Raw genomic sequence first — 230,686 nt, 5'->3', positions numbered from 1 at the left:
AATTCAGTATCAAGACGTATTTTAAAAGCACCTCTTAGAGGTGCTTTTTTTATGTCTGGTGTTTGGAGAGTAAGACTAGAATAAGAACAGCAAGTTGACAGAAAAAATGCTGTCTGCTTTTTTCAGCCCTTCTGGCACTCGGTCGTGATATTGACGAGTGTAGGCGAGTTTAAGGGCGATATCTTCTGTGATGTTGTTGGTCACGTTGATATCGGTATCCGCCCTTAGGTTACTGTCACCGGCGACGAGAGTGACGCCTGCTGCTACGCTGAGGTTTTTCAGTACCTGCCAGCTTGAATTGACGTTGCCTCGGAAAATCGCTTCTCTCACCGTTTCTTCGAACACGATATCACTGTCGCCAATCTCATCGGTATTTGGTTCCTGATAGCGAAAACCTGGACCCAGTTCTAACTCCAGTACAAACACCTCGGTATTGGAAAACTGATAACCCAAACCGCCTGAAAGTGTGTAGTCCTTAAAGTAGGCACTGTAGCGAGAATCTACGCCTTTGAAACTGCCATAAAGATAAGTCTTAGGGCTGAGTTTGTAGTCGCTTTGCGCAGTGTAGGTTGACTGACGTTTATCTTCTTCCCCATCTTTATAGAGTAGGTAGTACTTCCACTCACCGCTGGTTCTGTAGCGGCCAGAGAGGTATTCAGCACTGAGTCTAGAGTTGAGAGAGCGCGAGTCTGAGTTTCCGGTGTGCGACTGATAACCGAATTCGACTTCGGTGTCCCAGGGGGAGGGTATCTCAATATCGGTTTGACTTTGTACCGCCTCATCCGCATAGACCACGGAACTGCACAGCAGGCCTGCACTCATGAGCCAAAGTTTCGCCACTCATTACCTCTTATTTGATGGGAAAATTGGGGGGAATAGTAGAGGGTATTCACTCTAATTCCGTCAGTTCTAAGTTAATTCTACACGAGAAGCTTTCAAACTCCTTGTTTATTACAGACATCCGTCTCATTCTGGCTATAATGAGCGGCACAAGTAAGTTGTTGAGCAAGAGCATGGCAGATTCCAGAACAGACAATCGTAATCAAAAACCAGCAGACGCCCAAGTGGATGCAATCAAGGTTCCTCCGCATTCGTTGGAAGCTGAGCAGTCCGTTATTGGTGGTTTGTTGCTTGATAATGAGCGCTGGGATACGGTCGCCGAACGCGTGGTAGCAAAAGACTTCTACAGTCGTCCGCATCGTTTGATGTTTGAAGCGTCGCAGGCGATTTTAGAAGAAAGCCAGCCTCTTGATCTTATTACGCTTTCCGAATTCTTAGAGCAGCGTGAGCAACTTGATGATGTCGGTGGTTTCGCCTATTTAGCAGACTTGGTCAAAAACACCCCAAGTGCAGCGAACATTAACGCTTATGCGGACATTGTCGCAGAACGTGCTCTGACGCGTGAACTGATTGGGGTCGCGAACGAGATTGCTGATGCGGGTTACGATCCTCAGGGACGTACATCGGAAGATTTGCTCGACATGGCAGAAAGTAAGGTTTTCGCTATCGCCGAATCACGCACTACTGAAAGCGAAGGCCCACAGAACGTTGACAACATTCTGGAAAAGACGCTTGAGCGTATCGAAATCCTGTATAAGTCACCGCAAGATGGTGTCACAGGGGTGACGACTGGCTTCACTGACCTGAATAAGAAAACCGCAGGCTTGCAAGGCTCGGATCTGGTGATTGTTGCCGCGCGTCCGTCGATGGGTAAAACGACCTTTGCGATGAACTTGGTAGAAAATGCGGCCATGGCACATGATAAACCTGTTCTAGTATTCTCTCTTGAGATGCCGTCTGAACAGCTGATGATGCGTTCCTTAGCATCGCTTTCCCGTGTTGACCAAACCAAGATTCGTACCGGTCAGCTGGATGATGAGGATTGGGCGCGTATTTCTTCTACTATGGGACTGTTGATGGAGAAAAAGAATATCTTCATTGATGATAGCTCTGGCCTGACGCCAACCGAAGTCCGCTCACGAGCACGACGCATTGCGCGTGACCATGGTGGCTTGTCGATGATCATGGTCGACTACCTTCAGTTGATGCGTGTCCCTTCCCTTGCTGACAATCGTACTTTGGAAATCGCTGAAATTTCCCGTTCACTGAAAGCGCTGGCTAAAGAGCTCAACGTGCCAGTGGTCGCACTGTCGCAGCTCAACCGTTCCTTGGAGCAACGTGCCGATAAACGCCCAGTTAACTCTGACTTGCGTGAATCAGGCTCGATTGAGCAGGATGCCGACTTGATTATGTTCATCTACCGTGACGAAGTGTATCACCCGGACAGCCCGATGAAAGGCACGGCGGAAATCATCCTAGGTAAGCAGCGTAATGGCCCGATTGGTTCGGTACGTTTGACCTTCCAAGGTCAGTGGTCTCGATTTGATAATTATGCTGGTCCAGCGTTTGATGTGGATGAAGAGTAACGCATGAGTTATATGAAAGCGGCAACCGCCTTTATCGATTTAGATGCGTTGCAACACAACCTGAAACAGATTAAATCTCAGGCACCAAACAGCAAAATCATGGCGGTGGTGAAAGCCAACAGTTATGGTCATGGTTTGAGACATGTTGCTAAGCATGCTACGGATGCGGATGCGTTTGGCGTTGCGCGGATTGAAGAGGCGTTGCAACTTCGTGCTTGTGGCGTGGTGACTCCGATTTTATTGCTCGAAGGTTTTTATTCTCCGGGCGATTTACCTGTCTTAGTGACCAACAACATTCAAACCGTTGTGCATTGTGAAGAGCAGCTTGAAGCTCTTGAGCAAGCCGAGCTGGATACCCCTGTTGTGGTCTGGCTTAAAATCGATAGTGGCATGCACCGTCTCGGGGTCAGACCGGAGCAATACACGGACTTTGTCTCTCGCCTCAAGGCGTGTCGTAATGTCGCTAAGCCACTGCGTTATATGAGTCATTTTGGTTGTGCTGATGAGTTGGATAAGTCCACTACGACAGAACAAACTGAATTGTTCTTGGCCCTTACCGATGGTTGTGAAGGAGAGCGTTCACTGGCGGCTTCTGCGGGCTTGCTGGCTTGGCAGAACAGTCAACTCGATTGGGTTAGGCCTGGAATTATCATGTATGGTGTGTCGCCTTTTAACGATAAAACGGCACAGCAGATGGGCTATCAACCAGTCATGACGCTAAAGTCGCATCTCATTGCGGTGCGTGACGTAAAAGCTGGTGAGAGCGTCGGCTATGGCGGGATGTGGACCAGCCAGCGTGACACCAAAGTCGGTGTTATTGCTATTGGCTACGGTGATGGTTACCCGAGAACCGCGCCTAATGGCACCCCAGTGTTAGTCAATGGTCGCAAAGTACCGATTGCGGGAAGAGTGTCGATGGACATGTTGACGGTTGATCTCGGTCCAGATGCCAATGATAAGGTAGGGGATGAGGCAATCCTTTGGGGACAAAGTCTTCCTGCTGAAGAGGTGGCCTGCCATATTGGCACCATTGCTTACGAATTGGTGACTAAACTGACATCGCGAGTTGAAATGGAATATTCCAAATAGCTCACATCGAACCTTTCGTTTTAGGCTGGCTTATTAAGCCAGCCTTTTTATTATTCGCCCTGAATCGTCGCAACTAGGGTGCGGCTTCCGCCATAATCACGATGCTCTCCAAGGTATATTCCTTGCCATGTCCCTAAAGCTAATCGTCCGTTGCTAATGGGTATCATCACGCTGCACCCTAAGGTCGACGCTTTTATGTGGGCGGGCATGTCATCATCACCTTCATAGGTATGCTTGTAGTTTTGTTGATACGCTATCTTCGAGGTAAATATTGTCAACCAAAAGTGTTTTTTTTCTATAGTTTAAATTTATGTCATACATCCCAGATGTAGGCGGAACATTTCATTACTCAGCAATGAGAAGCCTCTTTTATATTATCATCTTGTAACCTGTACTAATTATGCCTTAATGCGTAATGATTTAATTATTCACTTTCTGTGCGTAAAACTTGAAGTGGGTGGGGTGGTAGTTTGTTCAAAACAATAAATTCTAACTCATTTCTAGCAAGGTTTTACCTAAAAGCAGTTTAGATTGTTCAGTTCAAGCATCTGTTCCAAATAAGCCCTAATTTTTCTTATGTTTGGCTCATGACAAGGATTATTGGTTTGCCTTATGGATTTCAATAGAGATTTTATCTAGTGGGCTTACCGTACCCGCAAAATGCTCACCAATAACATGGGTATAGATTTGTGTTGCCGCTACATTTGAATGTCCTAATAGAATATCTTGCCCTGAGCGAAGCAACTCGGTAGCGAAGCTGTGGCTTGTTATTTAGAATGTTATGAATTTCTCATCTAAGCGAGGAGTTAGCTTGAAGATTAATTTATTGATAGATTGCAAATTTATATTGGAAAAGTCTGAACTGATAGTATTTAACGTTGAGAAACAGAGTCGGTTCTTCAACTGGATTTGGCTACCAATCATGCAGTTTATTACAGGGCTCAAAGATGTTGGGTTACCAACATCGATTGGAGCTGCAATATGGTTCGTGTTATTTTTAGGAACAATGCTCGTAACTAGGCTACTCGATCTACCAGCTGATGTTATGAATTATGCAGCCATAGTATGCATTTTGCTTCCTGTTATAGCCATGTTGTTCGCTACACCTAGTTCTTATTCAATGTCAGGCCTTACAGATGATAATGTAGGTCAGATATCAAAACTCATCTTACAAAAAGCTGAAAATGAAAAGAGCAAAGTCGAATTATTAGACTCTTGCTTCGATATACTAGAGCAACGGATTGACTCAAGGAGTAAATTTTATCGTATGCTTATTGGGGCATACTGGGCTTACAACATTCTTTTCGTTAACTTAATTCAAAAACAAATAACATCAATAGATGTGGTTTGGAAGTCTATATTGGATGCCAGTTTTTACTTAGCACTTTGCTGGTTGTTGTATCTTTCTTATAAAAGGGGCTCTGACATACTTATGAGAACTCTAAGACTAGCTTTTAAAAATGCTGCAAGTTCTGCTAATCAGATTAACGAAATGTCCATACAAGCGTTATAGTCACTAGTCAATTACGGAGGATTTAGGCTTGAGATACCCTCACTTGGAAAACGCAAAAACACTTGAGGATCTCGCTCATAGTTGTGATGAACACCTTGAATTAAGAGAGCGGGAAAAGGGTATAGGCACTGCCTACGGTAATCAGTGTCAATTTTGTGGTGAGTTTCGAGGTGGAGAAATCAGCAAGAAGAAAGTACAGCAAGTACCAACTCGCTATGACTCTGAGCTATTGGATGTCTTTTACAATAAGGTAAAGCAAATAAACACATCCCTTTATCCGCCACCTGATGTTCCGAAGCCAGAATACAACCCAATAGACCATAGCTCCGAAATCGAAAAGCTAATCAATCAATACTGTGATGATAATCGTCTTGAGCGTAGTAACGTATTTAGAAGTTTCCTATCAAAACAACGTGAAGAATACATACGAAATGAATTTAGCAGTAACTGGCAATCGGAAGAACAGTTACATGCTTGGTTTATGGAGCATCTGTCTCAGCACTTCGAGATATATCACGAAGTTAAAGGCAGTGGTTTTGTTAATCGGAAAAAACGAAATTTAAAAATTGATTTCGTGATAAAAGCTAAACGCAAATTGATCGAACACGGGTTTACAGATCAATATATTGGTGTCGAAGTTAAGTATCTTAGTCCCAAAGAAGGTAAAGGCTTTGCTGGCAAAAGTTCCTATGGGGTCTTTCAGGCTCTTAGCTACTGGTATTCTGGTGCAAGATGGTCTCTACCACAAGTCGGTGAAATTGAATTGGCCAGTGTACTGATGTTTAGCAATTTATCTTTCCAAGATGAATCGAAAGCTGTCTTTAACACACTAGACGCTCATTATCGTAAAGTTTGGGGGGCGTACTTGAGTATTGCAAATCATGCCAATGTTGGTGAACTTTTGGTACGCACGTATAAAGGGGAACTGAGCTACTGGAGCATGTCGTATAATGGGTCTAAGTACTATTCTATGTATGCTTCGGGTGATTATCACAAAGGCAATCCCAATGTGATCAATAAACATAGAATTGGGAATGCGAGAGCGTGACCATAAAAATACTTAAGGTTTTAATATAGTTTTTCTAATTTGATAGGGATGGATTAGAGCTATGCGGCTAAATCATTTTTGCCTAAAACCTTTACCGTTGGTTTTTCGTAACTCAGAAATACCCCAAATCTTGTTACGAACTGTATATGAACGTGGCAAATTTGAAGGTAAGAATCTTAGTTTTCTAATACCCTGATTCGACAAGAGCCACTTGTAGTGGCTCTATTACGAGCTACCTGCGGTCAATACTCTATGAGCGGAAGAGAACAGGGCTATTGAAAATGCGGAGGTCTTTGGTTATCGCGGCGTGGCCTGCGACTCTTCAGAGTAGACATCAATGAACTAAAAGTCTCGCTGTCATTGATAGCGTCTAGTCTATCCCTAAATTCAACAACAAAGCAACCTGAGCTTGAGCTCGTTAACGGATTCGCGTAACTCGATAGGTCTTTATGCTGCCTTCAGCCATAGCCTTCATGTAAGCAGCTTTAATTGCCTTCATACTTTCAATTTTTGCATTTAGAGCTTTTGTGTTTGGTTTCGTTGAGTCCATAGCTATGCCTATACCTGTAAACTACTAATCACAGCATACCACACTACAAGCATTGGTGACTTTGTAAGTCACTCTGAGTCGAGTCAACTCATCTATGCCCTATTGCGTGTTTCAGGACAAACCTTACGCTGTAGCTAATAACTCAGTATGCTATAAATTATCTAATCTCATTTTGCATGGAAAAGCGAGCCATGAGCAAAAAACGGCTGTCAGAAAAAGAATTGGTTAAGGGGATGACACCCTATGCCGCACATGCTGATGGGCTGGCTGCGGCAAAATTGGATGAATTAAGCTTTGAACCCTCTGAAAGTGACTACAAAACCGCATTAAAGCGGATTGAATATCTGTTTGATGCAGCCGAGCCAGGCACTCCCGAAGGTGGCGAACTTGAAAGACTAGCTGCATTGGTTGAAGAATATGAGGAAAAGCACTTTCCCATCTGAAAACTGCAACGTTTTTTTGTCCCAACCCGGCTCTGATCTCGTCGCTTCGGCAATATAACTAATGTGCAAAATATGCCCATTGCTTATCAAGCAACTATCGAGTATTCCTCGTGGTTGAACTGTTGCAATTTTTGCCTGAGCAACGAGAAAGCTCACTTATTGCAGATTCTGCAATAACTCATACTTGCCCCAAAAGCTTCTTAGAGATCGAACAGTCTTTAGTCTCTCGTTCTGGACGTCACGAGTCGAAGTGAAGTTAGAAAAAGATAAGTGATACATGGGATCATAATAAGTGCCACCCTGGTGCGTTCAGTTTGAGAGCGGTTATCTCACATTCGACCGTTTCCGAGCGACAAGTTGGGATGCGCCACCAGAGTCAGTCTGGTGGTAGCGTTAGTTGAGTGTCACAATACCCAACTCGTCGCTGACCAAGTCATTTAGCGCTGTATCGCATCGGTGATCTAAGACAAGGACTTCTTGCTCAAGCCAGCGCTGCACATCACGAAGTCCCGGTAGGCTTAAGGATGGGGCGTCAAGCCAGCCACGCTTACTCGCGCCAATCATCTCACGACTGCGCTGCGCCGCCTGATCCTGCCAGTAACCGGGAAGCCAAATGCGTGCAGGACGTCCCAGCTTGTTCGCCATCGTTTGGACAATCGATAGGCCATTCGGGTCATAATCAGGAAAGGCCACCCAAGGTACAATGGCGGGTAGGGATGCCAATAGCTCTGTGTGGGTAAGATTAAGGCCAGGTACATACAGCAGAACAAGCCCCTCAACCAAAGGCAGATCGACAAAAGCGCCAAGATTTTCAACTGTCATGATGAGTTTGATGTCCGCAAAAGAGAGCCTGTGCTTTTCACGCCACAGGCGCTCAGGGATAGTGCACTCTGAGCGTGCCTCTGTTTCGTCATCGACAGATTGTTGCCAGCTTGGGTAGGTGACGGTCAATCCAGTCTTTCTGCTTCGCACTCTGATCACTTCATCGCTTGTCACGGCTTGCGTTGGAAGAAGCGGCTCGCTTCGGCCAGACTTGCTGTCTCCTCGCCAGGCCGCAGCACATTTGTGATGAACGAGTTCAGTATTACGTACGATAGCACCGCGCGCCTTAGTTACATGCCCCTCCTCTAGGCCGATTTGTTGGCGCAATTGGTCAAGTCTCTCTGGGTTGTCTAGGTGCCACAGTCGTCCTGCGCAATGGACGATACGCAGCGACTTGAGATGGGCGAGAAGTGGCCCATCTTTTTGCCGTTCAATGACTTTTTTATTGGTGGCAAGTCGGGTCAGTACTTCGGCTACTTGCGTGCGTGGCAGACCCAACTTTTGCAATAAATCGCTACTCATACTAAGACTTACCCAGGATGCCGTTTAGCACGTGTTCACTGTCGACGGTGAGCTCGGTGCTGTCTTGCAGTCCAGTGATCTGTACCCAAGAGCGGGCTTCATCGTCTTGACTTGGATTATCAAGATTGACGCCACCAGGCCAAACGCGCACCAACTGATACCCCAATCCGGTGATTTTACCCAGCGTTTCAGGCGCGGCCATCAAAAGTTGAACCCCGCAGCGGCGGCAGAGCTCCGCAACCGTGGCTTGGCTTTGCGCATCGAGTCGGCTCACCTCATCCATGACTAAAGGGATTGCAAATGGCTTCTTCCCATGACCTGCGCTTCCCCAGTGCTTGATGATGCTGATCAAAACAACAAGGCCTGATCCAAGACGTTCGCCAGTCGATAATTGAGATCCCTCAAGATCTTCATATTCATTGCGCCCACGTCGGCGGATCTGCGTCTTAACCCTTAAGTAATTACGGTGATCGAGCAGCTTCTCGCCCTTGATTTCACCGGCCGTGGTTCGGTGAAAAAGGTCGGACAACGCTTCTTCGACTGTGCTGGCGTCGGCAAATAGGTCGTCCATGATTTGCGAGCCTTGTCGAAGCGCTTCGAGCACTTTATCGAATTTCGGCACATAGTCGGTGACAAGGCGTACTTCCGCAACTTGGCCAAAGCCGATGCCATTCAATTGAGCGCTGAGCTTGCGAACCGCGCGCTGCTCATCGGTTATGCGTTTCGCAATGGCATCCCCCAGTTCGCTACGCTTGGTTTGGAACATCTCCTCAGCGTTATCAAGAGATTTTCGGGCCATTCGGCACGCCTTGTCCAGATCCATAAGCATTTCCTGAGGATCGCCGCTCTGGATAAGGTCTTGACGTATGCGTCGCTTAAGTAGGCTAACGGCTTCGCAGTAAAGATGTGATAGCGCGGCAAGATCAGTGCCGGTGAGTGTTTGTCCAAATGCCAGCATGGGATCGGTAACAGGTATTCCGTAGTCTTGCGCACAGCCGTTGACTTTGCTGATTAAGCTGCGTGCTTCCTGAAATGCGGTGTCGCTTTGGTTGATGGCGTCAAGTTCGAGCATGGAAGTCATTGCGTCTTTTAGGACGGCGGTGGTTCCATCATCTGAGATCACACCCATTACCGATTGGCGCTCGGTTACGGCTTTCTCGTGATGGGCTCTCGCTTGCGCTTCTTTTTGTAGGTTTAGGTCAGCGTCACTGCGTTTTTGTTGATGGTGCTCCTTGGCTTTGGAGAGCGATTCACTGTGCGTATCGGCGTTGCGCTGCGCTGATTTATACTCATCCTCAAGCCAGGACTTCTTTTCTTGCAAGCGCTTTTCGAGACCAGGTGAGTAGTCAATGCCAATGTCCTTTAGAGCGACCTCAACGCGCCCTAACTCAGACTCAAGGTGATTAAGTTTGGCGCTCACTTCGATACTGCGCTTCTGCGCGCTATCGCGTGCAGTTTCCGCCTCACCTTTATTGCACTCAAGCTGCATGGCTTGGCTTGCGATCTGCTTGGCTTGCTCTTTCAAGGCGTCCTGTTTATGGCTGGTGTCTCCCAGTAAGGCTTTCGCTTGGGAGTACGTTTTACCAAGGTGGAATCGCACCTCATGGAGTGTCTCCATGCTCCTGAGTTGGTCGCTGGCGGCTTCATAGCGCGCTTGCTCATCGAGTACTTGTTTCTCAAGTGATACAGGATCGTTAGGATAGGGCTGTTGTAGGAGTTTCCATTCGGTATCAATGTTTTTAAACAAGGGTGAAAACTGGTTGATCTCTAGCTGCGCTTCCGTGCAACGTGCGATAGCCGCTTCACACACGGTAATGTCTGCTGCGATGTCGCGATACAGGCTGTGGGCAAACGGCTCACACTGCGTCAATATTGATAGGCTATGTTTGACCGCATCCTCTGTATTGCAAAGCGACTGATGTTCCATTTTGGCTTGTGAAAGGGCGCGCTCGATGTCTTTGATCTTCGTTTTTGCTGCGTCTAGATCGGGTTCGTCAGCAAAAGCGACAGTGGCTTTCGGTTGAGCCATTCGCAACGCTTCAATGTGTTGCGTCAGGGTAGCGTGCGCATCGGTAGCATCACTGCGATCGGATTCGTGGCGTTCAATCTGAGACTCTAGGCGGGTGATGAGCGCTTCTCGCGCTTTATCTCCCAGCACTGGAGCATCACGAAGTTGACTGATGCGAAGACCCTCGCCTGACGTTAATACGCACCAAGGCGCTTCGGTGCTTTCATCAGCGCCAATAAACGTCGCGGTGATATCTTCAAACAGTTCTTTGTCTTCAAAGGATTCATTCCATTGAGAAATCGGGCGTCCGCTTGGGATAAGTACCAAGTCTTCCAACGGCCAATCATCACCATAGGTCGCTAGTAAGGTACGCGAGGCTGCGTGAGGATCTTCCACCAAAATGCCGCTCATCAGGCTCCCAAGGGCGGCTTCCATGTAGCGCGCATCTTCAGGGTCGATGTCGTTAAACAGATCGCAAATAGGGAGCCCATCAACGTCTGAGGCTAGGGTTCGAAGCAGTTCAAGGTGACTCGAGTCGCGGTCTCTTAAGATCTGAAGATCAGCACCCAATTTCAAAATAGCGGCGCTGTGCTCGGTGATAGTTTCGGTTAGGGCATCGTTTTCTATTCGAAGAGTTTTTTGTAGTTCGAGACAATCGTTGCCTGTCCAACTTGCTTGATCAGGGTAAGCTTGGGTCAAAAGACGAACTTGAGGCTGCAGTTGTGACCAGGTTTCGTGCTTGGCTTCGGTCTGCACCAGCTCAATGTTCAGTCGTTGTTGCTGCTTTAGCAGCTCGTCGCATTGGGTTTTGGCTGCGACTACGTTCTGACCGGCGTCGTCGACTTTCTGGCGATATAACGTGACGGCCTGCATGAAGGTAGGGACGCTATCGGGTTGGTTTTCCAGTTCAGTAGATGTGAGTAAAGTCCGATATTTTTGTTGGGTTTCAAGCTCGATATTTAAGGCTTGAAGTTTCTCTTTCTCATACGGCTCGTTGGCTGCGATCAGTTGGCTCTCTTGGAGGTGGCGTTTTTTCGCCTGCACCCAGTCTTGAAGGTTATTAGGATCAACCGTTTCTCCAATAATTGAAAGCTGCTTACTGAACTGATGATAGGTCTCACGGATCTCGTTCATCTGTTGCAGTTGACGCTCAAGCTCGTTGAGGTTTTGTCCGCATTGGGTTTTAGTTGCGGCCAAGGCCTGCATAGGGTCTTGTAAGTTGTCTGGGTCTACATGGCCATGAAAGGCTTCAACAGCTTTGAGTTGGCGGCACGCAAACTCATATTTTCCAGCGCGCTCTGATGTGATCTCAAACGCTTTGACCGCATCGGCTAATTGCTGTTGCGTTTCTGCAAGATCTTGCTGGGCTTGGCTGAGTGCCTCGGACGCACGTTGGTAGTCTTGCTGCGCATTTTGATGCGCGTTTTTTGCCAGCTCAGCTTCCGGTGTAAGGGTGTTGAGATCTTCTTTGAATCGTTCGCGACGTGCGAACTCATCAGCTGCAACCATAGCTAATCGCAATCGCTCTTCGGTTTTGTTGCGCTTTTGTTCGAGTGTATCGCGGGTTTGTCGCAGTTGCTCTAGCTCAGTCCCTAATTTTTTTACTGTCGCTTGCGCCTTGTCGAGTGCCTCATTGGCTGCAATGCGCGCTCCTTGTGCTGATTCGAGCTGCTCATCGGCCAAAATCAGTTGTTTTTCCGCCACTGCCCAGCCGAAGGATGAGGCCTTTGTAGCATGCTCTAAAAGCTGCTTGAAAAAGGTGTAATCCTTTGAATTTTTCGAGAGCTCAATGCGCGTTTGACGCACCACTCGCATGGAGTCTTGCAGAACATCCACAACCCCTTTTATGTTACCTCGGCTATGCGACATCAAGTAGCTGCTCAAATTGCGCTCGATATTGGAATCAAGCCGGCCGCTCATTGCGCTGTGGAACACCTGCGCATAATTGGCCTTGTCCTTGTCCTTTTGCAATGGCTTGGGCAAGATCCCGTCATTAAAGAGATCGAGCAAGTACCCCTCGACGCTCTCGTAAGTAGTTAACTCACAGCCAAGAGATGCAGCGGTATCCCGAACCATGTGAGGAGTTAGAGGCCGCCAGCTATGGCCTTCTTGCAGGGCAAGACAAGACATAGGCTCAACGCCTTTGGGTAGAACCAAGCGCATACGGGTCATCTCAATGTTGATGCCACTGGATTTTTTTGCGTGGATCAAATAAAGGTGCCTTTGCTGACTGCGGGTTTGCACCTCCAGTGCCACCATCGAAGGATTCCCCAGACGATGAAACATCTCACTATCAGCCAGTTTCTGAGTCTTTTGAAATGTATCTGATGTACCAAGAGAAACAAAGCGAATGTCCCCCATCAGGGCCAATTGGTAGGCACCTAGTATGGTGGTCTTGCCCGCGCCATTTTCGCCAAGCAGGCTGACTGTGTTGCCAAAGCTTGAATAAGCGTTTGGAGACAACAACTCTTGCAACTCTACGAGATCGAGCGTTCTCACTGTAATGCCATTCAGGTTCACAAGGCTTAAAGAACGCAATATTGGAAATGCCTTACTCATCGGTATCGTCCTCGTTATTGTCTAAATCAAAAAGGTCTAGGTTATCGGGCGAATCGTCTTCCACGCGGCTAGTCCAGTGCGGACGCTCAATCGTAAGATCATCCTCGGTGTCGGCTTGTGCTGTGCTCGACACCAAATACCCAGCTCTGCTCAGTTCAATCAGTTTGTTGGGGATCTCGTCGGCGGTGACAATGCCTCTTAGCGGGTCGATAAAGCGATAGATGGCGGCAGTGGGCATGTACTGATTTGTGGCAGTGTCCATACGGATGAAGCTTTTACGATTGAGGTCTCGAATGCATTTCATCACCTCATCCCGAATTTTGACTTGGTCAAATTGGGTGCTGACGGTGGTAGATCGACGGCTACCAAAGAGATCTTTAATTCGCTCTTCTGGCAGCTTTTCTATTAGTCGGTCAATCAAATGATCGACAGCGACCCAGTCTGAGCTTTCAAGCGATTGACGTAAATCCAACTGCATCGACACCATGGTAAGGCCAACGACCATGGACAGCTCACTCATGGTGCGGTGAGGCACGCCAGTTCGGCGCTGCATGTGACTGTAATAGACCTGTTCAGGTGAGCAGCGCAGTGTGATGTAGACGCTTGACAAATACGCTTTCAATGGCTCGTAAGCCGCGTTAACAAAGCTGTGGAGTGTGTCGTCTTCTGGGACGATATTAATGCCTGCACGCAGCATGGTGTCTACCTGTGAAAATAAGGGGTCTGCCATGACATCGAGGATCGATTCGTACGTTTTGGTTTCTTCATTCATGTGTCGCTCTCCGATGGGGCTCGGCCTTGAACCCATAGATTTTCAATAAAAATGTGGTTGTCTTCATCGATAGGCACCCAACCTGGGTGGATCAGTTCGCTTGGCATCGGTGCAATTGTGGTGATGGCTTTAAGAGTCAGCACGGCCAATCGATGGCGATCCGTTTCGTCAAAGCCATTGTCTTGGGGTTTTAAGATCCGGCTGAGAAGGTCGGCGAGATCTACTCGGTGATGTTTATTCAGAGCTTGCTCGGCAATTTGGTTGGCCAAATCAACCAACAAGTGTGTTGGGTTTTGTCTCACTACCCGCTCTTTTTCCATTTCCAGTACTGGCAGACTTTCATCGACCGGCGGTGGGGGTGGTGACCACTCACGCATGAGAAGGCATGGCTCTTGATACGGCAGTGCCAAGGCCCAAGAGTGGCCTTTGGTAGACTCAATGGCAGAATCAATAAGGTGCGCGAGGTTCGCATTCGGATCGATGGTGAGGCGCAGCCGGATACCTTGCATTACCCTATCGAGAAATGCGATAAGGTCAATCAGTGACATGTTGGCAAATTCGGATGTGCGCTCTAAAAATACCTCGATCTCTTCGAGGCTATTTCTTAATCGAATGGGCGCAGAGCGAAGCACTGCGGTTTGCTGTAGCGTGGCGAGGTTCATTATTACCTGATCCACACCCGTAAAGATTATGGTTTTCAAATCATTGATTTGGTGCATCAGTTCATCGGCGACATTCAAGAGTGCAGACATGTCATCAACAATGGAGGTATTGATCTGCTGTTTGATGATTTGCTGCTCGTTAGAGAACTGAGCGATGAGTAATTCTTGGTTCTTAGAAATCCCGCCAAGCAAATCCTGGAGGGTGGGCAGGTACGAGTGCACCGCCTCATACCAAGCTTCGGGCTCTTCGATGTCTATGGTATTGACTTCACTGAGTAGCACCTCAATGCGTTTATATCGTTGACTGAGGCTCTCTTGTTGATCGAAGTTATCATTTTTAAAGTACGGTTTTAGCAGATCTTGCGCCAACTGGGTGAGGCGATATTGCGGGTTGTCATCGCGTATTGATGTCCCTGCAAACGTCATGATACGTTGTTCGACGCCCCATTTTAAAAAGTTGCTGACCCTGGACTCAGTGTGGCCTTCGTTGCGTCCAGCATAGGCATCGACATAGCGCACGACCGCTTGCACAGTCTCTTCATCAAAGCTTTGTTGTACGAGGTTGAGGCTATCATCGATGTCCCTTTCCCAAGCGTGCATGGCGGCCAAGTACAGATACTGATCCGGATCAATATCAAGCCGAGCACCAGAAACCAATAAGTTATTTAGTAATTGGTTAAGAGAAGATGGCGCATTATCGGCTTCCCTGGCGTTTGTCTCCGAGAATGCGTCACCGATGGTTTGCGCACCCTCGTAGAGTGTCTGGCTTTGTGTCATGGTCTATTTCTACTCTGAAGTAATTTGCACGGTGTGAGCTAAAGCGCATTCTAAGGTGATGTATTCGAGACATTTTATCCGCACTTATTTGCATTAAGTGTAGATCTGCATATGGAACCGGTCAAGATATTATATCAAAATGATATATTAAAAATGTAATTTTAGTATTTTATTCGTTTTAAAGCGACTCATGGTGTATAGTTCTGGTAGTCTAAGCAATGAATAAGTGGTTAGAGATGAGTTATGACGTTACATGCTGTAGGTAAGGATGGGGATGTGAGCACGCAGATAACCCCACGCCTTGAGTATATTGATTTCAAGTTGTTCTTTACCGGTCGGGTAAGTCGAGCCGACTTAAACGCGGTGTTTGGGATCGCTGAGGCGGCGGCATCACGAGTGTTGACGCAGTACGCGACAATAAGGCCCAACAACAAAACACAAAAAACCAACACCATTCTTAGAGAGACATTTGTGCCTCTGTGCGCCTTTGACCCTGATGAGGCTCTAGGAATGTTAGCGAATGGGTTTAACCGATACTCTCGTCCTGTCGAGTCCGATGTGACGTCTGAGCTGATCGGGAGAATTCCTAATCAACTTAATCTGGAGAATGTGGCCAAGATCACCCGAGCCATATCGGGGCACTATGCCATTTCGTGCAACTACCTTTCCGAAAATAGTGATAACCATGACACGCGAATCTTAGTCCCTTTGGCGATTATGCACGATGGGACTAGCTGGTTGTTTCGCGCCTTTGATCGATCAGAAAGTTCAAAGCCGGCATTTAAGAACTTTCATTTTGCGCGAGTGCGAGCCGTCAAGGAAGAATTAGAGTCCAATGAAGCCAAACAAAAAAGCGGGGAGGTTCTATCTCAAGATACGCTGTGGAACCTTAGGCTCCCTCTCGTACTGACCCTGCATGAGAGTTTATCTCAAACTCAGCGCATGCGGGTAATCACGGATTTTGGGATTGACGAAGGCAAAGAGGAACTTTACGTTACTGAGCGCGCGGCGTTTCGGTGGATCCTTGAGAAAAAGTGGTACATCGATGCTCGATCGCAGGCTCAGATAGATGAGGATAACCAAAAAGGCATACGGCGGTTTTATAAGTTTAAGCTGGCGAATTTAGCGACCATCGAGCAAATGGAAAACGCTTAGCGTTCATCGTGTCACACGAATCATTTGTTGGAGAAAACGGAGGGAGTCGCTTTACCAAATTCGGCACTGAATGTCTGAACTGCGACTGCCTGTGAGAAAATTTGATTGTGGAATTGTAAAGCCTGGTCGTGCGCATCGTATAGTAAAAAACGCGAGTTACTTTAGCTAGCGGATCCAGAACGTTTCACCTACGTACCAAATACGCCAATCTCTTACAAATTGCAGTGCTAAACAGCAGGGGGTTGGCTGTATTCTTTGCCAGATAGGTCGCGCACTGAGGAGCAGGTTGTGTATGCGGCTGGCTCACACTAAACAAGAATGGAATATTTTGGTCAGTATAACGTCATGTTTTAGTACAGAAGTTGTTGCTATAAAGCAAGATGATCTGCACCTGCAAAACTGGATACTGCATTAAGCGACTTTCCCATACATGAAGTTATCCGTATTTACCTAATTTAAGTGATTACTCTAACATGCTTTTGTCCAAGGATATGTTGACGTCGATCTCGACAAACACGTCTTTGCTCCGAAACCTGTTTAGATACAAGTAGAATTCATTAGGAATAATTTGTGCAATAAGCTGTTGCACAATTGGGGTTGCTGGTATTTTTGGACGCTTTTTGTACAAAATCACTATAAGCTTTGGAGTATACCTATGAAACTCACCCTATAAGCCGATAATTTCACCAATACAGCAGTTATTATGCAACGATGTGCTAATGGTTGAAAACTGGTACGATTTGCTTAAAGAAAACCAAGGAACAAATACTATGAGCACAATCGCTTACCTAACAATTGAAAGTACTGAAGGTGGTCTACTTTCGACAGCGTGTAACACTCCCGATTCAATGGGCAATGGTTATCAGCCTGGTCATGAAGACGAGATTACCGTTCTAGGGTTCTCTCACAATATGGCTTGGGAGAATCGTTCCGTTCACTCTCCTGTGCAGATAGTCAAGAAAGTTGATAAGTCTAGTCCGTTAATATCGCAAGCGTGTTCAGACGGTTCTGAGCTTAAATGTAAGCTTACTTTCTATCGCAACTCTCCGAGAGGTGGCGTACAAGAGAAGTTTTACGAAATTGACCTGATAGGTGCACTTGTCAGAAACGTCCATATTGAGATGCCAAACGTTGCCCACTTTGGTGAATCTGAAATGCAGGAAGTCGTTGATATCTCATATCGTGATATTCACTGGAAGCACTTGGCTGCGACCACCAACGGTTTCTCATCTTGGCTTGATGGATTAAAAAGTATGAAAGATGCAGCAGGTTTGTAACAATGACGAGCTCCAGACAAGAGCTGAATGAGAACTACTGGTTACTTGAGCAAGAAGCCAATCAGTTCATCACAGCGACGTTGATGCAACTTGCACAACTAAAGCTTGATCGTAAGGTGCACTCAAAAGCTGTACGAGAATTCAGTCAGGCGGTGAATTCTATTCTGAAGGCTTACCAAAACCAAACGCTCAACTATGAGCAAAGCAGCCAGCTTTTGAAAAATCTTAAGTTAGGTTTCATTGACGGTATCCGTGCAATAAAAACATCCGAGAGGCATCGGAAAATTCGACACTCACAACGACTTCAACAAGATGGTAGCTATCGACGAAATATGACAGTTAACAATCAATCGTTTAACGTCAGGCTTAAAGCGAGATGTGCAACCGCTGAGTGTTTGATGATGGGGGCAAACTTTGATCTTCAGGATGATGCATTTCAGGAATATGTAGCAGCAGCGGCTAAAGATAGAAAATCCGATGTGATGACAGTCGTCAACATGACCTTGATTGCTGCGCCATACCTCAAACCTCTTGAACTGCTGTCTCATACTGACAATGTTTACACCATATATTCTGATGAGACCTTAAATCCCGCATGGGCCTATGCTGCAGGGAAAGGTGCAGCATACAGATTAAATTTACTTGGCATATCCAAAGCCATATCTTCAAGGGTGGAGAATGCCACAGCATTTACTACGGGTAGCATTTTAAATGAAGCTAACTAACGATAACGTACTCAAGCTTTTCAACGCATTAACAGCCTTCAAAATCTGCATCGTGATAGCCTGTTTCTTTTACGAACCAAAGGCAGCTGGAATAGCTGCTGGGCTTTGGGGGCTGTCCTTTATTGCCTCTGAACTACATATGAGGAATTACTTTAAAGGAAAGCCAATGATGAAGTTCGGCACATTGACCGAGGAAGACCCAGGTGACGTCGATTCAATAAGGAACACATATTATTTGAATATATTTATTGTTCTTCTTGTCTTTATCTTCATGGTTTTGACGCTTATCAGAGCGATCTCTTAGGTTAGAAATTGAAGGTATTCCCAGACAATAACAGCATTGCAGCCAGACTTAACATGACATTAGCCGCAACTGCAATCCTGTTGATTATCAGTTTGGTTTTGAATGGAATCCAAAGCTCGCTACCGATTCTTGAGCTTTTTGCGTTCGCTTTCTTACATTCAGAACTGCACCTTAGAGTTTATGCCAAAGGCAAAAGAATGGTTAGGTTTGGAACCATCTCAGATGTCGAGAACGAGGAGCAGGAAGTAAATCACTTTGCTACGGTGTACGCTAGTGTGGCACTGACCCTTGTCTTTGTTATATTTAAGTTGGCGCAATAACTGTCAGGAAGTCTTCTATGACGGAGGCTTACTTCCTTACAAGTGTAGGAAGAGCCACAGTGTAGTGGATAAGGAATTCTGGCCAGTTTTACTTGACCACTACACAGCCATGTGTGCGTTTCTGGTGCTAAAAGTAACCCTTGTTTTACTAATTTAGTTCGTTATTGAGTATTAAAGTATCATACTAAAATGCCCCATTCCTTCTCAGAACAGTCGAACGGGGACCTTTGGACGCTCTAGAATAGACCAAATAACACTCACCTGAAGAGGTTCAGCCCTTAAGCAGTCATTTGGTTAGGCAACTGAAGTCACAATAACAGAATTAATCCAACCTTCGTTTCTAATGCTACTTAACAGTGATATATAGTAAGAATTATTGAGATAAATCCTTATTATAAAGTGATTTAACATGAATATTTGCACTCGCTATCAATGTGATACATGCGACACCTTGATAGATTGTCGTATAGGGTTCTCTAACCGTGACGTTCAGCCATTTCAGTTCGCTTGTCCTGAGTGTGGTGAGCAAATCACATTTACTCTAGGGCTTGACAATCTTGAAGGGGCAACCGAAATCAATGAGTTCGATGGTTTATTTACTGGTGAAAACCCTTTCGTAGACCTACACCTAGATTTTCCGGTGTCATTCGATGCGTACAAGCAAGGCGAAACGGCATTTATGCGTGTCTTTAGCTCGATAGGGCGGGATTCGTATTATCATTTGTCATCACGACTAGAGCTTCTTAATAGGCTTGGAGAACATCACCGAAGTTTAAAAAGACTGATCTCACAGTACAAAAGGGGCAACATCAAAGGATTTGAGAAAGTAATCAAAGGCCTAGATGACTTGGATTTTATAAAACTAAAGTCCCACAAGAATGAAGATGTTATTGCAGCTCTTTACAGTGCTACATCCGTTATTTCCTCACCACTAACCATTCATGAACATAATAAAGAGCTTAGTGAAGAGATGCCCAATTTGCTTCTCAAACTATATAACAAGCACAATGATAATCTAAATGAGTTCTTCGACAGCCTACTCAATACTGGCTTTCTAAGAACAGTCCATCATGACACTATCAGTTTGTACCCTAGGCTAATCAAGCTAGAACTTCCTTTGCGCCCTGCTTTGTATTATGACTATGCAGAAGAAGAACTCGGTGATGTTCCTGCCAGAGTATCAACTCAAAGCTTTGATACGTGCAATGATACCTATAAAGATCTTGCCGAAGTTTACTCTCGACAACTAGTGCTTGTTGCTGGGCTCAACAACTTGATACATCGCGGTGATTTCAACTTGTTTTCCGATGACGTTCGACTCAGTAAAAAAAATGGAGATGTGATTAAAGCTTTCTCTTCACTCGATAACTACGCCAATGTTGACCTTGGTAAAAAACTATCTGCGATCGATGAATCATTCTTTAAATTTGATGATAATGCCATTGATAACCGTTTAAGAAACGGTATTGCGCACTATAAGCACGACTATAATGAAGCAACTCAGATAATCACATACAGTTCAGCTAAAGAAGGGTTGACGAGAGATAAAACTATTGAACTAAGTTTCATGAGATTTCTAAGAAAGATGCTTCTGCTATTTCGAGAAGTCCATAGCCTAAATCATGTCATCAAGGCCCTTATCTATCACGTTATCTTGGTATTGAAAAAAGATATTTGAAGCCGAACATTTCATAAAGTGCTCGGGGTTAGGTCTCTCATTTTTCCCTAGCCAGATTTATCCGAGTGTTCGGCATTCATAAGAGATCGTAACGTGGAAATGTCCAGAACCTTACTAGAGATGGATAATGCATCAACTGTCTATAGCTTGAAAATGCCACAACGTGGCATTACTTTAGCTGTCATTCGCTGGATAGTGAAACGTCCTTATTAGCTATGGACTTATCAATATCCTTTTTAAATGCAGATAAGAGAGATTTGACGCTTTGCACAACTTGTATGGCTGCCAGCTCATTCCTTTCTATTTGAGCTTCAAGACTCTCTATTTCTCTTTCCATACTCTCTACAGTAGTCTTGAGTGAGGCTGCATTATAAACCTTCGTATAGCCATGTAGTGCCTCCCAAGCCAGATCAAGATAAGTGTCCAATGAACTAATGAGAGTATGCCCTGAGAACTGCTGTAGCTCCTTTTTAAACTGCATCGTGTGCAGTACATTCTTTCTGAAGTCGTCTTTACTGTTAATCTCTTTAGACGCTAGAATTCGGTCTATCATCCATTTCGTAAATCGTGCGTGTCGCCATAAATGAGGCGATACCCTACCTTCGATTGCTAAGTCATCAGCCCACTGTTTGATGTATTTAGTCCATGATTTAGCGCTTAGGGGCAGACCATCATTTAGGCTAATGAACAGATAGTCATGCTTAGCCTGAAACTTCTTCATCACTCTTTTTCTGACATTAATATAACTGGTTATTTGCTCCAAGAAGATGTGATTGACAGGTAAGTAACGTTGATTATCTTCATCATTTCGTTTCTTGCTTGTTTTAATTCTTAAAGAGCCTGTATTCCTTGCTTCTACAAGGTCGCTGTATCGAATAGAATGTAGTTCATCAACACGACCACCAAGCATTTCCATAGACACGTAAATCGCTTTATCACGTTTGCGTTTATCGTACTGTTCACGTTTAGCGATTCTTATTAATTTAGGATCTTTAAGGTGAGAAATATTTTTTTTCTGCTTGCAGATATGCTCCCAAATTTTTAAAGCATCTTCTTGACTCACAGGGTGGCGTTGTTTAATCGTGCCTTTTTTGGGTAGTGAAGCATGGGTAATAGTGGTGACTTCTTTTTTCTCTTTTCTGCCCTCAATGTGGATAGAGTGCCTTTTCTCAATAACAGAAATGGCATTTATTTCTTCTTGCCCGATGAAATGAATTAAATCATGAAATGTTTGAACAAACTCAAGAAACTTAATACAAGTCTCACCAATTATTGCAACTTCTGTTGGTGAGCGCTTAGGTTCACCATTGGGCTTTTCTTCCAGTGTAAGGTTCTGAACAAAAAGCGTAAATGAGCTGTCTGTAAGTTGGCTAAACCTGGTCAATGTGGGTTGATTTTCGATAAAGCGAATTAGGTGAACAATTTTATTTGCATAGGTCCTAATCGTTGTTGCTTTAAGATTGCTCAGCACAGCTAAGTGGTGCATGTAGGCATTAGCTTCTACGCAAGGCTTGTAGTTGGAGTAACTTAGAAAAGGCACATCAATTGGTTTTCGTTTTTCTGCAATACTAGGAACACCTAAGTGCGTCCAAAACTGAACACCCTTTAATGTGTTTGTAATCATATATCACCTTCAAAATACAAATCACATACGTTTTGAATCTGCTGGTTAGCAGCAAGATAAACTTCCCAACGCTGTTCTTCTGTGCCTTTGTACATTGCAAGCGTCTTCATTTTTGATCGAGACTCACGCAATAAAGCCGTAAGTAGCATGTTCTCTCTCTGAAGTGCTTCTATCTCTTTCTTTTGATCTGATATTCGTTTCTTTTGACCTGCATGAGTGTTCAAGTTGCCTTTGCGAGACTTCTTGCCCTTAATTTCGGACTCAAGAGCATCCACTGCATTTTTTCGTAGCTTATCAATCTCATCAAAGCCTTCATTGATAACTTCGTCTGCGTTGGTTTTGAAAGTATTTAAAGCACATGGCTCAATATTGCGCTCCTGGCACTCAAACTTAGCGAGTCCACCTTGTGATTTTAATTGTTTTAGTAGATCCTTATCTTCTTTGAATGTTTTAGGATAGGCAATAATTTCCTTTAGAAAATCTCTTGTCTTTAAAACTTTAAGCTGATTTTTTTCCTGGTTCATTATTCCCCCTTTAACTCATTAACTTTCAAAATAAGATTGAAGCTTCTAATATCTTCACCGTTACCATCCCGTATGGTAAAAAATTCTGGATGTAAGGTTATAGAGCCATCTTCCAGTAGTGTTAGCACTTCATTTTCAATTTCTTGCTCTGCTTGAAGCTGTTTTATATGTGGAACAGTTTGATATTCATTTTCATCTTCGTAATCCCAAACGGCTTCATCGAGAGTTTTAATGTGTAGCATTTTAGATGCATCGTCTGTTACTCGTTCAGCAATGATTTTTCGTAGTTTTTCTATTTCATCAAGGTCATCGATCATTGCTTTATCATGGATAACACTTTGAACAATTACGCTTGCTTTAGCGCTATTAAGCACTGCACCTGTATCAGCCTCGGTGATGTAATTGTGTAAATGCTCTAAATCGGAATGGGCAAGCATCCAGCGGAGAGCTTCCATATTTTCATAACGTTTCGACCAAAAAAACACTAAAGCAAAGAAGCGTCTTAACTGGTGCTGCCTTACGTAATGGCGATGATATTCACCGTTATCCATTTGGACGATAGCTGTCTCAAAGTAGTCACAAAGTGCATCAAAAGCAGCGTTGAAATAAAAAGCGGTATGTTTTCTCAACTTAAAAGTCTTCGAATCAATATAATTGAATAAAGCAAGATCACTCTTTTTAACTAAATTAAGATCAATGGCTTGCTGATTAAACTGCTCTAATTGCCAAACGAAACGAGTGATAGATAAAGGGATTGGTCTATTTACCGTTAAGTTTTTGCCTTTAATGCCAGTTTTCTTAACCTTGAATCGTAAAGACCACCGTTCACTATCTTTAATATAAGGGTTCTCATCTGTTAATGGCTGCCCATTTTCATCAATATAAACAAGGTTTCCGAAAGGTTTAAGCTTGATAAGCTCATCTTGTCGTCTTGCCATCACAGAGCCAACGAGTAATTGAACTGCTCCCTGCAAAACAGTGAAAAGCTCAAGCATTGATTCGTTGTTACGGATACGTGTATGACGATTTTCAGTCTTTAAGGATATTCCTTCGAATTGCACTATGCCTTTTTCTTTGAATTCTGAGGGAATTGAATCTATAGCTTCAAATTTAAGCCAGTGACCAAGCTCAGTATGTGGTAAATCCCCATGAAGAGCTTCATCAAATCTTTTTGCTTTGGAATCAGGGCGATGAGAATTAGAGCCCCTCTTAGTTGATTTTTCACTTGCTTTTGTCAGTAGCGTCAGGGCACTATCCCAAAAATTAACTCCTTCTTCGTTTGGTGCAGTGCAAAGTTGCTTTAAAAGCTCATAACTGCGCCTAAATAAATCAAAGGTAAATTCAGGAGAAAGTGTTTTTGTTCGCGCGCTCTTTCGAATTGAAACTAGACCTTGGAGTGTGCTGATGGACACATTACTTGTGACAGGATTGAATACACTAACATTGCTTTTATCGATATTGGTATTAATAAGATGGATGCACTCAAACCATTTATTAAGAGAACTCAATGAACTCCCATTGAGACTATCTATATTAGGCACCGTTTTGTATTCTGTGCGATTAGGTGCTGGTTGTAATTCCAATTCAGGGAAGGAGGTGATAATAAGTTCATCTTTCAGAATTTTCCCTTCGAAAAGCAATGCAGTCAGGATTGAGTTATTGCCTTTAGGGTTGCAATGAGCAGCTTTATCGTCAGCTCCATGTGCATAAAAACGCTGCTTATGAAGCCAGCAACAAGCTTTTACTTTGTCTTTTAGATTTAAAATAGTTTCGTCACTAGCGATTTTACGATCAACGTGAGGATATTTAGCTTTAAATGCTTCAACATCTTCGGGTGGTACGTCAACGCCATCTAGCAAGTGTTTGATTCGATGGTTTATTTGGTACAAATCATTAGAAATTGAACCTGAGTTTTCTGCAATCGTTAAAAGCACTTTTAGCCAAAACTCATCCGTGACCCTTTGTAGGTGAAGTTCTGATAGCCTTAAGGCTTTACCATTCAGTAAAATGGTATTGATGAGTATGATAATCAACCTGCACTTAGCAGATGCTGTTGCTGAGCTTGTAAGCTTACCGCCATTCTCTATCGGATTGTCGCAAGCGATCAACCAGTGTTTAAATGCATTAAGAAGTGGTTTATGCTTCTCACCTGTAAGGAGCTCACCATCATCTAACGTAATATCACACCAACGTAATTTTTTTGAGTTTTTTTGGTGCTCAAATTTCACTTCTGTAACATCGTCATGAAAGTCGGACAACCACCATTCAGGCAAGTAATCAGTGTCCATTGGGATGCCTGTGTGTATTTCTGCGAGCAAAGTAAGAACTCGAAAATCATCATTATCAATGGCGTAAGAGGTTAATTGAGAAAGTGTTTCTGCGCTCATCTGATCAAGGAGTTTTGGGGTGCTCACAACATCATTAGTAAGTTCTTCGAGGCAGGCATATTTATTCACGGCTGCTAGCATGAAATCACCCCCTTAATAACGTCATGATTTAACGGGCTTTCTCTCGCTTCTTGATACATTTCTTCAATCTCATCGCTATCGGAAAAATCACCCAGCTCGAAACGCTTTAACAAATAAGTTGCTGATTGATACCAGTGTTGAACTAAATCACTAAAACTAGATTCATCATCAGTATCTATGATGGTTCTTATGCTGATAAGTATTTGAATTAATGGCACTGTAATCGTAAAAATGACACTGTCAAAGGTGTCTTGACCGCCTTTAGACGCTGCTTTATCAAAATTTGTGTTGAAATCAGGGATGTCGTTCAATCCGTGATTTTCCATGAATTCTTTAATTTCCTCATAGGACATATTCGCTGCATCTAGCAAATATGGGGATTCCTCCATTGCTTTAAGAATAATGGCTTTTTGAAACTGCCGAACAACACGCTCAGTAAAGAAATCCATCAACGGCTTAGGCAGGTAGATTTCAAGTAGTTGATGTAGCACCTCTTTATGGCCTAGCGCCTCAGCGACAGCGCTTTGTGAGCGAGTCTCTAAATAAATCTGAAGCCCTCGGTGACGCCTAATAGCTCTGTGTGTTGTAATACAGGCAATACTATCAATATCTTTCTGTGATAAATCGTGTTCAGAGGGGATGCACGCTTCATCTTTAAGTAAGTTCGTGATGAAAGGCATGCGTTTGTATAAGCCAGAGCCTAAACTTGGTCTATTTACACGATTAAGAGAGCTGGTCAAGATTAAATACTTCCAGTTAGGATTACCGATTGATTTTAAATGCTGTCGAGCAAGTTCGGTATGTTCAACAATAAAATCCACGATTGATTTAGAAAAGTCATTTAGAATAACGTCTTGCTGAGCTAAGTTACGACCTCTTCGCTCTTTTTCACTTGATAAAATGAACTGCTTACCTGCTTGAAAGTAACATGTTTTTTTTCCATGTTCATTGAACAACTGAAGCTTGTGAAGCCAAGCTGGGGTGATTTTGGGGTGCTCCATAACCAGTAGTGCAGTTAAGGTAAATATCGTTGAATTTGTAGGTAAATTAAGTTCTTTTAATAACTCATCTCTCTTACCTGAAAAACCTAAAAATGTGCCGTATTCGGTGCCATTGTAGCCACTGATGCCATAATAATAGAAAGTTGCAACAGTGTTTGCTAAGTAACTTTCGCCAATCTCACATGCCATATTGCCAATAACTCCTTTAGGGCTACTAACTAAATTTCCTGTAAGAGGTTTAACCCACCCATTTTCAATGAATGTTTTGTTTCTCTCTTGTCGCTTTTTAAGCATGTTGAAGTGATTGGTAAACACTGTTTTGAGATAGTTCATACTTCGATTAATACGAGAGTCGATAATCTCGATTGCTTGTTCATCTTTGATGTGTAGTGGAATATCGGCAAACCAGCGAGCTTTTTCTATCTTATCTGGCTTACCGCCTATGGAAAAGCTTGGCGGGCTTTTAACCTCTAAAATGCTAGGTTTGATAAAAGGTTTTAATGGGGCGGGATAAACCTTTTTATTGATAAATGAAGATTCATAAACATCAAGACTGCGAATGAATACTTGATTGAATACCACTAAGTCATTATTTTTAGTAAGACATTCTGATAGTTGAATTTGGTATGCTTTATAGAATGTTGATTGTGCGTTTCTTGCATTAAGTAACAGCTCGAAAGATTCAATAGTGCCTTGTCTATCCAGAGTGGATACAGTTTTCAAAAGACGTACAATTTCTTGTGTTCTAGATTTCAGAGTCGTCTGTTTTTGAGTTAATCCAAATTGATTGAGGACCTTGTGGATTTTGTTGGCAAAGTCCCGACCATACTTCACGTAGAGGAAGTCAAGTTGAACTGGTGTTTTTTTACGATCTTGAGCTGTAATTGTCCACCCATCTAAATACGCTAATCTTTCTTCATCGAAACCAACAGGAAGTGCCTGATACTTTTCAATGCAATTCTGAGTGTAATCGCTAATTCTTTTCTCGTTAAAGGTTTGCGCAGTAATTTCAATATCATTAGTTTTTGCAAGCTCACACATCATACTGTGAAGAGGTTTCATAATACGACCGAGAGAACTAACGGTCAGGTTTTTTGATTCTACGTAGATAAAGCCAATTAAAATATCAACGTGCTCTTGAAACCTATCCTTGTTATTAAGAATGTCGATCGTGTTGAAATTCGTTTTACCTTGAGAGAAAAGAAAGGCTGCATAAAAATTCAAGAATAACTCTTTCCTTTTTTCATCCATATATAGATAACGTGAGGTCAAAAAGCTCATTAGCTGTATGCGTAATGGCTTTGATAAAGCATCAGATAATAGAGATAGCTTACTTAGAAAGGACGTATTCATGCGTGAATCGCTTTTAATAATCAATTGAGGATAAGATTATGTAAACTTCTGTTTTTGTCAATCATTCCTGTTGTTTTGCATTGATATTAAGTTATAAAAAACAATAGTTTAATTGCTAGTTGATATTTTTTTTGAATCAAGAGAATCAAGCTAAGGGGCACGCTCCGGTACAAATTGGTTAAAGTGCTTTTCCATATCATGACGCACCGTTGGGTCGGCGTTTTCGTTAATGGTCAGGCTTGCAGAAGTATGTTGGATAAATAACTGTAATATTCCGACAGGAAAATCCGCTATTTCTGGAATTTGTTGTTCTATTTCATCGGTGATGAGATGAAATCCGCGTTTTCTCGCGCTCAATTGAATACTCTTCTGAGCCCACATATGGCATCCTCTATAATCTATTTGGCAAATTCAACCTAAGGCGGTAAGGTGAGTGCCAATAGCTAGTCATGGGTTTGAGTGTAACTAAATCACTTAACGTGACTTAACTCAATGATGGTGCAGCCACACTGGTTCATAATTGCACCTTGAAAATTTATTACAAAGTTCTGGCTGCTTGTTGCAATGCGAGAACCGAACTATTTTTGCTTAATCGGGGATTCTACTGGCTGTCGTTTATCTTATTATCCAGCCAACCAATGTAGAATAAAACCTACTGTAACATCGGGATAGTAACCATGTTGAAAAATATCAATCCAACGCAAACATCAGCTTGGAACGCGCTGACTGCGCACTTCGAATCGGCTCAAGATATGGATCTTAAAGAGCTGTTTGCTCAAGACGCTGCGCGTTTTGACAAATTCTCTACGCGTTTCGGTAGCGACATTCTTGTTGATTACTCTAAGAACCTAATCAACGAAGAAACTATGAAGCACCTATTCGCATTAGCTGGCGAAACTGAGCTTAAAGCAGCAATCGAAGCGATGTTCAGTGGTGAAGCAATCAACCAAACTGAAGGCCGCGCCGTACTCCACACAGCACTGCGTAACCGTAGTAACACTCCTGTTATGGTTGATGGCGAAGATGTCATGCCTGCTGTAAATGCCGTGCTAGAAAAAATGAAGTCTTTCACTGAACGTGTTATCGGCGGCGAGTGGAAAGGTTACACTGGTAAAGCGATTACTGATGTCGTGAATATTGGTATCGGCGGTTCTGATCTTGGTCCTTACATGGTGACTGAAGCTCTAGCTCCGTACACAAACCACCTAAATCTACATTTCGTTTCGAACGTTGATGGTACACACATCGTTGAGACGCTTAAGAAAGTAAACCCAGAAACGACACTATTCTTAGTCGCGTCTAAGACGTTTACTACACAAGAGACTATGACCAATGCACACAGTGCTCGTGATTGGTTCCTCGAGTCAGCAGGTGATGAAGCACACGTAGCGAAGCACTTCGCAGCGCTTTCTACCAACGCACCAGCAGTGTCTGAGTTTGGTATCGACACCGACAACATGTTCGAGTTCTGGGACTGGGTTGGCGGTCGTTACTCGCTATGGTCAGCTATCGGTCTTTCAATTGCCCTTGCGGTAGGTTACGACAACTTTGTTGAGTTGCTAGATGGCGCTCATGAAATGGATAACCACTTTGCATCTACTGAGCTAGAAAGCAATATCCCTGTGATCCTAGCGCTGGTGGGCCTGTGGTACAACAACTTCCATGGTGCTGAGTCTGAAGCGATTCTTCCATACGATCAGTACATGCATCGTTTTGCAGCTTACTTCCAACAGGGCAACATGGAGTCTAACGGTAAGTACGTTGACCGTGACGGCAATGCAGTGACTTACCAAACAGGCCCAATTATCTGGGGTGAGCCTGGTACTAACGGTCAGCACGCTTTCTACCAGCTGATTCACCAAGGCACTAAGCTGATCCCTTGTGACTTTATTGCACCTGCTATCAGTCATAACCCTGCAGGCGATCACCACCAGAAGCTTATGTCTAACTTCTTTGCCCAAACTGAAGCGCTTGCTTTTGGTAAGTCGGAAGAGACAGTTAAAGCGGAATTTGCCAAAGCAGGTAAGAGTGAAGAAGAAGCAGCGACGCTAGCACCATTCAAAGTGTTTGAAGGTAACCGACCAACTAACTCGATCCTAGTCAAGCAAATCACACCACGTACGCTAGGTAATCTGATTGCAATGTACGAGCACAAGATCTTCGTCCAAGGTGTTATCTGGAATATCTTCAGCTTCGATCAGTGGGGTGTTGAGTTAGGTAAACAATTGGCTAACCAAATCCTACCTGAGTTAGCTGATGAGTCGGAAATCAGTTCTCACGACAGCTCAACGAATGGTCTGATTAACGCATTCAAAGCTTACAAAGCATAAGCTGATCCGAACTAAGTAAAAACGCCAACCTGTCGGGTTGGCGTTTTTGTTTTGGAGGGATGTCAGATCACATTCGATCTTATTGGTCTACTAATCTGAATTCTTATACTGTGGTATCGATACTAGATTTAGTATCCGTACTCGCGGTGAATTTCTGGCTGAGCAAAGCGACCATCTGATCGTAATACTGCATGTTTGGCTTGTTTCCAAGTAGCTTACACAATTCATTGCCAGTTGGGCTAAAGCGGTAGTAGAGAAGTCGAACCCCTTTGCTGTGCGCTTGAAGTGACAACTGCTTGCCCTGATAGTTAAGCGGTAAAGGGGAATCGAGCTCAATTTCACCTGACTCCAACTCAGTACCATGCATCAGGCCAAGTTCAAATAAGACCAACAGGCTGGAGTAGGGAAGCTGAAAATTACCAACGTTGATATTGCCAGTAATATTACGCTTACCGAAGCTGAAAATCCCTCCTTGTGCCCGATAACCAATCAACAGCTTACGACTGGTATCGCCACCAAAACTGCACGCTAAAGAGGCGGCACGCTGCAACGTCTGCGCTTCTTTTGGAGACATATCCTGTAGCACCTTTAACGCTTTCATTGAGGTTGAGCCTGGGTTAGTGACTTCGCGCTTTAACACTTGTGCCCATAGTCGCTGCATTGAGGAGTTGTGTACTTCCTGAGCCATATTGAAGAAGCGGTGTAGCCAATCCTGATCGGGGTCGCCCGCGGTTTCATCTTTACAGGACAGATGAGCGAGCTTAAGGATTTGTTCGAGGTTTTTCTGTTTCTGCTCTTTGTAACGGCGCTCGCGAATGAGAGCGCGTTCTAATGCGGTTTTTTCTGGTGAGTCTTTTTGTAATAAGGCATCCAAACCATGGGTTTGCGCAATGTTCATCACCCGGCTGGCACTATCTTTGATATAGGTTTGCTTTTTCTCATGCCGTGATTCAGCGCTGGACTCGTGCTCTATAACCACTGGCTTTTGCTTTTCCGACATGTGAATTCCTTGCCCATCAAAGTGTTAAACGTATTTATTAAATTTACCTCTTAACCTGATTGGCTGCCAGAGGAACTATGTGAGCAAGCTTTGAAAATTGGCGCTATGCCAAATGATAATAAGTTGTTAAAATTGTTATCGATGTTTTTGAGGGGCTTATGAAGTTTTTAAATGAGAATAAACTGAAAAAGCACCTGTCAATTGCCCTACTATTTCTGGTTTATCTAGCCGTCTTGGTATATCTCTCTAGATACATATAAAGAAAAGCGGATAATTAACAGGTTGCTTTTATGTTAATCAATATTAGTAGTCATCGTACTCTTCGATAGCGGTGCCTTCTAAAACGTAACCTGTTTCAGCCAGATCATGGTTGATGGTTTCCGTTTTCAGCGTACCGACCACGTAAATAACATCCCACAGCTCTTGCACTGGCGCCCCTTTAGGGAACTTCACGTAGATGATCTGGTTCGGCGGTGGTGGTGGCACGTGAATACATGCACCAAAGTATGGCACCAATAAGAATTCGGTGACTTTGTCCTCATCCCCTTCTAACGGAATGACAAAGCCAGGTATTTTAACCTTACTGCCGTTGAGTTCCTGGCGAACCTTACCCACCAAGGATTGCTTGGCTGCCTGACCAGAGTGATCAGTCACTGGCATACCGTACGAATCGAACTGTTTTCGTTCACTCTCCGGGATCAGATCGATCCAGTCCAGTTTGAGAATATCTTCTTTAGCACTAACCAGAGAGGGCGTCATGAAGCTCATGGCTAGCATGACGACTAAGATTATCTTTTTCATGTTTAAACCCGAATTGTCATCCCATCACTAAGGGATTGTCTGTATGCACGGAACGCTGGAATAAAGCCGATTACAGTACCTGCTAACTGCACAGCTGCAAGCAATATCCACTCATAATGGGATATGGCTACCATCTCAATATTAATTCCATACTGTTGTTGAATTACTGGTGCAACGGTGGCCAATAGCGCATATAAACCTACTACACCCACAGCTAAGCCAACTAAGGTTAAGGCACTGGCTTCGAGAATTAACAGCGACAATACATGCCGTGGCCTCGCTCCCATCGCCCTTAGAATAGCCATCTCTCGACGTCGTTCCTGCAAACTAGTCAGCAAACTCGACAACATTCCCAGAAGTCCGGCGATAACGACGAATACTGAAACCGCCATCAGGGCTTGTTCTGCTACTGACATCATGCCCCACAATTCGTGCAGCGCAACACCCGGCATAATGGCACTCAGTGGCTCTTTAGGGTAGGTGTTGATCTGGCGCTGTAGAGCAAAAGTCTGAATTTTAGAATTCAGGCCAAGAAGCATGGCAGTGATTTGTTTTGGCTGGAAGTTCTGTTTTTCAAGATGCTCAGCACTTGGTGTATTACCTAAGTGGGCGCCAGACTCCCAGCCAACGTGAATCGCCTCAATCGCCTCGAGTGATACATGTACGGTTTTATCTACCGGGGTGCCTGTCGGGGCTAGGATACCAACAACTTTAAATGGCAGGTTGTCATGGCGACTGAATCCAACGTCACTGATGCCGTGGGCAATAATGATTTCTGTGCCTATCTTGTACCCCAGAGAGCGGGCGACATCAGAGCCAATGACGGTCTCAAATAAACCTTCAAATTCGCGTCCCTCAGCGATGGCAATGTTTTGTTTTTTGCCATATCGATAGTGCTCAAAATAGCTGTGGTTGGTGCCCATCACGCGGAAACCTTTGTGTGAGTCTCCGAGTGAAATAGGGATCGCCCACTTCACAGAACGATGATGGCTGAATTCCTGATAACTCTTCCAGTCAATGTTATTGGTGGCGTTGCCGATGCGAAACACTGAGTAGAGCAGCAAGTTTACTTGACCAGAGCGTCCACCGACGATCAGGTCAGTCCCTGAGATAGTATTGGCAAAGCTGCTTTTGGATTGGGTACGGATTCTTTCTACCCCCAGCAGTAAGATGACCGAAATAGCGACGGTTAATATGGTCAGAATGGCAGTGACACGGCGGTTACGGACACTCTTCCAGGCAAGCATAAATGTTGGGGTCATTGTTGAGCTCCTGCCTGATTGATTTGATTAAGGTTTAAGGTACGGTCGAACAGGCTTTCCAGTGTCGGATCATGGCTGACAAACAACAGGGTTGATTGAGCCTGATTGACCTGCTCAAGGAGCAACTCGATAAATGCGGTGCGGTTGTCGTAGTCGAGCGAAGATGTGGGTTCATCGGCAATGATCAGAGCCGGTTTGCCAATCAGAGCACGAGCGGCTGCGACACGCTGTTGCTGACCAATACTCAGTTCTACGACAGGTTTATCCATCAGATGTGCAGGCAGATGAAGTTTTTCCAGAAGTTGAGTGGCGTCTTCAACCAGCGATGTATCGACCTGTGATTTGCGCTGTGCGGAAAACTGGCAGGGCAGGATGACATTTTCAATCACGTTGAGATAGGGCAATAAATTAAATTGCTGAAATATATAGCCAATATGATCGGCACGGAACTTGTCGCGCTGGCTACCTTTCATTTGATTGAGATCTTGACCTAAAACACGTAACTGACCGCTGCTGGTGGTGTTAATACCAGTAAGCAGTCCGAGTAAGGTGGATTTGCCACAGCCACTGGGGCCTTTAATAAAGAGGTGCTCGCCTTTAGTGATATGCAGTTGTTTGATATCGAGTGTCGGAGTTTGATTCCCGGGCCAAGTAAAGGTTACCTGCTCCAGCTCAACAACGCTGTTACTTCTGTTTTCTACCATCGGATCAACCTGAACGAATAGACCTGATAGCCACAAGCTATCAGGTCTTTTTAGACTTAAAGCGAAATCTTAGTGTTGTCTGCAGACAGTTCAAGTGCTGTTTGCACTTTATCTGTCAGTAGGTTAACGCTGATAGATTCTGTCGTTGGGAAAGCCTTGAACCATTGTGTATCGATAGAAGAAAGGGCGTTGATGTCGTCACACTTGAAGTGATATTCGACAGTAAACTCGCCATGGCCACCTTGATGTTCATCATGGTGTTCGTGACCTTCGTGACCTTCGTGACCTTCGTGATCATCATGGTCATCGTGGTGTTTGTGCTCATCATGATGCTCGTTATGCTTTTCGTGGTCGTGGTCGTGGTCGTGGTCGTGGTCGTGGTCGTGGTCGTGGTCGTCAGCACCTAATGTGTGGGTTACTGACTGATGCTCAACCTTACAACCTGCTGCTGATGCAAGAGTGAAAATAGAATCTGCATTTTCTAGTTTAGTGACTGCGTCTTTTAGGGCTTTTTCTTGTTCTGCTGTTTTTGGAGCATGTTCAAAGCCCACAACATCAGCACCAGGAGCTGTAATTTCCATTAGAAGCTCTTTACCATCTTGAGCGATGTTTAGCTCAACGTGGCCGTGCACGTGAGCTTCGTGTTGACGGAATCCTTCTTCAGCGAAAGCGGTAGTACTTAGGGCAAGACCAACCAGTGTTGCAATTTTTGTCATTGAGTTCATTGTGAATCCTAATAAAGTGTTTTGATAAAATATATGGCTATTGATATGAAACAGCACGTAAAAAATCTGGGTTAACTGATCAATCTCATCGGGGGAGATCGTGCTTGATAGGCAAAGGCTGGCTGCTGGTAGAAGTGGTAATCATCCCGCACGACGAATACATCTGGTAATGAGGTATCGATGAGTGCCAGAGATAAATAGCTCATGCCGTGTTGTGCGCAAGAGAATAGCTGGCAGTGATGATCACTGTGATGTGCAGACGAGATATCGTATTGGTGGTCGATGTAGGCGAAACCCATCCATAGCATCAGCACAATGCCACACAAGGCAAGCGCGGCTGAGCGTCTGGTTAGATTAGGATGAGTTGGAATCACAGCGTTTCATTCAATACGAAAAAAGAGCTGTTATGTTATAACAACTCTTCGGGAAACGCTAAGATCAAATGAGATTAGATATTATCTTTAATCAGGGTCAGAACCTGTTGAATTTCGTCACTATTTAGTGCGCCTTCTTTAACAAACAGGACGTTACCTTGCTTGTCTTGCACTACGATAGCAGACGATTCTTCCTGAAGTTCCCAAGCACCGGCAACCACACCCTCTTCATCAAGTACCATTGAAGACCATGGGAATTCTTTTTTGCTGTCTTCTGCTGAGGATTTTACAAACGAGCCTGTTCCCCAGATAGCATCATCTTGGTTAATGATGGACGTGGTCTGGTAGCTTTCCGCTGGGAATTTAGCCGCTGTAATGGCTGACATGAGTGGTGCATTCAGCTCTTTCGAACTGCTGCGTCCGGCGATGGCTTGGATCACACGTACCTTGCCTAACATGTCCTGAGAAGACCATTGTTGATAAGTCGTATCATTGTCCTTGACCATAATTTCACCATAGCTGGCCACTTCAACGGTCGGAACTGCATGGCCGACAGTGATGTTATGCGCCAGTGCAAACATGGGAGAGCATGCTACTGCCAAAGCTATTAGAGTCTTGTTTTTCATTATTTTGTTCCTTCTTAGTAAGCGGAAAAAGTATATACCGAAAAATTCTCAGTCGCTGAAGAAAACCAATTGTGTTAATGATTTGTTGTTTATTTGTGATCTTGCTTCTTGTTGGTCTTGGATTAATGTGTATGATGTATTGTAAGCCTATCAGGAAGAGAGGCTGAACCAAGGAAAGGTTCATATCGCAAATGGATATTGAGGTAGTTATGCTGCGCGAATTTACGAAATATCGACCACGTCAGGTGGCACGCTTTGTTAAGACGTTATTCAAGGGACAGTTTGTCATTTCAGGAATTGGTGAGTTTAGATTTGATAACGGTAAAGTCCTGATGCCGGACATAAAAGATAAAAAGAAAATGAATACCTTCAAGGAAATCAATCAGGCCATTACGGTGTTACCTGTGTAGGAAAATAAAAAGTCGCCCAATTGGGCGACTTTTTGCTTTATAGCGTTTAGTTTTCTGGCGGGAAGCACACGCCAGTGCCGCCTAACCCACAATAGCCATTTGGATTCTTGGCTAAATACTGCTGATGGTAGCTTTCCGCATAATAGTAGCGACCAGCAGGCAGGATTTCGGTGGTAATAGACGAGGTTTCTTGTCCGAGCAACGCTTGATATTCGTCTCTTGATTGTATTGCTGCCTGATATTGTTCGTCGCTATGCACGTAAATAGCAGAACGGTACTGGGTGCCTAAGTCGTTGCCCTGACGCATTCCTTGAGTTGGGTTATGACGCTCCCAAAATTTTTGCAGCAGTTGGTTAAGGCTAATGACTGCAGGGTCAAAAACAATCCGCACCACTTCAGTATGACCTGTCTGACCTGAGCAGACTTCTTCGTAGGTTGGGTTAGGTGTAAAGCCACCAGCGTATCCCACCGAAGTACTGATCACGCCCTCAAGTTGCCAAAACAGACGCTCTGCGCCCCAAAAACATCCCATGCCGAACACGATTTCTTCGCAGCCTTCAGCAGGTGGTGCGGTTAAACTGGATTGATTGACAAAGTGTGTGTCGTCAATAGCTAGTGGCTGCTCACGCCCCGGCAAAGCCTGCTGAGCAGTGATCATGGTTTGTTTGTCGAGCATAGTGAATATCCTTAAATTAACAATCTTGAGAGTAGACCGCCTAATTGACTGTTTTCGTACAGACTTATTTTATGAGTGGCGTTATTATTCCGTTACGATTTTGAGGTAGTAAATAGAACATGATAAGAAAGTCATTACCAGCCCTTCTCCTTCTCAGCAGTTTTCCTGTTTTTGCACAGGAGATCGATGTGTCCGTCGAGGGCTTGTCAGGTGAACTGGAAAAGAATGTTGACGCTTATCTTTCGTCTATACCTGCCGAAGAGTATAACACCAGCCTTCGTTTTCAAGCCCGATTAGAAAAGAGCCTGACCGAAGCGCTCAACGCGCTGGGCTACTACCATCCTGATTTTTCTTTTCAGATCGTTGATGAAGACAGTGAGCTGATTGTTACAGTCACTCCGGGTGAACCCGTCACGATCAAAGAAGTCGATATCCAAATCACTGGTGAGGCCAGCGACGATCGATCATTTAAGGCCTTGATTCGCAAAAGTGGCCTTAAGGAAGGCCAAATCCTCAACCATAGTCAGTATGATGGCCTGAAGTCTGGGATTCGCAATCTGGCTTTGCAGAAAGGCTACTTTGAGGGCGATTTCACCGCCAGTCGTCTTGAGGTTGCACCTGATCTCAATCAAGCCTTTATACGTCTTCATTTTGATAGTGGCATACGTTACTCGTTTGGCGAGAACCTGATCACGGGCAGTCAAATCGAACAAGATCGGGTTAACTCTTTATCGCCTTATCAGCAAGGCGACCCTTATCAGGTTTCTGAGGTCGGCGCTTACAACCAGAACCTGTCAAACACAGACTGGTTCTCATCGGTATTTGTGGAACCAGACTTGTCTATGCTGGGCAAGAGCAGAGAGCTACCAATGAAAGTGTCTTTGGCACCACAGGCAAAAAATAAGTTGGAAACCGGCCTTGGTTACTCTACCGATGTGGGCGTTCGAGGCTCTCTGAAATGGAAGAAGCCTTGGGTCAACTCTCGTGGTCATAGTTTTGACAGCAGTTTTTCTCTCTCTAACCCAGAACAGACCATTACGGCCGGCTATCGGATTCCGCTTGAAGATGCATTAAATGAGTACTACCGCATTCGCTATGGTATGAAAAACGTCGACAATCGAGATACGAAAAGTCTCGAGTCCAATCTTGCGCTGGAGCGGCATTGGGCCTTGGACAATGGTTGGCATAGAACCGTGTTTGTTCGTTACCTATTGGAAAACTATGAGCAAGGTCTGCAAGATGACTCTGGGCAATTCCTTTTACCCGGGATCACATACAGTCGTAGTCGTATTCGTGGTGGCGCGATGCCACGCTGGGGGGATCGCCAAAGCCTGACTATCGAATATGGTGATGATAGCTTGATATCAGAAACACGTGTACTGCGCCTCCAGGCGGGCACGTCATGGATCCGTAGTGCAGGGCGCAACCATCGCGGTATTTTGCGTCTAGATGGAGGCGCTAACTTAGCAGATGATTTTGATAAATTGTCTCCGTCACTGCGCTTCTTCGCTGGTGGTGACAACAATTTGCGTGGTTATGGATATGAGTCTATTTCCCCGAAAGACAGCAGCGGCGCATTGACGGGTGCCAAATACATCGCCACCTCATCTTTAGAGTATCAATACCGAGTGTATGGTAACTGGTGGGGGGCGGTGTTTTATGATTACGGTGACGCTTTTAATGATAACCCCGACTTTAAACGTGGCACTGGTTTTGGTGTCCGCTGGGCCTCGCCTGTGGGTCCAATCCGTCTTGATTTTGCCTGGGGCCTTGATGCCACTCCGGGTGACGAATTTAAAATCCATTTCACGTTAGGGCCTGAACTATGACCAAGGTTGTTTTTAAATGGTCTAAGTGGCTGTCTATCTCATTGATCAGCTTATTGGTGGCGATTGCCATTGCCTTAGCGGCAGTACTGTTTACAACTCCGGGGCTTAAACTGGTGCTGTGGGGAGCAGAAAAGTTTGTGCCTCAGTTGAAAGTCGAGTCCTATTCAGGGGCGATTTTTCCGCGCTTTACACTTAATGGTGTTGTGTTTAAAGATGACTCATTTAACGTCGATGTGCAGGCTCGCTCAATCACGTTGGCGGTTAATGCTGCTTGCCTGACAGAGCCTAGCGTTTGTGTCGATGAACTCGCGGTAGATGGCCTTAAATTTGATATGCCGGAATTGCCGCAGAGCACCGCAACGCCGGGTGAACCTGTGGCTGAAGAAAATGGTCCAGTGACAGCGCCTGTACCCATTAAAGTCAAACGCGTTGCCTTGACCGACATATCTCTGGATATTCTAGGTAATCAGGTCAACTGGCAGTCTTTCACCACTGGATTAGCGTTTCAGGGCAATCGTCTACGAATCAACAAAACGGCGCTCGACTCCATTCGCGTCGCACTGGCACCAAGTGATACCAGTGAAGCAGCCCCTGCTGCAAGTCCTTCTACGGATGCTAACGCACCGATAGCCTTACCAAACATTACCTTACCGCTGCAAATTGAAGTAGTGCGATTGGATGTGAATGATTTTGAGCTGCAACAACCCACTCCTGTAGTCGTGAACCATCTGGGGTTGGAGGCGAGTGCGGCCCGCTCCCAAGTTAAGGTTGATACTCTTGAGTTGGATATGCCTGAAGTCGAAGGTCATCTGAGTACAACGGTGACCCTAGCAGACGACTATCCGTTGGTTCTGGAGCTGAATGCCAAAGTGAAGCAGGAGATAGCGGAAGGACAGACAGTCAAACTGCATGCGACCGGAAGTGTTGCTGACTTGGCGCTAAAGGCAGACTTCGGTGGTTTAGCGAAGGCACATCTTGAAGCGGCACTGCAGCCACTAAATGCTGAACTTCCTTTTGAACTGACTTTGCGTGATGGTGATCTTCAATGGCCGTTGAAAGGGCAAGGTGATTATTTTGCCACAATACGCAACTTGCATACTCAAGGTTCGCTAAACGGCTACAGTGTTGAGCTCGATTCGGCTCTGAAAGGCAAGCAAATACCTGATGTTGACCTGACTCTACAGGGCAAAGGGGATTTAAACCAAATCGATCTTCAGTCCCTCTCTATACAAACTTTAGGTGGGGAGGTGAGTGGTACGGTGATGGCCAATTGGCAAGCGCCGATTAACTGGGCAGCAAACCTTTCACTGAAGGACATTCAACCGGGCCTACAGTGGCAGCAGGCGGAAGGTAATATTAGCGGCAAATTAGCCACTACAGGTTCACTGACAGAGCAAGGTGGTTGGCAGGTTGAGTTACCAACATTAGATATTGACGGCATTTTGCGAGATTACCCGCTGAACATAGAAGGTGCGCTGTCTGCTTCCGATAAAGCGGGCACTGGTGAGCTCAAGATTGATACGCCACGCTTAGTCCTATCTCATGGACCGAATAACCTGACGGCAAAAGGTGATGTTGAACAAAACCTAAACATGCAGCTAGCCGTTGATTTTCCGGATATCGCTAAGTCCGTCCCTGATGTAAAAGGCAGTGCACAAGGTCAGATTAAGCTTACTGGTAAGCTGGATAAACCTCTGGTTGGTGTTGATCTCAATGTGAAAGCTATTAAGTGGCAGCAAGATGTGCAGGTAGAGGGTGTTTCGCTGCAAGGGCAGATCTCTCCAATGCCTTTACCTTCCGGCGAATTGCAGCTCAACGTTGCCAACGCCAAGTACCAAGATTATCTGATTGATAAAGTGTTATTAAATTTTGATGGCGAGCAACAGCAGCACGCATTGACTCTGGATCTTGAGTCAAACATCGCCTCAACGAAATTGGCGATTAAAGGTGCGTTGCAAGATAAGCCTGAGTTGATGTGGAAAGGTGCGTTAGAGCGCATGTCATTGACCTCAGAGCAAGGTACGTGGAATTTGAATCAACCGACTCAGTTAGAGTTTCTCATCGACTCACAACAAGCTTTCGTTGCGGCCCATTGTTGGTTACAAGCTGATGCTTCGATTTGTCTCGATCAGGATGTGAACGCGGGTCAAAGTGGCGAAGCGCATCTTTCCATCAAACAATTCGATTTTGAGCAGGTTAAAGCGTTTGTGCCTCAAGCGATTAAATTAGAGGGTGGTGTTAATGCCACAGCGATGGCGAAATGGGCACCAGAGCAAGCGCCGCAAGTCGTGATGAAGTTAGAAATGCCAAAAGGGTCGGTCACGCAAAATAATGAGCAACCTGTGCACCTTGGCTGGGAGTCACTTAAGCTCAATGCTTCTCTGGCAGAAAATTCCTTACACGCTGATTGGCTGCTCGATGTGGCTGACAATGGAGACATTTCAGGTGAGCTGAATATTCCGGATGTGCTAGCGAAAGATAAGCAAATCGACGGGCGGCTTGGGTTAACCACATTTAACCTCGACTTTCTTGCGCCTATTCTTGGTGATTACAGCAAGCTTAAATCAAACATTGCCACTGAACTGACTTTCTCAGGACCAGTCATGCAGCCTAAGGTGCAAGGTCAGTTTGTAGTGGATGATATTTTGCTCAAAGGTGAAATTACTCCCGTTGAGATTGATTCGGGTAAATTGACCGTTAATTTCTCGGGTTACGATGCCACGCTGGCCGCTGCGATCGATACACCTGATGGCAAACTAGAAGTTGCGGGCGATGCCGACTGGCGAGACCTGAAAGATTGGCAAACCAATGTGCGCGTGTTTGCCGAAGAGCTATTGGTTGATGTACCACCTATGGCAAAAATAAAGGTGGTGCCTGACATGACCATATCCGCTTCGCCTAAGCAGGCTCGCATTGACGGTAACATCTCTCTGCCTTGGGGACGGATAGTGGTAGAAGAATTGCCACCAAGTGCGATTGGGGTGTCTAAAGATCAGGTGATTCTTAACGATCAGTTAGAGCCAGAGCAAGAAACTGCCAGTGTTCCATTCAGTGTCCAGACCAACATCAATATCAAAATTGGGGATGATTTTAAGCTGTCTGCGTTTGGTCTTGAGGGGGGACTGTCAGGTAACCTCAATGTTGCTCAGCGTGATAAAGGGCCATTTGTAACCGGAGAAGTGAACATTGTTGACGGTTCGTACCGTTCCTTCGGTCAGGACCTTTTGATTAAGCAAGGTAAGATCCTGATGAACGGCCCGGTTGACCAACCTTATGTCCAGATCACCGCGATCCGAAATCCGGACAATACTCAGGATGAAGTGACGGCTGGTGTCAGGGTGACGGGGCCTGCTGATGAGCCAAGTGTGACCATTTTCTCTGAACCTGCGATGCCGCAGGCTAATGCACTGTCTTACTTACTACGTGGGCAGAATATTGATGGTGAATCTGGTGGCAACTCAATGACGACCACGCTGATAGGATTGAGTCTGGCACAAAGTGGTCGTGTCGTGGGTCAAATTGGTGAAGCGTTTGGTGTTCAGGACTTGCAAGTTGACACCGCGGGCTCTGGTGATGACTCGCAAGTGACGGTCAGTGGTTATGTTCTACCGGGTTTGCAGGTTAAATATGGTGTTGGCATCTTTGACTCAGTGGGTGAGTTCACGGTGCGTTATCGTCTGATGCAGGATCTGTACGTGGAGGCGATGTCAGGTCTGGACAGTGCTGTCGATCTGCTGTATCAGTTTGAGTTCAATTAATCATTAAGTTAGGTGGCAGGATGCAACATTTACTCTTTGTGTATGGAACCCTACGTCAGGGCGAAAGTAACCATAATTTTTTGGCTGATAGCCAATGCTTGGGGCATTTTGAAACACCGCCGCACTACGCTTTGTATGATTTGGGCACCTATCCAGCAGTAATCGAAGGTCATGATACGATTCTAGGTGAAGTGTACCTGATTGATGATGAGACTCTGGCTAGGGTGGATAAACTCGAAGACGTGCCCGTCGAATATCGACGCGAGCAGATTGAGACACCTTTTGGTGAAGCTTGGATATACTTGTATCAAGACGGTAGCATGCTCGATACCATCATTTCATCAGGGGATTGGTGTCAGAGGGTTTAGCTGCTATAGCCATGGAAAAAGAGCCAGCATTGCTGGCTCTTTTTATTATTTCTGTGCGCGTTCGTAAGACTCTAGAATCTCTTTGCGAGCTGACTCTACGTCTTCCCAACCGTCGACTTTTACCCACTTGCCAGACTCAAGCTCTTTGTAACGCTCAAAGAAGTGCGTGATCTGTGCTTTTAGCAGCTCAGGCAGGTCGTTTACGTCTTTGATGTGATCGTATTCTTTTGACAGCTTAGTGTGTGGTACCGCCACTACTTTCGCATCTTCACCAGACTCATCCGTCATTTTTAGAACACCGACTGGACGGCAGCGGATTACTGAACCAGGCATCAGAGGGTGTGGTGTTGGAACCAAAACGTCTACCGGATCACCGTCTAGAGACAGAGTGTGGTTTACGTAACCATAGTTACATGGGTAGAACATAGGTGCAGACATAAAGCGGTCGACGAACACAGCACCTGAATCTTTGTCTACTTCATATTTGATTGGATCAGCGTTAGCTGGGATTTCAATCACTACATAGAGGTCATCAGGAAGAGACTTACCTGCTGGTACGTTGTTTAAACTCATTAAGAAAGTTCCTTTTTTAGTTTGTACCTCAATGAGGCACACGGGCTGAATATAAGACCGGAATACCTTACTGCTAAACTCGGTTTTATGTAAACCAACTAAGGCGAGATTTTGCTCAAGAAAATGTGAAAAAGGCGCTCGAAAGCGCCTTTATATTTAATCTTCTGGATGGCGTTCTAAGAACTCTTCCACTTTTTTGACCATGTTTTTTGAGCCAACAAAGAAAGGCACACGTTGGTGCAGTTCGGTTGGTTTGAGGTCCATGATACGAGTTTTACCATCAGACGCTACACCGCCAGCTTGCTCAATGATATAAGCCATTGGATTGCATTCGTATAGCAAACGCAGCTTACCGTTTGGATGGCTTTGCGTACTTGGGTAGAGGTAGATACCACCCTTAAGCAGGTTGCGGTGGAAATCGGCAACCAGTGAACCGATATAGCGCGATGTATATGGGCGATGCTCACTTGGCTCGTTTTCCTGACAGTATTTGATGTACTTCTTCACACCCATCGGGAAGCGAATGTAGTTACCTTCGTTGATCGAGTAGATGGTACCGTCTTCAGGAATCATCATGTTTTCATGAGACAGGCAGAATGTGCCCAGAGATGGATCGTAGGTAAAGCCATTGACGCCTTTACCAGTTGTGTACACCAACATCGTTGAAGAGCCGTAGATTACGTAACCGGCAGCGACCTGCTTGTGGCCTGGCTGAAGGAAATCTTCTTCTGTCGGTGGGGTGCCAATAGGTGACACACGACGGTAAATCGAGAAGATGGTACCGACTGACACGTTGACATCGATGTTTGAAGACCCATCTAGCGGATCCATCAGGACCACGTATTTCGCGTTTTTGTTCAGCTCTTTATTGAACGCAACGGCTTCGTCTTCTTCTTCACTGGCAACACCACAAACTTGATCACGGGCTTCTAGCGCTGCTTTAAACTTTTCATTCGCGTAAACATCCAGCTTCTGCTGGTCTTCACCCTGTACGTTCTCAGTACCGACTGCACCGGTAATGTCACCAAGACCAGCTGCGTTGATTTCGCGGTTAACGATTTTTGCAGCAAGTCGGATAGAAGAAAGTAGGGATGATAGATCACCGCTAGCGTGGGGGAAGTCCGCTTGTTTCTCAACAATGAACTCGCCAAGGGTGCGCATTCCAGACATGATTTTTCCTTTAAGTCGCTTCAATATAGGGGGATTGGCGTTGGTGATCTCTGACGGATCTTAGATTTCGCCTAAGCCTAGTCTAAGAGTTAGATCTTTTTATTGGTAATGAACTAACTGACTGAGATCTCGTTTTATTTGTCGACTTGATAACGCTTTTCATCTGCTTGTTTGAAGCCATACGAATTGAATAACGCGTATAACACGCAATCATTTGCGTTCGTGTGACGTAAAAACAGTGAGTAAAGTAGTTCGCTTTTCTGCGTATAATCGCCATAATGTCAGCTCAGTTTTCGCCTTGGAGAAGGTCGTTTATGCATATTCATATCTTGGGAATTTGTGGCACATTTATGGGAGGTGCGGCAATTTTAGCTCGTCAATTAGGTCATAAAGTGACGGGCAGTGACGCCAACGTTTATCCACCAATGAGCACATTGTTGGAGTCTCAAGGTATTGAAATCATTGAAGGCTTTGACCCTTCTCAGCTTAACCCAGCACCTGATCTGGTTGTGATCGGAAATGCGATGAGTCGAGGCAACCCATGTGTCGAGCACGTACTCAACAGTAACCTGAGATACACCTCAGGCCCACAGTGGCTGCAGGAGTTTCTTCTCCATGACCGCTGGGTGCTGGCTGTCTCAGGAACCCATGGTAAAACCACTACTTCCAGCATGCTGGCGTGGATTTTGGAAGACTGTGGCTACCAACCTGGCTTCCTTGTTGGTGGGGTGCTGGGCAACTTTGGGGTTTCAGCGCGTTTGGGCGAAAGTATGTTTTTTGTCGTTGAAGCTGATGAATACGACAGTGCTTTTTTCGATAAGCGTTCTAAGTTCGTGCATTACCATCCTCGCACGTTAGTTATGAACAATTTGGAGTTTGATCATGCGGATATCTTCGATGATCTGGAAGCGATCAAGCGCCAATTCCATCACTTAGTCAGAACCGTGCCGGGTAATGGTAGAATCCTTGCTCCGCAAGGCGATTCAGCAATTGCCGATGTATTACAGCGTGGTTGCTGGAGCGAAACGGAGTTCAGCGGCGAACAAGGTGACTGGCGAGCGGAGAAACAAGTCGCCGATGGTTCAATATTCACAGTTTTCTTCCAAGGGGAAGCCGTTGGGACTGTGAAGTGGGATCTGGTGGGCGATCATAACGTCGATAACGCCTTGATGGCCATCGCAGCGGCTCGTCACGTGGGTGTTACTCCGGATTTAGCCTGTCAGTCGCTGGCGAAATTCATCAATACCAAACGTCGACTTGAGCTAAAAGGTGAAGTGAATCAGATTACGGTTTACGATGACTTCGCTCATCACCCTACGGCGATTGAACTTACTGTGGGTGGATTGCGTAATAAGGTTGGCAAACAACGTATCTTAGCTGTACTTGAACCTCGTAGTGCGACGATGAAACGTGGCGTGCACAAAGAAACATTGGCGGCGTCCCTTGCTCAGGCCGACGTCGTCTTCCTTTATCAACCAGATAATATCGAATGGTCTGTCGAGGACATTGCCCAGCAATGTCAGCAGTCGGCTTATGCGTCAGACAGTGTTGATGCGTTAGTCCAGATGGTGACAGAACAGGCTCAACCGGGCGATCAAATTCTGGTGATGAGCAATGGTGGGTTTGAAGGCATCCACGACAAGCTGCTGGCTAAACTCGCCGAATAGATTAATGTAGTAGTATGAACAATGAGAAAAACAAAGCAATTACACTCGCTTTTACGGGGGCTTCTGGCGCACCGTACGGGCTTAGATTGCTTGAGTGTCTGCTAGCCGCCGGCTATCAGGTACATTTGCTGATATCGTCAGCAGCTCGAGTTGTGTTAGCAACTGAGCATGATATGAAATTGCCGGCGAACCCAGAGTCTGCTCAAAAAACGTTGGTCGCCCACTTAAACTGTGATGCCGAAAAGCTGATAGTCTACGGTAAAGACGACTGGTTCTCTCCTGTGGCTTCTGGGTCTGCGGCGCCAAAACAGATGGTTGTGTGTCCTTGCTCTGCAGGCAGTGTCGCTGCCATCGCACATGGTATGTCCGACAATCTCATCGAGCGCGCGGCTGATGTGGTGATGAAAGAGCGCGGGCAGTTGTTGCTGGTTGTGCGTGAAACACCATTCTCTACGTTGCATCTAGAGAATATGCATAAGTTGTCGCAGATGGGCGTCACCATTATGCCTGCGGCACCGGGCTTCTATCATCAGCCTAAGTCTATTGACGATCTGGTCGACTTTATGGTGGCGAGAATTCTCGATCATCTTGATGTTGAACAGGGGCTTGTCCCACGTTGGGGATATGACCAGCGTGCTTAATTCTGGCTAATTGATAACATTACGATTACAATTCAGCCGACACTCATCGGGGAGCTATTCATCGCACAGATGAAGCTGAGATTGGGCAAAGCCCAGGACCCGTGTACCTGAACCAGATAATGCTGGCGTAGGAATTGAGTCTGAACATTTGCCCTGCCAATGTTTCCTCAAGCCTGTGCCGCTCAACCAAGGAGAGAGCGAGCAGTGAAAACCACTTTAAGCACCATCGCCGTTGCCACACTGACATCTTTTTCTGCATTGGCAGCAGATAACACCCTTACCGTTTATACCTACGATTCTTTTGCTGCGGACTGGGGCCCGGGCCCGAAAGTGGAAAAAGCGTTTGAAGCACAATGTGGCTGTGATGTGAACTTTGTCGCTCTTGATGATGGCGTTTCTATTCTTAACCGCCTGCGCCTCGAAGGGGACAACAGCAAAGCTGATATTGTGTTAGGTTTGGACAATAACCTGATGGCAGAAGCGCAGAAAACTGGCCTATTAGCCGAGCACAAGGTTGATACCAAATCGGTCAATCTGCCTAACGGTTGGGAAGACAGTACTTTTGTGCCGTATGACTTCGGTTACTTTGCGTTTGTCTACAACAAAGAAAAGCTCACCAATCCACCAAAGAGCCTTAAAGAGCTGGTGGAATCTCGCGATGATCTGAAAGTGATTTATCAGGATCCCCGTACGTCAACGCCGGGCCAAGGCCTGATGCTGTGGATGAAATCTGTCTATGGCGATGACGTTACCCCGGCATGGCAACAACTGGCTAAGAAAACCGTCACTGTGACCAAAGGTTGGTCTGAGGCTTACTCTATGTTCCTTGAAGGTGAGTCAGACATGGTGTTGTCTTACACGACTTCACCGGCTTATCACCTGATCGCGGAAAGCGACAGCAAATACGCTGCCGCTGATTTTACAGAAGGCCATTACACTCAAGTTGAGGTTGCGGCTAAAGTAAAAGCATCGAAAAATGAAAAGTTAGCCGATGAATTTATGACGTTTATCCTTAGCGACGACTTCCAGTCTTTGATGCCAACAGGTAACTGGATGTACCCAGTAACTGAAGTCGCACTGCCTGAAGGCTTTGAGACACTGACGGTACCTGAAAAAGCCTTGAGCTTTAGCGCAGCAGAAGTGGCGCAAAACCGAAAATCCTGGATACGTGAGTGGCAAAGCGCCTTAACCTTCTAAGGAGACGCTTTGCGTAGTATTCCAAAATTGGGACTCTGGGTCGCGATTGCTATCGCGGCCTTTGTTGTTTCTGCTCTCGGTGCTTTATTAGTTGCCGCCCCATCTCTGAATATCGCTCAGGTTTGGTCAGACCCTTATTATCGGCATGTCACCAAGTTCAGCTTTTACCAGTCGTTCCTGTCGACTCTGCTCAGTGTTGGCTTAGCCATCCCAGTCGCGCACGCACTATCTCGGCGTACCTTTCCTGGTAAATCTTTGCTGCTTAAGCTGTTTGCTACCACATTAGTACTGCCTGTGCTGGTTGGGGTGTTTGGCTTACTGGCGATTTATGGCAATAGCGGTCTGATATCGTCAGCTTTTGTATGGTTTGATTCTAAACTGCCATTTTCGATTTACGGTCTGAACGGTATTTTACTTGCGCATGTGTTTTTTAACCTGCCTTATGCGACGCGCTTGCTATTGCAATCATTGGAGTCTATTCCGGCTGAACAGCATAAACTGTGTGCTCATCTAGGTATGGACCATTGGCATAAATTTAAGTGGGTCGAATGGCCTCGCTTGCGTCAGCAGTTGCCGCACGTGTGTGGCTTGGTGTTTATGCTGTGTTTTACTAGTTTCGCGACGGTAATGGCGCTCGGTGGTGGGCCGAAATCGACCACGATAGAACTGGCGATTTATCAAGCGATCAAATTCGATTTTGACTTGCAGGCAGGGGCATTACTGGCGATATGGCAGATGCTACTGTGTGGCATTATGGCGTTGGCAGTGCAGCGTTTGACCAAGCCTGTGGCGGTGAGTTCTGGTACACAAGGTCACAACCTTTATATGGCAAAGGATTCGATCTGGTCACGTATCTGGGATTGGAGTTGGATTGGCCTGAGTATACTATTAGTGCTGCCACCTTTACTGATGGTGGTGCTCAGTGGCATCAACTCAGAAGCCCTATCAGTGTTTACGGATCAACGATTTTGGCTGGCGTTATGGTCGTCACTTAAAGTGGCAACATTGGCGAGCGGTATCGCGCTTTCGGCAGGGATTGCAATATTGCTGACCAGCCGTCGATTGCGTTTGAATGCAAAAAACCGTCATGCGGATCAGATTGAGTTACTGGGAACGATCATTCTTGTCACGCCCGGTTTGGTGATATCTACTGGGTTATTCTTGCTACTGCGGTCTTTTACAGATGTGTTTAGTCTGGCGTTTTTTATTGTGGTCGCGGTGAATGCTTTGATGGGCTTGCCTTACGTGATCAAAACCTTGTCACAGCCGATGCTGCATATCGAGCAGCAATACCAATACGTATGCGCAAGTCTAGGTATGAAAGGCTGGCAGCGCTTTCGCGTTGTTGAGTGGCGAGCACTGAAAAAGCCAATGGCTCATGCTTTCGCGATCAGCTTTATGTTTGCGGTGGGAGATTTAAGTGCGATTGCCCTGTTTGGTAGCCAGGAGTTCCGCACGCTGCCGTTGTATCTTTTCCAATTGCTGGGCAGTTATCAGATGGATGCAGCAGCTGTAGTGTCAGTTACTCTGTTACTGCTCAGTGTTGGCTGTTTTGCACTGATTGAAACCCTGTTTAAGGCAAACTCTAAGGTGACTTATGCTGACCCTCAATGATGTTCGTTACTATTACCATCAGGATCTATTCCATTTTGATTTACATATTGAGCAGGGAAGTCTGGTCGCATTGATGGGGCCGAGTGGGGCGGGTAAATCAACGTTACTGGCCTTGGTCGCGGGCTTTATCGAACCTGAAAGTGGTAGCATCAAAGCTGGTGAATTAGAGATTGTGGGCAAAGAGCCTCACCAACGTCCTTTTGCGATGCTATTTCAGGAGCATAACCTGTTTGCCCACCTCTCAGTACGAGAAAACATAGGATTGGGCCTGCACCCTGGGTTGAATCTCAACTCTGAGCAAGCCAGTCAGGTGGAACACGCAGCGATGCAGGTCGGTATTGCGGACTATTTGGATCGTTTACCTGAGCAATTGTCGGGCGGACAGCGTCAGCGTGTCGCATTGGCTCGTTGCTTTGTTCAGCCTCATCCAATCTGGTTGCTTGATGAACCTTTCTCTGCGCTTGATCCGGTGTTGCGTGAAGAGATGCTCGGACTGGTCAAGCAGTTAGCCGCAGAGCGCAATATTACCGTGGTGATGGTGACTCATCATATCAGTGACGCTAAAGCTATAGCTTCGCATTTTGCCTTTGTTGACCAAGGAAAGGTGGCGGTTGCTGATACAATTGAACATTTAACCCAGCAACATAGCCACGTTGCGCTCAGCGGGTTTGTTAAAGCGGGTGAATAGCTACTCCTAAGGGCAAAAAAATGGGCTGATGCGTTTGCATCAGCCCATTTTTATCTAAAGCAGCTTGCTTAAATCTCTTCGTCGTTGAGCTCTTTGAGCACTTGGAAGATTTCACGGAACGCTTTAGCTGGTTTACCCGCTTTTTTCTCTTTTGCCGCCTGACGTGCCAATTGGCGTAAACGCTGGCGATCCGCTTGTGGATATAGCTCCATTACATCAGCAATGGCATCATCGCCTTCTTCAACGACACGATCGCGTAACTGTTCCAGCTTGTGCAGTGCAGCAGTCGCTTGAGAGTGCTTGTTACGTACTTTGTCTAGTGCCGCCTGAAGTGGTTCAGGATCTTCGAAACGCATCAGCTTACCAATGTATTGTAACTGGCGACGACGAGCTTCATTTTTAAAGCGTTGTGCGTCTTTAATTGCTTCTGCAAGGTCTTCACTTAACGGGAATTTTTCTAACACTGAAGGTTTAAGACTGGCGAGTTCTTCACCCAGTTTTTGTAACTCTTCCATGTCACGTTTCATTTCGGTTTTACTGACCCAAATGATTTCCTCTTCCTCTTCCCATGGCGCTTTTTGATTCTTACGGGCCATCTTTCTGCCTTAATTTGAACATCTATTTCTCTATTTTAACAAGAATCATGGGGAGAAAGCGAAATTCTTGTTATTCTAGGGACAACAGACCTTAAGCATGAAGAAGATATGGACGTAAGACAGCAAGTCGCTCAGCAGCGTGTTGAGCTTGAGGCCGCCGTTGCGAAAGCACTGGAAATGGCCGCGGAAAAATCCGATGGCGCTGAAGTCGCGATCACCAAAACCACTGGCCTGAGTGTGTCAACACGCATGTGCGAAGTGGAAAACGTTGAATTTAACAGCGATGGCGCTTTGGGGATTACTGTTTACCGTGGTCAGCGCAAAGGCAGTGCGTCTACCTCCGATCTCAGTGAAAAAGCCATTCAACAGACGGTGATGGCAGCGCTTGATATTGCCAATTACACTTCAGAAGATCCATGCGCTGGCCCAGCTCCTAAAGAGCTGATGGTAAAAGAAATTCCTGATCTTGACTTGTTTCACCCTGACACGCCAGACCCAGATCATGCTGCCGAGATTGCGATTGCTGCTGAGCAACAAGCGTTATCCTTCAGTGACAAAATCAAACAAAGCGATGGTGCGAGTTACGACAGCCACTATGGTTTGAAGGTCTATGGTAACAGCCACGGTTTGCTTGCTAGCTATGCCTCTAGCCGCCACAGTACCAGCTGTTGTGTGATTGGTCAGGGTGAAAGTGGCGTCATGGAGCGAGATTACAGTTATACAGTCGCACGCCATAAAGATGACCTTTGGACGCCTGAGTCAGTCGGCCTGAAAGCGGCAGAGAAAACCATCAGTCGCCTTGATGCGCAAAAGCTCAAGACAGGTAAGTACCCTGTGATGTTTGCAGCTGATGTGGCAACGGGTTTACTTGGACATCTAGTGATGGCAATCAGTGGCGGTAACCTGTATCGCAAGTCGTCATTCTTACTTGATCATTTAGGCCAACAGGTACTGCCAGACTGGTTTAATGTCTCTGAAAAACCTCATGTGCTACGCGGTTTAGCGTCGAGCCCATTTGATAGCGAAGGTGTTAGAACACAAGATCGTGAAATCATTACCGACGGTGTGCTCGCGACATACCTATTAACCAGCTATGCCGCGCGTAAAATGGACATGGCGCCAACTGGTCATGCTGGTGGTATTCATAACTGGTTTGTTCAGTCGACGGGGCAAGACTTTGAGCAGATGCTTAAAGAACTGGGAACGGGCTTCCTTGTCACCGAAGTGATGGGGCAGGGCGTTAATATCGTCACCGGTGATTACTCAAGAGGAGCGGCAGGCTTCTGGGTAGAGAATGGTCAAATCCAATATCCTGTTTCTGAAGTGACAATCGCCAGCAACCTGAGAGATATGTTTAATCAGATTGTCGCGGTTGGGAATGATGTTGAAACCCGATCACAAATCCAGACGGGTTCGATTCTGATTGAATCTATGAAAGTGGCGGGTGAGTAACACACTCGGTTTTACCACTGATACAAATTGAAAGGGTTGGCGTTTTAGAGCCAACCCTTTTTTGTTCTCTGTTCTATTATTACCTCTCAAACAATTCAGTGTGCAGCTTCTGAATCGCTAGCTTTGCGTCTGACTCATCAACTAAGAAACACAGGTTGTGAGGGCTTGCGCCGTAGCAGATCATTCTCAAGTTAAACTCTTCTAGTGTGCCAAATACTTGCTTTGCATAACCTTTGCTCTCACTCATATTGTTGCCGATCAGCGCGACCAGACACAGGTTATGTTCTACTTCCACTGTACATAGTTCTTCCAGTTCAAGACGTGCGGCTTCAGGTAACTGAGGTGCACCACCAGATGTGTCGGTTTGGTCAAGCGTTAGACTGACACTGATCTCTGACGTGGTGATCAAATCTACAGAGATCTTGTGCTTCGCCAGAATTTCAAACACCTTGGCCAGAAAGCCGTAAGCGTGGAACATCTGCGCGCTGCGCAACGTCACCATGGTCTGGTTACATCGTAAAGCCAGAGCACGAAAGAGAGGCGAGCTCTCGACTTGATGGCGAATCCAAGTTCCGCCTTTTTCAGGTTGTTTTGAGGAGCCGACAAACACAGGAATATCATGGCGAAGAGCAGGGATTAGCGTCGAAGGGTGAAGGATCTTGGCGCCAAAATTGGCCATTTCAGAGGCTTCACTGAAGCTGATCTCTGAGATGGGAGAGGCTTTTGGGGCAATACGTGGGTCAGTGGTATAAATGCCCGGTACATCGGTCCAAATCTCGAGTCCCTGAGCTTCAACCGCTTCTGCAATAAGTGCGGCACTGTAATCGCTGCCGCCTCGACCGAGTGTCGTGGTATTGCCATCTGCATCGGCACCGATAAAGCCTTGAGTTACCACAACCTGTTGTTGGCATAACGGGATAAGTGAAGCTTGCGCTTGTTGACGAATAGTGGTCAGTTCAGGTTCTGCTTTACCAAAATTATCATCTGTGCGTAGTACGTCACGAATATCAAAGCGTACCGCATTGATACCACGTTCCCTCATTAACTGGGCCAACAGATGTGTAGACATCAGTTCACCACAGGCGACAAGGTGATCGGTCAGTTTGGTACTTGACTGAATCGAGGCGGCTTCTGCCAAACTTGTGACGGTATCTAGAATGGAATAGACCTCGCTGGCCGCTTGAGTTGCATCTTCTAGTTGATTAAGTACCGCATCATGAATACTGGCGAGTTTGGTTAGAATCGCACTGCGCTCTGTGTGATCTTGAACTCCATTCGCGAGTTCGACTAATAAGTTTGTCACGCCTGAACAGGCACTACTGACGACCAACTTTGTGTTTGGGTTTTGCTCAATGATCGCAGCACAGCGACTCATGGCTTCAAAGTTAGCGACACTGGTTCCACCAAATTTAGCAACGTTAAAATTGCCCACGGCATTTCTCCCACAACTTCCTGAAAGTAAATAAGTAATCCTTGCTTGAAGAGAGAGTGAGCGTATAGAGAGGTTTTATTGTGTAAGGTTTACCTCAGAAGCTCTTCACCAGACTGAGCTGATGACAGTTGATGGGAGTCAACCCAAGTCAACCGACAGATCAAAACCACAACGTTGATCTACCTCGGCACTACTCCCCCTCAGTGATTTGTATCGGAGTTGTGGCTCCACAAAACACCTACCTGGGTAGTGCTCCTCTTCTGCAAAATGCATTCATATGGCGGCATAAAAATTCACCATACAGTCTGCATTGAACGTTTTTATGTGACCTTTGTCAACGGGAAAGTGTCACTTTAATCGGTTTACTAATTAACAAACTTGTGACAGTGGTTTGACCTGAGAACTTTCGGCCAATTGCTGCCTGTGTCGATTTGTTTTAATGTAAAGACAAATAAGTAGAAAGTAGACCCGTTTCAAGGAGCGAACAATGACGATTCAAAGCTTTATCCCCCCTCACCGTATTCTCATGGGCCCTGGTCCTTCGGATATTTCTCCTCAAGTTTTGCAGGCTTTGAGTCGCCCTACTGTAGGCCATCTTGATCCCTTGTTCATCAAAATGATGGATGAACTAAAACAGCTACTCAAATACGCTTTTCAAACCAAAAATGAATTCACTATTGCCGTTTCAGCGCCGGGCAGTGCAGGTATGGAAACCTGTTTTGTTAACCTGATTGAACCGGGTGAGAAGGTGATCGTCTGTCGCAATGGCGTGTTTGGCGAGCGCATGCGCGAAAATGTGGTTCGAGCGGGCGGTGTAGCGGTCGTTGTTGATGATGAATGGGGGACTCCTGTTTCGGTCGATAAAGTTGATCAAGCGCTGAAAGACCATCCTGATGCTAAAATCTTGTCATTCGTTCACGCAGAAACATCGACAGGCGCATGTAGTGATGCAGAAGCATTAGGTAAGCTTGCAAAAGCTCACGGTGTGCTAACGATTGTTGATGCAGTAACCTCTTTAGGTGGTGTACCGCTTAAAGTCGATGAATGGCAGCTGGATGCGGTGTATTCAGGCAGTCAGAAATGTTTATCTTGTGTTCCGGGTTTATCACCAGTGACGTTTTCACCTCTGGCCATTGAGAAGATTCAGGCTCGACAAACACCTGTTCAGAGCTGGTTTTTAGATCAAAGCCTAGTATTAGGCTATTGGAGCGGAGAAGGAAAACGTAGCTACCATCATACTGCGCCTGTAAACAGCCTTTATGCACTGCATGAGTCTCTATTAATCCTTAAAAATGAAGGGCTAGAGAATGCTTGGCAGCGTCATAGTGATATGCATGAAAAGCTGAAGTTGGGGCTCGAAAAGTTGGGTTTTGAATTTGTTGTTGCTGCAGAGTCACGTTTGCCTCAGCTTAATGCGGTCTACATTCCTCAAGGTGTTGATGACGCAGGGGTTCGTAACCATTTATTGGAAAACTACAATCTCGAAATTGGTGCAGGTTTGGGGGCGTTAGCGGGTAAGGCATGGCGTATCGGCATTATGGGTTATGGCGCTCGTGCAGAAAATGTTGCGCTTTGTTTGAGAGCACTAGAAGAGTCACTGAGGCAGTAACTTCCATAAAAAATGAGTTGAAAGGCGACGCATAAAGCGTCGCCTTTTTTACTTGGCTACTTTTTCATTATCTGCTTTTAGCGCATCGATATCTGGAGCTATGTATTGCACCTGTGAGAAATCTCGCTCAGGGAACAAGTATTGCGCTTCACTGCGAATTTGCTCGGCACGCTCACTATCTCCAAGGCCTTGGTAAGCCAGGATCAGGTTGTTGTAAAACGCGGGTCTTGGCTTCTCTTTAATAATTTTCAGTGACCAGTCAATGTATGGCTGGATGAATTTCGCCTCCTGACGATAAAGGCCAATATTGAGATAAGTGCTATAAATATCCCAGTCATACCTGTCTTTCCAAACTATTGGATTGCTGACTTGATTGAGTAAGTCAGGATTTTTAGGGTTCGATGTTTCAAACTGAGTGAGTACGTAGTTAGTGTGCAGCGCTGTCAGCATATAGAAACTGGTTATGATTGGCACGACTAAGCTCATCACTCGGAACAGTGTTTTAGTCACAATGCTGAATGACGCAAAACGATACGAGCGAGCGCGTTGATCAATCCAGAAAAGCAGAACCACAAAGGTTATCCAGTGAATCGCAGAGTGGTAGAACGGATATTCCAGCTGGCTATGAAGCACTATTGGCACAAATAAGGCAAACATCGCGAGGCGAGTGCCTTTTTTAGCATTGTAGATCCTTACTAAAACCATCACCGCAGCGAGCACTATAGCGACAACCGGAAGCAACCCTCCCTCTGCTCCCCAATAAAGCAACTCATTGTGAGGGTGATCCATCGAAGCAAGCCCCGGATGATAGTTGGGGTTCAACTGATGCTGACGGGCGGTATAGACAATGTATTCTGGTTCAAAGCGCCCGTAGCCGTATCCGGTAAAGGGTTTCTCAATCAACATGTCGAGTGTTTGAGGAAAGGTGTATTGTCTCGGACTCTCAAGGTTAGCCCGCTTGGCCGCTAGAGACTCTCCATCAGTTAGCAAGTTGATGCTGCTACCAATCGATAGGCCTAGCAAAATGGCTGTTAACCAGCCCCAAAAACGTTTTTTAGTTGCAAAGCGATACAGATACGACAGCAGCAATACAACGGCGAGAAATGCACCGAGCCAGCCCGTTCGAGAAGCGATGATGATCAAGAGAGGGACGGTGACTACCGGCATCAGATAAAGCAACGAAACTTCGCTGAGGTGGCGGTTGTACTTCTTTGGGTGGCGAGTGAGTAGATAGCCTGACAGAGCCAATCCTGTGGCGAGAAAGCTGGCCATGACATTTGGCTGCTGAAAAATACCGTAAGGGCGATTCTGTACTGTATCGTAGCCAAATAAGTTGTCAGGTTGTAGGACTAGATATTGAAACCAGCCAAACAGTGCCTGCATAAAAGCCGCGATGGTGATAAACCACAATAAACGCTGTTTCTGCTTATTGCTGAAGCGAAATTGTTGAAGAACAAAAAACAGCCCGTATCCGGCCCACAACCCGAGTAGCTTACCTTGGGATAGAGAAAAGTCTGAGTGAGGGAAAAATACCGGTATTGTGAGCAATACACAGCAAAGAAACAGCCCAATTGTCAGTTTGTTGTATCTGACCACACCTTGGGTACCGACCTGATACAATCCTATCGCCAAAGAGAAACTGACTGCTAGCCAAGTCGTCGTATTAAAAGAGAGCGCGAGCCCGGCACCACCCGGATTAGGCGTAAAAATGTGCATTGCGAGCAAAAATACGACTGCTAGAGAAACAAGAAACGGTTTAATGAGCGGTAGTTTAGGTGCTTGTGGCTCTAGACTTGTCCCTGCCAAATGGATGGTTGCCATTGATTATTGCGTCCTTCAAAAGAAAACAGACCATATTATGGTCTGCTTAATTTACTACTTTTCTTTATTTTAACATAGACTTGAGGAATCGCGCGGTGTGTGAACCTTTTACCTTAGCCACTTCTTCCGGTGTTCCTTCAGCAATAATTTCACCGCCACCTTGGCCACCTTCAGGGCCTAAATCGACAATCCAGTCTGAGGTTTTAATCACATCAAGGTTATGTTCGATGACCACCACTGTATTACCGTGATCACGTAGTCGATGCAGTACAGTGAGTAACTGCTGAATATCATGGAAGTGTAGGCCTGTGGTTGGCTCATCTAAAATATAAAGCGTTTTACCAGTATCACGCTTGGATAGTTCTCGGGCAAGTTTGACACGTTGCGCTTCACCACCGGATAAGGTGGTCGCCGCTTGACCAAGACGAATATAAGAAAGCCCGACGTCCATAAGTGTTTGCAGCTTACGGGCTATGACTGGCACAGGGTCGAAGAACTCACGTGCATCTTCAACCGTCATTCCAAGCACTTCATCAATGGTCTTGCCTTTGTAGTGAACTTCGAGTGTTTCACGGTTGTAGCGTTTGCCTTTACACACATCACATGGGACGTAGACATCCGGCAGGAAGTGCATTTCCACTTTAATAACCCCATCACCCTGACAGGCTTCACAGCGGCCACCACGTACGTTGAAACTGAAGCGGCCGGGTTTATAGCCTCGAGAGCGGGCTTCTTGTGTTCCAGCAAACAGCTCTCGAATTGGTGTAAAGATACCAGTGTAAGTCGCTGGGTTAGACCGTGGTGTACGCCCAATTGGGCTCTGGTCAATATCGATGACTTTATCAAAGTGTTCCAACCCTTTAATTTTCTGGTAAGGAGATGGAGTCGCTGTCGTCGCACCGTTTAGCTGAGTGTGTGCAATCTTGAAAAAAGTATCATTGATCAGAGTGGATTTACCTGAGCCTGAAACCCCTGTCACACAGGTGAACAAACCGACAGGTATAGTTAAGCTGACATCTTTAAGGTTGTTGCCAGTTGCCCCAATCAGCTGTACCACTTTTTTCTTGTCGATAGGTGTGCGTTTCTCAGGTATCGCAATTTGTTTAACGCCACTGAGGTACTGGCCTGTTAGGGATTCAGGGGTAGCGACAATGTCTTCCATTGTTCCTTCTGCGACCACACTTCCGCCGTGAACACCAGCTCCCGGACCAATATCGATCACATGATCGGCGATGCGAATCGCATCTTCGTCATGTTCAACGACCAAAACAGTATTGCCCAAGTCACGCAGGTGAGTCAGTGTTTTTAGCAGCCTCTCGTTGTCTCGCTGGTGAAGTCCGATAGATGGCTCATCGAGTACGTACATTACACCGACAAGACCTGCGCCAATCTGGCTTGCCAGTCGAATACGTTGCGCTTCACCACCAGATAGCGTTTCAGCGCTACGGGAAAGGTTGAGGTAATTGAGACCGACGTTGACTAAGAACTGGAGACGATCGTTGATTTCTTTCATTACCTTTTCAGCGATTTGCGCTCTCTGGCCTTCTAGCTCCAATGACGCAAAGAAACTCAACGCATCTGCGATACTGAGCTCAACAATTTCAGGTAAGGTTGTGTCGCCTATGAATACATTACGAGCTTCTAAACGTAAGCGACTGCCTTCGCAGCTAGAGCAAGTTCGAGTTGAAATGTACTTAGCTAGGTCTTCACGTACAGCATTAGATTCGGTATCACGATAGCGTCGCTCAAGGGTGTTGAGTATGCCTTCAAATGGATGACGTTTGACGCGGATATCGCCGCGATCGTTGATGTACTTAAATTCGATCTCTGTGCGTCCGGAGCCTGTGAGTACCACATCTCGCATTTTCTTCGATAAGGACTTAAAAGGCGCTTTTAGATCAAAGTCATAGTGTTCTGCCAAAGATGACAGCATTTGGAAGTAATAGTAGTTTTTCTGATCCCAACCTCGGATCGCACCTTCGGCGAGACTTAAAGAGTCATCGAGAATGACTCTGTCGGGATCAAAATATTGCTGGACGCCAAGGCCGTCACAGGTGTGGCAGGCGCCTGCTGGATTATTGAAGGAAAAGAGTCGAGGCTCTAGCTCTTGCATGCTGTAACCACAATGTGGACAGGCAAAGTTAGCGGAGAAGACGACTTCTGAGCCATCTCCATCCATCGGAGCCACGACCGCGATGCCACCGGACAATTCGAGAGTCGTCTCAAAGGATTCCGCCAGCCTCTGTTGTAAATCATCGCGCACCTTAAAGCGATCGACTACGACTTCAATGGTGTGTTTTTTATGCAATTCTAAGGTTGGTGGATCGGATAGATCGCAAGTTTCACCATCGATACGAGCGCGAATAAAGCCTTGTGCAGCAAGGTTCTCCAATGTTTTAACGTGCTCGCCTTTACGCTCTTTAACAATTGGCGCAAGGAGAATCATTTTGGATCCTTCCGGAAGCTCCAAAACTTTGTCGACCATTTGTGAGATGGTTTGAGCTGTCAATGGCACATGATGTTCAGGACAACGAGGCTCGCCAACACGTGCGTACAATAGACGTAGGTAGTCATACACTTCAGTAATGGTACCAACGGTTGAGCGAGGGTTGTGCGACGTTGATTTTTGTTCAATGGAAATGGCTGGTGATAAGCCCTCAATATGATCGACATCGGGCTTTTCCATCAAAGACAAAAACTGGCGAGCGTAGGCCGATAAGGATTCAACATAGCGACGTTGACCTTCCGCATACAGGGTGTCGAAGGCAAGTGATGATTTACCTGAACCTGATAAACCTGTAATCACGATGAGTTTATCTCGTGGAATGGTTAGGTTCACATTTTTTAAGTTATGGGTGCGTGCGCCGCGAACTTCGATCTGATCCATTGCTCTCGCTCAATGTAAAAACAAGTGGGCTAAGTATTACATAGAGTGATAAATGTTCAAAGAAAATACTGGATAAAAAAACAGTAACAGAAAGGCCGCTCAATTGAGCGGCCTTTGAAGCATGTTTAGCGTAAAGCGATTAAGCTTCTTTTGTCGTCTTTTGTTTATCCAGTTCTGACTTTTTGCTATCCGTTAGGTAAAGGTTCTCAAAGCAGTAGTTGGTTGCTTCGATGTATCCTTCAACGCTACCACAATCAAAGCGTTTCCCTTTGAATTTGTATGCCAGTACGCACCCGGCCTTGGCCTGTTTCAGAAGTGCATCGGTGATCTGGATTTCACCACCTTTACCCGGCTCAGTATTTTCGATCAGCTCGAAAATATCTGGAGTTAAGATGTAGCGGCCAATGATAGCTAGATTGCTTGGCGCAGTGCCAGGTTCTGGCTTTTCAACCATGTCATCGACGCGATAAATGTCGTCTTTGATCATCTCACCAGAAATCACACCGTATTTATGCGTCTCGTCAGCAGGTACTTCTTGTACTGCCACTATAGAGCAGCGGAACTGCTTAAACAAAGCGACCATTTGAGCCAGTACACCTTCTTGTTCGTTGACGCAAAGATCGTCTGCGAGTACCACAGCGAACGGCTCATCACCGACTAGCTCGCGCCCAGTCAAAATTGCATGGCCTAACCCTTTCATTTCACGTTGACGAATGTAAGTGAAGTTAGCGCTTTCGATAATGTCACGAATATCGACCAGCAGTTGTTCTTTATTTGTTCCGCTGATTTGATGCTCCAATTCGTAGTTTTTGTCGAAATGGTCCATGATCGAGTGCTTACCACGGCCAGTGACAATACACATGCCATCCATGCCCGCCTGAATGGCTTCTTCAACACCGTACTCGATAAGCGGTTTGTTGACGACTGGCATCATTTCTTTAGGCATAGATTTAGTTGCAGGAAGAAAGCGAGTTCCGTAGCCAGCAGCCGGGAAAAGGCACTTTTTGATCATGTTTAAACCCTATATCTTTAATTAATCTATTATAGCTGGCGCAACCTTATCACTTTTTGCGTGAATGGATAATGAATGTTAAAGACAAAATGTGAGTTTTTGCGCATCGGATTAGATTTAAGACAGCATATGTTGATTAGCCCAAGCAATGGCTTGGACACGATTTTTAACGGAAAGCTTTTTGAAAATCTGATAAAGGTGGGACTTAACAGTAAACTCACTAATAAACAGATCCTCTGCGATTTGCATATTGGACGCCCCAGTTTTTAAACAGCGTAGAATCTGAATTTCACGTGAGGTTAAATCCACAGTTGCAGGGGCTGTCTGGCTAAGCACAACATGACGATAGTAATGCAGTAGCTGAGCTGCGACTTTACGGGGCAACCAGTTTTGACTGTTGATTATCTCACCACACCCTTTAGCGATGGCTTCAACGGAGTCATCTTGATAAAACAATCCTTTCAAGTTGCCAAAGCACAGTAGCTCTTCTGTAGTAAGTCTTTTTTCTACATTAAAGATTATGGTTTCAAACATTTTATTCGATAGAGGCAAATCTCGAATCTGATTATTGAGCTTTCTGTAGTTTTGGTAATCTATCATTAGAATTTTATGTTTGTGTTGCTGCATGGCAAGCATCAACTCGTTTGGTTCAATGTGCGGAATATCAACACCGAGCTGCTTCTCTATTTGATGAATGAAACGGTTGTTTTGAGAGCTGTCTTCACAGAGAAAGTAGATAGTTCTGGTATAGATGTTTTTAGTCATAAGGTTCTTCATTCGGTTTAATTAGGTGTGTTGGCAGAGTGAATGAGAATTCCGACTGGTGCGAGTTTGGTTTACAGGATTGCGTTTAATTTCATGTTAGCTAGTAACTAATAAATCTATCACTCAATCAATAGATTGAATTTACTCGAAAATAATTTTGCTTTGAGTAGGGTGAATGAGTTTGTGAACTCATTGTGTGGATTGCAATTTGTTCACAGACTAAAGCGTGTTATCCTTATGCGCTATTTTTAGATCAATACAGAATTTGGACGGAGCGAATCATGGCGAGCCGTGGAGTCAACAAAGTTATTTTAGTCGGTAATCTGGGATCAGATCCGGAAGTACGTTATATGCCAAGCGGTGGCGCTGTAGCAAACATCACGATTGCGACGTCTGAAAGCTGGCGTGATAAAGCAACAGGTGAGCAACGCGAAAAAACAGAGTGGCACCGTGTATCTCTGTTTGGCAAGCTGGCTGAAGTTGCAGGTGAGTACTTACGCAAAGGTTCTCAGGTTTATATTGAAGGTCAACTGCAGACACGTAAATGGCAAGACCAGAATGGTCAGGATCGCTATAGCACTGAAGTTGTGGTTCAAGGGTTCAATGGTGTTATGCAGATGCTAGGTGGTCGTGCTCAAGGTGGCGCACCGGGTCAATCAATGGGCCAGCCTCAGCAGCAAGGTGGTTGGGGTCAACCTCAGCAACCAGCAATGCAACAAAGCCAACCTGCTCAGGCTCAGCAACCATACTCTCAGCCTCAACAGCAGAACCAAAATCAGCCTCAGTATAATGAGCCACCAATGGATTTTGATGACGATATCCCATTCTAACTCATTGAATCCTGAAAAAAGCCGCGAATTTCGCGGCTTTTTTATATAGTTAAAAAACAGACTAATCAGTTAGTAGTATCTCGGCCTAGGTACTCTGACTGAGCATGGATGTTGCACAATCTAATTCAAGAAAGGAATTCTTCTTATATGAGGTATACACCCACCTTAAAACTGAGCACTCGCCTAGTTGCGTTTGTCACCGTTATAGTGACCAGTGCGATGTTCATCCTATTTTTAGGTGGGACACTATCTTTCAAGCGCTTAGGGCAAGAGTATCTAGATCATTCTCTACAGGGAATTGTTGAGGTGTTGGATAAAGAGATGGAAGACCCTGATGCCGCATATTCCCTTCAACGTTGGATGCCTAAGATGCTTCAGGCTTCCAATATTGTTGAAATGAAACTGCTGTCTGACAATGGGGTGATCTATCGCTATAAGGACACTTCATCGAAAGTCGACAAAGCGCTTCTTTACGACGTGGAATATCAACTCGAGCGCAATGTCGGTTACCGACTTCAGTTTAAAGCGGTGCCTCCCTATATTGGCTATGGATACTCCCTTGAGGCTTTATGGTCGATCACTTTGGCGGTGGCGTTGATCATCTTTTGCTTGATGCGGGGCGTAAAATGGCTGAGAGAGCAGTTGGCAGGGTCTGAGCTCCTTGAAGAGCGAGGGCGAATGATCTTGGCTGGAAGAGTCGAGGAATACGCCAAAGGCGATGTCAAAGAATGGCCATATACAGCCAGCGAAGCATTGGACTGCCTGATAGAGGAGTTACAGGACGCTCGCCAAGAGCGAAGTCGCTTTGATACCTTCATTCGCACGCAAACCTTTCTCGATCAACTGACTGGTACCGCAAATCGTGTATTGTTTGACAGTAAGCTTGAAGCCGCATTGTCAGAGCACGGTTCGCATGGTGGAGTATTGCTGCTGAGAATAGATGACTGGGACCAATTGCAAGAAGAGTCGGGTAAGTCTGTTGCTGATGATTTCGTGGTCGATATTGGTGAAAACCTAAATAATATTATTCAGCGCTATCCTGACGTTATCCTTTCACGTTATTACGAATCAGACTTTGCCATATTTGCTCCTCACTTAAGCAGTAAAGATATTTCACAAATAGCAGTGAATAGCTTAAAGCAACTGACAAAATTGTCCCCACCTAGTCCACTAGATAAGGAAAACTGGGTGCATATTGGTATTAGTATGTATCGCGAAGGTGAAAGTCAGGGGCGTATTTTAGATGAGGTAGAAACAGCGCTCAAAAGCGCACAGTTACAACGAGTCAATACTTGGAATAAATTTAACAAGCTTGTCACGCATGAGGATGAGCGGGGCAGCGTACGTTGGCGTACTCTATTCGATTTAGTGCTAAAGCCTGAAAAGCTCTATATATACCATCAGCCTTGTTATTTATTAGATTCACACCGAGACCGAATATTTGAACATTCTGAGCTGTTTGTCCGTATTAACGATCCCGATAAAGGTTTAATAAAAGCATCAAGATTTAACTCAGCAATAGAGTCTGTTGGCTATGAGTCGATTCTCGACCGTGCTGTTTTTTCGACGGTCGTCAAATTTTTGAAAGTCTCAAAGAAAAGAATATGTTACTCTGTAAATCTTCACGTTGTGCCGTTTTCTGAGCGAGATTATCTGAAATGGTTTCGTTATGAACTACTACAATTGACAGCAGAGCAGCGAAAGTTATTAATTTTTGAATTCGCAGAAGCAAGGTTAGTAAAACACTTGGATTATATGCGCCCGGTAATAAAGATGATTTCCGGATTAGGCTGTAGAGTTTCGGTAGGTCAAGCTGGACGATCAATTGTCAGTACACATTATTTAAAAGATCTACCGGTCGACTTTTTAAAATTGCATAGGAGCTTGGTAAAGCAAATAGATCAGCGAGATGAGAATCAGTTATTCGTGCGTAGCCTGTTAGGTGCTTGTGAAGGACTTAAAACTCAAGTTATTGCCGTTGGTGTCGACAATAAACAAGAGTATAAAACGATGCTGGCTTTAGGAGTACAAGGCGTTCAAGGACGTTATTTTCAGTCCGAGCAACAGTTATTACCTGAAGTTGAAACTGAGAAAAAAGTCATGGCGACCACTAAAGTTCAGATCGGTCGCCGTAATCGATGGCGAAAAGTTAGTAGTAAATGAACATTCAGTCTTTGATCGGAAAGCTTAAGCACAACAAAAAGGTCGGCCATAAACTGACCGTCGTTGTTCAACCCGGTGAATTGTATTTTTCAGCGTTGGTTGACCATGCGCTGCCGTCTAAGGTGGTGGTGGAGGGGGGCGCTTGGCAAGAGACGCTACTCAAAACGCTGATACAGGCTAAATTACCTGAGATTCATCTCGATATCGTTCTCAATTCTAAGTTTTACCAAACCTATCAAATCGATAAGCCTAACATTCCAGAGGCAGAACTAGCGGGTGCCTTGCCGTTTTTACTTAAAGACCTAATCAGCGAAAAAGTGACGGACATTGTTGCGGATGCGGCCGAGCTTCCCGTTGGTAATAAACTTCAGGTTTATGTTGTGCCTAAGAGTCTGATCTTCGGACTACAGCAACAGCTGTCTGCTCATCATATCCAGCTTGATCGTGTTTTAGTCGAAGATGAAGTTTGGGGTGTGTCGGCTGGTGAAGTTTCGCATTTTTTATTACTGCAGCGCAGCAAACAAAGCAGTTTCCGAGTTAGCGCCTTTGTTGACCATCACTGTGCGTTTCAAAGAACCATTCGAGGGGTTGCATCTCCGCTAACAGGTGTTGCCACCAGCGTCCTGCAACTTGATGGTATTGCATTAGAGCTACAACGTTCGATTGACTATCTATCGTCGCAGCTACGCGGTGCTTCTCTGCATCAGATGAAAGTTTGTTGTGATGAAGAAGATCAACCTGAGCTGGTGGGGGCGTTAAGTGAGCGTTTAAGCGTTAAAGTCGCTGCGCTAAGTGAGGATGACAGAGAGTCAGGCGATATTCTGATTGAATTTTCAGAGCAATTGAGCGAGCAAGCGGTCAATCTCTATCCAGATTCACTTAAGCCGAAGAAGGAAAACTTTACTCTTACTAATGTTGTGTTTGCATGGGGAGCGGTAGCGGCCATTTTGCTTACCTCATTCGCTTACCTCCATTTTCAGCAAAGCACGCTAAATCAAGAGCTAGAAGATTTCCAAATCCAGCAGAGAGAGTTTGAGCAGCAGTTGGCAAGCTTGAATGAACGTTTGGCCAAGCATAAGCCATCTGCTGCTAAAGTTGCCGCAGTGGCGAGATTAAAACTGGATATTCAGGCTAAACGGGCTTCGTTAAAAGCTGTCGATGAATTTGATGACTCTCAACAGATAGGTTACTCAGGTGTAATGCGCGCACTGGCGGAATTGGGTCGGGAAGACATCTCGCTAAACCATATTTTTATTGATGCAAATACCATGGATTTGCAGGGGTTGGCACGAGAAGCAAAAGCTATCCCAAACTGGGTGAATCAATTCCAGTCGGAAGTCAATTTAGTGGGGCGGACATTTGAAAAGCTGCGCATTGGTCGTAACGATGACGACATTGTGACGTTTGAACTTATCACTAAGCAGGAGTCGAAATAATGCAACAGCTATGGCTTCAACTAAACGATAAGTTTCAAACTCTGAGCTTGCGAGAGAAATGGCTGCTTACGCTTTGTGGCTTGGTGGTCCTCAGCGTTATGCTTCTAATTTGGTTGATTGAACCGACGGTGAAAGCAAATCATGCGCTGTCTGGGCAACTGAGTTCGACTAAGCAGACGGTTCAACGCTTAGAAGGCGATATTTTACTTGCCACAGCAAAGCTAAATAAAGACCCCAACCAAAATATTGACCTCGAATTTAAGAAGTTATTGACTGAAAGTCAGCAACTGTCAGAGCAGTTAGCACAGATTATTGAAAACCTGATTTCCCCTAGCCAAATGGCGCGGTTACTGGAAGATGTACTAGCAGGCACTAAAGGCCTTAAGCTAGTTTCATTAGAGTCTATGACAGCGGAACCCATTACAGGGGGAGCAGACAACCAGACACGAACAGGCTATTACTTGCATCCGGTAAGGCTAGAGTTAACTGGGAGCTATTTCTCTATTCTGACTTATCTCAACACACTAGAGTCTCTGCCTGTCAATTATTACTGGAGAAGTTTCAGTTATACCGTCGAAGTATACCCTACCGCACGACTGGTGCTGGAAGTGTACACGTTAGGCACGAGACAGGAGTTCATCGGTGGTTAGATTATTACTTGTGACTGTTGCGTTTTTTTCATCGGTGGTCAGTGCATCTCAGGACCCAACAGCTCCGCTTGGTTGGCAGAAGCCTCGGGAGGCCAAGCCAGCAACCAAGATTGTTCAGCAGCCAGTGCCTATGCTGCAAAGTATTGTTTGCCGAGATGCTGGGCATTGTCGCGCGGTGTTAAACAATCAGGTAGCTTTGGTCGGAGAAACGGTGAATGGATATAAAGTGACAAGCATTGAACCGGAGCTGGTCAGGCTCTCTCGAGCAGGCAAGCAGTGGGAATTAGAGCTTTTTACTCTGGATATAAAACAATAAGGTTATTGGAATCGTATGCGTAAACTCGTTGTAGCAATGACTGTTGCATCATTAGTGGGTTGTTCAATGGGCCATCGGGAGCCTGTTGAAGTTAAAGATGCGCTGAATGAAGCGATAAATCAGTCAGGCAGTCGCAGTCTGGATGAGCTTCCGCCTTCTGTAGAGGCTGATTTAATGCCAGAGCTGGATAGTGGGCTAGCAGCTCTCGAAACAGTAAAGCGTTTTCGAATTCAAGCGAATGATGTCGAAGCCAAAGCCTTTTTTGCCAGTTTGGTGAGAGGAACTGAATTTAGTGTTGCACTGCATCCAGAGGTATCCGGCAATATTACCGTTAATTTAACGGACGTGACTCTAGATGAAGTCTTGTCCGTAGTACGCGATCTATACGGCTACCAAATTGAAAAAACTGGTAAAGTGATTCAGGTTTATCCTGCTGGGCTAAGGACAGTAACCATTCCGGTCGATTACTTACAGTTCAAGCGTAGTGGTCGCTCATTAACCTCGATTACTACTGGGACCATCACCAACAGTAGCTCATCGAGTTCGTCATCTTCTAGCTCAGATTCAGATACCTCCGGTACAGGCAGTTCGAACACCAGTTCAGCTAAGGGCGGCACTGAAATTGAAACGACCAGTGAAAGTGACTTTTGGCCACAGCTGGAACAAGCCGTGAGTCAGTTAATTGGTTCAGGTCAAGGGCAGAGTGTTGTTATTACACCACAGGCTGGTGTGATTACTGTTCGCGCATTCCCCGATGAAATTCGCGAAGTGCGAAGCTTTATTGGTGTCTCTCAGCAACGACTGCATCGCCAAGTGATTTTGGAAGCTAAGATTCTCGAAGTCACTTTGAGTGACGGCTATCAGCAAGGTATCGATTGGTCAAAAGCCTTCACGTCGAACGGGACAAATTACACCATAGGTCAGGGAACTCCGACGACAACCGGTACGCCGGCAACATTGCCAGGTTTGGATACGATTGGCACCCTACTGGGCGGACAGACAAACTTAGTGATTTCCAGTGGCAGTTTTGATGCAGTGATCAGTTTTATGGCCACTCAGGGTGATTTGAACGTACTTTCTAGTCCTCGTGTCACGGCGTCAAACAATCAGAAAGCCGTAATCAAAGTTGGGACTGACAGCTACTTTGTGACAGACTTCTCGACTAATGTTGACACAAGCAGCACGACATCTACCACGAGTACCGATATTGAGTTGACGCCATTCTTCTCGGGCATATCCCTTGATGTCACCCCGCAAATTGATAATGACGGCAGTGTTCTATTACATGTCCACCCAGCGGTGATTGACGTAACGGAAGAAAATAAAGAGATCACTAATGGCACGTCTACAGTCTCTTTGCCACTAGCGACCAGCTCCATTCGTGAATCGGACTCTGTTATTCGTGCACAAGATGGCGATGTGGTGGTTATTGGTGGCTTAATGAAATCCAACACATTGGATAGAACATCCAAAGTCCCGTTTTTAGGTGATGTCCCCGCTCTGGGGCATCTGTTCCGCAACACTACGCAATATACTGAAAAAACAGAATTAGTCATTCTATTGAAGCCGACAGTTGTGGGTGTAAATACTTGGCAGAAAGAGATTGAACGTTCACGAGATTTACTTCAAGAATGGTTTCCTGATGAGCAGTAGCACATGTATTTGGAGCATTTTGGTTTAACTCAATTTCCTTTTCATCTGACCCCAAATACGGAGCTTTTTTTGGGGTTGGAGCCTCACTATGAGGCCATTCAAACCGTTCAGTCGGCAATTGAAATGGGGGAAGGGCTGATAAAGGTGACGGGTGAAGTCGGCACAGGAAAGACCATGGTATGTCGCATTCTAGTCAATCAACTTGAGCAAGATGTGCAGCTGGTTTATCTGCCAAATCCTGCCCTTAATGGTGATGAGTTAAGACGAGCCATCGCGACTGAGTTGGCCGTTGATTCAGTAGACTCGACCAACTTAGTTGAAGAGATTCAAGCTAAACTTATTGAATTAGCTCGGGGTGGATTGCCTGTTGTGCTGTTTGTCGATGAAGCTCAGGCGCTGAGTGATGAAGCTCTAGAAGTACTGCGTTTGTTTGGCAACCTAGAAACCGAATACAACAAGCTAATACAGATCGTTTTGTTTGGCCAACCGGAACTGGATGAGAGATTAGAGCAACATCATCTTCGCCAGTTCCGTCAACGGATAACTTTCAGTGCACGACTAAGAACGCTAACAATTGCTGAGGTGGTCGCCTACATTGACAACCGATTAGAGAAGTCGGGTGGGGAGGATGGAATCTTTACTGTCAGCCAGAAAAAAGCGATTTGGAAAGCCAGCCACGGGATTCCAAGACTGGTGAATCAAATCTGTCACAAGTGCCTAGTATTAGCGTGTAGCCAACGTAGCTTGAGCGTCAATAATGAACAGCTGTTTAGCGCCATTCACGATACGTATGACAGCTGTAAACCGAAATTTAAAAGCCCGTTAATTTGGGGCTGGAGTTTATCATGAGTGCGATTAACAATGCGCTGTCTGAGCTGGCTAGTAACCATTCGCATAAGCCAGAGCAGGTTGTCAAAGCGCAAGTCAAACCTGTTAAACAGCTCAAAGTGTTGCCCTGGGTGATCGGCAGCTTTGGGTTAAGTCTTGCTGTTGGTGGGTGGGCTCTTTCTACGCAGTCCCCAGAATTGCCGCAACAACCAGTCTCTGTCACTGTCGCTGAGCCCACAATCCAAATAGCCTCTCCGACGTCTAAACCTTCTGAGAGCAGTGGCGTTATTTATAACCCTCAATCTCGTACCGTGAATAAGCCTACCAAACCTGCGCCTGTCATCGAGGAAGAAGCTCAGGCTCATCTACCTCAGCCTTTGCCAATAGCCGTTGCCAGTGTTTCACAGAAACCCACTCAAGTTGCACAAGGTGAAGTTGTTATTCAGCAAATTGAACTGTCACCAGCTCAACTGGCAGAAAAAGCGGAAACAAGAGCCAAGAAAGCGCTTGATGACAACAACCTGAAAGAAGCACTTGGCCATTATCAGGAAGCGCTTCGCTACGCGCCCAATAGCGTTAAGATTCGCCAGAAACTATCGGCGTTATATTACGGTAAAGGTGAAGCAAGAAAGGCGGTGGATATTCTGCGTAAAGGTATTCAACTCGACAAAGATAATACTGCGCTACGAATGTCTCTAGCGAAATTGCTGATGAAAGAAAAGCAAAATGAAGCGGCACTAACGGCTTTAGTTCATCTTCCACAGCAAGTACCAGTTGAGTATTTGTCGTTGAGAGCCGCGTTAGCACAGAAATCCAAGCAAGACGAAATTGCGCTCAGTAGTTACCAGAATTTAGTTTCGATGGAGCCAGACAGTGGCCGTTGGTGGCTTGGATTAGGTATCCAGCAAGAGCGTGCTTTAAATTTACCTGAAGCCGAAAAAGCCTATCAGCAGGCACTCACAAAATTGGGTTTATCCAGCCAATCGCAACAATTTATTCGCGATCGTCTATCGCTAATTAGTCGATTAGAGGAGCAACCAGATGCAAATTAAACTGAGAAAGCGTCTCGGTGACTTGCTCGTCGAAGAAGGCATTATTACCGACTCTCAGGTCGAAGAGGCACTAGCCGCGCAAAAAAGCACGGGTCGAAAACTGGGTGCAACTCTGATTGAGTTAGGTTTTTTAACCGAACACCAGATGCTGACCTTCCTATCTCAGCAGCTTGATGTTCCATTGATTGATCTTAGCCGAGCGAACGTTGACGTTGACGCTGTGCAGCTCTTGCCTGAAGTTCATGCTCGTCGTCTGAGAACCTTAGTGATCGGTCGTCAAGGTGACACATTGAGGGTGGCAATGAGCGACCCTGCAGACTTGTTTGCTCAGGAAGCACTGCTTGGACAATTGCCTCAATACGGTATTGAATTTGTCATTGCGCCTGAGAAACAGCTGGTTGATGGCTTTGATCGCTATTATCGACGTACCAAGGAAATCGCCTCATTTGCAGAGCAGTTGCAGGCAGAGCATCAGGTTACTGAAGCATTTGATTTTAATATTGAAGATGAAGACAGCGATGAAGTTACCGTTGTTAAGCTAATTAACTCATTGTTTGAAGATGCTATTCAAGTTGGTGCTTCAGATATCCATATTGAGCCTGATGCCAATGTATTGCGCTTACGTCAACGTATCGATGGTGTCCTGCATGAAACCCTATTAAATGAAGTCAATGTCGCTCCTGCCTTGGTGCTGCGCTTAAAGTTAATGGCGAATCTGGATATTTCGGAAAAACGTTTGCCACAGGACGGTCGTTTTAACATTCGCGCTAAGGGTCAATCAGTCGACATTCGTATGTCGACGATGCCAGTCCAGCATGGCGAATCCGTCGTTATGCGTCTATTGAATCAGTCAACGGGTGTACGAAAATTGGAACATTCCGGGATTCCTGAGCACCTATTGCTTCGCCTTAGGCGTCAACTTCGCCGCCCTCACGGCATGATACTAGTCACCGGTCCTACAGGTTCGGGGAAAACCACCACGCTTTATGGCGCATTGAGTGAACTTAATGAACCCGGTAAGAAAATCATCACTGCAGAAGATCCGGTGGAATACCGTTTACCCCGTGTTAACCAAGTCCAAGTGAATTCGAAAATTGACCTCGATTTCTCAACCATTCTCAGAACCTTTTTGCGTCAAGACCCAGATATTATTCTGGTTGGTGAGATGCGTGACCAAGAAACGGTAGAAATTGGTCTGCGTGCTGCACTCACGGGTCACTTAGTTTTGAGCACATTGCACACTAATGATGCGGTGGATAGCGCTCTGAGGATGATGGATATGGGCGCACCAGGTTACCTAGTGGCTAGTGCAGTACGAGCTGTTGTTGCTCAGCGTTTGGTACGTAAAGTATGTCCAGATTGTAAGACCAAAGATGAGGTGGACGATTCACGCAGGCAGTGGTTGGCTCAACGTTTTCCTAACCAGGGACAGGCGGATTTTGTCAAAGGTCGTGGATGTCAGAACTGCAACCTAACGGGATATCAAGGGCGGATAGGCGTGTTTGAAATGCTCGAATTGGAGCAGGACATGATGGATAAGCTGCGCGCCAACGATGCGGTAGGCTTTTCAATGGTCGCCCGTCAGTCTGAGAGCTATAAGCCTTTGCTTGCTTCTGCCATGGAATTGGCTTTACAAGGTGTGGTGAGTTTAGATGAAGTCATGAACCTTGGTGAAGGCGATGCGTCCGGCTCGGTTGAAGCCATCTACTTATAGGATGAATCATGCCAGTATTTAGTTATCAGGGACGAAATTTAGACGGTACTGCCGCTACTGGGCAGGTTGATGCGCCTAATGAAGAAGCTGCTGCTGAGTCTCTGATCAATAAAGGTATCATTCCTACCTCTATCAATTTAGGCGGTGGTGGGCGCGCCTTTGAGTTGGATATCAGATCATTGCTTACACCTTCAATTCCGCTGGAAGTGCTGGTGATCTTTTGTCGTCAGTTGTATAGCCTGACCAAAGCGGGTGTCCCTTTGCTTCGCTCCATGAAAGGGTTGACCCAAAACAGCGCCAACAAACAGCTGAAACAAGCCTTGGAAGAGGTCACCCAGGAATTGACTAACGGACGCAGTTTATCGGCGTCAATGCAGATGCATTCCAAGGTCTTTAGCCCGCTGTTTGTTTCAATGATCAATGTTGGGGAAAACACTGGTCGATTGGATCAGGCTCTGATGCAACTGGCCAATTATTATGAGCAGGAAGTGGAAACTCGCAAGCGTATCAAGACAGCAATGCGATACCCCACCTTTGTTATTAGTTTTATCGTTGTGGCTTTGTTTGTCCTGAACGTGAAAGTGATTCCGCAGTTTGCGAGTATGTTTGCTCGTTTTGGAGTCGATTTACCATTACCAACGCGCATTCTCATTACGACATCGGAGTTTTTTGTCAACTATTGGGCATTTATGTTGGCGTGTATCGTGGGCTTGATCTTTGCGTTCAAAGCTTGGGTGAGAACGGAAAAAGGCCAAGAAAAGTGGGATAAGTTTCGTTTACGCATGCCAATTATTGGTGATCTTGTTAATCGAGCGCAGCTTTCCCGTTTTTCTCGCACTTTTGCGCTAATGCTTAAGGCTGGTGTGCCTTTGAATCAGTCATTAGCTCTCTCTGCGGAAGCTCTAGAAAATAAGTACCTCGAGAATCGTTTGTTGGAAATGAAATCTTCAATTGAAGCAGGGGGAACCATTTCAACGACGGCGAGTAATAGCCAAGTGTTTACCCCCTTAGTGCTGCAAATGCTGTCCGTGGGTGAGGAAACCGGACGAATTGATGAGTTATTACTTGAAGCGGCTGATTTTTATGATCGTGAAGTTGATTACGATTTGAAGACGCTGACAGCACGAATAGAGCCTATATTATTAGTAGTGGTTGCAGGCATGGTATTAATACTGGCACTAGGTATTTTCCTACCAATGTGGGGTATGTTAGACGCTATTCAAGGTTAATATGGCGAACAATATAGAGCGTTCAAGATTGGTACTCTGGCTGTTGGCTATTATTATTTTGATGATGAGCTTTGTTTTGGTGCTGGAGAAATTAGAAAAGGATGTCGATGATGCGGCCTTTTTACTTGCCAGTAAGAGGATTATAGAAAGAGCAAGTTTTTATAAACAGCAGTGGATGCTTAAAGGCCAGCAAAAAATATTGACTATTGGAGAAGAAAACCTAACGTTTTCAAAGACTGGCTGGGTTTTACCAGAGAAATTAGGAAATAGTAATCAGTGTAAGTCATGGCTTTCGACATTATATCCAGAGCAGCGGATTATGGATTCAATTCCACTCAAGGTAGTTAATCGCTCTGAATTAAATAGTTATCGATGTGACTATATTTACAATCAGGAAAAATCGATTCATATACAACTAGTAGATAATAAATTTACAGTGAGTGTCGGTTTTTCGGCAAGGTGATTTTGTTGACATATTTGTGATGGCTATATCGTGGATATCTCGTATAATACGTTGTACTAAATAGCGAGTTTATAATTATGCATAATAAGCAATTCGGTTTTTCGTTAGTTGAGCTTGTTGTTGTCATTGTCGTCGTCGGTTTACTGGCCGTTGCGGCTTTGCCACGCTTTTTAGATGTGACTGACGAAGCGAAGAAAGCCAGCGTTGAAGGCGTGGCTGGTGGTTTCGCGACTGGAGTGCTATCAGCACGTGCTCAGTGGGAGGCTGAAGCTCGTCCTTCAGTGACCGTGAACGCAGAAACCTATAACACTGTTAATTATGATGGTGTTGATTTTTGGTTAACTCGCTCTAAAAACAGTAGTAATGCTGACACTGGTTTTAGAGATGGCTACCCGTTTGGGTTAAATACAGATAACACGAGTTTTCCGGCAAGTTTGACGGATCAGATTTGTATCGACTTGATGGGAAACCTATTACAAAACCCACCAAGTGTAGACACTGTATCGAATGCCAACGCCAACACAAATATAAAGTATTCAGCTCAGGCTGATGATTCTAATGACACTTGTACTTACATTCAGAAAGAAGGTGGTACGAATCATCAGTTTGTATATGAGATTAAAACCGGTCGCGTGACCGTGACATTGCAGTAGTACTGCGGATTAACATAGAGAGATAGAGACTATGAAAAAACAAGGCGGTTTCACCCTAATCGAATTAGTGGTGGTGATTGTTATTCTAGGTATTCTGGCAGTAACTGCAGCACCTCGTTTTCTTAACCTGCAAGGAGATGCGCGTGAAGCATCTCTACAAGGATTGAAAGGTGCTATTGATGGTGCTGCTGGTATCGTATATGGCAAAGCTGTTATTGATGGTCAAGAGACTGCTAGTGCAGCTGCTGGGACCTCAGTTGAGGGGGTTTTGACAAGATATGGTTACCCGCTTGCGACAACTGGCGGTATAGGGGCAGCAGTTGTTGGTCTAGATTCAGATTGGGATGTAATAGCAAGTGTGGCAAACACAAGTATTACATACAGCTTTAGTGGCTCTACTGATACAACGTGTGCTGTTACTTACACACAGGCTAGTGGGACTTCTACTGCGAGTGCAGCTTCTACAACTGTAGCTACAGGTGGCTGTAACTAATTATTAAAGAAAAGGCCAGCTTTGCTGGCCTTTTCTTTGTCATGCTCTCACACAGAACTAACCTCTTACTTCTTCTCAAAATCTACACAAATCACCTCACTGATAGCTTTTCTAATTTATAATCAAATTAGAAAAATTAGCTACTTAGGTATCTTATGAATGCTAAGCCTTGTCGAGGCTTTACGTTAATTGAACTTATTATGGTCATTGTGTTGCTTGCAGTGGTATCAGTCTATGCTGCTAGTCGCTACGTAGGTAAAAGCAGCTTTGATGCACAATTAATGGAAGAAGCTGTTTTATCGTCTTTGCGGTTAACTCAGCTTAGGGCAATGAATCGTAATGGTTTATGTAGTCGCTGGTTGGTCATTGATAATCAGGCTATTCACGTTTCGCCAGCCGTATCATCTGGCGGCTGTGCAATCGTATTCCCATCTGATACCAGCGACAGTAGCTACGTTGATGCTGCTGGAGACGACGTGTCATTAACGATCAGCACCAATGGTTCAGAAAATTATGTCGATTTTGACAGTCTAGGTCGTCCTTCGCAGTGTTCAACTACTGATTGTACTGTGACTATTCAGGGCCAATCTGGCACCAGCCGATTTATTTGTATCAATTCAGAAGGTGGTATTTTTGCGAACCCGACAAGTTGCTAAATATAACGGTTTTTCGTTATTGGAGATGGTGATTGTTATCGTGATCATTGGTATTGCTATCAGTGGTGTGTCGATTGCGCTATTTCCTAAAGGTAAACAAAGTGCCGATCAAGTATCGTCGGTTAAAGCGGCTGAGTTAGGTCGTGCGGTGTTGGACGAAGTGTTAGGTCGTAATTTTGATCAGAACTCGGGTCCGAATGGCGGTTTACCTGAATGTGTCATCGTTGCTGCCGTCGGCCGAGATTTATGTACAGATGCTACTGCCCTTGGCACAGATCCAGGAGAGACAAATAAAACGCTGTACAACGATGTCGATGACTTTGACGGACTGAATGGGGTGGTTCAAGACGTATTAGGTGAAGACCTTAGTGACGACCTTAGTGATGGCTACCAAGGATACAATGTATCTATAACGGTTTTCTATGAACAAGACGTCAGTGGAACCATGCAAGGCACGGAATCCTCCACCATAACAAACTATAAGCGAATTACCGTCACTATTACTGATCGTCAGGGGAACACTTACCCATTCGCGGCGACAAAAGGGAATTTTTGATGCGTGGCTTTACTCTGATTGAAATGGTTGTTTCCATTACTTTGTTAGGCATTGTTGGTCTGTTTGTCGGCGAAGTGGTGCGTCAATCATTGGTATTGTATTCAGATTCATCAAATCGTGAAGCATTAATTCAGCAAGGCCGCTTTGCCACTGAAAGGATGCGTAGAGAAATTCGCGAAGCGATTCCAAATAGTGTTGTGGTAGCGAATAACTGTATTGAAATTTTGCCAATTACAAATAGTGCCATATATATGGATCTTCCTATGGCTTTATCGGTCTCTTCGTCAATCAGAGTGCTCCCAGTGGTTAAAAGTATTGCCGCGGGCGAGCGTATTGTGGTGTATCCAACCGATAGTGCTGAACTGAGAGAAGATGTGGATGGTTCTGGCCAAACCGCTCAAGTCAGTACCACTGTCGATTTTGCTGCAAGTGGCGCGATGACGTCTATGGTGGATGTTGACCTGACAGTGAGCACCGGTTTTACGACATTGAGCCCAGCAGATCGCCTTTATTTCTATCGTGAACCAGTCGCATTTTGCCTAGTTGGCAATGAGCTACTGCGGTATTCCGGCTATGATCTAGATAGAGCGACTTTAACGCCTGCATTATTAGGTACTGGAGTTAGGGTTGCTGGAAATCTTAATCAGGTCAACTTTGTTGTTGCTGATCCCCAGTTGCAACGTAATGGCCTAGTTAAAATGGAGCTGACCTTCGTCGGTAATGGAGAGCAGGTTAGGTTTGATCATGATGCGCTTATCTACAACACGCCGTAGGCAGCAAGGGAGCGGCTTGCTGCTGGTTATTTTCATCATTGTCGTAGTGGTGGGTTTTATGGCGGCGATCGCAAATCGGAACCAAGAACGCAGTAGTGATCAACTGATTGCCTCAGTAATTGGTACGAGAGCGGAAATGGCAGCGCGTTCTGCAGCGCAGGTAGAAATAAGTCGCTTTTACCAAAATGGCAGCTGTCAGGTTGGTGTTCAACAAACGATTAACTTTAACGGAGTCGGTTTATCTCAATGTTCGGCGTCGGTTACCTGTACCTCTTTGGGTACATTGGATAACAATGTTGAGGTGTTTCAATTGGTTTCCACTGGAAGTTGCGTGGTTGGAGATTGGCAATTGCAAAGAGTGATAGAAGTTGGAGTACGCGATGATGCCTAGAATATTCTTAATTTTAGTCGCGTTATTGGCGACTCCTGTTTTGGCTCAGGAGTATGTGTTATCGCAAACGCCTTCTGAACGCAGCTTGCCACCATGTTCTTCGGGTAATTGGTCTTTATCTTTTGGTTCGGGAACGGATACTTACCGCTGTCAAAACGGTAAGGTAGAACTCTCTTCTAATGACACTATTCGCGCTACCGATAATTCGATATTAGATGCCGATGATGGTTTTAGCTTCGATGGTGGCAATACGGTCGGTAATGCCACTTATACCATTGATCTTGAAGCAAGCTATGGCTCATTCGATTGGTCAGAAAGTAACAATAAGCTATACGGGCGCTTTGATGCCAACAGCAGCTCGGTATCGCTAAAAGATGTTGAGATGACTGGTGGAATTATTACTGGTGGCGATGTAGTCCTTGAAGACAGTAACATCGGTGGTGCAGTTCGTTCTAATAACAACAAAGTTGAGCTGAAAGGGACGGAAGTTACGGGCAGTGTTTTTGCTAATGGTGACATCAATATCGAAGAGTCTTCTAAAGTCACAGGTAGCGTAACGACTCCAAATAATAAAGTGACGGTTAAGGATTCTGAAGTTACTGGTGATATTGATTCTAATGGCGATCTCACCATTGAAGATTCTAATATCATTGGTGATCTAACGTCTTCGAACAATAAAGTCATCGTTAAGGATTCAGATGTTTATGGTGATGTGAGCGCCAATGGTGAAATAACGATAGAAGACTCTGTCGTTATTGGTGACCTGACCAGTACCAACAACCACATTAAGCTTGAAGACGGCTCGGAAATTGTTGGTGATGTGACAGCTGGGCAACCCAACTGGGGAACTGTTTATGTTAATGACGGCAGCACTGTTGAAGGCACTTGTCTGTATCAGCAGTCGCCAGCGAATTCTTGTGGTGTTGATGCATTGCCAGATCCTGTAGCGCTGTACCATCTTGAAGAATCTACTTGGAATGGTACTGCTAATGAAGTCAAAGATGAGTCTGGTAACAATTTACACGGGCGCGCGATTAATGGTGCTTTAACTGCGACATCAACGCCAGCTCTACCTACTATTGATAGCCTAGGTACATGTGGCTATGGATACTTTGAGCACGACAATAATCAGTATGTTGAAGTCGCTGATAACAGTTTACTGGATGTTAGCAATAGGCTGACTGTCTCGGCTTGGATATATCCCACCAGCTCTCCAAACTCAGGGGGCCTGTATAGTGTTATCTCTAAAGACACCAATTTTGAACTCCACTTAGATAGCAATAGGCGCTTGTTCTGGTGGTGGCAAGAAAGCAATGGCACCACGCGCTCATTGACGAGTACTGAGCAAATTCCATTGAATGAATGGACTTTTGTTACTATTCGCTATCGAAATCAAAATACACGAGCACAGATTTATATCAATGGTGAGCGTAAAGGAGCTTATAGCTCAAATTTAAATCGTCAGCTCCGTACAAATTCAAATCCACTTCAGATTGGTCAGGATCAAAACGTGTCTGGCCGAGCTTTTGATGGCGCTATCGATGAAGTTCAGATTTTTGATCAGTATTTAACACCTCAACAGATCCGCCAGCTATATCGTCAGCGTCATACCTGTAGTAATACACCAACGCTGCAGTGTTTTAGTGATGATTTCAATTCAGGCTCACTATCTAATCTCTGGGTGACGTCGACAAGTAGCGGCTCTTTCATGCCAGGTGTAATTAGTAGTCGATTGCGTTTTACTCAAGCGGTGCAAGATCAAGCGACGTCGTCGACTTATCAGCGTCTATTCCCAGCTAAGGATAACTTGGTTGAAATAGAGTTTGATCATTTTGCCTATAATGGTTCCGGCGCGGATGGTATTGGTGTCGTGCTTTCAGATGCTCTTGTTACTCCAAGAGCTGGCGCATTTGGTGGGCCTCTAGGTTATGGCTTTAAACCTAACGAGCCCGGATTTGCTGGTGGTTGGCTCGGCGTAGGTATTGATGAATATGGTAACTTTTCCAATGAAGGCGGGCAGGGTAGTGACCCAGGGCGGAGACGCCAGTCGGTAGCATTGCGTGGTTCCGGCGTTGATGAAACGGGTTATCGTTATCTAGCGGGCGCGTGTAACAATGGCCAAACTAACCAGAATGGTAACTGTTTGTCGCCAACAGTCGATAACAATAATTCTGGTGCGGTGCATCGTTATAAGATTGTGGTGGATTCTCGGATCACAAATGAATCGCAGGTGGAAATTTCACGTAAGATCGGTAACGGTAGCTGGCAGTCTATTGTCGGGCCAATCAATGTCTTAGATAGTCAATACAACCAAGCTGCGGTGCCAGATGACTTCTTGCTCTCAATTACGGGCTCTACCGGCAGTGTGACCAATATCCACGAGATTGATAACTTCCAGGTTTGTGCGCTGCAATCACGCCCTATAGAAGATCAAATCGATCATTTTCGAATCACCCACACAGGACAAGAACTCACTTGCAATGCAGAAGAAGTTACCGTTAGAGCCTGTAAGAATTCAAGTTGTAGCGAGCTATATACTGATTCAGTAACTGCAACTCTTTCTCCGGCGACAGTTGATGGGGGAGGAGGATGGATCGGTGGAAATGTGAAAACTTTTTCTGGCGGCTCAGGGACTTTCTCTATCAGAAAGAACCAACCGGGGACTTTAACCTTGGGTGTGACGGGCTCGACTCCTCCAGCTAGGCCTTTCTCGACCAATTTGTGTAATGACGGCAGTGGCTTGGGTGCAGATAATTGTGATGTGGTGTTTTCTGACAGTGGTTTTGTGATTGATGTAGAAGATAAAGTCTCAAATGAATCAGTTACTGCACAAATAAGGGCGGTAAAGAAAAGCGATAACTCTCAGCAATGTGTTCCAAGTTTTGGCAGTGTATCCAAGAACATCAATTTCTGGAGCTCGTATGTTGATCCTGTTAGTAGTGAAATTAAGGGTAGCCCTCAGGTATCGATTGATTCTAATGCTATTGGAACAACAGAGGGTGATGCGACTGCACTTAATCTATCGTTTAACAGTTCAGGCGAAGCCTCATTTACCCTTAACTACCCAGATGCTGGGGAGATTCAGCTAAATGCTAGCTATATTGGAACGGGTGATGAAGACGGTTTGGAAATGACAGGGAGTGAGAATTTTGTTAGATATCCAAAATATCTAGCTGTTGTAGCGGACTATTCAGGTAATGATGGTGAATGCATAGCCGCAGATACCTCATGCGACGTTTTTACAGCAGCAGGAGAAACATTCGACTTAAAGGTCACGGCTTATGGTGAAGATGATGTAGTGTTATATAACTACAAGCATAGTGATATTGAAATTACTCATGAACTTATTGCACCTGTTGGTAAAGAGTTAGGTACGCTAGGGGTACAGGAATATAATCATGTCCCACAAGATTCAGGAACTAACGTTATCGAACAGACGATTTCTGAAGTTGGAGTTTTTGATATAACCGTAACACCAACAACTACTTTTCATGGCTATACGATTTCACCCGTCTCTACAGGTAACTTAGGGCGCTTTATCCCTGCTTATTTCGCAGTCTCAATTCCACTTCCCCCCGTATTGGATGCGTTTTGTGGTGGGTTTAGCTATATTGGGCAATCTTTTAACTACTCAACAGAACCACAGCTCGATTTGTCTCCGCAATCAGCAAGTGGCTCAGACGTTAAAAATTATCTAGATGATGGGTGGTGGCGTTACAGCAATCAGTGGGGTTATCATACGTATAACGCCGCAAGCGGTAACCCTACAATTTCTATTGACACGTCATCAATACCTAGCCCAAGTGTTGAGAGAAATGCTACGAATGATAGTAAAGTAGTGCTCAAAAATGAGCATATTTTATACACCAAAGATACAACGCCAATAAATCCATTTACTGCTGACTTTCAACTCGAGTTAGATGAACGTGATCTTAAAGATTCCGATGGCGTATGCTTTAAATCAGCACATTCTGGGAGTAGTGATGATTGTCAAGGCATTACCTTTGATAATGTAGATGGCACTATGCAACTTCGTTGGGGAAGGCTGGTTATTAACGACACCTATGGCTCTGAGATTGCAACTGTAAGGCAGCGACTGGAATTGCAACACTATCAAAGCAATCGCTTTGAAACCAATACCGATGACTCATGCACCAGCTTTGGGGCTATTGGGAACTTTGTATTCACATCAGGGGAATATACGGTTGTAACTAACGGTAGCCCTACTCAGCCAGAGGTCAATGCGTCACTAGTTTCTTCTACAGCTAGCAGTGGAGAATCTTGGATAGAGTTTACTCCACCTGGATCTGGCATCACCGGAACGATCACAACTTCTCTTAATGTGAATTCATTGTTTCCATGGCTAATGGATGATGAAGATGGTGATGGTAATTTTGAAAATTCCACTTCAGGACTGACACAATTTGGTCTATACCGAGGGAGTGATCGAGTCATTTGGTGGAATGAACAGAATTAGAGACAACGAGATTTTTTCGACTTTCGTTAGGAATCTGTTAGAAATTGCGGGTTTCAGCCCATGTTTATAGTTCAATGCCTTGCTGATACGGCAAGGCATTGGTACATTTAGTGCAATTTTCTATCTTCTAATTCTTTCAGGACGAGCGAAGAATATGTTCAAAAAACTTCGTGGCATATTTTCTAATGATCTATCAATCGATTTAGGTACTGCCAACACTCTTATCTACGTCAAGGGACAGGGTATTGTCCTAGACGAGCCTTCAGTAGTCGCTATCCGTCAGGACCGTAACAGAGCAGGCAAAAGTGTCGCTGCTGTCGGCCATGCCGCAAAACAAATGCTGGGCCGTACTCCAGGTAACATCTCGGCAATTCGTCCTATGAAAGACGGTGTGATTGCAGACTTCTACGTTACCGAAAAAATGCTGCAACACTTTATTAAGCAAGTGCATGACAACAGTGTTCTTAAACCAAGCCCTCGTGTTTTGGTATGTGTACCTTGTGGCTCAACTCAGGTTGAGCGTCGTGCTATTCGTGAGTCTGCACTTGGTGCTGGCGCGCGTGAAGTTTATTTGATCGATGAGCCAATGGCGGCAGCAATCGGTGCTGGCCTACGTGTTTCTGAGCCTACGGGTTCTATGGTCGTTGATATCGGTGGTGGTACTACGGAAGTGGCGGTTATCTCGCTAAACGGTGTGGTTTACTCATCTTCAGTACGTATTGGTGGTGACCGTTTTGATGAAGCGATCATCAACTATGTTCGTCGTAACTACGGAAGCTTGATTGGTGAGGCAACCGCTGAAAAGATCAAACACGAGATTGGTTCTGCATACCCAGGTGATGAAGTTGAAGAAATTGAAGTACGTGGTCGTAACCTTGCTGAAGGTGTGCCGCGTAGCTTTAGCCTAAATTCAAATGAAATTCTTGAAGCGCTACAAGAGCCACTGACTGGTATCGTTTCCGCTGTAATGGTTGCGCTGGAACAATGTCCACCAGAACTTGCGTCTGATATTTCAGAAAATGGTATGGTTCTTACAGGTGGCGGCGCGCTATTGAAAGATCTTGATCGACTTCTAACGGAAGAAACTGGTATTCCAGTGGTTATCGCGGAAGATCCACTGACATGTGTAGCACGTGGTGGCGGTAAAGCTCTAGAAATGATCGACATGCACGGTGGCGATCTATTCAGCGAAGAATAATCGAATTGGCCTAGCAAACCACTAGGCTATTTCGAGCGATTAAGGAACTCATACTCAATGAAGCCGATTTTTGGCCGAGGACCTTCACTTCAATTACGCCTGTTTTTCGCAGTCATTATATCAGCCAGCCTTATGCTGGCTGATAGTCGTTTAGGCGCATTTGCTCAGGTACGTTATTTACTCAACAGCATGGTCGCCCCGATTCAGTATTTAGCTGATGTTCCTCGCACTATGTTTGATGGGGTCTATGAGCGTTTCAATATTCGCAAAGACTTTATGGAGAGTAACCATCAGCTTAAGCGTGAAATTCTGCGTCTTAAGAATGATATGTTGCTGCTGGATCAGTATCGTGAAGAAAACCAGCGCTTGCGTAAACTGCTGGGCTCCTCGTTTGTACGAGACGAGCGTAAAGTAGTCACTGAAGTGATGGCCGTGGATACATCACCATATCGTCAGCAAGTAGTTATTGATAAAGGCCAGATAGATGGCGTTTATGTCGGCCAGCCTGTGGCGAACGAAAAAGGGATTGTTGGTCAGGTAACCTTTGTTTCCGCCCATAACAGCCGCGTATTGTTACTTACAGATAGCCAGAGTGCTATTCCTGTCCAAGTGATTCGTAATGACATCCGTGTTATCGCGTCAGGCAACAGCAAGATAGACAGAATCAACTTAGATCATATTCCGATCAGCCTCGATATTCAGGAAGACGACTTACTGGTTACTTCCGGTTTGGGGGGAGTGTACCCAGAAGGATATCCAGTGGCGCACGTGGTGAATGTTGTCCGTGACACTGCGCGTGAATTCGCAGCGATAGAAGCTGAACCGGTTGTCGATTTTGAACGCCTACGTTATTTGCTTCTCATCTGGCCAAATGATTCTCGTCAGGACAAGATTCAACAGGCATTACCAAGTAATATGCAAGAGGTAAGCGGTAATGGCGAATAGTGTATTTAAAGGCAAAATGGTCATTGCCTTTTCGTTTTTAATAGCCTTAACCCTTCAGACTATTCCATGGCCTGGCGTATTGGATGTGTTAAGACCTTCTTGGCTGTTTCTTGTGGTTTGTTACTGGGTGTTGGCATTGCCACATCGAGTAAATGTCGGTACCGCTTTGATACTTGGCTTGCTGTGGGACTTATTGCTCGGTTCCACCTTGGGTATTCGCGGTATGATGATGTCGATCGTCGTTTATCTGGTGGCGCTTAATTTCTTGGTCTTGAGGAATATGGCCCTTTGGCAGCAAGCGATGCTAATTGGTCTGCTCTCTATTGTTTTGGATGTTCTGATTTTCTCAGGAGAATACCTGATACAGGACATTACATTTAATCTGCTGTCTCTGTGGAGTGGCTTGATAAACTGTATTCTGTGGCCGTGGTTATTCCTGTTGATGCGCAGAGTCAGACGACATTGGCATGTAAGGTAATTGATGATGAAAAAGTTGGTGTTGGCGTCAGGATCACCGAGACGCAAAGAACTGTTATCACAATTAGGTCATTCGTTTACTGTTATTCGAACCGATGTCGAAGAAAGTCAATCGTCAGATGAGAATCCAAAGCAGTACGTCGCACGCCTATCTAAAGATAAAGCGCTCGCGGGGTTAGCGCTCGCAAGTGAAGCTGTTGTCATTGGCTCAGATACCATCGTTGTTTGTGACAACACCGTTCTGGAAAAGCCCGATGATCTGGAACATGCTAAACAGATGCTGATGTCGCTGTCAGATCGTTGTCATCAGGTGATGACAGCAGTGACAGTGGCCAGTAAAGAACAACAAGAAACTGTAGTGGTGACTACAGACGTATGGTTTAAACCTATGTCAGAAAACGAGATAGAACAATATTGGCATACGGGTGAACCATGCGATAAAGCTGGTAGCTATGGAATCCAGGGTATCGGAGGCCGTTTCGTAACGCGTATTGAGGGTAGCTATCATGCTGTGGTAGGCCTCCCATTATTCGAAACGGACCAGCTCTTGCACAAATTCTTATAATTTAAAATTTTGAGGTGCGCCGATGAGTGCAGAGTTGCTAATCAACGTGACCCCGAGTGAAACTCGTGTGGCCATGATTGAAGGGGGAACCCTACAAGAGATCCATGTGGAACGTGAAGCAAAGCGCGGTATTGTCGGCAATATATACAAAGGCAAAGTCAGCCGAGTCCTGCCGGGGATGCAAGCGGCATTTGTTGATATTGGCTTAGACAAAGCGGCATTTCTTCATGCTTCGGACATTGTGCCTCACACTGAGTGTGTGGCAGAGAATGAGAAACAACAGTTTCAAGTCAGAGATATCTCTGAGCTGGTTCGCCAAGGACAAGACATTGTCGTCCAGGTGGTGAAAGACCCGCTTGGCACCAAAGGCGCACGCCTGACCACAGACATCACCTTACCTTCCCGCTACTTGGTCTTTATGCCAGGGGCGAGTCATGTCGGCGTCTCACAACGTATTGAGAGCGAAGAAGAACGCAACCGCCTGAAAAAAGTTGTTGGTCATTACTGTGATGAAGATGGCGGCTTTATTATCCGGACTGCAGCTGAAGGCGCGGATGATACCGAGCTATCTCAAGATGCCGCTTTTCTAAAACGACTCTGGTCAAAGGTCAATGAGCGCCGTTCTAAGTACAAAACACGCTCGACACTTTATGGTGAACTCGGGTTATCACAACGCATTCTACGTGATTTTGTCGGCACTGAACTGACCAAAATACTGGTTGATTCTCGCTTAGAATTTGAGAACCTCAAAGAATTCACCTCAGAATACGTACCAGAGCTGACGAGTAAACTGGAGTTATACGAAGGTGATAAGCCAATCTTCGATATGTACGACACAGAGAACGAAATTCAACGTTCTTTGGAACGTAAAGTGGAACTTAAGTCAGGTGGCTATTTGATCATTGATCAAACTGAAGCCATGACGACAGTCGACATAAATACGGGTGCATTCGTCGGTCGTCGAAATCTTGAAGAAACCATATTCAATACCAATGTTGAAGCAACTCAGGCTATCGCACGCCAACTGCGTCTGCGTAATCTGGGTGGCATCATCATTATTGACTTCATTGACATGCTTTCTGAAGAGCACCGTAAGCGTGTACTTACTTCATTAGAAGCGGCGCTCGACAAAGACAGAGTTAAGACCAATATTAACGGCTTCACCCAGCTGGGTTTGGTCGAAATGACACGTAAGCGAACACGTGAAAGTATTGAACATATCCTATGTTCTACTTGTCCAACTTGTGAGGGGCGTGGAAGTGTCAAAACCGTTGAATCTGTTTGTTATGAGATTCTTCGCGAAATCACCAGAGTTAACCGAGCGTATGAGGCGGATAAATTCGTGGTTTACGCTTCCCCTTCTGTCGCGGATGCCTTGCAAGGCGATGAATCGCACGCATTGGCAGAACTCGAGGTCTTTATTGGCAAGCAGGTCAAAGTTCAGGCAGAGCCTCTTTATATTCAAGAGCAATTTGACGTTGTCATGATGTAGGCTTTTTGTGAACACAACCGCTAGACGCTTAATTCAGGTATTACTGTGGCTATTGGTGACTCTGATGGTCGCCTTAGCTATTGCCATCACAACTCTGCGTATTACGCTGCCACAGCTCAATCGTTTCCAAGATGAAATCCAAACATGGGTAAACAAGGGTTCGACTCTGGATTTTGAAATCGATCAGATCAGTGGTTTTTGGCGTAATACTCACCCCTCCATCTCATTGCAAAATGTACGGGCAAACACCCCGGAAAGCAGTGGGATTCACTTTTCTGCTCAAACCGTTGAAGTTGAATTTGATCTGATTCAATCTGTGATTGATATGCGGCCCGTCATCGCCGACCTGAGTATTCATAACCTTAAGCTGGATATGAGTACTATAGAGTGGGTGCAGTCTGGTGAAAAAACGGCGATGCAACCGCAAGGTGATCAGAAAAGCGTGGTTCAGCAACTAGACCAGCTATTGCTGCGTCAGCTGGATAGTTTCTCACTAATTGGCTCTGAGATCATACTGCAAGGTATTGACGGTTCGATACGAGAGTTGGAAATAGCAAAGCTGTTTTGGCAAAACAAAGGTCAACGTCATATCGCCGATGGTGAAGTCAGCATTGCGCACAGTAATCTGAACTCGGCGCAAGTCAAAGCGAACTTTGTCGATCACGGCTCCTTAGCTGAGGTGAGTGGTGAGTTTTACTTAGCAGTGGATAACGTGCTGGTTACGCCTTGGTTGACTAAGTATCTAAAAACGGAAACCGGTATTGAAAAAGGCAAGGTTAGTTTAAACAGCTGGATCACGTTAGAGCACAGCAAACCAACCAATGCGTATGTTGAATTGGAGCCTTCTGAACTCACCTGGAAAGAAGGCAAAGAGCATGAGCTGCTGATTGAGTCAGGCATATTGCAATTGGAGCCTAAAGTGGAAGGCTGGCAAGTGAATGCTCACTCACTTGTGCTGCAAACGGATGGACAACTGTGGCCTGAGCTTGATATTGCTTTCAATTGGCAACCAGAGCACTGGCTGCTCAATGCCTCGCAGCTTGATTTGAAAGCCATTTCTCCATTGGTTAAGTTGGCGCCGGAATCGAAGCAAACTACTAAGCTGCTAGAAACGTTAGACCTTGGTGGTTTAGTGGAAGATATTCGAGTGTCGATGGAAAAAGATAACCTAGACTCTCTGAAATACTCAGCCCAGCTCAGCGATGGCTCTATGAAGCAATGGGAACTGCTGCCAGGTCTGCATCACCTCTCTGCAAAAGTGTCTGGTAACGCCCATCAAGCTAAGGCCAGCGTGGAGATCATTGATGACGTACTGCCTTACGGTGATGTTTTTCAGGCACCATTGAACATCAAGCAAGGTCAGGTAGACATCGTGTGGCAGAACAGCGCTGATGGTTGGAGTTTATGGGCAGATAAAGCCACAGCGGCAACGCCAGATCTTCAGGTGTTGGGCGCATTTCGCCTAGATTTCCCTAAAGATAAAAGCCCATTCTTATCATTTTACGCAGAAGCCGATTTATATAACGCAGGGGAAACCTGGCGTTATTTGCCCGCCTTGGCTCTTGGGCGAGATTTAACAGATTACCTTTCAACAGCGATTCAGGCGGGTAAGGTCAATACAGCCAAGCTACTCTGGTATGGTGAACTGGGCGACTTCCCATATCGCAAGAACAATGGCATGTTCCAAGCGTGGGTAGGGCTAAAGAAAGCGAAGTTCAGTTTTGATACGGCTTGGCCACCGATCACTGACTTGCAGCTGGATTTGTTGTTCCAGAATGACTCCATGTACCTTAACTCCCGTAGCGCCACTCTAATGGATGTCAAAGCGACGCGAATTAGTGGGGTCATTCCTGAGTTGGCTCCCGGTGGTCATATTGAAATTGAAGCTAGCGCTGTTGCTCAGGGTAATGCGGTGCGTGACTATATGACAGCATCGCCACTCGTCGATTCAGTTGGCGCGGCGTTAACCGCAGTCCAGGTTGACGGTAAAGTGACATCGAGCTTTCAACTTAATATTCCATTCAGTTCCGACGAAGAAGCCCGCGCTTGGGGCTACGCTGATCTAGATGAAAATCAGGTCACGATTGAAACGCCTCCCATGACGCTGGAAACGGTGTCAGGTCGTGTTGAGTTCGATAATGATGTTGTCAGCGCAGCTGGTTTGTCTGCGCATCTATTAAAACAGCCCGTGGCGATAGATTTTGCCGGCGAAAATGCAGGTCAGGGCTACGGTGTTAACATCGATGTGGTTGGCGATTGGGATCTGAAACCGCTGACTCCTTATGTTGGTGGGCAGTGGATGGGGCCTTTGGACGGTCATGCGCCGTGGCGTATGGGGGTCGACATTCAACTTAATGATGTTGGCTTCACCTATCAGCTTGATACCAGTGCCGACCTGAAGATGGTAAGTAGTCACTATCCTTATCCGTTGAATAAAGAACTATACCAATCGGGTAAGGCGAGCATGCAAGCTTCTGGTAATCAGGAAAGTATTACCGCTCGACTGCAACTGCCTGGTCTTAAGTATCAAACCGAAATTGATATTCGCCCGGAGACGCCGGTCTTGAAAGCAACCAATCTAATATTGGGTAAGGGTAGCTTCAAAATTAGCCCAGTAGCAGGACACCAGGCTCAGATACGTACAGATAAGTTTGATATCGACCAGTGGGCTGAGTTGTTATCTCGTTCTACCTCCAATACCAGTAAAGCGGTGCTTGCCGACATGAACACTCCACAAATTCCTACTCCTGATCGAGTTGAATTGGATGTTGGTGAGTTGACTCTCGCGGGTATTGAGTGGAATGACGTCGATTTCACGGCAAAGCGTAAGAACCTTGGCTGGCACATGAGTTTAGATAGTCAGGAGGCGGCTGGTGAAGCGAGCTATATTGAGCCATACGACCTTTCTGCCGCACTCGATAGGCTGCATGTTTATATCCCAGCGTTAGACACTGAATACAAAGACACGACCCTGTTTGAAGCAGGCAAAGATCAGAAAGAACTGATCAGTGATTTTGAACGTTCTTTCCATGAGCAAATTCCAAATATCACTCTCACTATCGATGACTTCTGGCTGCAAGGTTACAAAGTGGGTAAGACACACTTGGATCTGCAGCGTCAAGGGGAGCGTCTAGAGTGGAAGAAGTTGTCTTTCCAAAGCGGTGCTAACAAAGTTGATATGAATGGCTCTTGGCTTCTAACGAAAGACCAGAGTCATACTAAATTTAACATAGTGATGTCAGGTGAGAATAACAGTGACGTGATGGAACGATTTGGTATCACATCGGGTATTCAGAAGGCTCCGTTCGAAATTGATTCTAAAGTGGAGTGGGATGGTTCACCATGGTCGATGAAGGTGAATACTCTGCAAGGCCATGTCTCGACCAAGCTGGGTAAAGGCCAAATCTCAGATGTCAGTGGAGCGGCGCGCCTACTGGGCTTATTCAGTCTCGACTCTATTATTCGCAAAATGCAGCTCGATTTTAGCGATGTGTTTGATAACGGTATGGCCTTTGACTCTATCACCGGCAGTGGTGAGATCAAAAACGGAATCTTCCTGACCAATGACATCAAGATGGATGCCGTTGCAGGGGACATGTCGATCAAAGGTCTGGCAAACCTCAACTCACGCACAGTAGATGCAGAAGTAAATTTTGTTCCAGATATCACATCGGGTATTCCGGTTCTCACCGCCTTTGCCGTTACGCCGCAAACCGCGTTGTATGTTTTGGCTATTACCACGGTAATTTCACCTGTGGTTGAGGTCTTTACTCAGGTTAACTACGAAGTCAAAGGCCCGTTGGATGCGCCAGTGGTTAAAGAGCTGTCGCGAAGCAAAGGTGAGTTTAAACTGCCGGAAAATTTACGCGAATCGATTGAATAAGGAGAATCACTCATGGAGCGAGTGGGACTAATTCAGATGACATCAGGGCCAGATGCGCAAGAGAATCTGGCCTATATCCAGCAACAGGTAGTGACTCTCGCTGAGGCAGGCGCGAAGCTGGTAGTGACACCCGAAAACAGCTTAGTCTTTGGCAATCGAGCCGATTACCACACGCTGGCTGAGCCGCTTAATCAGGGGCCAATTCAAAGTCAGCTTTCACAGATAGCAAAAGATGCGAAGGTATTTCTTGTTGTGGGCAGTATGCCAATTCGCTGTGATGATGGTGTGACGACGACTTCTCTGGTCTTCGATCCGCATGGGGCGTTGATTGCTCACTATGACAAGCTACATATGTTTGATGTTGACGTCGCAGATGCGCACCAGCGCTATCGTGAGTCAGAAACCTTTCGCCCAGGCCAACAAATTGTGTCAGTCGATACGCCCGTCGCTCATTTGGGGCTGACAATCTGCTATGATGTCCGTTTTCCACAGCTATACAGTGAACTGGCGCAGAGAGGTGCTAACGTATTGCTGGTTCCCGCGGCATTTACTGCAGTTACGGGAGAGGCTCATTGGGAGCCTTTACTCAGGGCTCGCGCAATTGAAACTCAAAGCTGGGTTATCGCTGTGAACCAGACAGGCGTCCATCCATGTGGCCGAGAAACTTGGGGGCATTCTATGGTAGTGTCTCCATGGGGAGAGGTTTTGGCCAGCTTGAACAAACAACCTCAAAACCTGCTGGTCGATATTGACCTAGACAGAGTCAAGGAAATCCGCGCTGCGATGCCGACTCTCAACCACACCCGGTTCCAAAACCATTTACATGTTTAAGAGCGAAGTATGACAATAAACCAAGTAGAAGACGCATTGCTAAACTCGGCAGGTCTGACCGAGCAGGACATTGCAGAGACCTTATCGAGCATTGCTAGCCGTCAGATTGACTACGCAGATATCTATTTTCAGTCGAGCTGGCATGAATCTTTGGTTCTGGAAGACAGCATCATCAAAGATGGTTCGTTTAACATTGACCGAGGGGTTGGTGTTCGCGCAATTGCTGGCGAAAAAACAGGTTTCGCATACTCAGATCAAATCCAACTTGAAGGCCTGAAGCAGAGTGCAATCGCTGCGCGTGGTATTGCTCAACAAGGCCAGAATGCTCAGGTTCAAGCATTTAAACGTAGTGACAATCAGCAGGTTTACGCAGCAGTGAATCCGCTCGAAAGCTGGAAGAAAGAACAAAAGACTCAACTGCTTAAAGAGCTGGATGCTTATATTCGTACTAAAGAACCGCTGATCAAAGAAGTATCGGTAAGCCTAAGCGGTGTGCATGAGCAAATGCTTGTCGCGGCAACAGATGGTACTTATGCGGGTGATGTTCGCCCGTTGGTACGTTTGTCTATCAGTGTACTGGCTCAGCGTGGTGAACGTCGTGAGCGAGGTAGTGCTGGTGGTGGCGGCCGATTTGGTTATGACTTCTTTTTGACGGAAGAGCAGGGTATCAAAGTAGCCTATCACTACGCTGATGAAGCGATTCGTATGGCGCTAGTTAACCTTGAAGCTGAAGCTGCACCAGCGGGTGCAATGCCGGTTGTATTAGGCTCAGGCTGGCCTGGTGTATTGCTTCATGAGGCCGTAGGCCACGGGCTGGAAGGGGACTTCAACCGTAAGGAATCTTCGGTATTTAGCGGTAAGGTTGGTGAGAAAGTCACCTCTGAGCTTTGTACTATTGTTGATGACGGCACTTTGAAAGACCTACGTGGCTCTCTTAACATCGATGACGAAGGGGTAGCCGGTCAATACAACATCTTGATTGAAAACGGTGTTCTTAAAGGTTACATGCAGGATAAGCACAATGCGCGCTTGATGGGTGTAGCACCGACAGGTAATGGCCGTCGTGAGTCTTATGCGCACCTTCCAATGCCGCGTATGACCAACACCTACATGCTCCCAGGTCAACATACACCGGAAGAGATCATCTCTACGGTGAAGAAGGGCCTTTATGCGCCAAACTTTGGTGGTGGCCAGGTGGATATCACTTCAGGTAAATTCGTGTTCTCTGCTTCAGAAGCGTATCTGATTGAAGATGGTAAGATTACTCGCCCTGTGAAAGGCGCGACTCTGATCGGTTCAGGCATTGAAGCGATGCAGCAAGTCTCTATGGTCGGTAATGACCTTAGCATTGACCGAGGTGTGGGTGTCTGCGGTAAAGCAGGTCAGAGCGTGCCTGTAGGCGTAGGACAACCGACATTGAAGCTGGATTCTCTAACCGTAGGTGGTACTGAGTAATAGCCTTAAGAAATATCACTATTTAGAAAGGGTTGGCGCCAACGTGCCAGCCCTTTTTTAGTATCGTAGTTCTTGTTCTTGGTTGGCGATTTTCAAGTGGGAAGAAAGGCGACATGCAGAGCTGAGACAAAACGAAACAACAGATACGAAAAAGCCTCATCGTGTGATGAGGCTTTCTCTAATATGGCTCCCCCTGCGGGACTCGAACCTGCGACATACGGATTAACAGTCCGCCGTTCTACCAACTGAACTAAGGGGGAATAATGGTGCCGACTACCGGAATCGAACTGGTGACCTACTGATTACAAGTCAGTTGCTCTACCTACTGAGCTAAGTCGGCGCCTTTTTTTAATCAACAAGTTTTCACTCATCGATTGAATATGGCTCCCCCTGCGGGACTCGAACCTGCGACATACGGATTAACAGTCCGCCGTTCTACCAACTGAACTAAGGGGGAATTATTCATTTAAATAAATGGTGCCGACTACCGGAATCGAACTGGTGACCTACTGATTACAAGTCAGTTGCTCTACCTACTGAGCTAAGTCGGCACACTTTATTCTTTAACTATTGTTCGTGCTAAGCACCAACAATTAATAAATTGTGGTGCCCGGAGGCGGAATCGAACCACCGACACGAGGATTTTCAATCCTCTGCTCTACCGACTGAGCTATCCGGGCGACGAGGTGTATTAAAAGGCTTTTCGCCTTGGAGGTCAACATTAAATTGCAAAAAAAATATCGTTTGTTGTTTTTCTATACTTAATGGGCTGTTTTTGCTCATTTCGGATAAGAAATGTATAGCCAGCAACAGAAGTTATACCCGAGAGAGTAGGGAATAATGGATTTAGATAGCAAAAAAACACCCCTTAAAGAGTGCTTTTCAGTTGTTTAAGCGTCGAATCAGTGCCTAATCCCAAACTGGTTCAGCCTGTTTTCCTCAACATTAGCAAATCGAGCTACGCTTTTTACGCGTTTTTGACGGGTTACAGCTGCCTGAATAAATGCTGTATTTCTACATAAAGAATGAGATTACGGATTTATACTGTTTGCGGATCGATGAGATAAAAATCTAAGTGGGGTAGAAAGTCGATATCTGGATGAGAAAGAGGAAAACTGAGCTCTGTGAGTGATTAGATTACTTGAGAGTAGGATTCTTTGCGGAGGGGCGGCTCTGTGCTGAGACATTTCTTTGGAACAAAGCAGGAGCATTAAATACGAAAAATGCCTCACCGTGTGATGAGGCTTTTTCTAATTATGGCCTCTCTGTCGGGACTCAACGCAGGCGGCCAGCTCTGAGACATTTACTTGGAACAAGCAAGTCGCAGTTAAAAACGAAAAAAGCCAAGTCTTTCGACTTGGCTTCTTGAAAGTGGCTCCCCCTGCGGGACCCAACGCGGCCGGCTAGGTCTGAGACATTGCTTTGGAGCAAAGCAGGAGCATTAGATACGAAAAAGCCTCATCGTGTGATGAGGCTTTTTCTAATATGGCTCCCCCTGCGGGACTCGAACCTGCGACATACGGATTAACAGTCCGCCGTTCTACCAACTGAACTAAGGGGGAATTATTTGTGTCATCTTTTCAGATAAGCACCAAATAATGGTGCCTCGAGGCGGAATCGAACCACCGACACGAGGATTTTCAATCCTCTGCTCTACCGACTGAGCTATCGAGGCAAAAGAATGGTGCCGACTACCGGAATCGAACTGGTGACCTACTGATTACAAGTCAGTTGCTCTACCTACTGAGCTAAGTCGGCACACTTTATTCTTTTACTAACTGTTCGTGCTAAGCACCAACAATAAAGAAATTGTGGTGCCCGGAGGCGGAATCGAACCACCGACACGAGGATTTTCAATCCTCTGCTCTACCGACTGAGCTATCCGGGCAACGGAGCGCTATTAAACGGATTTTCCGTCTTGCCGTCAACTTGTTTTTAGAAAAAAATTCAAAAAAGTGGTTGAGTGCCGATAATTTAGGCGTTTTTAGCGCTTATGATTTACCAGCGTTAAAATCCTTTTTGAATTTTGTTACTTTTTCGAGATAACGGCGCGCTTCTGCGTTTGGATGTTTTTTCGTCAACGCCCAATAAACCTGATTTGGTTGCAGAGAGTTAAGGTCGCGCATTGCTCGTTTTCTGTCATTGCGATTGAAAGTATTGAGCACACCGCCTGTACCACCGTTGTAAGCAGAGATCATGCTGTATTCGAGAGAAGTCGGATGGCGAACATCTTTTAGATAACGATTTTTCAGAATGTAGAAATAAGCGGTACCAGTATCTATGTTGTTTTCTGGATTAAATAGATATTCAGGGGATGGCTGACCAGATTTCTTCTTCACCAACTTAAATACATCACGCCCTGCGGTTTTAGGTACAACCTGCATCAGCCCGTAGGCGTTGGCCCAGCTTACTGCATACGGGTTAAAGCTACTTTCTGTTTTGATAATCGCATAAATCAAGTCTTCGGGAATACCGTAACGACGTGAAGCTCGTTGGACGATATCAGCATACTTATAGCTGCGTATCTCAAATTGTTCCTCAACCATCGGAATTTCAACGTAATAGGCTTTTTTGAAGTCAACGTTTTTGACTTTGAGCTTATTGGCAATCAGGTAATCGGCAAATCGGTTTGCTCGCCACGACCACTGAATAGGCTTGTTATCTTGGTCGACGACCTGACGATAAAGAAACGGCTGGCCTTCAAGCTTGATGTCTTTGGAAGAGAATAAGTCGACGTTTGCTGGATCGTCGGGGGTTAGCAGTGTGGTTACAATCGCGTTTTTCAGATGCCCCTTTGGATCGGTTGGCGAAACGGTTTCGATAATAATGGTGCCTTTATCAAAATTGACTTCTGAACGACTGAGATAGTTGTCGATGTATTTGACGTAGTTGCTCTTGCCAGCGAACTTGATTTCCCCGCGTCCCCAACGCTTTTCGATGTTGCCTGAGAAGCTACTGATCAAGGCATCAAGTGCCGCCGTATCTTTCTGAAACTGGCCGGGTAGTCCGGCTAAGTTTTTGGCAAAGCGGTTGGTTGGCTCGTAGTTCACATCATAGATGTTCTCAATAAACTCACGACTACAACCCGTGAGTGCCATTGCCAGCAAAAAGTAAGCTAACTTCTTCATATCTATCCTAAAAAAATGACATCAAAGCAACGCAGTGATGTCATTCTCTCTATCCTTAACCTAAAGGGCAAATCTTATTCGCTTGGTGGCGTGTAGCCTTCGATATGGACGTCTTTGCCTTCAAACAGGAAGTTGACCATTTCAGTTTCGATCAATTTACGGTGCTCAGGATCCATCATGTTGAGCTTTTTCTCGTTGATCAGCATGGTTTGCTTGTGTTGCCACTCTGCCCAAGCTTGTTTAGAAATGTTGTCAAAAATACGCTTACCTAGTTCACCAGGGTACAGTTGAAAGTCCAGACCTTCTGCGTCTTTTTGTAGTCGAGCACAAAATACAGTGCGGCTCATAACGACTCCTTAGAGTTAATCAATATTGAAGCTCGAAAGGCAGGCTTTCCAGTAGTTGTTTTACTGGAGCGGCCAAACCTATCTCTTCAGGTTGCGATAAGTTATACCAAAGACCTTTGTTTGCTTCCATCACCACATCAGGTTGCTTTGATAGGTCTACCAAAATTGGTGTGATATCGAGGTGGTAATGACTAAAGGTGTGGCGGAAAGCAATCAACTGATCGCGACGTTGAATGTCCTTATCAAGGACACCACGCATTGTCAGTTGATGATCGAGTTGTGCTTCAGAGTGTTCTGGAAAGCAGAATAGTCCGCCCCAGATCCCCGATTGTGGGCGTTGTTCCAGCCATACATGCCCTTGGTGATGCAGCATAATGAACCAGGTCTCTTTGACTGGCTTTTCTTTTTTCGGCTTTTTGCCAGGGTAGTCTAGAGGGTTGCCTTGTTTGTACGCGGCGCAAAAAGAAGACACTGGGCACAGTGTACATTTTGGCTTGCTGCGAGTGCACACCATGGCACCCATATCCATCATTGCCTGATTGTACTTATCGACATCGGTGTCGGGAGTGTGTTCTTCAGCATGCTGCCAAAGCTGATTCTCGACTTTCTTTTGCCCCGGCCAGCCCTCAACAGCAAAGCTACGCGCCAGTGTACGCTTCACATTGCCGTCTAAAATGGCGTGTGGCTGTTTATAGACAGAAGACAATATAGCCGCTGCGGTAGAACGACCTATACCCGGTAGGGCGTTCATCTGCTCAATATTGAGAGGGAATTCGCCCTGATATTGCTCTGCCACAATCTTCGCAGCTTTATGTAAATTACGCGCTCGTGCATAATAGCCGAGCCCTGTCCATAGGTGAAGCACTTCATCTTGCTCTGCATTGGCAAGATCTACGACAGTCGGGAAGCGTTCGAGAAAGCGTTGGTAATAAGGTATCACGGTAGTGACCTGAGTCTGCTGAAGCATAATTTCAGACAGCCAGACACTATACGCAGTTTTATCTTGTTGCCACGGAAGGCTTTTTCTTCCGTAGTCTTCGTACCATTCTAGGATGGCGTTTGCAAAAGGAGTCACGACTTGCTCTGTAATTTTATATTTATTGAGTTAGCTAAAATTGCACCATAGAAACTGTCTAAAGTACAACCGATAAAGAGTAGGGGTTTATTCTGCGAGAAATGACCTAAAATACTTGCACCAGTGTCGATTCTTTGGATAATCACAATCCCTTTAAGTCGAGAGCAATTTTTAGACAGGCAGAATCATGAGTGAAGTGACCACTAACGAATACAATGAAGACGGTAAACTGATACGCAAAGTACGCAGCTTTGTGCGTCGTGAAGGCCGTTTGACCAAAGGTCAGGAAAGCGCAATGAATGAATGCTGGCCGACAATGGGTATTGATTACCAAGAAAAGCTTCTTGATTGGAAAGAAGTGTTTGGTAACGATAACCCTGTGGTACTGGAAATTGGCTTCGGTATGGGTGCATCTCTGGTTGAAATGGCGAAAAATGCGCCTGAGAAAAACTTCCTTGGTATTGAAGTTCACAGCCCAGGTGTGGGCGCGTGTCTTGCTGATGCACGTGAAGCTGGCCTGACCAACTTACGAGTGATGTGTCACGATGCTGTGGAAGTGTTTGCTAACATGATCCCAGACAGCAGCCTAGCAACACTGCAATTATTCTTCCCAGACCCATGGCACAAGAAGCGCCACCACAAGCGCCGTATCGTACAGCTAGATTTTGCTGAAATGGTGCGCCAAAAACTCTCAGTTGGTGAAGGCATCTTCCACATGGCGACAGACTGGGAAAATTACGCAGAACATATGATTGAGGTGATGAATCAAGCGCCTGGATATGAGAACATCGCCGAGGATGGTGACTTTGTTCCACGTCCGGAAGATCGTCCTCTGACCAAGTTTGAAGCACGTGGTCACCGTTTAGGTCACGGAGTGTGGGACATTAAGTTTAAGCGTGTTAGCTAAGTCACCCGCGAAATAAAAGCGAATGAGAAAGCCAACATTTTGATGTTGGCTTTTTTGACCCTACAAGAAAAATAATAAGCCTTTGAAATATAGGTAAGTAATGAAACCGACAAAAGAAATTTTAGCCGACATCCTGCAAGAGGTCAGGCCGCTTATCGGTCAGGGAAAAGTTGCCGATTATATTCCTGCGCTGGCAAAAGTTCCGGCTAACAAACTGGCAATTGCTGTCTTCACCAATAAGGGAGAAGTGATCAAAGCTGGTGACGCCGATGAACCTTTTTCTATTCAGTCCATTTCTAAAGCGTTAAGTTTAACGTTAGCAATGGGTTTATATACTCCTGATGAGATTTGGTCTCGGGTAGGCAAGGAGCCTTCTGGTCAGGCATTTAACTCTCTGATTCAGTTAGAAATGGAACAGGGAATTCCACGTAACCCGTTCATTAATGCCGGGGCAATAGTCGTTGCCGATTTGCTGCAAAGCCGCCTGTCTGCGCCGAGACAACGCTTGCTGGAATTTGTCCGTCAACTGTCGGGCGATACCCATATCTGTTACGACAAGATAGTTGCAGCATCAGAGATGATGCACAGTGATCGCAATGCGGCGATTGCTTATCTGATGCGCTCTTTTGGCAACTTTGACAATGATGTAATCCCTGTTCTGAATAACTACTTCCATGCGTGTGCTTTAAAGATGAGCTGTGTCGATTTAGCGAAAACATTCAGCTATCTGGCTAATAAAGGCACTTCAGTACAAACAGGCAAGCCTGTAGTGACGCCTACTCAAACTAAGCAGCTTAATGCTTTGCTGGCAACATGTGGCTTGTATGATGGCGCTGGGGAGTTCGCCTACCGAGTCGGTATGCCTGGTAAGTCTGGTGTTGGTGGCGGGATCATCGCTATCGTACCGGGGGAGATGACGATTGCGGTTTGGTCTCCAGAGCTGGACCCTTCAGGTAACTCCCTCGCGGGTACCAGAGCACTAGAGCTACTCGCTGAGCGAATTGGCCGCTCGATATTCTAAACTTCGCTCCGAGACCGCGGAGACAAGTTTTGAACGATGAAAACTAAAAGGGTTGACCATATCGTCAACCCTTTATGTTTATTCCAGCCTTTTATTCCTCTTCCGCCATAAACGCTTCGAGCAAGTCGTTAAGGAACAGCTTTCCTTTTTCTGTGATTTGCCAATGCGTATCAGACTCGCTGAGATATTGCATCTCTTTCGCCCAGTCGATGGTTTCCTGAATCGATTCAAAACTCAAGCCAGTTGTATCTAAGAAGTCTTGCTTAGGGCAGGCTTCCATCAGACGGAACCGGTTCATAAAGAATTCGAAAGGGCGATCTTCGCTAGCGACATCGGCTTCACTATCTAGGTAGGGTTTTACCATATTCTGATACGCTGCCAGATAGCCTCTCGGGTGCTTGACCTTAGTTGTGCGGATGATACGTCCATCAGCGAAACTGAGTTTGCCATGCGAGCCACAGCCAATACCGAGATAGTCGCCAAAACGCCAATAATTGAGGTTATGTTGGCATTGATACTCTGGCTTACTGTAGCCGGAAATTTCGTACTGAACATAACCCGCTTCAGCCAGCTTTTGGTGGCCGAGCTCAAAAATGTCCCACAAGTCATCATCGTCGGGTAGAACAGGCGGCTTGTAGTGGAACATGGTATTAGGTTCAATAGTGAGCTGATACCACGAAAGATGTGGCGGGTTAAGCTCAATCGCCTTCTCCAGATCCATTAGGGCTTGCTCTACGGTTTGGTCTGGCAGACCGTGCATTAAATCAAGATTAAAGCTATTTAAGCCAATCTTGTGTGCCAGTTTCGCGGCATTGACGGCTTCATCCTGACCATGGATGCGCCCAAGACGTTCGAGCTTCTGCTGTTCGAAGCTCTGCACACCAATCGAAATTCTCGTCACTCCAGCTTTGCGATACCCCGCGAAGCGCTCCGCTTCAATTGTGCCCGGGTTGGCTTCCATGGTGATTTCAATCTCGTCTTTAAACGCGATTCTTTTTTCTATGCCAGCAAGTAGATCAGAGATTCCTTGCGCTGAGATGAGACTTGGTGTCCCTCCACCGATAAATATGGAGTGGAGTGCCCGTGGGCTGGCTTTAAGCTGATAACGCTCGATATCAGTATCAAGGTCCTCCAGCAGAGCAGCTATGTACTCTTGCTCTGGGATGTCGGCTTTTAACGCGTGCGAGTTAAAATCGCAATAAGGGCATTTTTGTACACACCAAGGGATGTGGACATAAAGACTCAGCGCTGGTGGAATCAATTGGCTCATTATTGCTGCTCAGAAAGTGTCGCAAACAACTGCTTAAGCGCTTTACCACGGTGAGAAAGTTGCTTTTTACGTGTTGGTTCAAGCTCTGCTGAAGCACAGTTATCTTCTGGAACGAAGAAAACCGGATCGTAACCAAAACCATTGTCGCCCTGAGCTTCAGTCAGAATACGGCCTTCCCACTTACCGTGGCAGACGATCGGCGTTGGATCTAATTCGTGACGCATTAGTACTAATACACAATGGAAACGTGCGGTACGTTGCTCCTGCGGAACGCCCTGCATTGCATCAAGCAGCTTCTCTAGATTTTGCTGGTCACTCGCGCCTTCTCCGGCATAACGTGCAGAGTAGATGCCCGGCGCTCCTTTTAGGAAATCGACTTCAAGGCCTGAATCGTCGGCAATGGCCGCCAATCCAGTTTCTTTCGCTGCATGACGCGCCTTGATGATGGCGTTTTCAATAAATGTTGTGCCAGTTTCAGCAACTTCTGAGACATTAAATTCGCTTTGTGCAACGACATCGAAACCGAAATCTGCCAGCAGATCGGCCATCTCACGAACCTTGCCCTGATTACCTGTCGCTAGGACAATTTTTTGTGCATTCATAATCTTGTTTGTGCCTATATTGGGAAGGGCGTTTAGCCGTTACTCTTCCACATAAAATTTCTGGGTGAACTTTAATCTGCCAGTGCCTTTATTACCAGCATTAACATCGATATTGAATGTTAGGTTTTCCTCGTCCGAAATAGGGAATTCAGCGAGGTAATAAATCGCAGAGCCTTCTTTTATTTCGCGGAACTCAAGTGTCTTAGTTTGGCCGATTAAGTTCTTAGCGCTGCCACTAACTTTCGCGGTTATAGGCGGTTTACCAGCCTGGTAGTTGTCTAACACACTGATATTAATGATTGCTGAGTAGCCGTTTCGTTTCAGCTCATAGCTGCGTGCGACTTGCGGAGTTAGGAATGTGGAGTTAAATGCGGAGTAGTGAACTTCGACATCTTTGATCGTTTTAAACTGACCCGCCCATACGGGTAGGGATAAAAGACTGGCCAGCGCTAACGTGATCCATTTTTTCATGATGCTTCCTTAATGGCTTACTACAGAGGAAAAGAGCAGCGTAAATGATACGACTACATGCTTATAATTTTTACGCCTGATCATACGTTTGGATCCTCACTCTGTGAAGGTTTTTAGATTACCAAGGGCGAATTATGCTGTGCTTTTTATGTGAAATATTGAGAGTGCGCCTTTTGTGATTCGAATTAAAAAAGGCCATCACAAGAAGACTTATACAGCCTAGTAAAACAAGGCTTTTCTAGGCTGTATAAGGGGTTGTAGAGCTGTTTATATTTACATGCATTCGAATTTAAACAGTAAAAGTGGTCAATTTGTGGATCTTACTAATGGGTTGAATTTAAGAGCGTCTTGTAAGTAATCAGGAGCTAAGTGAGCGTAAGTCATGGTTTGCTGAATCGTCGCATGTCCAAGGATTTTTTGTAGTGCCAAGATGTTCCCTGCATTCATGATGAAATGACTTGCGAATGTATGTCTAAGGACATGCGAAGCCTGTCCTCTTGGAAGCTCAAACTCGCATTTTTTTAGAACAGAGTAGAAGTTCTGATAACAATCCTTAAATAGTCTGCCGCTATTACCAGATACGATTTCTTTCTCTAAATCCTGACTTATTGGGACTGTTCTGTTCAGTCCATTTTTAGTATCAACGAAGGTAACACGGCCTTTGACGACATTACTTCCTTTTAGAGATTCTGCCTCTCCCCAACGAGCGCCTGTTGCAAGGCAAAGCTTAGCGACTTTTAACGAATCGCCAGAGAGTTCTGCTAATAATGTGTCTATTTCTTTATGAGAGAGAAAGTGCATTTCTTTTGCTCTCGGACGCTTAACTTTGAAACCTTTTGTTGGATGGGGGCTATGGTATTCCTGCGCATCAATGAGAACAGTAAAGATGTTACTTAAGCACATGAACTTTCGATTGAAAGTGGTCATGGCTTTGTTTTCCTCTAGGTGCTTCGCTCTATAGTTGGCAAGGAGCTTGTGCGTAATTTGATGTGCTTTTGGGTAAGATAGCTCTCTATCTATTTGTTTTAGAATTCTCAAGTAGGTGGTGGCAGTCTTTTTGGACTGCCCTTCATATGTCCACCACAGCTCTATCAATTCGGTAAGTGAGCGTCTATCTGTGGGTTTTTCTAACCACTCTTTATTGTGAGCTGTGGCTAGAATGTGTTTTTCATACTGGCTGGCCTCATACTTAGTATCAAACTTTCTTCTATATCGCTTTCCGTCTCGACCTTGTGGGCGTATATCAACAAGGTATTTATCTCCCTGTTTCTTTACACTCATAGGTTTTTAACCACTTGGCGAATTCGGCCATTTACATTTAATCGCCCTAAATCTTCCTTGGGTAGCAAGAAATCATTGTGATCAGGGTTATCGCTGATGATGTGATAGCCTTGGGTGGCCATATCATAACGTAAGCGTTTTACTAGCAACTGATTGTCTAAAGATATAGCGTAGACACCATCATAAACACCAATCTGTTCTTGGGTATCCACTACTAATAAATCACCGTCCATTAAGGTCGGCAGCATTGAGTCACCTTTGGCTCTAATGGCGCAGGTGTTTTCTTTTTTTAAGCCCAATCTATTCAGGTCCTCAATTAGAATAAGATGTTCACCGATGATTAGGTCATCGTGGTGGAAGCACCCACAACCTGCGCTGGCTTCAGCTGAGTACATTGGAATAGTTTCAAAATCGCTTGATGACAAGTATTTTGCCTTTTCAAACGAAACATTCTCGGCACCAGCTAGCCAATCTATGTTCACTCCAGTCGCTTGAGAAATTTTTATGAGTGACTCTAGTGTCGGTGAGGAAGTTCCATTTAGGTACTTACCCATCACACTCTGCGAGATGCCGCACTTCTCAGCAAACCTTCTGCCAGACAGCTCCCCTTTGATTTCGTTTAAACGATTAGAAAAACTAATGTCATAGCTCATGAGTGACCTCGTTGTGTTTTACAATGACCTTTAAATGATTCATTATGAGTTTGGATTGAGTCATAAATCATTCGAATACATTCGAATGTAGAGGTAAAGATAACATGTTTAGTCAAATGCAGCCAGATGTGCCCTATTTACCAGTCGATGAGTTTGCTAGGCGTTGGGGAGTGACTCCTCAAGCAGTCAGAGGGATGGTTCATGAAGGTAAGCTGCCTATAAAACGTAAAAAGCGCGGTGAGAAGAAGGTGTATATCAATATGCTTGCCTTGTGGGAACACGCTCGTCAGGACATGGAAGAACAAACTAAAGACAGCTTCTTTAGCGTTTTTTAAGGGGGATATATGCCAACTGTTAATGGTCTTGCCATCTTAGAGAGTATCAAAGCCAAGCACTTTCCTGACGGCTACCAAGCTCATACCCAAAGCGGTAAAGATTACCGCTTCAGTCGTAAAGGACAGGCGGAGTTTAAGCGTGCTGCTCGACTCCAAATGGCGCGCTTGTCTTCTGCGGCTTTGGGGAAAAGCTCATGAGCCGCAACACCAAATCCGGTAAGTACGTTTCCCTTGAAAACCTATAGCCCGTCACTGGTGACACGATGAATACACATGATCTGCTGTATGTGGGCGGCGCGGTCCGCCCACTCGATAAAATCCTAAAAACGAATGCCTGCTACGAAGCGGGTTTTTTAGGTTCCAATTTTCAGGGTTGGGCTGAAAATGAGAACCAAAAAATCCGTGATAAAGCCCGTCTTCATTACGTTCAGACCAAACACATCCGCGAAGCGGCTCGCGTCAGCGAGGAAAGTATAGGCTTGTCCAAGGCCGCAAAAGTCGGCCAACAGCGAAAGCGTGTGAATCTGCTGGCGAAATCGATCCACAAAGGTGCTCAGAGGGCGCTAGAGCAGGGCTCTTTGCGAGAGCGTGAAGGGCTCGAAGGACAGGACAACTTTGACACGCTGTATGCGCTGACAGAGCGAAATTCGCCGCGTGTCCTCCCTCTGAAACACGAATTAGTCCCGAGCTTTACTCGCGAAATCATCCCGACATCGCTGCACATTCAGCACCGAAAATGGACAGGAGAGTATCGCGGTCAGGTTGTCGTGCAGACACCCGCCAGTAATGCCCCTGATGCTAATACCGGAGAGCGATTCACGGAGAAGCTGACCAAGCGCGCCGTGAGTAAGATTTTTGAGTCTGGTGCGTATGTGGCGCAGTGCCATGAGGGATTCACCACCTTTATCACGCCAACGTTCAGCCGTGAGCAGCGCATGGCCTTGTTTGGCGCGATGTCAGAAGCCGAAGGGCGACCATACACGCCTGTTACGTTCGAGCGTGATTTGGGTGACTTGGTGTATGGCAAAGATGGCCCTTACACCTTACTGCCTAAGCAGCCCTTCAAAATCATCAAGACTCTGGAAACCACCATTGGCCGCGAAATGTCGCGCTTACTAAGTGGCATGAAAAAGATGTATCAGCGCGGCTGGGAGACTTCCGAAGGGGAAAAGGTCGAGCCGCACTACAAAGCCATGCCAACCATGTTTGGCCCTGACCGAGACAAAGCCGACTTTCACTATATGTGGGTGGCCGAGTGCCCGATGAATGAAGACGGTGAACCCAATCCACACGTGCATTTGATGGTGCGTTGGACGGTTGAGCGTGAGCACTTTGATGACTGGGCGGCGCGTATTGAATCACTTTGGGGTCATGGCGTGGCGAACATTCAGCGCATCAAGCAACCCAAAGCCGCCAGCACTTACCTGATTAAGGCGATTGGCTACGCGGCCAAAGGCGGCAATGCAGACCAAGGACTGATTCGCGGTAATCGCTATGGCCTTGCGAAGTGCTCCCGCGCTCCGGCATGGGAAACCCTCGCCACTTTCGACACGGACAACATCACCGCCATTATCAAAGAGCTGGGTTACAAGCTAGAGCAATGGAAAGCCCCACAAGAACGGGCACTCCGCCGAGTACAGGCCAAGAAAAAGCAGACGGTGAAGGCGCTATCCATTGCTAAGAATCAGCTTAGGCCAGAAAGCGCTCTCAAGAAAATGGAGTCCGCCATCATTCGCCATGAGCGCGCAGCCTTAAAAATCAGCCAGGGCATCAAATCCCGCAATATGGCCGTATCGAGCAAGAACCGTTTTTCCATCACCTTCAGTGGTGACGAAGCCAAAGCCCGAATGGATGAGTTTCTATTCTGGGCGGCGGGGGCGCGTGGTTGGTCGATGAACTTAAGCGGAATGCCCTTTGAAGAGACGTTCAACGGCGAACCCATCAAGGTATTTAAAAAGCCGGATTGGCTGGACTGTACCGACATTAAGCGCCAAGCGGATGACCGTTATCAAGACCAGCACCAAGCGTTTTTGGATAAGCGCGCTTATTGGCAATCGGTACTGGCCTCTTCACCGATACCCGAACCCGATGAAAACGAAATTGCCGCAATGCTCAACGAGAAATACCAACTTTTAGGCACGGGCTGGCACGTCAGGCAAGCCCCCAAACAGACAGAGAACCGCAATGAGTGACAACACCCTACAAACCCGAACCACCGAATTACTGAATGAAATGGATTTGGAATCCAAAGCCTATAAGCCGCCAATGGGGTTTGGCTTTATTAAGCCATGGCTAACCAAAACCATTTGGCTATTTAAAGCCTTTAATACAAGGCTCAGCGCACTAGAGCAGGAGGAACACTAATGGAAAACGAAATCTTAGGCTATGTGGTTTGCCATACCTGCAAATCACCCAAAGCCATTAAGCAAGGAAAAGGTAAGCGCAAAGCCTTTGTTCATGGCCGTTGTCAATGTGGGCCGGACACCCGAACAGGTGCAGCCATGCAAGCGGAAATGAACGCTTATAAATCACTGGAAGAAGTAGAAGCAGACATCGAGGCGTTAACCGCGCCTAAACCGGAAGTAACTCCGGTTGTGAATCAAAGGGAATCGAATCCCGATCAGGAAAGCCAATCCGAAACCCAATCAAAGCCAATCAGCACTGCGAAATGTGTCGGTGCGGGTGCGGTGCTTGGGCTCGTGTTTGGTGGTGTGTTTAAAGTCTTTAAAGCGGTGGCATAAATGGAAAATCAAATGGAAATCGAACAACTGGAAAGCATTGAAGAAGTGCATCGCGAAGTGGAAGAAAAGGCGTTGTTGGCCGAACTGGACGGGGAAGATTTTGACCCGAGTACCGTCACGGCCAAAGTGGATGCCGACGCCGCTAAACTAGCAGCGGGTGAAGCATCGGCCATGATGGCGCTTGGCGTGACCGAGCAGTTATTAAAGCAGTTCGCGCACCAAGACTTCACTTTTGATGAAGAGCAGGCCAAAGGGGTTGCCAGTGCAGCGGCGCCCTTGTTTGTTAAATACGGCGGGGAGCTTCCACCATGGCTGGCCGCTTACAAGGAAGAGTTTGCCTTTGTGGTCGCGGCGGGTGCATTGAGCTTTACCTCCTTTAGCCAAATCAAAGCCCTTAAAGCCATGGATGAAGAGAAGGAAATCAACCCAGAAGAAGAGCAAGCGGAGGAAGTCTAATCAATGCGGCCGATTAACCAGAATAATGCCCTTGCCAATTTCCACACGTCAGTGATTGGTATGTCGGAATGTGGGAAAACGTCGGTAGTGAAAAAGAAGGTTATTCAGCCGACAGATCAGGTGGCTATCTTTGACCCCTATGGCGATTACGAAGGGAAATTAGCGGGGCGTGTGGTGCGCTCCTATCACTCTCTGCGCGATTTTGCAGAGGCCATGATAGCAGGAAGAAAAACCAGACAAGGGTTCAAAATTGCTTGGAATCCTCAGCACGAAACCAAGCCTGTGGACTTCGATAACTTCTGTAAGGTGGCGTGGGGGCTTGGAAATGGGAAGCACCCCAAACCTTTAAAGCTGATCCTTGAGGAGGTGGCCGAGCATTCTAAAACAGCGGGTAAGGCCGAAGGATATCACGGCGAAATATTACGAGTAGGGCGTAAGTTTGGCCTTCATAGCATCAACATTTTTCAGGCTGGGCAAGAGGTGTCTAAAACCATCTTTCGTCAATGCAAATACTCATACGTGATGATGCAGATGTTGGAAAGTGATGAACGTTATCTACAGGAAAAAATGGGAATACCTGCGCAGGAAATCAGTCAGCTGAAAAAGCTTGAGTACATCCGGAAAGTGAATAAGGAGTGGAGCAAAGGCAAGATTCGATGGTGACATGTGATGTTCGTCAAACTTATTCCCAATACATTCCCAATCGGTATTCGGAATCGATTGGCAATCCAGTGCTTTAGTAAAGACCGCCTAATGTTGGGCGGTTTTTTATTGAAGGTTATACATGGCAGGTTTTACACCAAAGAAACTACTGGTTATTGCTGGCGTTGCGGCTCTGGTTGCAGCGGGTGTGGTTTGGGCATCAAACAACGTTGATGCTGTTGAAGACCAAATCGGTTAAGGGAGGCGATTCAATGACAGCGCCAACCAAACTGAACTCATTCAATGGTACGGGTTACGGTGAGAAAGCCTCACTGACGATTCCAGTCGGCCCGACTTATGAAGAAATCTTTCTGGAAACCAACCTGAATGCGTCACAGCTTCAGCGCGTTTCTATTTCCCTCAATGCGGATGAAATCATTGTCCTTGATGGCGACATGATGAAAAAGCTCGAAGCCTACAAAGGTCTGACCCAGACCGAAGGTTTCTTCACGATTCCGCTTTCAGACATCACGGCCAAGACCAAAAACGGGGTGCGTTACACGGGGCTTGTGACTGAGCTTGGCGACAACATCACCCTAGAAGTGGAAATCGCGGATAACTCAAATGCGAACCCGCCTGCCATCAAGCTGCAAGCGTGGGCCACTGTGTCAGCGCGTCAGGATGTGCGTGTAGTGGTGCCGAAAATTAAAAAGCAAACCATGCAAGCGACCTCAACAGAAAACGAGTTCTTAGAGCTGGTTTCGGGGCCGCTTCAACTGGTTCGCCGCATGCATTTCATGAGTGACCAAATCCATTCGCTCCAGATTTACCGCGACTTTGTGAAAGTCTTTGATGCGTCGAAAGGCTTGGAAGAGATGCGCGCCAAGCGTAACCGCCGTTTCTGGCAAGCGGGTTGTTTCCACTTCGACCCGATTATGCGCGGCTTCTACATCGATGAACTGTTCCCGACCATGCACAGCTCTGAGCTGAAATTCACGGTTAAGACCAACAAGCCTGTGGGCTCGATTCCTATCATCGTCGAATCGGTGGAAGTGGTTCGTCCTGACTTGGTGTAAGGGGGTGATGATTGTCGTTTTTAGATGATTTATCCAACTTTGGCTCTGGCCTACTGGATGACGTTGGGGAGGGGTTTGGCAACTTAGTCACGACCGCGACTACAAGCGACACATCCAAGAACGCAGGGACTGTGCAGCAGCCGCAAGCGCCTGTGAAGGACAACCATGGCAACGCCATCACTCGCCCTCAAGGCGGGGGAATGGATAACAAGACCATGTTCATGGTGGGTGGCGGTGTGCTGTGTGTTATTGCGCTGCTGGGTATCGGCATTGCGGCCAGTCGCAGCTAAGGGGGCATCATGCCAGTCATGTTAGTACCCATTATCGCGGGTGGTCTGGGCTTTGGAGCGGGATTTTGGTCCGGCTCTGGCGCAGGCAAGTTCGTCAAACTGGCAGTGATTGGGGGCGGCTGCTACGCCGCTTACCACTTCACTAAGGGGGCAAAATGATCCCATCCATCGGCGGCCTGAGTAATTCGGGCTCAATGCCAATCAGCGCCAGTGGTGGCATGGCGGGACCGTCCACCGCCACGGCGCGCAATTCTATTGGTGGTATTCGCAACGGCTCTATCAACTTTGGCGGCGGTCCGTCGTCATGGTTGCCATGGGCAGTGTTGGGAACGGGGGCAGTGCTATGGCTCATCAAGCAGTAACCATCACGTACTTAGATACGACTCGTAAAGACTTGGCTTACCACCTAAACGAGCTTAAACCCGCCTTCAATGGTTCAGACAGTGCCAAGGCGGAATGGCTCGACATGGTGGATGGGGTGAAGTCCGGTAGGGCGTCAATGTACCTCATCAAGTCCAAAGGGGTATTACTTCGCTTTGTAGGGCGTGTCACTGGTGACGCTTACCACATCAACGCCATGGTGGGGAAAGGACTAAACCAAGCCGCGCCTTTGATTATCGAGCGATGTGTGGCGATGGGTTATCAGTCGATTACCTATCACACCTACCGCAAAGGAATGGGGCGTATCTTATCGGGCTTTGGCTTTGAGCTGGACAAGCAAATCAGCCAGACCGAGCAGCGTTACCAGTTAGACCTTGGAGGTGCGCATGGGTAAGGGCGGCAGCAGCAATAGCACCAACACGACCACCACCACCAACGTCAGCGGCACCAATGCGGTGAGCGGTGACAACCTTGGTGTGCTGTTAAGTGGGGTCAATGGCTCCACGGTCAACATCAAAGCCACCGACCACGGTGCCGTGAAAGCGGCCGCTACGGTCACAACCAAAGCACTCGATAGCAATGTCGCCGCCATCAAAGAGGCGAACGAGCTTAGCCGAGAGGCGGTGAAGACGAATGAAAGTGTCACCAAAGCCGCCATGGCATCGAATGAGAACGCGATAGAAAAAGCGCTCATCTTTGGCCGTGACTCGATGGCCGCAAACAGCGAAGTCAATCTTCGCTCATTGGACACTATGCGAAAGAGCAGTGAAGAGGCGATTTCGGCAGTGAAATCCATGGCGGAGCAATCCGGAACCAGTGCCCGAGCAGCCATTGCGATGGCTGAAGAAACCGCATCACGCAGTCAGACAGGCAGCGCGAGCGACATGCGAAAAGTCACCATTGCGGTGGCGATTGTTCTGGGGCTGGCGGTTACCGTCGTCGCACTAAAGGAGAGCTGATGAGCAACCTAACGTTACAACCCAAAGAAATCCGCCAACACTCGGTAGGCAATGACCGCTTTCTGATTGTGCGCTCGGCTACCCGTTATATCTGGGTAGTGAGCGACAGCGGCGAGCGTATCCGTGTGGAAGGCGGCGACAGGCTCGACATTAGCCCGTTTAAGAAAATCAATGTAGAGAACCCGCACCATCTTGTGGTCACGGTGGAATACCAATTTACCCGCCGTGACCTCAAACCTTCGGGCTCTGGCACGGCCGCGACCGAAACCAAAGCGCCTCAAGAATTTGCTACGGCGCCGCACATCACGATAGCGCGGGGTGAAAAGGCGCTGCTGGTTCCGGCCAATGGTCTGCGGGTGGAAGTACTCATCCAGAACATTAGCCAGGTCGAAGGCGAAGCCATGATAGGCGATGTAAATGTCGCCCCTGATGTGGGTTTGCCTGTGATGGGGAATCGCCGCAATCCGGCGGGGCTGACTATCAATGGCAGTGGGGATTTGTGGGCCTACAACAACAGCGAAACCCCTGTGACGCTCGCGGTGATGGAGGTACGCCAATGAGTGGCTTCTTTCCTCGCCGCGCTGAAAGCTCAAAGGATGCGCTGGCGGAAATACTGGAAAACTTAGCACCCGCTCAAGCGGAGTCGATGAGTTTGATTCAACACCTGATGAACAATCAGGTTCAAATGGGCTCGATGGTGGTCGCTCTGGCGCGCCATCAAGCCACTGAATTGGTGAATAACAATGACAAATGATTTTTCACAAGTCGGGGAGCTGGTCACTGAAACCCGCAAGCTGCTCGACAGTTTAACGGGCGACCTTGCCAACCGTTTTGTGCGTGCCGAAACCAAGACCATTTTGGTGGGCGGTGTCTGGGAGAAGTTCTATCCGGTGTTCATCCCTGCACCCAGTGCGGCGCGTCTGAACCACTTGCAGATTTTTCGCTCTGAGCCAGACAAGGACAAAAACGGCATTAAGCATGAAGACGGTTCAACGGGCATGGACACGGTAGGAGGTGCCACGCTGGCGCTGAAATACGTCACGTGTGATGTGAAAGTGCAGCCTTATACCGAAGTGGTGTGCAACATGTTCACGCCCAACTATATCCCGTTTGTGGCTCGGATTCGGAACTGCGATTTGATGAGTGGCATGGTGGTTTGGCTTCGCGGGGGCAATGTCACTTACGAATACACGCAAGACTCGATGATGGTGGACATCCCACCTGTTAATGAAATCAAAGTCTTTCCCCGCTTCCCTAATCAAGGGATACGTGTGGATGCAGGGGTGTATCTGGAAGGCTTTCGAGTGGATGGCGCTGATTTCTACCCGACCAAGGATAAGCACGAAACGGCCATGCCAAAACCTAATGGGAGCGACACTGAATGGGAGAAATTCCGCTAACACGGGAGGTTTGCCATGGTGTCGAAAACCGTTATTGCATCAATCATCGTTTTAGGGGGAATAGGCTATATGACCTACCGAGCATCACTACCGCGCGGCGTTCGTAACAACAACCCGCTGAACATCCGAGAATCGGAGGGCGACCGCACCGAATGGAAAGGGGAAAGCGCCCTTGATATCGACAAGTCATTTGAAGAGTTCACACACCCTGTTTATGGCTTTCGAGCGGCGGCGCGCATCCTTCGAAGCTATGAACGCCAAGGGTACAAGACGCTGACCCAAATGATTCACCGCTTTGCACCGCCAAGCGAGAACGACACAGACCTGTACGTCAAACATGTCAGCCAGTGGTCAGGGATTGGGGCTAACCAGCTTGTGGATGTGAACAACCAAGAGCAGTTAGCCAAGCTGCTGCATGCGATGAGCCGTAAGGAAGTCGGCAACTACTACGGTATCAACATGGCGCGGGAAGGGGTTGCCATGGCATGAGCAAAGCAGACGTAAAGAAAATTGCCATCACGGTCATAGGCGGCGTATTGGCCGCCTATGCCATTCAAACTTTGAAAAGGAACAAATTGCTATGAAAGCACTATTGAAGAACACATTGAACATCGACTTAGACCAACCTTCAACTAAAAAAGGGATCGCCTTACTGGGGGCGGGTGTGGCTCTGGCTGCTGGTCATCCTGAACTGATTACCGCGAGTATTACCGCTGAAGGGGTGCAGTACGGTGGCCTTATCGGCACGGCCATTCCGGTAGCGATGGGGCTATGGGAAACTTTCCGTAATGAGTTCTGTTAATGCAGGAGTATCAGACCTTAATTGTGGCGGCTGTCAGCGCCTTATCCAGTGGGGTTGGCGTTGGCGTCACACTGAAAACGGAAGTGAAGTGGCTGCGCATCATGATGGAGAAAATGGATGAGCGTCTAACACGTTTGGAAACCAAAGCCCCTAGCTAATGAGAGCTTCCTTGCTTCTTTGGTTTAATTATTGTCAGTTCAGTTAGTACATAGATGTAGAACAAAAATAGCGCTGGACCCAGAACAACGTTCCACATCTCTGTTCCTATAAAGAGAGTACTTTGCTGTATATCAATGTCTATAAGGCCGAGAACTGCAAAACAGCTATACAGTAGCTCTGAGCTCAAAGCCAATAAAGCCAGAGACGTAATCAATTTTGCTGTATTGCTAGCTATCCACCCCTTGGCAAATAGCAGCAATATAAACAACGGAGTTACTACTAAAATCAATTCTAAATAGATGATCATTATTGGCTCTAATGCCCTTAGTAGGGTGCTTAAAAAGGCGCCCAGAATCTGGGCGAACATTGAGTAGTAAAGTCTAAGTCAGATACTTCACGAAGGAACTAAGTATCTGACTAAATTAAGAATAGCTCAAAAGTACTAGAGTAGTAATATTTAGCGGCCAGTATTAATCTTCTTCAGTTGGCAGCAGTATGTTTCTCCAATTTATGTTCTTTTCTTCATCAAGAAATTTAGCTTCAAAGTTTCTTAAGTGAACATGAGCAGGGTGGTTCTCAACCGCCATGTTGATTAAGGATATCGCAGTTTCCAAACTTCCGGCTAAGCGATACCGCTCAGCAAGTTCGAGTATAAGCCCTGTTTCAAATAACGTCGGGCATCGAAACTTTAGCTTGTTGTCTCTTTTCTTAAAGTAATCGACTAAACACTGGTGATGTTCCTCTAATGTCCAATCTGGAGTTACACCAAAGAGCAGGTTAACAATTAATGATTCTGAGGATGGCTTTATAAGTTGCTCTTGGTGGCGTCGAATAAAGCTAGTAGAGTTCTTCAATTTTTGTTCTTGCGAATCCAAGCCATTAAATATTATGTAGAGAGCGGTAAATGCCTGTTTATCCTCTTTTTTTAGCTTGTCTATTTGCTTTTCAAGAGCTGTGAGCAATTCTGTCAAATCGGTTAGTGTGGCTGCAGAGCCAGTAGTCATTCGGTTAGCTAGCTGTGATAGAAAACCTTCTAATTTCATACTTCCAGCGCCGTGGAAAAAGTGGATTTTATGTACCCAATATTCCGGTGCCAATTTCATTTGAACAATCCCTGACCTTTCAAGAGAGTAATCATAATTTTCTTTTTCAACGGTGGGTTGGTTCATCATAAAATCAGTAATCACATGTCTAGCGAGTCGAGAAAGGCCTTGAATCGTGAGCCATGTTTTATTGTCTATTCGACAGGTTTCTGTATGTGAGTTAAGAGTTGTTAACTGGTTAGGGAGTTTTCTTAGCTTGTGAATATATTGAGAGCGAGCCTGATAGGCATTTGCCAAAGCTTTGGGAAGGTCATATCTAGATATAGGGCTTTCAATTCCAGCTGCTTCTTCACGATAGAATGACTTTGATATGTGGTTTATGGAGAAGTCTTTGAAGCGGCGACCCAGCGATGTGTGCTCGATACTCAGAATTGCATCCCTGACTTTCGAAGTAGTGTCAGTTCCTGCCTCTGAAAGTGCCGAGTCGATGATTCTTCGTTTGTTTTGGTCATAGTCTTGCCACGTAGATTGATGACCATCAAAGGTTTGTGCTAGAGATTCAATTGATGCAACAAGCAAAGTGTAGGCAAGTTCATAGTCTTCTGCTAAGCGGTGCATTCCTGTTACATAAGTGCGTATTGCCCCCATGACTGCTAGATAAGTACTTCTTTCTAAACCGATTAACTGTTTTGTAAATTTGACTAAATATTCTTCATCGTTTGGGGTGCAATACACATCTTTATCAAATACTTTTGCCACGGCTTGTCTAGGAGAAATGTAAGTAGATAAACCTCGCTTATTGCCTAGTAGTCGATCTGTAAGCGTATAACTAGGAGATGCTGTGCAATTGAGTGCGAAAGATATGATTGCTGAAAAGTCATTGGCATATGTGTCTATGTTGTGGGAAATCAGTGTGCCTGGACCTTGTCCATTGCTCTCAATCAGCTCCTCTAGCTCGTAAACCAAGGCGTTGGAAAGTTCTCCTATGCTTGATGTGGCCAAAATTGAACCTGCAGAGGTGCAAATTTTCGTTTCGCGATTTAGTCTCAGGTTTGTATATAGTACCCCTCGCAAGTTATTTCGATATTCGACTTCCCTTTGGAACATTTTTCCAGAACAGATCTGTAGCATTTCATGCCTTCACGCAACTGATTAAGTAAGCATTCAAGTATACATAAAGTCGAAGTTTCTATGCTTGATGCGCATTTACTAATGGAATACGAAAGTTAGTAAATGTGATAGTTACACATTAAGGAGAGTGCTTCTGTGGTAAAAATGTGGGCAGTGTTTTTCTTATATTCTTTATTTTCAAATGTTTAGATGTATAAAAAGGGCTCATTGCTGAGCCTTAGTTAGTTATTTAGGAGGGTATAAGTTTTGCTCTTCTATAACAAAACGTAGGTTAAATGGAGCACTAAACTGCTGCTGTAATGCCATCAATTTGTTTCTATCTATTCCATCCATACGATCATCTGCTATCTCATCCAATGGAGTCAGGTCAACTGAATAGAATTGAAGAAGCTTTTGATTGTTTTCTTCTTCTAGAACTCTTTTGAACTCGGCTGTTTGCTCTTTCATACATTGTCTATCGTTGTAGTTTGCGATGTATCCAACTACAGATTTTTTATCTTCAAAAGACAAAGATTGAAACCACTCCGATTTTGGAAATGGGGCTTTGTTTTGCTCTGATAGGCTTTCACAATAATCAAATTGTTCTAACCATTGTTTCTCTGCAAGTTTGCTATCAGCCATAGAGTAAGAGCACCCAGTCAGCAGAACCGTAGCAATAAGAGCTTTATTTAGATAATTCACTAACACAGTTCCAAAATCTCCGTTCATCGCCCCTAGAGTAAATTTCCCTTTCATAAGCAATCTTAAAAATCGTGTTCCTAGTGTACTGGCCGGAAGCCATCATTGCCTTGCCGAACGTGTCCCAATCAGTTTCTCTGATTGTTATCATTGTTTCAAAAGCACTGTTCGTAACACTTGGAGTACCAAAGATATAGTAGAAAGGCGTTGCTGCCAAAGCTCCGGAAAGCAAATTTCCTGACTTCATCACCTCTTTTATATCAGCGACTGAACGTCGACTCTTTTCACTTAGTTTAAGGTTATTGATCTGACAAATTCCTAACCTAGCCATTGTATTACCTCAATTGCATAACGTTGCACAGGTTATAAAGTTTGCTTGAGAAATTGTCATCCTTTTCTATGTGACTCTATACACAAATCCAGAGCAATGTGCGGTTTCACTGTACTTTTAGTGATTATGGGTGCTCCGTGGTGAGCTGTAAGGGGCTGTCATGAAGTTGTATTGGTTTTTGATGTGATAAGTACAATCCAGAGTTTAAATTGTTACCTGTGGGCACTTTGTGGTCGTGTGTATTTTATTTTTATTATAAAACAATTACTTGAAGTTTAATAAAGGCCATCACAAGATGGCCTTTATTGTTTCGGGGATATGAGCTGGGGACTGGATTCTGACTTGTTTATGTCGCCCGAGTTCCCCTTTCTCTATGGTGATTAGCCCTTTTGCTACTTTGAACTGTTTGGACAGGTATTTACTTAAGTGAGCGTTGGCTTTTCCGTCCACAGGCGGGGCGGTAATTGCGATTTTGATTTCATCACCATGCAGACCAATCAGCTTATCTCTGCTTGCCTTGGGCTGAATGTAGAGCCTGAGTAGAACGTCATCACCTTCTAACCAAGCAGCTTTTGCCATTATAACTGGAACCAGACAGGGCCAATCATGTCGCCCATCAGGAAGTTTGCAAACTGAAGGGCAATAAACAGGACCAGTACGCTAAGATCGAACCCGCCCATTGCCGGAATCACGCGGCGGATAGGCGCCAACATAGGCTCGGTAAGCTGATGGAAGACATATTCAATCGGGCTACGTCCTTGGCTGACCCAGCTCAGAATGGCGCGGATAAGCAGGACCCAGAACAGTAAGCCACCAGCTGCTTTAATCAGTGATAGCAGGCCAAGGAAGAAGAACTCTGCACTGAATGACACAGAGCCGCCGGAGGCAACCAGAATCAAAGCGACAAACTTCAGCACACACAGCACGTAAGCAAACAGTACTGTCGCCAAATCGATACTGCCTATTGAAGGTACAACCCTGCGCAGCGGTGCAATCACTGGCTGAGTCGCTTTGACAATAAATTGTGAGAATGGGTTGTAGAAGTCTGCACGCGCAGCTTGCAGCCAAATCCGCAAGATCACCACCATGATGTAGAGATCAAACAGGGTGGAAATCAGAAAACTCATTGAATTCATAGGTTACCCTTACTTCGTAGAGCCAAGGCTCAATCTAATTAAAACTGTTTTTCCATTTCTTCAGCACGAGCTACTGCGGCTTGCATCGCTTTCGCTACTATATCTGAAAGTTGGTGTTCGTTGAATGTGCGTAACGCTTCCGCCGTTGTACCGCCTTTTGAGGTGACGTTTTCGCGCAGTGTAGATAGTTCTGTCTCTGGGTTGCCGACGACCATGCTTGCTGCACCTAAGGCTGATTGTTGCACTAAAAGGCGAGCCGTCTCTTTATCAAAACCTTGGGCAATGGCTTCAGCTTGCATCGCTTCCATAAAGCGGAAGAAGTAGGCCGGAGCGCTGCCAGCAGCTGCAATGATGCTGTTGATGCCGGATTCTTGCTCTACCCAACAAACTTTGCCGCATGACTCCATTAGTTCAGCTGCAAAGGCTTTATCTTGCTGTGAAACGTGCGATGGAGCATACAGACCACTCATTCCCAAACCTAGTTGAGAAGGCGTGTTTGGCATAACGCGAACGATTTTTAGGTTGTGATTCAGCATTTCACATAGGCGTTGGCTACTGATACCTGCAGCAATGGAAATGACCAGTTTGCCTGACCAGTCGATGGATTGAAGTGGTTTACATACCTCTTCCATCATTTGCGGTTTCACAGAAAGGACGACCACGTCCGCCTCGCTGGCTGCGGCTATATTGTCGCTGGTGGTCTTAATGGAATAGTCTTGCTCCAACGGCAGGCGTCGAGTCTCAGATGGGGCTGTCGCTGTGATCATGGCAGCAGGATAACCTCCTGATACTAGACCAGAGACGATAGCCTTGACCATGTTACCTGCGCCGATAAAGGCAATTTTCTTGTGTTCCATTGATTGTGTTCTTCCTGTTATTGCTGATTAAGCTTTATTGCTGTAGTCGCGAGCACCGAAAATAGCGGTGCCAATTCGGACCATAGTCGTTCCCGCTTCAATTGCGGCTTCCATATCGCCACTCATGCCCATCGAAAGCGTATCGAGATTGAGCTCTGGGTAACGTTGCGCCAATCGGTTTTTCAGCTCTGCCAAATGGCTAAATGCCGCAAGCTGAGACTGATAGTCTGAAACGTTGGCCGGGATTGACATCAATCCTCTTAACGTGAGGTTTGGCAAAGAAGAAATCAACTCTGCCAAAGCAAAGATTTCGTCATCACTGGCGCCAGATTTAGAGCTTTCACTGCTGGTATTGACCTGAATAAGAACTTGCAGCGGCGCCATTTCTTGCGGCCTTTGATCATTTAATCGCTGGGCAATCTTAGCGCGATCAACGGTATGCACCCAGGCAAAGCTCTCCGCAACATGGCGTGTTTTGTTGGACTGAATTGGACCAATAAAGTGCCATTCTAGGGTTAATTCAGGGTGGTTTTCAGCGAAATACGCAACTTTATCAACGCCTTCCTGCACGTAATTCTCGCCAAAAGCGACTTGACCGGCGCGAGCTGCTTCTAAAATCGCGTCGAACGGTTTGGTCTTACTCACCGCCAGAAGTTGCACTGAGCCTAGAGGGCGTCCACACTTTTGTTGTGCCGCTTCAATCTGTGAGGTGATCTGTTCAATGTTTTGTTGAATACTACTCATAGCTAACTTTATTAAGGATTTTAAATGGATATCGCTGAATTACTGGATTTTAGTGTAAAGCATAATGCTTCAGATCTACATCTTTCTGCTGGTGTATCTCCCATGGTACGCATTGATGGTGAAGTAAGAAAGCTTGGCGTACCAGCGTTCAACCATTCCGAAGTGCATCGTTTGGTGTTTGAAATTATGAACGATGCTCAGCGTAGCGAATTTGAAGAACGTCTTGAAGTTGACTTTTCTTTTGCACTTCCGGACGTTGGCCGTTTTAGGGTCAACGCTTTTAACCAATCTCGTGGTTGTGCGGCCGTATTTCGTACCATTCCAACCGATATCCCGACTTTAGAGCAGCTAGAAGCGCCGTCGATCTTTGAAAATATCGCCAATATGGAGAAAGGATTAATCTTGGTCACTGGGCCAACGGGCTCAGGTAAATCGACTACTTTGGCGGCAATGGTGGATCATATTAATCGTCACCACAATAAGCATATCCTGACTATTGAAGATCCGATTGAGTTTGTGCACACGAATAACAAATGTCTGATCAACCAGCGTGAAGTTCACAATGACACCCATAGTTTTAATAACGCGCTGCGCAGTGCATTGCGTGAAGATCCCGATGTCATTTTAGTTGGTGAGTTACGCGATCAGGAAACGATCAGTCTAGCGCTGACCGCTGCTGAAACTGGCCACTTGGTATTTGGTACTTTGCACACCAGTTCGGCGGCGAAAACGATCGACCGTATCATTGATGTTTTCCCAGGTAGCGATAAAGGCATGGTGCGTTCCATGCTCTCTGAGTCTCTGCGTGCGGTTATTGCGCAGAAATTACTCAAGCGCATTGGCGGCGGGAGAACCGCTTGTCATGAAATCATGATGGCAACGCCTGCTATTCGCAACTTGATCCGCGAAGACAAAGTCGCGCAAATGCAGTCTGTGATTCAGACTGGTGCAGCGCATGGTATGCAAACCATGGAGCAGCATTCGAAACAGTTGATTGCTCAAGGTCTGGTTGATGCAGAAGAAGTGTCGAAAAAAATCGAAGTTGAGCAAGGTCTGTTCTGAGAGAGGTCATGATGGATATCAATCCTTATCTGCAAGGCATGCTGGCTGAGAAAGCGTCAGACTTATACATCACTGTTGGTGCGCCGATACTTTATCGTGTTGATGGTGAGTTGAAGCCGCATGGAGAGAACTTATCGGAAGCCGAAGTGCTGACGCTACTCCACAGCACCATGGATGAAGAGCGCCAGAATGACTATAGCCACAGTCGAGAAGCGAACTTTGCCGTAATGCGGGATTTTGGTCGTTTTCGTGTTTCTGCTTTCTATCAGCGAGAATTACCCGGTGCGGTGATTCGTCGAATCGAAACCACCATACCCACATTTGATGACTTAAAACTGCCTGAAACTCTGAAAGATCTTTCCATCGCCAAGCGCGGCTTGGTGCTAGTGGTGGGTGCAACAGGTTCCGGTAAGTCGACCACTATGGCGGCGATGACCGGCTATCGAAATACTGAGCGTAGCGGTCATATTCTGACAGTCGAAGATCCGATTGAATTTGTCCACGAACATCAGAAATGCATCGTCACGCAACGTGAGGTTGGCTTAGACACAGAAAGTTATGAAGTTGCACTGAAGAACTCTTTGCGTCAGGCTCCTGATATGATTTTGATCGGTGAGATCCGCTCGCGAGAGACCATGGAGTACGCGATGACATTCGCCGAAACGGGGCATCTGTGTATGGCGACGTTGCACGCCAATAATGCTAACCAAGCTTTGGAAAGGATCCTACACCTTGTACCGAAAGAGCAAAAAGAGCAGTTCCTGTTTGATCTCTCCATGAACCTCAAAGGTGTTATCGGCCAGCAGTTGATCCGAGATAAAGACGGCCAAGGTCGTCATGGCGTATTTGAAATTCTACTTAACAGTCCACGTGTATCGGATCTCATTCGACGCGGTGATCTGCATGAACTCAAATCAACCATGGCGAAATCCCAGGAAATTGGTATGCAGACGTTTGATCAGGCGCTTTACCAACTGGTGGTGAATGACAAAATTACTGAAGAAGATGCGCTGCACAGTGCAGATTCAGCCAATGATCTGCGTATCATGCTTAAAACTCAACGAGGTGAAAGCTTCGGTGGTGGTGCGCTGGCAGATGTGAAGATTGATATGGATTAGAGATTGCTCTTCGCCGTTTGGGGCGTGTGAATATTTTCTATCGTGGTCTATTTGTGGCACTGAAATATAAGGGGTTGGCGCAATGTGCCAACCCTTTCTGTTTTTTCGCTTAGCCGTATTGAGCTTCAAACCAGCTTTCAAGGATAACGACCGCTGATTGGCAGTCGACATTCCCTTTGCTGAGCGCCTTGTAGCCGCCCATACTGAACAGCTCTGAGCGAGCTTCTGTAGTGGATAAGCGCTCATCGTGCAGTTCGACAGGAAGGCCGAAACGGCCGTGAAGACGATTAGCAAACTTTTTCGCTCTAGGAGTAATCGTTTCCAAATCTTTGCCGTGAAGGTCCGTTGGCAGGCCGACAACCAGTAGGTTTGGTTGCCATTCTTTGATCTGCTTTTCAATATCGTCCCAGTTGGGAATGCCATCGTTGGCTTTAAAGGCTTTCAGCGGTGATGCCGTGCCTGTAATCTCCTGACCAATGGCACTGCCAATACTTTTAGTGCCGAAGTCAAAAGCCATAATTGTTCTAGACATAAATTTTAATGGGGAGGTTATGCATGACCAATATCACTGGACAGTTGAGACGCGTTGATGCCAAGCATCTGCACGGCTTTTTGCCAACGTTCATTGATCGGTGTGTTAAACATGACATCAGGGTCGGCTTCAATCGTTAGCCAAGAGTTTTCAGAAAGCTCAATCTCTAATTGGCCCGCTTCCCAACCAGAATAACCTAATGCAACAATGTACTCCGGTGGTTCGGCTTCTGTACCGAGAACCGCGAGTATGTCCTTTGACGTCGTAACGGAGATACAGTCAGTCATCTGAATGCTGGATTCATAATGATCTTTCGGCTGGTGAAGAATAAATCCTCGATCTCCTGAAACCGGGCCGCCATTGAGTACCGGTTTCTCAAGGCTACCGACTTTGAGTTGAGGTTGAGTCGCTTCAACGTCGACCTGCTTGAGCATTTTACCTACTGTGATGTCGATTGGAGCATTAATCATTAAACCCATCGCGCCATCATCATTGTGTTCACATACGTAGATAACGCTGCGTTGGAAGTAGGGATCTTTCATCCCCGGCATCGCAACTAAAAAGTGGTTGGTTAAATTCATAGTTACTCCAGCGTAAAGTGGGCGACAAGTTATCGCCCAATGATCATGTGAGTAAATTACTGCTTGTTGAGTCGACGCTCTATCGCATCCATCAATTTACCCGTAATTGAGATATCAAATGCAGCCTCGATTTCGCGAATACAGGTTGGGCTGGTTACATTTATCTCAGTTAACTTGTCACCAATGACGTCTAAGCCTACAAAGATCAAACCTTTTTCCTTAAGTGTAGGCGCTACAGCCGCTGCGATCTGTTTATCTGTTTCGCTCAGTGGTCGGGCTTCACCTGTACCACCTGCCGCAAGGTTGCCGCGAGTTTCACCTTTTGCCGGAATACGTGCCAGGCAGTAAGGCATCGCTTCGCCGTCCACGACCAGAATTCGCTTGTCGCCGTTGCTGATGTCAGGAACGAATGTTTGTGCCATCGCATAGTTTTGGCCGTGGTTAGTCAGGGTTTCGATAATCACAGAAACATTTGGATCGTTGTCTTTGACTCGGAAAATAGATGCACCACCCATGCCATCTAGCGGTTTTAAGATCACATCTCCGTGCTGTTCGCGGAATTGTTTAATCTTCTCTGCTTTGCGGGTCACGATTGTGGTTGGGGTGAGTTCTGGGAACCAGGCTGTGAACAGCTTTTCGTTACAGTCACGCAGGCTCTGAGGTTTGTTGACGATTAACGTGCCTTTCTCTTCTGCTCGTTCAAGAATGTAGGTCGCGTAGATATACTCAGTATCGAACGGAGGATCTTTACGCATCAATACCGCATCAAGCTCTGACAGCTCAATAGTTTGCTCTGACTTAAACTGGAACCAGCCTGTTGGATCTTCTTTGAGTTCCACCACTTTGGTGTCTGCAACAGCGACACCTTGGTCTAAGTGCAGATCATGCATTTCCATGTAGTGGATTTCGTAGCCGCGGCGCTGCGCTTCAAGCATCATGGCAAAGCTAGAGTCTTTCTTGATGTTGATGGACTCGATAGGGTCCATCACGATACCTAATTTGATCATGGTTTTTCTCCGTTTAACCAAGGTCGCCAAAGCGAACTTGAAGGGCAGTAATTGCGGTAAGAGCTGCTGTCTCTGTGCGTAATACGCGTGGGCCTAGCAGAGTCTCTTCAAATTGATATTCTCGGGTTTTCTCGATCTCTTCTGCGGACAAGCCACCTTCGGGGCCGATCAACAGGCGAACTTTCTCGACCGGAGCTGGCAGCGTATTGATTGAGTATTTTGCTCTGGGGTGAAGGTTGAGTTTAAGGCCATCATAATCTTCTGCACACCACTCATCTAACTGCATGATAGGGCGAATCTGCGGAACGATATTGCGTCCACTTTGCTCGCAAGCGCTGATGGCAACTTTCTGCCATTGGGCGAGCTTTTTCTCAAAACGTTTTTGATCTAGCTTGACGCCACAACGCTCAGAAATCAGTGGGGTAATGGTATTAACGCCCAGCTCTACGGACTTCTGAATGGTGAACTCCATCTTTTCCCCGCGAGAAATGACCTGACCTAAATGCAGGTCCAGTGGTGACTCGCTGCTGCGTTCAACACGTTCAGTGATATTCACCGTGACGGACTTTTTGCTGACTTCTTCAATTACGGCTGGAAACTCGGCCCCATAGCCATCAAAAAGCAACACTTCTTGTCCAACCTTCATCCGCAAGACTCTTCCTACATGGCCGGCTGCATCTTCGCTAAGCGCTAAACTGCCAAGTTGGGTTATAGGTTCAGGGTGATAAATTCGAGGAATTCGCATCAGCTTTGTATCCGGCCAGATAATTGAGAATGAACTCCTAACATGGATGCTTTATGCCTAAAAAACAAGGGGCAGGCTGTACATATCGCTACAATTCATAAGGGGCAATTACAGAGCCTGACATGCCTTGAAAACGAAAGGGTTATGATTGCCCTGAATCTTGAAGATTCGACGCTCACGTTCACATTCCCATGTGTCGACAGGATAGAGTTTATTCCAAGCTGTCATGAGTTGGCTTTGTTGCTTCGATAGCTTGAATCCATATTCCTGACTCATGTACAGATAGGTTCGGGCAATGGAACCTCTGGCGCGGTCTGGTGGCATGACTCTCCGTTGCTTAAAGTTGACCTGCATTTCGCATTGGCCATACGTCACGCCATCCATCCCATTCCACTGGCTGAAGTTGTAATTCGAGCGATCGCCGTTTACTTCACCGATAGCGGGGGTGAGGTTATGTAGATCGGCTTCCATTGAACGAAATACGGTGTCATTTTTGGTGCAGTTTTTTCGTCCTCCAGACTGCCAACATTGTCGTTGGTGGCCAAACTGCCAAGCGGGAACAACATGCTCCCATTCGATTCTTGAAGCACGTTTTTGCTGTTTTCTCACGGCGTAACCACATGACTTTAAATCGGGAATACCTTTCTTTCCCTGCCAGGTGATATCACATCCACAGTAAAAGCTGGTGGGGTGATCGGAATATATCTTTAGTGCTTCTTTCTTGGCTTTCGAAAATGAAGAGGGAGGCGCAGAGAGCACCTGAAATGAACTAATAAGTACAGTGAAGTAAACAAAAAATGCACGAAGTTTCATGTCGATAAGTATTAGAAAAGTATGACTTATCGCAGTCTAGCATGCATTTGTCAGTGAAACTTATTAATGGCTCACTGAGTTATGAGAGCTGCTTACCCGTAAACACAAGGGTTTGCTGACAGCTCTGGCATCGGTAGCTGCTTTGATGACGCAGGACTTTATTGTGACGTCTGATAGTCAGTGGGTAGAGCTGGCACCCACAGCGGTACTCGAAGGTTTTCCCTTGTACGGAAGTAATTTCAAAACTGTGCGTAGTACGAGCAGGGACGCCAAATACGCTTTCCATGATCGATTGCCATTCTTTACCGTGAGGTCTGACTCGACCATAGACCTGATAAGTGATCAAATGTGCGATTTCATGCGGGATGACTTCATCGAAAAACGCTTGCTGATTTTCGGTAAATAAAACGGGATTGAGGCGAATCTCATTGAGTTGGAGGTAGGCTTTGCCCGCCGCTTTACCTCTCAGTTTGTAGCTGATAGAAGGGAAAGAAAATGAGCGCTGAAAAGCATGTTGAGCCGTTACGATATAGCGAGCGACCACTTGTTGTGCGCGATAGCTAAGCTCTGTATCCAAATTCATCTCCAAAAAATTCGCCCCTTAGACAAGGGGCGAATCATATACCGGATTAGACGTTGGTGCTAATGGTGCTTTTTCTTGATGGTTTCATGATAAGCGTGCCAAGTACCGTAGCCAAGAATTGGCATAGTAAACAACATGCCGATTCCGTAAGTCGCAAAGCCAATTAAGATACCGCCACAGATCACGGCTGCCCATACTATCATCGCTGGAATATTTGATTTGACGGCGTTAAAGCTGGTAAACACAGCGGTCATCATATCAACGCGTCGCTCCATCATAAGTGGGATGGAGAAAGCAGAAATACTAAACACAATTGCAGCCAGTACCATGCCGACCAAAGAGCCGATAACAAGGAATGGAAGGAAATCTGTTATTGGGGCGCCCTGAACCGAAGGGTATAACGCATGAAGTAACGCAGCGATACGCATCCAGAAAATCATACACACGGCGAGCATGACAGCAAACGCCCATTGTGATGAAGAGTTACGCCCAATGGCTTTCATTGAGTGAAGTAAGCTGGCGTGATGGCCCTTTTCCCGCTCCCAACTGGCATCATAAAGCCCTAGCGCTAAGAAGGGACCAATTAGCATATAGACGACTAAACTTGGCATGACGACTAAGTGTGTGCCTTGCCATTGAACTAGCAGCACAATACCAATAGCTGCCGCCATGAAACACAAACCGTAAAAGGCACTGATCAACGGCATACGCACAAAGTCGTGCAAGCCGAGTGACAGCCAATGAAACGGCGCGGATAAGCTGACATGATTGCACGGTATAGTACGTGCGTATTCGTTATCTGGGACTTCCTTTCGTTTGTCGTTGAAGTCTTGTGGATTCACCGTACGAGGCATACATCCTCCTTGATCGACTCTGTAATAAGTCACCCATAGATTCATGGGTGGCGTCTTGGAACTCGATGCCCGGCTTTGCGACTGCCCTAATAAGCTGCGCATCTGACTTGGTCTGTTAAAAAGCAATTTTTGGCGAAGAATTATCCTTTTAACATATTGTTAACTATTGACCCCATGACAAAAAAATACAAATTTGTTGTTTGATTTTTGCGCACAAAAACAAAGGGCTTCTGGTTACCCAGAAGCCCTTGAATAGCAAATTAGTGCGGTAATTTAAATTACTTAAGACCAGCGAAGTCGCGCAGAAGTGCAGCTTTATCAGTCGCTTCCCATGGGAATTCTTCACGACCGAAGTGGCCGTATGCTGCTGTTTTCTTGTAGATTGGCTGAAGTAGGTTCAACATTTCTTGTAGGCCGTATGGACGTAGATCGAAGTGTTGGCGTACCGCTTCAACAATGATGTCTTGAGATACTTTTTCAGTACCAAATGTTTCCACCATGATAGATGTTGGATCTGCAACACCGATTGCGTAAGAAAGCTGAATCTCACAACGGTCAGCAAGGCCAGCCGCAACGATGTTTTTCGCAACGTAACGTGCAGCGTAAGCAGCAGAGCGGTCAACTTTTGAAGGATCTTTACCTGAGAATGCACCACCACCGTGACGAGCAGCACCACCGTATGTATCAACGATGATCTTACGACCTGTCAGACCACAGTCACCCATTGGGCCACCGATAACAAAACGGCCAGTTGGGTTGATGAAGAAGTTAGTGTCTTTGTTTAGCCACTCTGATGGTAGAACTGGCTTGATGATCTCTTCCATAACCGCTTCGCGTAGGTCTGGCGTAGAGATTGAGTCACAATGCTGAGTCGAAAGAACGACAGCGTCGATACCAACGATTTTTCCTTGGTCGTACTGGAACGTTACCTGTGATTTTGCATCAGGACGTAGCCAAGGTAGTGTGCCGTTTTTACGTACTTCTGCTTGTTTTTGAACAAGTAGGTGAGAATACGTAATTGGAGCTGGCATTAGTACGTCTGTCTCGTTAGTCGCGTAGCCGAACATGATGCCTTGGTCACCAGCACCTTGCTCTTTTGGATCCGCTTTATCAACGCCTTGGTTGATATCTGGAGACTGTTTACCAATGGTGTTCAGTACCGCACAAGAATCGGCATCAAAACCCATGTCAGAGTGAACGTAACCGATATCACGAACGGTTTGGCGAGTTAACTCTTCGATATCTACCCATGCTGATGTAGTGATTTCACCACCAACCATCACCATGCCAGTTTTTACGTACGTTTCACACGCAACACGCGCTTTTGGATCTTGCTCGATGATTGCGTCTAGAACTGCATCAGAAATTTGGTCTGCGATTTTATCTGGATGACCTTCTGATACCGACTCAGAAGTAAACAGGTGTTTAGCCATGAGAGCTCCACTTTTAATTCAAGGAAGTGCTCCATTATTAACGGCGGAACACTAAGAAATAATACTGATATCTGTAGGTGTTTCTACATCTAGACGTCTATTCTAATTTTCATAGCTCGAATTACAAGCTCTTTTTTAATTTAATACATATCCAAACGTTTGCTTCTAAAGAGTTAAATATTACTAACTTGGATAGAAATGGCAGAAAATAAGCGAGAATCCCCTGTATTCAGACTGTAAAACGTTTGCACAGCTTAGGCGCCTTTGAGAGAATAATCGCCCATCAAAATTAGTTTTCGCTTAACGCACTCAGGAGCAGACATGTCTTCCCGCAAACATCTAGCTAATGCTATCCGTGCCCTTAGCATGGACGGCGTACAACAAGCCAACTCTGGTCATCCAGGCGCACCTATGGGTATGGCTGACATCGCTGAAGTTCTTTGGCGCTCTCACCTAAACCACAATCCAGCAAACCCAGAATGGGCTGACCGCGACCGTTTCGTGCTATCAAATGGCCACGGCTCAATGCTGATTTACTCTCTGCTTCACCTTGCGGGTTACGAGCTGTCTATTGATGACCTGAAAAACTTCCGTCAACTGCACTCTAAGACACCAGGTCACCCAGAGTACGGTTACGCACCGGGTATCGAAACGACGACTGGCCCACTAGGTCAAGGTATCACTAACGCGGTAGGTATGGCGCTGGCTGAGAAAACTCTAGCAGCACAATTCAACAAAGAAGGCCACGACATCGTTGACCACTTCACTTATGCATTCATGGGTGACGGCTGTCTGATGGAAGGTATCTCTCACGAAGCCTGTTCTCTAGCAGGTACGCTAGGCCTTGGTAAACTAATCGCTTTCTGGGATGACAACGGTATTTCTATTGATGGTGAAGTGGAAGGTTGGTTCTCTGACGATACACCTAAGCGTTTCGAAGCGTACGGCTGGCACGTAATTCCAGCAGTAGACGGTCACGATCCAGAAGCGATCAATGCAGCGATTATCGCTGCGAAAGCGGACTCACGTCCTACGCTAATCTGTACTAAGACCATCATCGGTTTTGGTTCTCCAAATAAATCTGGTTCACACGACTGTCACGGTGCTCCACTAGGCGCTGACGAAATTGCAGCAACTCGTAAAGCGCTAGGTTGGGAACACGGTCCTTTTGAAATCCCAGCTGACGTTTACGCTGAGTGGGATGCAAAAGAAGCAGGCGCAGCGAAAGAAGCAGCGTGGAATGCGAAGTTTGACGCATACGCTGCAGCTTACCCTGCAGAAGCCGCAGAGCTTAAGCGTCGTCTAAACGGTGAATTGCCAGCTGAGTGGGAAGAGAAAGCAACACAAATCATTGCTGACCTTCAAGCAAACCCTGCAAACATCGCATCACGTAAAGCGTCTCAAAACGCACTTGAAGCGTTTGGTCAAATGCTACCTGAATTCCTAGGTGGCTCTGCTGACCTTGCCCCTTCTAACCTAACTATGTGGTCTGGTTCTAAGTCTATTTCAGCTGAAGATGCGTCAGGTAACTACATCCACTACGGTGTTCGTGAGTTCGGTATGACGGCTATCATGAACGGTATCGCACTACACGGTGGTTTCGTACCATACGGTGCAACTTTCCTAATGTTCATGGAGTACGCGCGTAACGCTATGCGTATGGCGGCTCTGATGAAAGTGCAGAACATTCAGGTTTACACGCACGACTCTATCGGCCTTGGCGAAGACGGCCCAACTCACCAACCGGTTGAGCAAATGGCTTCTCTACGCCTGACGCCAAACATGAGCACATGGCGCCCATGTGACCAAGTGGAATCAGCAGTGGCTTGGAAACTGGCTATCGAACGTAAAGATGCACCAACTTCACTTATCTTCTCTCGTCAAAACCTTGCACAGCAAGAGCGTGACGCTGAGCAAGTGGCGAACATTGCTAAGGGTGGTTACATCCTGAAAGATTGCGCAGGCAAGCCAGAGCTAATCCTTATCGCAACAGGCTCTGAAGTTGAGCTAGCAGTGAACGCAGCGGCTGAACTGACTGCTGAAGGCAAGCAAGTACGCGTTGTTTCAATGCCATCAACGGACGCATTCGACAAGCAAGATGCAGCTTACCGTGAAGCGGTTCTGCCATCTGACGTGACAGCTCGTATCGCGGTAGAAGCAGGTATTGCTGACTTCTGGTACAAGTACGTTGGTTTCGACGGCCGTATCATCGGTATGACCACCTTCGGTGAATCTGCACCAGCAGGTGAGCTATTCAAGATGTTTGGTTTCACAACTGAAAACGTTGTGAACACAGCGAAAGAGCTTTTAGCTTAATTGTTAATTGCTTTGAAAGCCGGGTCCTTGTGACTCGGCTTTTTTGTTTTTACCCGATACGATGAACTAGATGCGATTTATAAATCTATCAGGTAGTATTTGTGACACGAAAAAGATGTAGAGCGATGGAATCATGCTAAAAGTTGCGATCAACGGATTTGGACGTATTGGACGTAATGTTTTGCGGGCAGTATATGAAAGTGGCAAAAGCCAAGATATCAAGGTGGTAGCCGTTAATGAGCTGGCGCAGCCCGATGCGATGGCACACTTGCTTCAATACGATACTAGCCACGGTCGATTTGGTAAGAAGATTACTAACGATCAGGAGCATATTTACGTTCACCATGAGAGCGGAGAATTTGATTCCATCCGTATTCTTCATCTGGCAGAAATCGATCTTCTACCATGGCGAGATCTGGAAGTGGATCTGGTGTTGGACTGTACCGGTGTGTTTGGCTCTCAAGCTGATGGCCAAGAACACATCAAAGCGGGAGCGAAGAAAGTCCTGTTTTCTCACCCGGGCGCCAGCGATCTCGACAATACCATTATCTACGGCGTTAACCACGATACACTAACAGCAGATCACAATGTGGTATCCAATGGTTCGTGTACAACCAATTGTATCGTCCCTATTATCAAAGCTCTTGATGAAGCCTTTGGTATCGATTCAGGTACTATCACTACTATCCATTCTTCGATGAATGATCAGCAGGTCATCGACGCCTACCATTCTGATCTCAGACGTACTCGTGCAGCCAGCCAATCGATCATACCCGTAGACACTAAGTTGCATAAAGGTATTGAAAGAATCTTCCCGAAATTTTCTAACAAATTTGAAGCAATTTCAGTACGAGTACCTACTGTAAACGTCACAGCCATGGATTTAAGCGTCACAATTAATACAAATGTGAAAGTTAATGACGTAAATCAAACCATTGTTAACGCTTCTCAGTGTACATTACAGGGCATTGTTGACTATACTGAAGCTCCGCTCGTTTCCATCGATTTTAATCATGATCCTCATAGTGCGATCGTCGATGGCACGCAAACCCGAGTTAGTAATGGCCATTTGGTTAAGATGTTGGTTTGGTGTGATAACGAATGGGGATTTGCGAATCGTATGTTAGATACGGCACTCGCAATGCAAGCCGCTCCCCGTCAAGTTTGACGCTGTAATGCCACTTTTTTAGTGGGTATGCAGATTAGCGGCGATGGAGAAATGTTTATTTCTAGCCTTGAAATAAATAATGATAAACTCCATATCTAAATCAGTTTGAAGAATTATTGGGCTTGGCAGGGTCGCCGGGTCTTAAAAACTTTACTTTTTGAATATTTGAGAGGACACATCATGTCTGTAATCAAGATGACTGACCTGGATCTAGCAGGTAAACGTGTATTTATCCGTGCGGACCTAAACGTACCTGTAAAAGAAGGCAAAGTAACTTCTGATGCACGTATCCTAGCATCTCTACCAACTATCAAGCACTGCCTAGAAGCTGGTGCTAAAGTTATGGTTACTTCTCACCTAGGTCGTCCTACTGAAGGTGAATACGCAGAAGAGTTCTCTCTACAACCTGTTGTTAACTACCTAAACGACGCCCTAGATTGCGAAGTTAAACTAGCTAAAGATTATCTAGATGGCCTAGAGCTAAACACAGGTGAGCTAGTTGTTCTTGAAAACGTTCGCTTTAACAAAGGCGAGAAGAAGAATGAAGAAGAGCTATCTAAGAAATACGCTGCACTTTGTGACATCTTCGTAATGGATGCATTTGGTACGGCTCACCGTGCACAAGCATCTACTCACGGTGTTGGTATGAACGCGCCAGTAGCGTGTGCTGGCCCTCTACTAGCAGCTGAACTGGAAGCACTAGGTAAAGCAATGGACAACCCAGAGCGTCCACTAGTTGCTATCGTTGGTGGTTCTAAAGTTTCTACTAAGCTAACGGTTCTAGAGTCTCTGTCTAAAGTTGCTGACCAACTTGTTGTTGGTGGTGGTATCGCGAACACATTTATCGCTGCAGATGGCCACAACGTAGGTAAGTCTCTATACGAAGCAGACCTAGTTGAAACGGCTCAAAAGCTAATGAAAGAGTGCTCTATCCCAGTTGCGACTGACGTTGCATGTGCCAAAGCATTCGATGAAAACGCAGAAGCTGAAATCAAGCACGTTTCAGAAGTGGCTGACGATGACATGATCTTCGACCTTGGTCCAGAATCAACAGCGGCTCTAGCTGAAATCATCGGCAACGCGAAAACTATCCTATGGAACGGTCCTGTAGGTGTATTTGAGTTCAAGAACTTCGAAGCGGGTACAAAAGGTATCTCTGAAGCAATCGCTGAGTCTGCAGGTTTCTCTGTAGCAGGTGGCGGTGACACGCTAGCAGCTATCGATAAGTTTGGTATTAAAGCTGACGTATCTTACATCTCTACTGGTGGCGGTGCATTCCTTGAATTCGTGGAAGGCAAAGTACTACCAGCAGTTGCGATGCTTGAAGAGCGCGCTAAGTAATTAAACGAAAGCGGGGGAATGATTCTCCCGCTTTGTTGTTTGCTGCAAGTCACATTGTTCTTTGCTAGAATGACGCACGTTGTGAGCAAACGTTTGCAAGAATTTAAACTTAACAAGTTTTATTTTTAAAACGACAGATAAATAGGATTACATCCATGTCTAAGATCTTCGATTTCGTAAAACCAGGTGTTATCTCTGGTGATGACGTACAGAAAGTTTTTGAAGTAGCAAAAGAGAACAACTTTGCTCTTCCGGCAGTAAACGTTGTAGGTACTGACTCAGTAAACGCAGTACTTGAAGCAGCAGCTAAAGTGAAAGCTCCAGTTGTTGTTCAGTTCTCTAACGGTGGCGCAGCTTTCTTCGCTGGTAAAGGCATTAAACTTGAAGGTCAAGGTGCACAAATCCTTGGCGCTGTAGCAGGTGCTAAATACGTTCACGCAGTTGCTGAATCTTACGGTGTTCCAGTAATCCTACACACTGACCACGCAGCTAAGAAACTACTACCATGGATCGACGGTCTTCTAGACGCTGGTGAAGAGTTCTTCGCACAAACTGGTAAGCCACTATTCTCTTCTCACATGATCGACCTTTCAGAAGAGTCTCTAGAAGAAAACATCGAAATCTGTGCTAAGTACCTTGAGCGCATGGCTAAGATGGACATGACTCTAGAAATCGAACTAGGTTGTACTGGTGGTGAAGAAGACGGCGTTGATAACTCTGACATGGACGCTTCTGAGCTTTACACTTCACCTGAAGATGTTGCTTACGCATACGAGAAACTAAACGCTGTTTCACATCGTTTCACTATCGCAGCTTCTTTCGGTAACGTACACGGTGTATATAAGCCAGGTAACGTAGTTCTAACTCCAACAATCCTACGTGATTCTCAAGCATACTGTGCTGAGAAGTTCGGTATTGCTCCTAACGCTCTAAACTTCGTATTCCACGGTGGTTCAGGTTCTACTGAAGCTGAAATCCAAGAGTCTATCGGCTACGGTGTTATCAAGATGAACATCGATACTGATACTCAGTGGGCAACTTGGGATGGTATCCGTAAGTATGAAGCTGAGAACCGTGATTACCTACAAGGTCAAATCGGTAACCCAACTGGTGAAGATGCGCCAAACAAGAAGTACTACGACCCACGTGTATGGCTACGTGCAGGTCAGTCTTCAATGGTAACTCGCCTAGAGAAAGCGTTCGCTGACCTAAACGCAGTAGACGTACTATAATTCTCCTGAATTCAGTACTCTGTTAAGTTTGCAAAACCCGCTCAATGAGCGGGTTTTTTTGTGCCTGGTGTATTTGTTTTATGAATGGGCTATTCCTCACCTAAAAGGGTGGCGAAAATGAAAACCATTGCGTAATCTGTAACGAGCCGATATCAGTTTTTTCTGATAACTCTTTGTTTTTGCGTTCTTTGCATAAACGTCACTTTATGAATCGTCAAAATTGATATATCGTGCCAAAAATCTGACATAGTTTCAGGTTATCTATGGAGACGACATCGTCTATCAATCATAAAAAAGTCGTGTGATTTATAGGATCGCCACACATTTTAGAGGGTATACATTATGGCAGGAGAATCGGTGGAGATTGAAACTCCATTAGTGGATGGTCTAGCGCAGGCTGAATCGTGGATTACCAATAATTCTGATTTGTTGATCCAGTATGGTGTGAATGTCCTTTCAGCCATTCTAATTCTATTCATCGGTAACATCTTCGTTAAGATGGTGGCGAACAGTGTCGCCAAGATGCTGAAAAAGAAAAATATGGATAAAGCGGTTATTGAGTTTATCCATGGTTTAGTACGCTACTTATTGTTTGTGATTGTACTGATTGCGGCATTGAGCCGGATTGGGGTGCAAACCGCGTCTGTTGTGGCTGTTATCGGTGCGGCAGGCTTAGCGGTTGGTTTAGCGTTGCAAGGGTCACTGTCAAACTTTGCAGCGGGCGTGCTGATTGTTGCTTTCCGTCCGTTTAAATCTGGCGATTACGTCGAAATTGGTGGCGTAGCAGGCAGTGTGGAGTCTATCCAAATCTTCCAAACGGTTCTGACGACTCCGGATAACAAGATGGTTGTCGTGCCAAATGGTAGCGTTATCGGCGGTCCTATCACGAATTATTCTCGTCATGAAACTCGTCGCATCGACTTGATGATCGGTGTGTCTTACAGTGCGGATCTGCAGAAAACCAAAGCGCTTTTAACCAAGATCTGTGAATCTGACGAGCGTATCCTTAAAGATCCGGCGGTTCAGGTTGGCGTGCATACGCTGGCGGATTCTTCAGTTAATTTTGTAGTGCGCCCATGGGTTAAGACATCTGATTACTGGGGAGTGTACTTCGATCTAATGCAAGCGATTAAAGAAGGCTTAGATAATGAAGGCATTGAAATTCCATTCCCGCAAATGGATGTTCACCTCAACAAGGTTGAATCCTGATCGGAAAAGCGAGGCCTAGCCTCGCTTTTTTACATCTCAATTACCGAGTTGGGAATAGCTTGCAATAGTTTGGGCAAGGAAGAGCCTGCAATGCCTATGGTCAGTTCAGGGTGACCGGGTGTGTAGAGGATTTCCGAATGCTGGTATAAGGCACGTTCCACGACAATCTCAATATGTTCAGGTATACCGAAAGGACAAACAGCGCCGGGAACACAGCCCAGCAGCGTTATCATTTCTTCATCGCTGCAAATGGAAGGTCGTTTCCCCAGCACTTGCTTCATGGCTTTACTATCAAGGCGTGCATCTTTGTGGGTCAGATACAGCACATGCCCGCCCCCTTTCAGTTTCAGAAACAGACTCTTGCTATGGGTACCCGTCCATCCAAGCTGCTCAGCGACACGCACATCAGTGGCGAAATCGAGAATAGGTTCATGACGCCATTCTTTAAAGCTAACTTCAAGCTGTTGAAGAAGATCTATGTTGTACTGATAGATTTGCTCTAATCGTTCCATGTAATTATCCGTGTTTATTTACCAGTTCGTTTATTAGCATCAAGGCAATCGTGAACATCATTATAGCGACCACAATATCAATCCCTTGTTTTACTCTTGGTCTTGATAAGGTTGGGCCAAGCTTCGCAGCACCGATCGACAAGGTGTAAAACCAAACAAAAGAGGCCATGATCGTACCTAATGCAAACGAAATTCGATCTTGTCCTTCAAACTGTCCGCCAATGGAGCCGAGGATCACCACAGTATCAAGGTAGAGGTGAGGGTTAAGCACGGTAACTGCCAGAGCCCCGAGAATCACAGCTCGACGACCACGTTCTACGACTTGACGCTTGGACTCAGACGCCTTATTCGTTTGCACGGCGCTTTTGAGTGACAGTAAGCCATAGAAGGTCAGAAAGGCAATACCGCCTAAAGTGACAACCGTGAGCAGGGTTTCATTTTGTGACAAGACTGCACCACCACCAAATATGCCTAGCGAGATAAAAATGACATCGAGAACGCTACAGATGGTGGCGGTCGTCAAGTGATGATTTCTCTTAATACCTTGGTTGAGAACATAGGCATTTTGCGCCCCAATCGGAATAATCATGCTGGCACCTAGCCCAAAGCCCTGTAATAACACCCATAGATTCACGTTTTTCTCTCCAGTGAATTGCGAATATGAGCGTTGAGAATAGAGTCAGTATCTTGATAAGTATAATTAATGATTTTAATCTATTATCAGTTTTGCTTATTTGGTGGCGCTATGCGTGGGTTGGATTACAAATGGATAGAGGCTTTGGAGTCAGTAGTGACTCAAGGCAGCTTTGAACGTGCAGCTGAGGCGCTCTACATCTCGCAGTCTGCGGTTTCGCAACGTATAAAGCAGTTGGAAAAGTTTCTCGCCCAGCCCGTGCTTATTCGCGAGCAACCACCTAGAGCGACCATGGTGGGTAAAAAGCTGCTGGGCCTTTACCACAGGGTGCAATTGCTAGAAAGTGAGCTTGTACCTGAATTAACTAATAGTGATTCAGAGCGCCCGCTGGCGATTTCTATCGCCACCAATGCCGATAGCTTGGCGACTTGGCTGTTGCCCTCCTTACAGCAGGTACTGACAACACGGAACATTGAGCTGAGACTGGCGGTACTGAATGAAGTCAGGGCAATAGAAAAGCTCAAAAGTGGCGAGGTAACCGGTGCGATTAGCCTAGAATCTCGGCCTATTCCCGGCTGTCAGGCGGACTATTTAGGAAGAGTTGATTATGTTTGCGTGGCAAACCCGCAATTCGTCGAGCGTTATTTCCCCAATGGCGTGAACTATGAATCTCTACTTCAGGCCCCAGCAGTGGCGTACGATCAGCATGACGATCAACATCAGCTATTTTTGAAAGAGCATTTTAATATCTTGCCAGATAATGTCCGGACTCACCGCGTCGCCAGTTCTGAAGCGTTTGTCAAAATGGCTCTGGCAGGAGTCGCGTACTGTTTGATCCCAAGCTTTCAGATTCAAAAAGAGTTAGCGCAAGGGAGTTTAGTCGACATCTTGCCTGGGTTCTTGAGCTCATACCGCATCTATTGGCATCACTGGCAACTCGAATCGGGCGTATTGGAAGAAGTGACTCAATCTATTGTTAATTATGCGAGAAATGTGCTGTCGAGCTAGCACTTGGTTAAAGTTCTGTCAGAACATCGAACTAGACTCCTCATGCAGCATCTAAACGCTATGATGTATGTGATTAGTTAAATAAGGTGAACAATAATGAAGATAGTTTCTAGCCTGGCAATTGCCGTTTCAGGTCTGGTCAGTATTGGTGCATACGCTGATACGCCTAACTTCCCACACCTAGCTACGACCGGATATGGTGAAGTTGTTGCAAAGCCTGATATGGCGAAGTTTACGGTTCGTGTGGTCGAAACCACCATGACGGCAGAACAAGCCAAGCAGACAGTCGACAAAGTAGTGACAGACTTTCTGACTGAACTGAAAGAGCAGGGAATGAGTGCTGACAACATCACCAGTTCCAACCTTTATATCTCTCCTCAATACCATTACCCGAAAAATGGTAAACCTGAGCTAGTGGGTTACCGTGCTTCTCGCACCGTTAATGTTACTGTCGATGAATTGGCGAACTTGAATCAGTATCTGGATATTGCACTGAATTCGGGCATCAACCAGGTCGAAAACATTCAGCTTAAAGTGAAAGATCAGGCTAAATATCAGGAGCAAGCACGCCAAGCCGCCATCAAGGATGCCAATAGTAAAGCAGAGTCACTGGCCTCTGGTTTTGGTAAAGACATCAATGGTGTCTGGCGAATTGATTACAATATGCCGAGCAGCCAACCGGTACTGATGCGTTCAATGGCGATGGATGCAAAAACGGAATCCAACACCTATCAGGACTCGACAATCGTGATACGTGATCGAGTTGACGTCATTTACCAGTTAGATTAACCATAAAGAGCGCCTTTTTTAGTTGTAACTAAGGCGTTTTTATAAAATTGTCAATTGCCCGTAGGGTTATTCTTAACCACTTTTTTATTCGGTGATATACTGCCCCGCCTTCGATTTGGGAGCCGTGGCAGTGAGACAACGAAAAAACATCTTTTGGCACTTGTGTATTACCACAGTGGTGTTGGTGTCGATCGCGTTTGCTTACTATGCTCAGCAATACCAGAACCTTGAAGAAGAAACAGTAGAGTTAACGGCCAAACAGGCCATGCATCAACTCGCCTACAGTGAACGTGAATACCAGAGTGTTCGCAGCCAGCTTGTTTCTATCATCGAATTACTTTCCCACAGCCGAAGTCTTTACGATTATATTCTTTCTCCCAGCGCTAAAAATCGTGAGGTTGTTGAGGAAGTGTGGTCTTCAATGGCCATCAATCAGAAATGGTATAGCCAGATTCGCTTTATTGATAACGCGGGTAAAGAACAGTTGCGTCTCAACTATCTGCTGAGTGGTAATCGTGTTCAGGTGGCAGAGCAATTGCAGGATAAATCTCATCGCGGCTATTTCCGCTACGCCAAACTGCTTCAAGATGAACAAATCGGTGCGTGGGGTATAGATCTTGAAATGGAAAACGGTGAGCTGGTATTTCCATATAAACCTGCACTGCGCTTAATTACTCCCGTTGAAGTACAAGGCCAGCGTGCCGGTTATTTAATACTCAATATTGATATTTGGTATCTGACCTCCCGTCTTAATTATTCCCCCGACAAATCATTTCGCCCAGAATTGGTTGGTGAAACGGGCTTTTACATGATCAGTGATGATCCGAGTAAATTGTTTGGCCATCTGCTAGCGAGCCGCAGCCAACATAACCTAGCGCGCTACTACCCAGAAACTTGGCAGATGATGCAAGATCAGAAGTCGGGTTACCATTTAGAAAAAGATCATCTGATTGTGTTCAATCAGATCTATATGGAAGGTCGGCAAAAGCTCTATTTGGTCATCGATCTTAGTCAGGAAGAACTGAAAGTACGCTCTGAGCGAGATTATCAAATACTACTTAAAGAAGCTTCAATCGTCTTATTGATGGTGCTGGCTTTCACCGTTCCAGCGACTAGCGGGGTTGTGTACTACCGCAAGCGAAGTTTAGAGAGTCAACTTGCAAGAGCAGCGTTAAGCGGTATGTCCGCGGTGGTCATTTCGGATAAAAAGCATCATGCAGTTTTAGTCAATGATGAGTTTGAGAGACTCACCGGTTATCGCCAGAAAGACATTGCGTCTCAGAACATGATCAAAGCATTGGTGGGCGAAGAACAGTTTGCGACCACCTTACAACTGTTTGAGGCTCTGTCGTCCAATCAGATCTGGGAAGGTGAGATAACCATCCATAATCAGAAAACTCACACTAAGGTCACCGCGATTATGCGTGTGCAATGCGTGTTGGCTAAGGGGCGGAAAGTCAGTTATTACATCACGTCGCTGGTGGATATCTCTGAACGTAAAGAGCTGGAAGAGCGACTGAGAATTTTAAGTGAAAAAGATGAACTGACGCAGTTGTGGAACAGACGTAAGTTTGAACTGGAACTGCGTCACAGTGCCAAATTGAGTGGGCGTTATCCTGAGAGGCATGACACTTGCCTTGCGCTGCTTGATATTGATTTCTTCAAGCGGGTAAATGATGAACTGGGTCATGATGAAGGTGACAGAGTTATCAGCCGAGTAGGTGCCATTATTATTGAAGCGTTGCGCGAGACAGATTTTATCGCCCGTATTGGTGGTGAGGAGTTTGCGATTATTATGCCGCACACCAGTATTGAAGAAGCAGAACAAGCGCTAAATCGAGTACGAATTGCGGTTGAAATGGCAGCGGATGTTCCTATTACGGTGAGTGTGGGGCTGACCGACTTAACTTCGAATAGCACGCGTTGCTACAAGTGTGCGGACATTGCCTTGTACGAGTCCAAAACCTTGGGACGCAACCGAGTCTCGGTTTGCCGGAGTTGTGATGAAATTGCCTAAAAAAATCGAGCCTAAGCTCGATTTTTTTAGGCTATCTATTTATGCGGCCTGCTCAATAGTGATTTGGATTTGTTCCATCGAGCGATGCAGATGACGATCAAACTCTTCGGCTGCTTCGTCGGTGTCTTTCGCCAGGACCAGCTTCATGATCTTCTCATATTCATCAATTTCAAATTGGCGTGGGTCTAAGCCGTTGTGTCTTGCGAAATAGCGATAGCGTTTGATTTGATTGATCAAATCAGTGAAAAATTCAAACATATTCCTAGAGTTAGAACCTTCTAATAGTGCGATGTGGAATTGGTGCTGGCGCTCTTCCCACTCTTTCCAGTCAAAATTGTCGTTAGTCAGGTTGATACGTGACAGTTTGTGGAATGAGGTGAGTACTTCCAACTCCCAATCTTCGCCGCCAGATTTGATCGACTTTTTTAGTAGTACGGCTGCAACAGTACGTAAGCTCTCATAGAGATCTTCCAGTTCTTCGACGCATACTGGGGATACCCAACAGCCTTTTTGTGGTTCTAAACTGACATACTTCGTCCATGAGAGTTGCACTAGTGCTTCTCTGATTGGTGAGGCCCCTACGTGGTATCGGCTTTTTAGATCTGCAACTACTAGCTTTTGACTCGGTTTGAGCTCTCCGCTTAAGATGTCTTGGTAGATCATTTTCGAGACTTTGTCAGTCAACGTTGGGCTAGACACTATCCTTTCCTCATATGCATAAATACAGCGTTATATAAAACGGGCGTGAATTTAATAGTACGCAATACTTTGATTGATAATACAGCGTACCAAATAGTGAGACAAGAGGAAGGGATAAAAAAAGAGGGCCGAAGCCCTCTTTAAAAAGTGAATATTTATTCGGTTCTTATAGAACGTGAACAGAAGCTGTGTTTGTTGTACCAGAAGCGACTAGAGCGCCAGATACCATAACAACGATGTCACCTTTGTTGCCTAGACCAGATTCAAGTGCTAGCTCTTTACCTAGTACGTAGAATGCGTCAGTGCTGTCGATTGAATCAACCAACACAGGGCGAACACCTTTTGTTAGCACAAGCTGAGCTGCTGTTTTTGCATTGTTAGTCAGTGCAAGGATGTTTGCTGTTGGGAAGTACTTACGTACTGAGCGAGCTGATTTACCACCTTCAGTTGCAACAACGATCAGTGGAGCCGCTAGTTTTTCAGCTGTGTCTACAGCACCTTTACATACTGCTTCTGTGATACGTAGACGAGGGCTGTCTAGGCGAGAACCTAGTTCAGCTTTTAGTGCTGCATCTGTGCGGTTTGCGATTTGAGCCATGATAGTTACCGCTTCAACTGGGTACTTACCTTTGGCTGTTTCACCAGAAAGCATTACAGCATCAGTACCGTCCATCACTGCGTTCGCAACGTCACCAGCTTCTGCACGAGTAGGACGTGGGTTGTTGATCATAGAATCAAGCATCTGAGTTGCTGTGATAACCATCTTACGTGCACGGTTACATTTCTCGATCATCATCTTCTGAGCGAAGATCACTTCTTCCGCTGGGATTTCAACACCTAGGTCACCACGAGCAACCATGATACCGTCAGACAGCTCTAGGATCTCATCGAAGTTATCAACACCTTCTTGGTTTTCGATCTTAGAGATGATGTGGATGTTTTCACCGCCGTTAGCCGCAAGTACTTCGCGAATTTCTTTCACGTCAGATGCTTTACGGATGAAAGAGGCTGCAACGAAGTCAACGCCTTGCTCACAACCAAACTTAAGGTCGTTCTTATCTTTTTCGGATAGAGCAGGTAGGTTTACTGAAACGCCAGGTAGGTTAACACCTTTGTTTTCGCCTAGTGCGCCGTTGTTCAGTACCTTACATTTCACTTCAGTTTCTGAAGTAGCAAGTACTTCCATTTCGATCAGACCGTCGTCCACTAGGATAGTGTTACCAACGTTAAGGTCTGCTGCGAAACCTGCGTAAGTTACCGCTACTTTGTCTTTGTCGCCCACAACTGAAGTGTCAGTTGTGAAAGTGAACTCCTGACCAGCAACCAGATCAACATCGTCGCCATTTTCTAGCTTGATAGTACGGATCTCTGGACCTTTAGTATCTAAAAGGATAGCCAGTTGCTTACCAGACTCTTCCATTACTTTACGGAAGTTCGCAATACGAGTGCCGTGCTCTTGGTAGTCACCGTGAGAGAAGTTTAGGCGCATTACGTTCATGCCTGCATTTACGAGTTCAGTTAGCTTCTCTACAGATTCAGTTTTAGGGCCAATCGTACATACGATTTTGGTCTTTTTCATGGAAGATATTCTCCGGTCAATAATAGTTACAATCTGAAAGTCATTTATCTCGCTGAAGTCGAGGGTTCCCGCCTGGCATTTCGTGCCATCTATATACAAGAGAACATCAATGTTGTCGTCGACTTCAGAACTGAAAGTCTTTCAACAAGTTTAGTCATTTTATGACCAAACTGTCTGGATAATACTCAGCATTTCTGTGACTAACCTAGGATATATGCGGTTAGTTGCAAAAAAATAACGGTCAATTCTGTAATTTTTTTTCTTTTCGGTGGCGAATTCTACCACTGATTCACGCCAATATCACTGTTTAAGAATTGTCTTAGGACAAGGTTTTGCCGCTATTTTTTATTTTTTGGTTCAAAATAAATGGACTTTAAAGTTTCGGTTTGACTATAATTTCTTTCACAACGAAACTTATTAAATGAAATTAAGATGTCGAAACGAAACACGCAACTAAGAAGACACGCAATTTCTAATTTGGTAAATGAAAAAGGTGAGGTCAGTGTTGAGTCTTTGTCTCTCCAATTTGAGACTTCTGAAGTCACAATTCGAAAGGATCTTGCCTCTTTAGAGAAAAATGGCCAATTATTGCGTCGCTATGGTGGTGCTATCGCATTACCAAAAGAAGTCGTCAGCGATGAATTGAGCGAAAATGTTTCGATTCGTAAGAATGAACTCGCCCAAGCAGCCGCCAAGCTGATCCGCGAGCACAATCGCATTGTGATCGACAGTGGCAGCACAACCGCTTCATTGATCAAGCAACTGGATGGTATGCGTGGTTTGGTTGTGATGACTAACTCACTCAATGTGGCGAACGCGCTTAATGAGCTTGAAAGTGAGCCTACGTTATTGATGACGGGCGGGACTTGGGATGCACATTCTGAGTCTTTTCAAGGACAAGTGGCTGAGTCGGTACTACGCTCATATGACTTTGACCAGCTATTTATTGGTGCTGATGGCGTTGACTTAGAGCGAGGTACGACAACATTTAATGAATTGGTCGGCCTAAGTAAAGTGATGGCTGAAGTGTCACGTGAAGTCATTGTGATGGTCGAATCTGAAAAAATTGGTCGTAAGATTCCAAATCTCGAGCTGGCTTGGAGTTCCATCGATATCTTAATTACTAACAAAGACTTGAATCCTGAGTTCAAACAGCAAATTGAATCCCATGATGTGAAAGTTATTTGCGTATAAAGCTATTTAAAACAATTTAATCAATTTAATCCCGTCAATTTGGCTTTTTTGCTTGCTGTCTAGATTGCGTACCTCAGATGGGGAAGGGATACCGAAACGGAGATACAAATATGTGTGGAATCGTCGGTGCAGTAGCACAACGAGATGTGGCTGAAATTCTGGTGGAAGGCTTACGCCGCCTTGAATACCGTGGTTATGACTCTGCAGGTGTTGCTGTAGTTGATGGTGATTCTAATCTGACTCGCCTTCGTCGCCTGGGTAAAGTTCAGGAACTGGCGGACGCTGTGGACGCAGCGGAAGTGGTCGGTGGGACAGGTATCGCACACACGCGTTGGGCAACCCACGGTGAGCCTTCAGAGGCTAACGCGCACCCGCACATGTCAGGTGATATTGCTGTTGTGCATAATGGTATCATTGAAAATCATGAAGAGCTGCGTGAGCTGCTAAAGTCTCGTGGCTATGTATTTGACTCCCAAACGGACACTGAAGTCATTGCTCATATGGTTGAGTGGGAGCTACGCACTGCTGACTCCTTACTTGAGGCGGTTCAGAAAACAGCCAAGCAACTTGAAGGCGCTTACGGTACAGTCGCTGTTGATCGCAAAGATCCTTCACGCATTGTTGTTGCTCGCTCTGGCAGCCCGATCGTTATTGGTTTCGGTGTCGGTGAAAACTTCCTCGCTTCAGATCAGCTTGCATTGCTAAATGTGACCCGTCGCTTTATGTACCTGGAAGAAGGCGACGTGGCTGAAATTACTCGTCGTGAAGTGAACGTGTTTGATCTTTCTGGTGAACGTGTTGAGCGTGAAATCATTGAGTCAAATGCAGAGCACGATGCGGGTGATAAAGGTAAGTACCGTCACTTCATGCAAAAAGAAATCTACGAACAACCAACGGCTTTAATTAACACAATGGAAGGACGCCTAACATCGGATTCAGTCGTCACCGAAGCTATTGGTGTTAATGCGGCAGAAATCTTGAGTAAAGTTGAGCATGTACAGATCGTCGCCTGCGGCACGTCCTATAATGCGGGAATGACTGCGCGCTACTGGTTTGAAGATATTGCAGGCGTGAGTTGTGATGTGGAAATTGCGTCTGAGTTCCGATACCGCAAATTTGTGACTCGTCCAAATAGCCTGCTGATCACTTTATCTCAATCAGGTGAAACGGCTGATACTTTGGCAGCGCTTCGCCTTGCTAAAGAGAAAGGCTACATGGCGGCAATGACGATTTGTAACGTTGCAGGCTCTTCGTTAGTTCGTGAGTCTGATTTTGCTTTCATGACACGTGCTGGCGTCGAAATCGGCGTTGCATCAACTAAAGCCTTCACAACTCAGCTTTCAGCACTGCTAATGCTAGTGACGGCACTTGGTAAGCAGCAAAACCGTGTAAGCAAAGAGAAAGAAAAAGAGATCGTTGAAGCTCTGCATGCATTGCCAAAACAGATCAACTCTGCACTATCGTTTGAGAAAGATATTGAAGCTCTAGCGGAAGATTTTGCTGATAAGCACCACACCTTGTTCCTTGGCCGCGGTGAATTTTACCCGATTGCTATGGAAGCTTCGTTGAAGCTGAAAGAGATCTCTTACATTCACGCAGAAGCTTATGCTGCGGGTGAATTGAAGCATGGTCCTCTTGCGCTGATTGATGCTGATATGCCAGTGGTTGTCGTCGCACCGAGTAATGAACTGCTTGAAAAACTTAAGTCGAACATTGAAGAAGTGCGTGCGCGTGGTGGCTTGCTGTATGTCTTCGCTGATGCAGAGGCGGGCTTTGAAGCTGATGAAACCATGAAGATCATCACGATGCCTCACGTAAGTGACATCACTGCACCTATCTACTATACGATTCCGATGCAGCTACTGTCTTACTATGTTGCACTCATCAAAGGTACGGACGTAGATCAGCCACGTAACTTAGCCAAAGCGGTAACGGTAGAGTAACTTCAGTTAGACAAATGAAAACCGAGGCATTGCCTCGGTTTTTTTAGTTTTAAGCTGTTTACATGTTATCCAGCAATGGAATCACTTCGTCTAGTTGATTTAAGACGGTTATCTTGTTTTTCAACTCATGAAGAGGTGGCAGAAGATCAGGAATCATCACCGCGTGGCACTCTGCTGCTAAGGCAGCTTTGATTCCGTTGTTCGAATCTTCCAATACTAGGCATTGTTTTGCCTCAACCCCTAGCTGGCGATAAGCCATCTTATAACAGTCGGGATTAGGTTTGCTGAGTGTGACATCTTCAGCGCTAATAATGAGATCAAATTGCGCTAAATAGTTACTTGTCCGAAAGTTATGTTCGACATCTGAACGTTTCGAAGAGGTAACGATAGCTGTGAGTAGATCGCGTTGTTTTATAGCAGTAAGGAGCGGTTCAAACCCTGGTTTGAGAGGAATACCGTGAGATCTCAGGTTATGGTAGTGCTGGTCTCGAATGCTTCGATAGCGATGTATATCGATAGCGCTTTGAAAGTAGTCTACAAGCTGTTGTTCGCATTCCGGATCTTGTACACCAATAAACTGCTGATAAAAGTCATCAGATATTGATAGCCCTTGCTCCAGAGCCGCGAATTGCCAGCTTTGTTTGTAAATAGACTCACTATCAAAAATAAGGCCATCCATATCGAAGAGTACAGCTTTGAGCATATGAGGTTCTTTCTATAGTGTGGGTCTCACGGAATGATTAGAATGGGCTCTCTTTACCTAGTTCATTGCATATTTCAACGATTGCGAGAGAGAGCCCAGACTTGATTATTTGTTGCTGGCGTTTCAGTTGTAACTGATAAAACTCGAGATCGATATCATCATCCGGTTCCATGACTTCCATATGTACCATGCCCATTTTTTTGACCAGATTAAGTTTCTTTATAGGGTCTAAGATATTGGGGTCGGTAAACTCATAATCGGTCACATCGCTGTTTAAGATGTTTTTGATTTTGATGATATCTTCGATGTCGTGATAAACATCGTTGGGTAGTACCCCTAAACCAAACAAGAGTTTAAGACGCACTGATAAGTCACCCAGTGGGCCTGAATCATGAAGCAGTGGACCGACAACAGATTGAACCGCAAAGTTATCTTTCTGGAAAATGCGCTGCATCAACGCATCAATAGAGTCATTAAACACATCAACAGCAGCAATAAAAAAGCCGCGAACCGAAGGTGCGTTGTTTAATCGCTCTATAATGTCAGTTTCATTTATTTTGTCTGCCATATACTGAACTAAATATCGTTTAATAAGGGGAGAATAGCTCCCCTACATGTTGTTATAAGTTGTTGAAAATCGACTCAATTTGAGCAACTTCTTCACTGTCTTCACTCAAGCCTGTGTAGCAAGCGAGGGTTTTACTCACACCATGCTCTATTAGTGAGTTTTGTAGCTCGATAGCCTGAGGGTCTTCACTACTGCGGTATTTTAATGCAGCTGCAATTCCTTTTAAAAGTGTTCTGTTTTCAGTGCCATACTCGATTGTACCGAGTAATGGTTTGATTAATCTATCGTTTACTCCCAATTTGCGAATGGGTTGGCGACCAACACGATCGACTTCATCGACAAGATAAGGGTTAGCAAATCGACCGAGGATTTTTTCTATGTATGCTGCGTGTAATTGGCGATCAAAGCCGTAGCGACGAATCAGAACTTCTCCACTTTCTTCCATTGCTTGTCTTACATCGGTTTGTATCTCAGGATCTTCTATCGCCTGACGAATCGTTTGATGACCTTTTAAACAGCCCAGATAGGCGGTAATGCAGTGCCCCGTGTTTAGGGTGAACAGCTTACGTTCTACAAAAGCCATTAAATTATCGGTCTTCTCCATCCCATTAATGTTTGGGATTTCACCTTTGAACTGTTGTTGGTCCACAATCCATTCGCTGAAGCTCTCTACCGTGACTTCCAATGGGTCATCATTCGCGGCTTCTGCTGGCGGGACAATACGATCAACTGCCGAATCGACAAAACCTACAAGTAGGTCGGCTTTAGGATGCAATGAACTCTCTAGATATTTATACACTTCACCTTTCAAGTGAGTGGTGCCACGAACCATATTTTCACAAGCAATAATGTTGAGAGGAGCGTTGTTTCCGGCCGAAAATCTTTTGGCAATACCTGTAGCTATTGTCTTCGCGATAATGTCGAGAACATTTGGACCAACTGCTGTGGTGACCAAATCTGTTTTCACAATTCGGTCAATCACATCTTCGCTGGCGGAGTTTACTGCGGTGACGTGGCTAACTGTATCAATCTGACATTGAGTACCAACGACTTTAACTTTGTATTCCTGTTTGTGGCTAAGTTGATCGACCAGTGGGGCATCAACGTCTGCGAAGGTGACGTTTACTTCCGCGTCCGCTAAGAGTTTTCCTATGAATCCTCTGCCAATATTACCTGCGCCAAAATGAACAGCATTCTTCATAATTTACCTACCAATTTCAATTGAATAAAACTAACGACTTTAGGGTGAGGTCAACCGTATAGGGGGCAGTTGACCTCGTTTGCTCTCAGGAGCAAAGTTGTTAAAGAGGTGATTAAGCGGCTTGCGGGTTACCAAGGATGCTGAGAATTTCCGCAACATCTTTGGTACTCGTTAGCTTATCAATGGCCTCCGGCTCGTCGAGTGCGTTAGTAATGGTGGTAATGACCTGAATGTGTTCGTCATTTTTGGCGGCTATGCCAATGACAAGCTTGGCGACATCGCCTTGATCGTCGGTAAACTGGATGCCAGATGGGTACTGACAAATAACGATGCCGGTCTTCTTAACTTTATCCTTGGCTTCAATGGTGCCGTGTGGAACTGCGATAGATTCACCTAAGTAGGTCGGAACGAGTTTTTCTCGCTCAAACATCGCGTCTACATATTCAGGTTCGGCGTAGCCCATCTCGACCAGTTTATCGCCAGCAAAGCGAATAGCTTCTTCCTTGTTCGTCGCGTTCAGCCCTAAATGAATGTTCTCTGGGGCGATTTGGAAAACGGATTTTGGCTGAGGTTCAAATGTGTCGTCATTGGCTGCCATCAAAGAAACTTTGACTGCTTGCTCGTCATTCGCAGCTTGGCTTTTCTGTGCGGCAAGCAGCTTAGTGACCAGTTGGTTGTACATTTCGCTATCTAAGAAGTTAGTCAGCGAAATATGCTGAGCGTCGGGCGCATGCTTGCGAGCACGATCCGTTAAATCTTTATGAGTAATCACGATATCGGCACTCTCTGTTAAGTTGTTTATCGCAAGATTGTTTACGCTGATACTTAGACCTGCATCTTGTACCTTTTTACGTAGCATACTGGCACCCATTGCGCTGGAACCCATCCCCGCATCACAGGCTACGATAATGCTTTTAACATCCGCTAAGTCTATGTTGCCTTTGTTTTGAGCACTTACTGCACTGTTTGACTTGGTGGCCGACTTCATGTCTTTCATTTGTGATGTTGCTTTTTCAAGTGCAGCTTCATCCCCATCTTCTTCTGAAGTGGATTGGGTTTTCATCAGCAAAGTAGCAACCGTAAACGAAACACCTGTTGCAGCAGCAATAGACGCAAGAACCCCGACAATAGATGCTTTTTGAGTCATGAGTAAGATAGCGAAAATTGAACCTGGTGATGCTGGAGAAACAATACCCGCGTTAAACATGACGAGAACAAATACGCCTGTCATACCACCCGCGATTGCCGCAAGGATCAAGCGTGGATTCATCAGAATATATGGGAAGTAGATTTCGTGAATGCCACCGAAGAAGTGGATGATAGAAGCCCCACCTGCGGTTTGACGAGCCGTTCCTTTACCAAACACCATGTAAGCTAAGAGGATGCCCAGCCCCGGCCCTGGGTTTGCTTCAATAAGAAAGAAGATCGATTGACCCATTTCTGAAGCTTGTTGGATCCCGAGTGGAGAAAATATACCGTGGTTGATCGCGTTGTTTAGGAACAGGATCTTAGCAGGTTCTACAAAAATAGAGGTTAAAGGAAGTAGGTGTGCTGAAACTAGGAAATTAACCCCAGCGGCGAGACCACCAGAAAGTACTTTGACAAATGGTCCAATGAACATGAACGCAAGCATTGCGCCAAGCATACCAATAATGCCTGCTGAGAAGTTGTTGACCAACATCTCAAAGCCACTTTTCACTTTGCCGTCGATGTAGTTATCGAATGTTTTGATTGCCCATCCACCTAGAGGACCGACCATCATGGCACCCATGAACATAGGTATATCGGTACCCACAATCACACCCATAGTGGTGATTGCACCGACAACCGCACCGCGTTCGCCACCGACAAGTTTACCGCCGGTATAACCGATTAACAGTGGTAATAGGTAGGTAATCATTGGGCCGACCATAGACGCTAACGTCTCGTTGGGTAGCCAGCCTGTTGGAATGAATAGAGCAGTAATAAAACCCCACGCGATAAACGCGCCGATATTGGGCATTACCATATTAGACAGAAAACGACCAAAATTTTGTATCTTGATCTTAGCGTCTGGTGATATCATAACAGTTCCCCGTTCGATGTTCTGATGAATATTGTAGTAGTACGGTTCGCCAAAACCGCTTGATTGCTTAGTACCCAATCAATTTACCACACAAATTCATTTTGGAACTGACGACGGGTTTTTTGTGACGTCATGCAAATAATCCTGCCAATAACGCTTTCTTATAGCGATCTCTATCAAGTAATTGGCGTGTAATTTTCATACAAATTGTCAACAACTCATATGTCAATAAAAATCACATGATCATACTCACATTTCCTTGTTTTTAATTGGTTGATATTTTGTGATTTAAATCACTAATTATTGGCGTTGAATTATCGAATATTATAATTTTGTGATCTTTGCCTGATTGATAGGGTGGATGATCTTTACTTTTGGTGTGATAAATATCTCATTTTTGCTTTGGTGAAATAAAGCAACAGTAAGTTCTAGAGGAAAACGGCAGGTTATTGATGTGCTTTCAAATGGGTGGCAAGGACATTTTGCCACCCACAAAAGGCTTAATTGCTATCTAGATAAGCTTTGGAAGAAATATTGGTCCAGGCACGCACCTTAGTCAGGTACTGTTTCTGAGAGCTGATGATCTCCTTTGCTAGTTCATCTTTGTTCGCTAGCTCTTCTAACAGTTCTTGAGTCGCGGTTTGCATTGCGCTGAGCACTTCCGGTGGAAAATCTCGAACTTTAATGTTGGGATATTCAGCGCTCATGCTCGCCCAGCTGTTGGCATTAGCATCGAGTGCCTGTGTGTACATATCAAATGCCGCTACCCTGAATGCTGTTTCTAGGATCGATTGAAGATCTTTAGGTAGTCTGTCCCACGTTTTTTTATTGACTAGGAATTGAGTTTCAGAGCCAGGCTCGTGCCACGCTGTGTAATAGTAGGGGGCGATTTTTTGAAAGCCCATACGCAAATCGAAAGCAGGGCCTACCCATTCAAGCGCATCAATTGTGCCTCGTTCAAGTGAGGTATACAGTTCGCCAGGAGCTATGTTGGTTGGTTTTGCTCCAACCTTGGCCATCACTTCACCGGCAAATCCAGGAATGCGAATTTTTAAACCTTTTAGGTCTTCAACGGAATTGATCTCTTTTTTAAACCAGCCGCCCATCTGAATATCGGAGTTGCCACCAGGGAAGGAAAGTAAGTTATGCGGTGCATAGACTTTTTCCATCAACTCCATACCACCACCACGATAAAACCAAGCGTATTGCTCGGTCGTGATCATCCCGAAGGGCATGGAAGAGAAATACAGTGTGTTAGGTACTTTACCTTTCCAATAATACGAACTGGAGTGCCCAAGGTCGTACTGACCTGACTTGACCATATCGAAAATGCCCAATGGCGCTTTGTGTTTATTGGCAGAGTCTATGCGAATCTTAAGGCGTCCGTTAGACATCTCCTCTGCTAACTGAGCCATGTTCTTCGTGGCATCACCTAGAATTGGAGTATTTGGTCCCCAAGTTTCAGCTAGCTTGAGTCGATAGACTTTTTCTGCGGCGAAACTGGTGACAGACGCTAAACCTAATAGCAACGCGATGGCGCCAGTAACTGTAGAGCGAATGGTTTTATGAGATGGCATCATGATGGAGGTTACTTCCTTGTTATTGTGATTATCGTTACCCCTAGATTTCAGTTAGATGATAGTTCCGTCAATGGATTTTTGATTGGCATAATCTTGGTCAATCGATATAAAAGTCGGCTTTTTAGCAGCTATGAAAGATTGTTGCTTTGTTGCTGAGTTACGGTGTGAAAGATCGCTTTGAAATTTATTTTAAATCAAGTGAATTCTCTGGATAGCAAAAGTGCTGCGTAAGTCACGCAGCATTTTCGTTGTTGTTCAACCAAGTTAAGGGGTGTGATGCGCTAGGTACTGCTGGGCTTGAGAAGTGCCCATGTAACGGGCTAGTGTTTTGACTGGTACTTGCTGAAGATCAACCATGATCAACCCATCTAATGCATTGTTAAAAGAAGGATCGACATTGAACGACACTAATTTACCATTCAGGCCCAAATATTGACGCAACAATACGGGAACCCCTTTGCCGTCATCAATACGAGCAATCACTCGCGACAATAGCTGGAGATCGCCCAACGCGGTCAGCATGCTAGTATTCCAATTTTTAGGTTGAACTGGCAGAGGGTTCGATGGTGTCACATATTCGGCTTTCTCTGAGTCGTAATGATGGAGAGTCATGGTATCGGCAAGCAGTTGTCTTGCTTGCTCACTGTAATCGTTACTGATACTGACAGGGCCAAACAAATGCGTATAGCTTGGGTTGCGGTGGACGAAAGTGGCGATCCCTTTCCAGAGCAATAGCAGAGCGCCCATACTTTTTTGATAACGTTCATCAATCACCGAGCGACCCATTTCAATCGATTTGCCCATGGTGTTGAGAAAGTCTTCGCCATAATGAAAAAGGGTTCTCGAATAAAGGCCGGACAACCCCTTGTTCTGCATAAGCTTATCGATTAACCCAAGACGATAGGCGCCAACTAGGCATTCATTATCTCTGTCCCAGATAAACAAATGCTTGTAGTAACGATCAAATTCGTCGATGTCTAAAGCGAGGCCTGTACCTTCACCCACTTTGCGAAAGTTATTCTCTCTCAGCCTGCCTATTTCATGCAGTAATGAAGGAATATGCTCGGCGTCAGTGCAATAGACGTCAAACTCACCACTGGTCAATAAGTGATGCTCAGCCGGTAGCTTGGCAAGGTCAGTTTTAAGGTCTTGAACAGGTAAAGCGTGCGCGACAGGTAAAGGGTTAGACTCTAACTCTTCGCTGTGCCCACCAGTTAAAGTTTTGTTTTGTAATAAGTAGGTATTCAGGCGAAGGTAGTTAACAATTTGCGCATCTGTTAGGCCGTTGACTTCTTTAAATTTGATTGCCGACCCGATAGATATATTGATCGGCTGTTGGGTTTTATTGAGTAGTTCGCGGCCAAGCATCAAGGTTCTTAGTAGAGGGTGCACTTTGCCAGCCATATAGAAGCGCTTGGAGTTTTGACCATCGATAAACATTGGTATGGTACTCGCTTTGGCCTTACGCACTAAGCTGCTCACCGAACGGCTCCATTCCTTATCCTCGATACGTTGAGTCTTACGATCAACCAGCTGGGAGACTTCCCCTGCAGGGAAAAGGAGCAATAGCCCACCTTGATCTAAATGATGGTGAGCCTGTCGAAGCGCTTTAAGGTTCGCTTTGTGGGCGTTCTTGCCTTCAAATACGTCGACACCTATAAACAGCTTATCCAGCTCAGGGACAGTTTTTAAATACTGGTTTGCCAATATCTGTACATCGTCTCTGACATGCAGCAGTAGCTCTGCCAGTATCACCCCTTCAACGCAGCCAAGAGGATGGTTGGCCACGACCACTGTTGCTCCTTGGGTAGGAATATGCGTCAAAGAGCCTTTAATTACCTGATAATCAATACCGAGAATCTCTAGAGTAAATCGAAGAAATGCTTTGCTATCACAGCCTACTGGCCTTTGCGCGTAATATTGGTCAAGCTTATGTAGACCAGTGGCCCACTCGGCTAAGTTTTCTCCTAAACCAAAAGGTGTCTTACGTGGTAAACGAAAAGGGCTCGAAACTTCCATATTGTCCTCGGTTCTACGATTTTCAAACCGAGATTAGGTCGGTTTGATTGCAGTTTGAGGTCAGTGGAGTGAGAGATTTATGAACGAGCGATGACGCTTTCGTGATCCAATAATAAATGGCAGCGTGTTGCTAATTTCGGGTGTAACAGTGGCAACTTGCTTGAACGAACAATACGATTGGTCGCAAAATGTACGGAATGCTTGCCCGTGTTGGTCATTTACTGCTAGGTTGAAAGAGCGGGGAAGACTTATTACTAACAAAAGTGCGGCATCAGACTTAGCTCGGAGTTAGTAATAGCAGAGTCAATAGACCTTCGATTTGCTGGGCTGGAATCAACGGGAACTTTAGGGTTCCCGTTGTTACATATGAAGTTATTTCGAGCGATGTACTGACATATGTGCCAGTGTTACGAGAGCTTCCTTATAAGGAGACTCGCTGAGGACAGATAATTCTGCAATTGCTTTATCCGCTTCTTGATACGCTTTTTGGCGGGTATATTCTAAAGAACCTGTCTGCTCCATGGCTTCCATAATGGAATCGAGCTTCTCCATACCGTTGGCTTTTTCAATCGCCTCACGAATCATCTGGGTTTGCTCGGGTGTGCCATGTTGCATCGCATAGAGCAGCGGCAGCGTTGGTTTACCTTCTGCAAGATCATCACCAACATTTTTACCCATTTCATCGCCATCAGATGTGTAGTCCATGACATCATCGATCAACTGGAATGCGGTACCCAAATATTTACCATAGTTTTGCAGAGCGGTTTCTACTTCCGATGGAGCATCATTAAGAATAGCGCCAATTTGAGTAGCGGCCTCGAACAGACGTGCAGTCTTAGAGTAGATAACCTGCATGTAGCTTTCTTCTGTGGTATCTGGGTCATTACAGTTCATTAACTGTTGAACTTCACCTTCAGCGATGATGTTGACCGCATCACTCATCAACTTAAGGATCTTCATGGATCCTAGCTCTGTCATCATTTGAAAAGAGCGCGTATAGATAAAGTCACCAACCAATACGCTGGCTGCATTACCGAAAGCGGCATTGGCGGTTGCTTTTCCGCGACGCATATCGGATTCGTCGACAACATCATCGTGTAGCAGTGTAGCTGTGTGAATAAATTCAATAAACGCTGCTGCTGTGGTGTGCGCCTGGCCCTGGTAGCCCAGAGCACGAGCTGACAGCACAGCTAAAAGGGGACGTATGCGCTTACCACCACCACTAATGATGTAAAAACCTAATTGGTTGATTAAAGATACGTCTGAGTTGAGTTGAGCATGAATTGTTTCATTCACTTTTGCCATGTCATCGGCAGTTAGCGCTTGGATAGCTTTAAAATCCATTGTAAATCCGGCTGAAGTTAGAACTAGTAAGGTCTTCTTATCTGATTTAATTACTGAATAATACACTAAAAAACGTTGATTAATACATGGCTAAAGGGCATGATTGCCGCACTTTTATCTGGCGATTAGCTTTTCGCCAATTTTTTCAAAATATGGCTTGTCATAGGGACATCTCTTCTGTAGAATCTGCGCCCTATTGATGATTAGTTTAGCGCACACCCATGATGCTCATTAAATAAGCATAAGGCTGTGCGGAAAAAGCGGAGTAAGATATGTACGCTGTTTTCCAATCTGGTGGTAAACAACACCGTGTAAGCGAAGGTCAAACTCTTCGTTTAGAGAAATTAGACGTAGAAACTGGTGCAACTGTTGAATTTGATAAAGTTCTTCTTGTTGCTAACGGCGAAGACGTTCAAGTTGGCGCTCCTCTAGTAGAGGGCGGCAAAGTAGTTGCTGAAGTTGTACAACACGGTCGTGGCGACAAAGTTAAAGTCGTTAAGTTCCGTCGTCGTAAGCACTCTCGTAAGCAACAGGGTCACCGTCAGTGGTTCACTGAAGTGAAGATCACTGGTATCAACGCTTAATTTATTAGGAGAGTTTAACAATGGCACACAAAAAAGCTGGTGGTTCTACTCGTAACGGCCGCGATTCAGAAAGTAAACGTCTGGGTGTTAAGCGTTTCGGTGGTGAATCTGTTCTTGCAGGTAACATCATCGTTCGTCAACGTGGTACTAAGTTCCATGCTGGTACTAACGTTGGTATCGGTAAAGACCACACTCTATTCGCTCTTACTGAAGGTAAAGTGAAGTTCGAAGTGAAAGGTCCTAAGAACCGTAAATTCGTAAGCATCGAAGCTGAGTAATTCTCGCTGAGATTAAGAATTTAGGCTTCTAGCTGAATTCAAAAGCCCTGCCGATTCGGCGGGGTTTTTTATTTGTAGCGAGATGGAATCGATACTAAGGCACTTTGTAAAAAGTCCCTCATTATATATTCCTGAGTAGCAGAACGATCTGGGATTTTAGGTGATCGATCTGAAATTGGGATCTGCTAGAATTTATATCATTCATTTGCCTAAATACGGTTAGTGAGATGATATTTGCAACGCAGCTACGTGATGTAGCAATTGGGCGGAGTAAGAGATGAAATTCGTTGATGAAGCGGTAGTTAAAGTTCAGGCCGGAGACGGCGGTAACGGTGTAGTGAGTTTCTGGCGAGAGAAATTCGTTGCGAAAGGCGGTCCGGACGGTGGTGACGGTGGTGATGGCGGCGATGTTTACATCCAAGCTGACGAAAACCTTAACACGTTAATTGATTATCGCTTCCAGCGCTTCTATGAAGCAGAACGTGGTGAAAATGGCCGTGGCGGTAACTGTACTGGTAAACGTGGTAAAGACAAAGTTCTACGTGTGCCTGTTGGTACTCGCGCTGTGGATATTCACACCAATGAAATCGTGGCGGAAGTTGCTGAGCATGGCAAAAAGATCATGGTCGCAAAAGGTGGTTGGCACGGTTTAGGTAACACGCGTTTTAAATCGTCAGTCAACCGTGCACCGCGTCAAAAGACGTTAGGTACTAAAGGTGAAATTCGCGAAGTTCGTTTAGAGCTGTTGCTACTTGCTGATGTGGGTATGCTTGGTTTGCCGAATGCAGGTAAATCGACATTTATTCGTTCTGTATCAGCAGCTAAGCCAAAAGTAGCTGACTACCCATTTACGACTTTGATCCCTAGCTTAGGTGTAGTCAGTGTTGTACCTGAGAAGAGCTTTGTTGTCGCGGATATTCCTGGATTGATCGAAGGCGCTGCGGATGGCGCTGGCCTTGGTATTCGCTTCTTGAAACATTTAGAGCGTTGTCGAGTTCTACTGCATATGATCGACATTATGCCAATTGATCAAAGTGATCCTGTACAGAATGCCTTAACCATCATTGATGAGCTTGAGCAGTACAGTGAGAAGTTAGCAGACAAGCCGCGTTGGCTTATCTTCAACAAGGTTGATTTGATGCCTGAAGAAGAAGCGAACGAAGTGATCCAAAATATTCTCGATGCTCTAGGTTGGGAAGAGGACTACTACAAGATCTCCGCGGTGAATAAGCAAGGAACCAAAGAGCTTTGTTACAAGTTGGCTGACTTTATGGAGAATCTACCTCGTGAAGAAGAAGAGATCTCTGAAGAAGAGAAAGTTGACTTCATGTGGGATGATTACCATAAAGACGCAATGTCAGGCAAAGACGTCATTACTGAAGACGACGATGACTGGGATGATTGGGACGATGAAGAAGACGACGGGCATGTCGTTTATGTCCGCGAATAATCCTTAAGTTGATTGAAAGCCGCAATGTTCAAAGCATTGCGGCTTTTTTGTATTTAAATCAAATCAATCGTCGGCGTGATTCGCCACAATAGCAGGATTCTAAAGGAGTAGGATTGATTTATGGTTTCAAAACAACGCAGTGTTTCTCGCCTTATCGCTCAAGCCGGGCAAATGCTGCTTGCGCATGGTGCAGAGAGCACATTGGTAGGGGATATTACTCGACGCATCGGACTTGCGAGTGGCATGGATGAGGTGGAAGTTTCTTTGTCTGCAAGTTCGTTAGTAGTGACGACTGTGTATCAGGAGCACTGTATTACCACTGCACGCCGCAGCCCTGATCGCGGAATCAACATGAGGGTCATCACCCAGATACAACGGATTTGTATCATGCTCGAAAGGGGAATCATAGATCATGCCTTGGCTCAGCATAAACTGGAAAGAATTAGTCCCGAACGTTATAACAGATGGCTAGTTGTAGGTATGATCGGCTTATCTTGCGCTGCATTTAGTCGACTAGCGGGAGGGGATTGGGTGGTCTTTGCTATGACATTCATCGCTTCTTCGATCGGAATGATAGTCAGGCAAGAAATCGGCCATCGCCACTTTAACCCCTTGATGAACTTTGCCGCGACAGCGTTTGTTACAACTGTTGTGTCAGCGCAAGCGGTAATTTATGGGCTAGGTAATTCGCCGTTTTTGGTTATGGCCTCTTCGGTACTTATGCTGGTGCCAGGGTTCCCGCTAATTAATGCTGTCGCTGATATGCTCAAAGGCTGTATCAATATGGGCATTGCTCGCTTTGTTATGGCAAGCCTGCTTACCTTGGCAACCTGCCTTGGTATCGTCGCGGCCATGAGCCTAGTTGGTGTCTGGGGGTGGGTGTTGTGATGTGGTTTGATTTATTGGTTGCTTTGCTCAACGACATGCTGTTTGCCGCGATTCCTGCTGTGGGTTTTGCTTTAGTCTTTAATGTCCCCCAAAAAGCCTTGGTCTATTGTGCTATCGGGGGGGCAATTGGTCATGGTTCACGTTATTTGATGATGCATTTTGGTATCCCTATCGAATGGGCCACCTTTTTTGCTGCGATGTTGGTTAGTATTGTTGGTATCCATTGGTCTCATCGCTTTCTCGCTCATCCGAAAGTGTTCACCGTAGCGGCGTTGATTCCTATGGTTCCAGGTGTATTTGCGTTTAAGGCAATGATTGCCTTAGTGGAGCTTAATCATAGAGGGTACAGCCATGAGTTGGTCGCGATGTTGGCAGAAAACTTCCTTAAAGCAATGTTTATAATTGCGGGATTAGCGGTTGGCTTAGCGATGCCGGGATTGCTATTCTATCGCCGGAAACCGATAATCTGAGACGTTTTAAAGGAGCATCAGCAATGATCATCAGTATGATCGCCGCCATGGCAAAAGATCGAGTAATTGGTAAAGACAATCAAATGCCGTGGCATCTACCCGCAGATTTTGCTTGGTTCAAACGTTGTACTATGGGCAAGCCTGTTGTTATGGGGCGTAAGACGTACGAGTCGATTGGTCGACCACTTCCAGGTCGTCAGAATATTGTGATCAGTCGTGATGCTAACTTAGCCATTGAAGACGTCACGACAGTGACCTCTATTGACGACGCCATAAAAGCTGCTGGTGACGTGGAAGAAGTGATGATCATTGGTGGTGGTGCGATTTATAAAGCCTGCCTTCCTCAAGCGGATAAGCTCTACGTGACTTATATCGATGCCCAAATAGAAGGCGATACCCAATTTCCGTCTTGGGGAGATATGTTTAAAGAAAGCCATTCTGAAAACTACGCAGCGGATGAGAAAAATGCGTACGATATGCGATTTGTTGTTTTAGAGCGACAGGGCTAGCAGATTAGTTAACAGTTTATGATCTGGAGTAGCTGATTGTTGTCGGCTCTCTAGCTCTCTAGCGAATTTTGTGTAAAAAACGTCTTATCTTCCCATCTCAACATCGTCAAGCTGCCACCCCATACGCAGCCGGTATCTAATCCAATGACATCCTTGCCGGTATAACCTTCCAATGCAGCCCAGTGGCCAAACAACACTGTCTTATTCAGCGGAATACGATTGTTAAGTTCAAACCATGGCGTTAAATGACTATCTTGGACGTCTTTTGGTGGACGCTTACAAGCCATGTCTAACCTTCCGTCGGAAAAGCAGAAGCGCATTCGCGTGAAGGCGTTAATGATGTAACGGTAGCGCTCAATGCCTTCGAGCTTGTCAGACCATGAGTCGGGTTGATTATCGTACATGTTTTTGATCAGCCAATGCCATTCTTTGCTCTGTAAAATGGCTTCGACCTCTCTGGCACTGTTTCTAGCGACATCAAGCGACCACTGTGGCGAAATGCCTGCATGGCACATCACGAACTCATCATGTTCAGCGAAAAGGGGTTGCTGCCTAAGCCAATTGAGTAGCTCTTGTTTGTCGTCAGCATTAAAGATAGGAGCCGTCTTATCTTTGCTCTTAACTTTGTGTACACCTATTGATACGGCAAGTAAATGCAGGTCATGATTACCTAAAACCACTTTAGCTGATTGACCTAGACCTTTAATAAAGCGCAGTGTCTCTAGCGATTTTGGCCCTCGAGCAACCAGATCACCAGCGACCCAGAGCGTATCAGATTGAGGATTGAAACTCGCTTGTTTGAGTAGTAGTTTGAGCTCATCAAAGCAGCCTTGAATATCACCGACGATGTAATTAGACACAAAAATTCCTGTGTGGATATTAGTTGAGAATATTCGGTAGAGCGAGTCTGAAGGGTTCTATTTCGGTGCTAAACTCTCGGCCTTTTTCATCAAGGAGAATATATTGTCCTTGCATTACACCGACTGGTGTTTCTAGAGCGGTGCCGCTGCTGTAAGTATACTCATCACTTCCCGGAATGAATGGCTGTTGACCAACCACACCATCACCTTCCACCGTCATCTGTTTGCCATTGGCGTCAGTAATCAGCCAGCGACGACTAATGAGTTGGACGGTTTGATTGCTGAGGTTTTTTATTGTGATGACGTAGGCAAAGACGTAGCGTTTTGAATCAGGCTGAGACTGCTCTGAGATATACTTGGTATGAACTTGAACTTTAATACAAGGGTTAGCTTCCATGTAGACTCCTGCGTACAAGTCAAAAAAATTAGAGTTGTAGACCAATAGGTTACAACTCTAATTATATGAAGATTATTTGTGGTTTGCGTCCAACCAGTTGGCTAAGTCGACAAATTGCTCCAATGTTAAGTTCTCTGGGCGCATTCCTGGGTTGATGCCCAGTTGTTCTAGAATCTCAGCATTGACTAAAGATTTATAACAGTTTCGGACTGTTTTACGTCTTTGGTTGAAGCCGTCACGACATACGCGATCTAACCAGTTAAGGCTTGTCGCTGGATAAGGTAACGTCTCGTAAGGGACCAGACGAACAACAGCAGAATCGACTTTTGGTGGTGGAACGAACGCCGTCGGTGGAACTTCCAGTACTGGTACCACCTTACAATAGTATTGCGCCATGACGGTTAGGCGGCCGTAAGCTTTTGTGCCTGGACCTGCTGCTAAACGGTTAACCACTTCTTTCTGCAGCATAAAGTGCATATCTTGAATATCTTTATGGTACTCAAAGAGGTGGAACATCAACGGAGTAGAGATGTTGTATGGCAGGTTACCAAAAATGCGTAATCTATTGTTAGGCTTCACCAATTGAGTGAAGTCGAAACGCATGGCATCGCCTTCGTGAATGGTTAGCTTTTCGGCTAATTCTGGATGAGTTCTTAAGCGCTCAGCCAAATCACGGTCAAGTTCAATCACTGTGAACTTATCCACTTCTCGACCAACCGGTTCTGTAATTGCACCTAGGCCGGGACCAATCTCAACCAAGTTCTGGCCTGGCTTAGGATTGATTGCAGAGACAATACCATCAATGATGTATGGATCGTTTAAGAAGTTTTGACCAAAGCGTTTACGTGCTTTGTGCCCTAAATGGACATCGTTTCTCATAGTGTTCTCAAGTTAACTGGTTTTCTTATCGACAAGCTCAATTGCGTGAGTCAGTGCCGTTGTAAAACTTCCTGTATCTGCATCACCTGTCCCTGCAAGGTCCAATGCAGTGCCGTGATCCACGGATGTCCTGATAAATGGTAGGCCCAGAGTAATGTTCACTGAACGACCGAAACCTTTATATTTTAGCACTGGGAGAACCTGATCGTGGTACATGCCCAATACGGCATCCGCCTCGTTGAGGTACTTTTCGTTAAAAATCGTATCGGCAGGGAGTGGCCCGACAAGATCAATACCGTCTTCCTGACGCAGCTTCTCCAGTGTTGGCGTGATGGTGTCAATTTCTTCCCGACCCAGACAGCCATCTTCTCCTGCATGTGGATTCAATCCACAGACATATATTTTAGGTGATGAAATAGCAAACTTCTCAACCAAATCCTGATGGAGAATATGCACTATTTTCTTTAGCCTATCTTCGGTTACTGCTTTAGAAACGTAAGCCAATGGAATATGAGTCGTCACCAAAGCAACTCTGAGTCCTTCGGTAGCCAGCATCATCACCACCAGTGGCGTATTTGATTTGTCAGCAAAGAACTCAGTATGACCACTAAACGCGACGCCAGATCGATTAATTACGCCTTTGTGCACAGGGCCGGTGACAATAGCATCAAACTCACCATTCATACAGCCCAAAGCGGCTCTTTCTAGTGTTTCTAATACGTAATGGCCATTTCTCTCATCGAGCTGACCCGCAATCGCGGGGACATTAAGCGCAATATGATCGACAACCAACGAGCCAGATTGCTGAGGTGTAGGAATCTCTGCAGCATCATAATCAATAAGTTGTACGTCGATATTGAGTTGTTTAGCGCGTTGCTCCAGCAAACCTTTATCCGCACTGACCACTATTTGGTGTGGCCAGCTTTGCTTAGAAAGGGCTAGGACCAAATCTGGGCCGATACCTGCGGGTTCGCCCGCGGTTACAACGATGCGCTTAATTGTCATCCTGTTCTTCCTTGACCACTTCAACAAATGCACTGGCGCGGATTTCCTGTAGCCAAGCACTGGCTTCTTCGTTGAATTTACGGTTAAAGATAATTCGATACGCTTTGTTCTTTAGTGCTGAATCAGTGCGATCGACCTCACGTCTATCCATCACTTCAACAATGTGCCAGCCGTGTACGGTTTTGAATGGTTCACTGATTTGACCCACAGGTAGTGTGTCGACCTGATGTTTGAATTCAGGTACGTAAAGATCAGAGGTTTGGTAACCAAGCTCACCTTGCTGGGCCGCTGAACCAGGGTCTTGGCTGTATTGCTGAGCCATTTCCGCAAAGGTTGCTTTGCCTGATTGAATTCGTCGAGTAATATCTAGAAGCTCTTTCTGAACGCCTTCATCGCTAAGAATTACGGTTGGTTTAATCAGAATATGACGGGCATTCACTTCTGTGACTGCAACCGTCTCAAGCCCCTTCACATCTTCAATTTTTAGGATATGAAAGCCAACACCGCTGCGAAATGGACCGATAATACTGCCTTTATTCTGCAAATTGATTTGATCGGCAAAGATGGTTGGCATCTCTTCTTTACGCATCCATCCCCAATCACCGCCTTGTAAAGCTTTAGGACCTTTTGAATAGGTGTAAGCCATGGTACTGAAATCAGAACCTTGGTTGAGCTCTTTAACGATCTGATTGGCTTTTTCTTCGATGGCAGCTTTGTCATCACCATCATTTACGCGTAGCTGGATGTGGCCAATTTTGTATTGCACGGTCGCGTTGGTTTCTTTGGCTAGAATGTTCGCAAGATTATCGACTTCAGCCGGAAGAATATTAATACGACGACGAACTAACGCATTGCGTGCCTCATTTGCGGCAATTTCTTTACGTACCTGTTCGCGAAATTGAGCGTAGCTTAGTCCTTCTTCCGCAATAGAGGTGTTCAGTTGCTGAAGTGTTTGGTTGTTGTTCTTGGCTATCTCGTCAATCGCTTCGTTTAGACGGTTGTCGTCTATACGAACGCCAATTCGTTCCGCTTCTTGCTGCTGGATGGTATCTACAATCAGTTTTTCTGTGACTTGCTCACGTAGAGTCGCTTCATCTGGAAGTGACTGGTTGTTCTTTTTCGCGTTAGCGCGAATGGTTTTAAGCGAAGTTTCAATATCACTCTGTAATACCACGCCGCTATTAACAATCACCGCTACCTTATCTAGTTCGACAGGCTCGGCTTGTACAAAAGAAAGCTGGCTGGCTGCAATCAGTCCAAGCAAGGTTTGCTTCCAAAGTTTCATTAAATTTCCTGTGAGAATATCTAGCCTGTGGTGTTAGACCACAGGCTTTTAAATTAGTTGTTTAAGAAGAACGGACGTCCGTAACCTAAAGAGCTATTTGCCGTATCAGAACCGGTGACACCGGAGTCAGAGCCTATAGCAGTACCGAAGCCAATAATACCAAAATTAAAGCTGAAGTTGTTTTCATACACTGGCTGAACTGGATCAGACAGTAAGCCACTCTGAAGCTGATTACTGTATGAAAAACCTATATACCAGCAGTCTGAGGTATAGCGTAGGTTTGCTAGCCACTCTAAATCTTCTTCTGTTGTTAGATCATAGAAATATTGGGCGCTTGCATTCCAGTTTCGAGTTAGTTGATAGCCTGCAATTAACCCAGCCTGAGAAATTCCATCTTTAGTTAAGCTATCCAAATTAAGACTTTCTCCTACAGTACTTTCAAGATAATTACGTGTTACGTAGCGATAGTTACCTTGAATGAAGCCTCCAGAGAAGCGGTACTCAAGTGTACTGTTACCAAGCTGGACTTCACTAGTATCAATATCATACTGGATACCGCCATGGTAGAAGAGGTAATCGTCGTAATTGAAGTCCATCTCCACTGCCCAAGCCGAATAGTCAGATTTGTTGTCTTGGTTAGCAAGTGAAGAGTTCTTAGTATCTTTATCAAGATAGAAGATTTGACCGAATGAGATATTTAGACGTTCCTTATATTGATCGTCAAAGAAGCGTGTTGATGCGCCATAGCTAAACTGGTTGGCGGCAGCAATTCGATCAACGCCACTATATTTACGACTACGAAATAGCCCGTAATAGTCGGTTTGCAGCAGCGTTGTATCGTAGAGGTAAATCTCACTTTGATCTTCTTCTGGAACATACAGGTATTGGATCTGCGGTTCCAGCGTCTGAGTGTAGTTATCAAACAGAACGGTATCCCTTTCGAGAACCACGCCAGCATGAGTTCTAAACTCTGGAATCACTCGAGAAGTGGACTCCTTTAGGTTGTAACCATCGTTGCTAAAGTCAGTAAGGTTAAGACCATCTAAGTCTTGTTGATAGTAGGTGCCTAGTACTCGAGCCTCTGTTGTCCAAGTCCCCCAAGTGGTACCAACTGGGATTTTTATACCGGGCTCAACATGCACTCGTGTAGCTGATGGCTTATCTGGATCATCAGTGTCAAATTGAGAAACATGACTGATGACATCAAAATCAAGATAGCGCATTAGCTCTGGAGCATAATAGTTAAACTCAACTTGAGGCAAAAGTCGGTATGGAGTATTGCTACTAGTTGTTAATACTTGGAAATCTCGAGTTAAGATTGTGGCATCCCAAGCTGATGAACGATAAGTAGCTTGCGCTTCTTGCAGAAGTTGACCATCTGATTGATTCCCCAAGCTTGAGTCGACATTAGAAAAGTAGCTGATGTCACTGACTTTGGAATAATCTATTTCGAATTTCCAGCTTTCTTGGAAAATACCGTTGTGTTGCCATTGAAATCCCCATCGGTCTCCTTGTTCTGGGTATTTTTTATCATCAGGTAGGTATTCAGATTTCAATGTACTATAGCCGAGATCTGACAGGTAACGAAACTCACTGTTTAGCTGAGTACCTCGTTCTTGCATGTACTTTAGTGTGGTTTCTAAATCATAGTTGGGTGCCAAGTTCCAGTAAATCGGCACTTCCATTTCAAAGCCATCACTGGAGCCATAAGATACCGTTGGGTACAAGAATCCTGTTTTACGTGTATCACCAATCGGAACTGTTAAAAACGGCAGATAAAAAACAGGCACGTTGAGGATTTCAAAGCGTGGATTATAGAAGGTAGCTTCTTCTTCGTTCTGGTCGATATCGATACTTGATGCTTTCATTCGCCAAGACTTATCACCTTCTGGACAAGATGTAATCGTCCCATCTTCTATCTCATAAACAGCCTTGCCCGTTTTAGAGACATAGACGGCTTCACCACGACCAGGCTCACATAAAAACTTATAGTTAGTGTTCTCTAGTGTCACTTCTTCAGTATTGAGTTTGTTGACAGCTTTATCTGATATAGTTTTCAGTTCGCCATCACTGAATGTCACGTTACCTTCTGCCACCACAATGTTATCTTGCTGATGCAAGGTAACATTGTCTGCTTTCATACGTTTCTTGCCTTGAACGACAGTAACATTGCCACTGTAGGTGGCTTTGTCACCATTGATGGCTTCTAAACTGTCGGCTTCAACGTTAATTGGCAGTTGATTTGCGTTTTCAGGCTCCTCTTCATTGACCAGACATTGGTCAATAAGGTCTAATGTTTGGCATTCGCCAATGAAAGGCATTTCTTGTGAAGTATCGAGAGGGATGTCTTCAGCCTGAGCTTGAGGCATAAGAAACGCGGCACTAATAGAAGTGGCTAACAAGGTGCGAGAAAAACGTGGCATCGAGTTTTACTATCCTGTTGAACTTGATATATCCGGTGAATAGATGACCGAATGTAAAATAAAACGGTCCTTATAATAAAGGAATTTGTCGCTTACGGCACTATCAGACCGCTTTACTAGGAAAAAATTCAGAGATTGAGAGCACATAATGCATATTTTCGGCAAAATACTCGGCACTTTTTTTGGCTTTCTGATGGGAGGACCATTTGGTGCGATATTCGGTCTATTTTTAGGTCACCAGTTCGATAAAGCCCGCCGTCTACGCCAAGCTGGATTTAATTCGGGCTTTGGCGGCGGACCTAGTCAAGCTGAGCGGCAAGAAGAGTTTTTCAAAGCTGCGTTTGCGGTAATGGGGCATGTAGCGAAAGCTAAAGGCCAGGTCACTCGTGAAGAAATTCAGCTGGCGACCACCATGATGGAACGAATGAATCTACATGGAGAGTTACGCCGCGCCGCACAGAATGCTTTCCGTGAGGGTAAAGAAGCAGACTTTCCGTTAGACACGGTTTTAGAACGAGTTCGTATTTCGTCCGGTGGCCGATTTGATTTAATGCAGTTCTTTTTAGAACTGCAAATCTCGGCGGCGTTTGCGGATGGTGATATTCATCCGAGCGAGCGCAGTGTATTGCATAAGGTAGCGAAAGGATTAGGCTTTTCTTCTGACCAACTAGAGCAGCGCTTGCGTATGCAGGAAGCGGCGTTTCGCTTTCAGCAAGGGGGCTTCGGAGGACACTCAGGTGGTGGGCATTCCCACCAGTCTGGCGGTTGGCAACAAGCCTCGACTGCGGATCAATTAAGTGATGCATACAAGTTGCTGGGTGTCGACAGTAGTGCCGATACAAAAACAGTTAAACGTGCTTACCGTAAGTTGATGAATGAGCATCACCCCGATAAGCTAATGGCAAAAGGTTTGCCGCCAGAAATGATGAATGTAGCCAAAGAGAAGGCACAAGAGATTCAAAATGCCTACGACTTGATCAAAAAGGCCAAAGGTTTCTGAGGTAATAGAAATCTAGAAAGCAAAAAGCCTGATGAGTTTCCTCATCAGGCTTTTTTGTATTTGGTGGCCCCTCGCAGACTTGAACTGCGGACCAATCGATTATGAGTCGACTGCTCTAACCACTGAGCTAAGGGGCCATATAGGGCAATGATTATAGGGGATGCAGATCTAGCTGTCTAGACGCTATCTAGGGTAAATGCGCTTAGATTTTATCCACTTAAATCGATAAACAATAAAAAAGGCGAGCTAATGCTCGCCTTTTAATCAATTTGCTTGGTTATTCATCCAAGAAGCTGCGCAGAGTTTCTGAGCGGCTAGGGTGGCGAAGCTTACGTAGTGCTTTTGCTTCAATCTGACGAATACGCTCACGTGTTACGTCAAACTGTTTACCAACCTCTTCTAACGTATGGTCAGTATTCATATCGATACCGAAACGCATACGGAGAACTTTCGCCTCACGAGGCGTTAAACCAGCCAAAACGTCTTTCGTTGCAACCTTAAGGCTTGTAGAAGTAGCCGAATCAAGAGGTAGCTCAAGCGTTGTATCTTCAATGAAGTCACCTAGATGCGAATCTTCGTCATCACCGATTGGTGTTTCCATTGAGATTGGCTCTTTAGCAATCTTCAGAACTTTACGGATTTTGTCTTCCGGCATCTGCATGCGTTCTGCAAGTTCTTCCGGTAGCGGCTCGCGACCCATTTCCTGAAGCATTTGACGAGAGATACGGTTAAGTTTGTTGATCGTCTCGATCATATGAACCGGGATACGGATAGTTCGTGCTTGGTCAGCAATCGAACGAGTGATCGCCTGACGAATCCACCAAGTCGCATAAGTCGAGAACTTGTAACCACGGCGGTATTCAAACTTATCTACTGCTTTCATCAGACCGATGTTACCTTCCTGAATCAGATCCAAGAACTGTAGGCCACGGTTAGTGTATTTCTTCGCAATAGAAATTACCAGACGTAAGTTTGCTTCTACCATCTCTTTCTTCGCACGGCGAGCTTTCGCTTCACCGATAGACATGCGACGGCTGATGTCTTTGATGTTCTGAACAGTGAGCGACGTTTCTTCTTCAATCACTTTTAGTTTCATGATTGAACGACGAATATCATCTTCGCTGCGACGGATTTTTTCCGCGTACGGTTTATCTGAAGAGAGAATCTCGTCTAACCAAGCTTCGCTAGACTCATTGCCCGTGAAGAGAGTAATGAACGATTTCTTTGGCATTTTGCCATACTCAACAGACGCTTTCATGATAAGGCGTTCTTGAGTACGAACACGCTCCATTGAGGTGCGTAGCTCTTCAACTAGGTAATCAAACTGTTTAGGTGTTAGACGGAACTCTTTGAAGACGTCGATAACCATCTCATGCGCAAGTGTCGCTTTCGGGCTCTCGTTGCCATACTCGTTACAAGCAAGCTGGTAGTTCTGGAAAGTGTTACGTAAAGCCGTAAATTTCTCTAGAGCAAGCTCAGGGTCAATACCTGTATCTTCCTCTTCTTCATCGTCTTCAGACTCTTCCGCGTCTTCTTCTTCAGCATCCTCATCTTCAAGATCTGACTCTGCAAGCTCAGAACCGATATGCGTAGCTGTTGGTGCCGCCGTTTCATCTGCGTCTGGATCCACGAAGCCCGTGATAAGGTCGGTTAGGCGAAGTTCTTCTGCCTGAACCTTATCAAACTGCTCAAGAATATAAGGGATGGTTCCTGGATACTCAGCAACGGCATTTTGAACTTGGTTGATACCATCTTCAATACGCTTTGCAATATCGATCTCACCTTCGCGAGTCAGCAGTTCTACGGTACCCATTTCGCGCATGTACATGCGCACTGGGTCAGTGGTGCGGCCGATTTCATTCTCTACGCTTGATAGCGCAGCAGCAGCAGCTTCAGCTGCGTCTTCATCGGTGATTGTATCGTCATCATTCAGTGCAAGATCATCAGCATCCGGAGCGGTTTCCACTACTCGAATGCCCATGTCGTTGATCATCTGAATGATATCTTCGACCTGCTCGGAATCTACGATTTCTGCTGGCAGGTGGTCGTTTACTTCTGCGTAGGTCAGATAGCCTTGTTCCTTGCCTTTAATGACAAGTTGTTTTAGCTGTGACTGCGGATTTTGATCCATAGACGGTATCCAACTTAGTATCTGGTGAAGGAATTAGTATGCGAGTGCAAACCACACATATTAACAAATTAATTTGTTGCTGACTATTCGAACAGGGTTACGCTTTTAAATCTAGCATTAGTGCTAGTAGCTCCCTTCTTTCTTCGGTTGATAAACCGACACTTCTTTCTTTGGCCTGCAGATTCTCAATTTGCTTTTCGACGCACTGAGCCAGTATTTTGTCCAGCGAGTCTAAAAATATATCTTGTTCGTTGTCTTCGTCGAGCGGGATTTCCCATCCGGCTAAGCGAGACAGTAGAGCGTCATGGCTCGTATTTCGCCAGTGTTCGGTCAACTGGCCTGTGTTTACATTGGGGTGGTGATGACAATATTCAAGCACCTCAACAAATAAACTTAATCCCGGTACCGATAAGCCTTTCACGCTTGAGAGGTCAGGTACCATTTGAGCATAGCTCGGATTTTGAATAAGCAAAGCGATAACCTCACGCATTGGAGTGCGCTTGAGCTCCTTATGTGGCTGAGGCCTGCTTTCATTTGTCTTTCTACGCGGTTGGCGTAGTCGGTTATCAAACCCTGTGCGCTCATCAAGTAACTTTTCCAGTAACTCTTGGAAATAAGGATCTGGAATTTTGTTAATCAAGCTACTGGCATGGGCTCTTAAGGCCGACTTACCTTCATTGCTTCCTAAGTTGAGCTGATGAATCTCGATTAAATTTTCAAATAGGTAGCGTGAAAGCGGAATGGCTTGATGCATTTGCTGCTCAAAGGCATCTTTGCCGTATTTTCGGATATAGCTATCTGGATCTTCACCATCAGGAAGAAACAAAAACTTCAGAGTGTTACCTGTTTTTAGGTATTGCAGTGCATTTTCTAGCGCACGCCAAGCCGCCTCTTTACCTGCACGGTCGCCATCATAGCAACACACGACGGTATTGGTCTGGCGAAACAGCAGCTGAATATGATCGCCAGTCGTAGATGTACCAAGTGAGGCCACCGAATAATCGACACCATATTGCGCCAGCGCGACCACATCCATATAGCCTTCGACGACAAGAATCTGAGGAGGCTCGCGGTATGCTTGGGTCACTTCGTAGAGCCCGTAGAGCTCCTTACCTTTGTGGAAGATTGGTGTTTCTGGTGAGTTAAGATACTTGGGTGTGCCATCTCCAATGACTCGCCCACCAAAACCAACTACTCGACCTCGACGATCACGGATTGGGAACATTACCCGGCCGCGAAAGCGGTCATAGCGGTTGCCTTTGTCGTTCTCAATCAGCATACCACCCGAAACAAGCATATCTTGCGCTTGTTTCTGCTGGCCAAAGTTTTTTCGCACCAGATCCCATTCATCAGCGACATATCCGATGCCAAACTTCTGAACGATTTCACCAGATAAACCGCGATCTTTGAGGTAATCAATCGCGACCTTACTGCCAGAAAGTTTGAGCTGGTCTCGATAGAACTGCGCAATACCAGTCATTAAATCGTAGAGATTACGTTTTTGTTCGGTATTTGCTTGAGGCTGATTGGCAGGAAAGCGGCCACCTTGACGTTGCTCTCTTGGAACATCAACCCCAAGGTAAGAGGCGAGTTCTTCAATGGCTTCAGGGAATTCAAGGCGCTCATATTCCATCATGAAGTCGATGGCATTACCGTGTGCCCCACAGCCGAAACAGTGATAAAACTGCTTTTCTTGGCTGACACTAAAAGAAGGTGTTTTCTCGTTGTGGAAAGGGCAGCATGCGCCGTAGTTTTTGCCTTTTTTCTTAAGTTTTACCCGAGCATCAATGATATCGACGATATCCAGTCGAGCCAGTAGGTCATCAATAAAACTGCGGGGGATGTGTCCTGCCATAAAACCTAACAAAGAAAGAAAAGACTAATCTAGATACAAACAAGCCGTGCGTTCCAGAGGATAGCACGGCTTGCTGCAATTTTGGTTGGGTAATTAACCTAGTTTAGCGCGAACTAAACCGCTTACTTTACCCATATCTGCACGCCCTTGAATTTGAGGCTTAAGCACGCCCATTACTTTACCCATGTCTTGCATGCCCGCAGCACCTGAATCAGCAATAGCACTCTCAATAAGTGCTGCCACTTCTTCATCAGTTAGCGGTTGAGGCATAAAGTCCTCAAGTACAGCAATCTCAGCTTGCTCAGCGTCAGCCAGATCTTGTCGACCTGCCGATTCAAATTGAGCGACAGAGTCGCGACGTTGTTTAACCATTTTCGTCAGCACAGCGAGAATATCGTCGTCGCCCAGAGTAATCTGTTCGTCAACTTCACGTTGCTTAATGGCGGAAAGAGCTAAACGAATAGTGCCAAGGCGAAGTTTGTCCTTGGCTTTCATCGCTAATTTTTGCTCTTCTTTGAGAGTATCAATCAGAGCCATAACTAGAATCCTTTTTGGACTTAGCTATTAGTACAGGCGAACGCGACGAGCGTTTTCGCGAGCTAGCTTCTTAGCGTGACGCTTTTGAGCCGCTGCTTTAGCGCGTTTGCGAACTGTAGTTGGCTTTTCGTAGTGCTCACGACGACGCACTTCAGAAAGGATACCTGCTTTTTCGCAAGAGCGTTTGAAACGACGTAGAGCAACGTCGAACGGTTCGTTTTCACGTACTTTAACTACTGGCATATGCCTTTCACCTCAGGGGTTATTCGTTAATGCTGACTTCACAGTACCGAGCTTTAATACTAGGTCTACAATCAGCTTGATCAAAAATGGTGCGGAATTTTAATCCGATCACATAGGCTTTGTAAAGCCCTTTGTAGTCTATTCAGTATACAAAATTTGTTTGCGAAGCCAAGCCGAGGTAAGATTGCGCCAATTTTGAATCAGAGATTAAGACACCTAGGTTAAACCATGCGCATTATTGGTATTGAAACCTCATGTGATGAAACAGGCATCGCGATTTACGACGATGAGAAAGGGCTGCTTTCTCATAAGCTATATAGTCAGGTTAAACTCCATGCCGATTATGGAGGTGTGGTACCTGAACTTGCCTCACGAGATCATGTAAAGAAGACGGTCCCATTGATCAAAGCCGCAATGGCCGAAGCGAACCTGACGCCAAAGGATATTGATGGAGTGGCGTATACCGCAGGTCCAGGTTTGGTTGGGGCGTTGCTTGTTGGTGCAACTATCGGTCGTAGCTTGGCGTATGCGTGGGGTGTACCTGCGGTGCCTGTCCATCATATGGAAGGCCACCTTCTCGCGCCTATGCTAGAAGATAATCCTCCTCCCTTCCCATTTGTCGCAGTCTTGGTCTCTGGTGGTCACTCAATGATGGTCGAAGTGAACGGCATTGGTGAATATAAGATTCTCGGTGAGTCGATTGATGACGCCGCAGGGGAAGCATTTGATAAAACAGCTAAACTGATGGGTTTGGATTATCCAGGTGGTCCACTGCTTTCCAAGTTAGCTGAAAAAGGCACGCCAGGGCGCTTCAAATTCCCTCGTCCAATGACAGATAGACCTGGCTTAGATATGAGCTTCTCAGGGCTGAAAACGTTCACAGCGAATACCATTGCAGCGAATGGTGATGACGAACAAACTCGTGCAGATATTGCACTGGCGTTTGAAGAAGCTGTGTGTGCTACATTGACGATTAAATGTAAGCGAGCGCTAGAACAAACGGGCTTTAAACGTATCGTAATAGCGGGTGGCGTGAGTGCTAATCGTCGATTACGTGCTGATCTAGAACAACTTGCGCAGAAAATTGGCGGTGAGGTTTATTACCCTCGTACCGAGTTTTGTACCGACAATGGAGCAATGATCGCGTATGCAGGTATGCAACGATTGAAAAATGGTGAGCTGGCGGATTTATCGGTTCAGGCGACGCCACGTTGGCCTATCGATCAGCTTGAACCTATCGCATAGATTGCTTGTTATAAGGCCGCTCTTGAGAGTCGGCCTTTTTTCTTTATTCTCGGATAAAGTGAAAACATCCGAGGTGTTAACTTTGTCATTAATGATACTCTTGGGTTTTATAAATATTATCAATGGAAAAAACTGTGAATAAATTTGCTGTAGATGGCCATCAAATGGCGTATCAAGATGTTGGCCAAGGCCCAGTTATCGTTTTTGGTCACAGCTATCTGTGGGACAGCGAAATGTGGGCGCCTCAAATTGAAGTATTGAGTCAAAACTATCGCTGCGTAGTGCCGGATTTTTGGGCTCATGGTCAGTCTGAGTTTGCTCCGGCTTCAACTACCTCATTGGTGGATTATGCTCAGCAGATTATAGCGTTAATGGACCATCTGGAAGTTGAGCAGTTTTCGATTATCGGGCTTTCTGTTGGTGGTATGTGGGGCAGTGAAGTGGTGAATCTAGCACCTGAGCGTGTCAAATCTCTGGTTATGATGGATACGTTTGTCGGTTTAGAACCAGAAGTGACCCACAAAAAATACTTCACTATGTTGGAAACTATTTCGGCCGCACAAATGGTGCCAGAGCCTATCGTTGATATTGTTACTCCGATGTTTTTTGCGCGAAATGCAGAGCAAAAGTCACCTGATTTAGTGGCTGGATTTCGAGAGAAGTTATCTAATCTGAAGGGTCAGCAAGCTGCGGAAGTCGCACGTATGGGGCGAATGGTGTTTGGTCGTCGAGACCAAATCGAAGATATTGAGAAGTTCGCGTTACCTGTGCTGATCGCTGTAGGGCAAGAAGACATTCCTCGTCCGGTCCTGGAATCGTATTTAATGAACGATTGCATTACGGGCTCAGAACTTATTCAGGTGCCGAAAGCTGGTCACATTGCTAACCTAGAGCAACCGGAATTTGTTACCGCAATGCTTCAGAACTTCCTTTCCAAGGTATATAGCTAAACAATAATAAGGCCTCTTCATGAGGCCTTATTGAGTCCTTTCTTTTTCTCGCCGACTTTGGGTTCCGTTCCCTCAAACAAGCGTCTGATATTTTGGTGGTGTCTGAACACTATCAGGCAACATAGCATAGCGACAGGTAATGTGTATTGAGGTTTGATCATCCACGTATATAAAGGGGCTAACAGTACCGTGATGATGGCAGCCAGAGATGAATAACGAAAAATCAATACAACCAACAACCATGTCGCAATGATCATTGCTGTTAAGTCGAGCCCTATTGGGGCTATGGCGCCTAGGGCAGTCGCAACGCCTTTACCACCTTTAAAATGAAAGAAGATCGGATACATATGGCCTAAACAGGCTGCGATCGCAATTACGCCAAGAATGATCGGATCGATATTCAGGAAGTAACCACCCCAGACGGGAATAGTCCCTTTGAGCATATCGCACAGCAGCACTGCCGCAGCTGCCTTTTTGCCACCAATTCTTAACACGTTGGTCGCCCCTGGGTTATGAGAGCCGACTCCACGAGGGTCAGGAAGCCTGAGTACGCGACAGATCAAAACTGCACTCGAGATCGAGCCCAATAGATAGGCAAAGATGATCATGACAAGTGCTAGTGGCGTCATAGTAAAGTTACTCGTTATAAAGAGATGTTAGCTAGGCAAGTAATTGATATCATATCGCGCTTAGAATACTCAAACTACCAACTGCGTGGCGTTTGAGATAAAAATAGTACGACTTTTTACCTGATTTGGGTATCCGACCTCTAAAGGAAGCAAAGCGCATGGATAAAGTATTTATCGAGCAGTTAGAAGTGATCACCACTATCGGCGTTTACGATTGGGAACAGGAAATCAAACAAAAGCTGGTTTTGGATATTGAAATGGCTCATGACAACCAACCAGCAGGTAAAAGTGATGATGTGGTTGATGCGCTGGACTATGCGCAAGTCAGCTCAGCAGTGTTATCTCATATTGAATCTGGCCGTTTTTTACTTGTCGAGCGTGTGGCTGAAGAAGTGGCTCAATTGATCATGACGCAATTCAGTGTGCCATGGGTCAAGATTCGCCTCACCAAACCTAGTGCGGTACCGCAAGCTTCGGGTGTTGGAGTGATCATTGAACGAGGCGTGGCATGAATACCACATACATTGGAGTAGGATCCAATGTAGAAAGGCGTAAACATATTGAAGCCGCGATAGTTGAGTTGTCTGAGCTAGGTCAGGATCTTCGATTGTCCACGATTTATGAATGTGAAGCGGTTGGGTTCGAGGGGGACACCTTCTATAACCTTGTCGTAGAAATGAAAACGCCATTAAGTTTAACGGAATTTTCACGACAACTGCGTCATATTGAGCTCAAATGGGGGCGCGAAGAACATGCGCAGAAGTTTCAGCCGCGAACTGTTGACCTGGACATCATCTTATTTGGCCATCATGTCTCTGAACAGGCTCCAGAATTGCCTCGTAGCGATATCTACAAATACGGTTTTGTGATTGAGCCACTTAATGAGTTATGCGCTGAACTTTGTGTGCCAGGTGATGGTCGAACCATACGCCAAATCTGGCGCGAATCGTCTTATCCAGAAACCTTAAACAAAGTCGACCTCTGGTTTGATTACCAAACATAATTGAGTATCTAATGAGTTATTTTGAAGCGTTTATTCTGGCCTTAATACAAGGTCTTACCGAGTTTTTGCCTATTTCCAGCTCAGCGCACTTAATCCTGCCTTCAGCAGTATTGGGCTGGGAAGATCAAGGTTTAGCGTTCGATGTGGCAGTGCACGTTGGCACGTTGGCAGCTGTCATGATCTATTTCCGTAGTGAAGTAGTGTCGTTACTGTCGGCCTTTTTCGCGTCTATTTTTAAGGGTGATCGCAGTAAAGAAGCAAAACTGGCGTGGATGATCATTCTAGCAACCATTCCTGCGTGTGTGTTTGGTTTGCTAATGAAAGACTTTATAGAATTGTATCTGCGCAGTGCATGGGTGATTGCGACCACCACCATCGTTTTTGGCCTATTGCTGTGGTATGTCGATAAACATGCCAGCCTCGCGGATGATGAGTATCAGGCAGATTGGAAGAAAGCATTGTTTATCGGTGTTGCTCAGGCACTAGCCATGATTCCTGGCACTTCTCGTTCTGGCGCGACAATCACGGCAGCATTGTACTTAGGCTTTACCCGTGAAGCGGCTGCAAGATTTTCTTTCCTCATGTCTATCCCTATCATTTTATTGGCTGGTGGTTACTTAGGTCTGAAATTGGTGAGCAGTGGCGACCCTATTTATCTAGGCGTTTTGCTGACAGGGATCGTAACCTCGTTTATCAGCGCCTACGTATGTATTCATTTCTTCCTGAAACTGATCTCTAGAATGGGGATGACACCTTTCGTGATTTACCGATTAATCCTCGGCTTCGGCTTGTTTGCATTCTTACTCCTGCAGTAAGCGCAGAAGTTAATCAATATCTTTGTAAAGACCACATGCGTCAATCTCGCTTGAAAAGCGACATTATGATATATATGTGGTCTTTCTATATCTCTCATTCTTAGAATATTTTATGCGAATTTTTGCCCTAACTTTACTCTCGTTATTAGGCTGGCTGCAGTACACCTTGTGGCTGGGCAAAAATGGCATTTCTGAGTTTCAGTCGGTCAATGCTGAAATTGAAGTTCAGCATCAGGTCAATGGCAATCTGCAGAACCGAAACAATGAAATGTTTGCTGAAATTGATGACCTTCGCCAGGGGCTAGACGCTATCGAAGAGCGTGCTCGCCATGAACTGGGAATGGTAAAAGAAGGTGAGACGTTTTACCGCATTGTCGGAGATGGCAACTAAGCATGACGCAAGTGAACCCTTCCATTGTCGCTATAGTCCCTGCTGCTGGTGTTGGCAGTCGCATGCAGGCAGATCGCCCAAAGCAGTACCTATCTATTAACGATAAAGCCGTCCTTGAGCATACCGTCGAGAAACTACTGCAACACCCTAAAATAGACAAAGTCATCGTATCGATTACCGACGGTGATCCATACTTTCCGCTGCTATCTATTGCTCAAAACCCGCAGGTGGTAAAAGTGGATGGAGGAAAGGAGCGAGCAGATTCCGTATTGTCTGGGCTGAAGTTCGTTTGTGACCATCAGCTCGCCGATTGGGTGATGGTGCATGACGCCGCCAGACCATGTGTAAAACAGCAAGATTTAGATAAGCTTATTGAGGTGTCACTACAGCACGAGGTTGGAGGCATTCTTGCTTCGCCTGTTAGAGACACAATGAAAAGAGCAAACAGAGGTCAAAATATTGATCATACTGTAGATAGAGAAGCACTGTGGCACGCACTGACTCCACAAATGTTTAAAACTGAGCAGCTGACCACGGCCCTGAGTGAGGCGCTTTTGAAAGGTATTACGATTACTGACGAAGCGTCTGCAATGGAGTGGTCTGGGCAATCTCCAGCTCTGGTACAGGGTTCGGCGGATAATATAAAAATTACTCAGCCCGAAGATTTAGCGCTCGCAGAGTTTTATCTTAATCGTAATAAAGGATAAATCATGATTCGTATTGGTCACGGCTTCGACGTTCACAAGTTTGGTGGCGAAGGCCCGGTAATTATAGGTGGTGTTTCTGTGCCGTATGAGCAAGGGCTGATCGCTCACTCAGATGGTGATGTTGCTCTACATGCTCTATGTGACGCTTTACTCGGAGCCATTGCAGCGGGTGATATTGGTCGTCACTTTCCTGATACCGATGATGAATGGAAAGGGGCGGACAGCCGAGATTTGCTGCGCGACGTGTACCGCAGAGTTAAAGAACAAGGGTATATACTGGGAAATGCGGACGTCACCATTATGGCTCAAGCACCCAAAATGGCCCCGCATATCACGGCGATGTGTGAAGTAATTGCGCAAGACCTTGAAACGGATATTGGCAATGTGAATGTCAAAGCGACAACGACTGAGCGCCTTGGTTTCACTGGCCGCAAAGAAGGTATTGCGACCGAAGCGGTCGTATTACTTATAAAACAACAATAAAAACTACGCCTTGGTGACTATCGCTTAAAGGGGTAACGGTAACATTATGACTGACATTTTATCTTCACTTGCCTATTTGAATGGAAAACCTCAAGCCACGGGGAAGTTGAAAGCCCAGCCGCAGCATTTTCAGGTTAACGAGGATCTTGGCTTTGCCTTTACTGGCGAAGGGGAGCATCTGATGGTGCGTATCCGTAAGACGGGAGAGAACACCAGCTTTGTTGCAAATGAGCTGGCGAAAGCCTGCGGCGTGAAATCGAAAGATGTCAGCTGGGCTGGTTTAAAAGATCGTCATGCTGTGACTGAGCAGTGGTTAAGTGTTCATCTGCCTAAAGGGGATACTCCTGATTTCAGAGCGTTTCTCAGCCAACATCCAAGTATTGAGATTGTTGAAACCAGCCGCCACAACAAAAAATTACGCCCAGGTGATTTAATCGGAAACGATTTTATCATCACGTTGACAGAAGTAAGTGATGTCGAAGATGTACTTGTGCGACTGGAATCCATCCGCCAACACGGTGTTCCAAATTATTTTGGTAGTCAGCGTTTCGGGAACAACGGTAACAATCTCAATGAAGCAAGACGTTGGGGCCGTGAGAATGTGCGCACTCGAAACCAAAATAAAAGAAGCTTGTATCTTTCGGCAGCACGCTCGTGGATCTTCAACAACATAGTGTCACAACGCATTGAACAAGATGTGTTTAATCAGGTTATTGAAGGTGATTGTATTCAGGCTTCTGAAGGCGTTGTCATTGCTGAATCAGAAGCACTGGCAGAACTTAACGAGACCGTTAAGCAAGGCGATGCCCAGATAACGGCAGCGATGGCGGGTGACAATGCTTTGCCTACTACAGAGAAGGCGCTGGCTTTGGAACAGCCCTATCTGGATGCTGAGCCTGACTTGATGGCTCTGATTCGCGGAAATCGTATGCGCCATGACCGCCGACCTGTAGCGCTAAAACCTCAGGAGCTCTCTTGGAGTGTTGAGCAGGACACAATAACATTGCGATTCTCTTTGGATGCTGGCTGTTTCGCCACCGCAATCATTCGTGAGCTTATTCAGGAACAGGAAGTGGAGCGCAGCTACGAATGAATAAGAAAGCGCTGAAAATATTATTAAGTAACGATGATGGAGTGCATGCTGAGGGGATTCATGCTTTGGCTGAAGCATTGAGCGACCTTGCCGACATTACCATTGTGGCGCCTGATCGAAATCGCTCTGGAGCATCAAACTCACTTACACTTGAACAACCTCTGCGTGTCAAAGAGTTATCGGCAGGTATATATTCTGTTCAGGGAACACCTACCGATTGTGTGCACTTTGCATTAAATGAGCTGATGAAAGATGACCTTCCGGATTTGGTACTGACGGGTATTAATCATGGTGCGAACTTGGGTGATGATGTGCTTTATTCCGGTACGGTGGCTGCTGCAATGGAAGGGCATTTCCTTGGGGTTCAGTCGATAGCTTTTTCTTTGGTAGGTAAAACTCACTTTGCAACGGCTGCTCATATCGCAAGAGACATTGTCGAGCAGCACCTTACGGCTCCGATACCAACCAATAGATTATTAAATATCAATATTCCCGATCTGCCATCTGATGCGCTGAAAGGTATCAGTGTCACTAGGTTAGGTGCGCGCCATCACGCGGAAGCGATGATCAAGCAGCAAGATCCGCGAGGTCATGATATTTATTGGTTAGGGCCTCCGGGTAAGGAACAGGATGCTGGAGAAGGTACTGATTTCTATGCCATCGAGCAGGGTTTTGTTTCACTTACCCCGCTCCAAGTAGACCTGACGGCTCATGAGTCGTTACGCAGTATGGATAACTGGTTGAAGGACAAGTAAGAATGATGAATCCACATGCCGATAGATTGATCGACTTTCTGGTCGCCAGCGGCATTCAGGATCAAAACGTGATCAACGCAATTTATGCTTTGCCGCGAGAACGGTTTGTTTCTCAGGCGATGGTACATCAAGCGTATGACAACAACGCATTACCCATCGGTCAGGGGCAGACCATATCTCAGCCCTATATTGTTGCTAAGATGACCGAAATGCTTGAACTTCGCTCGACAAGCAAAGTCTTAGAAGTGGGGACCGGCTCTGGTTATCAGACGGCTGTACTAGCTCAGTTGGTGGATCATGTTTATTCGATAGAGCGCATCAAGTCTCTCCAGTGGGAGGCAAAGCGTCGCCTTAAGCAACTGGATATTTATAATGTATCGACGAAGCATGGAGATGGTTGGCAAGGCTGGGCCGTGAAAGGACCATTTGACGCAATTATTGTCACCGCAGCGGCAGCTTCCGTGCCTCCTGTACTGCTTGAGCAACTCTCGGAAGGAGGCATTCTGGTGATTCCGGTCGGTGAAGGTGTCCAGCAGTTACTGAAAATTACCCGTCAGGGCGATGAGTTTTTATCTCAAATTATCGAAGATGTACGTTTTGTTCCCCTGATTGCTGGTGAACTTGCTTAACTATGAAGTGTTGGTCTAAGTTTATTCCTGTTGTGGCTTTAAGTAGCATACTGATTGGATGTGCTGCTCATTCCCCTGCGCCAGTTTCAGGTCTCAACAAAGACTACAGTTCTATCTCACGTGGTAGCTACCGAGGCAGTTACTATCAGGTCAAGAAAGGTGATACGCTTTACTTTATTGCGTACGTCACAGATAAAGATGTAAAAGATATCATTCGTTACAATGGCTTAACGGCGCCATACACCATCTTTCCTGGTCAAAAACTAAAACTTTGGCAACCTGCCTATAACCCGCCAGCGTACGGTGGTACAGGCGCTGGTGCGGTATCTGCACCTGTTGTTGTCGCAGCGGTATCAACATCATCTATAAAATCGAGTAAAAACTCGAATCAAGCGGTTAGCTCTAAAGGCACGCAAAGCAAACAAAAAGTGGTTAAAAAAGATCCAGTTAAGAAGGTTGATCAATCAAAATCAAAGGAGTATGTTGGTTCTAAAAGTAAACAAAACGTTAACAAATCGGTCAGTAGCTCTAAACCAAAGAATGAGAAAATCTCTAAATGGTTATGGCCAACCAAAGGGAGGGTAATCAAAAACTTCTCAGCTGGAGACCAAGGGAATAAAGGCATCGACATTGCAGGACAGCGAGGTCAGCCGATAACGTCTACAGCTAATGGCACCGTTGTTTATTCGGGTAACGCGCTGCGCGGTTATGGTAATCTCGTGATTATCAAACATAACGATAACTACCTCAGTGCTTATGCGCATAATGAACGGTTGCTCGTACACGAAGGACAAAGTGTAAAAGCAGGCCAGAAAATCGCAACAATGGGCAGTTCTGGAACCAACAGTGTTCGTCTACACTTTGAAATTCGCTATCAAGGTAAGTCAGTGAATCCAAAACGCTACTTACCCTAATACTTAATAGGTAAATAGCGACATTAGAAGTAGTAATGTCTTGCTAGCTCGCCAGGGGGAGGCGCTATGAGTATCAGCAATACAGCAACGAAAGTCGAAGAGTTCGAGCTTGAACCAACAATGGAATCGATTCAGGCAAACGGGCTTACTACCGCCAACCGCACCCAAGCAGAGGACGCCAAAGAGGAGTTTGACGCTTCCACAAAAAGCTTGGATGCCACTCAACTTTACTTGGGAGAAATTGGTTTCTCTCCACTACTCACCGCAGAAGAAGAAGTTTTGTACGCTCGCCGTGCCCTAAGAGGTGATGAAGCTGCGCGTAAACGAATGATTGAAAGTAATCTTCGCTTAGTGGTGAAAATTTCCCGTCGATACAGCAACCGTGGGCTTGCTCTGCTTGATCTGATTGAAGAAGGCAACTTAGGCTTGATTCGCGCGGTTGAAAAGTTTGACCCAGAGAGAGGATTCCGGTTCTCGACCTATGCTACATGGTGGATCCGTCAAACGATTGAACGTGCTTTGATGAATCAAACTCGCACCATACGTTTGCCTATTCATGTGGTCAAAGAACTGAACATCTATCTGCGTACTGCTCGTGAGTTATCACAGAAGCTGGACCATGAACCAACAGCAGAAGAGATTGCTACACAACTCGACAAGCCAGTCGACGATGTCAGCAAGATGCTACGCCTCAACGAACGAATTAGTTCTGTAGACACCCCTATCGGTGGTGATGGTGAAAAAGCACTGCTAGATATTATTCCTGATGTGAACAACTCTGATCCTGAAGTGTCCACACAAGACGATGATATCAAATCTTCATTGATCCATTGGTTGGATGAACTGAATCCTAAGCAGAAAGAAGTCTTAGCACGTCGTTTTGGATTATTGGGCTACGAGCCGTCAACACTGGAAGAAGTAGGACGTGAAATTAACCTAACTCGTGAACGTGTTCGTCAGATTCAGGTTGAAGGCCTACGTCGTTTAAGAGAGATCCTGATCAAACAAGGTCTGAACATGGAAAGCCTGTTCAGCATGAACGAAGAATAAATGCTTCTTAAGTAAAGAAAAAGCCTTGGCATTGCCAAGGCTTTATTATTTTTCGCTCTGCTATTTATTAACTTTCTTTAGCGTTACTTGGAAACACTTTTACCAGCTTAATACGGTTCTCTTCTAACTCGACGATTTCCATTGGGTGACCCGACACTTGAACGCTCAGGTGGCTTTCAGGAATGTCCTCTAAATGCTCAAGGATCAAACCATTCAATGTACGAGGGCCGTCAGTTGGTAGCTTCCACATTAACCCTTTGTTGATATCGCGAATATTCGCACTGCCTTCAATTAAGAAGCTGCCATCACCCTGTGGGGTGATTTCTTCAGACAGACTTGGTGCAATCGAAGTGGTGAACTCGCCAACAATTTCTTCCAGAATATCTTCTAGTGTAATCAAGCCAATGATGTCACCGTATTCGTTGACGATAAGTCCGATACGTTCTTTATTTCGCTGAAACTTCAACAGCTGAATATTGAGCGGAGTGCCTTCAGGAATAAAGTAAACTTCGTCTGCGGCTCTGAGCAGAGTCTCTTTGTTAAATTCGTTTTTTTCCAGCATCAGGCGGTAAGACTCACGCAAGCGCAGCATACCGACGACTTCGTCAATCTGGTCGCGGTATAGCACGACGCGACCATGAGGAGAATGGGTCAGCTGGCGAACAATAGATTTCCAGTCATCATTAATATCGATGCCTGTGATTTCGTTTCTAGGCACCATGATGTCATTAACAGTGACATGCTCTAGATCGAGGATGGAAATCAACATATCTTGGTGGCGTCTTGGGATCAGGCTTCCTGCTTCGTTAACGACAGTACGCAGTTCTTCTGAGCTTAGATGATCATCACCGCCGTGATTAGCCCGAATACCAAGCAAGCGTATAAAACCATTAGTAATGAAGTTAACCAGCATCACTAGTGGTGACAGTAACTTCATCAAGATGCTGAGAAGGATACTGCTCGCGTAGGAAACACGTTCGGGGTAGAGTGCTGCGAGCGTTTTTGGTGTTACTTCTGCGAAAACGAGGATCACCATAGTTAACGCACCCGTTGCAATGGCAACTCCGATGTCACCGTATAAGCGCATTCCAAGAATAGTCGCGATTGCTGAGGCGAGAATATTGACGAGGTTATTACCAATTAAAATCAAACCAATCAAACGATCTGGGCGATCCAATAGCTTTTCGACGCGTTTAGCGCCTTTATGCCCATTATTCGCAAGGTGTTTGAGACGGTAGCGATTCAGAGCCATCATGCCGGTTTCTGAACCTGAGAAATATCCTGAAATAACAATCAGACACGCGAGTAGCGCAAACAAGAGACCCGTTGATATGTCGTCCAAAACTTATCTTTTCCTTTTGATGTTTGATTAATTTATGACCTAACAAAAGCGCTAAGTCAATCTCAGGTATCGGGCGAAGTATTGTAAAAGAAAGGTGCAGTCTATGCACCTTTGAATATCAATTAGTTAAGAATGATCTCGCGAACAAAGCGGCTGCCAAAATAAGCCAGTGTCAGCAAAGTCGCTCCGGCAACGGCAAACCAAGTCACTTTTCGACCCCGCCATCCTTTCTGATAGTGACCCCAGAGCAGAATGGAGTAGACCACCCAAGCAATAAAGGACAAGATGCCTTTGTGCGCTTTTCCTTGAGCAAACATATCTTGCACAAAAATAAAGCCAGTGAGCAGGGTGCCGGTTAGCAGCAGGTTACCAACCAAGATGATCTTAAAGAGCTGTCGCTCGACCATCAGCAATGGTGGTAGGTTCGGGTTAATCACTAAGGCTTTTTTGGTTTTTAGTTTGTGATCTAACCAAGCTAGTTGCAGAGCATAAAGAGCACCAATGGTGAGCGTTGAGTATGAGAAAAGCGCCAGAGAAATGTGGATCAGCAGTTTTGGATCTTGCTCTAAATGAGTAATAAACGTACTGGGTAAGAAAGCGGCTGCAGATAAGTTTATTGCTGCAAAGCTATATACTACGGGCAAAAGAAACCATAGGCGTGTTCTCAGCATCGCCAGACTTAAAACCAGAGAAATAATAAAACTGATCAAGGAAGCGACATTGAGGATACTCAAATTCTGCCCTGATCCTTCAATAATCAAATCACTTAATAACCAGGCATGAAAAGCGAGCGCTAAGAAAGCACTGATCAAGACAGTTTTGGCTCGGATCCCTGTTTGATGTACAAGCCCCGGTACTATGGTTGCTATTGCTAAGAAATAGAGTATTGCAGCAGCAACGGCGATTAAGTTGTCCATTCTTTTCTAAGATCTGGTGGATTTTTAATAAATTATACCTTGCATCAACAGCTTGGGCTATGACTTATCTCCCTGATTTGTGTCACGGGAGAGATCAAATGTTATCACGGCAGTGCAAAGCAAGGACTGGCTAAGGTATACTCACAGTAATTTGTCGCCATTTTAGGGCGACTACACTGTGAGTCGCTCAGGTAAAGAGACTAAGATGTTTGAGAATTTAACGGATCGATTATCCAAAACGCTGAAGAATATCAGCGGTAAAGGTCGTTTGACCGAAGACAATATAAAAGACACTTTGCGTGAAGTGCGCATGGCGCTGCTTGAAGCCGACGTCGCTCTTCCGGTTGTACGTGATTTTGTCAAACGCGTAAAAGAAGGCGCCGTGGGCGTAGAGGTTTCTAAGTCTCTAACCCCTGGCCAAGAGTTCATTAAGATTGTTCAATCTGAACTTGAAGCCGTGATGGGTGAGTCCAATGAGGCTCTAAACCTTGCTGCACAGCCGCCAGCTGTGATCCTAATGGCAGGTTTGCAAGGTGCAGGTAAAACCACCTCGGTTGGTAAGCTTTCTAAGTTGTTAAAAGAGAGAGACAAGAAGAAAGTCTTGGTTGTTTCTGCGGACGTTTATCGCCCAGCGGCGATCAAACAGCTAGAAACGCTGGCTTCAGACATTGGTGTCGATTTCTTCCCATCTTCGCCTGATCAAAAGCCGATTGATATTGCTAATGCCGCGATAGACCATGCGAAGAAGAAATTCTATGACGTTCTTCTTGTCGATACTGCAGGTCGCCTAGCGATCGATGAGCAGATGATGGGGGAGATCCAAGAGCTTCACTCTGCAATTGATCCTGTTGAAACTCTGTTTGTTGTCGATGCAATGACTGGTCAGGATGCCGCAAACACAGCGAAAGCGTTTGGCGATGCGTTACCACTGACGGGTGTGATTCTAACCAAGGTCGATGGTGATGCGCGTGGTGGTGCGGCACTTTCGGTTCGTCATATCACAGGTAAACCAATTAAATTCTTGGGTGTCGGTGAGAAAACCGATGCACTAGAACCATTCCACCCTGATCGTGTTGCTTCACGTATTCTTGGTATGGGTGACGTACTGTCGCTTATCGAAGACCTACAACGTAATGTTGATACTGAGAAAGCAGAGAAGCTGGCTAAGAAGTTTAAAGAGAAGAAAGGCTTCGACCTTGAAGACTTCCGTGAACAACTTGGTCAGATGCAGAACATGGGCGGCATGATGGGCATGATGGATAAGCTACCGGGCATGAACAACTTACCAGATAACGTCAAAGACAAAGTTGACGATAAGATGTTTAAGCAAATGGAAGCCATCATCAACTCTATGACCATGAAAGAGCGCCAGCGTCCTGAATTGATCAAGGGATCACGTAAGAAGCGTATTGCTGCGGGCTCTGGTACTCAGGTTCAAGACGTCAACCGCCTATTAAAACAGTTCACTCAGATGCAAAAAATGATGAAGAAAATGCAGAAGGGTGGCATGAAAGGCATGATGCGCAACATGCAAGGCATGATGGGTGGTATGGGCGGCATGGGTGGTGGTGGCGGTTTTAACCCATTTGGTCGCTAATTCGCATCCGCAATAAAAATTTCAAGGTGTTAGCTCGGTCACAAACTTAAGTTTCGTTTTATGTTGGTGAAAAAGTAGCTAAAGACCTTGCATTGCTCCGGAATAAGAGTAAAATTCCGGAGCTTTATTTTGGCACGAGACCCCAAACTGTTTTTCATTAAGCGGTTCCTGGGGTTAATTTTATTTTTGAGAAAGCAAAGAGGACGACATGGTAACCATTCGTTTGGCACGTCACGGCGCTAAGAAGCGTCCATTTTATCAAATCGTAGTAGCGGACAGCCGCAACGCTGCAACTGGCCGTTTCATTGAGAAAGTTGGTTTCTTCAACCCAACTGCTAAAGGTCAAGAAGAAGGTCTACGTCTAGACCTAGACCGCGTTAACCACTGGGTTGGTCAAGGCGCATCTCTATCTGACCGCGTAGCTAAGCTAGTTAAAGACGCTCAAAAAGCGGCTTAATTCTTAATTTAAGAAGTAGTAATTAGCTTATGTCGATGAAAGGTAAAGAAACAATGAGCAGCGAGAAAATTGTTGTAGGTAAGTTTGGTGCTACTTACGGCATTCGTGGTTGGCTTAAAGTTTTTTCCTACACAGACAATACCGAAAGCATATTTGATTACGCACCTTGGTTTATTAACCAGAAAGGTGAGTGGGTTGAGCGAAAAGTAGAAAGCTGGAAGCGCCATAACAAAGGTTTGGTGGTAAAGCTGGAAGGTCTGGACGTGCGTGAAGAAGCGCAATTACTGACTAACTTTGAAATCGCAATTGACCCTGCGGTACTGCCAGAATTGCCAGAAGATGAGTTCTACTGGCGTGATTTGATTGGAATGCAGGTTGTAACTGATAAAGGTTATGACTTAGGCACTGTCTCTGACATGCTTGAAACGGGTTCCAACGATGTTTTGGTGGTTAAAGCAAATTTGAAAGATGCTTTTGGGCAAAAGGAACGATTAATTCCGTTCCTTGAAGAGCAAGTGATCAAGTTGATTGATCGTGAAGCTCAACGGATCGAAGTTGACTGGGATCCTGGATTCTAAACTCCAAATTACCAGAGCGAGATAAACATGTGGGTTGGCGTAATTAGCCTATTTCCTGAAATGTTCCGTTCTGTTACTGATTTTGGGGTAACAGGTCAAGCGGTTAAGAAAGGTCTCTTGTCGATTGAGACTTGGAATCCTCGTGATTTCACTCACGACAAGCATCGAACTGTCGATGACAGACCTTACGGTGGTGGCCCAGGTATGCTTATGATGGTTCAGCCTTTGCGTGACGCTATCCATACCGCTAAACAAGCCTCACCGGGTAAGACGAAAGTTATTTACCTATCACCTCAAGGTCGTAAACTCGATCAGCAAGGGGTGGAAGAGCTGGCAACAAATGAGAATTTACTTCTGATTTGCGGCCGCTACGAAGGGGTAGATGAGCGTATCATCCAATCTGAGGTTGACGAAGAATGGTCAATCGGAGATTTCGTGATGACGGGTGGAGAGATTCCAGCCATGACGCTAATCGACTCGGTATCTCGGTTTATACCGGGAGTACTGGGAGATTTTGCGTCAGCAGAAGAAGATTCTTTTGCCAATGGTTTATTGGACTGTCCGCACTATACGCGTCCGGAAGTGTTAGATGGAGAAGAGGTACCTACAGTACTGAAATCCGGTAACCATAAGGACATTCGTCGCTGGCGACTCAAGCAGTCGTTAGGCCGTACCTGGATAAGAAGACCAGAGCTCCTGGAAAACCTAGCTCTGACTGACGAACAGGAATTATTACTCGCTGAGTTCATTAAAGAACATAACGCGAAGTAACCTATTAAATTTAGTATCAGTTTATTCTAGGAATATTGAAAATGAGTAACATCATCAAGGCTCTTGAAGAAGAGCAAATGAAAAAAGACCTACCTAACTTTGCACCTGGTGACACAGTTGTTGTTCAAGTTAAGGTAAAAGAAGGTGACCGTGAGCGTCTACAGGCCTTTGAAGGCGTTGTAATCGGTGTTCGTAACCGTGGTCTACATTCTGCATTCACTGTACGTAAGATTTCTAACGGTGAAGGTGTAGAGCGTACGTTCCAAACTCACTCTCCAATGGTTGATAGCATTGAAGTTAAACGCCGCGGTGCAGTACGTCGTGCCAAACTGTACTACCTACGTGAGCGTTCTGGTAAGTCAGCTCGTATTAAAGAGAAGCTTGCTAAGAAGTAATGCTATAACTAGCGTTCTCATAGTATTAGCGGAGGCCTTAGGCCTCCGCTTTTTTATTCGTTGTATATAACTTCCTATCTACCCTTGTTATTGGTGCTCATGTACTGCCAAACTCAATCGCTCTTTCTAGGTTAGAAAGGAAAATATCTACGTCCTTAGCTAAAACAAAAGTAGCTTTATAAAACAACCTGAGCGTTACGGTTAGATAATAAAAGAGCTGATGTTCTCACACCAGCCCTCTATGCCTGAGTAAATGACACGCCTCAGTTAATATTGCTCCTCAGACCATCCATCAGAATCTGACATATCCGGTGCGCCTGGAATACTGTTCTCTTCATCGGCCCATTCACCAAAGTCGATCATTTGGCATTGTTTACTGCAGAATGGACGGTAAGGGCTTTGTTCTCCCCACTCGACTTCTGTACCGCATTTTGGGCAAGGTACGATGGTAATTTTGGACATGGGATTATCTCTGAAAATGTTGAACTCTGGTCGAGTATAGCGCTATCTCAGTTAGCTACATACTGCCAGACGGAATTGAATGTTATCAACGGAAGCTTGTCCTGAAGCAAAGTTGATAAATTTAATCGCAAAACGGTTTTTATGGCCGGAAATCATAGGGAACACACCGTATTGCATTGGAATTTCGAGGCGTAGAATATTGGCATCCTCTGCATCACTTTGGTAGAAACCAGCTGCGGCTTCTTGTGGTTGGAAGTGGCCTGTTTCACGAGTTAGGCGCAACCAAAGTTTGAGAGCGTCTGTCAGGGGCTGAAGTGTATCCAACCAGAGGTTAGTGTCTCTGGTTTTCTGCTCTACAGGTAAGTGCAGCCAATGGTGCAGAGCTGGTAGGTCAAAGCAGCATGATCCGCCGGGTAAGTTGAACCTTTGGCGTATAGCACTGAGAAAACGATCTTCTTTCAGGCTTTGACCAAAACGTTCTGCCGCCATCAACTTGCTGTGCACATTATCGACTTCAGCCAGGATGTTACTTAGCATGTCCTGATCGACTCCTTCGACATCAAGCCATGAGCGATAGGTTAAGCGCTGTTTTTCAATGTCTTTAGCCAGTTCACTTTTTAACTGTATTTGTTCGAAGATTTCTAATAGATCAAACAAGGAACGAAAGAACAACAAGTGCTGCATGTCATCACTAAATTGAGAAGAAACACTTAACTGATTCAGCAAAGCTTCAACGCGCAGATATATGCGAGTTTTCTCATTTAATGGATGTTCAAAAAAGTGCGTTGTCATTACATGCGGCCTTAGATTCTTCTTCCTTTATTCTCACCGATTTTCCCTACATATTTCTAGGTACTTTTGATGTAATTCTGTGATTTGAGGCAAAAGTTCTTGGTTTGTTGCATTATTTTTAATCACATCATCTGCGATCGCCAGCCGTTGTGTACGACTAGCTTGCGCAGCTAAGATTGACTCCACTTGCTCCAGTGGAACACCGTCTCTTTCCACTGTTCTCCGCATTTGGGTTTGTTTGTCTACATCAACTACCAAGACTCTATCTGCCAAGCTTTGCAGGTTGTTTTCGACCATTAACGGAATCACCAACAAACCGTAGGGTGATGTAACCTTAGCGATATCAGCCAGCATTTTTTCGCGAATCATGGGGTGAAGCAATCCATTGATCCAAGCTTTTTCCTCTTCATTAGCAAAGATGACTTCTCTAAGCTTAGCTCGGTTTAATGTTCCGTCATGTAATAAGATACCTGATCCCCAACGCTCCTCAATGGCTTTTAAGCCTTCACTTCCGGGTTCAACCACTTCCCTAGCCACGACATCAGCGTCAACAATCTCAATGCCAAATTGGCTTTGAAAAAGGTTGGCTACGGTGGTTTTTCCACTGGCAATGCCGCCAGTCAATCCGACAACAAAAGGCATATCAGATCCCCAAGATTTGTGTGAAGTACCAATTTATGATGTTCTCTCCCCACATGGCACTGACCCATCCCGCAATAGCGAGATAAGGGCCGAATGGAAAAGCTTTATCTATACCTTGCTTTTGTAGTCGCAGTTGAATAATGCCAAAGACTAGGCCTACTAATGAGGAAAGTAACACGATAACAGGCAAGTACTGCCAACCTAACCAAGCGCCTAGTGCGGCAAGAAGTTTGAAATCTCCATAGCCCATGCCTTCTTTACCAGTGAGTAACTTGAAGCCCCAGTAGACAGACCATAAACATAAATAACCCGCCATAGCCCCAATAACAGAATCTTGCAGGGAAACCGGGCTGAAGTCTAATAAGGCAAGAGCAATACCTGACCAAATTAGCGGAAAGGTAAGCTGGTCTGGCAGCAGCATGGTATCAAAATCAATGAATGTTGCCGCAATCAGGACGAAGGTAAAAAATAGCAGGGCGATGGCAAAAGCGCTCAGTTCAAACTGATAAGCAATAGCAAAGCTCATTGCACCTGACAGCAACTCAACCAACGGATAGCGAGGGCTAATTTTGGCCTGACAGGCACGACATTTACCACGCAAAAGTAGCCAGCTAATAACTGGGATATTGTCGAGATTACGGATTTGCGTTTTACAGCTTGGGCAGGTGGAGCGAGGAATACTGAGGTTATAGGTACCGTGTGGAGGAGCGATACCGTATTCTGGGAAGCTTTCAGCACACTCGTGTCGCCACTCTCGCTCCATCATTTGTGGTAAACGGTGGATTACTACGTTGAGAAAACTGCCAATGATCAGGCCAAAAATAGTGGCAAGTGTGGGAAACAACCACGGGTAATAGTTAAACAGATCCATAAATGATTCAGCTGGTTGTGCACGTCGTATTTGAGTTATGGCGGATATACTATCCCATAATGTTCATTAAGTTAAAGATAGGCAGATACATAGCGATCACCAAACTTCCCACCAACCCGCCAAGTAGCAGGATGAGCATGGGCTCGATAGCTTTGCCCAGATTCTCGATGACAGACTCAACCTCTGCTTCATATTGATTGGCGATTTGGTTGAGCATCTTGTCAAGTTGACCGGATTCTTCCCCTATCATGATCATTTGCAATAGAAGCTCGGGAATATTGCCTGACCTACGCATTGCCGCATTCAATGCAACTCCAGTGCTTACCTGCTGTGTGACTTGTTCGATGATTCGCTGATAGTGACGGTTATCAGTGGTACGTGCCGCGATATTTAAGCTTGAAATGATGGGTAATCCAGAGTTCAGGCTAATAGCAAGCGTATGACTGAAGCGAGCTAATGAAGCTTTCACTAGCACATTGCCAACAATCGGTAAGTGGGTTTTGATTTCATCAAGCCAAAAGCGAAAGCGACTCGAACAGCGATAACCAAGCGTAATGCTCAGGGCTGCGAGAAGAATGCCTGTCGTGAGATGGATGCTGTGATGTTGCGTTGTCTGAGATAAAGCCAGCACTTGCTGAGTGAACCAAGGCAGCTGTGCCCCGTATCCGCCAAACATGCTCTCAAATTCAGGAATAACTTGGGTGAGCATTAAGAATGCGACAATTAAAGCCGTCATGACCACTATGCTGGGGTATATAGCGGCACGCAGGACTTTGGCCTTGAGCTGCTCTGACTTTTCTCGATAGCTCGCAATCCGTTCCAGGGATTCGGAAAGGCGACCTGTCTGTTCTCCCACTCGAACAATATCTAAGTAAAGACAATCAAAATATCGAGATGATTGCTTGAGCGACTGTGAAACAGATTGACCAGATTGGAGTTGTTGCTGAATAAGCCACAGGACGGATTTCATTTCAGCGCAATGAGTGTTTTTCGCAATCAGTTTAAGCGATGTAGTAATGTTCAAGCCGGACATTAGCATAGTTGACCATTGACGAGTGAATCGGGTGATGTCACTGGCTTTTATGCGGTGCTTCATTCGCTGATAGCTGGAAGGAGAACGATGATGAATGAGACGTACTTGAACGTTGCGCTCATTAAGTTGGTTAATCACCTGCGCTTCACACATTGCCAACATTTTCCCTCTAACCCGAGCACCTGATGTGTTGATACCTTGCCATTTGTACAGTCTCAATTTGACTTTCATGTAGATTACTAGAACAGCATTCGCTGCAGTTCTGCCTGACTAGTGATACCTTGGGCCAATTTTTCTAAGCCCGAGTGCGGTAATGTTTGCATGCCTTGTTGTATCGCTAAGTCCTCAATCTGGTGAGCTGTGGCGTCGTCGTTAATAGCTTGCGCAATTTCAGGTGTCACTGTGAGTACTTCATAAATACCAGTTCGTCCTGAGTAGCCTTGGTTGCAGTCCTGACAACCTTCAGAAGAAGCCTCATATTGACCTGTCTGGACTTTTGTAGGGCGCTTGCATTGAGGGCATAGGCACCTGATCAAACGCTGAGCAATGATGAGGCTAAGAGAAGCAGCAAGGTTGAAAGCTTCTATTCCCATATTCTGGAGGCGAAGAATAGCTTCTGCTGCTGAGTTGGTATGGAGTGTTGAAAGGACTAAATGGCCTGTTTGAGCCGCTTTGGTGGCTATCTCGGCAGTTTCTCGATCGCGAATTTCACCCACCATAACCACATCGGGATCCTGACGTAGAAAGGCTCTGAGTGCCTGAGCGAAATCAAAGCCGATTTGAGGTTGAATTTGCACCTGATTGATTCCTGTTAGGTGAATCTCTACGGGGTCCTCTGCCGTCGCGATGTTGATCTCATTCTGATTGATGATGTTAAGTCCACTGTATAAAGACAGAGTCTTACCGCTTCCCGTGGGGCCAGTGATTAGAATTAGTCCCTGAGGCTTGGTTAGTGCCTGACGATAGCTTTCGCTTTGAATGTGATTGTAGCCAAGGCTGCTTAAGTCAAAGCTGGTCATTCTGTTGTCGAGCAATCTAAGGACAATTTTTTCACCCCATATGGTAGGCAGAGTCGATACACGTATGTCGATAGAATCAGTTTGAGTCACATTGAGAGTGATACGACCATCTTGCGGGAGTCTGCGCTCGGCGATGTCCAGCTTAGCGAGGATTTTTAGTCTGGCGGTTAACCTTTGGCATAGGTGCTGAGGAGGTCGCTGCACTTCAACAAGCAAGCCATCACAACGAAACCGGACGCGAAACCATGATTCATGAGGTTCAAAATGGATATCAGAAGCTTGCTTACGTACGGCATCCAGCAGTATCTGCTGGATATAGCGACTGATTGGCGAGCTATCGTGATTGAGATCCTCACTGTCTATTAATTCATGTTCTTCAGCTTCGACTAATTGTTCAAGGTCTAGGACGCTAACCTCTTTGTAGCCTAAAGAGTCACTGGCGCTTTGAGCTCCATATAGGTTGTTTATCGCACGGGCTAAAGTCGGTAACTCGGCCAATACGAGTTTGATTGCTAGGCCAGTTGCAAAACGAAATTCTTGTTCTATCTCGGAAATGGAAGGATCAGCGAGCGCTAGAGTAAGATGTTGTCGCTCTACTTCTAGTGGCAGTGCCGTGTGGCTGCGAATTAAGTCGCCAATGCCGAGCTGCTCGCAACAAGTTCGATAATCGAAGTCATCTAACGACACGATGGGGAGAGCATAGAGCTCACTGATAGCTGCTGTCAGCTGTTTGGATGTCAGGTCACTAATCTCTAGCAGAGCAGAATACGCCTCAATTTGTCGGGTTTCTGTAGCTGATATTGCTTGCAGGGCTTGTTCTTCACTAATTTTATAGGCTTTTTTTAGCAAGAAGGGCAGTTCACTCATGGCTAGTGACTCGGGCACCAGTTTTGGCTGTCTGTACCGCTACAGCTGACAGTCCATGATAGCCCGTTGTTGGAAGCATCAGGAGTCAGACTTACGCTGGCGTTACTCGGCAGTGATCCTTTCGCTCCAGACAATGCGGCTTTGATGATGCTAATAGCTCCGCTTGCCTGAGCTGAAACGTAGAAACCGTTGAAGTTTTGCTGAGAGGGTATGCCGTTACTGCCCGAAGTGCAGCTAGCGGCTGAAGCATTATTTGACAAGCATATCCCCACAGCGGTCTTCATTGAAGAAGTGGCACTTAGCATATCGCTTGCATGGGCACGCATGGTGTAGTTTTGGTAGGCTGGTACGGCAAAAGCAGACAATATGCCGATGATCGCTACAACGATCATTAGCTCTATCAGGGTAAATCCTCTTGATGTATTGACTCTGGATAAAGTCATGTTGCTCTCCAACGCTGTTCGATTTGAGTCGCTGAAGAGTAATTGTTAGAGAAAGATTGAGAATACTTTGGTGAAGTGGGGAGTCGAGTAGGTAAGTGGTGATTAGTCAGTATTTCACATGCGAGTTTCACGTGAAGTCGATCTGAGACACTTTATGCTTGGGAGAGGGACGGCTTTCAAAACGAAAAAAGAGAGGCATCGCCTCCCTTTTTCTCTAATTCATTGGACTATTTAAAGCGCATCGACAAGTCCATGGCTTTGACGTGCTTGGTGAGAGCGCCAACAGAAATGTAGTCGACCCCCGTTTCAGCGTATTCACGCAGGGTTTCTAGAGTGACATTACCTGAGTTTTCTAGCGCAGCGCGACCAGCATTGATTCTTACCGCTTCACGCATCATGTCGGTAGTGAAGTTATCAAGCATGATGATGTCAGCACCGGCCTTAATGGCCTCAGTCAGTTCTTCTAAGCTTTCTGTTTCAACTTCAACGGGTTTGCCCGGATTCAACTGCTTAGCGTTCTTAATCGTTTGAGCAATGCCGCCGTTGGCAATAATGTGATTTTCTTTAATTAGATAGGCATCGAAAACACCGATACGGTGATTGAAACCACCGCCACACGCAACGGCGTACTTTAGTGCGCTACGTAGGCCTGGGATGGTTTTACGGGTATCCAGCAGTCGACAGTCTGTGCCTTCGAGATGCTTTGCATACTCTGCAGTAATAGTGGCACAACCTGATAGGGTTTGGATAAAGTTCATCGCATTACGTTCGCCGGTTAGTAACGCGCGTGAAGGACCAGAAAGGTGACAAAGTACCTGATCGGGTTCAACTGTATCGCCATCTTGCACGTGCCATTCAATCTTTACTTCCCCACCCAGTTGCTTGAACACCTCATCAGCCCATGCTTGACCACAAAATACGCCGTGTTCACGGGTAATGATGGTGGCTTCGTTGTGAGCATCAGCGGGGATTAGACTTGCGGTGATATCAGCGGCTGGATCTAAAGTACCACCGAGATCTTCTTTTATGGTTTCGGTAACGGAGCGAGAGATTTCCAGAGGTAAATGCTGCTTCAAATATTCAAGACGTTCTTGGCTATTGTGGGTTTCTTTCATTGCAAATCTAATAGGCAGTTGAACATAAGGTGCGCATGATACGATGACTGCGAGGGAAATTCAGCCATTATTCTGGTATTTCACCATTGAAAGTCTAAAATCAAGAGCTTGGTAAGCAAAAGGAGACAAACATGATTGATGAAAGCGGTTGGTATCAAGGTGCCAGACATGTTCCGTCTCCCTTTTTTGATCAACGAACCGATGTAACGGATATCTCCTTGCTGGTGGTACATAACATCAGCTTGCCGCCAGGCCAATTCGGCGGGCCTTACATTGAGCAGTTTTTTACGGGGCAACTGAACGCTGAAGAGCATCCGTTTTTTAAGGTTATTCATCAGATGGGCGTCTCTGCGCATTGTCTGATAAGGCGTAATGGTGAAGTGGTGCAGTTTGTGCCGTTTACAGCAAGAGCGTGGCATGCGGGGGTATCAAGTTTTGCGGGGCGAGAAAAGTGCAACGACTACTCAATTGGTATTGAATTGGAAGGTTGTGATTACATCGCGTATACCGATGAGCAATATCAAGCCCTCAGTGAACTGACCCAATCGATACAACGTCAGTACCCTAAAATCACCTTACCCAGAATCACAGGTCATCAATATATTGCCCCATTGCGCAAAACTGATCCGGGTTTGGTGTTTGATTGGGTGAGGTATCGAAACGCGCTACGTTCTTAGCAATAACAACGAACTTCGTCCTTCGGGAACGAGCTGCAGGAAAACTGGAGTGAGCCCTCAATCAAAGTGGGCAAGTTTAGTTTATCCACTTATCTGAAGAGCGAAGCCCGTTCCCGCATCCCGCTTTTATAGCGTTTCCTGATATTCCACTAAGACTTGTTCAATCCAAGTCGCAATGCGCTCGTCGCTTAACTCATACTGAGAATCTTCGTCTAGAGCGAGGCCGACAAATTGGCTGCCATCTTCCGTCAGTGCCTTTGATGCTTCAAACTCGTAGCTTTCATCGTTTGGCCAGTAACCAATCAGGTTAGCGCCTGTCTTCTTCAGTTCGTCGTGCAACATGCCCATTGCATCCAGATACCATTCGCCATAGCCTTCTTGATCGCCTAAGCCGAACAATGCGACGGTCTTGCCATTTAGTGATACGCCATCGATTTGATCCCATATCTCATTCCAGTCTTCTTGAATTTCGCCGAAATCCCAAGTTGAAATGCCTAAAATCAGAAAGTCATAATCAGCCATCTCTGCCAGAGGCGTTTCTTTGACATTGCGGATATCCACCAGTTCTTCACCTATGATGGCACGCATTTTCTCCGCTGCCATTTCTGTGTAGCAAGTCGTAGAACCGTAAAACAGACCAATTTTCATCACTTTCTTTTTCATTATTTTGAATCAATAGCGAATTCTAAACACAAAATGGCGAGCTTTGCAGCGAATATCCATATCGAATGGCAATTTTTATGGCTTTATTGCTGCGTGGCACTTACATTGAGCGCATATCATAAAGTTGAGGATTACTGTGTCAGAAGTGATGTCGCCCGATCAGGGGATGGTGGAGCAGTTTCTGGATGCGATGTGGTTGGAGCGAGGGTTGTCGGAAAATACGCTGGCATCTTATCGCAATGATCTATCCAAACTACTCCAGTGGATGACTGAAAATAACTACAGGCTCGATTTTATTAGCCTGTCTGGTTTACAGGACTACCAAAGTTGGTTAATGGATCAGGGATACAAGCAGACCTCACGAGCCCGTATGCTGTCTGCAATTCGTCGCTTATTTCAGTATCTGCATCGAGAAAAAGTGCGAGCGGATGATCCTAGTGCTTTATTGGTCAGCCCTAAGTTACCTAAGAGGCTACCCAAAGACCTGAGCGAAGAGCAGGTTGAAGCACTACTGAATGCGCCGGATCCAAACGATGCGATGGAACTGCGTGATAAAGCCATGTTGGAATTACTCTATGCGACAGGCTTGCGTGTGACCGAATTGGTCAGCTTGACGATGGAAAACGTCAGCCTTCGTCAGGGCGTTGTTCGTGTTACAGGTAAGGGCGGTAAAGAGCGTTTGGTACCAATGGGTGAAAATGCAGTCGATTGGATTGAAACTTTTATCCAACAAGGCAGGTCTGAGTTACTTGGGGAAACTACATCTGATGTCGTCTTTCCGAGTAAACGAGCACGCCAGATGACTCGACAGACATTCTGGTACCGTATTAAGCACTATGCGGTTTTGGCTGGTATCGATACCGAAATGTTATCGCCTCACGTATTGCGCCATGCTTTTGCGACGCACTTGCTCAACTACGGCGCCGACCTGCGCGTAGTGCAGATGTTACTCGGGCACAGCGACTTGTCGACGACACAAATTTATACTCATGTAGCGACAGAACGGCTAAAACAGCTACACAGTGAACATCATCCAAGAGCATAAGGGATTATCTCTTATCATATTAAAAATAAGGTGAATTGAATGAGCGTACTACGCCGAATGACTCTACTTACGTTACCACTGCTTGTGGCAGCACAGGCAGTATCTGCAGCGGAAGTAAAATTTGATAAAGCTCAGCTTGAAGAGCGTTTTGGCAAGCTAGGACTAGAAGTGAAACAAGTTGTTCCTGCAGAGATCGATGGCTTAGTCGAAGTGCAGACTAGTGGCGGAATTCTTTTCGCTTCGCCAGACGGTGAGTACTTTTTAGCGGGTACACTTTATAAGCTTGATGGCAATGGTCAGTATGAAGATGTACTGGCGAAACGTCAGGCACCGATCAATGCGGCTAAAATTGAAACCTTCAAAGACAGCATGATCGAGTTTAAGGCCAAAGACGAGAAATACGTTATCACTGTCTTCACGGATATTACTTGTGGTTACTGTGTACGTCTTCATAGCCAAATGAAAGACTACAACGACTTGGGTATTACTATTCGTTACATGGCATACCCACGTCAGGGCGCAACGGGGTCTGTTGCGGATCAAATGGCAACGATTTGGGGTTCAGATGATCCTCAAGCTGCCATGCATAATGGTAAGGTAAAACGTGAATTCCCTGAGAAGAGCAAAGACTTCGCCAAGTATCAGGAAATCATCAAAGAGCATTATGCGCTTGGACGTGAGTTAGGTATCAGCGGTACGCCAGCGATTTTCCTACCAAACGGTGAAATGGTTGGTGGCTACTTACCACCAGAGCAGATGCTGCAACGCCTGCAACAAACACAAAAATCGTAACTCAATCTTCAGAGTTACGTTTTGAGCGCCTGACAAGCGAGCTTGTGATGAGAATCCTATGTCATGAATTAGGTTGATATAAGATTCTCATCTGTTAACTTGTTCGCTAATCAGGCGTCCTGCCCAAGAACAAGGCTCAATCCAATCTATGATCGAAATCCAACGCCGGCCTGAGGTTGATCTCAGTCTGCTTTCCACCGACATTGCTCCACTTCTTAAGCGCATTTATATCTCACGCGGTATCACCAGTGCCCAGCAGTTAGAAACGACGGCGCGGGCATTGCACTCTTATCAAAAACTGCACGGTATTGACGCCGCAGTCGAGCTGCTATTTGAAGCTATTCAGGGTAATAAACGCATTATCGTTGTCGGAGATTTCGACGCCGATGGGGCAACCAGTTCGGCCTTATCGGTGATTGCATTACGAATGCTAGGTTCCAATAACGTCGATTATTTGGTGCCGAATCGTTTTGAAGATGGTTATGGCCTTAGCCCAGAAGTCGTTGATCAGGCGATTGAGATTGGCGCTGAAGTGATTATGACGGTCGATAACGGCGTCTCTTCGATTGATGGCGTGCGTTACGCCAAAGAGCAAGGGCTTAAAGTATTAGTTACTGACCACCACCTGCCGGGACATGAATTACCTAACGTCGATGCGATGGTCAACCCAAATCTCGAAGAGTGTGCTTTTCCTTCGAAAGCGTTGGCTGGCGTGGGAGTAGCGTTTTATCTAATGATGGCGTTGTGCGTTCATATGAGAAAGCAGGGATGGTTTGCCGAGCAGGGCATGGCAGAGCCTAAACTGATGGAGCTGATTGATTTGGTTGCTTTGGGTACTGTTGCTGACGTTGTGCCACTAGATGAAAACAATCGCATTCTGGTTCACCAAGGCCTTCAGCGTATTCGTGCCGGCAAAGCACGACCTGGTATTCAAGCATTGATTGAAGTCGCAAAGCGAGATGCGCGTCGACTAGTCGCTGCCGATTTCGGTTTTGCTCTAGGTCCGCGTATCAACGCCGCTGGCCGTTTGGATGATATGTCGTTTGGCGTTGAGCTTTTGATGGCTAACAACATCCATGCTGCACGTCGTATGGCGAGTGAGCTGGATGGTCTGAATCAAACGCGTAAAGAAATTGAAGAAGGCATGAAGCAGGAAGCGATGGCTTTTTGTGAGCGTCTTCAGTTTGGTGACAAGGATATGCCTCATGGACTGGTGCTTTTTCAGCGTGACTGGCACCAAGGTGTGATTGGCATTTTAGCATCTCGAATCAAAGAGAAGTTTCATCGTCCTGTGATTGCCTTCGCGGATGGTGGAGAAGGGAGCATTAAGGGCTCATGCCGTTCGATTCCAGGCCTGCATATGCGTGACACTCTCGATCGTATTGATACTCAAAATCCCGGCCTGATCCTCAAGTTTGGTGGTCACGCCATGGCTGCAGGCCTGACGATCATGGAAAAAGACTTCGAACGATTTGCTCAGTTGTTTGATGAGGCTGTGAAACAAGAGTTGGACGACGCCGCACTCAAAGGTGTGATTTTGTCTGACGGTGAATTGAAGCCAGAAGAGTTTTCAATGCACATCGCAGAGATGCTTCGTGCTGGTGGACCATGGGGGCAAGCGTTTCCAGAACCCTTGTTTGATGGTGAGTTTAAAGTACTGCATCAGAAGCTGGTGGGAGATAAACACCTTAAGCTGATGCTGGAACCTTTACATAAAGGTCACCCGACCAACATCATGATTGATGGGATTGCTTTTAATGTCGATCTGCGTCGCTGGCCAGATGCGTCAGTGAAAACCGTACGTTTGGCTTACAAGCTTGATATCAACGAGTTTCGAGGTAATCAGTCGTTACAATTGATGATTGACCATATCGAAGCGAAATAAAGGCCTGCGCAGCGCTCCGTGAATAACGGGAGCGCTTTGTTGCTGGAAGCGGGAACAGGTTCGTCTTACCGAATGGGAGTTGAGAACGAATTGCGCCCTAATGCATTCTAATTTGAAGGGAATACAGTGCTTTGTCCTTTTAGAGTAAGGTGCCGTAGGTTTATCGTAAGTGGTTGACGGCACTTTTCACTGAGGGGATAGAATAATCCCGCATCCCGCATCCCGCATCCCGCAACTTCCCATCTTTTCACGACATATTCCGTTCATATTTTTTTAAAACTGACCAATTAAAGTGTGATTGCTAGCACGATTTATTCCCATCTGTTTATATTTTGTAATTGGTCAGACCAATTTGATTGCTGTTTTAATCAGCTAATGTTATCAAAGTGTTGACGCATGGCTTGTTCTATGATGTGGGTCAATTTTTGACTGGAACTTGCGTTTTAATTATGTTAATTTCGTCGCCAACTTAAAATTGGTAATACCAATTGACTGCAAAGAGTAGAAGAACAACAACTATGGCTTATCAAAGGATTCGTCAGCCAAAACTCTCTGATGTAATTGAACAAGAGTTAGAACGGCTGATTGTGGAAGGAACATTGTCTCCGGGGCAGCAGTTGCCACCAGAGCGCGAACTGGCAAAGCAGTTTGATGTGTCTCGTCCTTCAATCCGTGAAGCAATTCAACGCCTCGAAGCTAAACGTCTTCTTACTCGTCGCCAGGGTGGTGGCACATTTGTTAGCGAGAATATCTGGACGAGTTTTTCAGATCCTCTGCTAAATTTATTGTCTAGCCATTCGGAAACACAGCTGGATTTACTGGAAACGCGCCATGCGATGGAAGGTATCTCTGCTTATTTTGCAGCAGTTCGTGGCACCGATGAGGACTTTGCCCGTATTCAGGCTTGCCTGAAAAACATCAGCGAAGAGCAAACGAAGAAAAACGTCGAAGCGGAAGCGGCTGCAGTCATGCAGTTTTTGATCGCTTTGACTGAAGCAGCGCACAACGTTGTCCTGCTTCATATCGTTCGTAGTTTGGCCCCTTTGCTGGAGCAAAACGTCCTTCAGAATCTTAAGCTCTTACATCGCCGCGATGAAGTGGTAGAAAAAGTAAGTAAACACCGAGCTAATATCGTTGATGCGATCGTTTCTGGTCAGCCAGAAAAGGCGCGTGAAATGTCGCACTCACACTTAGCTTATATTGAAGAAACATTGTTGGATTTGAGTCGTGAAGAGTCTCGCCGTGAGCGATCTTTGCGTCGAATTCAGCAGGGTAACGACTCGTAAAGAGCGTTACTTAAATAAGTAGATCCAACCAACAGAAGGATAGATCGCCATGTCTGATATGAAGCATGACGTAGACGCACTGGAAACTCAAGAATGGCTACAAGCCCTTGAGTCAGTTGTACGTGAAGAAGGTGTAGAGCGTGCTCAGTTCCTACTAGAGCAAGTTCTGGACAAAGCACGTCTAGACGGTGTTGACATGCCAACTGGAATCACAACCAACTACATCAACACGATTCCTGCAGATCAAGAACCAGCTTACCCAGGTGACACAACACTTGAGCGCCGTATTCGTTCCATCATCCGCTGGAACGCAATCATGATCGTTCTACGTGCATCTAAGAAAGACCTAGAGCTAGGCGGCCACATGGCGTCTTTCCAGTCTTCTGCTGCATTCTACGAAGTATGTTTCAACCACTTCTTCCGCGCTCCAAACGAGACGGACGGTGGCGATCTAGTGTACTACCAAGGTCATATTTCACCAGGTATCTACTCTCGTGCATTCGTTGAAGGCCGTCTAACTGAAGAGCAGCTAGATAACTTCCGTCAAGAAGTAGACGGTAAAGGTATTCCATCATACCCGCACCCTAAACTGATGCCTGAGTTCTGGCAGTTCCCAACGGTATCTATGGGTCTAGGCCCAATCTCTGCGATCTACCAAGCGCGTTTCCTCAAGTACCTTGACGGTCGTGGTCTGAAAGATACGACAGCTCAACGCGTATACGCGTTCCTAGGTGACGGTGAGATGGATGAGCCAGAATCACGTGGTTCACTGTCTTTCGCAGCGCGTGAAAAGCTAGACAACCTATGTTTCCTAGTTAACTGTAACCTACAGCGTCTAGACGGCCCTGTAATGGGTAACGGTAGCATCATCCAAGAGCTAGAAGGCCTATTCAAAGGTGCTGGCTGGAACGTTGTTAAAGTTATCTGGGGTAGCAACTGGGATGCACTACTTGCTAAAGATACGTCTGGCAAGCTTCTACAGCTAATGAACGAAACTGTAGATGGTGACTACCAAACATTTAAATCTAAAGATGGCGCATACGTACGTGAGCACTTCTTTGGTAAATACCCAGAGACAGCTGCACTAGTTGCAGACATGACAGACGACGAAATCTTCGCACTTAAGCGTGGTGGTCACGAGTCTTCTAAACTGTACGCAGCATACAAAAACGCGGCAGAGACTAAAGGTCGTCCAACAGTAATCCTAGCTAAGACTGTTAAAGGTTACGGTATGGGTGAAGCGGCTGAAGGTAAGAACATCGCGCACCAAGTTAAGAAGATGGACATGACTCACGTATTACACCTACGTGATCGTCTAGGTCTTCAAGACATCCTAACTGACGAAGCGGTTAAAGAACTTCCGTACCTGAAACTTGAAGAAGGTACTGCGGAGTATGAATACCTACACGCTCGTCGTAAAGAGCTAAAAGGTTACACGCCACAGCGTCTGCCTAACTTTACTCAAGAATTCAAAGTGCCTGAGCTAGAAGAGTTCGCGCCGCTACTAAGCGAGCAGAAGCGTGATATCTCAACAACTATGGCTTACGTTCGTACTCTTAACATCCTGCTTAAGAACAAGAACATTGGTAAGAACATCGTTCCTATCATCTGTGACGAAGCACGTACGTTCGGTATGGAAGGTCTATTTCGTCAGATCGGTATCTACAACCCGCACGGTCAGGAATACACACCAGAAGATAAAGGCATTGTTTCTTACTACAAAGAAGCAACATCTGGTCAGGTACTACAAGAAGGTATCAACGAGCTAGGCTCTATGGCATCTTGGGTTGCTGCTGCTACTTCTTACAGCACAAACGATCTGCCAATGATCCCATTCTACATCTACTACTCAATGTTTGGTTTCCAACGTGTCGGCGATATGGCATGGATGGCGGGTGACCAACAAGCTCGTGGTTTCCTACTAGGTGCTACTGCTGGTCGTACAACGCTAAACGGTGAAGGTCTACAGCACGAAGACGGTCACTCACACATCATGGCGAACACAGTTCCTAACTGTATCTCTTACGACCCAACATTCGCGTACGAAGTTGCGGTAATCATGCAAGACGGTATTCGTCGCATGTACGGTGAGAACCAAGAGAACGTGTTCTACTACCTAACGGTAATGAACGAAAACTATGCAATGCCAGCAATGCCAGAAGGCGCTGAAGAAGGCATCCGTAAGGGTATCTACAAGCTTGAGTCTTACGCAGGTGACAAGTCTAAAGTTCAGCTAATGGGCTCTGGTACTATCATGAACGAAGTACGTAAAGCAGCGACTATCCTAAGTGAAGAGTACGGCATCGCGTCTGACGTGTTCTCTGTAACGTCATTCAACGAACTGACTCGCGACGGCCAAGCGGTAGAGCGTGACAACATGCTACACCCAGAAGCTGACGCAAAAGTGCCTTACATCGCAGAAGTGATGGGCAGCGAGCCAGCAATCGCAGCGACTGACTACATGAAGAACTACGCAGAACAAGTTCGTGCGTTCATGCCTTCTGAGTCTTACAAAGTACTTGGTACTGATGGCTTTGGTCGTTCAGACAGCCGCGAGAACCTACGTCGTCACTTCGAAGTGAACGCAGGTTACGTTGTTGTAGCTGCGCTAAGTGAACTGGCTAAGCGTGGTGATGTTGAGAAGTCAGTAGTCGTTGAAGCGATTGCTAAATTCGACATCGACACTGAAAAAACTAACCCGCTATACGCTTAATTGAGAAGGTAAATAAGAAATGGCAATCGAAATTAATGTACCAGACATCGGTGCGGATGAGGTTGAAGTTACTGAAATTCTTGTAAGCGTTGGCGACAAGGTTGAAGAAGAGCAGTCTCTGATCACAGTTGAAGGCGATAAAGCTTCTATGGAAGTTCCTGCATCTCAAGCGGGTATCGTTAAAGAAATCAAAGTTGCTGAAGGCGACTCAGTTTCTACTGGTTCTCTAATCATGATTTTCGAAGCCGAGGGTGCAGCTGACGCTGCACCTGCTACGGCAGAGGCTGCACCAGCAGCGGCTCCAGCTCCAGCAGCTGCGGCCCCTTCAGTTGCAAGTGAACTGAAAGAAGTTCACGTACCAGATATCGGCGGCGATGAAGTTGAAGTCACTGAAATCATGGTTGCAGTTGGCGACAGCATCGAAGAAGAGCAATCTCTTCTAACAGTTGAAGGCGACAAAGCTTCTATGGAAGTACCTGCACCATTCGCTGGTACTCTAAAAGAGATCAAAGTCGCTGCAGGCGATAAAGTAACGACTGGCTCATTAATCATGGTATTCGAAGTAGCAGGCTCTGGTGCTCCAGCGGCCCCTGTTGCAGCAGAAACTCCAGTAGCAGCGGCTCCAGCGGCGTCTGCAGCGAAAGAAGTGAACGTTCCAGATATCGGTGGCGACGAAGTTGAAGTGACTGAAATCATGGTTGCAGTTGGCGATACAGTGGAAGAAGAGCAATCTCTAATCACTGTTGAAGGCGACAAAGCTTCAATGGAAGTACCAGCACCATTTGCGGGCACGGTTAAAGAAATCAAGATTGCAGCTGGCGACAAAGTGTCTACTGGCTCTCTAATCATGGTCTTCGAAGTGGCGGGTGCAGCCCCTGTTCCTGCAGCGGCTCCAGCTCAAGCGGCGGCACCTGCAGCAGCTCCTAAAGCAGAAGCTCCAGCGGCAGCAGCTCCAGCAACGACTGGCGATTTCCAAGAGAACAACGAGTACGCACACGCGTCTCCAGTTGTTCGCCGTCTAGCGCGTGAGTTTGGCGTTAACCTGTCTAAAGTTAAAGGTTCTGGCCGTAAGAGTCGTATCCTGAAAGAAGACGTTCAAGCCTACGTGAAAGACGCACTTAAGCGTCTTGAGTCTGGCGCAGGTGCAGCAGCATCTGGTAAAGGCGACGGCGCAGCGCTTGGTCTACTGCCTTGGCCGAAAGTTGACTTCAGCAAGTTTGGTGAAACTGAAGTTCAGAAGCTTTCTAAGATCAAGAAGATCTCAGGTGCAAACCTACACCGTAACTGGGTGATGATTCCTCACGTTACACAGTGGGACAACGCTGATATCACTGAGCTAGAAGCGTTCCGTAAAGAGCAGAACGCTATCGAAGCGAAGAAAGACACTGGAATGAAGATCACACCACTTGTGTTCATTATGAAAGCGGCTGCTAAAGCGCTTGAAGCGTTCCCAGCGTTCAACTCTTCTCTGTCTGAAGATGGCGAAAGCATCATTCTGAAGAAATACGTGAACATCGGTATCGCAGTAGATACGCCAAACGGTCTGGTTGTTCCTGTCTTTAAAGACGTCAACAAGAAAGGCATCTACGAGCTATCTGAAGAGCTAATGGCTGTTTCTAAGAAAGCACGTGCAGGTAAGCTAACTGCGGCTGACATGCAAGGTGGCTGTTTCACTATCTCAAGCCTAGGTGGCATCGGCGGTACTGCGTTCACGCCAATCGTAAACGCACCAGAAGTCGGCATCCTTGGCGTGTCTAAGTCTGAAATGAAACCTGTATGGAACGGTAAAGAGTTCGAACCTCGCCTACAGCTTCCACTATCTCTATCATACGACCACCGTGTGATCGATGGTGCTGAAGGTGCGCGCTTCATTACCTTCCTAAACGGTGCGCTATCAGACATCCGTCGTCTGGTTCTTTAATTGAATTGAGATGATTGAGAGGCGGCCTTTTTAGCCGCCTCTGTTAATAGAAACATCTGACAATTGGGTGAAGGAGAACGTTTTCCTTACTTAATTGTTGGCTAGCTCACAGGCTAAATGGAATTGCTTTTCACACCATTAACATCTCTGTAAACTGTTGGCGGTCTGAAAATAACTGTTTAAAACCAACCACTCTTAAACAAAAGAATCAATACCCACTCAGCCTGTTAGGGATAATGACTACAAGAGGTCAAAATGAGCAAAGAAATTAAAGCCCAAGTTGTTGTACTTGGTTCTGGTCCTGCTGGTTACTCCGCTGCCTTCCGTTGTGCAGACTTAGGTCTTGAAACTGTACTAATCGAGCGCTATAGCACTCTTGGCGGTGTATGTCTAAACGTGGGTTGTATCCCATCTAAAGCACTTCTTCACGTATCTAAAGTAATTGAAGAAGCAAAAGCTATGGCAGATCACGGCGTTGTGTTCGGTGAGCCGCAAACTGACATCAGCAAAATTCGTATCTGGAAAGAGAAAGTTGTTAATCAACTGACTGGCGGTCTTAGCGGTATGGCTAAGATGCGTAATGTGACGGTTGTTAACGGTTACGGCAAATTTACTGGCCCTAACTCTATCCTTGTTGAAGGCGAAGGTGAGACAACAACAGTAAACTTTGATAACGCTATTGTTGCTGCGGGTTCTCGTCCTATCAAACTGCCATTCATTCCACATGAAGACCCACGTATTTGGGACTCTACTGATGCTCTAGAGCTGAAAGAAGTTCCTGGAAAACTACTTATCATGGGCGGTGGTATCATCGGTCTAGAAATGGGTACAGTTTACCAGTCACTAGGTTCTAAAGTTGACGTTGTTGAGATGTTCGACCAGGTTATCCCTGCGGCAGATAAAGATATCGTTAAAGTTTACACTAAGCGCGTGAAGAACAAGTTCAACCTAATGCTAGAAACGAAAGTGACAGCAGTTGAAGCGAAAGAAGACGGTATCTACGTGTCAATGGAAGGCAAGAAAGCACCTGCTGAAGCAGAGCGTTATGATGCAGTTCTAGTAGCTATCGGTCGTGTACCAAATGGTAAACTTATTGATGGTGAGAAAGCAGGTCTAGAAATTGATGAGCGTGGCTTCATCAATGTAGACAAGCAGCTTCGTACAAACGTACCTCATATCTTTGCTATCGGTGATATCGTTGGTCAACCAATGCTTGCGCACAAAGGTGTGCATGAAGGTCACGTTGCCGCTGAAGTTATTGCTGGTAAGAAGCACTACTTCGATCCTAAAGTTATCCCTTCAATTGCTTACACTGAGCCAGAAGTGGCATGGGTTGGTAAGACTGAGAAAGAAGCGAAAGAAGAAGGCATCAAGTACGAAGTAGCGACTTTCCCTTGGGCAGCATCAGGCCGTGCAATCGCATCTGACTGTGCTGACGGTATGACTAAGCTGATCTTCGACAAAGAGACTCACCGTGTAATTGGTGGTGCGATCGTTGGTACGAACGGTGGCGAACTACTAGGTGAAATCGGTCTAGCTATCGAGATGGGTTGTGACGCTGAAGATATCGCGCTGACTATCCACGCTCACCCAACTCTACACGAGTCTGTTGGCCTAGCTGCTGAAGTATTCGAAGGTTCTATCACTGACCTTCCAAACAAAAAAGCAGTTAAAAAGAAAAAATAATTTCTCTGAAGACTGAATAATAAAAGCCGCTGATTACTCAGCGGCTTTTTTCATTTTAGAGTTTTTGTAGACACAAAAAAGCCGGGTGAACCCCGGCTTTACGATGACACTGGTTAATCTACTTGTAGATGCAAAGCATATCTAGGTAGCTTTGTGTCAGGCGGTTTACAGACTCATCATCTTGAGTACGGTTAGCCTGCACAAACAGTGAGTAGCAGATGCCGTGGAATAGTGTCGCTAGGTCTGCTGGGTCGTGATCATCACATACTTCACCGCGCTCGATTGCTTTGATAAACATGTTCTGAACCAGAAGCTGGTTGGTACGGTTTGTCGTAACAAACAGTGGCCATACTTCATCACGTGTCGATGCACTCCACTCGAACCAAACTTTAAGCCAGTGGCAGTCGTTGACAACAAGGTCAACCATTGCCGAAGTTAGGTTGCGTAGGTTTTCTTTTGCATGAATATCAAGATCGATATTATCTGATAGGAAGTTTGAGAACTGACGAACTACGTAGTTAAGTACATCATCAACCAAGTCTTCGCGGGTTGGGAAGTAGTTAAAAACAGTAGCAACAGAAACCTGAGCGATTTCTGCAATGTCAGCATGACCACCGCGACCAATACCACGACGAGCAAACACCTCTAATGCGATTTCCATCAGTTGTTGTTTACGTTTTTGTGGTGAAAGACGCGTACGCGGTCTCTTAGCTATAGAATCCATAGTTATATTTCCTTGCCAATTGAGTTGTATATGTGGGCTTTTGCCCTAATTAGTATTTTATTATTGCTTTCGCAGTAATGAGTGTAATGGTGCATATGAATTAGGTCAACGATTTCAGTTCATTTAATAATCATTTTTATTAATACCGTGCTAATGATCATGTAGTTGCATATGTTTATTGCAGCCTTTAATCAAGCAAACGTTTCTCCTGCTGCATAGTGGTGTTAAACTACGCGCTTAAAATCATCTGGCGGTATATAAACTAGTATTTAGTGAGTATTCGCTAATGCAGAAAATGAGATTGGTATGAAACATACAGTAGAAGTAATGATTTCTGAGCAAGAAGTTCAGGAACGCGTAAGTGAATTAGGTAAAGAGATTACCGCTCACTACCAAGGCAGCGAAGATTTGGTGCTGGTTGGCCTGCTACGTGGCTCATTTGTCTTTATGGCAGACTTGGCTCGAAAGATTGAATTGACTCACCAAGTTGATTTCATGACTGCTTCTAGTTACGGCAATACGATGGAAAGCTCGCGAGATGTGCGCATTCTGAAAGATCTGGATGATGACATCAAAGGCAAAGATGTACTGATCATTGAAGACATCATTGATACGGGCAACACGTTAAATAAAATCAAAGAGATCCTGACTCTGCGTGAACCTAAGTCAATTGCGATTTGTACTCTGCTTGATAAGCCGTCTCGTCGTGAGGTGGAAGTTCCCGTCGATTGGGTTGGCTTTGCTATCCCAGATGAGTTTGTTGTTGGTGTGGGTATTGATTACGCGCAGAAATACCGTCACCTACCTTACATTGGTAAAGTGGTTCCTCAGGAATAAATGGAAGCCATCTAATACGAATGTAAAAAGACCCGCCTTGTGCGGGTCTTTTGTTATCTAACCTAGTACAGGTGAAGATAGGATTTTATCTAAGGCTTCCTGATGACTGCTTTCTAACGTTTCTCTACTTGAGCAGCGTACACCTAAATCTTGCAGCTTGCCATTGCCGATACCGTAAACAACTCCGTGGATTTGAATCTCCTGGCCGCGTTCCCATGCTCCTTGCAAAATCGTTGAGTTGCCAAGGTTGTATACCTGTTCAGCAACGTTAATTTCGCACAGTTTGTCGCCCCACTGCTCACGTGGCAACGACTCGATTTCTGTTTTGTATTTGAGGTAGTTATCACGAATGTGCAGCAGCCAGTTATTGATCAGCCCTAACTGAGGGTTGTCGATTGCTGCGTTCACTCCTCCACAGCCATAGTGGCCGCAAATGATGATGTGTTTCACTTTCAGTACGTCTACTGCATACTGAACAACAGATAAACAGTTCAGATCCGTATGGACAACTTGGTTTGCGACATTCCGGTGAACGAAGAGCTCGCCTGAATACAGGCCGGTGAGGCGCTCAGCAGGCACTCGGCTGTCAGAGCAACCGATCCAAAGGAATCCAGGGTTCTGGCCTTCTTCAAGTTTTGCAAAGTACTCTGGTCGTTCAGCCTTAATGGATTCAGACCACTTTGAGTTGTTTTCAAAAAGCTGTTTTATTTCCGGCATCTTACAATCAATCCTTAACAATTCTTTCGCTACTATACACAATGTTACAATTTCGTTCCTGTCAAAACTGTGTAAAAAGGTACTCATCTGACGTGTTCTATCGTTAAAAACCATAAACTTAGTAGCGAACCTAACAAAGAGTTATAACGTGTGCCTGTTGGAACTAGAATGGCACTAACCTTGACCTAGGGTATTTGCTAGAATTTAATTTTCGATGGTGTTTCTCAGAAGATGGCGTCAATTTTTGCCCAAATTAACCACTTTTGGTGGGGTTATTCGGAAGGCCGTCTATTTTATGAGTAGCTCTCATTACCGAGTATCAAAGTAGCATTAATTAAGCAGTGGGGCTGAATTGTGTTTGGAAGTCGTTTTGAAGATATCAATATAAAAGGGGATGTCTTTGGTGGTGTCACCACCGCGATCATTTCTCTGCCATTGGCATTGGCGTTTGGTGTTGCCTCTGGTGCTGGCGCTGAAGCTGGCTTATGGGGCGCTATCTTGGTCGGATTGTTTGCCTCTTTATTTGGTGGTTCCAATTCGCTGATTTCCGAGCCTACAGGTCCAATGACGGTGATAATGACAGCCGTCCTTACCAGTATGATGGCCAAATATCCTGAGACAGGGATGGCGATGACGTTCACGGTTGTGATGATGGCCGGTGCGTTTCAGATATTACTTGGAACATTGAAGCTCGGAAAGTATGTTACCTTGATGCCGTATAGCGTGATTTCTGGCTTTATGTCAGGAATCGGCGTCATCCTGATTATCCTACAGCTATCGCCACTACTTGGTCATGCTGCTCCTTCAGGTGGTGTATTAGGAACCTTATCCGCTCTCCCTGACACCCTTGCCAACATGAAGTTTAGCGAGCTATTTCTTGGCCTGCTGACCTTAGGGATCTTGTTCTTCTTCCCGAAAAAATACCGTAAATACGTTCCGGCTCAGCTAGTGGCATTAATTACCGTTACTTTGCTATCCGTTATTATCTTTGATACTGAGGCTATCCGCCGCATTGGCGAGATACCTGCAGGTTTGCCGTCACTAGTGATTCCGCATATCGATGCTTCGATGTTTACCGAGATGGTTATTGATGCGCTAGTGTTGGGAACACTTGGGTGTATTGATACTCTGTTGACCGCCGTTATCGGAGATTCACTGACGCGTAAAGAGCATAACTCGGATAAAGAACTGCGTGGTCAAGGCTTGGCGAATATGATCTCTGGCCTTTTTGGTGCACTGCCGGGTGCTGGTGCAACCATGGGGACTGTAACTAACATTCAGGTCGGCGCTCGTTCCCCTCTGTCTGGTGTGATTCGTGCGCTAATGCTGGCGCTGGTGGTGTTGGTCGCTGGTGGCCTAACAGAGCCTATTCCAATGGCAGTTTTGGCTGGTATCGCCGTTTACGTTGGCTTCAACATCCTAGACTGGAGTTTCATCCAGCGCGCGCACAAAGTCAGCTTTGCCGGTATGGCTATTATGTATGGTGTGATGCTGCTGACGGTGTTTGTCGACCTGATTGTGGCGGTTGGACTTGGGGTCTTCATTTCAAACATCATTATCATTGAGCGTTTGAGCCGTGAGCAAGCGCGTCAGGTCAAAGCCATCAGTGATGCTGACGAAGATGACGTCCCTCTTACGGATAGTGAACGAGGCTTACTGGATAGAGCGAATGATAAAGTGCTGTTCTTCTATTTGTCTGGGCCGATGATTTTTAGCGTTTCAAAAGCGATCTCACGCCAGCATAGCAGTATTTCCGATTATGAAGTGATGATACTCGACCTGACGGATGTGCCTATGATTGATGTAACTGTCGGACTAGCGCTGGAAAATGCGATTAAAGATGCTCTTGAAGCGAATTGCCAAGTTTATCTTCTGTGTCCAAATGAAAGCACTCGTCAGCAATTAGAAAAATTCCATGTTATTGATTTAGTCCCTGAAGAAAACACCTACAGGTTCCGCTACGAGGCTCTCAAAGCGGCGTTGAAACACGTCGAGAGCGATGAGCATCAGTTTCAAGCTGTTTAAACTGATGAATACCTACCCACGCCGCTGACTCTCAGCGGCGTTTTTGCAACAAGGTTACAGCACTTCATATTTCCAAATAAATCGAATCGTGTAATTGTATTCATCGTTATTCAACGATAAACTGAATTACATTCGCGGCACTCTAACGGCATACGCACGTTACCCACATCCGCACAAAACCAACAATTACACTGAAAACTATGTACGCATTAGAAATTGAACAACTCCGCAAAACCTATGCGGGGGGATTTGAGGCGCTGAAGGGTATTAGCCTCAGTGTCGCCAAAGGCGACTTTTATGCCTTATTGGGGCCTAATGGTGCCGGTAAGTCGACGACCATTGGGGTGATCTCCTCTCTGGTCAACAAAACGTCTGGTAAGGTCAAAGTGTTTGGTTATGACATTGATCAGAACTTGGAGCTGGCCAAGCAGAATTTAGGTTTAGTACCTCAGGAGTTCAACTTCAATCAGTTTGAAACGGTTGAACAAATCGTGCTACAGCAGGCAGGGTACTATGGCGTATCCCGCACTTTGGCGAAACAAAGAGCCGAAAAGTATTTAACCAAGCTCGATTTATGGGAAAAGCGTAACGAACGTGCACGAAACTTATCTGGTGGAATGAAGCGTCGCCTGATGATCGCTCGTGCTTTGGTCCACGAGCCGAAGTTACTGATTCTGGATGAGCCTACTGCTGGAGTCGACATTGAACTGCGCCGTTCTATGTGGGAGTTTCTTAAGGAAATTAACCAAGAAGGCATCACGATTATTTTGACGACCCATTACCTTGAAGAAGCTGAAATGCTGTGTCGCAACATAGGTATCATCAGTAAAGGTGAGCTGATAGAAAACACCACAATGAAAGCGTTGTTGAACAAACTTCATGTGGAAACTTTCATTCTTGATTTGGAAGATGGGGTGGAAGTGCCTCTTTTGAAAGGCGTGAATAGCCAGAGTGTCGTCAACGGTTCACTAGAAATTGAAATCGAGAAGAGTGAAGGGCTCAATGCCATTTTTAGTCAATTGACAGAGCAGGGCATCAAAGTGCTGTCGATGCGTAATAAGGCCAATCGATTAGAAGAGCTGTTTGTGAATATTGTCCGCGAAGGAGGCCAGTAAAATGTACCGAATTTATTGGACTGCTTTTTGTAGCCTACTGACCAAAGAGGTTAATCGTTTTACTCGAATTTGGGTTCAGACACTAGTGCCACCGGCGATCACTATGACTCTGTACTTCATTATTTTTGGTAGCCTGATAGGTTCTCGAATTGGTGAAATGAACGGCTTTAGCTATATGGAATACATAGTGCCAGGCTTGATCATGATGTCTGTTATCACCAACTCATATTCCAATGTGGCTTCGTCCTTTTTCAGTGCTAAGTTCCAGAAAAATATCGAAGAGCTTTTGGTGGCTCCCGTCCCTAACTATGTGATCATTTGGGGCTTTGTCATGGGCGGAGTAGTACGTGGTTTACTGGTCGGTACCATTGTGACTTTTGTGTCGCTGTTCTTTGTTGATCTTCAAGTAGATCACTGGGGCATTATCATCGCAACCGTATTTATGACGTCAGTGGTGTTCTCATTGGGTGGCTTGATCAATGCGGTTTACGCGAAGACGTTCGATGATATTTCGATCATACCCACTTTTGTGCTGACTCCGCTCACTTATCTCGGTGGTGTCTTCTATTCAATTAGCCTGTTGCCTGAATTCTGGCAAGGCGTGTCGAAAATCAACCCGATTGTCTATATGGTCAATGCGTTCCGTTATGGTTTCTTGGGTGTTTCGGATGTTGGGATTGTGACCTCATTCGGTGTACTTGGTGTATTTGTCGTTGCCTTATATGCAGTAGCCCACTATTTGGTGACCAAAGGGATTGGCCTGAGAAGCTAATTGCCGCTTCGTTTATTGAGCTTAAAAGAAAAGGGTTGACGCTTTAACGTCAACCCTTTTTTGTGTTCGCTTCTCGTTATTCAGCGCTTTCTGATGAAGCTTCGGTGTTTTCTTCTTCCTTCGCCTCAACTGCCATTTCAACCACTTGATTATCGATCAAACGGGCTTGGCCTAAGAAAGCGGACATTAAGATCACCGCTTGAGTCGTTTCTGCTGTGACGGCTTGGAGAGTTCGTGCATCACGGATAAAAATCTCATCCGGCTGTAACCCAGCAGCGCGAAGCTGATCGCTGGCATCTTCAATCACAGAAGCGTAATCATCACGTCCCCCACGTATAGCGCTGCTGATCCAACGCATTGTACGTGCGAGTACCGGCGCACGTTGTCGTTCATCAATCGTCAGCAGGCCGTTGCGTGAGCTCATCGCTAGACCATCCATTTCACGTACCGTAGTGACGCCAACGATATTAATGTCCATTGCCAAATCTTCAGTCATTTTGCGAATGACAGCCAGCTGTTGGAAGTCTTTCTCACCGAAGCAAGCGGCGTCGGGTTGGACAATATTAAATAGCTTGGTTACCACTGTCGCAACACCACGGAAATGACCGGGGCGCGAGGCACCTTCAAGGATATTCGACAACCCAGTGACTTCGATTGAAGTTTGTTTGTCTAGACCCTCTGGATAAATGACTTCTGGGGTTGGTGTGAAAACAATCTCAACGCCTTCACCACTCAGTTTGCTGAGGTCATCTTCCAGGGTGCGTGGGTAGTTGTTAAGGTCATCACTGCGGTCAAACTGCATCGGGTTGACAAAAATGCTTACCACGACGACGTCAGCGTGCTCACGCGCTTTACGAACTAGAGTGAGGTGACCTTCATGCAGGTTCCCCATTGTCGGAACAAAGGCGATTTTGCGGCCGTCACGCTTATACTGTTTGATTTGCTCGCGAAGAGCGGCAATTTCAGCAAAAGTTTGCATCAGTCAAATCCTTACGCAATTGTGTGGGCTTCACCTGGGAATGCGCCACTTTCAACTTCGTCTTTGTACATAGCTACAGCTTTACGCATGTCGCCCGTTTCAGCAAGGAAGTTCTTTGAGAACTTCGGCATGTAATTGGCTGAAATTCCAAACATATCATGCATGACTAAGATCTGGCCGTCGGTGGCATTGCCAGCACCGATACCGATGACAGGTACGTCACATACTTCAGTAATGCGCGCTGCAAGATCACGTGGTACACACTCAAGCAAGATCACCTGCGCACCCGCTTCTTGAAGTGCCAATGCGTCGCGAACCATACGGTCTGCTTTGTCTTGATCACGCCCTTGAACTTTAAAACCACCAAAGATATTGACCGATTGTGGCGTCAGACCTAAGTGAGCACACACAGGTACGGCACGCTCGGTTAGCATTTTGACTGTATCGACTAGCCAATCGCCGCCTTCAATTTTGACCATGTTTGCACCAGCTCGCATGATCTGAGCGGCACTTTCGCACGCTTGCTCAGGTGTCGCGTAGCTCATGAATGGCATATCAGCCATCAGCAGGCAGTTAGGGCTGCCAGCACGCACACAGCGAGTATGGTAAGCAATCTCTTCCACTGTCACTGGGAGTGTGTCACGTGTGCCTTGCAGAACCATGCCCAGTGAATCGCCAACCAGTAGTACTGGCATTTCTTCACTTTCGAACAGTTGAGCGAAGCTCGCGTCATAAGCTGTAGAAGTAGCAAATTTACGACCTTCCTGCTTCCAGTTCATTAGGTCGTTTATGGTGATTTTTTTCATGATTTTTCCTTTTAAGGAGTTGGCTATGATTGCCAAATACGCAGACCGTTTTGCTCAACGACTTTTAATAGGTCTTCCAGTCTGGTCCCACATGGGAGGGTTAAATTTGGTGCGATTTCCGCGAGCGGGTAGAGCACGAATTCGCGCTCCTTCATTCCATAGTGAGGAACAGTCAGACGCTCGGAATCCATCACCTCATTGCCGTAAAGAACAATATCTAAGTCCAGGGTTCTTGGGCCCCATCGCTCATCTTTACGGACACGCCCTTGCTCTTGCTCGATAGCTTGAGTGCAATTGAGCAGTTCAAGTGGCGTTAATTCAGTTGTGATTTCGACCACCGCATTGATGTAATCCGGTTGGTCTTGCGGCCCCATTGGGGTACTGCTATACAAGTTTGAGCTTTGCTTAAACTGGGATTTTGGCAGTTGCTTAAGCGCTTCGATAGCATCATTCGCCTGTGTAACGGGATCAGCAAGATTACTGCCCACCGCAATAAAAACAGTGATCATGATGTTGAAGCCTTGGTTTTTTTCTTGCGAAATGGTTTACGACGACGCTTTTTGCCCTGCTCAGGAGACTCTGCGTCCAAATCTGCCACCATGGACTGACGCATGTTGCGCCCTGCGTTTTGGAAGGTTTCCCACCATTTGGCTAATTGTTCAGTTTCACCACCTTCAATTTCACCGCGCATTTCAAGAAAATCAAAGCCAGCACGGAACTTGTTAAGTTCCATTAAGCGGAAAGCGCGTTTGCCATTACGACGTGGCATACGCAGTTGCAATTGCCAGATTTCGCGAATCGTTGCGGTATGGCGGCGAGGGATTGCAATAGTACGAACCTGTTCATCAAGGATGTAATTACTGGCTTCCATTATCGCATCATAGGCAGAGAGTTTACGCTTCTCCATCAGCAGTTCGGCACGGGCTTGCAGTGGGTACCACAACATAGCCGCGAACATGAAAGCAGGATTAATTCGTTTGCCTTCTTCAATGCGTTGATCAGTAGAATCTAAAACGAGATCCAGCATCTGCTCGGTTTTTGAGGAGTATTCCTCTGTGAAGTCTTCAGAGATAACAGGGAAGAGTTGCTGGAATAGGTTGTACTCACGCATCAGGTGGTAGGTTTCTAAACCATAACCTGATTGCAGCATCTTGAGTGATTCTTCGTACAGGCGTGCCGATGGAATATCACGTAGCAGTGGTGACATTTCTTCAATAGGTGCTGCTGTATCTTCCTCGATATCGAAGTCTAGCTTTACGGCAAAGCGAATGGCACGCAGCATGCGCACTGGATCTTCGCGATAACGCGTTTCAGGATCGCCAATCAGGCGTACTAATCGGTCTTCTAAATCTTCATTACCGCCAGCATAGTCATGAATCGCATAATCACCGATGTTGTAGTACATCGCATTGATAGTGAAGTCACGGCGTTCCGCGTCTTCGTCAATGGTGCCATAGACGTTATCGCGCAACAGCATGCCTTCTTTCGATTGCTGAGAAATATTTTTGCTGGTTTCTTGATGGTGACCACGGAAAGTTGCTACTTCAATAATATCGCGGCCAAACATGATATGCGCCAGACGAAAACGGCGGCCAATCAGGCGGCAATTCTTGAACAACTGGCGAATTTGCTCAGGTGTGGCATTGGTTGCGATATCGAAATCTTTTGGGTTCTGTGCAAGTAGCAGATCGCGCACGCCTCCACCGACAAGGAAGGCATCAAAGCCTGCACCATGAAGTCGGTATAGCACCTTCAATGCATTGTCGCTGATTTGCTTGCGAGAGATATTATGCTCTTGGCGAGTAATAATGTTCAGAGATAACTCTGGATAACTGTCTTTTTCGCTTGGTGTATAGTCGTTTTTAGTCATGTGCATCTGTTACTCATTAGCGAGGCATGTCTTGAAATACCTAGTGTTGAGTATGCCTGTATAGGACTTGCTGATGATTCCGTTTATGCCCTTGGGGCGAATTTGCGGCTAATAATAGCTTACAGTGAGCGGTTTGAGAATCTTGCTTTGATTTCAGTCGTGTCAGGTAACTGGTTGATATGCCAGTTTTTGACTCCCCACTCTATGATATCTTCTATATCAGCCTGTTCAATTTCCCTATTAATATCAAAACCTAAGAAGCGCATGGCTTCAATCAAAGCGGGTTTTGGGTTGCCATTATCAATCGCTGGCGCATGGTTCTGCTTGGATAACTTATGACCATGTTCATCGAGTGCTAAAGGCAGGTGCAGATAACGAATGGGTGTTTTTCCCAGTATCTGATAGAGACTGAGCTGTCTCCCCGTTGGCTCGATCAAATCGGCGCCACGGACGACTTCAGTCACCCCTTGCTCAATATCATCCAATACTACTGCAAGGTTATACGCAAATAATCCGTCTCGGCGCTTTATAATAAAATCTTCATCTGCCAGTTGCGAGGGAATGTTGAGTCGGCCGTGTTTGCGATCATCAAAATGGTAGACTGGATGCGTCATCTTGAGGCGAATCGCACACTCAGAATGATTCGTCAGTGTGAGCTGACGGCAGGTTCCGTTGTAAAAGCCACCCATTGCTTTCACCTGCTTACGCGTGCATTGGCAGTAATACGCTTGCTGTGCGTCTAGCCATCGCTCTATCTGTTCTTGATACAAATCGTGTCGCTGGCTTTGATAGACCACCTCACCGTCCCAGTGAAGGTGATAGGCGTCGAGCGTGTTGAGGATTAAGTCGGAAGCTCCGGGCATTTCTCTCGGTGGATCAAGGTCTTCGATTCGAACCAACCATTGTCCTTGTTGAGATTTGGCCTGTAAGTAACTGCCTAGCGCGGCAACCAAAGAGCCGAAATGAAGCGGGCCTGAAGGTGACGGGGCAAAGCGTCCTATATAACTCATACACTTTTTGTCGCAATAAAACTAAAAAGGGAGCATACGCTCCCTTGATTCTTTGGTCAAAAGCAGTGGTTTAGCCTTGCATCTGCTTTTCTTTGATCTCGGCCAGAGTCTTACAATCAATACACAGATCTGCAGTTGGGCGAGCTTCCAGACGACGAATACCAATCTCGATACCACAAGAGTCACAGAAGCCAAACTCATCTTCTTCGATTTTGTTCAGCGTTTTCTCGATCTTCTTGATTAGGCGACGTTCGCGGTCACGGTTGCGCAGCTCTAGGCTGAATTCTTCTTCCTGAGACGCACGGTCAACTGGATCTGGGAAATTTGCCGCTTCGTCCTGCATATGGTGAACGGTGCGATCAACTTCTTCCCTGAGCTGGTTGCGCCATGCTGTCAAAATTTTCGTGAAATGAGCCAGTTGCTCTGGTGACATGTACTCTTCACCAGCTTTCTCTGTGTATGGCTCAACCCCTGCAATGGCTAGGATGCCTAGCGCTTTTTTCTTCGATTCTGGCATGCAGCATCTCCTACTAACACCTAGTCAACTGCGCTCGCAGTTAAATTTTAAGGCGGCTATCTATAGCAAAAAGAACAATTCGAGGCAAACTCTAGAGAGTAAACTTGCTGCCTATGTGAAGGCGACATCATTTTTTCTCTCAATAGGTGAAATTGATACGTTCCACCAGCTTCATCTCGGTGTTTGAAAGCTCCGCTTTGTAGCACAAAACTTCCACCCCTTGTTCCTGTGCGCTTTTCAACAATTGTGAATATTTTGCGTCTATATGGTGTGCTGGAGAGACTTTTTCAATCCCTGAATGTAAAACAGTGAACAAAAGTACTGCTCTGCTTCCATTTTGCGCCATTTCTGTGAGCTCTCTCAGGTGCTTTTGACCACGGGTGGTCACAGCATCGGGAAAGTAGCCTTGTCCTTGTTTTTCCTCATCAAGTAGCGTAACGCTTTTCACCTCTATATAGCACGTTGGTAGGTGTTGTGATTTGAGCAAGATATCAATCCGGCTATTTTCACTACCGTATTTGACCTCTGTTTTGAGCTGCTCATAACCTTGTAATTCTTCAATAACACCCGCTTCAATTGCTTCAACCGCCAATTGATTGGCACGTGCAGTGTTGATGCAAATACGATGCCCATTCGAAGTTTGTGTCAGCTCCCAACTATTGGGGTATTTGCGTTTAGGGTTATCGGATGTGGAGTACCAAACGGTGTTGCCGGCAGTCGCACAACCGGTCATTGCCCCTGTGTTGGCACAGTGAATGGTACGTTCGCTGTCATCTGGCAAGGTAATATCAGCCAGAAAGCGCTTGTAGCGCTTAATTAAGATTGCAGATTCGAGTGGGGGATCAAACTTCATTTAGAACTGGATTTATGTACAATATTCACATCATTACACCATAAGGTTTTTCCATTGTCACAGCTGCCTATCGAGAGCGTGATGCATGAGCTACTCTCAAGCGTGCGAACTCGTTCTCAAGTTATCCTCAAAGCTGCGCCCGGTGCCGGTAAATCCACCTACTTTCCTCTGCAATTGCTTCGTGAGAATGTTGTTGAAGGGAAAATCATCATGCTTGAACCCAGACGTCTTGCTGCGCGTAACATCGCTCGTTATTTGGCTCAGCAACTGGGAGAAAATATCGGTCAGCAGGTGGGTTATAGAGTGCGGGGAGAAACCAAAGTAGGCCCAGATACTAAGTTGGAGATTGTGACTGAGGGCATTATGACCCGAATGATCCAGTCAGATCCTGAACTGGATGGTATCTCACTGCTAATTTTTGATGAATTTCATGAACGTAGCATTCATGCCGATACCGCATTGGCATTCAGCCTCGAGATTCAAGAAGCATTTCGTGAGGATCTAAAGCTGGTGGTGATGTCGGCAACACTTGATCAGCGAGCGCTGAGCCAACTGATGCCGGATGCAACATATATTGAATCTCAAGGTCGCAGTTTTCCTGTTGAATATCGCTATCAACCGCTAAAACCAAATGAGCGATTGGAAGAGGTGATGGCTAAGCAAATTGCTTCGCTGCTCAGCAAAGAATCTGGCTCTGTTTTGGCTTTTTTACCTGGTGTTGCGGCAATAAAGCGTGTGGCTGAGAGAATGGGTGACCTGCCAGATAACGTCGAAGTATGCCCTTTGTACGGACAACTTAGTTTTGCTCAGCAGCAAGCGGCAATTCAGTCTGCACCTAACGGTAAACGTAAGGTGGTGCTGGCGACCAATATTGCTGAAACGTCATTAACGATCGAAGGCATTCGTTTGGTTGTGGATGCAGGGTTAGAGCGAGTGGCGAAGTTTGATTTAAAAAGCGGTGTGACAAAACTGGATCAAAGTAGAATTGCGCAATCTTCAGCCGAGCAACGTGCAGGGCGTGCCGGGCGTATTGAGCCGGGGATTTGCCTGCGTCTGTTCAGTGAAAGCCAGTTGAATCAGCAACCAGACGTGCCTCAGGCTGAAATTCTTCACTCAGATTTGGCAGCATTAACATTAGAGTTAGCGCAATGGGGTGCAGCGGATGCCACTGAGCTGAAATGGCTTGATATCCCTCCTCAGATTAGCCTGAATCAATCTCGCCGTTTACTGAACAAACTGGGGCTTTTAGATGACAAACATCAGTTAACCGAACATGGTCGGCTGGCAAGCGAGCTCGGTGTTGAGCCGCGAATCGCTGCGATGTTGATGTACTCTGAGCAACAGTGCTGGAAAAATACCGCCTCAGCGGTGGCTGCTTTAATAGAAGAGCCTGAGCGCAACGTGCTTGATTTCATGCACAGTATTGATTGCTTTAAGCGCGGCCTTCACAGCAAACAGAAAATCGTGCTGCAGCGCGGACAAGCTTTGGCGCGTAAGTTATCTGTGAACTTTTCGCTTGAAGAAGTTGATGAATCTCTAGTCGCAGTGATTTTGGCGACGGCTTTTCCGGACCGTATTGGTCAACTTAGAAAAGGACAGGCGGGTAAATTCTTATTGGCGAACGGTCATGGTGCTGAAATGGCCGATGACGAACGACTCTCGACCGCTGAGTATTTGGTGGTGGCTGATTTGATGCGCAGCCACTCTGATGCTTCTAGAGTTTTTCTCGCAGCAGAACTGGACATAACTGCAATCGAGAAATGGCTTCCTCACTTGATTGAAGAGAAAGAGAGTGTCGATTGGGATGACAACAAAGGGCGATTGATAGCAGAACATCAACGTAACCTTGGGCGATTGGTGATTGAACGTCGTCCACTCCCTGAGCCAGATAAACAAAAAATTACTCAGGCTTTACTCAACTGTGTCCGTCGAAAAGGCTTGGGCGTATTAAACTGGTCAACAAGCAGTCTAGAAACCTTAGAGCGTATTCGCTGCGCAGCTGAATGGTTACCAGAACATCAATGGCCCGGTGTTTCTGATGCAGAATTGTTGGACAATCTAGAACAATGGTTAGAGCCTTATCTAGTTGGAGTAAGTTCACTTAAAGCGCTAGCTAAAGTGGATTTGGAGCCTGCCCTAATGGCTTATATTGCTTGGCCACTCAGTCAGGAAATCGACCAATGGTTACCGACGCACTATATCGTACCTACAGGTTCGAAGAAGAAGATACGTTATCAATTCGGTCAAGAGCCAGTACTTTCGGTGCGAATGCAGGAAATGTTTGGCGAACAGAGGTCGCCTCACATTGCTGAGGGGCGTAAAACCTTAGTGGTGGAATTACTATCCCCAGCACAGCGACCGCTGCAAGTAACGCAGGATTTAGCTAGCTTTTGGGCGGGAGCATACAAAGAAGTGCAAAAAGAAATGAAAGGGCGTTATCCAAAGCACGTTTGGCCAGACGATCCGGCTAACCATATGGCAACGACCAAAACTAAGCGACAACTGAAATAATGACCAAGAAAAAAACACCTGCGAGCAGCAAAGCCAAAACAACTAAGAAGCCAGGTCGCAAAAGGGCGACAGCGAGACGCAAGCCAACAAAAAAAGGCCAACGTAGCTGGTTGAAAATTGTATGGGGAGTAACCTGGAAGCTCGGTTTAGCTGGGTTTGCCTTGCTACTGTTTGTTGGTATTTACTTAGACAGTGTGGTTAAACAACGTTTTGAAGGTCAGTTGTTTGATCTGCCGACCGTGGTTTACGCTCGCATTCTTAACCTCTCTCCGGGTGATTCGATTTCGATTCAGGAAGTTCGCAATGAACTCGATGTGCTCAACTACCGTAAAGTACGTCAGCCCCATTACCCGGGGGAGTATTCGTCGTCGTCAACCAAAATTGAACTGATTCGCCGTCCTTTTGAGTTTACTGATGGGCCTGAGCCTGATCGTCACGTGATGCTGCACTTTGACGGTTCAGGCTTACTTCGCATTCAGTCGCTCGAATCCTCCGGTGATCTTGGCTATTTGCGGATCGAGCCGAAGATGTTGGGGATGTTGGAGAAAAATCATGATGAGCAGCGTCTGTTCTTGAGGCGTGACCAGTTTCCTGAAGTCATGGTTGATGCATTACTGGCTACTGAAGACAGAGACTTTTATCAGCATGATGGAGTTTCACCGTTTGCGATTGCCCGTGCATTAGTTGCCAATGTCAAAGCGGGTCGTACGGTGCAAGGCGGGAGTACCCTGACTCAGCAGCTCGCGAAGAACATCTTTCTCTCCAGTGATCGAACGCTTTGGCGTAAGATCCGTGAAGCCTACATCGCATTGATCATTGATTATCGCTACAGCAAAGATCGTATTCTGGAAGGCTATCTTAATGAAGTGTATTTAGGACAAAGTCGCGGAGAAGCCATTCACGGTTTTGGGTTAGCTTCCCGCTTATACTTTGGGCAGCCGATTCAAGAACTGCGCATTGACCAGCTCGCATTACTGGTGGGTATGGTAAAGGGGCCATCCTACTACAACCCGGTACGCTTTCCTGAGCGAGCCAAAGAGCGTCGAGATTTAGTGCTTCGTCTGATGATGCAGCAGGGGATCTTGAGTGCTAACCAGTACGACATGGCAGCTAGTCGCCCGCTGGACATTCAGGATAACCCTCGTATTGCTAGCCGTCAGCCGGCTTACTTTCAGCAGTTGAAGATTGAGCTGAAAGAGAAAGTTGGTGATGCGTTTCAGTCGGACATTGGTCTCAGGGTGTTTACATCTCTCGATCCGGTTTCTCAACAAGAGCTGGAACAGGCCATTGCCAAGAAAATACCTCAGCTTAGCAAAGTCGCAGGCAAGTCACTCGAAGGGGCAGCGATCGCTGTTGACCGCCATACCGGTGAAATTCGCGCTATGGTCGGGGGTAAACGAACAGGGTACGACGGATTCAATCGTGCGCTTAACGCCAGTCGTCAAATTGGATCGTTAGCCAAACCAGCAGTCTATCTCACCGCTTTGGAGCAGCCTGACAAATACAATCTGGCTACGACTTTGCACGATAAACCGATCAGCCTTAAGGGTTCAAAAGGCAGTGTTTGGTCGCCGCGCAACTATGACCGTAAGTTTCGAGGGGACGTGCCTTTGTATATTGCATTGGCAAAATCTCTCAACGTACCGACAGTGCAGCTAGGTATGCAGCTCGGCATTCGAAATGTTGTCAATACTTTGGAGAAGTTGGGTGTTGACCGAAATGAAATTCGTCCTGTGCCGTCAATGTTCCTTGGTTCCTTCACATTAACGCCATTCCAGGTCGCGCAGATGTATCAGACGTTGACCAATTCGGGTAAGCGGGCGCCCTTGTCTGCGCTGCGTTCGGTGGTCGATTTAGAAGGTAATGCGCTGTATCAGTCACTGCCGCGAATGTCTCAAACTATCGACCAGCAAGCAGCTTGGCTGACGACCTACGCTATGAAACGCGGCGTCTTAGAAGGCACTGGCCGTTATCTCAACAGCCAGTTTGGCTGGGCGGCGTTAGCTGGAAAAACGGGAACCAGTAACGATACGCGTGACAGCTGGTTTGTTGGTGTCGATGGACGCGAAGTAACAACTATCTGGCTTGGTCGAGATGATAATAAGCCAACAAAACTTACGGGTTCCAGCGGTGCGTTACGAGTCTATGCAGAATATCTCAACCACCGCATACCGGAAAAACTGACGTTACCTTGGCCAACGGGAATCAGTACTCTTGGTTTTTCTCATACTGAACAAGGCAGCCTGCAACTGGACTGCGATAATCAGTTTAAGCTGCCAGTTTGGGACACAAACAATGTGCTCAAGCAGCAGTGTGACAGCAAACCCACTCAATGGATTAAGAAAATATTTAGTTGGTAAACAGTTGGTTGTGTCAATAATATAAAGCTATCGGCTTCTGTACGTTTGCGAATGAGACGGGAACTCTAGAGTGAAAAAACTAGTCTGGCTTCTATTTATATCTGCGGTTGTGTTACCACGCATGGCGTTTTCTGATACAGGAGAGCATGTTGCATCAGAACGGCCAAAAATCGCGGTGGTTCTAGCAGGTGGTGGTGCCAAGGGGGCGGCACACATCGGTGTTTTGAAAGCGCTTGAAGAGCTCAGAATTCCTGTCGACTATATAACGGGTACCAGCATGGGGGCCTATGTGGGCGGCTTGTACGCAACAGGCATGAGTGCGGATGAAATTGAAAGCCTGACTGAGACCATAGATTGGAACAGTGGCTACCGTGATCGGGTTGATCGTAGCCAACGTCGTGTACGCGACAAAGAATACGAAGACCGATTCCAGCTGACGACAGATTTAGGTCTCGGCTGGAGCGGAGTGCGTGCCGCGCGCGGTATTGTGCAAGGGCAGGGGATGCTCAGAATTCTGCGTGAGTCGTCAGGCAACCTTCCACCGTTTGAGTCTTTCGATGAACTCGCCATTCCTTATCGCTCAGTCGCAACCGACATTCTGGAGCTCAAACCTGTTGTTATAAAAAACGGCTACCTTGTTGATGCTATGATGGCCAGTATGTCGGTTCCGGGGGCGTTACCGCCTTACGAACTCAATGGTCAGCTTCTGGTGGATGGCGGTGTAACCAACAACATGCCTGTCAATGTTGCACGAGATCTAGGCGCAGATATCGTTATTGCGGTTGATATTAGTACCGATTACAAAGACGAAGAAGACTTCACAACGTTGTTCACCGTAGCGGATCAACTGTCGAATTATTTAGTGCGTAGCACGACTAATCGTCAAGCCAAAACGCTGACGGAAGACGATGTTTTCCTTAAGCCTCAAGTTGGCGATATGGAAACGACAGAGTTTGACAAGATGCCCGAAGCGTTTAAAAAGGGTTATCAAATTGCCATTCAAAACCAAGAATTACTCAAACGCTACAGCGTGTCTTCATCTGAGTATCAGGATTACGTTGATCACAAAGAGGATGTACGCAGAAAACTGAGGTATGGCGATGAAATTAAGGTCGATAAAGTCGTTATCCATAACCACACTCATTACAGTGATGATGTACTGAAAAAGCACTTGGATCTTGATTCGGGTCATCGCTATAAAACGTCCGAAGTCGAGCAGGGTGTTCAGAACCTTTATGCGCTGGATCGTTTTGAATTGATTACTTATCGCTATGACAAAATTGACGATCTAGATGCCTTGATTGTTAACGTCAAAGAAAAGTCTTGGGGGCCGAATTATGTGAACTTCCGTTTCTTCCTTGAAGATGACTTTGACACTGACAGCCAGTACGCGATAGGGATATCGACCAATTTTACTGATCTGAATGAATACGGTGCAGAGTTTACCCTCAATGTTGAAATGGGCACGGATAAACTCTTAGAAGGTGAGCTTTACAGTCCGTTATTTTCCAGTTCAGATCTCTTTACCACTTTGGGTATTACTTTTAGCAATGAGAAGGTCAATGTGCCACCAGATGGGGGCGATGTACCGTCACTAAAAGCGACTCAAGATTTTATCCCGATATCTTTCACTGAATGGGAGTCTGAGTGGGCTATTGGTTACCAAGATACCTTGTGGCGCCGATTTAAAGTCGGTGTCAGATACACTGATGGTTCTGGAGAACTCGCGTCGCTGCCATCACTAGGCGATGTTTCATTTAAGAGATTAGGCGCATTTGCCAATTATCGCATTGACACCTTAGATAACTACAGTTTGCCCAGTCGGGGTTTGTACCTGAATCTGGATTACTTAGTGTCACATGATGAAAGCGTCGGAAGTCCAGGCAGTGTCTTCGATGGTCATGACGAAGATACTGCTTATGAATATGGCGCTAAGATCATCTATGCCAATAGCTTTTCTCGCCATACTTTGGTCGCAAACCTCGACGTTGGAGTGGTAGAAAGTAAAAACTCCTCTCTTATTATCGACCCCAAAGAGCTCGGCGGCTTTCTCAATTTATCAGGTATTCCACGTAACAGCTTGATTGGTCAGAACAAAGCATTTGGTAGCTTGGTGTACCGTTATCGCTGGTTTGACAATGATTTTGGTCTGTTCTCTTCCCCGTTTTATTTGGGGGCATCGTTTGAATACGGCGGTGTGTGGTCAGATCCAAGCGTCAAGCTTGATACCGCACCACTATATGCCGCGGGCTCAGTGTTTGCGGGGGTTGACTCCCCAGTTGGGCCAGTCATGTTTGGTTATGGTCGAACAGAACAAAACTTCGATTCTATATACCTGATTATAGGGACGAGCTTTAAATAGTTATTCAATAATTGATTTCGTCAATCTCCCATTCTCAAAGCAGGGAATTGACGGAATTAAGCAAGGAAAATCATAGAACTTTAGTCTTAAGTTGCTATGTTGGTCAAAATGATGAGATTTTAATTTATCGTTAAATTTGCTATTCTACCGCCCACAGTTTGGCCTCTCTGGCACTGTTTCTCACTCAAAATGAATGAAAAATATGGCAAAAGGAGAGCCAAGTTTCCAAGGATGTTCACTTCGTTACGTTGAATAATAGTAATAATAACGGAGGAACCGCAATGAGAGGAAAAAGTCGTGCTTGAAGCCTACCGTAAACACGTCGCAGAGCGTGCTGCTGAAGGAGTTGTTCCTAAACCACTAGACGCCGAGCAAGTTGCTGGTCTTGTCGAACTTCTGAAAAATCCCCCTCAAGGTGAAGAAGCTGTAATTCTTGACCTACTAGAGAATCGTATCCCACCTGGCGTAGATGAAGCTGCATATGTCAAAGCAGGTTTTCTGACGGCTATTACCAAAGGCGAAGTGGAATCACCACTGGTAAGTCGTGAAAAAGCAGCTGAGCTGTTGGGTACGATGCAGGGCGGCTACAATATTGCTCCGCTAGTTGACCTTCTTGATGATGACGCTTTGGCATCTATTGCTGCAAAAGCACTGTCTCACACTCTACTTATGTTTGATGCTTTCTACGACGTAGAAGAGAAAGCGAAAGCAGGTAACACTTACGCACAGCAAGTACTGCAATCTTGGGCTGATGCTGAGTGGTTTACCTCTAAAGAAAAAGTAGCAGAAAAAATTACCGTTAAAGTATTCAAAGTCACTGGTGAAACTAACACTGATGACTTGTCTCCGGCGCCTGATGCATGGTCACGTCCAGATATCCCAGTGCACGCGAAAGCGATGCTTAAAATGGAGCGTGACGGTATCAACCCAGATCAACCGGGTAGCGTTGGTCCAATCAATCAAATTGAAGAGCTGCAAAAAGATGGTATTCCATTGGCTTACGTCGGTGATGTCGTGGGTACAGGTTCTTCACGTAAGTCGGCTACGAACTCTGTGCTTTGGTTCATGGGTGAAGATATCCCTTACGTTCCAAATAAGCGCACAGGCGGTATCTGTTTAGGCGGTAAGATTGCACCAATCTTCTACAACACGATGGAAGATTCTGGTGCGCTTCCAATCGAACTTAATGTGCAAGACATGAACATGGGTGATGTGATTGAAATTTACCCGTATGAAGGTGTTGTACGTAAAGATGGCGCAGAAATCTCAAACTTTGAGCTGAGCAAGGTACTTCTTGATGAAGTGCGTGCTGGTGGTCGTATCCCGCTGATCATTGGTCGTGGCCTAACAAGTCGTGCTCGTACTTCACTAGGTCTTGAAGAAACTGATCTGTTTGCTAAGCCTGTAGACCCGTCCTCTTCTAACAAAGGTTACACACTGGCTCAGAAGATGGTCGGTAAAGCATGTGGCGTTGAAGGTGTTCGTGCAGGTCAATACTGTGAGCCTAAGATGACCACCGTAGGTTCTCAGGATACAACAGGCCCTATGACGCGTGATGAGCTAAAAGACCTTGCGTGTCTTGGCTTCTCGGCTGATCTAGTGATGCAGTCTTTCTGTCATACTTCTGCGTATCCAAAACCAGTCGACGTAAACACGCACCATACTCTGCCTGATTTCATCATGAACCGTGGTGGTGTTTCTCTTCGTCCAGGCGATGGCGTTATCCACTCATGGCTAAACCGTATGCTTCTTCCTGATACTGTTGGTACAGGTGGTGACTCACATACTCGTTTCCCTCTAGGTATTTCATTCCCAGCTGGTTCTGGTCTAGTTGCGTTTGCTGCAGCGACAGGTGTTATGCCTCTGGATATGCCAGAATCAATCTTGGTTCGCTTTAAAGGTGAAATGCAGCCAGGTATCACACTACGTGACTTGGTTCATGCGATTCCTTACTACGCAATTCAGCAAGGTCTATTGACGGTTGAGAAAGCAGGTAAGATCAACGAATTCTCTGGCCGTGTACTTGAAATCGAAGGTGTTGAACACCTAACCGTAGAGCAGGCATTTGAGCTTTCAGATGCTTCTGCAGAGCGTTCAGCGGCAGGTTGTACAGTTAAGCTGTCTCAAGAGTCGATTGAAGAGTACCTAAGCTCGAACATCACCATGCTTAAATGGATGATTTCTGAAGGTTACGGTGACCGTCGTACTATTGAGCGTCGTATCACGGCGATGGAAGAGTGGTTGGCGAATCCTGAGTTGATGGAAGCAGACGCAGATGCGGAATACGCTCACATCATTGAAATTGACCTAGCAGAAATTGATCAGCCAATTCTATGTGCTCCAAACGATCCGGATGATGCCCGTCTACTCTCTGAAGTTCAGGGTACAAACATCGATGAAGTCTTCATCGGTTCTTGTATGACTAACATCGGTCACTTCCGTGCTGCAGGTAAGCTGCTAGAGCAATTCGGTGGTCAGTTAGATACTCGCCTCTGGGTTGCGCCACCAACGAAGATGGACCGCGATCAGCTAACTGAAGAAGGTTACTACGGTATTTACGGCCGTGCTGGCGTGCGTATTGAAACGCCAGGGTGTTCACTATGTATGGGTAACCAGGCACGTGTGGCAGATAAGGCGACAGTAATGTCGACTTCGACACGTAACTTCCCGAACCGTTTAGGTACTGGTGCTAACGTTTATCTAGCTTCTGCTGAGCTTTCGGCAGTTGGTGCGATTCTAGGTAAGATTCCAACCAAGGAAGAGTATCTAGAGTACGCTAAGCAAATCGATGCGACAGCAGCAGACACATACCGTTACTTGAACTTCCATAAGATGGATCAGTACACCAAGAAAGCGGATTCAGTGATTTTCCAAGAGCCTGCATAAGCGCTTAGAAAGGATGATGAAAGCGTCTGCCTCGGCAGGCGCTTTTTTTGTGCTTTTAGGATTGTCTCTATATACTCTGCGCTCCGTTTTCATGAGGCAGCACGATGGAATTTGAATTTATCCGCAATACATTGATGGGCGAATACTACGTTAAGTCGAGTATGGGTCATGAAATTGTTGGTCGCTGGTTGCAGGAAGAGATCGGTAAGGATTGGCAGAAGATAGAGCAGGTCGAGTCTATGCTAGTCGCTGTACACCAGTCTCCACTTCAGGAACACACTATGCTGGGTACTGAGATTTCCATCTCTATTCATGGTGATGAAGTCACCATTCAGGAGAATGTGTTGGCGCATGGAGAAGCGAT

The 230,686-nt window shown here is 45.8% G+C and carries 213 protein-coding genes, 10 tRNA genes, 3 pseudogenes and 2 riboswitches (2 of these 228 running past the window's edge); of the genes and pseudogenes, 124 read left to right on the top strand and 102 right to left on the bottom strand.

Annotated features, from left to right (window positions below; genetic code table 11):
• A protein-coding gene (gene rplI, locus FIU99_RS14935; protein WP_006958354.1) for a 50S ribosomal protein L9 crosses the window boundary here: on the top strand, window positions 1–2 show a 2-nt sliver of it. The gene continues 451 nt to the left of window position 1, outside the view; just 2 of its 453 coding nucleotides fall inside the window; its start codon lies off the left edge, out of view; only part of the stop codon is in view: it crosses the left edge, with 2 bases visible at window positions 1–2.
• 73 nt (window positions 3–75) lie between these two features.
• Here the strand turns inward: rplI and FIU99_RS14930 are convergent, their stop codons facing one another.
• Window positions 76–840 carry a YdiY family protein gene (locus FIU99_RS14930; RefSeq protein ID WP_171750345.1) on the bottom strand — a complete coding sequence of 255 codons (765 nt, stop codon included), beginning with the start codon at window positions 838–840 and terminating at the stop codon, window positions 76–78.
• A gap of 173 nt (window positions 841–1,013) precedes the next feature.
• Here FIU99_RS14930 and FIU99_RS14925 point away from each other — a divergent pair, with 173 nt between their 5' ends.
• Window positions 1,014–2,426: a replicative DNA helicase gene (locus FIU99_RS14925; RefSeq protein WP_006958349.1), complete on the top strand. Its 1,413-nt coding sequence runs from the start codon at window positions 1,014–1,016 to the stop codon at window positions 2,424–2,426.
• Between the two features lie 3 nt (window positions 2,427–2,429).
• Window positions 2,430–3,515 carry an alanine racemase gene (alr, locus tag FIU99_RS14920; protein WP_006958347.1) on the top strand — a complete coding sequence of 362 codons (1,086 nt, stop codon included), beginning with the start codon at window positions 2,430–2,432 and terminating at the stop codon, window positions 3,513–3,515.
• Window positions 3,516–3,565: 50 nt separating this feature from the next.
• Here alr and FIU99_RS14915 read toward each other — a convergent pair.
• Together FIU99_RS14915 and FIU99_RS27530 are read right to left on the bottom strand one after the other, a co-directional pair.
• Window positions 3,566–3,808: pseudogene (locus FIU99_RS14915) on the bottom strand (secondary thiamine-phosphate synthase enzyme YjbQ); the annotation flags it as partial.
• A gap of 304 nt (window positions 3,809–4,112) precedes the next feature.
• Window positions 4,113–4,277 (bottom strand): annotated as a pseudogene (locus FIU99_RS27530) (recombinase XerD); the annotation flags it as partial.
• A 49-nt stretch (window positions 4,278–4,326) separates the two neighbouring features.
• On the opposite strand from FIU99_RS27530, the gene FIU99_RS14905 reads away from it, so the two are divergent.
• From FIU99_RS14905 to FIU99_RS14895, 3 genes are all read left to right on the top strand, one after another.
• Window positions 4,327–5,028 carry a hypothetical protein gene (locus FIU99_RS14905; protein ID WP_152472352.1) on the top strand — a complete coding sequence of 234 codons (702 nt, stop codon included), beginning with the start codon at window positions 4,327–4,329 and terminating at the stop codon, window positions 5,026–5,028.
• Window positions 5,029–5,071: 43 nt separating this feature from the next.
• Window positions 5,072–6,076 (top strand): hypothetical protein, encoded by a 1,005-nt coding sequence (locus tag FIU99_RS14900; protein ID WP_152472351.1) that lies wholly within the window; start codon window positions 5,072–5,074, stop codon window positions 6,074–6,076.
• A gap of 741 nt (window positions 6,077–6,817) precedes the next feature.
• Complete coding sequence (locus FIU99_RS14895; protein ID WP_152472350.1) at window positions 6,818–7,069, top strand: hypothetical protein; 252 nt, start codon at window positions 6,818–6,820, stop codon at window positions 7,067–7,069.
• A 393-nt stretch (window positions 7,070–7,462) separates the two neighbouring features.
• On the opposite strand, the gene FIU99_RS14890 is transcribed toward FIU99_RS14895, so the two are convergent.
• From FIU99_RS14890 to FIU99_RS14875, 4 genes are read right to left on the bottom strand one after another with little or no spacing between them, the layout of a single operon-like run.
• A complete protein-coding gene (locus tag FIU99_RS14890) occupies window positions 7,463–8,413 on the bottom strand; it encodes a hypothetical protein (protein ID WP_152472349.1) in 951 nt (316 codons plus the stop codon).
• 1 nt (window position 8,414) lies between these two features.
• Entirely contained in the window at window positions 8,415–12,980 is a 4,566-nt protein-coding gene (mukB, locus tag FIU99_RS14885; protein ID WP_152472348.1) for a chromosome partition protein MukB, read from the bottom strand.
• Window positions 12,973–13,752, bottom strand: coding sequence for a chromosome partition protein MukE (locus FIU99_RS14880; RefSeq protein ID WP_172974067.1), 780 nt, complete (start codon window positions 13,750–13,752; stop codon window positions 12,973–12,975). The genes mukB and FIU99_RS14880 overlap by 8 nt, the downstream gene beginning before the upstream one ends.
• The gene (locus tag FIU99_RS14875) at window positions 13,749–15,191 is read right to left on the bottom strand and encodes a hypothetical protein (protein WP_152472346.1); all 1,443 of its coding nucleotides are present in this window, start codon (window positions 15,189–15,191) and stop codon (window positions 13,749–13,751) included. The genes FIU99_RS14880 and FIU99_RS14875 overlap by 4 nt, the downstream gene beginning before the upstream one ends.
• A gap of 276 nt (window positions 15,192–15,467) precedes the next feature.
• Between FIU99_RS14875 and FIU99_RS14870 the strand changes: the two genes are divergently transcribed.
• The 5 genes from FIU99_RS14870 to FIU99_RS14850 all read left to right on the top strand — a co-directional run bounded on the left by FIU99_RS14870 (window position 15,468) and on the right by FIU99_RS14850 (window position 20,650).
• On the top strand, window positions 15,468–16,346 hold the full coding sequence (locus tag FIU99_RS14870; protein WP_253899448.1) for a WYL domain-containing protein: 879 nt from the start codon (window positions 15,468–15,470) through the stop codon (window positions 16,344–16,346).
• 770 nt (window positions 16,347–17,116) lie between these two features.
• On the top strand, window positions 17,117–17,623 hold the full coding sequence (gene tssD / locus FIU99_RS14865; RefSeq protein ID WP_152472344.1) for a type VI secretion system tube protein TssD: 507 nt from the start codon (window positions 17,117–17,119) through the stop codon (window positions 17,621–17,623).
• A 2-nt stretch (window positions 17,624–17,625) separates the two neighbouring features.
• Window positions 17,626–18,348, top strand: a complete 723-nt coding sequence (locus FIU99_RS14860; RefSeq protein WP_152472343.1) for a hypothetical protein — start codon at window positions 17,626–17,628, stop codon at window positions 18,346–18,348.
• Between the two features lie 357 nt (window positions 18,349–18,705).
• A complete protein-coding gene (locus FIU99_RS14855; RefSeq protein WP_152472342.1) occupies window positions 18,706–18,972 on the top strand; it encodes a hypothetical protein in 267 nt (88 codons plus the stop codon).
• 409 nt (window positions 18,973–19,381) lie between these two features.
• Complete coding sequence (locus FIU99_RS14850; RefSeq protein WP_152472341.1) at window positions 19,382–20,650, top strand: hypothetical protein; 1,269 nt, start codon at window positions 19,382–19,384, stop codon at window positions 20,648–20,650.
• A 181-nt stretch (window positions 20,651–20,831) separates the two neighbouring features.
• Here FIU99_RS14850 and FIU99_RS14845 read toward each other — a convergent pair whose 3' ends face one another.
• The 5 genes and pseudogenes from FIU99_RS14845 to FIU99_RS14825 all read right to left on the bottom strand — a co-directional run.
• Window positions 20,832–22,274: a tyrosine-type recombinase/integrase gene (locus FIU99_RS14845; protein WP_152472340.1), complete on the bottom strand. Its 1,443-nt coding sequence runs from the start codon at window positions 22,272–22,274 to the stop codon at window positions 20,832–20,834.
• Window positions 22,271–22,798, bottom strand: coding sequence for a hypothetical protein (locus tag FIU99_RS14840; protein WP_152472339.1), 528 nt, complete (start codon window positions 22,796–22,798; stop codon window positions 22,271–22,273). Before FIU99_RS14840 ends, FIU99_RS14845 begins: the two co-directional genes overlap by 4 nt.
• Window positions 22,798–25,266: an integrase gene (locus FIU99_RS14835; protein ID WP_152472338.1), complete on the bottom strand. Its 2,469-nt coding sequence runs from the start codon at window positions 25,264–25,266 to the stop codon at window positions 22,798–22,800. The genes FIU99_RS14840 and FIU99_RS14835 overlap by 1 nt, the downstream gene beginning before the upstream one ends.
• On the bottom strand, window positions 25,260–27,620 hold the full coding sequence (locus FIU99_RS14830; RefSeq protein ID WP_152472337.1) for a hypothetical protein: 2,361 nt from the start codon (window positions 27,618–27,620) through the stop codon (window positions 25,260–25,262). Before FIU99_RS14830 ends, FIU99_RS14835 begins: the two co-directional genes overlap by 7 nt.
• 153 nt (window positions 27,621–27,773) lie before the next feature.
• A pseudogene (locus FIU99_RS14825) lies at window positions 27,774–28,001 on the bottom strand (secondary thiamine-phosphate synthase enzyme YjbQ); the annotation flags it as partial.
• A 296-nt stretch (window positions 28,002–28,297) separates the two neighbouring features.
• On the opposite strand from FIU99_RS14825, the gene pgi reads away from it, so the two are divergent.
• The gene (pgi, locus tag FIU99_RS14820; protein WP_006958343.1) at window positions 28,298–29,950 is read left to right on the top strand and encodes a glucose-6-phosphate isomerase; all 1,653 of its coding nucleotides are present in this window, start codon (window positions 28,298–28,300) and stop codon (window positions 29,948–29,950) included.
• A gap of 103 nt (window positions 29,951–30,053) precedes the next feature.
• On the opposite strand, the gene FIU99_RS14815 is transcribed toward pgi, so the two are convergent.
• From FIU99_RS14815 to FIU99_RS14785, 7 genes are all read right to left on the bottom strand, one after another.
• Window positions 30,054–30,950 (bottom strand): TIGR03899 family protein, encoded by an 897-nt coding sequence (locus FIU99_RS14815; RefSeq protein WP_006958341.1) that lies wholly within the window; start codon window positions 30,948–30,950, stop codon window positions 30,054–30,056.
• Between the two features lie 303 nt (window positions 30,951–31,253).
• Window positions 31,254–31,751: a DUF3299 domain-containing protein gene (locus FIU99_RS14810; protein WP_006958339.1), complete on the bottom strand. Its 498-nt coding sequence runs from the start codon at window positions 31,749–31,751 to the stop codon at window positions 31,254–31,256.
• 2 nt (window positions 31,752–31,753) lie between these two features.
• The gene (locus FIU99_RS14805) at window positions 31,754–33,013 is read right to left on the bottom strand and encodes an ABC transporter permease (protein ID WP_006958338.1); all 1,260 of its coding nucleotides are present in this window, start codon (window positions 33,011–33,013) and stop codon (window positions 31,754–31,756) included.
• Window positions 33,010–33,717, bottom strand: a complete 708-nt coding sequence (locus tag FIU99_RS14800) for an ABC transporter ATP-binding protein (RefSeq protein ID WP_006958337.1) — start codon at window positions 33,715–33,717, stop codon at window positions 33,010–33,012. The genes FIU99_RS14805 and FIU99_RS14800 overlap by 4 nt, the downstream gene beginning before the upstream one ends.
• Window positions 33,718–33,773: 56 nt before the next feature.
• The gene (locus tag FIU99_RS14795; protein WP_152472336.1) at window positions 33,774–34,442 is read right to left on the bottom strand and encodes a DUF2796 domain-containing protein; all 669 of its coding nucleotides are present in this window, start codon (window positions 34,440–34,442) and stop codon (window positions 33,774–33,776) included.
• A 71-nt stretch (window positions 34,443–34,513) separates the two neighbouring features.
• Window positions 34,514–34,816, bottom strand: a complete 303-nt coding sequence (locus FIU99_RS14790; RefSeq protein WP_050778591.1) for a DUF2607 family protein — start codon at window positions 34,814–34,816, stop codon at window positions 34,514–34,516.
• A 74-nt stretch (window positions 34,817–34,890) separates the two neighbouring features.
• Complete coding sequence (locus FIU99_RS14785; protein ID WP_152472335.1) at window positions 34,891–35,442, bottom strand: YtfJ family protein; 552 nt, start codon at window positions 35,440–35,442, stop codon at window positions 34,891–34,893.
• Between the two features lie 209 nt (window positions 35,443–35,651).
• Here FIU99_RS14785 and FIU99_RS14780 point away from each other — a divergent pair, with 209 nt between their 5' ends.
• Window positions 35,652–35,852: a DUF1107 domain-containing protein gene (locus FIU99_RS14780; protein ID WP_029236268.1), complete on the top strand. Its 201-nt coding sequence runs from the start codon at window positions 35,652–35,654 to the stop codon at window positions 35,850–35,852.
• A 46-nt stretch (window positions 35,853–35,898) separates the two neighbouring features.
• Here FIU99_RS14780 and msrA read toward each other — a convergent pair whose 3' ends face one another.
• Complete coding sequence (msrA, locus tag FIU99_RS14775; RefSeq protein WP_006958322.1) at window positions 35,899–36,528, bottom strand: peptide-methionine (S)-S-oxide reductase MsrA; 630 nt, start codon at window positions 36,526–36,528, stop codon at window positions 35,899–35,901.
• A 119-nt stretch (window positions 36,529–36,647) separates the two neighbouring features.
• Here msrA and FIU99_RS14770 point away from each other — a divergent pair, with 119 nt between their 5' ends.
• From FIU99_RS14770 to FIU99_RS14760, 3 genes are read left to right on the top strand one after another with little or no spacing between them, the layout of a single operon-like run.
• Window positions 36,648–38,357 carry an autotransporter assembly complex family protein gene (locus tag FIU99_RS14770; protein ID WP_039951297.1) on the top strand — a complete coding sequence of 570 codons (1,710 nt, stop codon included), beginning with the start codon at window positions 36,648–36,650 and terminating at the stop codon, window positions 38,355–38,357.
• Window positions 38,354–42,115 carry a translocation/assembly module TamB domain-containing protein gene (locus FIU99_RS14765; RefSeq protein WP_152472334.1) on the top strand — a complete coding sequence of 1,254 codons (3,762 nt, stop codon included), beginning with the start codon at window positions 38,354–38,356 and terminating at the stop codon, window positions 42,113–42,115. Before FIU99_RS14770 ends, FIU99_RS14765 begins: the two co-directional genes overlap by 4 nt.
• Window positions 42,116–42,135: 20 nt before the next feature.
• Window positions 42,136–42,483, top strand: a complete 348-nt coding sequence (locus FIU99_RS14760) for a gamma-glutamylcyclotransferase (RefSeq protein WP_006958319.1) — start codon at window positions 42,136–42,138, stop codon at window positions 42,481–42,483.
• 45 nt (window positions 42,484–42,528) lie between these two features.
• Here FIU99_RS14760 and ppa read toward each other — a convergent pair whose 3' ends face one another.
• Window positions 42,529–43,056 (bottom strand): inorganic diphosphatase, encoded by a 528-nt coding sequence (gene ppa / locus FIU99_RS14755; RefSeq protein ID WP_006958318.1) that lies wholly within the window; start codon window positions 43,054–43,056, stop codon window positions 42,529–42,531.
• A gap of 156 nt (window positions 43,057–43,212) precedes the next feature.
• Complete coding sequence (fbp, locus tag FIU99_RS14750) at window positions 43,213–44,226, bottom strand: class 1 fructose-bisphosphatase (protein ID WP_006958317.1); 1,014 nt, start codon at window positions 44,224–44,226, stop codon at window positions 43,213–43,215.
• Between the two features lie 314 nt (window positions 44,227–44,540).
• Here fbp and mpl point away from each other — a divergent pair, with 314 nt between their 5' ends.
• The 5 genes from mpl (at window position 44,541) to thiQ (ending at window position 50,033) form a co-directional block, all read left to right on the top strand.
• The gene (gene mpl / locus FIU99_RS14745) at window positions 44,541–45,893 is read left to right on the top strand and encodes a UDP-N-acetylmuramate:L-alanyl-gamma-D-glutamyl-meso-diaminopimelate ligase (protein WP_152472333.1); all 1,353 of its coding nucleotides are present in this window, start codon (window positions 44,541–44,543) and stop codon (window positions 45,891–45,893) included.
• 14 nt (window positions 45,894–45,907) lie between these two features.
• Entirely contained in the window at window positions 45,908–46,534 is a 627-nt protein-coding gene (locus tag FIU99_RS14740) for a flavin prenyltransferase UbiX (RefSeq protein ID WP_006958315.1), read from the top strand.
• Between the two features lie 37 nt (window positions 46,535–46,571).
• Window positions 46,572–46,685, top strand: a riboswitch (TPP riboswitch).
• 53 nt (window positions 46,686–46,738) lie between these two features.
• Window positions 46,739–47,731: a thiamine ABC transporter substrate binding subunit gene (gene thiB / locus FIU99_RS14735; protein ID WP_006958314.1), complete on the top strand. Its 993-nt coding sequence runs from the start codon at window positions 46,739–46,741 to the stop codon at window positions 47,729–47,731.
• Between the two features lie 9 nt (window positions 47,732–47,740).
• Window positions 47,741–49,345 (top strand): thiamine/thiamine pyrophosphate ABC transporter permease ThiP, encoded by a 1,605-nt coding sequence (gene thiP, locus FIU99_RS14730; RefSeq protein ID WP_006958313.1) that lies wholly within the window; start codon window positions 47,741–47,743, stop codon window positions 49,343–49,345.
• Window positions 49,329–50,033, top strand: a complete 705-nt coding sequence (gene thiQ / locus FIU99_RS14725) for a thiamine ABC transporter ATP-binding protein (protein WP_006958312.1) — start codon at window positions 49,329–49,331, stop codon at window positions 50,031–50,033. Before thiP ends, thiQ begins: the two co-directional genes overlap by 17 nt.
• 68 nt (window positions 50,034–50,101) lie before the next feature.
• On the opposite strand, the gene yjgA is transcribed toward thiQ, so the two are convergent.
• Window positions 50,102–50,629, bottom strand: a complete 528-nt coding sequence (gene yjgA, locus FIU99_RS14720) for a ribosome biogenesis factor YjgA (RefSeq protein WP_006958311.1) — start codon at window positions 50,627–50,629, stop codon at window positions 50,102–50,104.
• 108 nt (window positions 50,630–50,737) lie between these two features.
• Between yjgA and pmbA the strand changes: the two genes are divergently transcribed.
• Window positions 50,738–52,081, top strand: a complete 1,344-nt coding sequence (pmbA, locus tag FIU99_RS14715) for a metalloprotease PmbA (protein WP_006958310.1) — start codon at window positions 50,738–50,740, stop codon at window positions 52,079–52,081.
• A 79-nt stretch (window positions 52,082–52,160) separates the two neighbouring features.
• On the opposite strand, the gene lysC is transcribed toward pmbA, so the two are convergent.
• Window positions 52,161–53,513, bottom strand: coding sequence for a lysine-sensitive aspartokinase 3 (gene lysC / locus FIU99_RS14710; RefSeq protein ID WP_006958308.1), 1,353 nt, complete (start codon window positions 53,511–53,513; stop codon window positions 52,161–52,163).
• A 90-nt stretch (window positions 53,514–53,603) separates the two neighbouring features.
• Window positions 53,604–53,781: riboswitch (Lysine riboswitch) on the bottom strand.
• Window positions 53,782–54,000: 219 nt separating this feature from the next.
• Between lysC and FIU99_RS14705 the strand changes: the two genes are divergently transcribed.
• Entirely contained in the window at window positions 54,001–55,122 is a 1,122-nt protein-coding gene (locus tag FIU99_RS14705) for an alanine--glyoxylate aminotransferase family protein (RefSeq protein WP_006958306.1), read from the top strand.
• 48 nt (window positions 55,123–55,170) lie between these two features.
• Here FIU99_RS14705 and FIU99_RS14700 read toward each other — a convergent pair whose 3' ends face one another.
• The 4 genes from FIU99_RS14700 to FIU99_RS14685 form a co-directional block, all read right to left on the bottom strand.
• Window positions 55,171–56,943 (bottom strand): PglL family O-oligosaccharyltransferase, encoded by a 1,773-nt coding sequence (locus FIU99_RS14700; RefSeq protein WP_006958304.1) that lies wholly within the window; start codon window positions 56,941–56,943, stop codon window positions 55,171–55,173.
• Between the two features lie 64 nt (window positions 56,944–57,007).
• Window positions 57,008–59,830, bottom strand: coding sequence for an excinuclease ABC subunit UvrA (gene uvrA, locus FIU99_RS14695; RefSeq protein ID WP_006958302.1), 2,823 nt, complete (start codon window positions 59,828–59,830; stop codon window positions 57,008–57,010).
• A 139-nt stretch (window positions 59,831–59,969) separates the two neighbouring features.
• Complete coding sequence (galU, locus tag FIU99_RS14690) at window positions 59,970–60,842, bottom strand: UTP--glucose-1-phosphate uridylyltransferase GalU (RefSeq protein WP_006958301.1); 873 nt, start codon at window positions 60,840–60,842, stop codon at window positions 59,970–59,972.
• Between the two features lie 117 nt (window positions 60,843–60,959).
• Window positions 60,960–61,607 (bottom strand): LuxR C-terminal-related transcriptional regulator, encoded by a 648-nt coding sequence (locus FIU99_RS14685; RefSeq protein WP_006958300.1) that lies wholly within the window; start codon window positions 61,605–61,607, stop codon window positions 60,960–60,962.
• 281 nt (window positions 61,608–61,888) lie between these two features.
• On the opposite strand from FIU99_RS14685, the gene FIU99_RS14680 reads away from it, so the two are divergent.
• The 26 genes from FIU99_RS14680 to tldD all read left to right on the top strand — a co-directional run bounded on the left by FIU99_RS14680 (window position 61,889) and on the right by tldD (window position 92,786).
• Window positions 61,889–62,437 carry a single-stranded DNA-binding protein gene (locus tag FIU99_RS14680; RefSeq protein ID WP_006958299.1) on the top strand — a complete coding sequence of 183 codons (549 nt, stop codon included), beginning with the start codon at window positions 61,889–61,891 and terminating at the stop codon, window positions 62,435–62,437.
• Between the two features lie 147 nt (window positions 62,438–62,584).
• On the top strand, window positions 62,585–64,600 hold the full coding sequence (csrD, locus tag FIU99_RS14675; protein WP_006958298.1) for an RNase E specificity factor CsrD: 2,016 nt from the start codon (window positions 62,585–62,587) through the stop codon (window positions 64,598–64,600).
• A complete protein-coding gene (locus FIU99_RS14670) occupies window positions 64,597–66,036 on the top strand; it encodes a hypothetical protein (RefSeq protein ID WP_006958297.1) in 1,440 nt (479 codons plus the stop codon). The genes csrD and FIU99_RS14670 overlap by 4 nt, the downstream gene beginning before the upstream one ends.
• Window positions 66,036–66,686, top strand: a complete 651-nt coding sequence (gene gspM, locus FIU99_RS14665; protein WP_006958296.1) for a type II secretion system protein GspM — start codon at window positions 66,036–66,038, stop codon at window positions 66,684–66,686. The genes FIU99_RS14670 and gspM overlap by 1 nt, the downstream gene beginning before the upstream one ends.
• Window positions 66,679–67,002: a hypothetical protein gene (locus FIU99_RS14660; RefSeq protein WP_006958295.1), complete on the top strand. Its 324-nt coding sequence runs from the start codon at window positions 66,679–66,681 to the stop codon at window positions 67,000–67,002. The genes gspM and FIU99_RS14660 overlap by 8 nt, the downstream gene beginning before the upstream one ends.
• A gap of 15 nt (window positions 67,003–67,017) precedes the next feature.
• Window positions 67,018–68,655, top strand: coding sequence for a pilus (MSHA type) biogenesis protein MshL (gene mshL, locus FIU99_RS14655; RefSeq protein ID WP_006958294.1), 1,638 nt, complete (start codon window positions 67,018–67,020; stop codon window positions 68,653–68,655).
• A 3-nt stretch (window positions 68,656–68,658) separates the two neighbouring features.
• Window positions 68,659–69,504: an ExeA family protein gene (locus FIU99_RS14650; protein WP_039951295.1), complete on the top strand. Its 846-nt coding sequence runs from the start codon at window positions 68,659–68,661 to the stop codon at window positions 69,502–69,504.
• Complete coding sequence (locus tag FIU99_RS14645) at window positions 69,501–70,535, top strand: lipopolysaccharide assembly protein LapB (protein ID WP_006958292.1); 1,035 nt, start codon at window positions 69,501–69,503, stop codon at window positions 70,533–70,535. The genes FIU99_RS14650 and FIU99_RS14645 overlap by 4 nt, the downstream gene beginning before the upstream one ends.
• Window positions 70,525–72,249 (top strand): GspE/PulE family protein, encoded by a 1,725-nt coding sequence (locus FIU99_RS14640; RefSeq protein WP_006958291.1) that lies wholly within the window; start codon window positions 70,525–70,527, stop codon window positions 72,247–72,249. Before FIU99_RS14645 ends, FIU99_RS14640 begins: the two co-directional genes overlap by 11 nt.
• Before the next feature lie 8 nt (window positions 72,250–72,257).
• Window positions 72,258–73,478 carry a type II secretion system F family protein gene (locus tag FIU99_RS14635; RefSeq protein WP_006958290.1) on the top strand — a complete coding sequence of 407 codons (1,221 nt, stop codon included), beginning with the start codon at window positions 72,258–72,260 and terminating at the stop codon, window positions 73,476–73,478.
• A 1-nt stretch (window position 73,479) separates the two neighbouring features.
• Window positions 73,480–73,941: a hypothetical protein gene (locus FIU99_RS14630; protein ID WP_006958289.1), complete on the top strand. Its 462-nt coding sequence runs from the start codon at window positions 73,480–73,482 to the stop codon at window positions 73,939–73,941.
• 77 nt (window positions 73,942–74,018) lie between these two features.
• Window positions 74,019–74,594, top strand: coding sequence for a prepilin-type N-terminal cleavage/methylation domain-containing protein (locus FIU99_RS14625; RefSeq protein ID WP_006958288.1), 576 nt, complete (start codon window positions 74,019–74,021; stop codon window positions 74,592–74,594).
• 31 nt (window positions 74,595–74,625) lie between these two features.
• Window positions 74,626–75,087 carry a type II secretion system protein gene (locus FIU99_RS14620; protein ID WP_006958287.1) on the top strand — a complete coding sequence of 154 codons (462 nt, stop codon included), beginning with the start codon at window positions 74,626–74,628 and terminating at the stop codon, window positions 75,085–75,087.
• A 155-nt stretch (window positions 75,088–75,242) separates the two neighbouring features.
• Window positions 75,243–75,743 carry a prepilin-type N-terminal cleavage/methylation domain-containing protein gene (locus tag FIU99_RS14615; RefSeq protein WP_006958286.1) on the top strand — a complete coding sequence of 167 codons (501 nt, stop codon included), beginning with the start codon at window positions 75,243–75,245 and terminating at the stop codon, window positions 75,741–75,743.
• Window positions 75,744–75,768: 25 nt separating this feature from the next.
• Window positions 75,769–76,299, top strand: coding sequence for an MSHA biogenesis protein MshD (locus tag FIU99_RS14610; RefSeq protein ID WP_236612152.1), 531 nt, complete (start codon window positions 75,769–75,771; stop codon window positions 76,297–76,299).
• The gene (locus tag FIU99_RS14605; RefSeq protein ID WP_172974066.1) at window positions 76,296–77,072 is read left to right on the top strand and encodes a PilW family protein; all 777 of its coding nucleotides are present in this window, start codon (window positions 76,296–76,298) and stop codon (window positions 77,070–77,072) included. Before FIU99_RS14610 ends, FIU99_RS14605 begins: the two co-directional genes overlap by 4 nt.
• Window positions 77,044–77,463 (top strand): hypothetical protein, encoded by a 420-nt coding sequence (locus tag FIU99_RS14600; protein WP_038509458.1) that lies wholly within the window; start codon window positions 77,044–77,046, stop codon window positions 77,461–77,463. Before FIU99_RS14605 ends, FIU99_RS14600 begins: the two co-directional genes overlap by 29 nt.
• Window positions 77,453–81,940, top strand: a complete 4,488-nt coding sequence (locus FIU99_RS14595; RefSeq protein ID WP_152472332.1) for a DUF6701 domain-containing protein — start codon at window positions 77,453–77,455, stop codon at window positions 81,938–81,940. The genes FIU99_RS14600 and FIU99_RS14595 overlap by 11 nt, the downstream gene beginning before the upstream one ends.
• Before the next feature lie 154 nt (window positions 81,941–82,094).
• Window positions 82,095–83,138 (top strand): rod shape-determining protein, encoded by a 1,044-nt coding sequence (locus FIU99_RS14590; protein WP_004747218.1) that lies wholly within the window; start codon window positions 82,095–82,097, stop codon window positions 83,136–83,138.
• Window positions 83,139–83,195: 57 nt separating this feature from the next.
• Entirely contained in the window at window positions 83,196–84,083 is an 888-nt protein-coding gene (mreC, locus tag FIU99_RS14585; protein ID WP_006958281.1) for a rod shape-determining protein MreC, read from the top strand.
• On the top strand, window positions 84,073–84,561 hold the full coding sequence (mreD, locus tag FIU99_RS14580) for a rod shape-determining protein MreD (protein ID WP_006958280.1): 489 nt from the start codon (window positions 84,073–84,075) through the stop codon (window positions 84,559–84,561). Before mreC ends, mreD begins: the two co-directional genes overlap by 11 nt.
• Before the next feature lie 3 nt (window positions 84,562–84,564).
• Entirely contained in the window at window positions 84,565–85,125 is a 561-nt protein-coding gene (locus FIU99_RS14575) for a nucleoside triphosphate pyrophosphatase (protein WP_006958279.1), read from the top strand.
• A gap of 22 nt (window positions 85,126–85,147) precedes the next feature.
• Window positions 85,148–86,617 (top strand): ribonuclease G, encoded by a 1,470-nt coding sequence (gene rng / locus FIU99_RS14570; RefSeq protein ID WP_006958278.1) that lies wholly within the window; start codon window positions 85,148–85,150, stop codon window positions 86,615–86,617.
• Window positions 86,618–86,624: 7 nt separating this feature from the next.
• Window positions 86,625–90,500, top strand: a complete 3,876-nt coding sequence (locus FIU99_RS14565; RefSeq protein ID WP_039951291.1) for a YhdP family protein — start codon at window positions 86,625–86,627, stop codon at window positions 90,498–90,500.
• A 12-nt stretch (window positions 90,501–90,512) separates the two neighbouring features.
• Window positions 90,513–91,331 (top strand): carbon-nitrogen hydrolase family protein, encoded by an 819-nt coding sequence (locus FIU99_RS14560; protein WP_006958276.1) that lies wholly within the window; start codon window positions 90,513–90,515, stop codon window positions 91,329–91,331.
• Between the two features lie 9 nt (window positions 91,332–91,340).
• Window positions 91,341–92,786 (top strand): metalloprotease TldD, encoded by a 1,446-nt coding sequence (gene tldD, locus FIU99_RS14555; protein ID WP_152472331.1) that lies wholly within the window; start codon window positions 91,341–91,343, stop codon window positions 92,784–92,786.
• A 184-nt stretch (window positions 92,787–92,970) separates the two neighbouring features.
• On the opposite strand, the gene FIU99_RS14550 is transcribed toward tldD, so the two are convergent.
• From FIU99_RS14550 to mutY, 12 genes are all read right to left on the bottom strand, one after another.
• Window positions 92,971–93,046: transfer RNA gene (locus FIU99_RS14550), tRNA-Asn, on the bottom strand.
• A gap of 4 nt (window positions 93,047–93,050) precedes the next feature.
• Window positions 93,051–93,126, bottom strand: a tRNA-Thr gene (locus FIU99_RS14545).
• A 41-nt stretch (window positions 93,127–93,167) separates the two neighbouring features.
• Window positions 93,168–93,243 (bottom strand) — tRNA-Asn (locus tag FIU99_RS14540).
• 18 nt (window positions 93,244–93,261) lie between these two features.
• Window positions 93,262–93,337: transfer RNA gene (locus FIU99_RS14535), tRNA-Thr, on the bottom strand.
• 53 nt (window positions 93,338–93,390) lie between these two features.
• A tRNA-Phe gene (locus FIU99_RS14530) sits at window positions 93,391–93,466 on the bottom strand.
• A gap of 806 nt (window positions 93,467–94,272) precedes the next feature.
• Window positions 94,273–94,348: transfer RNA gene (locus FIU99_RS14525), tRNA-Asn, on the bottom strand.
• Between the two features lie 37 nt (window positions 94,349–94,385).
• Window positions 94,386–94,461, bottom strand: a tRNA-Phe gene (locus tag FIU99_RS14520).
• Between the two features lie 7 nt (window positions 94,462–94,468).
• Window positions 94,469–94,544: transfer RNA gene (locus FIU99_RS14515), tRNA-Thr, on the bottom strand.
• Between the two features lie 54 nt (window positions 94,545–94,598).
• A tRNA-Phe gene (locus FIU99_RS14510) sits at window positions 94,599–94,674 on the bottom strand.
• Between the two features lie 103 nt (window positions 94,675–94,777).
• Window positions 94,778–95,914, bottom strand: coding sequence for a membrane-bound lytic murein transglycosylase MltC (gene mltC, locus FIU99_RS14505; RefSeq protein WP_006958275.1), 1,137 nt, complete (start codon window positions 95,912–95,914; stop codon window positions 94,778–94,780).
• 74 nt (window positions 95,915–95,988) lie between these two features.
• Window positions 95,989–96,261: an oxidative damage protection protein gene (locus FIU99_RS14500; RefSeq protein WP_006958274.1), complete on the bottom strand. Its 273-nt coding sequence runs from the start codon at window positions 96,259–96,261 to the stop codon at window positions 95,989–95,991.
• Between the two features lie 19 nt (window positions 96,262–96,280).
• Window positions 96,281–97,336, bottom strand: coding sequence for an A/G-specific adenine glycosylase (gene mutY, locus FIU99_RS14495; RefSeq protein ID WP_006958273.1), 1,056 nt, complete (start codon window positions 97,334–97,336; stop codon window positions 96,281–96,283).
• 187 nt (window positions 97,337–97,523) lie between these two features.
• On the opposite strand from mutY, the gene trmB reads away from it, so the two are divergent.
• Window positions 97,524–98,243 carry a tRNA (guanosine(46)-N7)-methyltransferase TrmB gene (gene trmB / locus FIU99_RS14490; protein WP_006958272.1) on the top strand — a complete coding sequence of 240 codons (720 nt, stop codon included), beginning with the start codon at window positions 97,524–97,526 and terminating at the stop codon, window positions 98,241–98,243.
• A gap of 100 nt (window positions 98,244–98,343) precedes the next feature.
• Entirely contained in the window at window positions 98,344–99,264 is a 921-nt protein-coding gene (glsB, locus tag FIU99_RS14485) for a glutaminase B (protein WP_006958271.1), read from the top strand.
• Between the two features lie 91 nt (window positions 99,265–99,355).
• Here glsB and hemW read toward each other — a convergent pair whose 3' ends face one another.
• The 5 genes from hemW to FIU99_RS14460 all read right to left on the bottom strand — a co-directional run bounded on the left by hemW (window position 99,356) and on the right by FIU99_RS14460 (window position 103,541).
• Window positions 99,356–100,534, bottom strand: a complete 1,179-nt coding sequence (gene hemW, locus FIU99_RS14480; RefSeq protein WP_152472330.1) for a radical SAM family heme chaperone HemW — start codon at window positions 100,532–100,534, stop codon at window positions 99,356–99,358.
• Entirely contained in the window at window positions 100,534–101,136 is a 603-nt protein-coding gene (locus FIU99_RS14475; RefSeq protein ID WP_006958269.1) for an XTP/dITP diphosphatase, read from the bottom strand. The genes hemW and FIU99_RS14475 overlap by 1 nt, the downstream gene beginning before the upstream one ends.
• A gap of 39 nt (window positions 101,137–101,175) precedes the next feature.
• Window positions 101,176–101,607: a DUF4426 domain-containing protein gene (locus tag FIU99_RS14470; RefSeq protein WP_006958268.1), complete on the bottom strand. Its 432-nt coding sequence runs from the start codon at window positions 101,605–101,607 to the stop codon at window positions 101,176–101,178.
• A gap of 306 nt (window positions 101,608–101,913) precedes the next feature.
• Entirely contained in the window at window positions 101,914–102,888 is a 975-nt protein-coding gene (locus tag FIU99_RS14465; RefSeq protein ID WP_021458448.1) for a tyrosine-type recombinase/integrase, read from the bottom strand.
• Entirely contained in the window at window positions 102,885–103,541 is a 657-nt protein-coding gene (locus FIU99_RS14460) for an XRE family transcriptional regulator (protein ID WP_021458449.1), read from the bottom strand. The genes FIU99_RS14465 and FIU99_RS14460 overlap by 4 nt, the downstream gene beginning before the upstream one ends.
• Before the next feature lie 104 nt (window positions 103,542–103,645).
• On the opposite strand from FIU99_RS14460, the gene FIU99_RS14455 reads away from it, so the two are divergent.
• The 19 genes from FIU99_RS14455 (at window position 103,646) to FIU99_RS27365 (ending at window position 112,781) form a co-directional block, all read left to right on the top strand.
• On the top strand, window positions 103,646–103,876 hold the full coding sequence (locus FIU99_RS14455; protein WP_021458450.1) for a hypothetical protein: 231 nt from the start codon (window positions 103,646–103,648) through the stop codon (window positions 103,874–103,876).
• Window positions 103,877–103,885: 9 nt separating this feature from the next.
• Complete coding sequence (locus FIU99_RS14450) at window positions 103,886–104,074, top strand: hypothetical protein (protein WP_021458451.1); 189 nt, start codon at window positions 103,886–103,888, stop codon at window positions 104,072–104,074.
• A 65-nt stretch (window positions 104,075–104,139) separates the two neighbouring features.
• Window positions 104,140–106,068 carry a hypothetical protein gene (locus tag FIU99_RS14445; RefSeq protein ID WP_253899447.1) on the top strand — a complete coding sequence of 643 codons (1,929 nt, stop codon included), beginning with the start codon at window positions 104,140–104,142 and terminating at the stop codon, window positions 106,066–106,068.
• Window positions 106,061–106,240 (top strand): hypothetical protein, encoded by a 180-nt coding sequence (locus tag FIU99_RS14440; protein ID WP_038509491.1) that lies wholly within the window; start codon window positions 106,061–106,063, stop codon window positions 106,238–106,240. Before FIU99_RS14445 ends, FIU99_RS14440 begins: the two co-directional genes overlap by 8 nt.
• The gene (locus FIU99_RS14435) at window positions 106,240–106,617 is read left to right on the top strand and encodes a hypothetical protein (protein WP_152472329.1); all 378 of its coding nucleotides are present in this window, start codon (window positions 106,240–106,242) and stop codon (window positions 106,615–106,617) included. Before FIU99_RS14440 ends, FIU99_RS14435 begins: the two co-directional genes overlap by 1 nt.
• A gap of 12 nt (window positions 106,618–106,629) precedes the next feature.
• On the top strand, window positions 106,630–107,073 hold the full coding sequence (locus FIU99_RS14430) for a hypothetical protein (RefSeq protein WP_253899446.1): 444 nt from the start codon (window positions 106,630–106,632) through the stop codon (window positions 107,071–107,073).
• Window positions 107,074–107,076: 3 nt separating this feature from the next.
• Complete coding sequence (locus FIU99_RS14425) at window positions 107,077–107,736, top strand: ATP-binding protein (protein ID WP_152472327.1); 660 nt, start codon at window positions 107,077–107,079, stop codon at window positions 107,734–107,736.
• Window positions 107,737–107,987: 251 nt separating this feature from the next.
• Window positions 107,988–108,791 (top strand): major capsid protein P2, encoded by an 804-nt coding sequence (locus tag FIU99_RS14420; protein WP_152472326.1) that lies wholly within the window; start codon window positions 107,988–107,990, stop codon window positions 108,789–108,791.
• An 11-nt stretch (window positions 108,792–108,802) separates the two neighbouring features.
• Window positions 108,803–109,081, top strand: a complete 279-nt coding sequence (locus tag FIU99_RS14415; RefSeq protein WP_152472325.1) for a hypothetical protein — start codon at window positions 108,803–108,805, stop codon at window positions 109,079–109,081.
• Window positions 109,082–109,090: 9 nt separating this feature from the next.
• Window positions 109,091–109,240 carry a hypothetical protein gene (locus tag FIU99_RS27370; RefSeq protein WP_021458726.1) on the top strand — a complete coding sequence of 50 codons (150 nt, stop codon included), beginning with the start codon at window positions 109,091–109,093 and terminating at the stop codon, window positions 109,238–109,240.
• A complete protein-coding gene (locus tag FIU99_RS27525; RefSeq protein WP_152472324.1) occupies window positions 109,237–109,443 on the top strand; it encodes a hypothetical protein in 207 nt (68 codons plus the stop codon). Before FIU99_RS27370 ends, FIU99_RS27525 begins: the two co-directional genes overlap by 4 nt.
• On the top strand, window positions 109,425–109,856 hold the full coding sequence (locus tag FIU99_RS14405; protein ID WP_152472323.1) for a hypothetical protein: 432 nt from the start codon (window positions 109,425–109,427) through the stop codon (window positions 109,854–109,856). The genes FIU99_RS27525 and FIU99_RS14405 overlap by 19 nt, the downstream gene beginning before the upstream one ends.
• Window positions 109,849–110,421 carry a hypothetical protein gene (locus FIU99_RS14400; protein ID WP_095573554.1) on the top strand — a complete coding sequence of 191 codons (573 nt, stop codon included), beginning with the start codon at window positions 109,849–109,851 and terminating at the stop codon, window positions 110,419–110,421. Before FIU99_RS14405 ends, FIU99_RS14400 begins: the two co-directional genes overlap by 8 nt.
• A complete protein-coding gene (locus FIU99_RS14395; protein ID WP_152472322.1) occupies window positions 110,421–110,981 on the top strand; it encodes a hypothetical protein in 561 nt (186 codons plus the stop codon). Before FIU99_RS14400 ends, FIU99_RS14395 begins: the two co-directional genes overlap by 1 nt.
• The gene (locus FIU99_RS14390) at window positions 110,978–111,175 is read left to right on the top strand and encodes a hypothetical protein (RefSeq protein WP_038513683.1); all 198 of its coding nucleotides are present in this window, start codon (window positions 110,978–110,980) and stop codon (window positions 111,173–111,175) included. Before FIU99_RS14395 ends, FIU99_RS14390 begins: the two co-directional genes overlap by 4 nt.
• The gene (locus FIU99_RS14385) at window positions 111,165–111,821 is read left to right on the top strand and encodes a hypothetical protein (RefSeq protein ID WP_152472321.1); all 657 of its coding nucleotides are present in this window, start codon (window positions 111,165–111,167) and stop codon (window positions 111,819–111,821) included. Before FIU99_RS14390 ends, FIU99_RS14385 begins: the two co-directional genes overlap by 11 nt.
• 69 nt (window positions 111,822–111,890) lie before the next feature.
• Window positions 111,891–112,310, top strand: coding sequence for a virion protein (locus FIU99_RS14380; protein ID WP_152472403.1), 420 nt, complete (start codon window positions 111,891–111,893; stop codon window positions 112,308–112,310).
• 91 nt (window positions 112,311–112,401) lie between these two features.
• The gene (locus FIU99_RS14375) at window positions 112,402–112,623 is read left to right on the top strand and encodes a hypothetical protein (RefSeq protein WP_152472320.1); all 222 of its coding nucleotides are present in this window, start codon (window positions 112,402–112,404) and stop codon (window positions 112,621–112,623) included.
• Window positions 112,623–112,781, top strand: coding sequence for a hypothetical protein (locus FIU99_RS27365; RefSeq protein ID WP_172974065.1), 159 nt, complete (start codon window positions 112,623–112,625; stop codon window positions 112,779–112,781). Before FIU99_RS14375 ends, FIU99_RS27365 begins: the two co-directional genes overlap by 1 nt.
• Window positions 112,782–113,252: 471 nt before the next feature.
• Here the strand turns inward: FIU99_RS27365 and FIU99_RS14370 are convergent, their stop codons facing one another.
• The 6 genes from FIU99_RS14370 to FIU99_RS14340 all read right to left on the bottom strand — a co-directional run bounded on the left by FIU99_RS14370 (window position 113,253) and on the right by FIU99_RS14340 (window position 118,702).
• A complete protein-coding gene (locus FIU99_RS14370) occupies window positions 113,253–114,827 on the bottom strand; it encodes a hypothetical protein (RefSeq protein WP_253899444.1) in 1,575 nt (524 codons plus the stop codon).
• A 354-nt stretch (window positions 114,828–115,181) separates the two neighbouring features.
• A complete protein-coding gene (locus tag FIU99_RS14365; RefSeq protein WP_242704145.1) occupies window positions 115,182–115,691 on the bottom strand; it encodes a hypothetical protein in 510 nt (169 codons plus the stop codon).
• 562 nt (window positions 115,692–116,253) lie between these two features.
• On the bottom strand, window positions 116,254–116,544 hold the full coding sequence (gene yggU, locus FIU99_RS14355) for a DUF167 family protein YggU (RefSeq protein WP_006958267.1): 291 nt from the start codon (window positions 116,542–116,544) through the stop codon (window positions 116,254–116,256).
• The gene (locus tag FIU99_RS14350) at window positions 116,544–117,101 is read right to left on the bottom strand and encodes a YggT family protein (RefSeq protein ID WP_006958264.1); all 558 of its coding nucleotides are present in this window, start codon (window positions 117,099–117,101) and stop codon (window positions 116,544–116,546) included. Before FIU99_RS14350 ends, yggU begins: the two co-directional genes overlap by 1 nt.
• Before the next feature lie 38 nt (window positions 117,102–117,139).
• A complete protein-coding gene (gene proC, locus FIU99_RS14345) occupies window positions 117,140–117,958 on the bottom strand; it encodes a pyrroline-5-carboxylate reductase (RefSeq protein ID WP_006958263.1) in 819 nt (272 codons plus the stop codon).
• Window positions 117,959–117,985: 27 nt separating this feature from the next.
• Entirely contained in the window at window positions 117,986–118,702 is a 717-nt protein-coding gene (locus FIU99_RS14340; RefSeq protein WP_006958262.1) for a YggS family pyridoxal phosphate-dependent enzyme, read from the bottom strand.
• A 24-nt stretch (window positions 118,703–118,726) separates the two neighbouring features.
• Here FIU99_RS14340 and FIU99_RS14335 point away from each other — a divergent pair, with 24 nt between their 5' ends.
• Together FIU99_RS14335 and FIU99_RS14330 are read left to right on the top strand one after the other, a co-directional pair.
• The gene (locus tag FIU99_RS14335; protein ID WP_006958261.1) at window positions 118,727–119,764 is read left to right on the top strand and encodes a type IV pilus twitching motility protein PilT; all 1,038 of its coding nucleotides are present in this window, start codon (window positions 118,727–118,729) and stop codon (window positions 119,762–119,764) included.
• Window positions 119,765–119,775: 11 nt separating this feature from the next.
• A complete protein-coding gene (locus FIU99_RS14330) occupies window positions 119,776–120,882 on the top strand; it encodes a PilT/PilU family type 4a pilus ATPase (protein WP_039951288.1) in 1,107 nt (368 codons plus the stop codon).
• 109 nt (window positions 120,883–120,991) lie between these two features.
• Here FIU99_RS14330 and ruvX read toward each other — a convergent pair whose 3' ends face one another.
• The 8 genes from ruvX to metK all read right to left on the bottom strand — a co-directional run bounded on the left by ruvX (window position 120,992) and on the right by metK (window position 127,430).
• Window positions 120,992–121,414, bottom strand: coding sequence for a Holliday junction resolvase RuvX (gene ruvX / locus FIU99_RS14325; RefSeq protein ID WP_029236265.1), 423 nt, complete (start codon window positions 121,412–121,414; stop codon window positions 120,992–120,994).
• A 17-nt stretch (window positions 121,415–121,431) separates the two neighbouring features.
• On the bottom strand, window positions 121,432–121,995 hold the full coding sequence (locus FIU99_RS14320) for a YqgE/AlgH family protein (RefSeq protein WP_006958253.1): 564 nt from the start codon (window positions 121,993–121,995) through the stop codon (window positions 121,432–121,434).
• 56 nt (window positions 121,996–122,051) lie between these two features.
• Window positions 122,052–123,002 (bottom strand): glutathione synthase, encoded by a 951-nt coding sequence (gene gshB / locus FIU99_RS14315; protein ID WP_006958250.1) that lies wholly within the window; start codon window positions 123,000–123,002, stop codon window positions 122,052–122,054.
• Between the two features lie 13 nt (window positions 123,003–123,015).
• Complete coding sequence (gene rsmE / locus FIU99_RS14310) at window positions 123,016–123,747, bottom strand: 16S rRNA (uracil(1498)-N(3))-methyltransferase (protein WP_038509531.1); 732 nt, start codon at window positions 123,745–123,747, stop codon at window positions 123,016–123,018.
• 108 nt (window positions 123,748–123,855) lie between these two features.
• On the bottom strand, window positions 123,856–124,560 hold the full coding sequence (gene endA / locus FIU99_RS14305; protein ID WP_152472318.1) for a deoxyribonuclease I: 705 nt from the start codon (window positions 124,558–124,560) through the stop codon (window positions 123,856–123,858).
• Between the two features lie 79 nt (window positions 124,561–124,639).
• On the bottom strand, window positions 124,640–125,137 hold the full coding sequence (locus FIU99_RS14300; RefSeq protein WP_006958245.1) for a SprT family zinc-dependent metalloprotease: 498 nt from the start codon (window positions 125,135–125,137) through the stop codon (window positions 124,640–124,642).
• Between the two features lie 65 nt (window positions 125,138–125,202).
• Complete coding sequence (locus FIU99_RS14295; protein WP_006958244.1) at window positions 125,203–125,997, bottom strand: DUF2189 domain-containing protein; 795 nt, start codon at window positions 125,995–125,997, stop codon at window positions 125,203–125,205.
• 278 nt (window positions 125,998–126,275) lie between these two features.
• Window positions 126,276–127,430, bottom strand: a complete 1,155-nt coding sequence (metK, locus tag FIU99_RS14290; protein WP_006958242.1) for a methionine adenosyltransferase — start codon at window positions 127,428–127,430, stop codon at window positions 126,276–126,278.
• Window positions 127,431–127,751: 321 nt separating this feature from the next.
• Between metK and tkt the strand changes: the two genes are divergently transcribed.
• The 5 genes from tkt to mscS all read left to right on the top strand — a co-directional run bounded on the left by tkt (window position 127,752) and on the right by mscS (window position 134,696).
• Window positions 127,752–129,746, top strand: coding sequence for a transketolase (gene tkt / locus FIU99_RS14285; protein WP_006958240.1), 1,995 nt, complete (start codon window positions 127,752–127,754; stop codon window positions 129,744–129,746).
• Between the two features lie 133 nt (window positions 129,747–129,879).
• Window positions 129,880–130,914: an erythrose-4-phosphate dehydrogenase gene (epd, locus tag FIU99_RS14280; protein WP_006958238.1), complete on the top strand. Its 1,035-nt coding sequence runs from the start codon at window positions 129,880–129,882 to the stop codon at window positions 130,912–130,914.
• 180 nt (window positions 130,915–131,094) lie between these two features.
• Complete coding sequence (locus FIU99_RS14275) at window positions 131,095–132,255, top strand: phosphoglycerate kinase (RefSeq protein ID WP_006958236.1); 1,161 nt, start codon at window positions 131,095–131,097, stop codon at window positions 132,253–132,255.
• 155 nt (window positions 132,256–132,410) lie between these two features.
• A complete protein-coding gene (fbaA, locus tag FIU99_RS14270) occupies window positions 132,411–133,487 on the top strand; it encodes a class II fructose-bisphosphate aldolase (RefSeq protein WP_006958234.1) in 1,077 nt (358 codons plus the stop codon).
• 342 nt (window positions 133,488–133,829) lie between these two features.
• Window positions 133,830–134,696: a small-conductance mechanosensitive channel MscS gene (gene mscS, locus FIU99_RS14265; protein ID WP_021456715.1), complete on the top strand. Its 867-nt coding sequence runs from the start codon at window positions 133,830–133,832 to the stop codon at window positions 134,694–134,696.
• A 29-nt stretch (window positions 134,697–134,725) separates the two neighbouring features.
• On the opposite strand, the gene FIU99_RS14260 is transcribed toward mscS, so the two are convergent.
• Both FIU99_RS14260 and FIU99_RS14255 read right to left on the bottom strand, forming a co-directional pair.
• Window positions 134,726–135,208, bottom strand: coding sequence for a YbaK/EbsC family protein (locus FIU99_RS14260; protein ID WP_006958230.1), 483 nt, complete (start codon window positions 135,206–135,208; stop codon window positions 134,726–134,728).
• Window positions 135,209–135,212: 4 nt separating this feature from the next.
• Entirely contained in the window at window positions 135,213–135,842 is a 630-nt protein-coding gene (locus FIU99_RS14255; protein WP_039951285.1) for a LysE/ArgO family amino acid transporter, read from the bottom strand.
• Between the two features lie 111 nt (window positions 135,843–135,953).
• On the opposite strand from FIU99_RS14255, the gene FIU99_RS14250 reads away from it, so the two are divergent.
• The 3 genes from FIU99_RS14250 to FIU99_RS14240 all read left to right on the top strand — a co-directional run bounded on the left by FIU99_RS14250 (window position 135,954) and on the right by FIU99_RS14240 (window position 139,656).
• Window positions 135,954–136,850 carry a LysR family transcriptional regulator ArgP gene (locus FIU99_RS14250; RefSeq protein ID WP_039951303.1) on the top strand — a complete coding sequence of 299 codons (897 nt, stop codon included), beginning with the start codon at window positions 135,954–135,956 and terminating at the stop codon, window positions 136,848–136,850.
• Between the two features lie 96 nt (window positions 136,851–136,946).
• Entirely contained in the window at window positions 136,947–137,639 is a 693-nt protein-coding gene (locus tag FIU99_RS14245; protein ID WP_006958224.1) for an oxidative stress defense protein, read from the top strand.
• 130 nt (window positions 137,640–137,769) lie between these two features.
• Complete coding sequence (locus FIU99_RS14240) at window positions 137,770–139,656, top strand: diguanylate cyclase (protein WP_039951283.1); 1,887 nt, start codon at window positions 137,770–137,772, stop codon at window positions 139,654–139,656.
• Window positions 139,657–139,695: 39 nt separating this feature from the next.
• Here FIU99_RS14240 and FIU99_RS14235 read toward each other — a convergent pair whose 3' ends face one another.
• Both FIU99_RS14235 and pykF read right to left on the bottom strand, forming a co-directional pair.
• Window positions 139,696–140,355, bottom strand: a complete 660-nt coding sequence (locus tag FIU99_RS14235; RefSeq protein ID WP_021456707.1) for a GntR family transcriptional regulator — start codon at window positions 140,353–140,355, stop codon at window positions 139,696–139,698.
• Window positions 140,356–140,521: 166 nt separating this feature from the next.
• Complete coding sequence (gene pykF / locus FIU99_RS14230) at window positions 140,522–141,934, bottom strand: pyruvate kinase PykF (protein WP_006958219.1); 1,413 nt, start codon at window positions 141,932–141,934, stop codon at window positions 140,522–140,524.
• A 432-nt stretch (window positions 141,935–142,366) separates the two neighbouring features.
• On the opposite strand from pykF, the gene FIU99_RS14225 reads away from it, so the two are divergent.
• Together FIU99_RS14225 and glmS are read left to right on the top strand one after the other, a co-directional pair.
• Window positions 142,367–143,128 carry a DeoR/GlpR family DNA-binding transcription regulator gene (locus FIU99_RS14225; RefSeq protein WP_021456706.1) on the top strand — a complete coding sequence of 254 codons (762 nt, stop codon included), beginning with the start codon at window positions 142,367–142,369 and terminating at the stop codon, window positions 143,126–143,128.
• Between the two features lie 110 nt (window positions 143,129–143,238).
• Window positions 143,239–145,071, top strand: coding sequence for a glutamine--fructose-6-phosphate transaminase (isomerizing) (gene glmS / locus FIU99_RS14220; RefSeq protein ID WP_006958217.1), 1,833 nt, complete (start codon window positions 143,239–143,241; stop codon window positions 145,069–145,071).
• Window positions 145,072–145,129: 58 nt separating this feature from the next.
• Here glmS and FIU99_RS14215 read toward each other — a convergent pair whose 3' ends face one another.
• From FIU99_RS14215 to ispB, 7 genes are all read right to left on the bottom strand, one after another.
• Window positions 145,130–145,774 carry an HAD family phosphatase gene (locus FIU99_RS14215; RefSeq protein WP_006958216.1) on the bottom strand — a complete coding sequence of 215 codons (645 nt, stop codon included), beginning with the start codon at window positions 145,772–145,774 and terminating at the stop codon, window positions 145,130–145,132.
• A gap of 37 nt (window positions 145,775–145,811) precedes the next feature.
• Window positions 145,812–146,342, bottom strand: coding sequence for an MltR family transcriptional regulator (locus FIU99_RS14210; protein WP_006958215.1), 531 nt, complete (start codon window positions 146,340–146,342; stop codon window positions 145,812–145,814).
• A 52-nt stretch (window positions 146,343–146,394) separates the two neighbouring features.
• On the bottom strand, window positions 146,395–147,543 hold the full coding sequence (locus FIU99_RS14205; protein ID WP_006958214.1) for a mannitol-1-phosphate 5-dehydrogenase: 1,149 nt from the start codon (window positions 147,541–147,543) through the stop codon (window positions 146,395–146,397).
• 112 nt (window positions 147,544–147,655) lie between these two features.
• Window positions 147,656–149,608 (bottom strand): PTS mannitol transporter subunit IICBA, encoded by a 1,953-nt coding sequence (locus FIU99_RS14200; RefSeq protein ID WP_152472402.1) that lies wholly within the window; start codon window positions 149,606–149,608, stop codon window positions 147,656–147,658.
• Between the two features lie 500 nt (window positions 149,609–150,108).
• Window positions 150,109–151,188 carry a TRAP transporter substrate-binding protein gene (locus FIU99_RS14195; protein ID WP_006958211.1) on the bottom strand — a complete coding sequence of 360 codons (1,080 nt, stop codon included), beginning with the start codon at window positions 151,186–151,188 and terminating at the stop codon, window positions 150,109–150,111.
• Window positions 151,189–151,452: 264 nt separating this feature from the next.
• A complete protein-coding gene (locus tag FIU99_RS14190; protein WP_006958209.1) occupies window positions 151,453–153,207 on the bottom strand; it encodes a lysophospholipid acyltransferase family protein in 1,755 nt (584 codons plus the stop codon).
• A 372-nt stretch (window positions 153,208–153,579) separates the two neighbouring features.
• Entirely contained in the window at window positions 153,580–154,551 is a 972-nt protein-coding gene (ispB, locus tag FIU99_RS14185; protein WP_006958205.1) for an octaprenyl diphosphate synthase, read from the bottom strand.
• Between the two features lie 272 nt (window positions 154,552–154,823).
• On the opposite strand from ispB, the gene rplU reads away from it, so the two are divergent.
• The 6 genes from rplU to folA all read left to right on the top strand — a co-directional run bounded on the left by rplU (window position 154,824) and on the right by folA (window position 158,730).
• Window positions 154,824–155,135, top strand: a complete 312-nt coding sequence (gene rplU / locus FIU99_RS14180) for a 50S ribosomal protein L21 (protein ID WP_006958203.1) — start codon at window positions 154,824–154,826, stop codon at window positions 155,133–155,135.
• Between the two features lie 20 nt (window positions 155,136–155,155).
• Entirely contained in the window at window positions 155,156–155,413 is a 258-nt protein-coding gene (gene rpmA / locus FIU99_RS14175; protein ID WP_004409945.1) for a 50S ribosomal protein L27, read from the top strand.
• 277 nt (window positions 155,414–155,690) lie between these two features.
• Window positions 155,691–156,863 carry an Obg family GTPase CgtA gene (gene cgtA / locus FIU99_RS14170; RefSeq protein ID WP_006958202.1) on the top strand — a complete coding sequence of 391 codons (1,173 nt, stop codon included), beginning with the start codon at window positions 155,691–155,693 and terminating at the stop codon, window positions 156,861–156,863.
• Window positions 156,864–156,983: 120 nt separating this feature from the next.
• On the top strand, window positions 156,984–157,751 hold the full coding sequence (locus FIU99_RS14165; protein WP_006958201.1) for a threonine/serine exporter ThrE family protein: 768 nt from the start codon (window positions 156,984–156,986) through the stop codon (window positions 157,749–157,751).
• Window positions 157,751–158,221 carry a threonine/serine exporter family protein gene (locus tag FIU99_RS14160; protein ID WP_006958194.1) on the top strand — a complete coding sequence of 157 codons (471 nt, stop codon included), beginning with the start codon at window positions 157,751–157,753 and terminating at the stop codon, window positions 158,219–158,221. The genes FIU99_RS14165 and FIU99_RS14160 overlap by 1 nt, the downstream gene beginning before the upstream one ends.
• A 23-nt stretch (window positions 158,222–158,244) precedes the next feature.
• A complete protein-coding gene (gene folA / locus FIU99_RS14155; RefSeq protein ID WP_006958192.1) occupies window positions 158,245–158,730 on the top strand; it encodes a type 3 dihydrofolate reductase in 486 nt (161 codons plus the stop codon).
• 50 nt (window positions 158,731–158,780) lie between these two features.
• Here folA and apaH read toward each other — a convergent pair whose 3' ends face one another.
• The 6 genes from apaH to lptD form a co-directional block, all read right to left on the bottom strand.
• Window positions 158,781–159,590, bottom strand: a complete 810-nt coding sequence (gene apaH, locus FIU99_RS14150; RefSeq protein ID WP_006958186.1) for a bis(5'-nucleosyl)-tetraphosphatase (symmetrical) ApaH — start codon at window positions 159,588–159,590, stop codon at window positions 158,781–158,783.
• A 19-nt stretch (window positions 159,591–159,609) separates the two neighbouring features.
• Window positions 159,610–159,987 carry a Co2+/Mg2+ efflux protein ApaG gene (apaG, locus tag FIU99_RS14145; protein ID WP_006958185.1) on the bottom strand — a complete coding sequence of 126 codons (378 nt, stop codon included), beginning with the start codon at window positions 159,985–159,987 and terminating at the stop codon, window positions 159,610–159,612.
• Between the two features lie 72 nt (window positions 159,988–160,059).
• Entirely contained in the window at window positions 160,060–160,866 is an 807-nt protein-coding gene (gene rsmA, locus FIU99_RS14140; protein ID WP_006958184.1) for a 16S rRNA (adenine(1518)-N(6)/adenine(1519)-N(6))-dimethyltransferase RsmA, read from the bottom strand.
• A gap of 12 nt (window positions 160,867–160,878) precedes the next feature.
• Entirely contained in the window at window positions 160,879–161,871 is a 993-nt protein-coding gene (pdxA, locus tag FIU99_RS14135) for a 4-hydroxythreonine-4-phosphate dehydrogenase PdxA (RefSeq protein ID WP_006958183.1), read from the bottom strand.
• Window positions 161,861–163,156 carry a peptidylprolyl isomerase SurA gene (gene surA / locus FIU99_RS14130; RefSeq protein WP_006958182.1) on the bottom strand — a complete coding sequence of 432 codons (1,296 nt, stop codon included), beginning with the start codon at window positions 163,154–163,156 and terminating at the stop codon, window positions 161,861–161,863. The genes pdxA and surA overlap by 11 nt, the downstream gene beginning before the upstream one ends.
• Before the next feature lie 53 nt (window positions 163,157–163,209).
• Entirely contained in the window at window positions 163,210–165,579 is a 2,370-nt protein-coding gene (gene lptD / locus FIU99_RS14125; RefSeq protein ID WP_006958181.1) for an LPS assembly protein LptD, read from the bottom strand.
• A 148-nt stretch (window positions 165,580–165,727) separates the two neighbouring features.
• Between lptD and djlA the strand changes: the two genes are divergently transcribed.
• Window positions 165,728–166,579 (top strand): co-chaperone DjlA, encoded by an 852-nt coding sequence (djlA, locus tag FIU99_RS14120; RefSeq protein WP_006958180.1) that lies wholly within the window; start codon window positions 165,728–165,730, stop codon window positions 166,577–166,579.
• 61 nt (window positions 166,580–166,640) lie between these two features.
• Here the strand turns inward: djlA and FIU99_RS14115 are convergent.
• The 5 genes from FIU99_RS14115 to rpsU form a co-directional block, all read right to left on the bottom strand.
• Window positions 166,641–166,716 (bottom strand) — tRNA-Ile (locus FIU99_RS14115).
• Window positions 166,717–166,856: 140 nt separating this feature from the next.
• Window positions 166,857–168,710 (bottom strand): RNA polymerase sigma factor RpoD, encoded by a 1,854-nt coding sequence (rpoD, locus tag FIU99_RS14110; RefSeq protein ID WP_006958179.1) that lies wholly within the window; start codon window positions 168,708–168,710, stop codon window positions 166,857–166,859.
• A 97-nt stretch (window positions 168,711–168,807) separates the two neighbouring features.
• Complete coding sequence (gene dnaG / locus FIU99_RS14105) at window positions 168,808–170,565, bottom strand: DNA primase (RefSeq protein ID WP_152472317.1); 1,758 nt, start codon at window positions 170,563–170,565, stop codon at window positions 168,808–168,810.
• Window positions 170,566–170,658: 93 nt separating this feature from the next.
• Window positions 170,659–171,102, bottom strand: a complete 444-nt coding sequence (locus tag FIU99_RS14100) for a GatB/YqeY domain-containing protein (protein ID WP_019277505.1) — start codon at window positions 171,100–171,102, stop codon at window positions 170,659–170,661.
• A 27-nt stretch (window positions 171,103–171,129) separates the two neighbouring features.
• Entirely contained in the window at window positions 171,130–171,345 is a 216-nt protein-coding gene (gene rpsU, locus FIU99_RS14095; protein WP_001145625.1) for a 30S ribosomal protein S21, read from the bottom strand.
• Window positions 171,346–171,573: 228 nt separating this feature from the next.
• Here rpsU and tsaD point away from each other — a divergent pair, with 228 nt between their 5' ends.
• Entirely contained in the window at window positions 171,574–172,590 is a 1,017-nt protein-coding gene (gene tsaD / locus FIU99_RS14090) for a tRNA (adenosine(37)-N6)-threonylcarbamoyltransferase complex transferase subunit TsaD (protein WP_152472316.1), read from the top strand.
• A 134-nt stretch (window positions 172,591–172,724) separates the two neighbouring features.
• Entirely contained in the window at window positions 172,725–173,540 is an 816-nt protein-coding gene (locus FIU99_RS14085; protein WP_006958175.1) for an alpha/beta fold hydrolase, read from the top strand.
• 17 nt (window positions 173,541–173,557) lie between these two features.
• On the opposite strand, the gene plsY is transcribed toward FIU99_RS14085, so the two are convergent.
• Window positions 173,558–174,169, bottom strand: coding sequence for a glycerol-3-phosphate 1-O-acyltransferase PlsY (plsY, locus tag FIU99_RS14080; RefSeq protein WP_006958174.1), 612 nt, complete (start codon window positions 174,167–174,169; stop codon window positions 173,558–173,560).
• Between the two features lie 158 nt (window positions 174,170–174,327).
• On the opposite strand from plsY, the gene folB reads away from it, so the two are divergent.
• The 11 genes from folB to rpoS all read left to right on the top strand — a co-directional run bounded on the left by folB (window position 174,328) and on the right by rpoS (window position 182,009).
• On the top strand, window positions 174,328–174,681 hold the full coding sequence (gene folB, locus FIU99_RS14075; RefSeq protein WP_006958173.1) for a dihydroneopterin aldolase: 354 nt from the start codon (window positions 174,328–174,330) through the stop codon (window positions 174,679–174,681).
• Window positions 174,678–175,172 (top strand): 2-amino-4-hydroxy-6-hydroxymethyldihydropteridine diphosphokinase, encoded by a 495-nt coding sequence (gene folK, locus FIU99_RS14070; RefSeq protein ID WP_006958171.1) that lies wholly within the window; start codon window positions 174,678–174,680, stop codon window positions 175,170–175,172. The genes folB and folK (FIU99_RS14070) overlap by 4 nt, the downstream gene beginning before the upstream one ends.
• 11 nt (window positions 175,173–175,183) lie before the next feature.
• The gene (locus FIU99_RS14065) at window positions 175,184–175,987 is read left to right on the top strand and encodes an undecaprenyl-diphosphate phosphatase (protein ID WP_006958169.1); all 804 of its coding nucleotides are present in this window, start codon (window positions 175,184–175,186) and stop codon (window positions 175,985–175,987) included.
• 112 nt (window positions 175,988–176,099) lie between these two features.
• Window positions 176,100–176,378 (top strand): cell division protein FtsB, encoded by a 279-nt coding sequence (gene ftsB, locus FIU99_RS14060; protein WP_006958167.1) that lies wholly within the window; start codon window positions 176,100–176,102, stop codon window positions 176,376–176,378.
• A gap of 2 nt (window positions 176,379–176,380) precedes the next feature.
• Complete coding sequence (ispD, locus tag FIU99_RS14055) at window positions 176,381–177,085, top strand: 2-C-methyl-D-erythritol 4-phosphate cytidylyltransferase (protein WP_043009251.1); 705 nt, start codon at window positions 176,381–176,383, stop codon at window positions 177,083–177,085.
• 3 nt (window positions 177,086–177,088) lie between these two features.
• A complete protein-coding gene (ispF, locus tag FIU99_RS14050) occupies window positions 177,089–177,568 on the top strand; it encodes a 2-C-methyl-D-erythritol 2,4-cyclodiphosphate synthase (protein WP_019277514.1) in 480 nt (159 codons plus the stop codon).
• Between the two features lie 46 nt (window positions 177,569–177,614).
• Window positions 177,615–178,661, top strand: a complete 1,047-nt coding sequence (gene truD, locus FIU99_RS14045; RefSeq protein WP_006958153.1) for a tRNA pseudouridine(13) synthase TruD — start codon at window positions 177,615–177,617, stop codon at window positions 178,659–178,661.
• 11 nt (window positions 178,662–178,672) lie between these two features.
• Entirely contained in the window at window positions 178,673–179,416 is a 744-nt protein-coding gene (gene surE, locus FIU99_RS14040) for a 5'/3'-nucleotidase SurE (protein WP_172845461.1), read from the top strand.
• Window positions 179,417–179,418: 2 nt separating this feature from the next.
• Window positions 179,419–180,045, top strand: coding sequence for a protein-L-isoaspartate(D-aspartate) O-methyltransferase (locus FIU99_RS14035; RefSeq protein WP_006958151.1), 627 nt, complete (start codon window positions 179,419–179,421; stop codon window positions 180,043–180,045).
• 2 nt (window positions 180,046–180,047) lie between these two features.
• A complete protein-coding gene (gene nlpD / locus FIU99_RS14030) occupies window positions 180,048–180,959 on the top strand; it encodes a murein hydrolase activator NlpD (protein WP_006958150.1) in 912 nt (303 codons plus the stop codon).
• Window positions 180,960–181,025: 66 nt separating this feature from the next.
• Window positions 181,026–182,009 (top strand): RNA polymerase sigma factor RpoS, encoded by a 984-nt coding sequence (gene rpoS / locus FIU99_RS14025; protein ID WP_006958149.1) that lies wholly within the window; start codon window positions 181,026–181,028, stop codon window positions 182,007–182,009.
• Between the two features lie 67 nt (window positions 182,010–182,076).
• On the opposite strand, the gene FIU99_RS14020 is transcribed toward rpoS, so the two are convergent.
• Window positions 182,077–183,351, bottom strand: coding sequence for an HlyC/CorC family transporter (locus FIU99_RS14020; protein ID WP_006958148.1), 1,275 nt, complete (start codon window positions 183,349–183,351; stop codon window positions 182,077–182,079).
• 122 nt (window positions 183,352–183,473) lie between these two features.
• Window positions 183,474–184,268, bottom strand: coding sequence for an inner membrane protein YpjD (locus tag FIU99_RS14015; RefSeq protein WP_038164050.1), 795 nt, complete (start codon window positions 184,266–184,268; stop codon window positions 183,474–183,476).
• A 205-nt stretch (window positions 184,269–184,473) separates the two neighbouring features.
• Between FIU99_RS14015 and ffh the strand changes: the two genes are divergently transcribed.
• From ffh to rplS, 5 genes are all read left to right on the top strand, one after another.
• Complete coding sequence (ffh, locus tag FIU99_RS14010; protein ID WP_006958146.1) at window positions 184,474–185,865, top strand: signal recognition particle protein; 1,392 nt, start codon at window positions 184,474–184,476, stop codon at window positions 185,863–185,865.
• A gap of 208 nt (window positions 185,866–186,073) precedes the next feature.
• Complete coding sequence (gene rpsP, locus FIU99_RS14005; RefSeq protein ID WP_005438039.1) at window positions 186,074–186,322, top strand: 30S ribosomal protein S16; 249 nt, start codon at window positions 186,074–186,076, stop codon at window positions 186,320–186,322.
• Window positions 186,323–186,351: 29 nt separating this feature from the next.
• Window positions 186,352–186,900: a ribosome maturation factor RimM gene (gene rimM / locus FIU99_RS14000; protein WP_006958145.1), complete on the top strand. Its 549-nt coding sequence runs from the start codon at window positions 186,352–186,354 to the stop codon at window positions 186,898–186,900.
• Window positions 186,901–186,927: 27 nt separating this feature from the next.
• The gene (gene trmD / locus FIU99_RS13995) at window positions 186,928–187,671 is read left to right on the top strand and encodes a tRNA (guanosine(37)-N1)-methyltransferase TrmD (protein ID WP_006958144.1); all 744 of its coding nucleotides are present in this window, start codon (window positions 186,928–186,930) and stop codon (window positions 187,669–187,671) included.
• A 41-nt stretch (window positions 187,672–187,712) separates the two neighbouring features.
• Entirely contained in the window at window positions 187,713–188,066 is a 354-nt protein-coding gene (rplS, locus tag FIU99_RS13990) for a 50S ribosomal protein L19 (RefSeq protein WP_006958143.1), read from the top strand.
• Between the two features lie 267 nt (window positions 188,067–188,333).
• Here the strand turns inward: rplS and yacG are convergent, their stop codons facing one another.
• The 8 genes from yacG to nadC all read right to left on the bottom strand — a co-directional run bounded on the left by yacG (window position 188,334) and on the right by nadC (window position 195,310).
• The gene (yacG, locus tag FIU99_RS13985) at window positions 188,334–188,528 is read right to left on the bottom strand and encodes a DNA gyrase inhibitor YacG (protein ID WP_006958142.1); all 195 of its coding nucleotides are present in this window, start codon (window positions 188,526–188,528) and stop codon (window positions 188,334–188,336) included.
• 51 nt (window positions 188,529–188,579) lie between these two features.
• Window positions 188,580–189,320 (bottom strand): cell division protein ZapD, encoded by a 741-nt coding sequence (gene zapD / locus FIU99_RS13980; RefSeq protein ID WP_006958141.1) that lies wholly within the window; start codon window positions 189,318–189,320, stop codon window positions 188,580–188,582.
• A gap of 33 nt (window positions 189,321–189,353) precedes the next feature.
• Complete coding sequence (gene coaE, locus FIU99_RS13975; RefSeq protein WP_006958140.1) at window positions 189,354–189,962, bottom strand: dephospho-CoA kinase; 609 nt, start codon at window positions 189,960–189,962, stop codon at window positions 189,354–189,356.
• Window position 189,963: 1 nt separating this feature from the next.
• Window positions 189,964–190,833 carry an A24 family peptidase gene (locus tag FIU99_RS13970; protein ID WP_006958139.1) on the bottom strand — a complete coding sequence of 290 codons (870 nt, stop codon included), beginning with the start codon at window positions 190,831–190,833 and terminating at the stop codon, window positions 189,964–189,966.
• Window positions 190,834–190,882: 49 nt separating this feature from the next.
• The gene (locus FIU99_RS13965; protein WP_039951277.1) at window positions 190,883–192,097 is read right to left on the bottom strand and encodes a type II secretion system F family protein; all 1,215 of its coding nucleotides are present in this window, start codon (window positions 192,095–192,097) and stop codon (window positions 190,883–190,885) included.
• A gap of 8 nt (window positions 192,098–192,105) precedes the next feature.
• Window positions 192,106–193,752: a type IV-A pilus assembly ATPase PilB gene (pilB, locus tag FIU99_RS13960; protein WP_006958137.1), complete on the bottom strand. Its 1,647-nt coding sequence runs from the start codon at window positions 193,750–193,752 to the stop codon at window positions 192,106–192,108.
• A 2-nt stretch (window positions 193,753–193,754) separates the two neighbouring features.
• The gene (locus FIU99_RS13955) at window positions 193,755–194,195 is read right to left on the bottom strand and encodes a prepilin-type N-terminal cleavage/methylation domain-containing protein (RefSeq protein ID WP_031343346.1); all 441 of its coding nucleotides are present in this window, start codon (window positions 194,193–194,195) and stop codon (window positions 193,755–193,757) included.
• Between the two features lie 227 nt (window positions 194,196–194,422).
• Window positions 194,423–195,310 carry a carboxylating nicotinate-nucleotide diphosphorylase gene (gene nadC / locus FIU99_RS13950; protein ID WP_006958132.1) on the bottom strand — a complete coding sequence of 296 codons (888 nt, stop codon included), beginning with the start codon at window positions 195,308–195,310 and terminating at the stop codon, window positions 194,423–194,425.
• Between the two features lie 131 nt (window positions 195,311–195,441).
• Between nadC and ampD the strand changes: the two genes are divergently transcribed.
• Entirely contained in the window at window positions 195,442–195,987 is a 546-nt protein-coding gene (gene ampD / locus FIU99_RS13945; protein WP_006958131.1) for a 1,6-anhydro-N-acetylmuramyl-L-alanine amidase AmpD, read from the top strand.
• Window positions 195,988–196,113: 126 nt separating this feature from the next.
• Here ampD and fldB read toward each other — a convergent pair whose 3' ends face one another.
• Complete coding sequence (fldB, locus tag FIU99_RS13940; protein WP_038163561.1) at window positions 196,114–196,635, bottom strand: flavodoxin FldB; 522 nt, start codon at window positions 196,633–196,635, stop codon at window positions 196,114–196,116.
• Between the two features lie 163 nt (window positions 196,636–196,798).
• Here fldB and xerD point away from each other — a divergent pair, with 163 nt between their 5' ends.
• From xerD to lpdA, 7 genes are all read left to right on the top strand, one after another.
• Entirely contained in the window at window positions 196,799–197,695 is an 897-nt protein-coding gene (gene xerD / locus FIU99_RS13935; protein ID WP_031343348.1) for a site-specific tyrosine recombinase XerD, read from the top strand.
• A gap of 39 nt (window positions 197,696–197,734) precedes the next feature.
• The gene (locus tag FIU99_RS13930; RefSeq protein WP_006958128.1) at window positions 197,735–198,487 is read left to right on the top strand and encodes a thioredoxin fold domain-containing protein; all 753 of its coding nucleotides are present in this window, start codon (window positions 197,735–197,737) and stop codon (window positions 198,485–198,487) included.
• Window positions 198,488–198,635: 148 nt separating this feature from the next.
• Window positions 198,636–200,372, top strand: coding sequence for a single-stranded-DNA-specific exonuclease RecJ (recJ, locus tag FIU99_RS13925; RefSeq protein WP_006958127.1), 1,737 nt, complete (start codon window positions 198,636–198,638; stop codon window positions 200,370–200,372).
• Window positions 200,373–200,890: 518 nt separating this feature from the next.
• A complete protein-coding gene (pdhR, locus tag FIU99_RS13920; RefSeq protein ID WP_006958126.1) occupies window positions 200,891–201,658 on the top strand; it encodes a pyruvate dehydrogenase complex transcriptional repressor PdhR in 768 nt (255 codons plus the stop codon).
• 49 nt (window positions 201,659–201,707) lie between these two features.
• Complete coding sequence (aceE, locus tag FIU99_RS13915) at window positions 201,708–204,371, top strand: pyruvate dehydrogenase (acetyl-transferring), homodimeric type (RefSeq protein ID WP_006958125.1); 2,664 nt, start codon at window positions 201,708–201,710, stop codon at window positions 204,369–204,371.
• 19 nt (window positions 204,372–204,390) lie between these two features.
• A complete protein-coding gene (aceF, locus tag FIU99_RS13910; RefSeq protein WP_006958124.1) occupies window positions 204,391–206,292 on the top strand; it encodes a pyruvate dehydrogenase complex dihydrolipoyllysine-residue acetyltransferase in 1,902 nt (633 codons plus the stop codon).
• Window positions 206,293–206,547: 255 nt separating this feature from the next.
• Window positions 206,548–207,978, top strand: a complete 1,431-nt coding sequence (lpdA, locus tag FIU99_RS13905) for a dihydrolipoyl dehydrogenase (RefSeq protein ID WP_006958123.1) — start codon at window positions 206,548–206,550, stop codon at window positions 207,976–207,978.
• Window positions 207,979–208,096: 118 nt separating this feature from the next.
• Here lpdA and FIU99_RS13900 read toward each other — a convergent pair whose 3' ends face one another.
• Window positions 208,097–208,702, bottom strand: a complete 606-nt coding sequence (locus FIU99_RS13900) for a LuxR/HapR/OpaR family quorum-sensing transcriptional regulator (RefSeq protein WP_006958122.1) — start codon at window positions 208,700–208,702, stop codon at window positions 208,097–208,099.
• A 306-nt stretch (window positions 208,703–209,008) separates the two neighbouring features.
• On the opposite strand from FIU99_RS13900, the gene hpt reads away from it, so the two are divergent.
• Window positions 209,009–209,539 carry a hypoxanthine phosphoribosyltransferase gene (hpt, locus tag FIU99_RS13895; protein ID WP_006958121.1) on the top strand — a complete coding sequence of 177 codons (531 nt, stop codon included), beginning with the start codon at window positions 209,009–209,011 and terminating at the stop codon, window positions 209,537–209,539.
• Window positions 209,540–209,596: 57 nt separating this feature from the next.
• Here hpt and can read toward each other — a convergent pair whose 3' ends face one another.
• Window positions 209,597–210,256, bottom strand: coding sequence for a carbonate dehydratase (gene can / locus FIU99_RS13890; RefSeq protein ID WP_006958120.1), 660 nt, complete (start codon window positions 210,254–210,256; stop codon window positions 209,597–209,599).
• 354 nt (window positions 210,257–210,610) lie between these two features.
• On the opposite strand from can, the gene FIU99_RS13885 reads away from it, so the two are divergent.
• From FIU99_RS13885 to FIU99_RS13875, 3 genes are all read left to right on the top strand, one after another.
• Window positions 210,611–212,281 carry a SulP family inorganic anion transporter gene (locus tag FIU99_RS13885; protein WP_006958119.1) on the top strand — a complete coding sequence of 557 codons (1,671 nt, stop codon included), beginning with the start codon at window positions 210,611–210,613 and terminating at the stop codon, window positions 212,279–212,281.
• 200 nt (window positions 212,282–212,481) lie between these two features.
• Window positions 212,482–213,396, top strand: coding sequence for an ABC transporter ATP-binding protein (locus tag FIU99_RS13880; protein ID WP_006958118.1), 915 nt, complete (start codon window positions 212,482–212,484; stop codon window positions 213,394–213,396).
• A gap of 1 nt (window position 213,397) precedes the next feature.
• Complete coding sequence (locus FIU99_RS13875; protein WP_006958117.1) at window positions 213,398–214,168, top strand: ABC transporter permease; 771 nt, start codon at window positions 213,398–213,400, stop codon at window positions 214,166–214,168.
• A 76-nt stretch (window positions 214,169–214,244) separates the two neighbouring features.
• Here the strand turns inward: FIU99_RS13875 and panC are convergent, their stop codons facing one another.
• From panC to sfsA, 7 genes are all read right to left on the bottom strand, one after another.
• Entirely contained in the window at window positions 214,245–215,147 is a 903-nt protein-coding gene (gene panC, locus FIU99_RS13870) for a pantoate--beta-alanine ligase (RefSeq protein ID WP_006958116.1), read from the bottom strand.
• Between the two features lie 11 nt (window positions 215,148–215,158).
• Window positions 215,159–215,953: a 3-methyl-2-oxobutanoate hydroxymethyltransferase gene (gene panB / locus FIU99_RS13865; RefSeq protein WP_006958115.1), complete on the bottom strand. Its 795-nt coding sequence runs from the start codon at window positions 215,951–215,953 to the stop codon at window positions 215,159–215,161.
• 23 nt (window positions 215,954–215,976) lie between these two features.
• Window positions 215,977–216,462 carry a 2-amino-4-hydroxy-6-hydroxymethyldihydropteridine diphosphokinase gene (gene folK / locus FIU99_RS13860; protein ID WP_006958114.1) on the bottom strand — a complete coding sequence of 162 codons (486 nt, stop codon included), beginning with the start codon at window positions 216,460–216,462 and terminating at the stop codon, window positions 215,977–215,979.
• Window positions 216,459–217,829: a polynucleotide adenylyltransferase PcnB gene (gene pcnB, locus FIU99_RS13855; RefSeq protein ID WP_019276926.1), complete on the bottom strand. Its 1,371-nt coding sequence runs from the start codon at window positions 217,827–217,829 to the stop codon at window positions 216,459–216,461. The genes folK (FIU99_RS13860) and pcnB overlap by 4 nt, the downstream gene beginning before the upstream one ends.
• Before the next feature lie 113 nt (window positions 217,830–217,942).
• On the bottom strand, window positions 217,943–218,833 hold the full coding sequence (gene gluQRS / locus FIU99_RS13850; protein ID WP_006958113.1) for a tRNA glutamyl-Q(34) synthetase GluQRS: 891 nt from the start codon (window positions 218,831–218,833) through the stop codon (window positions 217,943–217,945).
• A 70-nt stretch (window positions 218,834–218,903) separates the two neighbouring features.
• Window positions 218,904–219,350 (bottom strand): RNA polymerase-binding protein DksA, encoded by a 447-nt coding sequence (gene dksA, locus FIU99_RS13845; RefSeq protein WP_006958112.1) that lies wholly within the window; start codon window positions 219,348–219,350, stop codon window positions 218,904–218,906.
• Window positions 219,351–219,489: 139 nt separating this feature from the next.
• Complete coding sequence (sfsA, locus tag FIU99_RS13840) at window positions 219,490–220,203, bottom strand: DNA/RNA nuclease SfsA (protein WP_006958111.1); 714 nt, start codon at window positions 220,201–220,203, stop codon at window positions 219,490–219,492.
• Window positions 220,204–220,257: 54 nt separating this feature from the next.
• Between sfsA and hrpB the strand changes: the two genes are divergently transcribed.
• From hrpB to FIU99_RS13815, 5 genes are all read left to right on the top strand, one after another.
• Window positions 220,258–222,714 (top strand): ATP-dependent helicase HrpB, encoded by a 2,457-nt coding sequence (hrpB, locus tag FIU99_RS13835; RefSeq protein ID WP_039951274.1) that lies wholly within the window; start codon window positions 220,258–220,260, stop codon window positions 222,712–222,714.
• Window positions 222,714–225,074, top strand: a complete 2,361-nt coding sequence (mrcB, locus tag FIU99_RS13830) for a penicillin-binding protein 1B (RefSeq protein ID WP_006958109.1) — start codon at window positions 222,714–222,716, stop codon at window positions 225,072–225,074. Before hrpB ends, mrcB begins: the two co-directional genes overlap by 1 nt.
• A gap of 121 nt (window positions 225,075–225,195) precedes the next feature.
• Window positions 225,196–227,436, top strand: a complete 2,241-nt coding sequence (locus FIU99_RS13825; RefSeq protein WP_006958108.1) for a patatin-like phospholipase family protein — start codon at window positions 225,196–225,198, stop codon at window positions 227,434–227,436.
• 297 nt (window positions 227,437–227,733) lie between these two features.
• Entirely contained in the window at window positions 227,734–230,322 is a 2,589-nt protein-coding gene (gene acnB, locus FIU99_RS13820) for a bifunctional aconitate hydratase 2/2-methylisocitrate dehydratase (RefSeq protein WP_152472315.1), read from the top strand.
• Window positions 230,323–230,426: 104 nt separating this feature from the next.
• Window positions 230,427–230,686, top strand: partial view of a YacL family protein gene (locus FIU99_RS13815; protein WP_006958107.1) — the 5' portion only. 112 nt of this gene lie beyond the right edge of the window; 260 of the gene's 372 nt are visible here — the first part of the coding sequence; its start codon is at window positions 230,427–230,429; its stop codon lies off the right edge, out of view.

It is taken from the genome of Vibrio sp. THAF64, from assembly GCF_009363455.1.
GTDB classification, from domain to species: domain Bacteria; phylum Pseudomonadota; class Gammaproteobacteria; order Enterobacterales; family Vibrionaceae; genus Vibrio; species Vibrio coralliilyticus.
The sequence above is the reverse complement of the archived record's forward strand: the minus strand, read 5'-3'. Positions and strand labels throughout refer to the sequence as shown.

Excerpts from the sequence above, each read along its gene's own strand:
- FIU99_RS14425 (WP_152472327.1), top strand. The coding sequence starts at position 107,077 with ATGCGGCCGATTAACCAGAATAATGCCCTTGCCAATTTCCACACGTCA.
- fbp (WP_006958317.1), bottom strand. The coding sequence starts at position 44,226 with ATGTCTGGAATGCGCACCCTTGGCGAGTTCATTGTTGAGAAACAAGCG.
- FIU99_RS14210 (WP_006958215.1), bottom strand. The coding sequence starts at position 146,342 with ATGGCAGACAAAATAAATGAAACTGACATTATAGAGCGATTAAACAAC.
- ispD (WP_043009251.1), top strand. The coding sequence starts at position 176,381 with ATGACGCAAGTGAACCCTTCCATTGTCGCTATAGTCCCTGCTGCTGGT.
- sfsA (WP_006958111.1), bottom strand. The coding sequence starts at position 220,203 with ATGAAGTTTGATCCCCCACTCGAATCTGCAATCTTAATTAAGCGCTAC.
- FIU99_RS14740 (WP_006958315.1), top strand. The coding sequence starts at position 45,908 with ATGAACAATGAGAAAAACAAAGCAATTACACTCGCTTTTACGGGGGCT.
- tkt (WP_006958240.1), top strand. The coding sequence starts at position 127,752 with ATGTCTTCCCGCAAACATCTAGCTAATGCTATCCGTGCCCTTAGCATG.
- coaE (WP_006958140.1), bottom strand. The coding sequence starts at position 189,962 with ATGCCTTTTGTTGTCGGATTGACTGGCGGCATTGCCAGTGGAAAAACC.
- rimM (WP_006958145.1), top strand. The coding sequence starts at position 186,352 with ATGTCGATGAAAGGTAAAGAAACAATGAGCAGCGAGAAAATTGTTGTA.
- pykF (WP_006958219.1), bottom strand. The coding sequence starts at position 141,934 with ATGAAAAAGACCAAAATCGTATGTACGATTGGCCCTAAAACTGAATCT.
- FIU99_RS14015 (WP_038164050.1), bottom strand. The coding sequence starts at position 184,268 with ATGGACAACTTAATCGCCGTTGCTGCTGCAATACTCTATTTCTTAGCA.
- rpoD (WP_006958179.1), bottom strand. The coding sequence starts at position 168,710 with ATGGATCAAAATCCGCAGTCACAGCTAAAACAACTTGTCATTAAAGGC.
- FIU99_RS14100 (WP_019277505.1), bottom strand. The coding sequence starts at position 171,102 with ATGGCTCTGATTGATACTCTCAAAGAAGAGCAAAAATTAGCGATGAAA.
- pdhR (WP_006958126.1), top strand. The coding sequence starts at position 200,891 with ATGGCTTATCAAAGGATTCGTCAGCCAAAACTCTCTGATGTAATTGAA.
- pmbA (WP_006958310.1), top strand. The coding sequence starts at position 50,738 with ATGGACGTAAGACAGCAAGTCGCTCAGCAGCGTGTTGAGCTTGAGGCC.
- fldB (WP_038163561.1), bottom strand. The coding sequence starts at position 196,635 with ATGAAAATTGGTCTGTTTTACGGTTCTACGACTTGCTACACAGAAATG.
- FIU99_RS14830 (WP_152472337.1), bottom strand. The coding sequence starts at position 27,620 with ATGAATACGTCCTTTCTAAGTAAGCTATCTCTATTATCTGATGCTTTA.
- ffh (WP_006958146.1), top strand. The coding sequence starts at position 184,474 with ATGTTTGAGAATTTAACGGATCGATTATCCAAAACGCTGAAGAATATC.
- apaG (WP_006958185.1), bottom strand. The coding sequence starts at position 159,987 with ATGGAAGCTAACCCTTGTATTAAAGTTCAAGTTCATACCAAGTATATC.
- gluQRS (WP_006958113.1), bottom strand. The coding sequence starts at position 218,833 with ATGAGTTATATAGGACGCTTTGCCCCGTCACCTTCAGGCCCGCTTCAT.
- FIU99_RS14365 (WP_242704145.1), bottom strand. The coding sequence starts at position 115,691 with ATGAAAGGGAAATTTACTCTAGGGGCGATGAACGGAGATTTTGGAACT.
- folB (WP_006958173.1), top strand. The coding sequence starts at position 174,328 with ATGGATAAAGTATTTATCGAGCAGTTAGAAGTGATCACCACTATCGGC.
- mreC (WP_006958281.1), top strand. The coding sequence starts at position 83,196 with ATGAAGCCGATTTTTGGCCGAGGACCTTCACTTCAATTACGCCTGTTT.
- FIU99_RS14680 (WP_006958299.1), top strand. The coding sequence starts at position 61,889 with ATGGCGAGCCGTGGAGTCAACAAAGTTATTTTAGTCGGTAATCTGGGA.
- lptD (WP_006958181.1), bottom strand. The coding sequence starts at position 165,579 with ATGCCACGTTTTTCTCGCACCTTGTTAGCCACTTCTATTAGTGCCGCG.
- plsY (WP_006958174.1), bottom strand. The coding sequence starts at position 174,169 with ATGACGCCACTAGCACTTGTCATGATCATCTTTGCCTATCTATTGGGC.
- FIU99_RS14470 (WP_006958268.1), bottom strand. The coding sequence starts at position 101,607 with ATGAAAAAATGGATCACGTTAGCGCTGGCCAGTCTTTTATCCCTACCC.
- djlA (WP_006958180.1), top strand. The coding sequence starts at position 165,728 with ATGCATATTTTCGGCAAAATACTCGGCACTTTTTTTGGCTTTCTGATG.
- mscS (WP_021456715.1), top strand. The coding sequence starts at position 133,830 with ATGGCAGGAGAATCGGTGGAGATTGAAACTCCATTAGTGGATGGTCTA.
- FIU99_RS14350 (WP_006958264.1), bottom strand. The coding sequence starts at position 117,101 with ATGAATTCAATGAGTTTTCTGATTTCCACCCTGTTTGATCTCTACATC.
- FIU99_RS14560 (WP_006958276.1), top strand. The coding sequence starts at position 90,513 with ATGGAGCGAGTGGGACTAATTCAGATGACATCAGGGCCAGATGCGCAA.
- FIU99_RS14925 (WP_006958349.1), top strand. The coding sequence starts at position 1,014 with ATGGCAGATTCCAGAACAGACAATCGTAATCAAAAACCAGCAGACGCC.
- FIU99_RS14620 (WP_006958287.1), top strand. The coding sequence starts at position 74,626 with ATGAAAAAACAAGGCGGTTTCACCCTAATCGAATTAGTGGTGGTGATT.
- endA (WP_152472318.1), bottom strand. The coding sequence starts at position 124,560 with ATGAAACTTCGTGCATTTTTTGTTTACTTCACTGTACTTATTAGTTCA.
- rsmA (WP_006958184.1), bottom strand. The coding sequence starts at position 160,866 with ATGAGAAACGATGTCCATTTAGGGCACAAAGCACGTAAACGCTTTGGT.
- FIU99_RS14435 (WP_152472329.1), top strand. The coding sequence starts at position 106,240 with ATGGAAAACGAAATCTTAGGCTATGTGGTTTGCCATACCTGCAAATCA.
- trmD (WP_006958144.1), top strand. The coding sequence starts at position 186,928 with ATGTGGGTTGGCGTAATTAGCCTATTTCCTGAAATGTTCCGTTCTGTT.
- mshL (WP_006958294.1), top strand. The coding sequence starts at position 67,018 with ATGCGTAAACTCGTTGTAGCAATGACTGTTGCATCATTAGTGGGTTGT.
- FIU99_RS14380 (WP_152472403.1), top strand. The coding sequence starts at position 111,891 with ATGACCTACCGAGCATCACTACCGCGCGGCGTTCGTAACAACAACCCG.
- galU (WP_006958301.1), bottom strand. The coding sequence starts at position 60,842 with ATGATCAAAAAGTGCCTTTTCCCGGCTGCTGGCTACGGAACTCGCTTT.
- FIU99_RS14875 (WP_152472346.1), bottom strand. The coding sequence starts at position 15,191 with ATGACACAAAGCCAGACACTCTACGAGGGTGCGCAAACCATCGGTGAC.
- hemW (WP_152472330.1), bottom strand. The coding sequence starts at position 100,534 with ATGAGCCAATTGATTCCACCAGCGCTGAGTCTTTATGTCCACATCCCT.
- FIU99_RS14805 (WP_006958338.1), bottom strand. The coding sequence starts at position 33,013 with ATGACCCCAACATTTATGCTTGCCTGGAAGAGTGTCCGTAACCGCCGT.
- FIU99_RS14215 (WP_006958216.1), bottom strand. The coding sequence starts at position 145,774 with ATGCTCAAAGCTGTACTCTTCGATATGGATGGCCTTATTTTTGATAGT.
- FIU99_RS14600 (WP_038509458.1), top strand. The coding sequence starts at position 77,044 with ATGATGCGCTTATCTACAACACGCCGTAGGCAGCAAGGGAGCGGCTTG.
- FIU99_RS14275 (WP_006958236.1), top strand. The coding sequence starts at position 131,095 with ATGTCTGTAATCAAGATGACTGACCTGGATCTAGCAGGTAAACGTGTA.
- rplU (WP_006958203.1), top strand. The coding sequence starts at position 154,824 with ATGTACGCTGTTTTCCAATCTGGTGGTAAACAACACCGTGTAAGCGAA.
- FIU99_RS14615 (WP_006958286.1), top strand. The coding sequence starts at position 75,243 with ATGAATGCTAAGCCTTGTCGAGGCTTTACGTTAATTGAACTTATTATG.
- FIU99_RS13875 (WP_006958117.1), top strand. The coding sequence starts at position 213,398 with ATGTACCGAATTTATTGGACTGCTTTTTGTAGCCTACTGACCAAAGAG.
- FIU99_RS27370 (WP_021458726.1), top strand. The coding sequence starts at position 109,091 with ATGCCAGTCATGTTAGTACCCATTATCGCGGGTGGTCTGGGCTTTGGA.
- FIU99_RS14780 (WP_029236268.1), top strand. The coding sequence starts at position 35,652 with ATGCTGCGCGAATTTACGAAATATCGACCACGTCAGGTGGCACGCTTT.
- tsaD (WP_152472316.1), top strand. The coding sequence starts at position 171,574 with ATGCGCATTATTGGTATTGAAACCTCATGTGATGAAACAGGCATCGCG.
- FIU99_RS14065 (WP_006958169.1), top strand. The coding sequence starts at position 175,184 with ATGAGTTATTTTGAAGCGTTTATTCTGGCCTTAATACAAGGTCTTACC.
- FIU99_RS14890 (WP_152472349.1), bottom strand. The coding sequence starts at position 8,413 with ATGAGTAGCGATTTATTGCAAAAGTTGGGTCTGCCACGCACGCAAGTA.
- FIU99_RS14500 (WP_006958274.1), bottom strand. The coding sequence starts at position 96,261 with ATGAGCCGCACTGTATTTTGTGCTCGACTACAAAAAGACGCAGAAGGT.
- FIU99_RS14850 (WP_152472341.1), top strand. The coding sequence starts at position 19,382 with ATGAATATTTGCACTCGCTATCAATGTGATACATGCGACACCTTGATA.
- ppa (WP_006958318.1), bottom strand. The coding sequence starts at position 43,056 with ATGAGTTTAAACAACGTACCAGCAGGTAAGTCTCTTCCTGATGACCTC.
- FIU99_RS14225 (WP_021456706.1), top strand. The coding sequence starts at position 142,367 with ATGTCGAAACGAAACACGCAACTAAGAAGACACGCAATTTCTAATTTG.
- FIU99_RS14375 (WP_152472320.1), top strand. The coding sequence starts at position 112,402 with ATGAAAGCACTATTGAAGAACACATTGAACATCGACTTAGACCAACCT.
- rsmE (WP_038509531.1), bottom strand. The coding sequence starts at position 123,747 with ATGCGAATTCCTCGAATTTATCACCCTGAACCTATAACCCAACTTGGC.
- FIU99_RS14810 (WP_006958339.1), bottom strand. The coding sequence starts at position 31,751 with ATGAAAAAGATAATCTTAGTCGTCATGCTAGCCATGAGCTTCATGACG.
- FIU99_RS14705 (WP_006958306.1), top strand. The coding sequence starts at position 54,001 with ATGACGATTCAAAGCTTTATCCCCCCTCACCGTATTCTCATGGGCCCT.
- folK (WP_006958171.1), top strand. The coding sequence starts at position 174,678 with ATGAATACCACATACATTGGAGTAGGATCCAATGTAGAAAGGCGTAAA.
- glmS (WP_006958217.1), top strand. The coding sequence starts at position 143,239 with ATGTGTGGAATCGTCGGTGCAGTAGCACAACGAGATGTGGCTGAAATT.
- thiQ (WP_006958312.1), top strand. The coding sequence starts at position 49,329 with ATGCTGACCCTCAATGATGTTCGTTACTATTACCATCAGGATCTATTC.
- uvrA (WP_006958302.1), bottom strand. The coding sequence starts at position 59,830 with ATGGATCAGATCGAAGTTCGCGGCGCACGCACCCATAACTTAAAAAAT.
- FIU99_RS13880 (WP_006958118.1), top strand. The coding sequence starts at position 212,482 with ATGTACGCATTAGAAATTGAACAACTCCGCAAAACCTATGCGGGGGGA.
- panC (WP_006958116.1), bottom strand. The coding sequence starts at position 215,147 with ATGCAAACTTTTGCTGAAATTGCCGCTCTTCGCGAGCAAATCAAACAG.
- ruvX (WP_029236265.1), bottom strand. The coding sequence starts at position 121,414 with ATGTCTAGAACAATTATGGCTTTTGACTTCGGCACTAAAAGTATTGGC.
- yjgA (WP_006958311.1), bottom strand. The coding sequence starts at position 50,629 with ATGGCCCGTAAGAATCAAAAAGCGCCATGGGAAGAGGAAGAGGAAATC.
- rng (WP_006958278.1), top strand. The coding sequence starts at position 85,148 with ATGAGTGCAGAGTTGCTAATCAACGTGACCCCGAGTGAAACTCGTGTG.
- mrcB (WP_006958109.1), top strand. The coding sequence starts at position 222,714 with ATGACCAAGAAAAAAACACCTGCGAGCAGCAAAGCCAAAACAACTAAG.
- FIU99_RS14590 (WP_004747218.1), top strand. The coding sequence starts at position 82,095 with ATGTTCAAAAAACTTCGTGGCATATTTTCTAATGATCTATCAATCGAT.
- hpt (WP_006958121.1), top strand. The coding sequence starts at position 209,009 with ATGAAACATACAGTAGAAGTAATGATTTCTGAGCAAGAAGTTCAGGAA.
- rpsP (WP_005438039.1), top strand. The coding sequence starts at position 186,074 with ATGGTAACCATTCGTTTGGCACGTCACGGCGCTAAGAAGCGTCCATTT.
- folA (WP_006958192.1), top strand. The coding sequence starts at position 158,245 with ATGATCATCAGTATGATCGCCGCCATGGCAAAAGATCGAGTAATTGGT.
- FIU99_RS14795 (WP_152472336.1), bottom strand. The coding sequence starts at position 34,442 with ATGAACTCAATGACAAAAATTGCAACACTGGTTGGTCTTGCCCTAAGT.
- FIU99_RS14320 (WP_006958253.1), bottom strand. The coding sequence starts at position 121,995 with ATGAATTTAACCAACCACTTTTTAGTTGCGATGCCGGGGATGAAAGAT.
- FIU99_RS13970 (WP_006958139.1), bottom strand. The coding sequence starts at position 190,833 with ATGGATCTGTTTAACTATTACCCGTGGTTGTTTCCCACACTTGCCACT.
- FIU99_RS14195 (WP_006958211.1), bottom strand. The coding sequence starts at position 151,188 with ATGATGCCATCTCATAAAACCATTCGCTCTACAGTTACTGGCGCCATC.
- FIU99_RS14205 (WP_006958214.1), bottom strand. The coding sequence starts at position 147,543 with ATGAAGAATGCTGTTCATTTTGGCGCAGGTAATATTGGCAGAGGATTC.
- FIU99_RS14760 (WP_006958319.1), top strand. The coding sequence starts at position 42,136 with ATGCAACATTTACTCTTTGTGTATGGAACCCTACGTCAGGGCGAAAGT.
- surA (WP_006958182.1), bottom strand. The coding sequence starts at position 163,156 with ATGAAACTTTGGAAGCAAACCTTGCTTGGACTGATTGCAGCCAGCCAG.
- ispF (WP_019277514.1), top strand. The coding sequence starts at position 177,089 with ATGATTCGTATTGGTCACGGCTTCGACGTTCACAAGTTTGGTGGCGAA.
- pcnB (WP_019276926.1), bottom strand. The coding sequence starts at position 217,829 with ATGCACATGACTAAAAACGACTATACACCAAGCGAAAAAGACAGTTAT.
- FIU99_RS14420 (WP_152472326.1), top strand. The coding sequence starts at position 107,988 with ATGACAGCGCCAACCAAACTGAACTCATTCAATGGTACGGGTTACGGT.
- pdxA (WP_006958183.1), bottom strand. The coding sequence starts at position 161,871 with ATGACAATTAAGCGCATCGTTGTAACCGCGGGCGAACCCGCAGGTATC.
- FIU99_RS14190 (WP_006958209.1), bottom strand. The coding sequence starts at position 153,207 with ATGGAAGTTTCGAGCCCTTTTCGTTTACCACGTAAGACACCTTTTGGT.
- metK (WP_006958242.1), bottom strand. The coding sequence starts at position 127,430 with ATGGCTAAACACCTGTTTACTTCTGAGTCGGTATCAGAAGGTCATCCA.
- FIU99_RS14460 (WP_021458449.1), bottom strand. The coding sequence starts at position 103,541 with ATGAGCTATGACATTAGTTTTTCTAATCGTTTAAACGAAATCAAAGGG.
- aceE (WP_006958125.1), top strand. The coding sequence starts at position 201,708 with ATGTCTGATATGAAGCATGACGTAGACGCACTGGAAACTCAAGAATGG.
- glsB (WP_006958271.1), top strand. The coding sequence starts at position 98,344 with ATGAAACCGACAAAAGAAATTTTAGCCGACATCCTGCAAGAGGTCAGG.
- FIU99_RS14200 (WP_152472402.1), bottom strand. The coding sequence starts at position 149,608 with ATGATATCACCAGACGCTAAGATCAAGATACAAAATTTTGGTCGTTTT.
- FIU99_RS14295 (WP_006958244.1), bottom strand. The coding sequence starts at position 125,997 with ATGCCTCGTACGGTGAATCCACAAGACTTCAACGACAAACGAAAGGAA.
- FIU99_RS14390 (WP_038513683.1), top strand. The coding sequence starts at position 110,978 with ATGAGTGGCTTCTTTCCTCGCCGCGCTGAAAGCTCAAAGGATGCGCTG.
- dnaG (WP_152472317.1), bottom strand. The coding sequence starts at position 170,565 with ATGGCAGGACACATCCCCCGCAGTTTTATTGATGACCTACTGGCTCGA.
- FIU99_RS14405 (WP_152472323.1), top strand. The coding sequence starts at position 109,425 with ATGGCTCATCAAGCAGTAACCATCACGTACTTAGATACGACTCGTAAA.
- FIU99_RS14835 (WP_152472338.1), bottom strand. The coding sequence starts at position 25,266 with ATGCTAGCAGCCGTGAATAAATATGCCTGCCTCGAAGAACTTACTAAT.
- FIU99_RS14860 (WP_152472343.1), top strand. The coding sequence starts at position 17,626 with ATGACGAGCTCCAGACAAGAGCTGAATGAGAACTACTGGTTACTTGAG.
- rpsU (WP_001145625.1), bottom strand. The coding sequence starts at position 171,345 with ATGCCAGTAGTTAAAGTACGTGAAAACGAACCGTTCGACGTTGCTCTA.
- nadC (WP_006958132.1), bottom strand. The coding sequence starts at position 195,310 with ATGAAAGAAACCCACAATAGCCAAGAACGTCTTGAATATTTGAAGCAG.
- FIU99_RS14785 (WP_152472335.1), bottom strand. The coding sequence starts at position 35,442 with ATGAAAAACAAGACTCTAATAGCTTTGGCAGTAGCATGCTCTCCCATG.
- FIU99_RS13965 (WP_039951277.1), bottom strand. The coding sequence starts at position 192,097 with ATGAAAGTCAAATTGAGACTGTACAAATGGCAAGGTATCAACACATCA.
- FIU99_RS14330 (WP_039951288.1), top strand. The coding sequence starts at position 119,776 with ATGGATATCAATCCTTATCTGCAAGGCATGCTGGCTGAGAAAGCGTCA.
- FIU99_RS14450 (WP_021458451.1), top strand. The coding sequence starts at position 103,886 with ATGCCAACTGTTAATGGTCTTGCCATCTTAGAGAGTATCAAAGCCAAG.
- FIU99_RS14385 (WP_152472321.1), top strand. The coding sequence starts at position 111,165 with ATGACAAATGATTTTTCACAAGTCGGGGAGCTGGTCACTGAAACCCGC.
- panB (WP_006958115.1), bottom strand. The coding sequence starts at position 215,953 with ATGAAAAAAATCACCATAAACGACCTAATGAACTGGAAGCAGGAAGGT.
- FIU99_RS14685 (WP_006958300.1), bottom strand. The coding sequence starts at position 61,607 with ATGACTAAAAACATCTATACCAGAACTATCTACTTTCTCTGTGAAGAC.
- FIU99_RS14640 (WP_006958291.1), top strand. The coding sequence starts at position 70,525 with ATGCAAATTAAACTGAGAAAGCGTCTCGGTGACTTGCTCGTCGAAGAA.
- FIU99_RS13900 (WP_006958122.1), bottom strand. The coding sequence starts at position 208,702 with ATGGATTCTATAGCTAAGAGACCGCGTACGCGTCTTTCACCACAAAAA.
- FIU99_RS14165 (WP_006958201.1), top strand. The coding sequence starts at position 156,984 with ATGGTTTCAAAACAACGCAGTGTTTCTCGCCTTATCGCTCAAGCCGGG.
- ftsB (WP_006958167.1), top strand. The coding sequence starts at position 176,100 with ATGCGAATTTTTGCCCTAACTTTACTCTCGTTATTAGGCTGGCTGCAG.
- FIU99_RS13930 (WP_006958128.1), top strand. The coding sequence starts at position 197,735 with ATGAGCGTACTACGCCGAATGACTCTACTTACGTTACCACTGCTTGTG.
- FIU99_RS14845 (WP_152472340.1), bottom strand. The coding sequence starts at position 22,274 with ATGATTACAAACACATTAAAGGGTGTTCAGTTTTGGACGCACTTAGGT.
- FIU99_RS14630 (WP_006958289.1), top strand. The coding sequence starts at position 73,480 with ATGGCGAACAATATAGAGCGTTCAAGATTGGTACTCTGGCTGTTGGCT.
- mukB (WP_152472348.1), bottom strand. The coding sequence starts at position 12,980 with ATGAGTAAGGCATTTCCAATATTGCGTTCTTTAAGCCTTGTGAACCTG.
- ispB (WP_006958205.1), bottom strand. The coding sequence starts at position 154,551 with ATGGATTTTAAAGCTATCCAAGCGCTAACTGCCGATGACATGGCAAAA.
- rpoS (WP_006958149.1), top strand. The coding sequence starts at position 181,026 with ATGAGTATCAGCAATACAGCAACGAAAGTCGAAGAGTTCGAGCTTGAA.
- proC (WP_006958263.1), bottom strand. The coding sequence starts at position 117,958 with ATGGAACACAAGAAAATTGCCTTTATCGGCGCAGGTAACATGGTCAAG.
- yggU (WP_006958267.1), bottom strand. The coding sequence starts at position 116,544 with ATGGCAAAAGCTGCTTGGTTAGAAGGTGATGACGTTCTACTCAGGCTC.
- FIU99_RS14595 (WP_152472332.1), top strand. The coding sequence starts at position 77,453 with ATGATGCCTAGAATATTCTTAATTTTAGTCGCGTTATTGGCGACTCCT.
- FIU99_RS14465 (WP_021458448.1), bottom strand. The coding sequence starts at position 102,888 with ATGAGTGTAAAGAAACAGGGAGATAAATACCTTGTTGATATACGCCCA.
- FIU99_RS14700 (WP_006958304.1), bottom strand. The coding sequence starts at position 56,943 with ATGGCAACCATCCATTTGGCAGGGACAAGTCTAGAGCCACAAGCACCT.
- can (WP_006958120.1), bottom strand. The coding sequence starts at position 210,256 with ATGCCGGAAATAAAACAGCTTTTTGAAAACAACTCAAAGTGGTCTGAA.
- FIU99_RS14610 (WP_236612152.1), top strand. The coding sequence starts at position 75,769 with ATGGTGATTGTTATCGTGATCATTGGTATTGCTATCAGTGGTGTGTCG.
- dksA (WP_006958112.1), bottom strand. The coding sequence starts at position 219,350 with ATGCCAGAATCGAAGAAAAAAGCGCTAGGCATCCTAGCCATTGCAGGG.
- FIU99_RS27525 (WP_152472324.1), top strand. The coding sequence starts at position 109,237 with ATGATCCCATCCATCGGCGGCCTGAGTAATTCGGGCTCAATGCCAATC.
- FIU99_RS14035 (WP_006958151.1), top strand. The coding sequence starts at position 179,419 with ATGATGAATCCACATGCCGATAGATTGATCGACTTTCTGGTCGCCAGC.
- FIU99_RS14445 (WP_253899447.1), top strand. The coding sequence starts at position 104,140 with ATGAATACACATGATCTGCTGTATGTGGGCGGCGCGGTCCGCCCACTC.
- gshB (WP_006958250.1), bottom strand. The coding sequence starts at position 123,002 with ATGATCAAATTAGGTATCGTGATGGACCCTATCGAGTCCATCAACATC.
- FIU99_RS14645 (WP_006958292.1), top strand. The coding sequence starts at position 69,501 with ATGAGTGCGATTAACAATGCGCTGTCTGAGCTGGCTAGTAACCATTCG.
- FIU99_RS14770 (WP_039951297.1), top strand. The coding sequence starts at position 36,648 with ATGATAAGAAAGTCATTACCAGCCCTTCTCCTTCTCAGCAGTTTTCCT.
- FIU99_RS14800 (WP_006958337.1), bottom strand. The coding sequence starts at position 33,717 with ATGGTAGAAAACAGAAGTAACAGCGTTGTTGAGCTGGAGCAGGTAACC.
- cgtA (WP_006958202.1), top strand. The coding sequence starts at position 155,691 with ATGAAATTCGTTGATGAAGCGGTAGTTAAAGTTCAGGCCGGAGACGGC.
- rpmA (WP_004409945.1), top strand. The coding sequence starts at position 155,156 with ATGGCACACAAAAAAGCTGGTGGTTCTACTCGTAACGGCCGCGATTCA.
- FIU99_RS14430 (WP_253899446.1), top strand. The coding sequence starts at position 106,630 with ATGGAAATCGAACAACTGGAAAGCATTGAAGAAGTGCATCGCGAAGTG.
- FIU99_RS14840 (WP_152472339.1), bottom strand. The coding sequence starts at position 22,798 with ATGAACCAGGAAAAAAATCAGCTTAAAGTTTTAAAGACAAGAGATTTT.
- nlpD (WP_006958150.1), top strand. The coding sequence starts at position 180,048 with ATGAAGTGTTGGTCTAAGTTTATTCCTGTTGTGGCTTTAAGTAGCATA.
- tssD (WP_152472344.1), top strand. The coding sequence starts at position 17,117 with ATGAGCACAATCGCTTACCTAACAATTGAAAGTACTGAAGGTGGTCTA.
- mreD (WP_006958280.1), top strand. The coding sequence starts at position 84,073 with ATGGCGAATAGTGTATTTAAAGGCAAAATGGTCATTGCCTTTTCGTTT.
- mpl (WP_152472333.1), top strand. The coding sequence starts at position 44,541 with ATGCATATTCATATCTTGGGAATTTGTGGCACATTTATGGGAGGTGCG.
- FIU99_RS27365 (WP_172974065.1), top strand. The coding sequence starts at position 112,623 with ATGCAGGAGTATCAGACCTTAATTGTGGCGGCTGTCAGCGCCTTATCC.
- FIU99_RS14815 (WP_006958341.1), bottom strand. The coding sequence starts at position 30,950 with ATGTCGGAAAAGCAAAAGCCAGTGGTTATAGAGCACGAGTCCAGCGCT.
- ampD (WP_006958131.1), top strand. The coding sequence starts at position 195,442 with ATGATTGATGAAAGCGGTTGGTATCAAGGTGCCAGACATGTTCCGTCT.
- recJ (WP_006958127.1), top strand. The coding sequence starts at position 198,636 with ATGATCGAAATCCAACGCCGGCCTGAGGTTGATCTCAGTCTGCTTTCC.
- lpdA (WP_006958123.1), top strand. The coding sequence starts at position 206,548 with ATGAGCAAAGAAATTAAAGCCCAAGTTGTTGTACTTGGTTCTGGTCCT.
- pilB (WP_006958137.1), bottom strand. The coding sequence starts at position 193,752 with ATGAGTGAACTGCCCTTCTTGCTAAAAAAAGCCTATAAAATTAGTGAA.
- mltC (WP_006958275.1), bottom strand. The coding sequence starts at position 95,914 with ATGAAGAAGTTAGCTTACTTTTTGCTGGCAATGGCACTCACGGGTTGT.
- FIU99_RS13955 (WP_031343346.1), bottom strand. The coding sequence starts at position 194,195 with ATGACTTTATCCAGAGTCAATACATCAAGAGGATTTACCCTGATAGAG.
- FIU99_RS14650 (WP_039951295.1), top strand. The coding sequence starts at position 68,659 with ATGTATTTGGAGCATTTTGGTTTAACTCAATTTCCTTTTCATCTGACC.
- truD (WP_006958153.1), top strand. The coding sequence starts at position 177,615 with ATGACTGACATTTTATCTTCACTTGCCTATTTGAATGGAAAACCTCAA.
- FIU99_RS13825 (WP_006958108.1), top strand. The coding sequence starts at position 225,196 with ATGGCGTTTTCTGATACAGGAGAGCATGTTGCATCAGAACGGCCAAAA.
- FIU99_RS14880 (WP_172974067.1), bottom strand. The coding sequence starts at position 13,752 with ATGAATGAAGAAACCAAAACGTACGAATCGATCCTCGATGTCATGGCA.
- FIU99_RS14340 (WP_006958262.1), bottom strand. The coding sequence starts at position 118,702 with ATGAGTAGTATTCAACAAAACATTGAACAGATCACCTCACAGATTGAA.
- FIU99_RS14335 (WP_006958261.1), top strand. The coding sequence starts at position 118,727 with ATGGATATCGCTGAATTACTGGATTTTAGTGTAAAGCATAATGCTTCA.
- FIU99_RS14250 (WP_039951303.1), top strand. The coding sequence starts at position 135,954 with ATGCGTGGGTTGGATTACAAATGGATAGAGGCTTTGGAGTCAGTAGTG.
- pgi (WP_006958343.1), top strand. The coding sequence starts at position 28,298 with ATGTTGAAAAATATCAATCCAACGCAAACATCAGCTTGGAACGCGCTG.
- xerD (WP_031343348.1), top strand. The coding sequence starts at position 196,799 with ATGTCGCCCGATCAGGGGATGGTGGAGCAGTTTCTGGATGCGATGTGG.
- trmB (WP_006958272.1), top strand. The coding sequence starts at position 97,524 with ATGAGTGAAGTGACCACTAACGAATACAATGAAGACGGTAAACTGATA.
- FIU99_RS14765 (WP_152472334.1), top strand. The coding sequence starts at position 38,354 with ATGACCAAGGTTGTTTTTAAATGGTCTAAGTGGCTGTCTATCTCATTG.
- FIU99_RS14455 (WP_021458450.1), top strand. The coding sequence starts at position 103,646 with ATGTTTAGTCAAATGCAGCCAGATGTGCCCTATTTACCAGTCGATGAG.
- FIU99_RS14895 (WP_152472350.1), top strand. The coding sequence starts at position 6,818 with ATGAGCAAAAAACGGCTGTCAGAAAAAGAATTGGTTAAGGGGATGACA.
- tldD (WP_152472331.1), top strand. The coding sequence starts at position 91,341 with ATGACAATAAACCAAGTAGAAGACGCATTGCTAAACTCGGCAGGTCTG.
- FIU99_RS14855 (WP_152472342.1), top strand. The coding sequence starts at position 18,706 with ATGACATTAGCCGCAACTGCAATCCTGTTGATTATCAGTTTGGTTTTG.
- FIU99_RS14260 (WP_006958230.1), bottom strand. The coding sequence starts at position 135,208 with ATGGAACGATTAGAGCAAATCTATCAGTACAACATAGATCTTCTTCAA.
- rplS (WP_006958143.1), top strand. The coding sequence starts at position 187,713 with ATGAGTAACATCATCAAGGCTCTTGAAGAAGAGCAAATGAAAAAAGAC.
- folK (WP_006958114.1), bottom strand. The coding sequence starts at position 216,462 with ATGATCACTGTTTTTATTGCGGTGGGCAGTAATCTTGCTGATCCCGTT.
- FIU99_RS14475 (WP_006958269.1), bottom strand. The coding sequence starts at position 101,136 with ATGAATGCACAAAAAATTGTCCTAGCGACAGGTAATCAGGGCAAGGTT.
- FIU99_RS14395 (WP_152472322.1), top strand. The coding sequence starts at position 110,421 with ATGAGCAACCTAACGTTACAACCCAAAGAAATCCGCCAACACTCGGTA.
- FIU99_RS14160 (WP_006958194.1), top strand. The coding sequence starts at position 157,751 with ATGTGGTTTGATTTATTGGTTGCTTTGCTCAACGACATGCTGTTTGCC.
- zapD (WP_006958141.1), bottom strand. The coding sequence starts at position 189,320 with ATGACAACGCACTTTTTTGAACATCCATTAAATGAGAAAACTCGCATA.
- FIU99_RS14440 (WP_038509491.1), top strand. The coding sequence starts at position 106,061 with ATGAGTGACAACACCCTACAAACCCGAACCACCGAATTACTGAATGAA.
- FIU99_RS14625 (WP_006958288.1), top strand. The coding sequence starts at position 74,019 with ATGCATAATAAGCAATTCGGTTTTTCGTTAGTTGAGCTTGTTGTTGTC.
- msrA (WP_006958322.1), bottom strand. The coding sequence starts at position 36,528 with ATGCTCGACAAACAAACCATGATCACTGCTCAGCAGGCTTTGCCGGGG.
- FIU99_RS14245 (WP_006958224.1), top strand. The coding sequence starts at position 136,947 with ATGAAGATAGTTTCTAGCCTGGCAATTGCCGTTTCAGGTCTGGTCAGT.
- FIU99_RS14635 (WP_006958290.1), top strand. The coding sequence starts at position 72,258 with ATGCCAGTATTTAGTTATCAGGGACGAAATTTAGACGGTACTGCCGCT.
- csrD (WP_006958298.1), top strand. The coding sequence starts at position 62,585 with ATGAGGTATACACCCACCTTAAAACTGAGCACTCGCCTAGTTGCGTTT.
- FIU99_RS14575 (WP_006958279.1), top strand. The coding sequence starts at position 84,565 with ATGATGAAAAAGTTGGTGTTGGCGTCAGGATCACCGAGACGCAAAGAA.
- aceF (WP_006958124.1), top strand. The coding sequence starts at position 204,391 with ATGGCAATCGAAATTAATGTACCAGACATCGGTGCGGATGAGGTTGAA.
- epd (WP_006958238.1), top strand. The coding sequence starts at position 129,880 with ATGCTAAAAGTTGCGATCAACGGATTTGGACGTATTGGACGTAATGTT.
- fbaA (WP_006958234.1), top strand. The coding sequence starts at position 132,411 with ATGTCTAAGATCTTCGATTTCGTAAAACCAGGTGTTATCTCTGGTGAT.
- gspM (WP_006958296.1), top strand. The coding sequence starts at position 66,036 with ATGCAACAGCTATGGCTTCAACTAAACGATAAGTTTCAAACTCTGAGC.
- FIU99_RS14400 (WP_095573554.1), top strand. The coding sequence starts at position 109,849 with ATGGGTAAGGGCGGCAGCAGCAATAGCACCAACACGACCACCACCACC.
- FIU99_RS14670 (WP_006958297.1), top strand. The coding sequence starts at position 64,597 with ATGAACATTCAGTCTTTGATCGGAAAGCTTAAGCACAACAAAAAGGTC.
- yacG (WP_006958142.1), bottom strand. The coding sequence starts at position 188,528 with ATGTCCAAAATTACCATCGTACCTTGCCCAAAATGCGGTACAGAAGTC.
- alr (WP_006958347.1), top strand. The coding sequence starts at position 2,430 with ATGAGTTATATGAAAGCGGCAACCGCCTTTATCGATTTAGATGCGTTG.